203 protein-coding genes, 2 tRNA genes and 4 pseudogenes (2 of these 209 cut by a window edge) are annotated in these 224,395 nt (G+C 72.0%); 81 read left to right on the plus strand and 128 right to left on the minus strand.

Annotation, left to right across the window (positions count from 1 at the left end; genetic code table 11):
• A protein-coding gene (locus ACXNSR_RS10265; RefSeq protein WP_458641783.1) for a heme o synthase crosses the window boundary here: on the minus strand, positions 1-652 show its 5' portion. Its footprint begins 290 nt before the window's first position; the window shows 652 of its 942 coding nt (coding positions 1-652); its start codon is at positions 650-652; the stop codon falls past the left edge of the window.
• Between the two features lie 331 nt (positions 653-983).
• On the opposite strand from ACXNSR_RS10265, the gene tkt reads away from it, so the two are divergent.
• The 5 genes from tkt (at position 984) to pgl (ending at position 7,748) form a co-directional block, all read left to right on the plus strand.
• Positions 984-3,071, plus strand: coding sequence for a transketolase (gene tkt / locus ACXNSR_RS10270; protein ID WP_458641784.1), 2,088 nt, complete (start codon positions 984-986; stop codon positions 3,069-3,071).
• 36 nt (positions 3,072-3,107) lie between these two features.
• Positions 3,108-4,226 (plus strand): transaldolase, encoded by a 1,119-nt coding sequence (tal, locus tag ACXNSR_RS10275; protein ID WP_458641785.1) that lies wholly within the window; start codon positions 3,108-3,110, stop codon positions 4,224-4,226.
• A 5-nt stretch (positions 4,227-4,231) separates the two neighbouring features.
• Complete coding sequence (gene zwf, locus ACXNSR_RS10280) at positions 4,232-5,758, plus strand: glucose-6-phosphate dehydrogenase (RefSeq protein ID WP_189735925.1); 1,527 nt, start codon at positions 4,232-4,234, stop codon at positions 5,756-5,758.
• Positions 5,755-6,765 carry a glucose-6-phosphate dehydrogenase assembly protein OpcA gene (opcA, locus tag ACXNSR_RS10285; protein ID WP_458641786.1) on the plus strand — a complete coding sequence of 337 codons (1,011 nt, stop codon included), beginning with the start codon at positions 5,755-5,757 and terminating at the stop codon, positions 6,763-6,765. Before zwf ends, opcA begins: the two co-directional genes overlap by 4 nt.
• Positions 6,766-6,965: 200 nt before the next feature.
• Positions 6,966-7,748 carry a 6-phosphogluconolactonase gene (pgl, locus tag ACXNSR_RS10290; RefSeq protein WP_458641787.1) on the plus strand — a complete coding sequence of 261 codons (783 nt, stop codon included), beginning with the start codon at positions 6,966-6,968 and terminating at the stop codon, positions 7,746-7,748.
• Between the two features lie 64 nt (positions 7,749-7,812).
• On the opposite strand, the gene pgi is transcribed toward pgl, so the two are convergent.
• The 13 genes from pgi to ACXNSR_RS10355 form a co-directional block, all read right to left on the minus strand.
• Positions 7,813-9,468, minus strand: a complete 1,656-nt coding sequence (gene pgi / locus ACXNSR_RS10295) for a glucose-6-phosphate isomerase (RefSeq protein WP_458643255.1) — start codon at positions 9,466-9,468, stop codon at positions 7,813-7,815.
• A gap of 150 nt (positions 9,469-9,618) precedes the next feature.
• Positions 9,619-9,954 (minus strand): RNA polymerase-binding protein RbpA, encoded by a 336-nt coding sequence (locus ACXNSR_RS10300; protein ID WP_010352468.1) that lies wholly within the window; start codon positions 9,952-9,954, stop codon positions 9,619-9,621.
• Between the two features lie 181 nt (positions 9,955-10,135).
• Positions 10,136-10,366, minus strand: a complete 231-nt coding sequence (gene secG, locus ACXNSR_RS10305; RefSeq protein WP_326477386.1) for a preprotein translocase subunit SecG — start codon at positions 10,364-10,366, stop codon at positions 10,136-10,138.
• A 130-nt stretch (positions 10,367-10,496) separates the two neighbouring features.
• Positions 10,497-11,273, minus strand: a complete 777-nt coding sequence (gene tpiA / locus ACXNSR_RS10310; protein ID WP_458641788.1) for a triose-phosphate isomerase — start codon at positions 11,271-11,273, stop codon at positions 10,497-10,499.
• A gap of 6 nt (positions 11,274-11,279) precedes the next feature.
• Complete coding sequence (locus tag ACXNSR_RS10315; RefSeq protein ID WP_458641789.1) at positions 11,280-12,494, minus strand: phosphoglycerate kinase; 1,215 nt, start codon at positions 12,492-12,494, stop codon at positions 11,280-11,282.
• 131 nt (positions 12,495-12,625) lie between these two features.
• Positions 12,626-13,633 carry a type I glyceraldehyde-3-phosphate dehydrogenase gene (gene gap / locus ACXNSR_RS10320; protein WP_030009077.1) on the minus strand — a complete coding sequence of 336 codons (1,008 nt, stop codon included), beginning with the start codon at positions 13,631-13,633 and terminating at the stop codon, positions 12,626-12,628.
• 232 nt (positions 13,634-13,865) lie between these two features.
• The gene (locus ACXNSR_RS10325) at positions 13,866-16,826 is read right to left on the minus strand and encodes a M14 family metallopeptidase (protein ID WP_458641790.1); all 2,961 of its coding nucleotides are present in this window, start codon (positions 16,824-16,826) and stop codon (positions 13,866-13,868) included.
• A 138-nt stretch (positions 16,827-16,964) separates the two neighbouring features.
• Positions 16,965-17,960 (minus strand): DNA-binding protein WhiA, encoded by a 996-nt coding sequence (whiA, locus tag ACXNSR_RS10330; protein ID WP_030009075.1) that lies wholly within the window; start codon positions 17,958-17,960, stop codon positions 16,965-16,967.
• A complete protein-coding gene (locus tag ACXNSR_RS10335) occupies positions 17,951-19,015 on the minus strand; it encodes a gluconeogenesis factor YvcK family protein (protein WP_030009074.1) in 1,065 nt (354 codons plus the stop codon). The genes whiA and ACXNSR_RS10335 overlap by 10 nt, the downstream gene beginning before the upstream one ends.
• Complete coding sequence (gene rapZ, locus ACXNSR_RS10340) at positions 19,012-19,959, minus strand: RNase adapter RapZ (RefSeq protein WP_030009073.1); 948 nt, start codon at positions 19,957-19,959, stop codon at positions 19,012-19,014. The genes ACXNSR_RS10335 and rapZ overlap by 4 nt, the downstream gene beginning before the upstream one ends.
• Positions 19,956-21,992, minus strand: a complete 2,037-nt coding sequence (gene uvrC / locus ACXNSR_RS10345; protein WP_458641791.1) for an excinuclease ABC subunit UvrC — start codon at positions 21,990-21,992, stop codon at positions 19,956-19,958. The genes rapZ and uvrC overlap by 4 nt, the downstream gene beginning before the upstream one ends.
• A 244-nt stretch (positions 21,993-22,236) precedes the next feature.
• A complete protein-coding gene (locus ACXNSR_RS10350; protein ID WP_458643256.1) occupies positions 22,237-23,019 on the minus strand; it encodes a hypothetical protein in 783 nt (260 codons plus the stop codon).
• Positions 23,020-23,024: 5 nt separating this feature from the next.
• The gene (locus ACXNSR_RS10355; RefSeq protein WP_458641792.1) at positions 23,025-23,639 is read right to left on the minus strand and encodes a papain-like cysteine protease family protein; all 615 of its coding nucleotides are present in this window, start codon (positions 23,637-23,639) and stop codon (positions 23,025-23,027) included.
• 230 nt (positions 23,640-23,869) lie between these two features.
• On the opposite strand from ACXNSR_RS10355, the gene ACXNSR_RS10360 reads away from it, so the two are divergent.
• Positions 23,870-24,811, plus strand: coding sequence for a hypothetical protein (locus ACXNSR_RS10360; protein WP_458641793.1), 942 nt, complete (start codon positions 23,870-23,872; stop codon positions 24,809-24,811).
• 62 nt (positions 24,812-24,873) lie between these two features.
• Here ACXNSR_RS10360 and ACXNSR_RS10365 read toward each other — a convergent pair whose 3' ends face one another.
• Positions 24,874-25,305, minus strand: a complete 432-nt coding sequence (locus tag ACXNSR_RS10365) for a Rieske (2Fe-2S) protein (protein ID WP_458641794.1) — start codon at positions 25,303-25,305, stop codon at positions 24,874-24,876.
• A gap of 119 nt (positions 25,306-25,424) precedes the next feature.
• On the opposite strand from ACXNSR_RS10365, the gene ACXNSR_RS10370 reads away from it, so the two are divergent.
• Positions 25,425-26,306 carry a carbohydrate kinase family protein gene (locus ACXNSR_RS10370; RefSeq protein ID WP_458641795.1) on the plus strand — a complete coding sequence of 294 codons (882 nt, stop codon included), beginning with the start codon at positions 25,425-25,427 and terminating at the stop codon, positions 26,304-26,306.
• On the opposite strand, the gene ACXNSR_RS10375 is transcribed toward ACXNSR_RS10370, so the two are convergent.
• Positions 26,296-26,901 (minus strand): TetR/AcrR family transcriptional regulator, encoded by a 606-nt coding sequence (locus tag ACXNSR_RS10375; protein ID WP_458641796.1) that lies wholly within the window; start codon positions 26,899-26,901, stop codon positions 26,296-26,298. The genes ACXNSR_RS10370 and ACXNSR_RS10375 overlap by 11 nt on opposite strands.
• 65 nt (positions 26,902-26,966) lie before the next feature.
• Here ACXNSR_RS10375 and ACXNSR_RS10380 point away from each other — a divergent pair, with 65 nt between their 5' ends.
• Positions 26,967-27,617, plus strand: coding sequence for an NAD(P)-dependent oxidoreductase (locus ACXNSR_RS10380; protein WP_458643257.1), 651 nt, complete (start codon positions 26,967-26,969; stop codon positions 27,615-27,617).
• A gap of 108 nt (positions 27,618-27,725) precedes the next feature.
• Here ACXNSR_RS10380 and uvrA read toward each other — a convergent pair whose 3' ends face one another.
• Positions 27,726-30,704 carry an excinuclease ABC subunit UvrA gene (uvrA, locus tag ACXNSR_RS10385; RefSeq protein WP_458641797.1) on the minus strand — a complete coding sequence of 993 codons (2,979 nt, stop codon included), beginning with the start codon at positions 30,702-30,704 and terminating at the stop codon, positions 27,726-27,728.
• A gap of 187 nt (positions 30,705-30,891) precedes the next feature.
• Between uvrA and ACXNSR_RS10390 the strand changes: the two genes are divergently transcribed.
• The 3 genes from ACXNSR_RS10390 (at position 30,892) to ACXNSR_RS10400 (ending at position 33,992) form a co-directional block, all read left to right on the plus strand.
• The gene (locus ACXNSR_RS10390; protein ID WP_458641798.1) at positions 30,892-31,581 is read left to right on the plus strand and encodes a maleylpyruvate isomerase family mycothiol-dependent enzyme; all 690 of its coding nucleotides are present in this window, start codon (positions 30,892-30,894) and stop codon (positions 31,579-31,581) included.
• A 206-nt stretch (positions 31,582-31,787) separates the two neighbouring features.
• Positions 31,788-32,444, plus strand: coding sequence for an MBL fold metallo-hydrolase (locus ACXNSR_RS10395; RefSeq protein WP_458641799.1), 657 nt, complete (start codon positions 31,788-31,790; stop codon positions 32,442-32,444).
• 231 nt (positions 32,445-32,675) lie between these two features.
• Entirely contained in the window at positions 32,676-33,992 is a 1,317-nt protein-coding gene (locus tag ACXNSR_RS10400) for an MFS transporter (RefSeq protein ID WP_458643258.1), read from the plus strand.
• Positions 33,993-34,014: 22 nt separating this feature from the next.
• On the opposite strand, the gene ACXNSR_RS10405 is transcribed toward ACXNSR_RS10400, so the two are convergent.
• The 4 genes from ACXNSR_RS10405 to uvrB form a co-directional block, all read right to left on the minus strand.
• Positions 34,015-34,998 carry a TerC family protein gene (locus ACXNSR_RS10405; protein ID WP_458641800.1) on the minus strand — a complete coding sequence of 328 codons (984 nt, stop codon included), beginning with the start codon at positions 34,996-34,998 and terminating at the stop codon, positions 34,015-34,017.
• A gap of 238 nt (positions 34,999-35,236) precedes the next feature.
• Positions 35,237-37,198, minus strand: coding sequence for a TerD family protein (locus ACXNSR_RS10410; protein ID WP_458641801.1), 1,962 nt, complete (start codon positions 37,196-37,198; stop codon positions 35,237-35,239).
• A gap of 43 nt (positions 37,199-37,241) precedes the next feature.
• Complete coding sequence (locus tag ACXNSR_RS10415) at positions 37,242-37,820, minus strand: TerD family protein (protein ID WP_329103171.1); 579 nt, start codon at positions 37,818-37,820, stop codon at positions 37,242-37,244.
• Between the two features lie 87 nt (positions 37,821-37,907).
• Entirely contained in the window at positions 37,908-40,073 is a 2,166-nt protein-coding gene (uvrB, locus tag ACXNSR_RS10420) for an excinuclease ABC subunit UvrB (RefSeq protein WP_458641802.1), read from the minus strand.
• 234 nt (positions 40,074-40,307) lie between these two features.
• Between uvrB and ACXNSR_RS10425 the strand changes: the two genes are divergently transcribed.
• The 3 genes from ACXNSR_RS10425 (at position 40,308) to ACXNSR_RS10435 (ending at position 43,396) form a co-directional block, all read left to right on the plus strand.
• Positions 40,308-41,234 (plus strand): glycerophosphodiester phosphodiesterase, encoded by a 927-nt coding sequence (locus ACXNSR_RS10425; RefSeq protein WP_458641803.1) that lies wholly within the window; start codon positions 40,308-40,310, stop codon positions 41,232-41,234.
• A 115-nt stretch (positions 41,235-41,349) separates the two neighbouring features.
• On the plus strand, positions 41,350-41,913 hold the full coding sequence (locus tag ACXNSR_RS10430; RefSeq protein WP_458641804.1) for a methylated-DNA--[protein]-cysteine S-methyltransferase: 564 nt from the start codon (positions 41,350-41,352) through the stop codon (positions 41,911-41,913).
• A 166-nt stretch (positions 41,914-42,079) separates the two neighbouring features.
• Positions 42,080-43,396 carry an MFS transporter gene (locus tag ACXNSR_RS10435; RefSeq protein ID WP_458641805.1) on the plus strand — a complete coding sequence of 439 codons (1,317 nt, stop codon included), beginning with the start codon at positions 42,080-42,082 and terminating at the stop codon, positions 43,394-43,396.
• On the opposite strand, the gene ACXNSR_RS10440 is transcribed toward ACXNSR_RS10435, so the two are convergent.
• Both ACXNSR_RS10440 and ACXNSR_RS10445 read right to left on the minus strand, forming a co-directional pair.
• A complete protein-coding gene (locus ACXNSR_RS10440) occupies positions 43,386-43,754 on the minus strand; it encodes a cupin domain-containing protein (protein ID WP_458641806.1) in 369 nt (122 codons plus the stop codon). The two genes, ACXNSR_RS10435 and ACXNSR_RS10440, sit on opposite strands and share 11 nt — an antisense overlap.
• A gap of 68 nt (positions 43,755-43,822) precedes the next feature.
• Positions 43,823-44,512 carry a class I SAM-dependent methyltransferase gene (locus tag ACXNSR_RS10445; RefSeq protein ID WP_458641807.1) on the minus strand — a complete coding sequence of 230 codons (690 nt, stop codon included), beginning with the start codon at positions 44,510-44,512 and terminating at the stop codon, positions 43,823-43,825.
• On the opposite strand from ACXNSR_RS10445, the gene ACXNSR_RS10450 reads away from it, so the two are divergent.
• Entirely contained in the window at positions 44,494-45,426 is a 933-nt protein-coding gene (locus tag ACXNSR_RS10450; protein WP_458641808.1) for a pseudouridine-5'-phosphate glycosidase, read from the plus strand. The two genes, ACXNSR_RS10445 and ACXNSR_RS10450, sit on opposite strands and share 19 nt — an antisense overlap.
• Complete coding sequence (locus ACXNSR_RS10455; RefSeq protein WP_458641809.1) at positions 45,423-46,322, plus strand: carbohydrate kinase family protein; 900 nt, start codon at positions 45,423-45,425, stop codon at positions 46,320-46,322. The genes ACXNSR_RS10450 and ACXNSR_RS10455 overlap by 4 nt, the downstream gene beginning before the upstream one ends.
• Before the next feature lie 55 nt (positions 46,323-46,377).
• Here the strand turns inward: ACXNSR_RS10455 and ACXNSR_RS10460 are convergent, their stop codons facing one another.
• Positions 46,378-47,025, minus strand: coding sequence for a nucleoside/nucleotide kinase family protein (locus ACXNSR_RS10460; protein WP_458641810.1), 648 nt, complete (start codon positions 47,023-47,025; stop codon positions 46,378-46,380).
• A gap of 93 nt (positions 47,026-47,118) precedes the next feature.
• Here ACXNSR_RS10460 and ACXNSR_RS10465 point away from each other — a divergent pair, with 93 nt between their 5' ends.
• Positions 47,119-48,573, plus strand: a complete 1,455-nt coding sequence (locus ACXNSR_RS10465; RefSeq protein ID WP_458641811.1) for a WGR domain-containing protein — start codon at positions 47,119-47,121, stop codon at positions 48,571-48,573.
• Here ACXNSR_RS10465 and ACXNSR_RS10470 read toward each other — a convergent pair.
• Positions 48,526-49,050 carry a cupin domain-containing protein gene (locus ACXNSR_RS10470; protein ID WP_458641812.1) on the minus strand — a complete coding sequence of 175 codons (525 nt, stop codon included), beginning with the start codon at positions 49,048-49,050 and terminating at the stop codon, positions 48,526-48,528. The genes ACXNSR_RS10465 and ACXNSR_RS10470 overlap by 48 nt on opposite strands.
• Before the next feature lie 19 nt (positions 49,051-49,069).
• On the opposite strand from ACXNSR_RS10470, the gene ACXNSR_RS10475 reads away from it, so the two are divergent.
• A complete protein-coding gene (locus ACXNSR_RS10475) occupies positions 49,070-49,738 on the plus strand; it encodes a DUF2293 domain-containing protein (RefSeq protein ID WP_458641813.1) in 669 nt (222 codons plus the stop codon).
• Here ACXNSR_RS10475 and ACXNSR_RS10480 read toward each other — a convergent pair.
• The gene (locus ACXNSR_RS10480; protein WP_458641814.1) at positions 49,731-50,417 is read right to left on the minus strand and encodes a chaplin; all 687 of its coding nucleotides are present in this window, start codon (positions 50,415-50,417) and stop codon (positions 49,731-49,733) included. The two genes, ACXNSR_RS10475 and ACXNSR_RS10480, sit on opposite strands and share 8 nt — an antisense overlap.
• 162 nt (positions 50,418-50,579) lie before the next feature.
• On the opposite strand from ACXNSR_RS10480, the gene ACXNSR_RS10485 reads away from it, so the two are divergent.
• Positions 50,580-51,128 carry a hypothetical protein gene (locus ACXNSR_RS10485; RefSeq protein ID WP_458641815.1) on the plus strand — a complete coding sequence of 183 codons (549 nt, stop codon included), beginning with the start codon at positions 50,580-50,582 and terminating at the stop codon, positions 51,126-51,128.
• Here the strand turns inward: ACXNSR_RS10485 and ACXNSR_RS10490 are convergent.
• The 3 genes from ACXNSR_RS10490 to ACXNSR_RS10500 form a co-directional block, all read right to left on the minus strand.
• On the minus strand, positions 51,109-52,314 hold the full coding sequence (locus ACXNSR_RS10490; protein WP_458641816.1) for an SWIM zinc finger family protein: 1,206 nt from the start codon (positions 52,312-52,314) through the stop codon (positions 51,109-51,111). The two genes, ACXNSR_RS10485 and ACXNSR_RS10490, sit on opposite strands and share 20 nt — an antisense overlap.
• Entirely contained in the window at positions 52,311-55,205 is a 2,895-nt protein-coding gene (locus ACXNSR_RS10495; protein ID WP_458641817.1) for a DEAD/DEAH box helicase, read from the minus strand. The genes ACXNSR_RS10490 and ACXNSR_RS10495 overlap by 4 nt, the downstream gene beginning before the upstream one ends.
• A 113-nt stretch (positions 55,206-55,318) precedes the next feature.
• The gene (locus ACXNSR_RS10500; RefSeq protein WP_458641818.1) at positions 55,319-56,584 is read right to left on the minus strand and encodes a helix-turn-helix domain-containing protein; all 1,266 of its coding nucleotides are present in this window, start codon (positions 56,582-56,584) and stop codon (positions 55,319-55,321) included.
• Positions 56,585-56,761: 177 nt separating this feature from the next.
• Here ACXNSR_RS10500 and ACXNSR_RS10505 point away from each other — a divergent pair, with 177 nt between their 5' ends.
• Positions 56,762-57,385, plus strand: a complete 624-nt coding sequence (locus tag ACXNSR_RS10505; RefSeq protein ID WP_458641819.1) for a hypothetical protein — start codon at positions 56,762-56,764, stop codon at positions 57,383-57,385.
• Between the two features lie 34 nt (positions 57,386-57,419).
• Positions 57,420-57,686, plus strand: a complete 267-nt coding sequence (locus ACXNSR_RS10510; protein WP_458641820.1) for a DUF6343 family protein — start codon at positions 57,420-57,422, stop codon at positions 57,684-57,686.
• A 1-nt stretch (position 57,687) separates the two neighbouring features.
• Here ACXNSR_RS10510 and ACXNSR_RS10515 read toward each other — a convergent pair whose 3' ends face one another.
• The 4 genes from ACXNSR_RS10515 to rpsA form a co-directional block, all read right to left on the minus strand.
• Positions 57,688-58,104 (minus strand): tetratricopeptide repeat protein, encoded by a 417-nt coding sequence (locus ACXNSR_RS10515; RefSeq protein WP_458641821.1) that lies wholly within the window; start codon positions 58,102-58,104, stop codon positions 57,688-57,690.
• A gap of 66 nt (positions 58,105-58,170) precedes the next feature.
• On the minus strand, positions 58,171-58,791 hold the full coding sequence (coaE, locus tag ACXNSR_RS10520; protein WP_458641822.1) for a dephospho-CoA kinase: 621 nt from the start codon (positions 58,789-58,791) through the stop codon (positions 58,171-58,173).
• A 31-nt stretch (positions 58,792-58,822) separates the two neighbouring features.
• Positions 58,823-59,761 carry a PAC2 family protein gene (locus ACXNSR_RS10525; protein ID WP_458643259.1) on the minus strand — a complete coding sequence of 313 codons (939 nt, stop codon included), beginning with the start codon at positions 59,759-59,761 and terminating at the stop codon, positions 58,823-58,825.
• A 218-nt stretch (positions 59,762-59,979) separates the two neighbouring features.
• Complete coding sequence (gene rpsA, locus ACXNSR_RS10530) at positions 59,980-61,488, minus strand: 30S ribosomal protein S1 (protein WP_030010959.1); 1,509 nt, start codon at positions 61,486-61,488, stop codon at positions 59,980-59,982.
• 353 nt (positions 61,489-61,841) lie between these two features.
• On the opposite strand from rpsA, the gene ACXNSR_RS10535 reads away from it, so the two are divergent.
• The gene (locus ACXNSR_RS10535; RefSeq protein ID WP_458641823.1) at positions 61,842-62,690 is read left to right on the plus strand and encodes a class I SAM-dependent methyltransferase; all 849 of its coding nucleotides are present in this window, start codon (positions 61,842-61,844) and stop codon (positions 62,688-62,690) included.
• 1 nt (position 62,691) lies between these two features.
• Positions 62,692-65,271, plus strand: coding sequence for an ATP-dependent helicase HrpB (gene hrpB, locus ACXNSR_RS10540; protein ID WP_458641824.1), 2,580 nt, complete (start codon positions 62,692-62,694; stop codon positions 65,269-65,271).
• Here hrpB and ACXNSR_RS10545 read toward each other — a convergent pair.
• From ACXNSR_RS10545 to ACXNSR_RS10555, 3 genes are all read right to left on the minus strand, one after another.
• Positions 65,261-66,220, minus strand: coding sequence for a DUF3068 domain-containing protein (locus tag ACXNSR_RS10545; protein ID WP_458641825.1), 960 nt, complete (start codon positions 66,218-66,220; stop codon positions 65,261-65,263). The two genes, hrpB and ACXNSR_RS10545, sit on opposite strands and share 11 nt — an antisense overlap.
• 14 nt (positions 66,221-66,234) lie before the next feature.
• The gene (locus ACXNSR_RS10550; protein ID WP_150256957.1) at positions 66,235-66,375 is read right to left on the minus strand and encodes an SPW_0924 family protein; all 141 of its coding nucleotides are present in this window, start codon (positions 66,373-66,375) and stop codon (positions 66,235-66,237) included.
• Positions 66,376-66,580: 205 nt separating this feature from the next.
• Positions 66,581-67,858, minus strand: a complete 1,278-nt coding sequence (locus ACXNSR_RS10555) for a lytic transglycosylase domain-containing protein (protein WP_458641826.1) — start codon at positions 67,856-67,858, stop codon at positions 66,581-66,583.
• A gap of 184 nt (positions 67,859-68,042) precedes the next feature.
• On the opposite strand from ACXNSR_RS10555, the gene ACXNSR_RS10560 reads away from it, so the two are divergent.
• Complete coding sequence (locus tag ACXNSR_RS10560; RefSeq protein WP_458641827.1) at positions 68,043-68,903, plus strand: DUF4184 family protein; 861 nt, start codon at positions 68,043-68,045, stop codon at positions 68,901-68,903.
• A 36-nt stretch (positions 68,904-68,939) separates the two neighbouring features.
• On the opposite strand, the gene polA is transcribed toward ACXNSR_RS10560, so the two are convergent.
• The gene (gene polA, locus ACXNSR_RS10565) at positions 68,940-71,660 is read right to left on the minus strand and encodes a DNA polymerase I (RefSeq protein ID WP_458641828.1); all 2,721 of its coding nucleotides are present in this window, start codon (positions 71,658-71,660) and stop codon (positions 68,940-68,942) included.
• A 199-nt stretch (positions 71,661-71,859) separates the two neighbouring features.
• On the opposite strand from polA, the gene ACXNSR_RS10570 reads away from it, so the two are divergent.
• Together ACXNSR_RS10570 and ACXNSR_RS10575 are read left to right on the plus strand one after the other, a co-directional pair.
• A complete protein-coding gene (locus ACXNSR_RS10570; RefSeq protein WP_458641829.1) occupies positions 71,860-74,130 on the plus strand; it encodes an FdhF/YdeP family oxidoreductase in 2,271 nt (756 codons plus the stop codon).
• A gap of 54 nt (positions 74,131-74,184) precedes the next feature.
• On the plus strand, positions 74,185-74,658 hold the full coding sequence (locus ACXNSR_RS10575; RefSeq protein WP_458641830.1) for a PaaI family thioesterase: 474 nt from the start codon (positions 74,185-74,187) through the stop codon (positions 74,656-74,658).
• Between the two features lie 49 nt (positions 74,659-74,707).
• Here the strand turns inward: ACXNSR_RS10575 and ACXNSR_RS10580 are convergent, their stop codons facing one another.
• The gene (locus ACXNSR_RS10580; RefSeq protein WP_458641831.1) at positions 74,708-75,175 is read right to left on the minus strand and encodes a HEAT repeat domain-containing protein; all 468 of its coding nucleotides are present in this window, start codon (positions 75,173-75,175) and stop codon (positions 74,708-74,710) included.
• A 155-nt stretch (positions 75,176-75,330) separates the two neighbouring features.
• Here ACXNSR_RS10580 and ACXNSR_RS10585 point away from each other — a divergent pair, with 155 nt between their 5' ends.
• From ACXNSR_RS10585 to ACXNSR_RS10610, 6 genes are all read left to right on the plus strand, one after another.
• On the plus strand, positions 75,331-75,732 hold the full coding sequence (locus ACXNSR_RS10585; protein WP_458641832.1) for a hypothetical protein: 402 nt from the start codon (positions 75,331-75,333) through the stop codon (positions 75,730-75,732).
• A 542-nt stretch (positions 75,733-76,274) separates the two neighbouring features.
• A complete protein-coding gene (locus ACXNSR_RS10590) occupies positions 76,275-77,510 on the plus strand; it encodes a branched-chain amino acid ABC transporter substrate-binding protein (RefSeq protein ID WP_458641833.1) in 1,236 nt (411 codons plus the stop codon).
• A gap of 108 nt (positions 77,511-77,618) precedes the next feature.
• Complete coding sequence (locus ACXNSR_RS10595; RefSeq protein ID WP_458641834.1) at positions 77,619-78,551, plus strand: branched-chain amino acid ABC transporter permease; 933 nt, start codon at positions 77,619-77,621, stop codon at positions 78,549-78,551.
• A 5-nt stretch (positions 78,552-78,556) separates the two neighbouring features.
• Complete coding sequence (locus ACXNSR_RS10600; protein ID WP_458641835.1) at positions 78,557-80,281, plus strand: branched-chain amino acid ABC transporter permease; 1,725 nt, start codon at positions 78,557-78,559, stop codon at positions 80,279-80,281.
• A 5-nt stretch (positions 80,282-80,286) separates the two neighbouring features.
• Complete coding sequence (locus tag ACXNSR_RS10605) at positions 80,287-81,354, plus strand: ABC transporter ATP-binding protein (RefSeq protein WP_458643260.1); 1,068 nt, start codon at positions 80,287-80,289, stop codon at positions 81,352-81,354.
• Positions 81,351-82,067, plus strand: a complete 717-nt coding sequence (locus ACXNSR_RS10610) for an ABC transporter ATP-binding protein (RefSeq protein WP_458641836.1) — start codon at positions 81,351-81,353, stop codon at positions 82,065-82,067. Before ACXNSR_RS10605 ends, ACXNSR_RS10610 begins: the two co-directional genes overlap by 4 nt.
• A gap of 65 nt (positions 82,068-82,132) precedes the next feature.
• Here ACXNSR_RS10610 and ACXNSR_RS10615 read toward each other — a convergent pair whose 3' ends face one another.
• Positions 82,133-82,786: an ANTAR domain-containing response regulator gene (locus ACXNSR_RS10615; RefSeq protein ID WP_030008501.1), complete on the minus strand. Its 654-nt coding sequence runs from the start codon at positions 82,784-82,786 to the stop codon at positions 82,133-82,135.
• 99 nt (positions 82,787-82,885) lie between these two features.
• On the opposite strand from ACXNSR_RS10615, the gene ACXNSR_RS10620 reads away from it, so the two are divergent.
• Positions 82,886-82,958: transfer RNA gene (locus ACXNSR_RS10620), tRNA-Leu, on the plus strand.
• 130 nt (positions 82,959-83,088) lie between these two features.
• On the plus strand, positions 83,089-83,835 hold the full coding sequence (locus ACXNSR_RS10625) for a transposase (protein ID WP_458643261.1): 747 nt from the start codon (positions 83,089-83,091) through the stop codon (positions 83,833-83,835).
• On the opposite strand, the pseudogene ACXNSR_RS10630 reads toward ACXNSR_RS10625, so the two are convergent.
• Positions 83,832-84,158, minus strand: a pseudogene (locus tag ACXNSR_RS10630) (integrase core domain-containing protein); the annotation flags it as partial. The gene ACXNSR_RS10625 and the pseudogene ACXNSR_RS10630 overlap by 4 nt on opposite strands.
• A 58-nt stretch (positions 84,159-84,216) precedes the next feature.
• On the opposite strand from ACXNSR_RS10630, the gene ACXNSR_RS10635 reads away from it, so the two are divergent.
• Positions 84,217-85,227, plus strand: a complete 1,011-nt coding sequence (locus tag ACXNSR_RS10635; RefSeq protein ID WP_458641837.1) for a quinone oxidoreductase family protein — start codon at positions 84,217-84,219, stop codon at positions 85,225-85,227.
• Positions 85,228-85,302: 75 nt separating this feature from the next.
• On the opposite strand, the gene ACXNSR_RS10640 is transcribed toward ACXNSR_RS10635, so the two are convergent.
• From ACXNSR_RS10640 to ACXNSR_RS10655, 4 genes are all read right to left on the minus strand, one after another.
• Complete coding sequence (locus ACXNSR_RS10640) at positions 85,303-86,181, minus strand: GNAT family N-acetyltransferase (RefSeq protein WP_458641838.1); 879 nt, start codon at positions 86,179-86,181, stop codon at positions 85,303-85,305.
• A gap of 313 nt (positions 86,182-86,494) precedes the next feature.
• Complete coding sequence (locus tag ACXNSR_RS10645) at positions 86,495-86,944, minus strand: hypothetical protein (protein WP_458641839.1); 450 nt, start codon at positions 86,942-86,944, stop codon at positions 86,495-86,497.
• 198 nt (positions 86,945-87,142) lie between these two features.
• Positions 87,143-88,570 carry a pyruvate kinase gene (gene pyk, locus ACXNSR_RS10650; protein WP_458641840.1) on the minus strand — a complete coding sequence of 476 codons (1,428 nt, stop codon included), beginning with the start codon at positions 88,568-88,570 and terminating at the stop codon, positions 87,143-87,145.
• Positions 88,571-88,716: 146 nt separating this feature from the next.
• Entirely contained in the window at positions 88,717-89,427 is a 711-nt protein-coding gene (locus ACXNSR_RS10655) for an SIMPL domain-containing protein (RefSeq protein ID WP_458641841.1), read from the minus strand.
• A gap of 127 nt (positions 89,428-89,554) precedes the next feature.
• On the opposite strand from ACXNSR_RS10655, the gene ACXNSR_RS10660 reads away from it, so the two are divergent.
• Positions 89,555-91,363 (plus strand): bifunctional metallophosphatase/5'-nucleotidase, encoded by a 1,809-nt coding sequence (locus ACXNSR_RS10660; protein WP_458641842.1) that lies wholly within the window; start codon positions 89,555-89,557, stop codon positions 91,361-91,363.
• 123 nt (positions 91,364-91,486) lie between these two features.
• Here the strand turns inward: ACXNSR_RS10660 and ACXNSR_RS10665 are convergent, their stop codons facing one another.
• The 4 genes from ACXNSR_RS10665 to ACXNSR_RS10680 form a co-directional block, all read right to left on the minus strand.
• Positions 91,487-92,896, minus strand: a complete 1,410-nt coding sequence (locus ACXNSR_RS10665; RefSeq protein ID WP_458641843.1) for a lysine N(6)-hydroxylase/L-ornithine N(5)-oxygenase family protein — start codon at positions 92,894-92,896, stop codon at positions 91,487-91,489.
• Positions 92,893-94,287 carry a pyridoxal phosphate-dependent decarboxylase family protein gene (locus ACXNSR_RS10670; protein WP_458641844.1) on the minus strand — a complete coding sequence of 465 codons (1,395 nt, stop codon included), beginning with the start codon at positions 94,285-94,287 and terminating at the stop codon, positions 92,893-92,895. The genes ACXNSR_RS10665 and ACXNSR_RS10670 overlap by 4 nt, the downstream gene beginning before the upstream one ends.
• A 411-nt stretch (positions 94,288-94,698) precedes the next feature.
• Positions 94,699-97,248, minus strand: a complete 2,550-nt coding sequence (gene pepN / locus ACXNSR_RS10675; protein ID WP_458641845.1) for an aminopeptidase N — start codon at positions 97,246-97,248, stop codon at positions 94,699-94,701.
• Between the two features lie 32 nt (positions 97,249-97,280).
• Positions 97,281-97,637: a chorismate mutase gene (locus tag ACXNSR_RS10680; protein ID WP_327734936.1), complete on the minus strand. Its 357-nt coding sequence runs from the start codon at positions 97,635-97,637 to the stop codon at positions 97,281-97,283.
• 145 nt (positions 97,638-97,782) lie between these two features.
• Between ACXNSR_RS10680 and ACXNSR_RS10685 the strand changes: the two genes are divergently transcribed.
• Together ACXNSR_RS10685 and ACXNSR_RS10690 are read left to right on the plus strand one after the other, a co-directional pair.
• A complete protein-coding gene (locus ACXNSR_RS10685) occupies positions 97,783-98,202 on the plus strand; it encodes a hypothetical protein (RefSeq protein WP_458641846.1) in 420 nt (139 codons plus the stop codon).
• The gene (locus ACXNSR_RS10690) at positions 98,199-98,537 is read left to right on the plus strand and encodes a winged helix-turn-helix domain-containing protein (protein ID WP_458641847.1); all 339 of its coding nucleotides are present in this window, start codon (positions 98,199-98,201) and stop codon (positions 98,535-98,537) included. Before ACXNSR_RS10685 ends, ACXNSR_RS10690 begins: the two co-directional genes overlap by 4 nt.
• Positions 98,538-98,947: 410 nt before the next feature.
• On the opposite strand, the gene ACXNSR_RS10695 is transcribed toward ACXNSR_RS10690, so the two are convergent.
• Positions 98,948-99,700 carry a S1 family peptidase gene (locus tag ACXNSR_RS10695; protein ID WP_254723033.1) on the minus strand — a complete coding sequence of 251 codons (753 nt, stop codon included), beginning with the start codon at positions 99,698-99,700 and terminating at the stop codon, positions 98,948-98,950.
• Positions 99,701-99,876: 176 nt separating this feature from the next.
• Between ACXNSR_RS10695 and ACXNSR_RS10700 the strand changes: the two genes are divergently transcribed.
• On the plus strand, positions 99,877-100,773 hold the full coding sequence (locus ACXNSR_RS10700; RefSeq protein ID WP_458641848.1) for a hypothetical protein: 897 nt from the start codon (positions 99,877-99,879) through the stop codon (positions 100,771-100,773).
• A 275-nt stretch (positions 100,774-101,048) separates the two neighbouring features.
• Positions 101,049-101,738 carry an HAD family acid phosphatase gene (locus tag ACXNSR_RS10705; protein WP_458641849.1) on the plus strand — a complete coding sequence of 230 codons (690 nt, stop codon included), beginning with the start codon at positions 101,049-101,051 and terminating at the stop codon, positions 101,736-101,738.
• Positions 101,739-101,817: 79 nt separating this feature from the next.
• Here the strand turns inward: ACXNSR_RS10705 and ACXNSR_RS10710 are convergent, their stop codons facing one another.
• The 5 genes from ACXNSR_RS10710 to ACXNSR_RS10730 form a co-directional block, all read right to left on the minus strand.
• The gene (locus ACXNSR_RS10710; RefSeq protein ID WP_458641850.1) at positions 101,818-101,979 is read right to left on the minus strand and encodes an FAD-binding protein; all 162 of its coding nucleotides are present in this window, start codon (positions 101,977-101,979) and stop codon (positions 101,818-101,820) included.
• On the minus strand, positions 101,913-102,485 hold the full coding sequence (locus ACXNSR_RS10715; RefSeq protein ID WP_458641851.1) for an FAD-binding protein: 573 nt from the start codon (positions 102,483-102,485) through the stop codon (positions 101,913-101,915). The genes ACXNSR_RS10710 and ACXNSR_RS10715 overlap by 67 nt, the downstream gene beginning before the upstream one ends.
• Before the next feature lie 296 nt (positions 102,486-102,781).
• Positions 102,782-103,219, minus strand: a complete 438-nt coding sequence (locus tag ACXNSR_RS10720) for a VOC family protein (RefSeq protein ID WP_458641852.1) — start codon at positions 103,217-103,219, stop codon at positions 102,782-102,784.
• A 54-nt stretch (positions 103,220-103,273) separates the two neighbouring features.
• Positions 103,274-104,185 carry an SDR family oxidoreductase gene (locus ACXNSR_RS10725; RefSeq protein WP_458641853.1) on the minus strand — a complete coding sequence of 304 codons (912 nt, stop codon included), beginning with the start codon at positions 104,183-104,185 and terminating at the stop codon, positions 103,274-103,276.
• 1 nt (position 104,186) lies between these two features.
• Positions 104,187-104,951, minus strand: a complete 765-nt coding sequence (locus ACXNSR_RS10730; RefSeq protein WP_458641854.1) for an SDR family oxidoreductase — start codon at positions 104,949-104,951, stop codon at positions 104,187-104,189.
• 56 nt (positions 104,952-105,007) lie between these two features.
• On the opposite strand from ACXNSR_RS10730, the gene ACXNSR_RS10735 reads away from it, so the two are divergent.
• From ACXNSR_RS10735 to ACXNSR_RS10755, 5 genes are read left to right on the plus strand one after another with little or no spacing between them, the layout of a single operon-like run.
• Positions 105,008-105,757, plus strand: a complete 750-nt coding sequence (locus ACXNSR_RS10735) for an enoyl-CoA hydratase family protein (protein WP_458641855.1) — start codon at positions 105,008-105,010, stop codon at positions 105,755-105,757.
• A complete protein-coding gene (locus ACXNSR_RS10740; protein WP_458641856.1) occupies positions 105,754-106,632 on the plus strand; it encodes a CoA transferase subunit A in 879 nt (292 codons plus the stop codon). Before ACXNSR_RS10735 ends, ACXNSR_RS10740 begins: the two co-directional genes overlap by 4 nt.
• Positions 106,629-107,390, plus strand: a complete 762-nt coding sequence (locus tag ACXNSR_RS10745) for a CoA-transferase subunit beta (protein ID WP_458641857.1) — start codon at positions 106,629-106,631, stop codon at positions 107,388-107,390. Before ACXNSR_RS10740 ends, ACXNSR_RS10745 begins: the two co-directional genes overlap by 4 nt.
• A gap of 16 nt (positions 107,391-107,406) precedes the next feature.
• Positions 107,407-108,495, plus strand: a complete 1,089-nt coding sequence (locus tag ACXNSR_RS10750; protein ID WP_458641858.1) for an NAD(P)H-dependent flavin oxidoreductase — start codon at positions 107,407-107,409, stop codon at positions 108,493-108,495.
• A 30-nt stretch (positions 108,496-108,525) separates the two neighbouring features.
• On the plus strand, positions 108,526-109,455 hold the full coding sequence (locus tag ACXNSR_RS10755; RefSeq protein ID WP_458641859.1) for a tyrosine-protein phosphatase: 930 nt from the start codon (positions 108,526-108,528) through the stop codon (positions 109,453-109,455).
• Positions 109,456-109,535: 80 nt separating this feature from the next.
• Here ACXNSR_RS10755 and ACXNSR_RS10760 read toward each other — a convergent pair whose 3' ends face one another.
• A complete protein-coding gene (locus ACXNSR_RS10760) occupies positions 109,536-111,218 on the minus strand; it encodes a DEAD/DEAH box helicase (RefSeq protein ID WP_458641860.1) in 1,683 nt (560 codons plus the stop codon).
• 102 nt (positions 111,219-111,320) lie between these two features.
• Positions 111,321-111,524, minus strand: coding sequence for a cold-shock protein (locus ACXNSR_RS10765; RefSeq protein ID WP_030028954.1), 204 nt, complete (start codon positions 111,522-111,524; stop codon positions 111,321-111,323).
• A 336-nt stretch (positions 111,525-111,860) separates the two neighbouring features.
• Between ACXNSR_RS10765 and ACXNSR_RS10770 the strand changes: the two genes are divergently transcribed.
• Positions 111,861-112,502 (plus strand): SIMPL domain-containing protein, encoded by a 642-nt coding sequence (locus ACXNSR_RS10770; RefSeq protein WP_458641861.1) that lies wholly within the window; start codon positions 111,861-111,863, stop codon positions 112,500-112,502.
• A 12-nt stretch (positions 112,503-112,514) separates the two neighbouring features.
• On the opposite strand, the gene ACXNSR_RS10775 is transcribed toward ACXNSR_RS10770, so the two are convergent.
• The 4 genes and pseudogenes from ACXNSR_RS10775 to ACXNSR_RS10790 all read right to left on the minus strand — a co-directional run.
• Positions 112,515-113,672 (minus strand): acetyl-CoA C-acetyltransferase, encoded by a 1,158-nt coding sequence (locus ACXNSR_RS10775; RefSeq protein ID WP_458641862.1) that lies wholly within the window; start codon positions 113,670-113,672, stop codon positions 112,515-112,517.
• Between the two features lie 35 nt (positions 113,673-113,707).
• Positions 113,708-114,340: a TetR/AcrR family transcriptional regulator gene (locus ACXNSR_RS10780; protein ID WP_458641863.1), complete on the minus strand. Its 633-nt coding sequence runs from the start codon at positions 114,338-114,340 to the stop codon at positions 113,708-113,710.
• 26 nt (positions 114,341-114,366) lie between these two features.
• A complete protein-coding gene (locus ACXNSR_RS10785) occupies positions 114,367-115,149 on the minus strand; it encodes an SDR family oxidoreductase (RefSeq protein WP_458641864.1) in 783 nt (260 codons plus the stop codon).
• Positions 115,146-115,271: pseudogene (locus ACXNSR_RS10790) on the minus strand (acyl-CoA dehydrogenase); the annotation flags it as partial. The pseudogene ACXNSR_RS10790 and the gene ACXNSR_RS10785, both read right to left, overlap by 4 nt.
• A 129-nt stretch (positions 115,272-115,400) precedes the next feature.
• Here ACXNSR_RS10790 and ACXNSR_RS10795 point away from each other — a divergent pair.
• Genes ACXNSR_RS10795 through ACXNSR_RS10805 form a run of 3 tightly spaced genes read left to right on the plus strand, consistent with a single transcriptional unit; the run spans position 115,401 to position 117,747 of the window.
• A complete protein-coding gene (locus tag ACXNSR_RS10795; RefSeq protein ID WP_458641865.1) occupies positions 115,401-115,607 on the plus strand; it encodes a hypothetical protein in 207 nt (68 codons plus the stop codon).
• Positions 115,607-116,752 (plus strand): acyl-CoA dehydrogenase family protein, encoded by a 1,146-nt coding sequence (locus ACXNSR_RS10800; RefSeq protein WP_458641866.1) that lies wholly within the window; start codon positions 115,607-115,609, stop codon positions 116,750-116,752. The genes ACXNSR_RS10795 and ACXNSR_RS10800 overlap by 1 nt, the downstream gene beginning before the upstream one ends.
• The gene (locus ACXNSR_RS10805) at positions 116,752-117,747 is read left to right on the plus strand and encodes an acyl-CoA dehydrogenase family protein (RefSeq protein ID WP_458641867.1); all 996 of its coding nucleotides are present in this window, start codon (positions 116,752-116,754) and stop codon (positions 117,745-117,747) included. Before ACXNSR_RS10800 ends, ACXNSR_RS10805 begins: the two co-directional genes overlap by 1 nt.
• Here ACXNSR_RS10805 and ACXNSR_RS10810 read toward each other — a convergent pair.
• On the minus strand, positions 117,728-118,453 hold the full coding sequence (locus ACXNSR_RS10810) for a class I SAM-dependent methyltransferase (RefSeq protein ID WP_458641868.1): 726 nt from the start codon (positions 118,451-118,453) through the stop codon (positions 117,728-117,730). The genes ACXNSR_RS10805 and ACXNSR_RS10810 overlap by 20 nt on opposite strands.
• Positions 118,454-118,518: 65 nt before the next feature.
• On the opposite strand from ACXNSR_RS10810, the gene ACXNSR_RS10815 reads away from it, so the two are divergent.
• On the plus strand, positions 118,519-118,959 hold the full coding sequence (locus tag ACXNSR_RS10815; protein WP_458643262.1) for a hypothetical protein: 441 nt from the start codon (positions 118,519-118,521) through the stop codon (positions 118,957-118,959).
• A gap of 32 nt (positions 118,960-118,991) precedes the next feature.
• Here the strand turns inward: ACXNSR_RS10815 and ACXNSR_RS10820 are convergent, their stop codons facing one another.
• Positions 118,992-119,540, minus strand: a complete 549-nt coding sequence (locus tag ACXNSR_RS10820; RefSeq protein WP_458641869.1) for a hypothetical protein — start codon at positions 119,538-119,540, stop codon at positions 118,992-118,994.
• Positions 119,541-119,582: 42 nt separating this feature from the next.
• Here ACXNSR_RS10820 and ACXNSR_RS10825 point away from each other — a divergent pair.
• Positions 119,583-119,656: transfer RNA gene (locus tag ACXNSR_RS10825), tRNA-Trp, on the plus strand.
• An 80-nt stretch (positions 119,657-119,736) separates the two neighbouring features.
• Here the strand turns inward: ACXNSR_RS10825 and ACXNSR_RS10830 are convergent.
• The 3 genes and pseudogenes from ACXNSR_RS10830 to ACXNSR_RS10840 form a co-directional block, all read right to left on the minus strand.
• Positions 119,737-120,552 (minus strand): annotated as a pseudogene (locus ACXNSR_RS10830) (alpha/beta hydrolase); the annotation flags it as partial.
• Positions 120,549-121,280, minus strand: a complete 732-nt coding sequence (locus ACXNSR_RS10835; RefSeq protein WP_458641870.1) for a glucose 1-dehydrogenase — start codon at positions 121,278-121,280, stop codon at positions 120,549-120,551. The pseudogene ACXNSR_RS10830 and the gene ACXNSR_RS10835, both read right to left, overlap by 4 nt.
• A 3-nt stretch (positions 121,281-121,283) precedes the next feature.
• Positions 121,284-122,405, minus strand: coding sequence for an LLM class flavin-dependent oxidoreductase (locus ACXNSR_RS10840; RefSeq protein ID WP_458641871.1), 1,122 nt, complete (start codon positions 122,403-122,405; stop codon positions 121,284-121,286).
• Positions 122,406-122,511: 106 nt separating this feature from the next.
• Here ACXNSR_RS10840 and ACXNSR_RS10845 point away from each other — a divergent pair, with 106 nt between their 5' ends.
• The 4 genes from ACXNSR_RS10845 (at position 122,512) to ACXNSR_RS10860 (ending at position 125,059) form a co-directional block, all read left to right on the plus strand.
• Complete coding sequence (locus tag ACXNSR_RS10845; RefSeq protein ID WP_458641872.1) at positions 122,512-123,096, plus strand: PadR family transcriptional regulator; 585 nt, start codon at positions 122,512-122,514, stop codon at positions 123,094-123,096.
• Positions 123,097-123,206: 110 nt separating this feature from the next.
• The gene (locus ACXNSR_RS10850) at positions 123,207-123,935 is read left to right on the plus strand and encodes a VWA domain-containing protein (RefSeq protein ID WP_458641873.1); all 729 of its coding nucleotides are present in this window, start codon (positions 123,207-123,209) and stop codon (positions 123,933-123,935) included.
• 35 nt (positions 123,936-123,970) lie between these two features.
• Positions 123,971-124,477: a pyridoxamine 5'-phosphate oxidase family protein gene (locus ACXNSR_RS10855; RefSeq protein WP_458641874.1), complete on the plus strand. Its 507-nt coding sequence runs from the start codon at positions 123,971-123,973 to the stop codon at positions 124,475-124,477.
• Positions 124,478-124,510: 33 nt separating this feature from the next.
• Positions 124,511-125,059: a hypothetical protein gene (locus ACXNSR_RS10860; protein ID WP_458641875.1), complete on the plus strand. Its 549-nt coding sequence runs from the start codon at positions 124,511-124,513 to the stop codon at positions 125,057-125,059.
• 94 nt (positions 125,060-125,153) lie between these two features.
• Here the strand turns inward: ACXNSR_RS10860 and ACXNSR_RS10865 are convergent, their stop codons facing one another.
• The 4 genes from ACXNSR_RS10865 to ACXNSR_RS10880 form a co-directional block, all read right to left on the minus strand.
• On the minus strand, positions 125,154-126,485 hold the full coding sequence (locus ACXNSR_RS10865) for a DUF1906 domain-containing protein (protein ID WP_458641876.1): 1,332 nt from the start codon (positions 126,483-126,485) through the stop codon (positions 125,154-125,156).
• Positions 126,486-126,701: 216 nt separating this feature from the next.
• Positions 126,702-127,736 carry an ABC transporter permease gene (locus ACXNSR_RS10870; RefSeq protein WP_458641877.1) on the minus strand — a complete coding sequence of 345 codons (1,035 nt, stop codon included), beginning with the start codon at positions 127,734-127,736 and terminating at the stop codon, positions 126,702-126,704.
• A complete protein-coding gene (locus ACXNSR_RS10875) occupies positions 127,733-128,626 on the minus strand; it encodes an ABC transporter ATP-binding protein (RefSeq protein WP_458641878.1) in 894 nt (297 codons plus the stop codon). The genes ACXNSR_RS10870 and ACXNSR_RS10875 overlap by 4 nt, the downstream gene beginning before the upstream one ends.
• Complete coding sequence (locus ACXNSR_RS10880; protein WP_458641879.1) at positions 128,623-129,030, minus strand: GntR family transcriptional regulator; 408 nt, start codon at positions 129,028-129,030, stop codon at positions 128,623-128,625. The genes ACXNSR_RS10875 and ACXNSR_RS10880 overlap by 4 nt, the downstream gene beginning before the upstream one ends.
• Before the next feature lie 186 nt (positions 129,031-129,216).
• On the opposite strand from ACXNSR_RS10880, the gene ACXNSR_RS10885 reads away from it, so the two are divergent.
• From ACXNSR_RS10885 to ACXNSR_RS10895, 3 genes are read left to right on the plus strand one after another with little or no spacing between them, the layout of a single operon-like run.
• Positions 129,217-129,552: a PadR family transcriptional regulator gene (locus ACXNSR_RS10885; RefSeq protein WP_458641880.1), complete on the plus strand. Its 336-nt coding sequence runs from the start codon at positions 129,217-129,219 to the stop codon at positions 129,550-129,552.
• Complete coding sequence (locus tag ACXNSR_RS10890) at positions 129,549-129,935, plus strand: DUF1048 domain-containing protein (protein WP_458641881.1); 387 nt, start codon at positions 129,549-129,551, stop codon at positions 129,933-129,935. The genes ACXNSR_RS10885 and ACXNSR_RS10890 overlap by 4 nt, the downstream gene beginning before the upstream one ends.
• Positions 129,932-130,726, plus strand: a complete 795-nt coding sequence (locus ACXNSR_RS10895; protein ID WP_458641882.1) for an alpha/beta fold hydrolase — start codon at positions 129,932-129,934, stop codon at positions 130,724-130,726. Before ACXNSR_RS10890 ends, ACXNSR_RS10895 begins: the two co-directional genes overlap by 4 nt.
• 72 nt (positions 130,727-130,798) lie before the next feature.
• Here ACXNSR_RS10895 and ACXNSR_RS10900 read toward each other — a convergent pair whose 3' ends face one another.
• The 4 genes and pseudogenes from ACXNSR_RS10900 to ACXNSR_RS10915 form a co-directional block, all read right to left on the minus strand.
• Positions 130,799-130,999, minus strand: a complete 201-nt coding sequence (locus ACXNSR_RS10900; protein WP_458641883.1) for a DUF397 domain-containing protein — start codon at positions 130,997-130,999, stop codon at positions 130,799-130,801.
• Complete coding sequence (locus ACXNSR_RS10905; RefSeq protein WP_458643263.1) at positions 130,984-131,820, minus strand: helix-turn-helix domain-containing protein; 837 nt, start codon at positions 131,818-131,820, stop codon at positions 130,984-130,986. Before ACXNSR_RS10905 ends, ACXNSR_RS10900 begins: the two co-directional genes overlap by 16 nt.
• Positions 131,821-131,943: 123 nt before the next feature.
• Positions 131,944-132,349: pseudogene (locus ACXNSR_RS10910) on the minus strand (TipAS antibiotic-recognition domain-containing protein); the annotation flags it as partial.
• A 68-nt stretch (positions 132,350-132,417) separates the two neighbouring features.
• On the minus strand, positions 132,418-132,843 hold the full coding sequence (locus tag ACXNSR_RS10915; RefSeq protein ID WP_458641884.1) for a MarR family winged helix-turn-helix transcriptional regulator: 426 nt from the start codon (positions 132,841-132,843) through the stop codon (positions 132,418-132,420).
• 79 nt (positions 132,844-132,922) lie between these two features.
• Between ACXNSR_RS10915 and ACXNSR_RS10920 the strand changes: the two genes are divergently transcribed.
• The gene (locus ACXNSR_RS10920) at positions 132,923-133,567 is read left to right on the plus strand and encodes an MBL fold metallo-hydrolase (protein ID WP_458641885.1); all 645 of its coding nucleotides are present in this window, start codon (positions 132,923-132,925) and stop codon (positions 133,565-133,567) included.
• Positions 133,568-133,753: 186 nt separating this feature from the next.
• Positions 133,754-134,185 carry a hypothetical protein gene (locus ACXNSR_RS10925; protein ID WP_458641886.1) on the plus strand — a complete coding sequence of 144 codons (432 nt, stop codon included), beginning with the start codon at positions 133,754-133,756 and terminating at the stop codon, positions 134,183-134,185.
• Positions 134,186-134,414: 229 nt separating this feature from the next.
• On the opposite strand, the gene ACXNSR_RS10930 is transcribed toward ACXNSR_RS10925, so the two are convergent.
• The 3 genes from ACXNSR_RS10930 to ACXNSR_RS10940 all read right to left on the minus strand — a co-directional run bounded on the left by ACXNSR_RS10930 (position 134,415) and on the right by ACXNSR_RS10940 (position 141,510).
• Positions 134,415-135,875: a glutamate synthase subunit beta gene (locus ACXNSR_RS10930; RefSeq protein ID WP_458641887.1), complete on the minus strand. Its 1,461-nt coding sequence runs from the start codon at positions 135,873-135,875 to the stop codon at positions 134,415-134,417.
• Positions 135,868-140,406, minus strand: a complete 4,539-nt coding sequence (gene gltB, locus ACXNSR_RS10935; protein ID WP_458643264.1) for a glutamate synthase large subunit — start codon at positions 140,404-140,406, stop codon at positions 135,868-135,870. The genes ACXNSR_RS10930 and gltB overlap by 8 nt, the downstream gene beginning before the upstream one ends.
• 372 nt (positions 140,407-140,778) lie before the next feature.
• Positions 140,779-141,510 carry a VIT1/CCC1 transporter family protein gene (locus ACXNSR_RS10940; protein WP_458641888.1) on the minus strand — a complete coding sequence of 244 codons (732 nt, stop codon included), beginning with the start codon at positions 141,508-141,510 and terminating at the stop codon, positions 140,779-140,781.
• 259 nt (positions 141,511-141,769) lie between these two features.
• Between ACXNSR_RS10940 and ACXNSR_RS10945 the strand changes: the two genes are divergently transcribed.
• The 7 genes from ACXNSR_RS10945 (at position 141,770) to ACXNSR_RS10975 (ending at position 151,197) form a co-directional block, all read left to right on the plus strand.
• Complete coding sequence (locus ACXNSR_RS10945; protein ID WP_458641889.1) at positions 141,770-142,756, plus strand: ADP-ribosylglycohydrolase family protein; 987 nt, start codon at positions 141,770-141,772, stop codon at positions 142,754-142,756.
• A 419-nt stretch (positions 142,757-143,175) separates the two neighbouring features.
• A complete protein-coding gene (locus tag ACXNSR_RS10950) occupies positions 143,176-144,762 on the plus strand; it encodes an ADP-ribosylglycohydrolase family protein (protein ID WP_458641890.1) in 1,587 nt (528 codons plus the stop codon).
• A gap of 7 nt (positions 144,763-144,769) precedes the next feature.
• Positions 144,770-145,915 carry an ADP-ribosylglycohydrolase family protein gene (locus ACXNSR_RS10955; RefSeq protein WP_458641891.1) on the plus strand — a complete coding sequence of 382 codons (1,146 nt, stop codon included), beginning with the start codon at positions 144,770-144,772 and terminating at the stop codon, positions 145,913-145,915.
• Positions 145,916-146,556: 641 nt separating this feature from the next.
• Positions 146,557-147,945, plus strand: a complete 1,389-nt coding sequence (locus ACXNSR_RS10960; RefSeq protein WP_458643265.1) for an ADP-ribosylglycohydrolase family protein — start codon at positions 146,557-146,559, stop codon at positions 147,943-147,945.
• On the plus strand, positions 147,942-148,904 hold the full coding sequence (gene rbsK / locus ACXNSR_RS10965; RefSeq protein ID WP_458641892.1) for a ribokinase: 963 nt from the start codon (positions 147,942-147,944) through the stop codon (positions 148,902-148,904). The genes ACXNSR_RS10960 and rbsK overlap by 4 nt, the downstream gene beginning before the upstream one ends.
• Positions 148,905-149,209: 305 nt before the next feature.
• Positions 149,210-150,385 (plus strand): CaiB/BaiF CoA transferase family protein, encoded by a 1,176-nt coding sequence (locus tag ACXNSR_RS10970; protein ID WP_458643266.1) that lies wholly within the window; start codon positions 149,210-149,212, stop codon positions 150,383-150,385.
• Positions 150,382-151,197 carry an HpcH/HpaI aldolase/citrate lyase family protein gene (locus ACXNSR_RS10975; RefSeq protein WP_458641893.1) on the plus strand — a complete coding sequence of 272 codons (816 nt, stop codon included), beginning with the start codon at positions 150,382-150,384 and terminating at the stop codon, positions 151,195-151,197. Before ACXNSR_RS10970 ends, ACXNSR_RS10975 begins: the two co-directional genes overlap by 4 nt.
• A gap of 241 nt (positions 151,198-151,438) precedes the next feature.
• Here ACXNSR_RS10975 and lgt read toward each other — a convergent pair whose 3' ends face one another.
• The 11 genes from lgt to hisI form a co-directional block, all read right to left on the minus strand.
• Positions 151,439-152,401 (minus strand): prolipoprotein diacylglyceryl transferase, encoded by a 963-nt coding sequence (gene lgt, locus ACXNSR_RS10980; RefSeq protein ID WP_458643267.1) that lies wholly within the window; start codon positions 152,399-152,401, stop codon positions 151,439-151,441.
• Between the two features lie 88 nt (positions 152,402-152,489).
• Positions 152,490-153,458 carry a DsbA family protein gene (locus tag ACXNSR_RS10985; RefSeq protein ID WP_458641894.1) on the minus strand — a complete coding sequence of 323 codons (969 nt, stop codon included), beginning with the start codon at positions 153,456-153,458 and terminating at the stop codon, positions 152,490-152,492.
• Positions 153,459-153,565: 107 nt separating this feature from the next.
• Positions 153,566-154,381 carry a tryptophan synthase subunit alpha gene (gene trpA, locus ACXNSR_RS10990; RefSeq protein ID WP_458641895.1) on the minus strand — a complete coding sequence of 272 codons (816 nt, stop codon included), beginning with the start codon at positions 154,379-154,381 and terminating at the stop codon, positions 153,566-153,568.
• Positions 154,378-155,619: a tryptophan synthase subunit beta gene (trpB, locus tag ACXNSR_RS10995; protein WP_458641896.1), complete on the minus strand. Its 1,242-nt coding sequence runs from the start codon at positions 155,617-155,619 to the stop codon at positions 154,378-154,380. The genes trpA and trpB overlap by 4 nt, the downstream gene beginning before the upstream one ends.
• 205 nt (positions 155,620-155,824) lie before the next feature.
• Complete coding sequence (gene trpM, locus ACXNSR_RS11000; RefSeq protein WP_458641897.1) at positions 155,825-156,034, minus strand: tryptophan biosynthesis modulator TrpM; 210 nt, start codon at positions 156,032-156,034, stop codon at positions 155,825-155,827.
• A gap of 9 nt (positions 156,035-156,043) precedes the next feature.
• A complete protein-coding gene (trpC, locus tag ACXNSR_RS11005) occupies positions 156,044-156,853 on the minus strand; it encodes an indole-3-glycerol phosphate synthase TrpC (protein WP_109782100.1) in 810 nt (269 codons plus the stop codon).
• Positions 156,854-157,025: 172 nt separating this feature from the next.
• A complete protein-coding gene (locus ACXNSR_RS11010) occupies positions 157,026-157,538 on the minus strand; it encodes a DUF2752 domain-containing protein (protein WP_458641898.1) in 513 nt (170 codons plus the stop codon).
• An 84-nt stretch (positions 157,539-157,622) separates the two neighbouring features.
• Positions 157,623-157,874 (minus strand): HGxxPAAW family protein, encoded by a 252-nt coding sequence (locus ACXNSR_RS11015; RefSeq protein WP_458641899.1) that lies wholly within the window; start codon positions 157,872-157,874, stop codon positions 157,623-157,625.
• 124 nt (positions 157,875-157,998) lie between these two features.
• Positions 157,999-158,679, minus strand: coding sequence for a TIGR02234 family membrane protein (locus tag ACXNSR_RS11020; protein ID WP_458641900.1), 681 nt, complete (start codon positions 158,677-158,679; stop codon positions 157,999-158,001).
• A 14-nt stretch (positions 158,680-158,693) separates the two neighbouring features.
• A complete protein-coding gene (locus ACXNSR_RS11025) occupies positions 158,694-160,184 on the minus strand; it encodes an anthranilate synthase component I (RefSeq protein ID WP_458641901.1) in 1,491 nt (496 codons plus the stop codon).
• A gap of 14 nt (positions 160,185-160,198) precedes the next feature.
• Complete coding sequence (gene hisI, locus ACXNSR_RS11030; protein ID WP_030773221.1) at positions 160,199-160,567, minus strand: phosphoribosyl-AMP cyclohydrolase; 369 nt, start codon at positions 160,565-160,567, stop codon at positions 160,199-160,201.
• A gap of 91 nt (positions 160,568-160,658) precedes the next feature.
• Between hisI and ACXNSR_RS11035 the strand changes: the two genes are divergently transcribed.
• Complete coding sequence (locus ACXNSR_RS11035; RefSeq protein WP_458641902.1) at positions 160,659-161,291, plus strand: TIGR03085 family metal-binding protein; 633 nt, start codon at positions 160,659-160,661, stop codon at positions 161,289-161,291.
• A 111-nt stretch (positions 161,292-161,402) separates the two neighbouring features.
• Here ACXNSR_RS11035 and ACXNSR_RS11040 read toward each other — a convergent pair whose 3' ends face one another.
• The 14 genes from ACXNSR_RS11040 to hisD all read right to left on the minus strand — a co-directional run bounded on the left by ACXNSR_RS11040 (position 161,403) and on the right by hisD (position 176,707).
• Entirely contained in the window at positions 161,403-161,729 is a 327-nt protein-coding gene (locus ACXNSR_RS11040) for a hypothetical protein (protein WP_458641903.1), read from the minus strand.
• A 90-nt stretch (positions 161,730-161,819) separates the two neighbouring features.
• On the minus strand, positions 161,820-166,109 hold the full coding sequence (locus ACXNSR_RS11045; protein WP_458641904.1) for a polymorphic toxin-type HINT domain-containing protein: 4,290 nt from the start codon (positions 166,107-166,109) through the stop codon (positions 161,820-161,822).
• Between the two features lie 153 nt (positions 166,110-166,262).
• Entirely contained in the window at positions 166,263-167,414 is a 1,152-nt protein-coding gene (locus ACXNSR_RS11050; RefSeq protein ID WP_458641905.1) for a hypothetical protein, read from the minus strand.
• 154 nt (positions 167,415-167,568) lie between these two features.
• Complete coding sequence (locus tag ACXNSR_RS11055) at positions 167,569-168,186, minus strand: RICIN domain-containing protein (protein WP_458641906.1); 618 nt, start codon at positions 168,184-168,186, stop codon at positions 167,569-167,571.
• A 35-nt stretch (positions 168,187-168,221) separates the two neighbouring features.
• Complete coding sequence (locus tag ACXNSR_RS11060; RefSeq protein WP_458641907.1) at positions 168,222-168,827, minus strand: RICIN domain-containing protein; 606 nt, start codon at positions 168,825-168,827, stop codon at positions 168,222-168,224.
• A 52-nt stretch (positions 168,828-168,879) separates the two neighbouring features.
• Complete coding sequence (locus ACXNSR_RS11065) at positions 168,880-170,460, minus strand: AbfB domain-containing protein (RefSeq protein ID WP_458641908.1); 1,581 nt, start codon at positions 170,458-170,460, stop codon at positions 168,880-168,882.
• 536 nt (positions 170,461-170,996) lie between these two features.
• Positions 170,997-171,752, minus strand: coding sequence for an imidazole glycerol phosphate synthase subunit HisF (gene hisF / locus ACXNSR_RS11070; protein ID WP_161293725.1), 756 nt, complete (start codon positions 171,750-171,752; stop codon positions 170,997-170,999).
• Positions 171,749-172,135 (minus strand): RidA family protein, encoded by a 387-nt coding sequence (locus tag ACXNSR_RS11075; protein ID WP_458641909.1) that lies wholly within the window; start codon positions 172,133-172,135, stop codon positions 171,749-171,751. The genes hisF and ACXNSR_RS11075 overlap by 4 nt, the downstream gene beginning before the upstream one ends.
• Entirely contained in the window at positions 172,132-172,863 is a 732-nt protein-coding gene (priA, locus tag ACXNSR_RS11080; protein WP_458641910.1) for a bifunctional 1-(5-phosphoribosyl)-5-((5-phosphoribosylamino)methylideneamino)imidazole-4-carboxamide isomerase/phosphoribosylanthranilate isomerase PriA, read from the minus strand. Before priA ends, ACXNSR_RS11075 begins: the two co-directional genes overlap by 4 nt.
• A complete protein-coding gene (gene hisH / locus ACXNSR_RS11085) occupies positions 172,863-173,513 on the minus strand; it encodes an imidazole glycerol phosphate synthase subunit HisH (RefSeq protein WP_458641911.1) in 651 nt (216 codons plus the stop codon). The genes priA and hisH overlap by 1 nt, the downstream gene beginning before the upstream one ends.
• Positions 173,510-173,677: a hypothetical protein gene (locus tag ACXNSR_RS11090; RefSeq protein WP_030009964.1), complete on the minus strand. Its 168-nt coding sequence runs from the start codon at positions 173,675-173,677 to the stop codon at positions 173,510-173,512. The genes hisH and ACXNSR_RS11090 overlap by 4 nt, the downstream gene beginning before the upstream one ends.
• A 2-nt stretch (positions 173,678-173,679) precedes the next feature.
• Positions 173,680-174,273 carry an imidazoleglycerol-phosphate dehydratase HisB gene (gene hisB, locus ACXNSR_RS11095; RefSeq protein WP_326591415.1) on the minus strand — a complete coding sequence of 198 codons (594 nt, stop codon included), beginning with the start codon at positions 174,271-174,273 and terminating at the stop codon, positions 173,680-173,682.
• Positions 174,270-175,379 (minus strand): histidinol-phosphate transaminase, encoded by a 1,110-nt coding sequence (locus ACXNSR_RS11100; RefSeq protein WP_458641912.1) that lies wholly within the window; start codon positions 175,377-175,379, stop codon positions 174,270-174,272. Before ACXNSR_RS11100 ends, hisB begins: the two co-directional genes overlap by 4 nt.
• Entirely contained in the window at positions 175,376-176,707 is a 1,332-nt protein-coding gene (hisD, locus tag ACXNSR_RS11105) for a histidinol dehydrogenase (RefSeq protein ID WP_458641913.1), read from the minus strand. Before hisD ends, ACXNSR_RS11100 begins: the two co-directional genes overlap by 4 nt.
• Positions 176,708-176,832: 125 nt before the next feature.
• Between hisD and ACXNSR_RS11110 the strand changes: the two genes are divergently transcribed.
• The 3 genes from ACXNSR_RS11110 (at position 176,833) to ybaK (ending at position 179,770) form a co-directional block, all read left to right on the plus strand.
• The gene (locus ACXNSR_RS11110) at positions 176,833-178,428 is read left to right on the plus strand and encodes an oxidoreductase (protein ID WP_458641914.1); all 1,596 of its coding nucleotides are present in this window, start codon (positions 176,833-176,835) and stop codon (positions 178,426-178,428) included.
• A gap of 96 nt (positions 178,429-178,524) precedes the next feature.
• Positions 178,525-179,262, plus strand: coding sequence for an LON peptidase substrate-binding domain-containing protein (locus ACXNSR_RS11115; RefSeq protein WP_458641915.1), 738 nt, complete (start codon positions 178,525-178,527; stop codon positions 179,260-179,262).
• A 10-nt stretch (positions 179,263-179,272) separates the two neighbouring features.
• A complete protein-coding gene (gene ybaK / locus ACXNSR_RS11120) occupies positions 179,273-179,770 on the plus strand; it encodes a Cys-tRNA(Pro) deacylase (protein WP_458641916.1) in 498 nt (165 codons plus the stop codon).
• A 136-nt stretch (positions 179,771-179,906) separates the two neighbouring features.
• On the opposite strand, the gene ACXNSR_RS11125 is transcribed toward ybaK, so the two are convergent.
• From ACXNSR_RS11125 to ACXNSR_RS11140, 4 genes are read right to left on the minus strand one after another with little or no spacing between them, the layout of a single operon-like run.
• Positions 179,907-180,566 carry a hypothetical protein gene (locus ACXNSR_RS11125; protein ID WP_458641917.1) on the minus strand — a complete coding sequence of 220 codons (660 nt, stop codon included), beginning with the start codon at positions 180,564-180,566 and terminating at the stop codon, positions 179,907-179,909.
• 47 nt (positions 180,567-180,613) lie between these two features.
• On the minus strand, positions 180,614-181,486 hold the full coding sequence (locus ACXNSR_RS11130; RefSeq protein ID WP_458641918.1) for an ABC transporter permease: 873 nt from the start codon (positions 181,484-181,486) through the stop codon (positions 180,614-180,616).
• The gene (locus ACXNSR_RS11135) at positions 181,483-182,520 is read right to left on the minus strand and encodes an ABC transporter ATP-binding protein (protein WP_458641919.1); all 1,038 of its coding nucleotides are present in this window, start codon (positions 182,518-182,520) and stop codon (positions 181,483-181,485) included. Before ACXNSR_RS11135 ends, ACXNSR_RS11130 begins: the two co-directional genes overlap by 4 nt.
• Positions 182,521-182,548: 28 nt before the next feature.
• Positions 182,549-183,856: an NYN domain-containing protein gene (locus tag ACXNSR_RS11140; RefSeq protein ID WP_458641920.1), complete on the minus strand. Its 1,308-nt coding sequence runs from the start codon at positions 183,854-183,856 to the stop codon at positions 182,549-182,551.
• Positions 183,857-184,076: 220 nt separating this feature from the next.
• On the opposite strand from ACXNSR_RS11140, the gene ACXNSR_RS11145 reads away from it, so the two are divergent.
• Positions 184,077-184,238: a hypothetical protein gene (locus ACXNSR_RS11145; RefSeq protein WP_202201959.1), complete on the plus strand. Its 162-nt coding sequence runs from the start codon at positions 184,077-184,079 to the stop codon at positions 184,236-184,238.
• Positions 184,239-184,310: 72 nt separating this feature from the next.
• On the opposite strand, the gene dnaE is transcribed toward ACXNSR_RS11145, so the two are convergent.
• Positions 184,311-187,853: a DNA polymerase III subunit alpha gene (dnaE, locus tag ACXNSR_RS11150; RefSeq protein WP_458641921.1), complete on the minus strand. Its 3,543-nt coding sequence runs from the start codon at positions 187,851-187,853 to the stop codon at positions 184,311-184,313.
• A 172-nt stretch (positions 187,854-188,025) separates the two neighbouring features.
• On the opposite strand from dnaE, the gene ACXNSR_RS11155 reads away from it, so the two are divergent.
• The 5 genes from ACXNSR_RS11155 (at position 188,026) to ACXNSR_RS11175 (ending at position 193,913) form a co-directional block, all read left to right on the plus strand.
• Complete coding sequence (locus ACXNSR_RS11155; RefSeq protein ID WP_458641922.1) at positions 188,026-189,360, plus strand: DUF2252 domain-containing protein; 1,335 nt, start codon at positions 188,026-188,028, stop codon at positions 189,358-189,360.
• 38 nt (positions 189,361-189,398) lie between these two features.
• Entirely contained in the window at positions 189,399-190,085 is a 687-nt protein-coding gene (locus ACXNSR_RS11160; RefSeq protein ID WP_458641923.1) for a hypothetical protein, read from the plus strand.
• A 48-nt stretch (positions 190,086-190,133) separates the two neighbouring features.
• Positions 190,134-190,928 carry a DsbA family protein gene (locus tag ACXNSR_RS11165; protein WP_458641924.1) on the plus strand — a complete coding sequence of 265 codons (795 nt, stop codon included), beginning with the start codon at positions 190,134-190,136 and terminating at the stop codon, positions 190,926-190,928.
• A 130-nt stretch (positions 190,929-191,058) separates the two neighbouring features.
• The gene (locus tag ACXNSR_RS11170; protein ID WP_458641925.1) at positions 191,059-192,720 is read left to right on the plus strand and encodes an alkaline phosphatase D family protein; all 1,662 of its coding nucleotides are present in this window, start codon (positions 191,059-191,061) and stop codon (positions 192,718-192,720) included.
• Between the two features lie 239 nt (positions 192,721-192,959).
• The gene (locus ACXNSR_RS11175; protein WP_458643268.1) at positions 192,960-193,913 is read left to right on the plus strand and encodes a zinc metalloprotease; all 954 of its coding nucleotides are present in this window, start codon (positions 192,960-192,962) and stop codon (positions 193,911-193,913) included.
• Positions 193,914-193,977: 64 nt separating this feature from the next.
• Here the strand turns inward: ACXNSR_RS11175 and ACXNSR_RS11180 are convergent, their stop codons facing one another.
• Complete coding sequence (locus ACXNSR_RS11180; protein WP_458641926.1) at positions 193,978-194,547, minus strand: dienelactone hydrolase family protein; 570 nt, start codon at positions 194,545-194,547, stop codon at positions 193,978-193,980.
• A 71-nt stretch (positions 194,548-194,618) separates the two neighbouring features.
• Here ACXNSR_RS11180 and ACXNSR_RS11185 point away from each other — a divergent pair, with 71 nt between their 5' ends.
• Entirely contained in the window at positions 194,619-195,662 is a 1,044-nt protein-coding gene (locus ACXNSR_RS11185; RefSeq protein WP_458643269.1) for a mechanosensitive ion channel family protein, read from the plus strand.
• A 21-nt stretch (positions 195,663-195,683) separates the two neighbouring features.
• Here ACXNSR_RS11185 and ACXNSR_RS11190 read toward each other — a convergent pair whose 3' ends face one another.
• The 5 genes from ACXNSR_RS11190 to ACXNSR_RS11210 all read right to left on the minus strand — a co-directional run bounded on the left by ACXNSR_RS11190 (position 195,684) and on the right by ACXNSR_RS11210 (position 200,350).
• Complete coding sequence (locus ACXNSR_RS11190) at positions 195,684-197,276, minus strand: Na+/H+ antiporter (RefSeq protein ID WP_458641927.1); 1,593 nt, start codon at positions 197,274-197,276, stop codon at positions 195,684-195,686.
• Between the two features lie 180 nt (positions 197,277-197,456).
• Positions 197,457-197,936: a GNAT family N-acetyltransferase gene (locus tag ACXNSR_RS11195; RefSeq protein WP_458641928.1), complete on the minus strand. Its 480-nt coding sequence runs from the start codon at positions 197,934-197,936 to the stop codon at positions 197,457-197,459.
• Positions 197,933-198,874: an RluA family pseudouridine synthase gene (locus tag ACXNSR_RS11200; protein WP_458641929.1), complete on the minus strand. Its 942-nt coding sequence runs from the start codon at positions 198,872-198,874 to the stop codon at positions 197,933-197,935. Before ACXNSR_RS11200 ends, ACXNSR_RS11195 begins: the two co-directional genes overlap by 4 nt.
• Before the next feature lie 41 nt (positions 198,875-198,915).
• On the minus strand, positions 198,916-199,476 hold the full coding sequence (lspA, locus tag ACXNSR_RS11205; RefSeq protein WP_189736196.1) for a signal peptidase II: 561 nt from the start codon (positions 199,474-199,476) through the stop codon (positions 198,916-198,918).
• A gap of 106 nt (positions 199,477-199,582) precedes the next feature.
• Positions 199,583-200,350 carry a TraR/DksA family transcriptional regulator gene (locus ACXNSR_RS11210; protein WP_458641930.1) on the minus strand — a complete coding sequence of 256 codons (768 nt, stop codon included), beginning with the start codon at positions 200,348-200,350 and terminating at the stop codon, positions 199,583-199,585.
• 600 nt (positions 200,351-200,950) lie between these two features.
• On the opposite strand from ACXNSR_RS11210, the gene ileS reads away from it, so the two are divergent.
• Positions 200,951-204,097: an isoleucine--tRNA ligase gene (gene ileS / locus ACXNSR_RS11215; RefSeq protein WP_458641931.1), complete on the plus strand. Its 3,147-nt coding sequence runs from the start codon at positions 200,951-200,953 to the stop codon at positions 204,095-204,097.
• Positions 204,098-204,664: 567 nt separating this feature from the next.
• Here the strand turns inward: ileS and ACXNSR_RS11220 are convergent.
• The 16 genes from ACXNSR_RS11220 to rsmH all read right to left on the minus strand — a co-directional run bounded on the left by ACXNSR_RS11220 (position 204,665) and on the right by rsmH (position 222,953).
• Positions 204,665-205,912, minus strand: coding sequence for a DivIVA domain-containing protein (locus ACXNSR_RS11220; RefSeq protein WP_356793704.1), 1,248 nt, complete (start codon positions 205,910-205,912; stop codon positions 204,665-204,667).
• An 82-nt stretch (positions 205,913-205,994) separates the two neighbouring features.
• Entirely contained in the window at positions 205,995-206,291 is a 297-nt protein-coding gene (locus ACXNSR_RS11225; RefSeq protein ID WP_458641932.1) for a YggT family protein, read from the minus strand.
• A gap of 60 nt (positions 206,292-206,351) precedes the next feature.
• Positions 206,352-206,969 carry a cell division protein SepF gene (locus ACXNSR_RS11230; protein ID WP_458641933.1) on the minus strand — a complete coding sequence of 206 codons (618 nt, stop codon included), beginning with the start codon at positions 206,967-206,969 and terminating at the stop codon, positions 206,352-206,354.
• A gap of 149 nt (positions 206,970-207,118) precedes the next feature.
• Positions 207,119-207,838, minus strand: a complete 720-nt coding sequence (locus tag ACXNSR_RS11235; RefSeq protein ID WP_458641934.1) for a YggS family pyridoxal phosphate-dependent enzyme — start codon at positions 207,836-207,838, stop codon at positions 207,119-207,121.
• The gene (pgeF, locus tag ACXNSR_RS11240; RefSeq protein ID WP_458641935.1) at positions 207,835-208,614 is read right to left on the minus strand and encodes a peptidoglycan editing factor PgeF; all 780 of its coding nucleotides are present in this window, start codon (positions 208,612-208,614) and stop codon (positions 207,835-207,837) included. Before pgeF ends, ACXNSR_RS11235 begins: the two co-directional genes overlap by 4 nt.
• Complete coding sequence (gene ftsZ, locus ACXNSR_RS11245) at positions 208,611-209,816, minus strand: cell division protein FtsZ (RefSeq protein WP_052872570.1); 1,206 nt, start codon at positions 209,814-209,816, stop codon at positions 208,611-208,613. The genes pgeF and ftsZ overlap by 4 nt, the downstream gene beginning before the upstream one ends.
• Before the next feature lie 279 nt (positions 209,817-210,095).
• Positions 210,096-210,968, minus strand: coding sequence for a cell division protein FtsQ/DivIB (locus ACXNSR_RS11250; protein WP_458641936.1), 873 nt, complete (start codon positions 210,966-210,968; stop codon positions 210,096-210,098).
• Positions 210,969-210,998: 30 nt separating this feature from the next.
• A complete protein-coding gene (gene murG / locus ACXNSR_RS11255) occupies positions 210,999-212,093 on the minus strand; it encodes an undecaprenyldiphospho-muramoylpentapeptide beta-N-acetylglucosaminyltransferase (protein WP_030010979.1) in 1,095 nt (364 codons plus the stop codon).
• Positions 212,094-212,099: 6 nt separating this feature from the next.
• Complete coding sequence (gene ftsW, locus ACXNSR_RS11260; protein ID WP_458641937.1) at positions 212,100-213,461, minus strand: putative lipid II flippase FtsW; 1,362 nt, start codon at positions 213,459-213,461, stop codon at positions 212,100-212,102.
• A 70-nt stretch (positions 213,462-213,531) separates the two neighbouring features.
• Positions 213,532-215,046: a UDP-N-acetylmuramoyl-L-alanine--D-glutamate ligase gene (murD, locus tag ACXNSR_RS11265; RefSeq protein ID WP_458641938.1), complete on the minus strand. Its 1,515-nt coding sequence runs from the start codon at positions 215,044-215,046 to the stop codon at positions 213,532-213,534.
• Positions 215,028-216,098, minus strand: coding sequence for a phospho-N-acetylmuramoyl-pentapeptide-transferase (gene mraY / locus ACXNSR_RS11270; protein WP_458641939.1), 1,071 nt, complete (start codon positions 216,096-216,098; stop codon positions 215,028-215,030). Before mraY ends, murD begins: the two co-directional genes overlap by 19 nt.
• Positions 216,095-217,525, minus strand: a complete 1,431-nt coding sequence (locus tag ACXNSR_RS11275) for a UDP-N-acetylmuramoyl-tripeptide--D-alanyl-D-alanine ligase (RefSeq protein WP_458641940.1) — start codon at positions 217,523-217,525, stop codon at positions 216,095-216,097. The genes mraY and ACXNSR_RS11275 overlap by 4 nt, the downstream gene beginning before the upstream one ends.
• Positions 217,522-219,246 (minus strand): UDP-N-acetylmuramoyl-L-alanyl-D-glutamate--2,6-diaminopimelate ligase, encoded by a 1,725-nt coding sequence (locus tag ACXNSR_RS11280; protein WP_458641941.1) that lies wholly within the window; start codon positions 219,244-219,246, stop codon positions 217,522-217,524. The genes ACXNSR_RS11275 and ACXNSR_RS11280 overlap by 4 nt, the downstream gene beginning before the upstream one ends.
• Positions 219,247-219,291: 45 nt before the next feature.
• The gene (locus tag ACXNSR_RS11285) at positions 219,292-221,313 is read right to left on the minus strand and encodes a peptidoglycan D,D-transpeptidase FtsI family protein (protein ID WP_458641942.1); all 2,022 of its coding nucleotides are present in this window, start codon (positions 221,311-221,313) and stop codon (positions 219,292-219,294) included.
• Between the two features lie 165 nt (positions 221,314-221,478).
• A complete protein-coding gene (locus tag ACXNSR_RS11290; protein WP_458641943.1) occupies positions 221,479-222,027 on the minus strand; it encodes a hypothetical protein in 549 nt (182 codons plus the stop codon).
• Positions 222,024-222,953, minus strand: coding sequence for a 16S rRNA (cytosine(1402)-N(4))-methyltransferase RsmH (gene rsmH / locus ACXNSR_RS11295; protein ID WP_327388655.1), 930 nt, complete (start codon positions 222,951-222,953; stop codon positions 222,024-222,026). The genes ACXNSR_RS11290 and rsmH overlap by 4 nt, the downstream gene beginning before the upstream one ends.
• A 363-nt stretch (positions 222,954-223,316) precedes the next feature.
• Between rsmH and ACXNSR_RS11300 the strand changes: the two genes are divergently transcribed.
• Positions 223,317-223,931, plus strand: a complete 615-nt coding sequence (locus tag ACXNSR_RS11300; protein WP_458641944.1) for a beta-class carbonic anhydrase — start codon at positions 223,317-223,319, stop codon at positions 223,929-223,931.
• 137 nt (positions 223,932-224,068) lie between these two features.
• Positions 224,069-224,395, plus strand: partial view of an AAA family ATPase gene (locus ACXNSR_RS11305; protein ID WP_458641945.1) — the start only. It continues 684 nt past the right edge of the window; 327 of the gene's 1,011 nt are visible here — the first part of the coding sequence; its start codon is at positions 224,069-224,071; the stop codon falls past the right edge of the window.

The following is a 224,395-nucleotide window of genomic DNA, read 5'->3' on the forward strand; positions in this document are numbered from 1 at the left end:
GCATCGGCACGCCGGCCCGCGCATAGTCGTCCTTGACCTTCATCGACAGCGGCCAGTAGTGCGGCGGCGTCCAGAAGAAGATGACGAGGAAGAGGATGACCGCGGCCCAGGAGACCTCGTTCTTGACGGCCGACCAGCCGATGAGCACCGGCATGCAGCCCGCGATGCCGCCCCAGACGATGTTCTGGGCCGTGCGCCGCTTCAGCAGCATCGTGTAGATCACGACGTAGAAGAGGAGCGCACCGAGCGACAGCGCCGCCGACAGCCAGTTGACGAGCAGGCCGAAGAAGAGGGTGGAGACGACCGCGAGGGTGAGGCCGAAGGCCAGGCACTCCCGCGGGCTGACCATGCCGGTCACCAGCGGGCGCTGCGAGGTCCGGTCCATCAGCGCGTCGATGTCGCGGTCGATGTACATGTTCAGCGCGTTGGCGCCGCCCGCGGACAAATAACCGCCGAAGCAGGTCACGAGGACCAGCCACAGCGACGGAACACCCTGCTCCGCCAGGAACATCACCGGCACTGTGGTGATCAGCAGAAGTTCGATGATCCGCGGCTTGGTCAATGCCACGAAAGCCATGACGCGGGTCCCGAGCGGCCGGTGACCGGGGCTCGTCCCGAGCACCCCCGCTGGACGGGATTCGACGGCCGTCACGCACACCCCTGAGAGAGAATCCAGCAAGCTCCGACTCGGGCCGTTCACAACATGAAGGCCCGGTTAAGGCTTGCGCGTACCACGCCACTGTAGACGTTGCGCTTACGTCGCCCCGCGCCGGGGTCGCCTCGTGTTGAGCCGATCGGACCGTGCATACATACGGGGGACGGGCCTCCCCGGACGCCGGTGCGCGGGTGAACGAGGGCGGGCGGCGCGGTGACGGACCGCCTGCACTCGAATAGCTGCACGCCGTTGCGGGGGTAGGCTCGGAATCGCCGGTGCACCGTTCGTCACCGGGATACAAACATGTGGAGAGGAGCCCTGACCCACGGTGAGCACCAAGCCGACCACCACAGAGCTCGAGTGGACCGAACTGGACCAGCGGGCCGTCGACACCGCCCGCATCCTGGCCGCCGACGCGGTCCAGAAAGTCGGGAACGGCCACCCCGGTACGGCGATGAGCCTGGCCCCCGCCGCGTACACCCTCTTCCAGAAGGTGATGCGGCACGACCCGGCGGACCCCGAGTGGGTGGGCCGCGACCGTTTCGTGCTCTCCGCGGGGCACTCGTCCCTGACCCTCTACACCCAGCTGTACCTGGGCGGGTTCGGGCTCGAGCTGGACGACCTGAAGGCGTTCCGCACCTGGGGCTCGAAGACCCCCGGCCACCCGGAGTACGGCCACACCGCCGGCGTGGAGACCACCACCGGTCCCCTCGGCCAGGGCATCGCCAACGCGGTGGGCATGGCCATGGCCGCCCGCTACGAGCGCGGCCTGTTCGACCCGGAGGCCGCCCAGGGCGCCTCCCCCTTCGACCACATGGTCTACGCGATCGCGGGCGACGGCTGCCTCCAGGAGGGCATCTCGCACGAGGCGTCCGCGCTGGCCGGCCACCAGAAGCTCGGCAACCTCGTCCTCCTCTGGGACGACAACCACATCTCCATCGAGGGCGACACGGAGACGGCCGTCTCCGAGGACACCCTCAAGCGCTACGAGGCGTACGGCTGGCACGTCCAGCGCGTCGAGCAGCAGGAGAACGGCGACCTCGACCCGAAGGCGCTGTTCGCCGCCCTCCAGGCCGCCAAGGCCGAGACCGGCCGCCCGTCCTTCATCGCGGCCCGCTCGATCATCGCCTGGCCCGCCCCGCACGCCCAGAACACCGAGGCGGCCCACGGCTCGGCGCTCGGCGACGACGAGGTCGCGGCCACCAAGCGCGTCCTCGGCTTCGACCCGGAGCAGACCTTCGAGGTCTCCGACGAGGTCATCGCCCACACCCGCAAGGCCCTCGACCGCGGCCGCGACGCCCGCGCCGCGTGGGAGAAGGAGTTCTCCGCCTGGCGCACCGCCAACCCGGAGCGCGCCGCCGAGTTCGACCGCATCAACGCCAACGAGCTGCCCGCGGGCTGGGAGGACAAGCTCCCCGTCTTCGAGCCCGGCAAGGGCGTCGCCACCCGCGCCGCCTCCGGCAAGGTGCTCGGCGCGCTCGGCGCGGTCATCCCGGAGCTGTGGGGCGGCTCGGCCGACCTGGCCGGCTCGAACAACACCACCATCGACAAGGACTCCTCGTTCCTGCCGGTGGGGAACCCGCTGCCGGAGGCCGACCCGTACGGCCGCACCATCCACTTCGGCATCCGCGAGCACGCCATGGCCGCGTCCATGAACGGCATCGCGCTGCACGGCCACACCCGCATCTACGGCGGCACCTTCCTGGTGTTCTCCGACTACATGCGCAACGCCGTCCGCCTCTCCGCGCTGATGCACCTGCCGGTGACGTACGTGTGGACGCACGACTCCATCGGTCTGGGCGAGGACGGCCCGACCCACCAGCCGGTCGAGCACCTCGCCTCGCTGCGCGCCATCCCGGGCCTGAACATCGTCCGCCCGGCCGACGCCAACGAGACCGCCATCGCCTGGCGCGAGATCCTGCGCCGCCACACCAAGGTCTTCGGCAAGGGCGCCCCGCACGGCCTCGCGCTGACCCGCCAGGGTGTGCCGACCTACGAGCGCAACGAGGGCGCGGCCAAGGGCGGCTACGTCCTGTTCGAGGCCGAGGGCGGCCCGGCGCAGGTCCTCCTCATCGGTACCGGCTCCGAGGTGCACCTGGCCGTCGAGGCCCGTGAGCAGCTCCAGGCCCAGGGCGTCCCCACCCGGGTCGTCTCGATGCCGTCGGTCGAGTGGTTCGAGGACCAGGACCAGGAGTACAAGGACAGCGTCCTGCCGCCGTCGGTGAAGGCCCGTGTCGCGGTCGAGGCGGGCATCGGCCTGACCTGGCACCGCTACGTCGGTGACGCCGGCCGGATCGTCTCGCTGGAGCACTTCGGTGCCTCGGCCGACGCGAAGGTGCTCTTCCGCGAGTTCGGCTTCACCGCCGAGAACGTGGCGGCCGCCGCCAACGAATCCCTCGCCGCCGCCGCGCGCTGACGCCGGTACGCAAACCCAAGTAGGAGATGTAATCCCATGACAGACGCACTCAAGCGCCTCTCCGACGAAGGCGTCGCGATCTGGCTGGACGACCTGTCCCGCAAGCGCATCACGTCCGGCAACCTGGCCGAGCTCATCGACCAGTCGCACGTGGTCGGTGTCACCACCAACCCGGCGATCTTCCAGAAGGCCATCAGCGGCGGCGAGGGCTACGAGCAGCAGCTCACCGACCTCGCGACCCGCAAGGTCACCGTGGAGGAGGCCCTGCGCATGATCACGACGGCGGACGTCAGGGACGCCGCCGACATCCTGCGCCCGGTCTTCGACCGCACCGACGGCCAGGACGGCCGCGTGTCGATCGAGGTCGACCCGCGCCTGGCGCACAACACCCCGGCGACCATCGCCGAGGCCAAGCAGCTCGCCTGGCTGGTGGACCGCCCGAACACGCTCATCAAGATCCCGGCGACCAAGGCCGGCCTGCCGGCGATCACCGAGGTCATCGGCAAGGGCATCAGCGTCAACGTCACGCTGATCTTCTCGCTGGAGCGCTACCGCGAGGTCATGGACGCGTACCTGTCGGGTCTGGAGAAGGCCAAGACCGCCGGCCTGGACCTCTCCCTGATCCACTCCGTCGCCTCCTTCTTCGTGTCCCGCGTGGACTCGGAGATCGACAAGCGCCTGGACGCCGTCGGCACCGACGAGGCCAAGGCCCTCAAGGGCAAGGCGGCCCTCGCCAACGCCCGTCTGGCCTACGAGGCCTACGAAGAGGTGTTCTCCTCGGAGCGGTGGATCGCGCTCGAGAAGCACGGCGCGAACAAGCAGCGCGCGCTGTGGGCCTCGACGGGCGTCAAGGACCCGGCGTACAAGGACACCCTGTACGTGGACGACCTGGTCGCCCCGAACACGGTGAACACCATGCCGGAGGCCACCCTGGAGGCCACCGCCGACCACGGGCAGATCACGGGTGACACCGTGCGCGGCACCTACGAGCAGGCGCGCGCCGAGCTCGAAGCGGTCGCGAAGCTGGGCATCTCGTACGACGATGTGGTGCAGCTGCTCGAGGACGAGGGCGTCGAGAAGTTCGAGGCGTCCTGGAACGACCTGCTGAAGTCGACCGAGGCGGAACTCGAGCGCCTCGCCCCCACGGAGGCCTGAACACCTTGTCTGTAAACGGAGCGAACCCGCTTCGTGACGCACAGGACCGGCGGCTCCCGCGCATCGCGGGGCCGTCCGGCCTGGTCATTTTCGGCGTTACGGGTGACCTGTCGCGCAAGAAGCTGATGCCTGCCGTCTACGACCTGGCCAACAGAGGCCTGCTTCCGCCGGGCTTCTCGCTGATCGGGTTCGCCCGCCGCGAGTGGCAGGACGAGGACTTCGCCCAGGAGGTCCACGACGCCGTCAAGGAGCACTCCCGGACGCCCTTCCGCGAGGAAGTGTGGCAGCAGCTCGTCCAGGGCTGCCGTTTCGTCTCGGGCGATTTCGACGACGACGCCGCCTTCGAGACCCTGAAGGCGACCATAGAGGAGCTGGACAAGGCACAGGGCACGGGCGGCAACTTCGCCTTCTACCTGTCCGTCCCGCCCAAGTTCTTCCCCAAGGTGGTCCAGCAGCTCAAGGACCACGGGCTGGCGCAGAAGGAGGGCTCCTGGCGGCGTGCCGTCATCGAGAAGCCCTTCGGACACGACCTGAAGAGCGCCGAGGAGCTCAACAAGGTCGTCCACGAGGTCTTCCCGCGCGACGAGGTCTTCCGGATCGACCACTACCTCGGCAAGGAGACCGTCCAGAACATCCTGGCGCTCCGCTTCGCCAACACGATGTTCGAGCCGATCTGGAACCGGTCGTACGTCGACCACGTGCAGATCACCATGGCCGAGGACATCGGCATCGGCGGCCGGGCCGGGTACTACGACGGTATCGGCGCCGCCCGTGACGTCATCCAGAACCACCTGCTCCAGCTGCTCGCGCTGACCGCGATGGAGGAGCCCGGCTCCTTCCACCCCAAGGCGCTGGTGGCGGAGAAGCTCAAGGTTCTCACCGCGGTGCAGCTGCCGGAGGACCTGGGCAAGCACACCGTGCGCGGCCAGTACGCGGCCGCCTGGCAGGGCGGCGAGAAGGTCGTCGGGTACCTCGAAGAGGACGGCATCGACCCCAAGTCGAAGACCGACACCTACGCGGCCATCCGCCTGGAGATCAACAACCGCCGCTGGGCGGGCGTCCCGTTCTACCTGCGGACGGGCAAGCGCCTGGGCCGCCGGGTGACCGAGATCGCGGTCGTCTTCAAGCGGGCCCCGTACCTGCCGTTCGAGTCGGGCGCGACCGAGGAGCTGGGGCAGAACGCCCTGGTCATCCGGGTCCAGCCGGACGAGGGCGTGACGGTCCGCTTCGGCTCCAAGGTCCCGGGCACCTCCATGGAGGTCCGGGACGTCACGATGGACTTCGCCTACGGCGAGTCCTTCACGGAGTCGAGCCCCGAGGCGTACGAGCGGCTGATCCTCGACGTGCTCCTCGGCGACGCGAACCTCTTCCCGCGTCACCAGGAAGTCGAACTGTCCTGGAACATCCTCGACCCGATCGAGGAGTACTGGGACAAGCACGGCAAGCCCGCGCAGTACCCGTCGGGCACCTGGGGTCCGGTCGAGGCGGACGAGATGCTCGCACGAGACGGACGGAGCTGGCGCCGGCCATGAAGATCGACCTCACGGAGACCAACTCCAGCAAGATCAATGCCGCGATGGTGCAGGCACGCCGGGACATCGGCACGCCGGCCATCGGCATGGTCCTCACGCTGGTGATCGTGACCGACGAGGAGAACGCGTACGACGCGCTCAAGTCGGCGAACGACGCGTCCCACGAACACCCCTCGCGGATCGTCGTCGTCATCAAGCGGGCCAGCCGCTCGCCGCGCAGCCGCCGCGACGCCCGGCTCGACGCGGAAGTACGCGTCGGGGCGGACTCCGGCAGCGGTGAGACGGTCGTGCTCCGCCTTCACGGCGACCTGGTCGACCACGCCCAGTCGGTGGTTCTCCCGCTGCTCCTGCCGGACGCCCCGGTGGTCGTCTGGTGGCCGGACGGTGCCCCCACGGACCTGGCGGGCGATCCGCTGGGTGCGCTGGGACAGCGCCGGATCACGGACACGTACTCCTGCGAGGACCCGATCAGGGCGCTCAGCGGCCGTGCGGGGGCGTACGCCCCCGGGGACACGGACCTGTCGTGGACCCGGATCACCCCGTGGCGCTCCATGCTGGCGGCCGCTCTGGACCAGCAGGCCCTGTCGGTCGTCTCGGCGACCGTCGAGGGCGAGGACGAGAACCCGAGCTGCGAACTGCTGGCCATGTGGCTGGCGGACCGGCTCCAGGTCCCCGTCAAGCGCACGCTGTCGTCGGGGCCGGGCCTGACGGCCGTACGCCTGTCCACCAAGGACGGCGACATCGTCCTGGACCGGGCGGACGGCGCGCTGGCCACGCTGTGCATGCCGGGGCAGCCCGACCGTGCGGTGGCGCTCAAGCGCCGCGACACGGCCGAGCTCCTGGCGGAGGAGCTGCGCAGGCTGGACCCGGACAACACGTACGAGGCCTCGCTGAAGTTCGGCGTGGCGAGGCTGGAGGCGTCGTCCCCGGAGCCGGAGGCCGAGGCCGCTCCGTCGGAGCAAGCCCCGGAGCCGGTTCCGAAGCCCAAGAGGGCCAAAGCCAAGTAGAGGCCCCTGCGGGACCTCGCTGGGGCTCCGCCCCAGACCCCGCGCCTCAAACGCCGGCGAGGCTGGATTGTCAGCCCGTCCGGCGTTTGAGGACCGGGTCCGGGCAGAGCCCGGGAAACGGCGAAAGGGCGGGGCGGGGACTGCTACGCGCAGCGGTACCCGCACCACCCGCACTACCAAGAAGGCGGCAGCACATGGGTATGACGACTCCCCAGGTCGTCGTCCACCGGGACAAGGAACTGATGGCCCAGGCCACCGCGGCCCGGCTCATCACGAAGATCGTGGACGCGCAGACGGCCCGCGGCACCGCGTCCGTCGTCCTCACCGGCGGACGCAACGGCAACGGCCTGCTCGCGGCACTGGCCGCCGCCCCGGCGCGGGACGCGATCGACTGGTCCCGGCTGGACCTGTGGTGGGGTGACGAGCGGTACGTCCCCGCCGACGACCCCGAGCGCAACCACACCCAGGCCCGCGAGGCCCTCCTGGACTCGGTCCCGGTGGACCCCGCCCGCGTGCACGTCATGCCGGCCTCGGACGGCCCGTACGGCGGTGACGTGGACGCCGCGGCGGCCGCCTACGCCGCCGAGCTGGCCAAGGCGGCCGGTCCGGAGGACCACGGTCCGGTCCCCCGGTTCGACGTGCTGATGCTGGGCGTCGGCCCGGACACGCACGTGGCCTCGCTGTTCCCGGAGCACCCGGCGGCCCGCGAGACCGAGCGCACGGTGGTCGGCGTGCACGGCGCCCCGAAGCCGCCGCCCACCCGGATCTCCCTCACGCTCCCGGCGATCCGGGCGGCCCGTGAGGTGTGGCTGCTGGCCGCGGGCGAGGACAAGGCCGGGGCGGTCTCCCTGGCCCTCGGCGGCGCGGGTGAGGTCCAGGCCCCGGCCGCGGCGGCGTACGGCCGCTCCCGCACCCTGTGGCTCCTGGACCGGGCGGCGGCGGCCAGGCTTCCGGTCGGCATGTATCCCCCGGTCTCTTCCTGACGGCGGCCGACGCGAGAAGGGCCCGCCTCCCGGTACCGGGAGGCGGGCCCTTCTCGTATGCGGGTCAGCTACGGCCGCGCAGCTTCCGGTAGGTGGCCACCAGCGCCTTCGTCGAGGCGTCCAGTCCCGGCACGTCGGCGCCCTCGCTCAGCGCGGGCTCGACCCGCTTGGCGAGGACCTTGCCGAGTTCGACGCCCCACTGGTCGAAGGAGTCGATGTTCCACACCGCGCCCTGGACGAACACCTTGTGCTCGTAGAGCGCGATCAGCTGGCCCAGGACCGCCGGGGAGAGCTCCCCCGCCAGGATGGTGGTCGTCGGGTGGTTCCCGTGGAAGGTCTTGTGCGGGACCAGCGACTCCGGGGCGCCCTCGGCACGCACCTCGTCCGCCGTCTTGCCGAAGGCCAGCGCCTGGGTCTGCGCGAAGAAGTTCGCCATCAGCAGGTCGTGCTGGGCCGCCGGGGCCGCCTCCAGCTCCGCCACCGGCCGGGCGAAGCCGATGAAGTCCGCGGGGATCACCTTCGTCCCCTGGTGGATCAGCTGGTAGTAGGCGTGCTGCCCGTTGGTGCCGGGCGTGCCCCAGACCACCGGGCCCGTCTGCCACTCCACCGGATTGCCGTCGCGGTCCACGGACTTGCCGTTGGACTCCATGTCCAGCTGCTGCAAGTACGCGGTGAAGCGGGAGAGGTAGTGGCTGTACGGGAGGACCGCGTGCGACTGGGCGTCGAAGAAGGCGCCGTACCAGATCCCCAACAGGCCCATGAGCAGCGGGGCGTTCTCGTGCGCGGGCGCCGTGCGGAAGTGCTCGTCCATGGCGTGGAAGCCGCCGAGCATCTCCCGGAAGGCGGCCGGGCCGATCGCGATCATCAGCGAGAGGCCGATGGCCGAGTCGAAGGAGTAGCGCCCACCGACCCAGTCCCAGAACTCGAACATATTGGCCGGATCGATGCCGAAGTCGGTGACCTTCTCGGCGTTGGTCGACAGCGCCACGAAGTGGCGTGCGACAGCGGCCTGGTCGCCGCCCAGCCCGGCGAGCAGCCAACCGCGCGCCGAGGTGGCGTTGGTGATGGTCTCGATGGTGGTGAAGGTCTTGGAGGCGATGATGAACAGCGTCTCGGCCGGGTCCAGGTCCCGTACGGCCTCGTGCAGGTCCGCGCCGTCGACGTTGGAGACGAACCGCACCGTCAGATCGCGGTCGGTGAAGGCGCGCAGGGCCTCGTACGCCATGGCCGGGCCGAGGTCGGAGCCTCCGATGCCGATGTTGACGACGTTCTTGATGCGCTTGCCGGTGAAGCCGGTCCACGCTCCCGACCTGATCCGGTCGGAGAAGTCCGCCATCTTGTCGAGGACGGCGTGCACGCCGGGGACGACGTCCTCGCCGTCGACCTCGACGGCCGCGCCCGCCGGTGCGCGCAGGGCGGTGTGCAGCACCGCCCGGTCCTCGGTCGTGTTGATCTTCTCGCCGCGGAACATCGCCTCGCGCAGCCCGGCCACGCCGGTGGCCTCGGCCAGCTCGTGGAGCAGCGCGAGCGTCTCGTCGGTGACGAGGTGCTTCGAGTAGTCGATGTGCAGGTCTCCGACCTGCAGGGTGTAGCCGGAGCCGCGGCCGGGATTCTCCTCGAAAAGCTCTCGCAGATGCGTCTGCCCGAACTCCTCCCGGTGCTTGCCGAGTGCCAGCCACTCGGGCGTCCGGTTCAGCTTCGTACGCGTGCCTGCGTTCATCTCGGACATCAACCCACTTCTTCCGTCCTGTCGTGCCCCGCCGTTCACCAACTTAAGGGATCACAAGCGGCAGAACGCACACAAAGAGGCCCGGCCCCGCAGGAGAAGTTCCTGTGGGGCCGGGCCTCACGTCATGCTCTTCGCGCCGTCTCAGATCTCGCCGCGGAGCTTGGCGAGCGCCTCGGCGAGGATCGCCTCGCCGTCGGCGTCGGAACGCCGTTCCCGTACGTACGCCAGGTGCGTCTTGTACGGCTCGGTGCGCGGCGGCGCGGGCGGGTTGTCCCGGTCCTGGCCGGCCGGGAACCCGCAGCGCGGGCAGTCCCAGGTGTCCGGCACCTGCGCGTCGCTGGCGAAGCTCGGCTGCGTCTCGTGCCCGTTCGAGCACCAGAAGGAGATGCGCAGGCGGGGCGCGGACTCGCCGCGCTCCGCCTCACCCATCGGCCCCGCTCCGACCCGGCTACCACGGATCGCGTTGCCACTTGCCACGGTCGTAACTCCCTGCGTGATGGTGCCGCGGAAGGTGAGTGGAATTCCGCCGCGGAGCGCCCAAGTCTACGTAAGGCCCAACGCACGTCCACTGAGCGGAGTTACTGATTCCACGCGATGGACGCCGGCCCTCATGATAGGCCGGGCGGTGCCGACCGGACTGCCGGAATGGCCAGAACGGTCAGCTGCTCGACTTGGTCACCAGACCGAGCGCGACGATGCACGCGAACCACAGCAGGCCGACGACCACGGTGATGCGGTCCAGGTTGCGCTCCGCGACGGAGGAACCGCCGACCGACGACTGCATACCGCCGCCGAACATGTCGGAGAGGCCGCCGCCCTTGCCCTTGTGCATCAGCACGAGCAGCATCAGCAGGGCGCTGAAGACGATCAGGGCGATCGAGAACCCCATAATCACGGCTGATTCCTACTTTCTGGCTTTTTCGGGCTTTCCGGCATTGCGAGATGTGCACGGGGGCCAGGGGCTGACGCATCAGCCTCTGGCCCCCGCAAGGGTACGACGGATCCGCCCTACCGCATACTCACTGGTCGCGGAAGCGGACGATCTTGACGAACTCGTCCGCGTCCAGCGCCGCGCCGCCGATCAGGGCGCCGTCGACGTCGGGCTGGGCCATGATCGCCGCGATGTTCCCGGACTTCACGGAGCCGCCGTACTGGATGCGGACCTTGTCGGCCAGCTCCTGCGAGTACAGCTCGGCGAGGCGGCCGCGGATCGCCCCGCAGACCTCCTGGGCGTCGTCGGGGGTGGCGACCTCGCCGGTCCCGATGGCCCAGACGGGCTCGTAGGCGATCACGATGGACTCGACCTGGTCGGCCGGGACGCCTTCCAGGCCGCCGTCGAGCTGGCTCAGCGTGTAGGGGACCTGCTCGCCGGCCTTGCGGACGTCCAGGCCCTCTCCGACGCACAGGATCGGGGTGATCCCGTGCCGGAAGGCGGCCTTGACCTTGGCGTTGCAGATCTCGTCGCTCTCGCCGTGGTACTGGCGGCGCTCGCTGTGGCCGACGGCCACGTACGTGCACTTCAGCTTCGAGAGCATCGGGCCGGAGATCTCACCGGTGTAGGCACCGGAGTCGTGCGCGGAGATGTCCTGGGCGCCGTACTTGATCTTCAGCTTGTCGCCGTCGACCAGGGTCTGGACCGAGCGGAGGTCGACGAAGGGCGGCAGGACCGCGACCTCGACGGCGTCGTAGTCCTTGTCGGTGAGGGCGAAGGCGAGCTTCTGGACGTGGGCGATGGCCTCGAGGTGGTTGAGGTTCATCTTCCAGTTGCCCGCCATGAGCGGGGTGCGCGTGGTCATACGGGTTCAGCCCTCCAGGGCGGCGAGGCCGGGGAGCGTCTTGCCCTCGAGGTATTCGAGGGAGGCGCCGCCACCGGTCGAGATGTGGCCGAATGCATTCTCGTCGAAGCCCAGGATGCGGACCGCGGCGGCACTGTCGCCACCGCCGACGACGGTGAAGGCGCTGCTGTCGAGCAGGCCCTGGGCGATGGCCGTGGTGCCCCCGGCGTAGTCCGGGTGCTCGAAGACGCCCACCGGGCCGTTCCAGAAGACGGTCCTGGCGTCGGCGATCTTCGACGCGTACAGCTCGCGCGTCCTGGGGCCGATGTCCAGGCCCTCCTTGTCGGCGGGGATCTTGTCCGCGTCGACGGTCTCGAAGGTGGCCGGGGTCTTGCCCTTGAGGTCCGGGAACTCCGCGGAGACCAGGACGTCGACCGGGAGGACCAGCTCGACGCCGGTCTTCTCGGCGCGCTCCATGTACTCCTTGACCTTCTCCACCTGGTCCTTCTGGAGCAGGGAGATGCCGACCTCGTAGCCCTTGGCGTAGAGGAAGGTGTAGGCCATGCCGCCGCCGATGAGGATGCGGTCGGCCTTGCCGAGCAGCTCGTCGATGACGGCGAGCTTGTCGGAGACCTTGGCGCCGCCCAGGACCACCACGTACGGGCGCTCGACCTCGGCGGTCAGCTTCTTCAGGACGCCGACCTCGGTGGCGATGAGGTAGCCGGCCCCGTGCGGGAGGCGGGCCGGGAGGTCGAAGACCGAGGCGTGCTTGCGGTGCACGGCACCGAAGCCGTCGCCCACGTACAGGTCGGCGAGCTCCGCGAGCTGGTCCGCGAAGGCGCCGCGCTCGGCGTCGTCCTTCGAGGTCTCACCGGCGTTGAAGCGCAGGTTCTCGATGACGGCGACCCGGCCGTCGGTCAGGGCCGCGACGGTCTCCTTGGCGGAGGCGCCGACGGTGTCGGTGGCGAACGCCACGTCCGCACCGAGCAGTTCGCCCAGGCGCGCGGCGGCCGGGGCCAGCGAGAACGCCGGCTCGACGCCGGTGCCCTTGGGGCGGCCCAGGTGCGATGCCACGATGACGCGGGCGCCGGCTTCGGCGAGCTTCGCGATCGTGGGCAGGACGGCGCGGATGCGGCCGTCGTCGGTGATGGTGCCCTCGGCCAGCGGGACGTTCAGGTCCGCGCGGACGAAGACCCGCTTGCCCTTGACGCCTTCGGCGAGCAGTTCATCGATCGTCTTCATGTATTTCTACTCCTTTGAGCCTTCACTCGAAGGGCGAGGAAGGATAACGAGGCAAGCAACAGGGCCCGTGCGGCGCATCGTCGCGCTGCTCGGACCCTGTGCTTCACATCGTGGTGCCTTGCCCTACGTTCTTAGAGCTGACCGCCGACGAAGACGGTGAGGTCGACGAGACGGTTGGAGTAGCCCCACTCGTTGTCGTACCAGCCGACGACCTTGACCTGCGTACCGTCCTGAACCATGGTCAGGGAGGAGTCGAAGGTGCAGGACGCGGGCCAGTTCACGATGTCGGAAGAGACGATCGCGTCCTCGGTGTAGTCGAGGATGCCCTTGAGCTGCCCCTCCGAAGCCTTCTGGAAGGCCGCGTTGATCTCTTCCACCGTGGTCTCACGGGAGAGCTCCAGCACCAGGTCGGTCACCGAGCCGGTCGGGACCGGAACGCGCATGGCGATGCCGTCCAGCTTGCCCTTGAGCTGCGGGAGGACCAGAGCGGTGGCCTTGGCGGCACCGGTGGAGGTCGGGATGATGTTCTCGGCCGCGGCGCGGGCGCGACGCAGGTCCGAGTGCGGGAAGTCCAGGATGCGCTGGTCGTTCGTGTACGCGTGGACCGTCGTCATCATGCCCTTGACGATGCCGAAGTTCTCGTCGAGGACCTTGGCCATCGGCGCCACGCAGTTGGTGGTGCAGGAGGCGTTGGAGATGACGTGGTGGTTGGCCGCGTCGTACTTGTCGTGGTTGACGCCCATCACGATGGTGATGTCCTCGTCCTTGGCCGGAGCCGAGATGAGGACCTTCTTGGCGCCCGCGGCGATGTGCTTGGCGGCGTCGGCCTTCTTCGTGAAGATGCCGGTCGACTCGATGACGATGTCGGCGCCCAGCTCGCCCCAGGGGAGGTTGGCGGGGTCACGCTCGGCGAAGGTCTTGAAGGTCTGGCCACCGACGGTGATGCTGTCGTCGGTGTGGGAGACCTCGGCCTTGAGGCGGCCCAGGATGGTGTCGTACTTGAGCAGATGCACCAGGGTCGCGTTGTCAGTCAGGTCGTTGACACCGACGATCTCGATGTCCGCTCCCTGCTCCAGGAGCGCCCGGAAATAGTTGCGGCCAATTCGGCCAAAACCGTTGATGCCTACGCGGATCGTCACGAACCGATCTCCTCGTTGGTGCGCCGGTAAGAGCGCCGGCGAGCTGTATGGGATGTCCCCGACCGCTTACGACCCTACCTCTCCGTGAGCTTTTGGGTGACATCGGTCGGGGCCTGACACTCCCCCTACTTCCCGGGGGTACTCCCGCGAGGGTCCCGTTCCGGACACTCCGGAACGGGACCTTCGGACTTCGGCCCCCGTCACTCAGGGTGAGTGACGACGGGGGCTCCGATCAGCGGTGCAGTGTGCGCAGTGCCTTACCGACGAGTACGGCGCGGTCCGCCGCGGTCGGCATGTGCTCCAGGCCGAAGCCCAGCAACACCGTGTCACGCGTGGTGACCGCTGCGTAGGACTTGAACAGCTCCCCGGACCGGGCCCAGTCGCCGGGAACCTCGGGGCTTCCGGCCGGTGCGGCCTGTGCGGTCCAGGCTCCGAGGGACGTCTCGAATCCCTCCACGGGCTGGTCCGCGCCCTTGACGGAGAGGCGCGCCTCGTCCGCGAAGACGCCGCGGCCGCCCGAGCCGGGGTCGGTGATGTAGGAGAGCGAGAGCTCAACGGTCCGGCCGGCGTAGGCGCTCAGGTCGAAGGAGACCTGCTTCCAGCCGCCGGAGGAACCGGTGAAGCTGTTCCACGTGCCGCTGGTGCCCTGCGGGGTGCAGCCGCCGGCGTCGAGCGTGAGGTAGTGGCGCAGGAACGGGTGTCCGTTGACGAAGAACCCGGCCGCGCACTCCTCCGGGACGGCGGTACTGCTCAGGCCGCCCGCGTCCGGCAGGGTGGTCCAGTCGTCGCCGCCTGCGGTCCGGGCCTCCAGCGCGGCGTGGTCGTAGCCCTCCTCCACGTTCCAGTTGAGCGCCAGCTTCAGCTGCGGCCGGTCGGCCGCGGTGACCCCGGTGAGGTCGATCGTCCGGACGAGGCGCTTCCAGTCGTCGTCGGCGTGCAGGGCCGCGGCCATGCCGGAGCCGGCGTAGGGGGCGTACGGGTTCACGACCCCGGTGAAGGCTCCCGCCTGGGCGCTCTTGAACTGCGGGAACTGCGCGGGCGCCAGGGTCTCGGAGGTCACGGTGTAACCGCCGGGGGCGTTCAGCGGGTTGCCCGCGGCGTCCCCGACGTCGCCCCGGGCGCCGTTCAGGGCCCCGGCGCCGGCGAAGCCCTTGGCTCCGACGGTGCTCGTACGGCTGTACGCGCCGAGCCAGTACTGGCTGAAGTCGTTGGTCACGGCGCGGCCGACCTGGGCGTTGCCGCCCGCCAGCTCACCGGCCTCGATCAGCCTGCCGCCCTCGTTCAGGAAGTCGCGGACCGCCAACTGGGTCTCGCCGCCGGGGGTCTTGGCTCCGGTGTAGTGGACGGCCGTACCGAAGTGGGAGAGGACTCCGAGGTGGTGCGGGGCGCCCTGGACGGCGACGTCCCAGACCGCCGCGGACTTTCCGTTCGCGCGCAGGGCGTCGACGTAGGTCTGGGCGTGCTGGGCCTTGGCCCCCTCTTCCGCGATCACCAGGACGTCCGCACGCGGCCGCTCGGCCACCGTGTACGTGAAGTGCTCGCTGGAGACCTGCTTGCCGGAGCGGTCGCGGCCGGTGAACCAGACCTCGACCTTGTCGCCGGGCTTCGCGCCGTCGACCTCGGCGCGGTACTCGTCGAACCAGTTGTTGTCGTCCCCGCCGTAGACCTCGCCGCCCTTCCAGGCCTTGAGGTCCTCGTCGTGCGTGCGGCCGCCGTTGATCCGGAAGTTGAGTTCCTTGTCCTTCAGTGCCTTGCGGGCCGTGACGGAGACCTCCTGGTCCTCGCCGCGGGCGGCGTAGGAGGTGGCGAAGGCGTCCACGGTGAAGTCCGCGGCGCTCAGGCCGACCGGGGAGGAGGGACGGTCCGGGTGCGCGGCGCTCTCGCCGACGGAGAGGGCGAAGGGGATGTTCTTGGCGAACTCCGCCTGGATGAGCTTCTCGTCGTCCGGGAAGTTGAAGCCGGAGGCGCAGTCCTCGGGCTTCCACTGGTCGTTCGGGTCGCTCGCCGAGGCGGTCTGGCAGGTGGTCATCTCCGGCGTGAACATCATGATGCCGTTGACGTTGGAGGCGTGCCCGTCGGCCTCGCCGTTGGTGGTGTAGAGCTCGGAGGAGACCTGCGGGTAGTAGCCCGGGACGGCGGGGTTCTCCGGGGTGCCGGCGAGTGCCTTGTAGGCGACGTCGTCGGGGGTGGGGGTGGCGACCTGCCAGCCCACGCCGTAGAGGATCAGCTCGGCGGCGGAGTGGTAGTTGATCGCGTAGTCGAAACCGATGCGCTTCTCGAAGCGGTCGAGGGCGACGGTCTCGGGCTCGGAGGAGGCGCTCGGGCCGCGGTAGGTCTCGCTCGACTGGTTCGGCGAGGAGCCCTCGTTGTCGTAGCCCCACTTGAAGGCGAAATTCCGGTTGAGGTCGACCCCGTCGCCGGGGCCGGTCTTCCCGTCGCCGTTGTTGTCGCGGAGGTTCTTGCGCCACAGCCGCTGGCCGTCGGCCGCGTGCGTGTAGTCGTACCCGTCCGGATTGGCGGAGAGCAGGAACCACAGCTCGCTGGAGTCGACCAGCTTGGTGATCCTCGGGTCCTTGCCGTAGTTGTCGAGGGTGTGGTGCATCAGCCGCCGGGTCATCTCGGGGGTGATCCACTCACGGGCGTGCTGGTTGGACATGTAGAGGACCGACGGCTTGTCACCGTCCCTGGTCTTCTTGGCGTTCTTGCTGACCTTCAGGGCGAGGATGTCCTTGCCCTGGACGGTCTTGCCGATGGAGACGACCTTGGTGAGCCCCGGGTTCTCCTGCGCGGTCCGCAGGATCTCCTCCTGGAGGCCGCCCTTGCCGCTGTACGGGCGGAACACCCCGTCCCCGGCCGCCTTGGCGCGGGCGAGGCCCTGGGCGGGGACCTTGCGCTCGGCCAGCTTGACGCCCTGGGCCGCGAGTTCCCCGGCCTGGCCGGCACTCAGGAAGAGCTCGACCCGGGCGGTTCCGGTCTCCGGGGCCCGCTCGGTGAGCTCGTGCGCGTCCTGTCCCGCGGCGAGGACGAGCGGGACCTGCTCCCGGGTGATGTCGGCGTCGTAGACCCGTACCTCGTCGGCGCCGGATGCGGAGCCGGGTCCCGGCTGGGCCTGAGCCGCGGCGGGTAGCACGGCGAGTGTGGTTCCGAAGACGAGTGCGCTTGCGGCGAGGATCGATCTCGCGCGGTGACTCATGTGCCCCCCTGGGCGTCGTCTGCCACGAAAGCGTTCGGACGCCAGACTCAAGACCGGCCCATGCTCATGTCAATGGGGCGTGCGGCAAAGGGGCCCGCACGAGTGGTCGCGCGAGCCCCTTCGGCCGTACGGGACCGGCTAACCGGCCATGTTGTCGGCCATTTCCTCGCTGAGGTCGAGGTTCGACTCGGTGCCCGGGATGCCGAGGTCCTGGGCCCGCTTGTCGGCCATCGCCAGCAGGCGGCGGATCCGGCCGGCGACCGCGTCCTTGGTCAGCGGCGGGTCGGCGAGCGCGCCCAGCTCCTCCAGGGAGGCCTGCTTGTGCTCCATGCGCAGCCGGCCTGCCGCCGCGAGGTGCTCGGGGACCTCCTCGCCGAGGATCTCCAGCGCGCGCTGCACGCGGGCTCCGGCGGCCACCGCGGCCCGCGCCGAGCGGCGCAGGTTGGCGTCGTCGAAGTTGGCCAGGCGGTTGGCGGTGGCGCGCACCTCGCGCCGCATCCGCCGCTCCTCCCAGGCCAGGACCGATTCGTGCGCGCCGAGCCGGGTGAGCAGCGCGCCGATGGCGTCGCCGTCGCGGACCACGACCCGGTCCACCCCGCGCACCTCGCGCGCCTTGGCGGCGATGGACAGCCTGCGGGCGGCGCCCACCAGGGCCAGGGCGGCCTCCGGGCCGGGGCAGGTGACCTCCAGGGAGGAGGACCGGCCCGGCTCGGTGAGCGAGCCGTGGGCCAGGAAGGCGCCGCGCCAGGCTGCCTCGGCGTCGCAGGTGGCCCCGGAGACCACCTGCGGGGGAAGACCCCGGATGGGGCGGCCGCGGCCGTCCACGAGGCCCGTCTGGCGCGCCAGCTGGTCACCGCCGGCCACGACGCGGACCACGTAACGGCTGCCGCGGCGCAGTCCGCCGGGGGCCATCACCACCAGGTCCGAGGAATGGCCGAAGATCTCCAGGATGTCCTTGCGCAGGCGTCTGGCGGCGATCCCGGTGTCCAGCTCCGCCTCGATGACGATGCGGCCGCTCACCAGGTGCAGCCCGCCCGCGAACCGAAGGATCGCCGAGACCTCCGCCTTCCTGCAGCAGGTCCGGGTGACGGGCAGGCGGGAGATCTCATCCTTCACCGCAGGCGTCATCGCCATGGGCCGATCCTTCCATGCATCCGAAAAATACGGTCGTACGCGGCGGCCAGCAGCTCCGGGTCGTGCTTCGGAGAGCCGTCCTGCCTGGCCACGGGCGCCAGCTCGACCGCGGCACCGAACCGTTTCGCGGCATCGGCGAGGGACTCGCGGTCGGGCACGGCGGCCTCGTCGGCCAGCACCACGTCCAGGGCGAGTTTAGGGGCGTGTCGGGCCAAAACCTCCAAATGACGCTGCGGAGAGAAGCCCTCTGTTTCGCCGGGCTGCGGCGCGAGGTTCAGCGAGAGGACCCGCCGGGCCTTCGTCTCCATCAGCGCGTCCAGCAGTTCCGGCACCAGCAGGTGCGGGATGACCGAGGAGAACCAGGACCCCGGACCGAGCACCACCCAGTCGGCGTCCAGGACCGCGGCCACGGCCTCCGGCACGGCGGGCGGATCGCTCGGCACCACCTGTACGGAGAGCACCTCGCCCGGGGTCAGCGCCACCGTGGCCTGCCCGCGGACGGTGTCCACGTCCTCGGGGCGGGCCGGGTCGTGCCCCCGGACCAGGGCCTGCAGCTCCAGCGGCACCGCCGACATCGGCAGGACGCGGCCCTGGGCCCCGAGCAGCTTGCCGACCAGGTCGAGGGCCTGGACGGGGTCGCCGAGCTGTTCCCACAGGGCGACGATCAGCAGGTTGCCGACCGCGTGCCCGTGCAGGTCGCCCTCGGACTGGAAGCGGTGCTGGATGACCCGGGCCCAGGTCTGGCCCCAGTCGTCGTCACCGCACAGCGCGGCCAGCGCCTTGCGCAGGTCGCCGGGCGGGAGCACGCCGAGCTCCTCCCGGAGCCGGCCGCTGGAACCGCCGTCGTCGGCCACGGTGACCACGGCGGTGAGGTCACCGGTGATCCGGCGCAGGGCGGCGAGGGAGGCCGACAGGCCCTGGCCGCCGCCGAGTGCCACCACCTTGGGCGTGGCACCGCGCCGGCGGCCGGAGCGGCCGGAGCGGCCCGCGCCGTCCTCGCCCCGGCCCGGGGTGAGGCGGCGCAGGCGGCTCAGCCGCGGGGTCCGTGCGGTCACTCGCGCCCCATGTCCCGGTGGACGACGACGGTCTCGACTCCCTCGGAGGCGAGGCGGGCGGCGAGCTTCTCGGACATGGCCACGCTGCGGTGCTTGCCGCCGGTGCAGCCGACCGCGATGGTCACGTACCGCTTGCCCTCACGGCGGTATCCGGTGGCGATGAGCTGGAGCAGCTCGGTGTAGCGGTCGAGGAACTCCTTGGCGCCGGGCTGGCTGAAGACGTACCCCGACACCTCCTCGTTGAGCCCGGTGAAGGGGCGCAGCTCCGGGACCCAGTGCGGGTTGGGGATGAAGCGGCAGTCGACGACGAGGTCGGCGTCGACGGGGAGGCCGTACTTGTAGCCGAAGGACATGACGGTGGCCCGCAGCTCGGGCTCCTCGTCCCCGGCGAACTGGGCGTCCATCTTGGCGCGCAGCTCGTGCACGTTCAGGCTGGAGGTGTCGATCACCAGGTCGGCGTCGCCGCGCAGCTCGCGCAGCAGGTCGCGCTCGGCGGCGATGCCGTCGGTGATGCGCCCGTCGCCCTGGAGCGGGTGCGGGCGGCGGACCGACTCGAAGCGGCGGACCAGCGCGTCGTCGGAGGACTCCAGGAAGACGATGCGGCGGGTGACGCCCTTGCTGTCGAGGTCGGCGAGGGACTCGCGCAGGGCGTCGAAGAACTGGCGGCCGCGGACGTCGACGACGACGGCGATGCGCGCCACGTTGCCCTGGGAGCGGGCACCGAGCTCGACCATGGTCGGGATCAGGGCCGGCGGGAGGTTGTCGACGACGAACCAGCCGAGGTCCTCCAGACACTTCGCCGCCGTACTGCGGCCGGCCCCGGACATGCCGGAGATGATCACCAGCTCGGGGATGGCCGCCTCGGCGGTCTCGCCGGGCTCCACTGTCGTGCCCGTACTCACCTGTGCTCCGTCTCGGTCGTGCGCGGTCTCGTGCTCGGTCATTGCTCGGTCCCCCGTTCGGATGATGCTCCCGCGGACGCGGGGGTCTCATCCTCAATGATCTCTCCTGTGGCCGTATTGACGGCAGGACCAGCGGGAACCGCCTGGGCGAGGGCCGCGGCCACGGTCTCGGCCGTCTTACGGCCTATGCCCGGGACCTCGCAGATCTGGTCGATTGTCGCCTGTCTCAGCTTCTTCACCGAACCGAAGTGCTTGATCAGGGCCTGCTTGCGGCTCTCGCCCAGGCCGGACACCTCGTCCAGGGGCCCGGATTTCAGGCGCTTGCCGCGCTTGCTGCGCTGGTACTGGATGGCGAACCGGTGGGCTTCGTCACGCACCCGCTGGAGCAGGTAGAGGCCCTCGCTGGTGCGCGGCAGCACGACCGGGTCGTCCTCGCCCGGCAGCCAGACCTCCTCCAGCCGCTTGGCCAGGCCGCACACGGCGACGTCGTCGATCCCGAGCTCCTCCAGGGCGCGCTTGGCGGCGGCGACCTGCGGCTGCCCGCCGTCGACCACGACGAGCTGGGGCGGGTACGCGAACCGCTTGGGCCGCCCGTCGTCCTCGGGCACCTCCCCGTCGCCGTCCTCGGGGGCCCACTCGCCCGTTTTCAGCTTCTCCTGGAGGTAGCGGCGGAAGCGCCGGGAGACCACCTCGTGCATGGAGCGGACGTCGTCCTGTCCCTCGCCGTGCCAGACCTGCGTGTCTCCGACACGGCCTTTGATCTGGAAGCGCCGGTACTCGCTCTTGCGGGCCAGCCCGTCCTCGAAGACGACCATCGAGGCGACGACGTCGTCCCCCTGCAGGTGGGAGATGTCGAAGCACTCGATGCGCAGCGGGGCACTGTCGAGGTCCAGGGCCTCGGCGATCTCCTCCAGGGCCCGGGAGCGGGTGGTCAGGTCGCTGGCGCGCTTGGTCTTGTGCAGGGCGAGGGACTGCAGCGCGTTGCGGTGGACGGTCTCCATCAGGGCCTTCTTGTCGCCGCGCTGCGGTATCCGCAGGCTGACCTGGGACCCCCGGCGCTCGGCGAGCCACTGGTTCAGTGTCGGCGTGTCCTCGGGGAGGGCCGGGACCAGCACCTCCTTGGGCACGGCCTCGCCCTTCTCCTCGCCGTACAGCTGCTGGAGGGCGTGCTCGACGAGCCCGGCCGTGTCGACGGCCTCGACCTTGTCGGTGACCCAGCCGCGCTGGCCGCGGACCCGGCCGCCGCGGACGTGGAAGATCTGCACCGCGGCTTCGAGCTCGTCCTCGGCGACGGCGATCAGGTCGGCGTCGGTGGCGTCGGCGAGCACCACGGCGTTCTTCTCCATCGCGCGGCGCAGCGCCCCGATGTCGTCGCGCAGCCGGGCGGCCTTCTCGTACTCCATCTCCTCGGCCGCCGCGTGCATCTCCTTCTCCAGCCGGGAGAGGTAGGTGCCGGTGCGGCCGGCCATGAAGTCGCAGAAGTCCTCGGCCAGTTCGCGGTGCTCCTCGGGGGTGACCCTGCCGACGCAGGGGGCGGAGCACTTGCCGATGTAGCCGAGCAGGCAGGGGCGGCCGATCTGGGCGGAGCGCTTGAACACCCCCGCCGAGCAGGTCCGCACCGGGAACACCCGGAGCATCAGGTCGACGGTCTCGCGGATGGCCCAGGCGTGCCCGTACGGACCGAAGTAGCGCACGCCCTTCCGCTTGGGCCCGCGCATGACCTGGACCCGCGGGTATTCCTCATTGAGGGTGACGGCGAGGGAGGGGTAGCTCTTGTCGTCCCGGTACTTGACGTTGAACCGGGGGTCGAACTCCTTGATCCACGAGTACTCCAGCTGGAGCGCCTCCACCTCGGTGGACACCACGGTCCACTCGACGGAGGCGGCCGTGGTCACCATGGTGGCGGTACGCGGGTGCAGGCCGGCGATGTCCTGGAAGTAGCTGGCCAGGCGCTGGCGCAGGCTCTTGGCCTTCCCGACGTAGATCACCCGGCGGTGCTCGTCACGGAACTTGTAGACCCCCGGGGAGTCCGGGATCTGCCCCGGCTCGGGGCGGTAGCTGGAAGGGTCGGCCATGCCAACCACCCTACTTGCGCGCACCGACATCGAACCGTACGCCTCCGGCGCGGTCCGCCGCCGGGAGCTTTTCCGGGCTCCGCCCGGACCCGGTCCTCAAACGCCGGACGGGCTGAAGTTCCAGCCTCGCCGGCCTTTGAGGCGCGGGTCCGGGGGCGGAGCCCCGATCTTTCAGCCTCGCCGGCGTTTGAGGCGCGGGTCCGGGCAGAGCCCGGGATACCGCGAAAGGGCGGGGCTCAGCCGATCAGGCTCGCGCGCCCGCCCGGCGCGATCGCCGCACGGCGGCCACGCCCAGCGCCCCGAGCGCCAGCACACCGGCCCCCGCCGCCCACGGCACTTCCGCGCCCTCGGCGGCAGCCGGCACGGCATCCGCGTAGCCGCCCGCCATGCCGCGCTCGGCGTACGGGGAGCCGGGGAGCTTGTCCCCGTACGCCTTGGCGACGCGCACGCGATACGCGGCCAGGCTGGTGCCGCCCGCGCCCACGGCCCGCACCGCGTCCTCGTCCAGTGGCAGCACCCTGCTGCCCCCGGCCACGTACCAGGCGTCGATCTGCGGCTCCCGGAAGACCGTCCCTCCGGGCAGTCTCGCCGCGCCCAGCCGCGCGTAGCGGAACTCGTCGTCGCCGGTGGCGATGTTCACGACCTGCCAGCCCGCCTCCGTCCGCGCGGTCCACAGCGCGGCCTGCTGCCCGTCGGAGGAGACCGCCTTGCTGGCGAGGAACTCCAGGCGGGCGACGGACGCACCCGCTCTGCCGGCGACGAACTCCGGGGAGAGGTGGTTGACCGGTATCGCCTCGCCCTCGATGCGGGGCTGCGCGGCGGCGAGGGAGACCTTGCCCTCCCGGGCGAAGAACCGGGAGAGGGTGGCCAGGGTGTCGGGCGCGTGGGCGGCCTGCGCGGCGGCCGCCCTGTTCTCGGCGGTGGCCGCCCGGGGCTGCGGCTCGGGGACCGCCGCGGCGGCCTGCGGGGCGAGCCCGAGGAGGGCGGTGGCGAGGGCGGCCGCGGCGGCCGAAGCGCGCAGGGTCATGGCGCTCACGCCCCGATCCGGTAGAGGGAGTGGGTCCAGGAGAAGGTGCTGTTGTTGACGTACCAGGCGTGCGAGGCCCAGTTGTAGCGGTCGCTGGAGGGCCAGGGGTCACCCCAGTGGACCCAGTTGTTCGCGGTGTCGTAGCCGTACACGACGTGCATGTGGCCACCGCCGTTCGACCACTGGATACGGGTCTCGATCGGACGGTCGGCATTGATCTCGGTCTGGACGGTGGAGTACTGGAGCCAGCCGCTCACGTACGAGCCGGGGTTGATGCCGGCCCAGCGCAGTCCGGTCTGGACGTTGCCGAGGGTGGCCTGGTTGTTCGGGCACTCGGTGCCCTGCTGGCGGTTGAAGGAGGCGTTGCAGAACTGGTTCTGGCTGTAATTGCGGCCGAACCAGTTGGCGATGGTGTTGCCGCCGGCGGCCCAGCACCAGTTGGTCTTCTGCTGGGCCTGCATGGTGATGTTCAAGCGCTTCTGCGCCGGGGCGAGCGGGGCCGCCGCGTCGGCATCGGCGGCGGTGGCGGTGGCGGTGCCGACGGGCAGGGCGAGGAGCAGGACGGTGAGCACGGCGGTGAGGAGGGCGGCCGGGGAAAGCCGCCGGTTTCGGTTGCGCATCGCGTTCCTCCCGAGGTGGGGAGTGGGGGGGTGGAGGAGCGCGTCCGGACGCTGTGCAGGAGCATCAGGGAGTTGTCGCGATCAGGTCAACACGCTTCAATACGCGGTGACGTTGCAGTGTGAACGGTGGGACTGCGGTGTGAACGGTTGCTGTCGTTTCACCTGGTCCCCCGGAGCTGCCGCCGTGATCCCCCACCTCGGCGCGCGTGAACGTTCACAGAGGAGTCGCCATGCGGCCTTCCACGGATCCGGCGGACACGGCGGAACTGAACCGGCTGCTGCGCGGCGGCCCCTTCCACCTCGCCCTGCGCGCCGCCCTCGCCGCCCGCGGTCTGCCCCTGCACCGGGTACAGCACCGGCTCGCGGCACAGGGGATCAAGGTCGGTGTCACCAGCCTCAGTTACTGGCAGCAGGGCGCGCGGCGGCCGCGCCACCCGGAGTCGCTGCGGGCGGTCGGCGCCCTGGAGCGGATCCTGGAACTGCCCGACGGCGCCCTCCTGCGCCTGCTGGCCGCCCAGGATCCCGGGCCCGGGTCCGCGCGCCCGCCCACCCGCTCGTACCGGGCCCTGTTCAGCCTGGGCGGGACGGTGGAGCGGCTGCTGGACGGGATGGACCTCCCGCCGGACGGCGGGCTGCACTCGGTCGGCCACCACGAGCGGGTCCGTATCGGACCGGCGGGTGAGCTGCGCGTCCGCGAATCGCAGCAGATCGTCCGGGCGCACCGCGACGGCGTCGACCGCTACCTGGCCGTCCACCACGGCGACCCCGGCTGCGACGTGTCCCGGATGCGCGTGACGGCGTACGAGAACTGCCGCACGGGCCGGGTGCGGTGCCATCCGGAGTCCGGGGTGGTGGTCGCCGAGCTGCTCTTCGACGCGCGGCTGAGGCGCGGGGACACCCACGTCTTCGGCTACGCGGTCGAGGACGGCACCGGGGCACGCAGCGGCGAGTACGTGCGCGGGTTCAGCTACGCCGGCGGCCAGTACATGCTCCAGGTCGGCTTCGACGAGGCGGCCCTGCCGGTGCGCTGCCGGCGCTTCGTCCGGGACGGGCCCGGGGCCCCGCGGACCGGTCTGGTGGACCTGACGCCCAGCGGCCGGCACCGGGCGGTCCACCTGGTGGAGCAGTCGGTGCGGCGCGGGATCCTCGGGATCGCCTGGGACTGGGACTGATGTCCGTCTGCGGACGCGGTGGCGGGTGCGGACGCGGTCGCAATCGCGGTCGCGGTCGCGGGTCAGCCCGCGACGAGCTTGCCGTTCTCGGCCCGGACCGGAACGGCGGGCAGCGGGGCGGCGGCCGGACCGCGCAGGACCGCGCCGGTCTTCACGTCGAAACGGCTGCCGTGGCAGGGGCAGTTCCCCTCACCCTCGACGATCTTGTCCAGGACGCAGCCGGCGTGCGTGCACTGCGCGCTGAAGGCCTTGTACTGGCCCTCCGCCGGGCAGCTGACGATCAGCTTCTCCTCCCGGTAGAGCTTCGCACCGCCCACCGGGACATCGGCCGCGGCGCCCAGGTCCACCGGCGCGGTGGGGGTGGCGGGGGTGCGGCCGCCGCTGTTGGTCTCGGTGGAGCAGGCCGCGAGGGTCGCTCCGGCACCCGCGGCCCCGGCGAGCGCGGCGGCGCCCTTGAGGACGGTACGGCGGGCGGGCGACTGCGGCGCGGGCATGCGGTTCTCCTGAGGTGCGGGCACGTGGGGACGGGATGCGGGCGGGGCACGGGCCGGAACCCGGCCGGGGCACCGGCCCACCCGACGATACCTCCGCCCCATGAGGTAGCTTCCCCCGCGTGATCGTCGTCGGCGGAGAAGCCCTCATCGACCTGGTGCCCGCGGCGCGGCCGCCCGGGGCGCTGCTGCCCCGGCCGGGCGGCGGACCGTACAACACCGCGCTCGCGCTCGGGCGGCTCGGCGCCGAGGTGGCCTTCTGTTCCCGGGTCTCCTCGGACGGCTTCGGGGAGAGCCTGCTGGCCGGGCTGCGGGCCGCCGGGGTGGACCTGTCGCTGGTCCAGCGCGGACCGGAGCCGACGACGCTCGCCGTGCCCTCGCTGGCCCCGGACGGCTCGGCCTCCTACGGCTTCTACGTCGAGGGCACGGCGGACCGGATGTTCACGCTGCCGCCCGCCCTTCCGGAGGGGGTACGGGCCCTCGCGCTCGGCACCTGCTCGCTGGTCCTGGAGCCGGGGGCGAGCGCGTACGAGGCCCTGCTGCGCCGGGAGTCCCGGCGCGGGGTGCTGACCCTGCTGGACCCCAACATCCGGCCGGCGCTGATCGCTGATCCGGCGGCGTACCGCGCACGCTTCCTGGAACGGCTGCTGCCGCACACGGGCGTCCTCAAGCTGTCGGAGGAGGACGCGGCCTGGCTGGGCGGCCGGGTCGAGGACTGGCTGGCGGCCGGACCGTCGGCGGTGGTGCTGACCCGGGGCGCGGCGGGCCTGTCGGCCTGGACGCGGGAGGGCGGGCAGTACTCGGCGGCGGCCCGCCCGGTGGCGGTGGTGGACACGATCGGCGCGGGCGACACGGTCAACGCCGCCCTGCTGCACCGGCTCGCCGCCCGGCCGGGCGGCCCGGTGGACTGGCCGGAGGTCCTGGCCCACGCCGCCCACGCGGCGGCCCTGACCTGTACGCGGGCGGGCGCCGAGCCGCCGTACGCGGCGGAGCTCAGCGGATAGCGGCCCACACGGTGCGGGCCACGGCCGGGGCGAACTCCTCGACCGGCTGGACCACGTGGGCCCCGGAGAAGTGCAGGAAGAAGGCGCGCTGGAAGCAGGCGCCGAGCAGCAGCGCGGCGGCCGTACGCGGATCCGCGCCGGGTCCCAGGCGGCCGGCGTCGAGCTCGCGCCGCAGCCTGCCGGCGAGCGCGTCCAGCACCACGTGCGGTCCGGCCCCCACCTCCTGGACGCCCTCGCGGTGGCGGGTGAGCAGGGCGGGGTCGGCGAAGAGCGAGGCGGCCATCGGCATGGCGTCGGCGTAGAAGAGCGAGGCGTGGCGGGCGATCTCGGCGAGCGCCTCCTCGACGCCCCGGTCCCCCGGACCGGCCTGCAGGGCGGCCATGAGCGGGCCCGCGTTGGGGGTGCGCTCCATCAGCACGCGCACGAAAAGCTCTTCCTTGTTCGCGAAGTACTTGTAGAGCGCGGCCTCCGAGCACCCGGCCTCCCGGGCGATGGCCTTGGTGGTGGCGCTCGCCAGCCCGACGGTGCGCATCAGCTTCTCGGCGGCGTCCAGCAGCCGCTCGGGCGTGGGGCGGCTTGACTTCGTGGTGAGCATTCACTCACCCTAGCGGGAAGTAGGGGTGAGTGAGCACTCACCCACTCGGTCGCGGGGGTACGACGATGAAGATCACGGTGTTCGGGGCCACGGGCGGTGTCGGCCGGGAGGTCGTCCGGCAGGCGCTCGACGCGGGGCATGAGGTGACCGCTGTCGTACGGGACCCGGCGCGGCTTCCCGTTCCCGCCCACGAGCGGCTCCGCGTGGCCACGGTGACCGATGTGACCGACGTCGACGCGGTGCTGCCCGTGGTGAGCGGGCAGGACGCGGTGGTCTCGGCGCTGGGCGCGGTGAACAACAAGCAGGCGAGGGAGCGGCCCGTCGCGGGCCCGGCCCTGAGCGCGATCACCGCGGCCATGGACCGTGCGGGGGTGCGGCCGCTGTCCGCGGTGAGCGCCGCACCCGTCGGCCCGCTGCCGTCGGATGCGGGGGTGTTCACCCGCGCCGTGGTCTTCCCGCTGCTGCGCCGGCTGCTGCGGGACATCTACGCGGACCTCGCGGACATGGAGGCGGCGATGGCCGCGAGCGGCACCCGGTGGACGGTGGTCCGGCCGCCCATGCTGCGGAACACGCCGCACACCGGCGCCTACCGCCGCGCGATCGACGCCAACGTGTCCGGCGGCAGCTCCATTCCGCGGGCGGACGTCGCGGACGCCCTCCTCGCCGTCCTGACGGATCCGGCCTGCGCCGGCCGTGCGGTGGGCGTCGCCACCTGAGCCGGGCGTACGGCGGGAGGGCCCGGCCATGGGCCGGGCCCTCCCGCCGTACGCGCACCCGGACCCGGCCGCGAGACCGACTCGAACGCGGCTCGGCGGCTGGACGGTCTACGCCTTGCGCGCCCGGGCCGTCGCCTTCTTGGCCGGAGCCGCCTTCTTCGCGGCGACGGCCTTGGTGGCCGCCGTCTTCTTCGCCGGGGCCTTCCTGGCTGCCGGACGCGCCACGGGCGCCCCGTCCGACACCCGGTCCGCGCCGAGGATGTCCCGCAGGAACTTGCCCGTGTGGCTGGCGCCCACCGAGGCCACCGCCTCCGGCGTGCCTTCGGCCACCACCAGACCGCCGCCGTAGCCGCCTTCCGGGCCCATGTCGATGACCCAGTCCGCGGTCTTGATGACGTCCAGGTTGTGCTCGATGACGATCACCGAGTTCCCCTTGTCCACCAGACCCGACAGCACCTTGATCAGCTTCGAGATGTCCTCGAAGTGCAGACCCGTGGTCGGCTCGTCCAGCACGTAGACCGTCCGGCCCGTGGAACGCTTCTGGAGCTCGGAGGCCAGCTTCACGCGCTGGGCCTCACCGCCCGACAGGGTCGGCGCGGACTGCCCGAGGCGGACGTAGCCCAGCCCGACCTCGTTGAGCGTCTTGAGGTGCCGCGCGATCGTCGGTACCGCCTCGAAGAAGCCCAGCGCCTCCTCGATCGGCATGTTCAGGACTTCCGCGATGGACTTGCCCTTGTAGTGGACCTCCAGCGTCTCCCGGTTGTACCGGTCGCCGTGGCAGACCTCGCACGGGACGTAGACGTCCGGCAGGAAGTTCATCTCGATCTTGATCGTGCCGTCGCCGGAGCAGTTCTCGCACCGGCCGCCCTTCACGTTGAAGGAGAAGCGGCCCGGCAGGTAGCCGCGCACCTTCGCCTCCATCGTCTCCGCGAACAGCTTGCGGACATGGTCGAAGACACCGGTGTACGTGGCCGGGTTGGATCGCGGGGTGCGGCCGATCGGCGACTGGTCGACGTGCACGACCTTGTCGACGAGGTCGTCGCCGTCGACCCGCGTGTGCCGGCCCGGCACCGAGCGGGCGCCGTTCAGCTCGCGCGCCAGGTGCGTGTAGAGGATGTCGTTGACCAGGGTCGACTTGCCCGAACCCGACACACCGGTCACGGCCGTCAGCACACCCAGCGGGAAGGACACGTCGATGTCCCGCAGGTTGTTCTCCTTGGCGCCGTGGACGGTCAGCCTGCGCTCCCCGTTCACGGGCCGGCGCACGTCCGGGATCTCGATGGACTTCTTGCCCGACAGGTACTGCCCGGTCATCGACTCGGTGTTCTTCAGCAGCTCCTTGAGCGAACCACTGTGCACCACCTTGCCGCCGTGCTCGCCCGCGCCGGGACCGATGTCGACGACCCAGTCGGCCACCTTGATGGTGTCCTCGTCGTGCTCGACCACGATGAGCGTGTTGCCCATGTCCCGCAGGCGCACCAGGGTCTCGATCAGCCGGTGGTTGTCCCGCTGGTGCAGACCGATGGACGGCTCGTCCAGGACGTAGAGCACGCCGACCAGACCGGAGCCGATCTGGGTGGCGAGCCGGATCCGCTGGGCCTCGCCGCCCGACAGCGTGCCGGCGGCCCGGTTGAGCGAGAGGTAGTCGAGGCCGACGTCCACGAGGAAGCGGAGCCGCTCGTTGACCTCCTTGAGGACCCGCTCGGCGATCTTCTTGTCGCGGGCGTCGAGGCGCATCCGGCCCAGGAAGTCCGCGCACTCGCTGATCGACATGGCGGCGACCTCGGCGATGGACTTCTCCATCACCGTCACGGCGAGCACGATCGGCTTGAGGCGGGTGCCCTCGCAGGTCGGGCAGGGCACCTCGCGCATGTAGCCCTCGAAGCGCTCCCGGCTGGCGTCGCTCTCCGACTCCGCGTGCCGCCGCTTGACGAAGGGCACGGCGCCCTCGAAGGCCGTGGTGTAGGCCCGCTCCCGCCCGTACCGGTTGCGGTAGCGGACCTCGATCTGCGTCTTGTGCCCGTACAGCAGGGCCTTCTTCGCGCGGGCGGGCAGTCCGGCCCACGCGATGTCGGTGCGGAAGCCCAGCTCCTGGGCGAGCGCGCCGATCAGCCGCTGGAAGTAGTCCTTGGTGTGACCGAGCGACCACGGCGAGACCGCGCCCTCGTCCAGGGACTTGTCCTCGTCCGGAACGATCAGCTCCGGGTCCACCTCCATGCGCGTACCGATGCCCGTGCACTCGGGACAGGCGCCGAAGGGCGAGTTGAAGGAGAAGGAGCGCGGCTCCAGCTCCTCGAAGGACAGGTCGTCGTACGGGCAGTAGAGGTGCTCGGAGTACATCCGCTCACGCTCGGGGTCGTCCTCGGCGAGGTCGACGAAGTCCAGGATCACCATGCCGCCGGAGAGGCCGAGGGCGGTCTCCACGGAGTCGGTGAGCCGGCGCTTGGCGCTCTCCTTGACGGTGAGGCGGTCGATGACCACCTCGATGGTGTGCTTCTCCTGCTTCTTCAGCGTGGGCGGCTCGGAGAGCTGGATGGTCTCCCCGTCCACCCGGGCCCGGCTGTAGCCCTTGGTCTGGAGATCGGAGAAGAGGTCGACGAACTCGCCCTTGCGCTCGCGCACCAGCGGCGAGAGCACCTGGAAGCGGCTGCCCTCGGGGAGCGCGAGCACCTTGTCGACGATCGCCTGCGGCGACTGGCGCGAGATGGGACGGCGGCACTCGGGGCAGTGCGGCTTGCCGATGCGCGCGAAGAGGAGGCGGAGGTAGTCGTAGACCTCGGTGATGGTGCCCACGGTCGAGCGCGGGTTGCGCGAGGTCGACTTCTGGTCGATCGAGACGGCCGGGGAGAGGCCCTCGATGAAGTCGACGTCGGGCTTGTCCATCTGCCCGAGGAACTGGCGGGCGTACGACGAGAGCGACTCGACGTAGCGGCGCTGACCCTCGGCGAAGATCGTGTCGAAGGCCAGGGAGGACTTGCCCGACCCGGAGAGTCCGGTGAAGACGATGAGTGAGTCGCGGGGCAGGTCGAGCGAGACGTTCTTCAGGTTGTGCTCGCGAGCGCCACGAACGATGAGACGGTCGGTCACGCCGGTCCGCACCTTTCTTGAGAGAGCGGGGGCACGGGCCCCCGTCCCAGGGTATGGGGGGCGCCTCTGCAATGGACTGGGTCCTTGGACTTCCGAGCGTATAGCACGCACATTCGATTTACGGCACTCCGCAGACCGCTTCACCCAATCGTGTGGCCGCGCCGGGTGAGCCACTAGGCTCGCTGTCATGACTGATCATGTGCACGACCTGCGATCTGTACGTGAAGCCACGGACCGGCTGCTGACCGCCGTCGCGAAACTGGACAACGCAGCCCTCGCCGAGGAGTCACACCTCCCGGGCTGGACCCGCGGCCACATCCTGGCCCACCTCGCACGCAATGCGGACGCCCTCGTCAACGTCTTCGAGGGACGCCCGATGTACGAGAGCGGCACCGCCCGCGACGCCGACATCGAGCGCGACGCCGGCCGGCCCCTCGAAGAACACCTGACGGACCTCCGTGATTCCGCGGCCCGCTTCATCGCCACCACCGAGCCCGACCAGGACTGGTCGCGGACGGTCGAGCTGCGCAACGGCGTCACGGACCTCGCCGCCAACGTGCCGTTCCGGCGCTGGGTCGAGGTCGATCTGCACCACGTCGACCTGAACATCGGCTACGAGCTCTCCGACCTCCCGGACGAGTTCACCGAGCGCGAGATCGACTTCCTCGCCGACCGCTGGTCCGGCCGCCCGGAGGTACCGCCGGTGGCCCTCGTCGCGACCGACGGCCGGATCCGGCGCACCGGCTCCGCGGGGGATCCCGCCGTGACCGTCTCCGGCACCCCCGCCGGGCTGCTGGCCTGGCTGGCCGGCCGCGGCGACAAGGGCGCCTCCCTGACCACCTCCGGCGGCCCCCTCCCCGCGCTCCCCCCGCTCTAGATCGCTCTTTCGGATCTTGCCGGGCCCGCGACGCCCGGCACCGCACCCGGCCGCGCTGTCGGGGCACCCGAGTACGCCCAAGTACACGGGCGCCCCTCCGCCTTGCCGGCCTTCCCCTCGGCCCTGGCGGGCCTGGGGAGACCCCATGGCACCGGACGCCGCGGGCTCGGCCGACAAGATCCGAAAGAGCGACCTAGGATCAGGACATGACGTACACCGGAGAGGTCAAGGTCGGCGGTCCCGCCGACGTGCACGAACTTGCGGACCTGATGATTTCCAAGGTCGCGGTGGGCCCGATGAACAACAACGCCTACCTGCTGCGCTGCCGCGCCACCGACGAGCAGCTGCTCATCGACGCGGCCGCCGAGGCGGGCACCCTGCTCAGCCTGATCGGCGACGACGGCATCACGTCCGTGGTCACCACGCACCGGCACGGCGACCACTGGGGCGCCCTCGCGGACGTCGTCGACGCGACCGGCGCGCGCACCTACGCGGGCGCCCTCGACGCCGAGGGCATCCCGGTGGCGACGGACGTGCCGGTCGCCGACGGGGACACGATCACGGTCGGACGGGTCACGCTGACCGCCCGCCACCTGGTCGGGCACACCCCCGGCTCGATCGCGCTCGTCTACGACGACCCGCACGGCCACCCGCACGTGTTCACCGGCGACTGCCTCTTCCCGGGCGGCGTCGGCAACACCCACGACGACCCGAAGGCCTTCGCCAGCCTGATCGACGACGTGCAGCACAAGATCTTCGAGCAGCTGCCCGACGAGACCTGGGTCTACCCGGGCCACGGCAACGACACCACCCTCGGCGCCGAGCGTCCGCACCTGGCCGAGTGGCGCGAGCGCGGCTGGTAGGCACCGCAACGCGTCAACTTCCGGACGCGACGCACTCCTTCCGGTCGCTTACGACCGAACTCGCGCCCTGAGCGGCGGGGAACGGGTATCTGGTGCGGCATGCCACACGACCCGTCCCCGCCCCTGGCCTCCGCCGTCCCCGAGGCCTCCCCCGCCCCGCCCCGTCCGCCTTTCCCGGCCCCGCCGCCCGAGACCCCGCCCGCCGAGGCCGACGGCCCCGCCGGGCCCGGGATGCTGCGGCTGGCCACGGCCTCGCTCGCCGGGACCGCGATCGAGTTCTACGACTTCTTCGTGTACGGGACGGCCGCCGCCCTCGTGCTCGGCCCGCTCTTCTTCCCCTCCTTCTCCCCGCTCGCCGGCACCCTCGCCGCCTTCGGCACCTTCGGCGTCGGTTTCCTGGCCCGCCCGCTCGGTTCGGCGGTCTTCGGCCACATCGGCGACCGGTACGGCAGGCGCCCGGTGCTGCTCGCCTCCCTGCTGCTCACCGGCCTCGCCACGGTGGCCGTCGGCTGCGTGCCCTCGTACGGCTCGATCGGCATGGCCGCGCCCGTACTCCTGCTCCTGCTGCGCTTCCTGCAGGGCTTCGGGCTGGGCGGTGAGTGGGGCGGCGCCGTCCTGCTGACCGCCGAGCACGCCCCCGAGCGGCGGCGCGGACTGTGGTCGAGCTTCCCGCAGATGGGCCCGCCGGTGGGCTTCCTGCTCGCCAACGGTCTGGTGCTGGGGCTGTCCGCGTCGCTGACCGACGCCCAGTTCACCGCCTGGGGGTGGCGGGTGCCCTTCTGGGCGGCCGGGGTGCTGGCGCTGGCCGGACTGTGGCTGCGCCGCTCGGTGGAGGAGACCCCGCAGTTCCGGGCGCTCGCCGCGACGGACCGGCGGGCCGATGCCCCGCTGGCCGAGGTCTTCCGGGGCCACTGGCGGCTGATCCTGCTGACCGGTGGGGCGCTCGCCGTCGGGTACGCCGTCTTCTACGCGGTCACCACCTGGTCCCTCGCCTACGCCACCGAACACCTCCCGGTGGGCCGCACGGCGATACTGGCCTGCATCATGATCGCGGTCGCGGTCATGGGTCTGGTGACCCCGCTGGTCGCGGTGCTCGGCGACCGCTACGGCCGGCGGCCGCTGTGCCTGATCGGGTGCACGATGTGCGCGGTGTGGATGTTCCCGCTGGTGGCACTGTTGCGGACGGCCGATCCGCTGCTGATGGCGGTGGGCTTCGTCGGGGCGCTGCTGGGCATGGTGACGATGTTCTCGGTGGTGGCCGCCTACCTGCCCGAGCTGTACGCGCCGCGGATCCGCTGCACGGGCGCGGCCGTCGGCTACAACCTGGGCGGGGTGCTGGGCGGGGCGCTGACCCCGATCGTGGCGACGGCGCTGGCGGACGGTTCCGGTCCGCCGTGGGGCGTCGCGCTGTACCTGACCGGTATCGCCCTGGTCAGCCTGATCTGTTTCGCGCTGCTGCCGGAGACCGGTCCGGCGATCGTCTCGAAGCGGACGGCCGCGGGCCGGACGACGGAAACGGGGGCGGCCGAAGCGGCCGCCCCCGTGTAGGTCCTCGGATCCTTCGATCCGGTTACGCGTCGATGTTCTCCGGGCGGGCGGCGGCCTCGGCCGCCGCCTGCTTCCTGGAGGCCATCAGGCTGGTGATCGTGGTGATGACCAGGACACCGCAGATGACGCCGAGGGAGACCGGGATCGAGATCACCGGGACGTGGACGCCGTTCTCGTGCAGCGCGTGCAGCACCAGCTTGACGCCGATGAAGCCCAGGATGATGGAGAGGCCGTAGCTGAGGTGGACCAGCTTCTTCAGCAGGCCGCCGATGAGGAAGTACAGCTGGCGCAGACCCATCAGCGCGAAGGCGTTGGCCGTGAAGACGATGTACGGGTCCTGCGTGAGGCCGAAGATCGCGGGGATCGAGTCCAGGGCGAACAGCACGTCGGTGGTGCCGATGGCGAGCATGACGACCATCAGCGGGGTCAGCACGCGCTTGCCGTTGCTGACGATGAAGAGCTTGGTGCCGTGGTAGCGGTCGGCGACGCCGAACTTCTTCTCGACGGACTTGAGGAGACGGTTCTCCTCGAACTCCTCGTCGTCCTCGTCCTTGCGGGCCTCCTGGATCAGCTTCCACGCGGTGTAGATCAGGAACGCGCCGAAGATGTAGAAGACCCAGGAGAAGCTGGCGATGATCGCGGCGCCGGCGGCGATGAAGACCGCGCGCAGGACCAGGGCGATCAGTACGCCGATGAGCAGCACGCGCTGCTGCAGGTGGGACGGCACCGCGAACTTCGCCATGATCAGGACGAAGACGAAGAGGTTGTCGACGCTCAGCGACTTCTCGGTGATGAAGCCCGCGAAGAACTCCTGGGACGACTGCGGGTTGCCGAAGAACCACAGGCCGAGGCCGAAGAGCGCGGCGAGGACGATCCAGACGACCGTCCAGGTGCCGGCTTCCTTGATGGACACGTCGTGCGGCTTGCGGCCGATGAAGAAATCGGCACCGATGAGGAGGGACAGACCAAGAATGGTCGCGACCCACAGGGCCCAGGAAACTTCCATGGTGAACACGCCTCCGGCGGATGGCTCAGGACTTCGTCAGCGTCATCGCTGCCGGAGGTCTCTTCCACCCTGACGGCCTGGAGGCCGTGGGCCGACGCCCCGGGACCGGCTGCGCTCGTGTGGCCGCAGTGGTCCGTATTGACGGGTACGCCGTAGCAGGAAAGCAGGAATACTCCCCTCCGCACGTACGAGCTTACCCGCCGAAGGCGGTAAAGGTAAAGGGAACACCAAAGGATGGTCACGGACGGGTAGTGCGCCGGGCCTCCGCCACCCGCTCCAGTGCCTGGTCGAGGACGCTGCTTCCCTGCGGGGGCAGGTCCGGTTCGAAGGACCAGGCGTGGTGGACCCAGGGGTCGGCGAGGTGGTTGTCGGGCACCGGCGAGAGCCGCATCAGGGAACGCCACAGCGGATCGAGCAGCGGCCCGTACGCCGAGGCCTCGTCGCGGTCCGCGACCATCAGCAGGTGCACGCCGACCGCAGCGCCCTCGTCGGCGAGGTAGCGCAGCTGGGTGACGGCGCGGTCGTCGAAGCCGTGCGGGAAGTCGTGCACGATCAGCAGCTGGTCGGCCGTGTCCACGTCCGGCGGCAGGTCCTCGGGGGCACCGGCCCGCAGCGCCATCTGTACGAGGTCCACCCGCCGGGTCAGCCCTGCCAGGGTCTGGGTGACCCCGGCGGCCCCGGCGGCGGGCGGGCCCGCCAGCACCCCGGCGCGGACGAGCGGCGCCAGGGAGGCGGATCCGGCCCCGGCCGCGTCGATGACGTGCACGGAGAACCGGTCGGCGGGGTGGGCGGCGAGCAGCCGGACCGCCAGGGCGACGGCCATGTCCATGGCGGCGCGGCGCAGCCGGTCGGTGTCCATGGCCATCGCGGCCTCGGATCCGGTGCGCCCGTTGTCGATCCACAGTCCGCGCTCCAGCGGGACCCGGGTCAGCATGGGGATGCGCAGATCGGGCCGCTCGGGCAGGTGCAGGTCCCCCAGGCGCAGGGCCAGCGGGCTCTCCTCGGGCGTGCGGTGACCGTGCCAGACGGGGTTGTCCCAGCGGGCGTACGCGGCCGGCAGCGCGGGCTCGACCACCTCCGACTCGGCGATCAGCTGGGCCAGGTCCCGGTCGAGAACGGCCTGGGCCTGGGCGACGAGCTCCTCGCGGCGGGCCCGCGCGGTGTCGCGGGCGGCGTTGCCGGAGCCGCCGAGGCGATGGCGCGGGTCGGACAGGGCCTCGTCCAGCTCGCGGTCCATGCGGGAGTCGGCGAACTCGACGGCGCCGCGGTAGGCGGCGACCGTGCGGGCCAGGTCCTCGAACATCCCCCAGACCTGGTTGTAGAGCCGCTCGTCCATGGACCAGCCGCTGGCGTCCCCGGCGACGGGCCGCGGGTGCTCTCCGGGTTCCTGCGGCGCGGCGGGCCGCGGCGCGGGCTCGGGCGGCTCGGCGCTGGTGCGGCGGCGGCGCGGGTGGGCGTAGCTGATGGTGGGCGGGGACCCCGCGGCGTCGCCGCCGGGCGCGGGTCCGGGCGTACCCGCGTAGGGGTGCCCGGATACGGGGAGCGGGTCCGGCGGTTCGGGGGCGGGCGCGGGGGGCTGCGCCGGGCTCTGCGGGGCGCGCAGGTCGCCGACGAGGGTCGGCATGGCGGCGAGGGTGGCGTCGGCCCCCGCGGTACGCGGGGTCGTGCCGAGCACGGCGGCGGCGAGCTCCGCGGCGGCCGGCGCGGGCAGCCCGCCGTCGGCGAGCAGGGCGCGGAGGCCGTCGGCGTAGCCCTGGCCGACGGCGCGGACCTTCCAGGCGCCCTGGCGCCGGTACAGCTCCAGGGCGACGACGGCCGTCTCGGCGTCGAGCCCCGTCAGGGTGAAACCGGCGAGCTCGGCGCCGTCCGGGTCGGCCACGGCCACGTAGGAGGCCGGTACCGCGCCGAAGCGGACCGGGCCGCCGGGCGGGAGGACGAGCAGCACGCCGAGCCGGTGGACGTCGGCCGCGACCGCGTCGAGGTCGACGGTGAAGGTGTGCCGTTCGGCGAGCTCACCCGGCGCCTCGCCGCCGGGGAAGGACCTGGCGCCCGGGTGGGCGAGCGTCCCGTTGCCGGTGAACCGGCCCTGTTCGTCGGCGAGCGAGGCCAGGGCGAGCACGGGCGTACCCGCCGAAACCCTGATCTCCACCCGGCTCTGGGACACGGGGTGGTTCTGCCCCCGGACCAGTTCGGCCGTCATCGTGCAGCCCCTCCCCCGTGCCTTCTTCTCTTGTCCGGTACTGCTACAGGTGCGGCAGGATCGCCGGCATCAGGTCCTGGAAGGTGCGGCCGTTGGCCGGGTTGCCCAGGGCCGTCATCTGCCAGCCGGAGCCCACGCGGGACACCTTCGCCATGATCTGCGCGGTGTACTGACCGCCGCCGTCGAGGGTGTAGCGGGCCAGCTCCTGGCCGTTGGTCTCGTCGACGATGCGGCAGAACGCGTTCTGCACCTCCTGGAACGTCTGGCCGGTGAAGGAGTTCACCGTGAAGACGATCTGGTCGATGTGCACCGGCACGCGCTGGAGGTCGACGAGGATCGCCTCGTCGTCCCCGCCCTGGCCGACGCCGCCGACGAGGTTGTCACCGGTGTGGCGCACCGAGCCGTCGTCGCTCTGCAGGTGACGGAAGAAGACCACGTCGACGGGCTGCTTGTCGGCGAAGAGCACCGCCGAGGCGTCGAGGTCGATCTCCCGCGTCCGCGAGCCGAACAGTCCGCGGCGCTTCGCCGCCTGCCAGCCGAGGCCCATCCGGACCGCGGTCAGCGTGCCTCCGTCCGCCTTCTGCAGACTGATGGCCTGACCCTTGGTCATGTTGACCGTCACGTACTGTCCCCTCTCCCTGGCCCGCCCGAGGACGGGCGTGCAGCATGTACCTGCGGCTGTGACCCAACCCTACTGACCGGCTCCCGGTCAGGCGAGGCCCGCTTCCTTCATCTGCCGCAACTCCTTCTTCAGCTCGCCGACCTCGTCCCGGATCCGGGCCGCGACCTCGAACTGGAGCTCGGCGGCCGCGCCGCGCATGCGTTCGGTCATCTGCTCGATGAGCGCGGCCAGTTCGGCGGCGGGCCGGTCGGTGAGCACCTCGGCACCCGCGGCACCCTTAGCGGCCTTCGCCCCCTTCGAGGCCTTTGTGCCCGCCTTGGCCGCGGTCGCCCGGCCGCCGAGCGCGGGCACCGGGGCCTTGGCACCCTTGCCGTCCTTCGCCTGCCGGTATCCGGTGCCGAGGAGCTCCTCGGTGTCCAGTTCCTCGCGGGCGATGGTGGCGACGATGTCGTTGATCTTCTTGCGGAGCGGCTGCGGGTCGATCCCGTTCGCCGTGTTGTAGGCGATCTGCTTCTCGCGGCGCCGGTTGGTCTCCTCGATCGCCTTCTCCATGCCCGGCGTGATCTTGTCCGCGTACATGTGGACCTGGCCGGACACGTTGCGCGCGGCGCGGCCGATGGTCTGGATCAGGGAGGTCCCGGAGCGCAGGAAGCCCTCCTTGTCGGCGTCGAGGATCGCCACCAGCGACACCTCGGGGAGGTCGAGGCCCTCGCGGAGCAGGTTGATGCCGACCAGGACGTCGTACTCGCCGGCGCGCAGTTCGCGCAGCAGCTCGATGCGGCGCAGGGTGTCGACGTCGCTGTGCAGGTAGCGGACCTGGATGCCGAGCTCCAGGAAGTAGTCCGTGAGGTCCTCGGCCATCTTCTTGGTGAGGGTGGTGACCAGGACGCGCTCGTCCTTCTCCACCCGCTTGCGGATCTCGTGCACCAGGTCGTCGATCTGGCCCTCGGTGGGCTTGACCACGACCTCGGGGTCGATGAGGCCGGTGGGGCGGATGATCTGCTCGACGAAGCCGTCGCCGCGCGAGAGCTCGTACTTTCCGGGGGTCGCCGACAGGTAGACGGTCTGGCCGATGCGCTCCTGGAACTCCTCCCACTTCAGCGGCCGGTTGTCCAGCGCGGACGGCAGCCGGAAGCCGTGGTCGACCAGGGTGCGCTTGCGGGAGGCGTCGCCCTCGTACATGGCGCCGATCTGCGGCACGGTGACGTGCGACTCGTCGATGACCAGGAGGAAGTCCTCCGGGAAGTAGTCGATGAGGGTGTTGGGCGCGGAGCCGCGCTCGCGGTCGTCCATGTGCAGCGAGTAGTTCTCGATGCCGGAGCAGGACCCGATCTGGCGCATCATCTCCAGGTCGTAGGTGGTGCGCATGCGCAGCCGCTGCGCCTCCAGCATCTTGCCCTGCTTCTCCAGCTCGGCGAGGCGCTCGGCCAGCTCCGCCTCGATGCCGGCGATCGCCTTCTCCATGCGCTCCGGGCCGGCGACGTAGTGGCTGGCGGGGAAGACGTACAGCTCGCGGTCCTCGCTGATGACCTCGCCGGTCAGCGGGTGCAGGGTGGAGAGGGCCTCGATCTCGTCGCCGAACATTTCGATGCGGACGGCCAGTTCCTCGTAGACCGGGAAGATCTCGATCGTGTCCCCGCGCACCCGGAAGGTGCCGCGGGTGAACGCGACGTCGTTGCGCGTGTACTGGATGTCCACGAAACGGCGCAGCAGCTGGTCCCGGTCGATCTCCTCGCCCACCTTGAGGGAGACCATCCGGTCGACGTACTCCTGCGGGGTACCGAGGCCGTAGATGCAGGACACGGAGGCGACGACGATCACGTCGCGCCGGGTCAGCAGCGAGTTGGTCGCGGAGTGGCGCAGCCGCTCCACCTCCTCGTTGATCGAGGAGTCCTTCTCGATGTACGTGTCCGACTGCGGTACGTAGGCCTCGGGCTGGTAGTAGTCGTAGTACGAGACGAAGTACTCGACGGCGTTGTTCGGCAGGAGCTCGCGGAACTCGTTCGCCAGCTGGGCGGCGAGCGTCTTGTTCGGCGCCATGACCAAGGTGGGGCGCTGGAGCTTCTCGATCATCCAGGCGGTCGTCGCGGACTTGCCGGTGCCGGTCGCACCCAGCAGGACGACGTCCTTCTCACCTGCACGGATGCGCTTCTCCAGCTCGGCGATGGCCGCCGGCTGGTCGCCGCTGGGCTGGTAGGGGCTGACGACCTCGAAAGGCGCCACCGTGCGTTCGATCTTCGATACGGGCCGCATGGGTCAACCGTACGACCCTCCACTGACACTCACGCGCCCCCGCGGGCCGGCGACGCGCTCCGGCCGCACCCGGCCGCCCGGACCGCTGTCATTCGTTCTGGTCCGTTTGTCGTAGTTCGGTGGCGGCTCAGTGATCTTCAACCCCATGATCGCGGTGAAGTGCATCGCCACAACGTCTGCCGCTCCGCACCCGTCTGACGCAGGAACAGGGCTCACGACCCGAGGAGAACGCACATGTACGTCCGACCCGCCGCCGCGGCCGCCGCCGCGTTCCTGGGCTTCACTCTCACGCTCCTGGGCGGGACGGCCTCGTACGCCGCCACCGGTCCCGGAACCGCCGCCGGCACCGCTACGGGCACCGGACCCGGCCTGGCCGCACTGGGGGGCCCTGTCGTGTACGCCCACCGGGGGGCCTCCGCGTACGCCCCGGAGAACACCCTCGACGCGATCGACCTGGCGATGCAGATGGGCTTCGACTGGGTCGAGAACGACGTGCAGCGCACCAAGGACGGCGTGCTGGTGGTGATCCACGACGACACCCTGGCCCGGACCACCGACGTCGAGGAGCGGTTCCCGGGCCGGGCGCCGTGGAAGGTCAAGGACTTCACCTGGGCCGAGATCTCCGAGCTGGACGCGGGCAGCTGGTTCGGCGGGGAGTACGCGGGCGCGTCCGTGCCGAGCCTGCGGCAGTACCTCGACCGCGTGCAGCGCAACCGGCAGCGGCTGCTGCTGGAGATCAAGAAGCCGGAGCTGTACCCGGGGATCGAGGAGCAGACCCTCAAGGTGCTGGACGACGCCGGCTGGCTCGACGCCCGCCATGTCGCCCAGCGCCTGGTGGTGCAGAGCTTCAGCGCCGATTCCGTGCGCATCGTGCACGGGCTGCGCCCGGACCTGGTGACCGCCTTCCTGGGCACCCCCACCGTGGCGGACCTGCCGCGCTACGCGGAGTTCACCGACCGCATCAACCCGTGGCACACGACGATCTCGGCCGACTGGGTCTCGGCCGTGCACGGGCTGCTCGGCGCCCACGGCAAGGCCATGGAGGTGGACACCTGGATCGTGGACGACGCGGCGACCGCCCGGAAGGTGCAGGACATGGGGGTGGACGGAATCATCACCAACGCCCCGGACGTGGTCCGGGACGCGGTCGGCGGGTACTGATCCCCGGCCCCGTCCCGGCAGGCGGGGCCGGCGGCCAGGCCGTCTCTTTCGGATCTTGCCGGCCGGGATCCACAACCGTGACCGCCGTGTCGGCGGGTGGTCGTACCGTGGACACGTGGACAGCACCGAGCGGCCCCGCGGGCCGCACCTCGAATGGACCGTCGTCGCCAGCGACATCGGTCCCCTGCTCCTGGCCGCGACCCCGGAAGGTCTGGTCCGGGTCGAGTTCCATGCCGGGCCGGACCGGGTCGACCGGATGATCGGCCCGCTCGTCTCCCGGCTCGGCGCCGACGCCCGGCGTCCCGCGCCGGGCGAGGAAGCGCTGCTGGCCGAGCCGATACGCCAGCTCACCGCGTACTTCACCGGGGCCCTGCGCCGCTTCGAGCTGCCGCTGGACTGGCGTCTGAGCTCCGGCTTCAACCGGCAGGTGCTCCAGGAGCTGGACCGCTCCGTGCCCTACGGATCGGTCGTCGGGTACGGGGAGCTGGCCGCCCGGGCCGGACAGCCCGGCGCCGCCCAGGCCGTGGGCAACGCCATGGGCTCGAACCCGCTGCCGCTGGTGGTGGCCTGCCACCGGGTCGTGGAGAACGACGGGGGCATCGGCGGATTCGGCGGCGGGGTGGAGACCAAGCGGCAGCTGCTCGCACTGGAGGGCGTGCTTCCGCAGCCTCTGTTCTGAACCCGGGCCCTGACCTGCGGACCTGTCGCGCCGACGGGACGGCGGACCGGCCGGGCCCCGGCACGGTTCCGCCCGGCGGTAAGGGCTGGCACACTGCGGCGGTGACTACTCCTGCCGCCGTACCCGGCCTCCCCGCGTCCCCCGCGCCCCCTGTCACGCACCCGCGATGCCGGTGTACGCCGTGACCGCCACGCCCGGCACCGACCGGCCCGTGCGACCCCTCGGCCCGCCGGAGCTGGCCCGGCTGCAGCGCCGCACCTCCCGGGTCCTCATGGCCGGCCAGGTCCTCGGGGGCCTCGGCGTGCCGATCAGCATCGCCCTGGCCCCCGTACTCGCCACCGAGGTCAGCGGCACCGAGGCACTGTCCGGCGTCGCCTCCACCGCCGCGGTGATCGGCACCGCCCTCGTCTCGCTGCCGCTCGCCGCGCTGATGAACGCGCGCGGCCGCCGCCCCGGGCTGGTCCTGGCCTACGGGATCGGCGCCGCCGGCGCGGGCCTGGTCGTCCTCGCGGCCACGATCAGGAGCTTCCCGCTGCTGCTGCTCGGCATGGCGGCCTTCGGCGCCGCCTCCTCCGCCAACCTGCAGGCCCGGTTCGCCGCCGCGGACCTCGCGGCCCCGGACCACCGCGCCCGGGCCATCTCGGTCGTGGTCTGGGCGTCGACCGTCGGCGCGGTGCTCGGGCCCAACCTGTCGGCGCCGGCCAGCCACAGCTTCGCCGGCACCGCGATACCCGAGACGGCGGGCCCCTTCGTCTGGGCCGCCGTCGTCTTCCTGCTCACCGGCACGCTGATCGGCGTACTCCTGCGCCCCGACCCGCTGCTGACGGCCCGGGCACTCGCCGCGCCCGAGGAGCAGACCCGCGAAGGGCGCTCGCTGCGGGCCGGCTTCGCCGCCGTGAAGGCCTCGCCGCGGGCCCGGCTCGCTCTGCTCACCGTCGCCGTGTCGCACACCACCATGGTCTCGATCATGGTGATGACCCCGATGGACCTGAGCCACCACGGGGCCGGCCTGGAACTCATCGGGCTGGTGATCAGCGGTCACATCGCGGGCATGTTCGCCTTCTCCCCCGTGATGGGCTGGCTCGCGGACCGGCTCGGCCGGCTCTCCGTGATCGGACTGGCCGCGGGCCTCCTGTCCGTCGCCGCGCTGCTCGCCGGAACGGCCGGGCCCAGCCACGGCCGGAGCGCGCTCGGCCTCTTCCTGCTCGGCCTCGGCTGGTCCGCCGGGATGGTGGCCGGCTCGGCCCTGCTGACGGACTCGGTGCCGCAGCCCGCGCGGGCCGCCGTACAGGGCCTGAGCGACCTCACGATGAACGCGGCCGCCGGTGTGGGCGGAGCGGCCGCCGGACTGATCATGTCCGGGGCGGGCTACGGCTGGCTGAACGCGGTCGGCGCCGCGCTGCTGCTGCCGATGGCGGCGCTCGCGCTGTTCACGGCGCGCCGCCACCCGGTGTCCGCTTCCGCGAAGGGCGTCAGTAGCTGATGTGGTAGGCCTTGCGCAGCGTCTCGTGCACGGTCCAGGTGGTCCGGTCGCCCTCCCGGAGCACGCAGGCGGAGCCGGGTCCGACCTCCAGGGTCTCGCCGCCCTCGACCTCGACGGTGGCGCGGCCGCTGACCACCACGAAGAGCTCGTTCGCCTCGACGTCGGTGACGACACCGGGGGTGATCTGCCAGATCCCGCGCACCTGCTTGCCGTCCGCCGACTCCCACAGGACCTTGCCCGTCACGACGGGGTCGCCGGAGACGATCTGGCCGGGGTCGAGGTCGTCCGCCTCCAGCTCGACGTCCGCGACGGAGACGGAGAAGGAGGCGGGGGCGGCGGAGTGATCACTGGTGCTCATGGCGCGCCAGCCTAGTGCGGCCCGCCGCGCGAAGCGGTGACCACTGCGTCCAGGAACGGCCCGGCCGGTCAGTCACCCTGTCCAGTCGGACCGGGGCGCCGGGCGGTGAGGACCGGCTGGGGGAACCCGGTGTCGGCCGGTGCGGGCCCGACCGTCCCGTGCAGGCCGGCCTGCCGGGCGAAGGCGGCGGTCCGCTCCTGGGGCAGCGCCCAGTACGTCGCGCTCGACGTCCGTGCGGCCCAGGTGTCGCCGGCCGGCAGCAGCTGGAAGGTGATGATCCGCCCGTCGGGGCCGGTGCGCACGCGTGGGGCCCCGCTCCGCGGGCGGATCCGGAGCAGTTCGCCGCACGGGCGGGTGGAGAGCAGCAGCGGTCCGCCGGGGCGCAGCACCCGCCGGGTTTCGGCCAGTGCGGCGCGCACGTCCTCGGCGGTGAGCAGGTGCGGCAGTGCGTTGTCGGCGCAGACCACGGCGTCGAAGGCGGCGTCCGCGAAGGGCAGGGCCCGCATGTCGGCGGCGGCGACGGGGAGCGTGAGCGAGCGCTGCGCGGCCTCACGGGCGTCTCTGGGCCCGGCCCTGCCGGGTGACCGACGCGTCCCGGTCCGCGTGGATGAGGTCGTGGCGGTCGGCCGGTCCGTCCTAGAAGCCGAGCGTGTCCATGGGGGAACGCTACTCGGACAGGTTGGGACGGGTGTGGCGGGAGAGCGTTTGGGGGCGTCGATCCCGTGCCATGGATGGGGACATGTCACAGCACAGAGCATCTGAGATCCCGGTCCTGTCCGCAGAGGTGCGCGAGGCACTCGCCCGGGGGAAGCCCGTGGTGGCCCTGGAGTCGACGATCATCGCGCACGGTCTGCCCCGCCCCCGCAACCTGACGGTGGGCCTCGAACTGGAGGCCCTGGTCCGCGCGGAGGACGCGGTTCCGGCGACGATCGCGGTCCTGGACGGGGTGGCTCACGCGGGGCTGGACAAGGCGCAGCTGGAACGGATCGCGGGCGGCGAGGGCGTGCGCAAGCTCGGCCACCGGGATCTGGCGCCCGCGCTGGCGACGGGGGCGACCGGCGCGACGACGGTGTCCGCGACGGCCTTCCTCGCCGCCCGGGCGGGCCTGCGGGTCTTCGCCACGGGCGGGCTGGGTGGCGTGCACCGGGAGTGGGCGCAGACGCAGGACGAGTCGGCGGACCTGTCGCTGCTGGCCCGGACGCGGATCACCGTGGTGTGCGCCGGGGTGAAGTCGATCCTGGACGTGCCGGGCACGTTGCAGCGGCTGGAGACGCTGGGGGTGGGCGTGCTCGGCTACGGGACGGACCGTTTCCCCGGGTTCTACCTGGCCGACTCGGGCGAGCCGGTGGACTGGACCGTGCACGGGCCCGAGGAGGTCGCCGCGGTGATGGCCGCTCAGGACGCTCTGGGCGGTGCGGACTCGGCGCTGCTGGTCGCCAATCCGGTGGCGCGGGAGGAGCAGCTGGATCCCGATCTGCACGACCGGGTACTGGCACAGGCGCTCGCCGAGTGCCACGAGCGCGGAATCACGGGGCAGGCGGTGACGCCGTTCCTGCTGGGGTTCCTGGCACGGGCGACGGGCGGGGCCTCGCTGGAGGCGAACCTGGCGGCGGTGCGCGGGAACGTGCGGCTCGGGGCCCGGATCGCGGGGGCCTGGGCGGCGCGGGCGTGACCGGGCCGGGGGCGCTGCTCGTCGTCGGGGACGTGGTGACGGACGTGGTGGCGATACATCCGGAGCCGCTGGCTCCGGCCACCGACACGGCTGCCCGCATCCGGACCCTGCCGGGCGGGGCCGGGGCCAACGCGGCCTGTTGGGCGGCTCGTACGGGGACCGCGGAGGTACGGCTCCTGGCACGGGTGGGCGCCGAGTCGGCGCGGTGGCACGAGCGGGCCCTGGTGGACGCGGGGGTGCGCCCGCGGCTGGTGGTCGACGCGCAGGAGCCGACCGGCACGGTGGTCGCGCTGGTCGGCAAGGACGCGGAGCGGACGTTCCTGACTGACAGCGGGGCCTCGCTGCGGCTGTGCCCGGCCGACTGGACCCCTTCCCTGCTGGACGGGGCGGCCCACCTCCATCTGTCCGGTTATCTGTTCTTCGCCGACAGCAGCCGGGAGCTGGCCGCGATCGCGCTGCGGGCGGCCCGGGACCGCGGGGTGCAGGTGAGCGTGGACCCGGCCTCGGCCGGATTCCTGGCGGCCCTGGGGCCCCAGCGCTTCCTGGACGCCGTGGCGGGGGTGGACGTACTGCTGCCGAACGAGGACGAGGCCCGGCTGCTGGCCGGACTGCCGGATCCGGCGGACGTGGTCCGGGCGGCGGCGGAGCTCAGCCGGCTGGTGCCGCTGGTGGTGGTGACCCGCGGCGCGGCCGGGGCGCTGATCGCCGAGCGCGGCCGGATCACCGCCGAGGTCGAGGCGGAGCCGGCCCTGGCGCTGGACTCCACCGGCGCCGGGGACGCCTTCACCGGGGGCTTCCTCGCGGCCCGGCTGGACGGCGCGGACCCGGCCGGGGCCGCCCGCGCCGGGTGCCGGGCCGCGGCCCTGGCGGTGACCCGGCCGGGCGGCCGGCCGTAGGCCGCGTCCGAGCGGCCGGCCGGCCGACCGGTCCGGGCAAGCGGCGTCCGGCCCGTCAGCGGCTCCGAACGCCGGTCCAGGCGGGGTGGCGGGGGTCGTCGGCCCGGACCACCGCGTCGGCGGCCGACGCCGGGTCGGTGTCGGCCTCGTAGCGCGCGAAGGCGGGCAGCGTCCAGCGCGCGGACTCCTCGGTGCGGCGGGCGAGCGCGCCGGCGGAGAGCCGGATGTGGACGCTCAGGTCGAAGGGGAACCAGTGGCCCAGCAGCAGCGGGCCGTGCACGAGCAGCACGCCGCCGGGCGGGAGCACGACGTACGGACTGCGGGTCGCCCGGTCGGTCACCGGGTCCCAGAGGTCGGGCAGCACCCGCCCGCTGCCGCCGGGGTCGGTCGGGCCGAAGACCTCCCGCCAGAGCGCGGCCGTGTCGTACCAGCCGCCGAGGTAGGAGTCCACGTCCTGCCGGCCGAACTCGAAGCGCAGGGAGGCCGGCCGCAGGAAGCCGTCGGCCGGAACCACCAGGGACGGGCGGCCGCGCAGCCGCAGCGCTTCGGCGAGCTCACCGGCGAGCTCGCCGGTCCCGGCGGCGGGGGCGCCGTCGATGCCCACCCGCTGCCAACTGCCCGGCCCGGGGGCCCGGCCGGGATCGTCGAGGTGACCGGCGAGCCGCTCGGCCATCCGCTGCCATGTGATCGCTTCCCACTGCACGGGCCCATTGTCAGTGGTGGGCCTTAGCGTTTTTCACGAGGGATCACCGGCCGAAAGGGAGCCGGCGGCGCTGCCTTTGGGGAGAGGTTTGTCATGGCTCGGGAGACGACGTATCTGGAGCTGTCGCAGGACAACGGCGCGGCGCACAAGTTCTACGAGGTGACCGTCGACGGTACGGCCGTGTCCGTGCGGTACGGGCGCATCGGCGCGGACGGCCAGTTGCAGACCTCCGCCTTCCCCAGTGCCGAGAAGGCCCGTGCGGCCGCCGCGAAGAAGATCGGCGAGAAGGTGCGCAAGGGGTACGCCCCGGCGGTACGGGGGCAGCGCGCCGCCCGGTCGGTGACGCGCCGCCAGGTGACCTCGGCGCCCTCGACGGCGCGCGCGGTTGCTCCGGTGCTGTGGCGCTTCCGGACCGGTTCGTCGGCCTTCGGCATCCATGTGGACGAGGACCGCTGCTGGGTCGGCAACCAGGCGGGCGATGTGTACACGCTGAGCCACGGCGGTGAGGTGCTCGCCCGGTACTCGCTGCCGGACGGGGTGAAGTGCCTGGTGGCGGACGAGTTCTGGATATACGCGGGCTGTGACGACGGCACGGTGTACGACCTGTCGTCGAAGGTGCCCTTCGGGGCGTACGCGATCGCGGCGGACGTGGACATCTACTGGCTCGACATCCACGAGGGCGTGCTGAACGTCTCCGACGCGAACGGCGGCCTGACCGTCATCGACCACGAGGACGAGCACCAGTGGTCGCGGAAGTCCGGCGGGACGGGCGCCTGGATGGTCCGGGCGGACGAGCGGGCGGTCTTCCACGGGCACAGCGGCGGCGTGACGGCGTACGCGGCCGACGGCAGCGGGCAGTTGTGGCACACCGGGACCCCGGGCGGCGTGCTGTTCGGCTGGCAGGAGGACCACGCGGTGTACGCGGGCACGGTCCGCAACACGGTGCAGCGGCTCTCGAAGGCGACGGGGGCGGTGGAGGCCTCCTACGCCTGCGACGCCGCGGTGTACTCGTGCGCGACCTCGCCCGACGGGCGGCACGTCTTCGCAGGCGACTCGTCCTCCTCCGTCTACTGCTTCGACGCCGACGGGCGGCGCCTGTGGAAGCTGGGGACGGGCGGCGGGTCGGCCCTGTCCATGCAGTACCTGGACGAGCGGCTGTACCTCGTCACCACGGACGGGTCGCTGGTGTGCGTGGACGCGACCGAGCAGGCGATCGCGGCGGCCCAGCAGGGCTCGGTGCCCGCGCCCGTGGACGTGAAGTCTGCGGCGGCCCTCCCCGTGTTCACCCCGGCCGCGTCGGCCTCGGCGGTGGCGACGGTTTCGATGGCCGCGGTGGCCGCGGCGCCGGCCGGCGGTGTGGTGGTGGAGTGCGCCCAGCAGGGCGGCCGGGTCCGGGTGCAGGTGGTGTCGGAGGGCTTCGAGCCCTCCTGGAACGTCCAGTTCCCGCGCGGGATACGGGAGCCCGGCGCGCGGTACGTGGTCGAGGGACTGCACGCCGCCTCAGGGGGCTTCTACCGGGTCCGCGGAGAGATACGACGGCTTGTGTGAGCGGCATGCCGCCTGCGTGGCCCCGGCCGGTGCCGGGGTGGGTATCGCGAAGGGCGTGCCCGGTGGGAGCGCGGGGGTCACATGGAGTATGACCGGCTCGGTGCCGAGGTTGTGGCCCAGGTGTATGTGGCCTATGCCCGCGGGTTCCACGAAGGTGGTCCCGGTCGTGTGCACCTCGACGGTGCGGTCGTGCAGGACCCGCGTCAGGGTCCCGGCCAGGACCACCGCCTCCAGTCTGACCCGGTGGAAATGCCAGCCTGTGCAACCGCCCGGCGGTATGACCACCTCCCGGCCAGTCTCGACCGTGGCGGCGCATGCTCCACCGGGCCGTGCCGTCATCGTCAGATGCCCACCCATGTGCTCCTCCTCGACGGACCTCCTGCGGTCCACCGCCCCACGGTAAGAGGGCCTCGGGATATCCAGGAACACTCGACGAAACATCAACATGCCTTCTTCACCAGGTGATATGAGGGTCATACAGCGGTATCACACCTCTATGAGCCTGGTGGTTTTTGAGTCGCTGAAGCAGATCCACTGCGCCGACTGCCGGCAGGGCCCGCTCCGGCACCTCGTCCGCGAGTCCGGCGTACCCCGCTGCCTGGACTGTACGGATCTCGGCCATCTCGTGTACCTCCCGCGGGGGGACACGGCGCTCACCCGCCGCTCCCGCGAGGCCAGTTCGCTCTGCGCCGTCGTCGTGCGCTTCAACAGGCGCCGGCACCGCTACGAGCGCCTGGGGCTGCTCGTCGAGGAGGCCGCGCTGGCGCACGCGGAGCTCGCCTGCCTCGCGGACTCCGAGGCGCGGGCGCGCCGCCGGGAGCGCGACCGGCGGCGGCGTTCGGCCGAGGACATCCGGTTCACGGCCGCCTTCGCCGCCGAGATCGTGCGGCTGTTTCCCGGATGTCCGGCCGACCGGGCCGTGGCGATCGCCGCCCATGCCTCGGTGCGCGGCAGCGGCCGGGTGGGCCGTACCGCCGCCGGCCGCGCCCTCGACGAACTGGCGGTCTCCGTCGCGGTCAGGGCGGCGGTGCGGCACACCGACACCGAGTACGACGCCCTGCTGATGGCGGGTGTCCCCCGGTTCGCGGCCCGCGCACGGCTGGCCGCGCGGATCGACGCCATCCTGGACGGATGGCGTACGCCGCCCTCGGGGGAGATCAGTTGAGGCGGAAGCGACGGTAGAGGAGCACTCCGCCGAGGAGGAGCGCGCCCGCGCCGGGGACCAGGTATCCGGCACCATCGGCCCCGGTGTGGGCGAGAGCCTCGTGCCGCGGGGCCTCGGGCGGGGTGACCCGCGTGACCGGCTTGGTGGGCACGGCCGGGACGACCGGGGTCACCGGCTTCTCGACGACGGGCGGCTGGACGGGCGGCTGAACGGGCTTGCCGCCCGTGGGCTCCTCGCCGTTGACGGACGTGTTGCCGACCGAGGGGTTGCCGATGCCGACCACGTTCACCGAGTTGCCGCTGACGTTCAGCGGGAGGTCGACGGGGAGCTGGAGCCCGTTGCCGGAGAGCACTCCGGGAGAATCCTTTCCGCTTCCCTGGGCGTGCGCCCCGCCGTCGTTGGCACCTGTCTGCTTCGAACCATGCGTGGAGCTCGCGCCGGAATGCCCGCCGCCACCCCCGGCCGCTCCGTCGTTGCTACAGCGGTTCCCGGCGGCCGGGTTGAGCAGGCCGACCACGTTCACGGTGTTCCCGCACGCGTTCACCGGGAGGTTCACCGGCAGTTGTACGAGGTTCCCGGACAGCAGCCCCGGCGAGCGCTCGGCCCGGCCACCCGCGTCCGCGTCGGCGTGGGCGAATCCGCCCACGCCCGCGACCGCCAGTCCGCCTCCCGCAACCACTGCCGCGATGAAGCCATTCCGACGACTGTGACGCATCAGTTTCCCTGCCTTCCGGACGAGTTCGCGGGCAATGTCCCCGCACCGGAACAACGCTCTGACCCCATTCGGGTTATAGAGGGGGTAGACATTTCACTCAATCGTGTACTGGGTAGTGGGTACTTCATGACCGATCGCCCGCTGCTCCTCCTCGACGTGGACGGCCCCCTCAACCCGTTCCGCTCGCCCCTCGCCGGTCTGCGCGGATACCGGAGCCACCGGATGTGGCCCGACGTCTGGCTCTCCTACCGCGACCCGGAGTCCCGCAAGGCCCGGCGCGGCGCCCGGGTGCGACTCCACCCCTCCCACGGCTCCCGGCTGCTGGCCCTGCCGTTCGAGCTCACCTGGGCCACCGCCTGGACGCACCAGGCCAACACGATGATCTCCCCGCACATAGGCCTGCCGGGTGACCTCGCCGTCGTCGAGTGGCCCGAACTCTTCGCCGACGACCCCGACGGCCTCTCCTGGAAGACCCGCCATCTGCGCGACTGGGCGGCCGGCCGCCCCTTCGCCTGGGTGGACGACATGATCACCGCGCGCGACCGCGCCTGGGTCGCCGAACACCACCCGGCCCCGGCCCTCCTGCTGCGCATCCACCCGCGCCACGGCCTGCGCGACCGCGACTTCACCACCCTGACCCGCTGGGCCGAGGGCATCAGCCCAGCAGGGCGCTGACCGGGTCCGCGCAGGGGCGGCCCGTCGGCCACCAGTCCTGGTCGCCGTGGCGGTCCTCGTAGGAGTACCAGAGGCCGTCACGGCCGAGTCGGAGCTGGCGGGCACCGATCGTCAGGCGGTTGCGGTCGGGACGGAAGGAGCCCTGGCCGGCGGCGAGGAGGGCCGGGCGGGCCCGGTCGAAGGGGCCCGCCGGCGGGTCCCAGGACTCTTCGAGGGCATCGAGGGCCGGCCGTCCGCCCTGGCGCCAGGCCGCCGCGGCCCGGGCCAGATCGGTGGTGCTGCGGCCGGTGGCGCGGGCCAGGTCCCGGTACAGGGCGCGGGCCGCGCCCGTCAGCCCCGCCGTGGGGTGCGCGGACGCCAGCCGGACGGCGTCCTGCCACACGGTGAGCCCGGCGATCGGGTCCTCCCCGGTGGTCAGCAGGGCCAGGGCACGGGCGGCCGCGTCGGAGGCGAGCTGGTCGAGGGCCAGCGGGTCGGGCGCCGCCGGGTCGGCCGGGTAGGAGGGCGGAAGGCCGACCGCGGCGGGCGCGGGAAGCGGCGCCGGCAGCGGCGGCAGGACCGTGCGGGCGAGCGCCGCACGGGCCGCGACGCCGGGGAAGCCGGGCGCAGCGTCAGGCTGTTCGCGCGCGGCATGGGCGGCATTGCGGCGGGTGAGCTCGTCGAGCAGCTCCCGCTCGCCCCGGCCGCGCAGGAGCAGCAGGACGAAGGGGTCCTCGTCCAGGAGCCGGGCTGCCCGGTAGCACAGGGCCGCCGCGTGCTTGCACGGCGGACGCCCGAAGTCCGGGCAGGAGCAGTGCGGGACCAGCTCGCCCGCGCCGGGCAGGACGGTCCCCGCGAGCGACTGCGGGACCTCCCTCTCCAGCAGGGCGGCGAGCGCCGTGGGGTCGGCCGCGACCGACTCCAGCAGTTCGTCCCACTCCGGGTCCGCGAAGGCGGGCAGGGTCAGCTCGGTGCGGTACGGGCGGGGCCGGCTGCCCCGGACGTACGCCACGATCCGGCCGGGGGTGACGGTGACCGCGCTGACGTTTCCCGCGTCGGCGTACGTACGGCCCCGGGCCAGGCGGGCCGGGTCGTGGGAGACCTCCTCCAGCGCCGACACCCAGGCCCGGCCCCACCAGCTCACCGCCTCTGCCCCGGCGGGCACGGTCTCGAAGGTGCGGCGGCGGTCGTCCCGCGCGGTGATCATCCGGGCCTCCGCAGGGAGACGAGGTCGGCCAGCTCGCGGTCGGTCAGCTCGGTCAGCGCCGACTCCCCGGAGCCCAGGACGGCGTCCGCCAGGGCCCGCTTCGCCTCCAGCATCTCGGCGATCCGGTCCTCGACGGTGCCTTCCGCGATGATCCGGTGGACCTGGACGGGCTGGGTCTGGCCGATGCGGTAGGCGCGGTCGGTGGCCTGTTCCTCGACGGCCGGGTTCCACCAGCGGTCGAAGTGGATGACGTGCCCGGCCCGGGTGAGGTTCAGCCCGGTGCCCGCCGCCTTCAGGGACAGCAGGAAGACGGGCACCTCGCCCGCCTGGAAGCGGTCGACCAGCTCCTCACGGTGCGGCACCGGCGTCCCGCCGTGGAGGAGCTGCGAGCTGATCCCCCGGGCCCGCAGGTGCCGTTCGATCAGGCGGGCCATTGTCACGTACTGGGTGAAGACCAGCACCGAACCGCCCTCGGCGAGGATCGTGTCCAGCAGCTCGTCGAGCAGGGCGAGTTTGCCCGAGCGGTGCGGGATCCGGGGCTGCTCCTCCTTCAGGTACTGCGCGGGGTGGTTGCAGATCTGCTTCAGCGAGGCCAGCAGCTTCATGATCATGCCGCGCCGTTCCATGCCCTCGCTCGACTCGATCACGGCCATCGCCTCGTCCACGGCCGCCCGGTAGAGCGACGCCTGCTCCCTGGTGAGGGAGACCGGATGGTCGGTCTCCGTCTTCGGCGGCAGCTCGGGCGCGATGCCGGGGTCGGACTTCTTGCGGCGCAGCAGGAACGGCCGCACCAGCGCGGACAGCCGGGCGACCGCCGCCTCGTTGCCGCCGTCCTCCTCCTGCTGGTGCTCCACCGGCCGGGCGTGGCGGGCCCGGAAGGTGGTCAGCGGGCCCAGCAGCCCCGGCGTGGTCCAGTCGAGCAGCGCCCACAGTTCGGAGAGGTTGTTCTCCACCGGGGTACCGGTCAGCGCCACCCGGGCCGGCGCGGGCACCGTGCGCAGCGCCTTCGCGGTCGCCGAATGCGGGTTCTTGACGTGCTGCGCCTCATCGGCGACGACCAGGCCCCAGCTCTGTTCGGCGAGCAGGGCGGCGCTGGCGCGCATCGTGCCGTACGTGGTGAGGACGAACCCGCCCGCGCAGGACGTGAGGTCCTCGGCGCTGCGGCCGTTTCCGTGGAAGCGGCGCACGGGCGTGCCGGGGGCGAACCTCTCGATCTCCCGCTGCCAGTTGCCGAGGAGGGACGCGGGACAGACCACGAGGGTGGGCTCCGGCCGGTCCCGGTGCAGGTGCAGCGCGATCAGCGTGACGGTCTTGCCGAGGCCCATGTCGTCGGCGAGGCAGCCGCCGAGGCCGAGCGAGGTCATCAGGTCGAGCCAGGCGAGGCCGCGCGCCTGGTAGTCGCGCAGGGTGGCCTTCAGGGCGGCGGGCTGCGGCAGCGGGGCCTGCTCCCCCGTCAGCCGGTCCCGCAGGGCGGCCAGCGCTCCCACGGGCACCGCCTCGACCGTCGCGCCGTCGATCTCGGCGGTCCCCGACAGTACGGTGGCCAGCGCGTCGACCGGGTCCAGGACACCCAGCTCCCGCTTGCGCGCCTTGCGCACCAGCTCCGGATCGACGCGCACCCACCGGTCGCGCAACCGGACGACGGGCCGGTGCGCCCGGGCCAGCGCGTCCATCTCCCCCGGGGTCAGGCGGTCGCCGCCCAGCGCCAGCTCCCAGGAGAAGGCGAAGAGGTGCTCGGCGTCGAAGAAGGCGGTCCCGTCGATCGCCGAGCCGGGTGCGGTGGACCGTACGACGGCGGTCGCCGACAGCGTACGGGCCAGCTCGCGCGGCCAGTGGACCAGGACCCCGGCGGCGGCCAGCCGGCTCGCGGCCACCCCCAGCAGGTCCTCCAGCTCAGGGTCGGACAGGGCCAGGGCATCGGGCACGGGCTGGTCCAGCAGGCGCAGCAGCGGCGGCCAGACCCGGGCGGCCCGGCGCAGCGCGAGCACGGCGTCGATCCGGGCGCGCGGGCCGAACCCGGCCGCCGCCGTGCCCGCCCACAGCTGCCCGGCGTCGGTGACCAGGGTCGGGTCGGCGAGGCTGTGCACCTGGACGACGGCGGCTCCGGCGCGCCTGGTGCCGGCGTCCTCGGCCTCGTCGAAGAGCCGGAAGGAGGACAGGTCGAGCCGGAGCGAGATCCCGACGCCGGTGTCGGAGCCGGCCGCGACCTGCGCGGCCCAGTCCTGTATCCCGGGCACCCGCTGCGGGTCCCGCGCGGCGAACGGCCGCCCGGCGGCCACGGCGGCGGCCGGGGTCCGGGGCAGGCCGTCGGCGACGGCGTCGAGGAACGCGCGGACCAGTGCCTCCGGTTCGGGCAGCTGGAGCGGGCGGCGCCCGGCCAGGGGCGTCGCGTACCCCTCGTGCGGCAGGGCGGCGGCGACCGCGCGCAGGTGGTCGACGTCGGCGGCGTCGAGCGGCCCGGCACGCCAGGCGTCGATGCCGTCGGGGGTCAGTCCCGGGAGGAGCCGGCCACGGGCGGCGAGGGTGAGCGCCTGCCGGGCGGCGGTGCCCCAGGCGCGGGTGGCGGGATGCGCGGCGGGGCTGTGGGGCGCCTGGGCGAGCAGGGGCAGGGCGGCGGTGACGGAGAAGCTCACCGCGGGAACGGTCCGGCTGCGGGCCCCGTCGCCGTGCGGGCGTACGACGGTCAGCGGCGCCGCCGTGCCCGCCTCGGGCAGGGCGTCGCCGTTGGGCGCCCAGAAGGCGACCCGCCCCTCGCGGGGGACCGCGGCGGGCAGGAAGACCGCAGCGTGGCGCAGCAGCGCGGTGGCCTGCGGCAGCGCCGAGCGCTGCGGCTGCGGCTGCGGCTGCGGCTGCGGCTGCGGCTGCGGCTGCGGCTGCGGCTGCGGTGTCATGGTGCGTCCCCCTCCCGTCTCCCCGTCGATCCGTCGACGGCCCTGCGCCTCGACCGGTCCCCTCTGCCGACGAGTCTAGGCGCGACCACCGACAACGCCCCCTGACCTGCGGTTCAGCGGGCCCAGCGGCCCTGCTCCGGCGCGTATCCGTACACGGGCCGGCCGGTGGCGGCGCTCGTGCGCAGCGGCCGCCCGCCCTCGTCGATGCGCAGGGTGCCCGACCCTGACGGGCCGGTCCACCGCAGGTCGAGGACCCAGTCGCAGTCGCATCCCGTGGTGGCCGCCACCACCCGCAGGACGGCCGGTTCGGCCGCGGAGACGCGCAGCGGGAAGGCGGGGGCGGGCAGGGTGCTGCCGCCGTCGTTCCCGGCGGCGGGCCGGGCCAGTGGGCGCGGCGCGTCCAGATTGACGGCGAACGCGGCGGGGGTGAGCCCGCCGCCGCAGCCCTGCGACATCTGGTAGACGTTCCAGGCCGGCGGCGTGCGGCGGGCGATCACCCGTACCTCCAGGTCCTCCAGGACCACGGCGCCCCCGCCGGTGCCGTGCAGGGTGACCTCCACGATCTGCGTTCCGGCGTGCACGGCGCGCTGCGCCGCCGCCCAGGCGGGCGCGTCCGCCTCCACGGGCGGTGGGGGCACCGATCCCGGACCGCGCTCGGACAGGTAGGCGTGGTCGCAGCCCGCGGTCCACACGTGCGACCGCACCGCCGCTTTCAGGGGAACCGCCGGGGCCCGGCCCGGAGCCGACGGTGACACGGTGGTTCCGCCCGGCGCCGGGGCCGTCGTCCCGGTCGGCCCCGGCGACCCGGCCGACGGCGTCGGTTCCGGTCCGTCCGTCGACGCCTGGGCCGGGGCGGACCCCGGCCCAGGCGACACCGGCGCGCTCGGACCCGCGCTCGCCCCTGTGCGCGTACCGGCGTGCGGCGCGCCCGGCCCGGGACCGGTCGCCGCCAGCAGCGCCACCGCCACCGCCCCGGCCGCCACCCCGGCCGCGGCGACCACGGCCGCCCGTCGCCGGTACCAGACCCCCCGGGCCACCGGCTCGGGGTCCGGCAACACCACCACGGTCGGCGCCGGCTCCGGACCCGGACCCGGACCCGGCGCCGGATCCGACTCCGGTGCCTCCACGGTCCCCGCGCGCCGCCGGGCGTCCGCCAGCAGCCACGCCCGGTGCAGGTCCAGCGCCTCCTCCCGCGTCGCACCGCAGGCCCGGGCGAAGCGGTCCACCACCGCGAACTCCGCCGGCAGCGCCTCCCCCTTGCAGTACCGGTGCAGCGTCGACGTGCTCGTGTGCAACCGGCGCGCCAGGGCCCCGTAACTGAGCCCGGCCCGCTCCTTCAGCTCCCGCATCAGCCGTGCGAAATCCTCGGCCTCGCTCACGCTCTCCCCCGTTCCGCGTCCCGCGCCCGCGTTCCATGCCTGAGGTGTTCCCCCAGGTGACGGCACGTATGGCCGTTCCGGCGTCCCGGATCCGCCGATGTCCGTCGCCCGCCGCGCCGGTCGGGGAACAGGATCGTCGGGCACACACCACCACCGCTCTCACGGGGAGAACCGAACATGTTCCGACGTTCCGGCACCGCCACCACCCTCGCCACCGCCCTCGTCGCGGCGGCGGCCGCGCTCGTACTGACCGCCTCCGCCGCCACCTCGGCCGCGGCCGCCACCGCGCCCGGCTTCCTGGCCGGCACCGACCTTCCGCCGCACCCCACCTCGCCCTGGTACGCCGGAGCGGTCACCGCGGGGCTGCCCGAGTCCGCCCCGTTCTGCCTGGAGGGCGTGCTTCCGGCCGCGGGCAGCTGGCACCGCGTCTTCGGCACCGAGTACGACACCGGCGCCGTGCAGGTCTCCGTACGGTCCGCCTCGCCCGCCGCGGCGGCCAGGCTCGCGGGCGTCCTGGAGCGCAAGGTCGCCGCCTGCGCCGCCGACTGGCTGCGCGGGACCCCGGGCGGCACCGCCTCCTGGCAGGACTACGGCACCCTCCCCGTGGAGGAGGGTGCGCACGTCTACGGGGTCCACACCTCGATCCCCGAGTCCGAGCCCGGGGTGCACCTGTACGGGATCGGGCGCGACGGCTCCACCGTGACCGTCGTGCAGTGGGGCGAGATGGGCGATCTGTCCCACGCCCCGGTCGCCGGTTTCAAGAAGACGACGACCAAGGCCGTGCACAGGCTCAACCCCTGACCGGGGCGGGGTGGGACCATGGATACGAGAGGCGATGACCATGCGTTCCGGGAATGAGCCGGTGACCGCGCGCAGTCCGCTGCGGCTGCGGTTCTGGCTGGGTGTGTGGGGTCTGGTCTGGGCCGCCTTCGGCACGGCCGTGTTCTCGCTGGTGGGCCGTCCCGGGTGGGCGGCCGCCTGCGGGGTGCTGGCGGTGGTCGTGGCCGTGGACCTGTTCATGATCGTGCGCCACATCCACCAGGGGCCCCACTACCAGCCCGGCCGGGACATCCCTCCGTACGAGCCGCCGCACAGCCGGTGAGTCAGGCGGGGCCGGCTCCGGCCGGGCCCTCTGCGGCCGGGCCCTCGAAGCGGGCCGCCTCCAGGTATTCGGGCCTCGGGTCGAGGGCCGCGGCGAGGCGGAAGTGCCTGCGCGCCTGCTCGGGCCGGCCCGAGCGCTCGAACGTACGGGCCAGCGCGAAGTGGGCGAAGGCGTTGTCCGGTTCCCGCTCCAGCACCAGCTCGAACTCCAGCTCGGCCGGTCGCAGTTGGGCCGCCGCGAAGAAGGCCCGGGCGCGCAGCAACCGTGCCGCCGTGTTCTCCGGGTGGGCGGCTATGACCGAATCGAGCAGCTTGACCGCGCCGCGCGGGTCCCGGGCGGCGAGCAGCTGCTCGGCGGCCCGGAAGTCGATGACGTGGGTTTCCGGGCTGGACGGGGTGGGGCGCGTGGTCTCGGACACGTTCGAAATCCTTCCCTCTCCGGGCGCGTTCAACGCCCCCGCCCCACCCGCTATTCCATGCACACGTCAGCCGTGCGGATCAGGCCGCCCGCCCGCCGCCCGCGCCCTGAGCTCGTCCCACACCTTGCGCACCTGCGGCTCCAGCGCTTCCAGGGGACCGTCGTTGTCGATCACCAGGGTCGCCACCGCGAGCCGCTGCTCCCGGGTCGCCTGCGCGGCCATCCGGGCCCGCGCCTCCTCCTCGGCCATTGCGCGCAGCGCGGTCAGCCGTGCCAGCTGGGTCGCCGGGGCCGCGTCCACGACCACGACCAGGTCGTAGAGGGGCGCCAGGCCGTTCTCGGTGAGCAGCGGTACGTCGTGCACCACGATCGCGTCGGTCCCCGCGGCGGCTTCCAGCTCCGCCGACCGGGCTCCCACCAGGGGGTGCACGATCGCGTTAAGGGTCTGTAGCTTCGCCGGGTCCGCGAACACGATGGACCCCAGTTTCGGCCGGTCCAGCGTCCCCTCCGCGGTCAGCACCGACTCTCCGAAGGCCGCCACGACGGCCGCGAGTCCCGGCGTACCGGGCTCCACGACCTCGCGCGCGATCCGATCGGCGTCGACGACGATCGCCCCGTACCCCGCCAGCAGTCGCGAGACCTCGCTCTTGCCGGCACCGATTCCGCCCGTCAGGCCTACTTTCAGCATGCCCCGCAGCATAGGGGGCCCCGCCCGTACGTCAGTTCTCGCCCTCGCGCTCCGCCAGGAACCGCTCGAACTCGCGCCCGATCTCGTCCGCCGACGGCAGCTCCGCCGGCTCGGCGATCATGTTGCCCCGGGTCTCCGCGCCGGCGGCCGCGTCGTACTGGTGCTCCAGCCCCTGCACCAGGCTGACCAGCTCCTCGTCGCCCTCCCGGATCTGCCGGTCGATCTCCGTCTGCGTGCGGTGCGCCTCGGTGCGAAGCGCGTGCGCCACGGCCGGGAGCACCAGCCCGGTCGCCGCCGTGATCGCCTCCAGCACCGTCAGTGCGGCGTCCGGGTACGCGGAGCGCGCGATGTAGTGCGGCACGTGCGCGGCGACACCCAGCACGTCGTGCCCGGCCTGGGCGAGGCGGAACTCCACCAGGGACTCGGCGCTGCCCGGTACCTGGGCCTCGTCGAAGGGGCTGCGGTGGCCCGGCATGAGGTCGGTGCGGTTGCCGTGCGGGGTGATGCCCACGGGACGGGTGTGCGGGACGCCCATCGGGATGCCGTGGAAGTTGACGGACAGCCGGACGCCGAGGCGCTCGACGATCTGCCGGACGGCGACGGCGAAGCGCTCCCACTCCACGTCCGGCTCCGGGCCGGACAGCAGCAGGAAGGGAGCTCCGGTGGCGTCCTGGACGAGCCGGACCTCCAGCCGGGGCTCCTCGAACTCCGTCCAGTGGTCGCGCTGGAAGGTCAGCAGCGGGCGCCGGGCCCGGTAGTCCACCAGCCGGTCCGCGTCGAAGCGGGCGACCACCTGGTGGGGCAGGGTGTCCAGGAGCCGCTCGACGATCTGCTCGCCGGCCTCACCCGCGTCGATGTACCCCTCGAAGTGGTACAGCATGACCAGCCCGGCCGAGTCCTGGGCGACCGCCAGGTCGGCCACCGCCAGGCCCTTGGCGTCCCATTCGTACAAACCCTGTGGATCAAGCACCGTCACCACTCCTCCTCGCCTCGTTCTCAGCCAAGAACGTCCAAGGCGGCCCGGCCATTCCCCAGTTGGCCGCATTCACGCCGCATTCACAGGAACGCGGCGGATCACGAGGGGGACCGGACGGGGAAACGCGGTGAGGCCCGCCCCCCGAAGGGGACGGGCCTCACCGTTCAACGCGATTCAGCTCTGCTCACACCGGAGTGCGATGCGCGCTGCGATCAGCTCTGGCCGCCGGCCAGCTTCTCGCGGAGCGCGGCCAGGGCCTCGTCCGACGCCAGGGCGCCGGAGGTCTCGTCCGACTCCGAGGAGTACGAACCACCCGAGATGCCCGCACCGGCGTTGCCACCGGCGGCCGGGGCGGCAGCGCCCTCGGCGGCAGCGGCCTCGTCGGCCTCGCGGCTCTTGATGACCTGAGCCTGGTGCTGCTCGAAGCGCTGCTGCGCCTCGGCGTACTGGGTCTCCCAGGCCTCGCGCTGCTTGTCGAAGCCCTCGAGCCAGTCGTTGGTCTCGGGGTCGAAGCCCTCGGGGTAGATGTAGTTGCCCTGGTCGTCGTAGGACGCGGCCATGCCGTACAGGGTCGGGTCGAACTCGACCGACGCCGGGTCGGCACCGAAGGACTCGTTGGCCTGCTTCAGGGACAGCGAGATCCGGCGACGCTCGAGGTCGATGTCGATGACCTTGACGAAGATCTCGTCGTTGACCTGGACGACCTGCTCCGGGATCTCCACGTGGCGCTCGGCCAGCTCGGAGATGTGGACCAGACCCTCGATGCCCTCGTCCACGCGGACGAACGCACCGAACGGAACCAGCTTGGTGACCTTACCCGGGACGACCTGACCGATCTGGTGCGTACGGGCGAACTGCTGCCACGGGTCCTCCTGCGTCGCCTTCAGCGACAGGGAGACACGCTCGCGGTCCATGTCCACGTCGAGAACCTCGACGGTGACCTCCTGGCCGACCTCGACAACCTCGGACGGGTGGTCGATGTGCTTCCAGGACAGCTCGGAGACGTGGACGAGACCGTCGACGCCACCCAGGTCCACGAAGGCACCGAAGTTGACGATCGAGGACACGACGCCGGAGCGGACCTGACCCTTCTGCAGGGTGGTGAGGAACGTCTGGCGAACCTCGGACTGGGTCTGCTCCAGCCAGGCGCGGCGGGACAGGACCACGTTGTTGCGGTTCTTGTCCAGCTCGATGATCTTCGCCTCGAGCTCCTTGCCCACGTAGGGCTGGAGGTCGCGGACACGACGCATCTCGACGAGAGAGGCCGGCAGGAAGCCGCGGAGGCCGATGTCGAGGATGAGACCACCCTTGACGACCTCGATGACGGTACCGGTGACGATGCCGTCTTCTTCCTTGATCTTCTCGATCGTGCCCCAGGCACGCTCGTACTGAGCGCGCTTCTTGGACAGGATCAGACGGCCTTCCTTGTCCTCCTTCTGGAGAACCAGGGCCTCGATCTCGTCGCCGACCTTGACGACCTCGTTCGGGTCGACGTCGTGCTTGATCGAGAGCTCACGGCTCGGGATCACGCCTTCGGTCTTGTAACCGATGTCGAGCAGGACCTCGTCCCGGTCGACCTTCACGATGACGCCGTCGACGATGTCGCCGTCGTTGAAGTACTTGATCGTCTCGTCGATCGCGGCGAGGAAGGCTTCCTCGTTACCGATGTCGTTGACCGCTACCTGCGGAGTGGTAGAGGTGGTCTCGGTGCTGCTCGTCATGTGGGAAAGGGCTCCGGTTACGGACAGAAAGTCGTAGGTACTGCTACGCCGGGAGCCCTTATCGGCATCTGCCGAAGAAGCCGGACAGCCAAGGAGACCCCCTTCCGCGAAGAGCGGTGGGGCCTCGAAAACCGAGGGGACATCAACAGATGCAAGCGCAGCCTGCTAGGTCTGAGGAGCACAGGCTCGCAGCGCAACTTGTAGCATACGGGGGCAGCCGGACAGGGTCAATGCGCGAAGGCGCACACCCCGGGCGGATCACCGCACAACCGGCACAATTCATGGGCGGGAAGCCCTTGATGGCGCTCCCTGCCACATTCCGCAGACATTCGCAGACTACGACGACGGGCCCCATGAACCAAGAGGACTACGCCTCCGAAGAAGCGTACGAAGCCGATCCGGTATCCGCGGAAGACCCCGAGGCCACGCGGCGTGACGCGGGGGAAGCGGAGAGCAGCCGGGCGAGCCGCAGCTGGTGGGACCGCAACGCCGACGAGTACCAGAGCGACCACGGTGCCTTCCTCGGCGACGACCGCTTCGTCTGGGGACCCGAGGGGCTGGACGAGGCGGAGGCCGCCCTCCTGGGCCCCGCCGCCTCCCTCCGGGACAAGGACATCCTGGAGATCGGCGCCGGCGCCGCCCAGTGCTCGCGCTGGCTGGCCGCCCAGGGCGCCCGCCCGGTCGCCCTCGACCTCTCCCACCGCCAGCTCCAGCACGCCCTGCGCATCGGAGACGACCTCCCCCTGGTCGAGGCCGACGCCGGAAAGCTGCCCTTCCGCGCCGGCTCCTTCGACATGGCCTGCTCCGCCTACGGCGCCGTCCCCTTCGTCGCCGACCCGGTCAACGTCATGCGCGAGGTGCACCGCGTACTGCGCCCCGGCGGCCGCTGGGTCTTCTCCGTGACCCATCCCGTCCGCTGGGCCTTCCCGGACGAGCCCGGCCCCGAGGGGCTGTCCGTCTCCGCCTCCTACTTCGACCGCACCGCGTACGTGGAACAGGACGAGCGGGGCCGCGCCGTCTACGTGGAGCACCACCGCACGATCGGCGACCGCGTGCGCGACGTGGTGGCGGGCGGCTTCCGCCTGCTCGACCTGGTCGAGCCCGAGTGGCCGCAGTGGAACGGCCAGGAGTGGGGCGGCTGGTCCCCGCTGCGCGGGAACCTGATCCCGGGCACCGCGATCTTCGTCTGCGAGCGCGACTGACGTGATCCGTACCGCCGCCCTCGATGCCCTGCCCGTACGGGAGGCCGTGCCCGCGCTCGTCTCGGCGCTGGATGCCCACGGCACGGCGGTGCTCTGCGCCCCGCCCGGCACCGGCAAGACCACGCTGGTCCCGCTGGTGCTGGCCGGACTGGTGGGCGGCGGCCCGCGGCGCCGGGTGGTCGTCGCCGAGCCCCGGCGGATCGCCGCCCGGGCCGCGGCGCGCCGGATGGCCTGGCTGCTGGGCGAGCCGGTCGGCGGCGCGGTCGGCTTCACCGTGCGCGGGGAACGGGTTGCGGGTCCGGACACGGTGGTGGAGGTGGTGACCACCGGCGTGCTGCTCCAGCGCCTCCAGCGCGACCAGGAGCTGACCGGGGTCGACGTGGTGGTCCTGGACGAGTGCCACGAGCGGCACCTGGACGCCGACACCGTCGCCGCCTTCCTCCTCGACGTACGGGAGACCCTGCGCCCGGAGCTGCGGCTGGTGGCGGCCTCGGCGACCACGGACTCGGCCGGCTGGGCGCAGGTTCTCGGCCGGGGAGGCCCGGGCGGTGCGCCGGTGGTGGAGGCGCCGGGCGTCTCGTACCCCGTGGAGACGGTCTGGGCCCCGCCGGTCCGGCCGGTGCGGCCCCCGCACGGGATGCGGGTGGATCCGGCGCAGCTGACGCACGTGGCCTCGGTGGTGCGGCGGGCGCTGGCGGAACGGAGCGGCGACGTCCTGTGCTTCCTGCCCGGCGTCGGTGAGATCGCCCGGGTCGCCGGGCAGCTGGGCGGGGTGGACGCGGAGGTGCTCCAGATGCACGGCCGGGCCCCGGCGGCCGTCCAGGACGCGGTGCTCTCCGTCGCCGGTCACCGCAGGGTGATCCTGTCCACCGCCGTGGCGGAGTCGAGCCTGACCGTTCCCGGGGTACGCGTGGTGGTGGACTCCGGACTGGCCCGCGAACCCCGGGTCGACCACGCGCGGGGGCTGGGCGCGCTGGCGACCGTACGGGCGTCCCGCGCGGCCGGGCGCCAGCGGGCGGGCCGGGCCGGGCGCGAGGCGCCGGGCGTGGTGTACCGCTGCTGGGCCGAGGCGGAGGACGGCCGCCTCGCGGCGTTCCCGTCGCCGGAGATCCGCATCGCCGACCTGGCGCAGTTCGCCCTGCAGGCCGCGTGCTGGGGCGACCCGGACGCGGCCGGGCTCGCCCTGCTGGATCCGCCCCCGGCCGGGGCGATGGCCGCGGCGCGCGAGGTGCTGGTGGCCGTCGGCGCGGTGTCCCCGGCCGGTGCGGTGACCGCGCGCGGGCAGCGGATGGCCCGGCTCGGGCTGCACCCGCGGCTGGCCCGGGCCCTGCTGGACGGCTCCGCCTCGCTCGGTGCCCGCCGGGCGGCGGAGCTGGTGGCCCTGCTGAGCGAGGAGCCACCGCGGGAGTACGGGGACGACCTGGCCGGCGCGTGGCGGCGGGCCCGCGCGGGCGGCGACGCGTACGCGGGCCGCTGGCGGGCGGAGGCCCGCCGCCTGGACCGTGCCGCCTCCCCTGCGGGGCGCACCGCCGAAACCGGGGCCGGGGCTGCGGCCGGGGCTGCACCCCGCACCCCGCTCGGGTGCGGCACCGCTGCACCCGACGATGCAGCCGCGGGCCTGGTCGCGGCCCTGGCGTTCCCCGAACGGGTGGCGAAGGCCAGGGGCGAGGGATCCTTCCTGATGGCCAACGGCACCGCGGCCGAGCTCGGCGACGGCTCGGGCCTGCGGCAGGCGACCTGGCTGGCCGTCGCCGTCGCCGACCGGCCCCCGCATTCCGCGTCCGCCCGGGTCCGGCTCGGCGCCGTCGTCGACGAGGACACCGCCCGCACCGCCGCCGCGCACCTGCGCACCGCGGGGGAAGAGGTCCGCTGGGAGGGCGGCGACCTCGTCGCCCGCGCCGCCGAGCGGCTCGGGGCGATCGAACTGGCCGTACGTCCGCTGCGCGCTCCCGACCCCGCACTGGTCCGGGCCGCCCTCCTGGACGGGCTGCGCGCCGAGGGGCTCGGCCTGCTGCGCTGGTCCCCGGACGCGCTGACCCTCCGGGCCCGCCTCGGCTTCCTGCACCGCACGCTCGGCGGCGCCTGGCCCGACGTGGCCGACGACGGGGCCCTGCTGGAGCGGGCCGACGACTGGCTGGAGCCCGAGCTGTCCCGGGCCCGGCGCCGCGCCGACCTGGGGCGGATCGATGCCGGGCAGGCCCTGAACCGGCTGCTGCCGTGGGCCACCGGGGAGGCCGTCCGGCTGGACGAGCTGGCTCCGGAACGCCTGGAGGTCCCCAGCGGCTCCCGGATCCGGGTGGACTACTCCGCCGAGCACGGCCCGCCGGTCCTCGCGGTGAAGCTGCAGGAGCTGTTCGGGCTGGCCGAGACCCCGCGGGTGGCGGGCGTACCGGTGCTGGTGCACCTGCTGTCGCCCGCGGGCCGGCCCGCCGCCGTCACCTCCGACCTCGCCTCGTTCTGGCAGGGCGGCTACCGGGCCGTGCGCGCGGAGCTGCGCGGGCGCTACCCCAAGCACCCCTGGCCGGAGGATCCGGCCACCGCCGAGCCCACCCGGCACACCAACGCCCGGCTCAGGCGCTGACGCGGCGGCCGCGGGCCTCCAGCCACAGCGCCGCGCCGAGCAGGACGAGCCCGCCGGCGGCCAGCCCGATCGGCGCGTAGGTGTGCAGCGCGAGGACCTTCGTACGGTTCGACCTGACGAGGTCGACCGTGTAGTCGGAGTAGTCCTCGCGCATGGTGACGTGTCCGGCGAAGGCGGTGAGCTTGCCGTCGGGGCCGCCGGCCGCGATGCCGCCGCGCATCTCCTGCTGGATGTCCTGCTCGGCGTTGACCGGAGCGCCGGTCACCGGGTCGACCCAGAACCTCGCCTTGGCCGTGTACCAGAGGGTGGTGCCGGTGGCCGCCTCGATCGTCGACGGGTCGATGCCCTCGATCGGCATCTTCTTGGGCATGGCGACCTTGGTCCACGGGACGGTCTGCTCGAAGTAGTAGACGTCCATGCCCTTGAACGTGCGCGGCCCGACGTAGTGGATCGGCGAGGAGGTACGGGTCTGCGCGTCGAAGTAGAGGTAGTCGCGCGGCTCGGTGAAGAAGGGCCACTTGAACTCGATGCCCTCGCGCTTGACGGGGTCCCCGTCGACCATCTCCCCGGTGGCGTGGACCGGGTCCTGGGTGTGCGCGTCGAAGATGTAGCGCTCGGGGATCTGGGAGACCATCTTCCCGTCCGGGCCGATGATGTAGGAGAGCGTGTCCCAGACGACGACGTCCTTGCCGGCGCTCGCCTCTATCTCCTTCGACGCCTCGACGTTGCCCTTGAGGGTCTGGACGATGGTGACCTTGTCGACCTTCTTCGGCTGCATGCCGCCGGTGTAGTCGAGGAGGGTCGCGTCCTTCGCCTCCAGGACCATCTCCTGGTACTGGTTCGGCGGGATCTTGGCGAGGCGGGGGTACGCGTACCAGCGCAGCAGCGGTGCGAGGGCTGCGCAGAACACGGCGAGGGCCAGCAGGACAAGGCTCGCTCTGCGTCGCACGGCCGGGCCCTCCTCTACTTTCCGGGCGCGGGGGGCGCGGTGGTGAGCAGGGGCTTGGGTGAGGTCTCGCCTTCGGGCACCCCGAACGCCGTGATGGCGAACACGAGGGCCAGCGCGGCCGCGAGGCCGATGGCGGCGGCGACGAATGCGCGCATGCCGGGGCTCCGAAATCTGATGAGGCGTCAGAGATGGGGCACCGTAGCAACGCGGCGTCGAGATGAGAACCGTTCGGGTCGACCCGCCCGGCCACGGAGACCTCACCGGGCGCAGACGAACGCATCGGCCGTTCGCCCTCCCCCGCCGCGCCGGACAGCGGGAACCATCGGGGGGGAAGGCGGCGGGCCATCAACTGCGTTTGTCCTAGCGGGCACCGCTTGGGCTCACGCCCGGCGTGGGCGTCCGGACCGGCGTGGCCGTCGGACGCGGGGTCGGCTTGGAGCTCACCGTGGGGCTGGGCTTCGGCGACGGGGTCACGGTCCGACTCGGCGTCGGTGTGGGAGTGGGGGTCGGCGTAGGCGTGGGGGTCGGCGTAGGCGTGGGGGACGGCGTAGGCGTGGGGGTCGGCGTAGGCGTGGGGGACGGCGTGGGCGTGGGCGTGGGCGTCGGCGTCGGCGTCGGGGTCGGGGTCGGGGTCGGCGTCGGCGTCGGCGTCGGGGTCGGGGTGGGCTTCGGGTCCGGCTTCGGGGTGGGGGGCGGCGTCGGCTTCGGGGTGGGCTTCGGGTCCGGTGTCGGCGTGGGGGTGACCGGGCCCGTAGCGGGCCGGTCCGGGACCTCGTGCGTGCCCTTCAGGTAGTACGTGAACCAGGACCGCACCGTGCGCAGGTACTCCGTCGAGCGGTTGTAGGAGAGCACCGCCCGGTCCAGGTCCGCGTCCACGCGCAGGTCGCGGCTGCCCGCGCACAGGTACCGGGCGGCCGCGAGGGCCGCGTCGTGCACGTTGTTCGGGTTGCGCCGGCCGTCGCCGTCCGCGTCCTGGCCCCACGCCGCCCACGTGGAGGGGATGAACTGCATCGGCCCGACGGCCCGGTCGTAGCGGGCGTCCCCGTCGTAGGCCCCGCCGTCCGTGTCGGGGATGTTCGCGAAGCCGTTGCCGTCGAGCACCGGCCCCAGGATCGGCCGCAGCGTGGTGCCGGCCGTGTCGACCTGCCCGCCGCGCGCCTGCCCGGACTCCACCTTGCCGATCGCCGCGAGGAGTTGCCAGCGCAGTCCGCAGCCCGGGTCGCTGCGCCCGGTCTCCTTCTCGGCGCCCAGGTAGGCCGCGAGCACGCTCGCCGGTATCCCCTGCGCCCCTTCCGCGGGCCCGGTCACGGCCGATGCCGGCGCGGCCCGGGAGCCCGTCGGCGCCTGTGCCTGCGGCTGGGGCTGCGGCGCCCCCTCCTCCGGCAGCAGCACCTCCGGTGGCCGCGGGCTCACCAGCGGCGGGAGTTCGGTGAAGTAGGCGGAGTCGCCTCCTGCCGCGTCCGCGGCCGACGGCGGCCGCGGTTGCGACTGTGCGGCGGACTCCCCTGCGGCGGAGAGCCGGTCGGCGCTCGCGCCCGCCGGGCCCTGGGACGCGGTCACCGCGGCGACCACCAGAGCGCATGCCAGGGCGGCCGTCGTTCCCCTGCGCAGCCTGCGTCCGATTATTCGAGCCGACATGAGCCGCACCCCTCCCCCTCGACGTCCGCGTGACCCTACGTCAACTCCCTGCACACAGCACGCAAGGAGGGCCGGAATTCACCACATCCCCACGTTCCGAGGCAGGTCACGCATACTGTCTGGACCCTTCGGGAGCATTGGCCCGAAGTAAGGAACGTTCGAAGGAAGTCCCAGGAGAGGTGCCATGCCGTTCACTCTCAGCCACGCGGCCGCCGTACTTCCGGCCATCCGGCGGACCGGGCGTGCGCGGGGCCCCCTCGTCGCTTCGGCGCTCGTCCTCGGTTCGTTCGCGCCGGACACCTTCTACTTCACGGACGCGGTCGTCGAGGGCGTCCTGGCGTACGGGGCCTTCACGCACTCGCTGCCGGGCGTCCTGACCCTGGACGCCGTGCTGACGGCGGTCCTGGTGGCCTTCTGGCTCCTGCTGCGCGAGCCGCTGATCGCGCTCCTGCCGCGCGCCTGGCGGGGCAGGGCGCACGCCTTCGTGCGGGGCGAGGCATGGCGCGAGCGTTCCCGGCCGGCCGCGCTCGTCGGCTGGTTCTACGTGTCGGCGGCCCTCGGGTCCCTGACCCACGTGGCCTGGGACAGCTTCACGCACCACGACCGCTGGGGCACGAACGCGCTGCCCGATCTCGCCGAGCCGCTCGCCTACGGCCTGCCGGGCTACTCCTTCCTCCAGTACGGCACTTCGGCCGTCGCCGCGTGCGCGCTGCTCTGGTTCACGGTGACCGCCCTGCGCCGGCTTCCCGCGCTCCCGGCCCCCGCGTCCGTGCCGGTGCTCTCGCGCGCGGAGCTCTGGGGTGCGGTCGCCCTGCTCGTGGTGTGCGTGGCGGCCGGGGCCACCCGGCGCGTGCTGCGCTTCTTCGACTTCTTCGACCGGATCCGTACGCCGCTCGACATCATCCCGACCATCTGCTTCGGCGCGGGCGGCGGACTCACCGTGGCACTGCTGGTCTACGGGGTCCTGGTGCGGCTGCGGCACCACCGCGACCGGAGCGGGCACCCCACGGACGAGGAAACGCGGACGCCCGTCCCCACCGCCTGAGCGGCGGGGACGGGCGCCGGGTGTGCCGTACGGCGGTCAGTGCGCGGCGGACTCCCAGTCGCGGCCGTCGCCCACCGACACGTCCAGCGGGGCCCGGAGCTCGACGGCGGCGCCCATCTCGCGCCGCACCAGCTCCTCGACCTGCTCGCGCTCGCCCGGGGCGATCTCCAGCACGATTTCGTCGTGGACCTGGAGCAGCATCCGGGAGCTCAGACCGGCCTCGGCGATCGCCTTGTCCACGCGCAGCATCGCGACCTTGACGATGTCGGCGGCGGTGCCCTGGATGGGGGCGTTGAGCGCCATCCGCTCGGCGGCCTCGCGGCGCTGGCGGTTGTCGCTGTTGAGGTCGGGCAGGTACCGGCGGCGGCCGAAGATCGTCGCCGTGTAGCCGGTGGCACGGGCCTCGTCGACGACCCGGCCGAGGTAGTCGCGGACCCCGCCGAACCGCTCGAAGAAGGTCTCCATCAGACCGCGCGCCTCGGCGGGCTCGATGTTCAGCTGCTGGGCGAGACCGAAGGCGGAGAGCCCGTAGGCCAGCCCGTACGACATGGCCTTGATCTTGCGGCGCATCTCGGCGTCGACCTCGGACCGCTCCACGCCGAACACCTGGGAGGCGACGGTGGTGTGCAGGTCCTCGCCGGTCGCGAACGCCTCGATCAGGCCCTCGTCCTCGGACAGGTGGGCCATGACGCGCAGCTCGATCTGGCTGTAGTCGGCCGTCATCAGGGACTCGAAGCCCTCGCCGACGACGAAGCCGCGGCGGATGGCGCGGCCTTCGTCGGTGCGCACCGGCACGTTCTGCAGGTTGGGGTCGGTGGAGGACAGCCGGCCCGTCGCGGCGACGGTCTGGCTGAAGCTGGTGTGCACCCGGCCGTCGGCGGCGATGGTCTTGACCAGGCCCTCGACGGTCACGCGCAGCTTGGCCTGCTCCCGGTGCCGCAGCATGATCACCGGGAGTTCGTGGTCGGTCTGCGTGGCCAGCCAGGCCAGCGCGTCCGCGTCCGTGGTGTAACCGGTCTTGGTCTTCTTCGTCTTCGGCAGGTCCAGCTCGCCGAAGAAGACCTCCTGGAGCTGCTTGGGCGAGCCGAGGTTGAACTCGTGGCCGACGGTGGCGTGCGCCTCCTTGACGGCCTGCTGCACGGCTCCGGCGAACTGCTGCTCCATGGCCTCCAGGTGGTCGCGGTCGGCGGCGATTCCGGCGCGCTCCATCCGGGCGAGGAGTTCGGAGGTGGGCAGCTCCATGTCGTGGAGCAGCTCCGCGGCGCCGACCTCGGCGAGCTTGTCGGTGAAGGCGTCGCCCAGGTCCAGGACCGCGCGGGCCTGTGCCATCAGGGCCTCGGCCTCGGCGGTCTCGTCGGCGCCGAAGGCCAGCTGCCCGTCGGCGGCGGCGGGCGCCAGCTCGCGGTGCAGGTATTCCATGGACAGGGCGTCCAGGGCGAAGGACCGGCGGCCGGGCTTGACCAGGTAGGCGGCGAGCGCGGTGTCCATGGCGACGCCGGCGAGGGTCCAGCCGTGCTCGGGGAAGACCCGCATCAGGCCCTTGGCGTTGTGCACGACCTTGGTGCGCGCCGGGTCGGCGGCCCAGGCGGCGAAGGCCCTCTCGTCGGCCTCGTCCAGCTCGGCGGGCGTGAACCAGGCGGCGGCGCCGCCGGCCGCGGCGAGCGCGATCTCGGTGACGTCGCCCTGGCCCAGCGCCCAGCTGTCGACGGTCGCGATGCCCAGCGGGCCGCCCGCGTGGCTCTCCAGCCACGGCGCGAGCTCGCCCGTACCCAGCACGGACGCGTCCAGTTCCACACCGGCCGCCGGAGCCGGTGCCTCTTCCACGGCCGCGCCCGGGTCCACGGCGAGCAGCCGCTCGCGCAGCGAGGCGTTGCGGATCTCCAGCACGTCCAGCACGCCGAGCATGGCGGTCCGGTCGTAGGGGGCGCGGACCAGGTCGGCGGGGCCCTTGGGCAGCTCGACGTCCTTGACCATCTCGGTCAGGACCCGGTTGAGCTTGACGGCCTCCAGGTGGTCCCGGAAGTTCTGCCCGGCCTTGCCCTTGACCTCGTCGGCGCGCTCCACGAGCTCCGCGAACGACCCGAACTGGGTGATCCACTTGGCCGCGGTCTTCTCACCGACGCCCGGGATGCCCGGCAGGTTGTCGGACGGGTCGCCGCGCAGCGCCGCGAAGTCCGGGTACTGCTGCGGGGTGAGGCCGTACTTCTCCTCGACCTTCTCCGGGGTGAACCGGGTGAGCTCGGAGACGCCCTTGGTCGGGTAGAGCACGGTGGTGTGCTCGGAGACGAGCTGGAAGGAGTCGCGGTCGCCGGTGACGATCAGCACCTCGAAGCCGGCCGCCTCCGCCTGCGTCGCCAGCGTCGCGATCACGTCGTCGGCCTCGAAGCCGTCGACCGCGAACCGCGGCACGTGCATCGTGTCGAGGAGCTCGCCGATCAGCTCGACCTGTCCCTTGAACTCGTCGGGGGTCTTGGAGCGGTTCGCCTTGTACTCGGGGAACTCCGTCGAACGCCACGTCTTGCGGGAGACGTCGAACGCCACCGCGAAGTGCGTAGGGGCCTCGTCGCGCAGCGTGTTCGCCAGCATCGACGCGAATCCGTAGATGGCGTTGGTCGGCTGCCCCGTCGCGGTCGTGAAATTCTCCGCGGGCAGCGCGAAGAACGCCCGGTAGGCCAGGGAGTGCCCGTCCATGAGCATCAGGCGGGGGCGGTCCCCTGCGGTCGTCTGGTCCGTCTTCTTCGATGCTGAATCTGCCACGCCCCGATCCTAGGCGCCCCCACCGACAATTCCGGCCCGTCGCCTCCCCCGGCGCATCCTCCCCACCGGACGCCCCCGGCGCACCCGGCCGGGGCGCGGTGAGCACCGGTCCGCCCTCCCCTGATTCCGTGGTCCGTGCAAGGATCGACGCACGCGGCCACACGTGCTGCATACGTACGTACGCTCGAAGGGGAGCGCGATGGCGACCAAGCCGCCCACAGGCGATCCGGTACAGGACGCACCGCAGGTCACACCGCCCAAGCACGCGGCAGCCGGCCTGCCGGCGATCGGACACACCCTGCGGATCGCCCAGCAGCAGATGGGCGTGGCCCGCACCGCCCGCACGCTCCTCAAGGTCAACCAGAAGGACGGCTTCGACTGCCCGGGCTGCGCCTGGCCCGAGGGCGACAAGCGGCACACGGCCGAGTTCTGCGAGAACGGCGCCAAGGCCGTCGCGGAGGAGGCCACGCTGCGCCGGGTCACCCCCGAGTTCTTCGCCGCGCACCCGCTGGCCGATCTCGCGACGCGTTCCGGCTACTGGCTGGGCCAGCAGGGCCGCATCACGCAGCCCATGCTCCTGCCCGAGGGCGGCGACCGCTACGAGGCGGTCAGCTGGGAGCGGGCCTTCGCGGTCATCGCCGAGGAGCTGAACGCCCTCGGCTCCCCCGACGAGGCCCTCTTCTACACCTCGGGCCGCACCAGCAACGAGGCCGCGTTCCTCTTCCAGCTCTTCGCCCGCGAGTTCGGCACCAACAACCTGCCCGACTGCTCCAACATGTGCCACGAGTCCTCGGGCTCCGCACTGACCGAGACCATCGGCATCGGCAAGGGCAGCGTCTCCCTCGAAGACCTCCACCAGGCCGAGCTGATCATCGTCGCCGGGCAGAACCCGGGCACCAACCACCCCCGCATGCTCTCCGCCCTGGAGAAGGCCAAGACCGCCGGCGCGAAGATCATCTCCGTGAACCCGCTGCCCGAGGCCGGCACGGAACGGTTCAAGAACCCGCAGACGCCGATCGGCATGTTCAGGGGCACCGCCCTCACCGATCTCTTCCTGCAGATCCGCATCGGCGGCGACCAGGCCCTCTTCCGCCTCCTCAACAAGCTCGTCATCGAGACGGAGGGCGCCACCGACGAGGCCTTCATCCGCGAGCACACCCACGGCTACGAGGAGCTCGCGGCCGCCGCGAAGGAAGCCGACTGGGACGAGACGCTCACCGCGACCGGCCTGACCCGCCCCGAGATCGAGCGGGCCCTGTCCATGGTCCTGGCCTCGAAGCGCACCATCGTCTGCTGGGCCATGGGCCTCACCCAGCACAAGCACGCCGTCGCCACCATCCGCGAGGTGGTCAACCTCCTCCTGCTGCGCGGCGACATAGGGCGCCCCGGCGCCGGCGTATGCCCCGTCCGCGGCCACTCCAACGTGCAGGGCGACCGCACCATGGGGATCTTCGAACGGCCCGCGCCGGCCTTCCTCGACGCACTCGACAAGGAATTCGGCATCACCTCGCCGCGCGGGCACGGCTACGACGTCGTCCGCTCCATCGAGGCCCTGCGCGACGGCAAGGCCAAGGTCCTCTTCGCGATGGGCGGCAACTTCGTCGGCGCCACCCCCGACACCGAGGTCACCGAGGCCGCCATCCGCAAGGCGTCCCTGACCGTGCACGTCTCCACCAAGCTCAACCGCTCCCACGCGGTCACCGGCCGGCGGGCCCTGATCCTGCCCACCCTCGGCCGTACCGACAAGGACGTACAGGCGAGCGGCAAGCAGTTCGTGACCGTCGAGGACTCCATGGGCATGGTCCACGCCTCCCGCGGCAACCTCGCCCCCGCCTCCCCGCACCTGCTCTCCGAGCCCGCGATCGTGGCCCGCATGGCCCGCGCGGTCCTGGGCGCCGCCTCCGCCACCCCGTGGGAGGAGTTCGAGCACGACTACGCCTCGATCCGCGACCGGATCTCCCGCGTGATCTCCGGCTTCGAGGACTTCAACGCCCGTATCGCCCACCCGGCCGGCTTCCGGCTCCCGCACGCCCCGCGCGACGAGCGCCGCTTCCCGACGAAGACCGGCAAGGCCAATTTCACCGCCGCGCCCGTGGAGTACCCGCGCGTCCCGGCGGGACGGCTGCTCCTGCAGACCCTGCGCAGCCACGACCAGTACAACACCACGATCTACGGCCTCGACGACCGCTACCGCGGCATCACCGGCGGCCGCCGCGTGGTCATGGTCAACCCGGCCGACGCGGCCGAGCTGGGCCTGGTCGACGGGTCGTACACGGACCTGGTGAGCGAGTGGAAGGACGGCCTGGAGCGGCGCGCGCCCGGCTTCCGCGTCGTGCACTACCCGACCGCCCGCGGCTGTGCGGCCGCGTACTACCCGGAGACCAACGTGCTGGTCCCGCTGGACTCGACCGCCGACATCAGCAACACCCCGGCCAGCAAGTCCGTCGTCGTGCGCTTCGAACCGGCCTGATAGAACGACCTCAGGACAAGATGGTTAACGATCGTTGACGAACGGAGCCTGGCCATGGGCGAGCAGCACGCAGTGAAGTTCCCGCAGGAGGTGCTCGACGAGTACGCGGCCCTGGGCATCGACCTGCCCTCGCTGTTCTCGGCGGGACACCTGGGCGAGCGGATGGACATCCGCATCCTGGAGGCCTCGGCCGACCGCGTCGTCGGCACCATGCCCGTCGAGGGCAACACCCAGCCCTACGGGCTGCTGCACGGCGGGGCCTCGGCCGTGCTGGCGGAGACCCTCGGCTCGGTCGGTGCCATGATGCACGGCGGCATCACCAAGATCGCCGTCGGCGTGGACCTGAACTGCACCCACCACCGGGGCGCCCGCTCCGGCATCGTCACCGGCGTCGCCACCCCGGTGCACCGCGGCCGCTCGACCACCACCTTCGAGATCGTCATCACCGACGAGCAGGACAAGCGGATCTGCACCGCCCGCCTGACCTGCCTGCTGCGCGACGCCGACCAGGTCGCCGCGGGGTCCTGACCCCGGGCGGCCCGGATGCCGTGACGGGCGACCGCCCGGGCCCCGGAGCTCAGGCGGTCCCTTCCCGGGCGGGATCCAGGCGCCGCCGCAGTTCCCCCACCGCGTCCGCCGCCTCCCGGCGCACCCCCGGGCGGGGGTGGCGCAGGAACCGCTCGACGGCCGGGAGCGCCGCCCGGTCACCCGTGGAGCCGAGGACGCCCAGGACGTACTCCAGCAGGACGGGCTCCATGCCGTCCGCGGCGGCGAGCGGCGCGACCACCCGATAGGGGAACTCGTAGGGCGCGGTGGCCGTGCAGAGGGCGTGCAGCGCGGACTCGCGCAGCTCGTAGCTCTCGTCAGAGAGCGCGACGGCGACGAGACGTGCGGCTACCCGTTCCGCGTCGTCCTGCGACAGGAGGCCCGTCTCCAGGACGTCGCCGACGACTTCGAGGCAGCTGTCCCGACGCCCCGTATCGGGGGCGTCCAGCTCCTGCCAGGCCGATTCGATCCATGCCATCGAGCTCTTGGGTCCGGTCACGACCCGACCCTGGGCGACGGTGGCCGGCCCGCGGAGCCGGGCCTGCGCGCGTTCCCGGACGGCCCGCGCCCCGCCAACCGCCCGGAATCCGCCAGTCCGCAGGCTTGGCGGTGACATCTGTTGTGTCACCGATGGTCACCGCCTACCGTCCCCCCATGGGGACCATGCCACGCACGGCCCGGTACGCCGCCCACATCCTCCTCGCGGCGCTCGCCCTGACCGGATGCTCATCCTCCGCGCCACCCCCCGCGGCGGGCTCCGCGCGCCCTTCCACCACCCCTCCCCCCTCGCCCGTACAGGTGTGCACGAGCCTCGTGTCCTACTGGGCGAAGGAGACCCTCCTGGGCACGAAATGGTCCGGTCTCGACTGGGAGCAGAAGGGCCTGTCCAACGACCAGTACGCGATCCACGAGGACGCCGTGGCCGCGGGGCGTGCCGAGGAGCGAACTGCCGGGCGGGACAAGGCACTTGAGCTGATCGACCGGATCGTGGCGCAGCGCTGCGCCGACGAGGGCGGCGCGATGCGCAGTTCGGAGAACTGGCGCCCGCCGACGTGACCGAGGTCACCGCATTCCCGAGCGCGCTGTCCGGCTTCCGGGCACATGCCCCCGCAGGGTCGAACCGCAGGTGAAGAGCCGTGCCGCCATCCGAACAAGATCCATTCGGATTCGAAAGTGCCCTCTTGACCGTCACCCTGCGTAATGCGCGCAAGGGTTGGAATCCGCCTTTTCCCTTAAGAAAGACCACTCGGAGGATTCCCTTGGACACGCGCAGCCACATTCGGCCGAAAATGATCTAAGACAGGAGCATGAAGGCCTCAAGCCCCTTAGGAGAACAGGTAATTCTCAGGATGCGGACACCCCCCAAGGTAAGAAAACGTCCGATTTGTCCACACTCCCGCTACACATTCTTGGCCTTGGCATAACAAGAGCGTCACATCCTCCTTTCCCTGCTCCCCGTGCTCGCCACCTCGGGCCTAGAGTCACGGCCAGTCACCGCGCCGCAGGGCGCAATCAGCACGGCCGTGGACCTCCCAGTGCGGCCCGGCGACCTAACGGCACCTCTCCACGAGAGAGCCGCGCCAGGGAAAGGAAGAATCGTGCGACACCGTTCTTTGCTCGTCCTCACCACCGTGATCACCACGGGAGCACTGACCCTCACCGCTTGCGGATCGCGCGACGGCGGAGACTCCAAGGACAACGGCGGCGGCAAGAAGACCACCGTCATCATCGGTGTGGACGCCCCGCTCACGGGCTCGCTCTCCGCGCTCGGCCAGGGCATCAAGAACTCCGTCGACCTCGCGGCCAAGACGGCCAACAAGAACAACGAGGTCCCGGGCATCGAGTTCAAGGTCGAGGCCCTCGACGACCAGGCGGTCCCCGCCTCCGGTCAGGCCAACGCCACCAAGCTCGTCGGCAACAAGGACGTCCTCGGCGTCGTCGGCCCGCTGAACTCCGGCGTCGCCCAGCAGATGCAGGGCGTCTTCGCCTCCGCCAACCTGGCGCAGGTCTCCCCCGCCAACACCAACCCCGCGCTCAGCCAGGGCGACAACTGGGGCAAGGGCGAGTTCAAGCGCGGCTTCAAGACCTACTTCCGCACCGCCGCCACCGACGTGGTCCAGGGCAAGTTCGCCGCCCAGTACCTCTTCAAGGACGCCGGCAAGAAGAAGGTCTTCATCGTCGACGACAAGCAGACCTACGGCGCCGGCCTCGCGGCCATCTTCGCCGACGAGTTCAAGAAGCTCGGCGGCGAGGTCGTCGGCACCGACCACGTCACCGTGAAGGAGACCGACTTCTCCTCCACCGCCGACAAGGTCAAGTCCTCCGGCGCCGACTCCGTCTACTTCGGCGGCCAGTACCCCGAGGGCGGCCTGCTCGCCGACCAGATCAAGAAGACCGGCGCCAACGTCCCGCTCATGGGCGGCGACGGCATCCAGGACCCGGCCTTCATCAGCGCCTCCGGTGAGGCCAACGAGGGCGACCTCGCCACCTCCATCGGCTACCCGGTCGAGAAGCTCGACACCGCCAAGAAGTTCATCGAGGACTACAAGGCCGAGGGTTACAAGGACCCGTACGCCGCCTACGGTGGCTACTCCTACGACGCCGGCTGGGCCGTCATCCAGGCCGTCAAGGCCGCCGTCGCCGCCAACAGCGGCAAGCTGCCCACCGACGCCCGCGCCAAGGTCGTCGAGGCGCTCGGCAAGGTCTCCTTCGAGGGCGTGACCGGCAAGGTCGCCTTCGACGAGTACGGCGACACCACCAACAAGCAGCTCACCGTCTACAAGGTCGAGGGCGGCAAGTGGGTCGACGTCAAGAGCGACACCTTCAACCAGTAAGCCCGTAGTCCCCAGCAACACCCGTACCACCTGAACCAACGCCGCGCGAGGGCGCAAACAGCGCCCTCGCGCGGAGTCTTATCCGACACGCTCATCGGAGGCCCTGCGGTGCACGAACTGCCGCAACAGCTGGCCAACGGCCTGGCCCTCGGTGCTCTCTATGGCCTCATCGCCATCGGGTACACCATGGTCTACGGCATCGTCCAGCTCATCAACTTCGCCCACGGCGAGATCTTCATGATCGGCGGCTTCGGCGCCCTCAGCGCCTACGCCATCCTCCCGACCGGCACCTCCCTGCTGATCGCGATACCCGTCATGATCGTCGGAGGTGCCGCCACCTCCGTCGCCGTGGCCTGCGCAGCCGAACGCTTCGCCTACCGCCCACTGCGCAGCGCCCCCCGGCTCGCACCCCTCATCACCGCAATCGGCCTCTCGATCGCGCTCCAGCAGCTCGTCTGGCAGTTCTACCCGGACGCCAAGAAGGCCGTCAGCTTCCCTGAGTTCAAGGGCGCCGCCTTCAAGCTCACCGACAGCCTCTCCATCCAGCGCGCGGACCTCTTCGTCCTCATCCTCGCCCCGCTCTGCATGCTCGCCCTCGGCATCTTCGTCCAGAAGAGCCGCAGCGGCCGCGCCATGCAGGCCACCGCGCAGGACCCCGACACCGCGAAGCTGATGGGCATCAACACCGACCGCATCATCGTCATGGCCTTCGCCATCGGTGCCGCGTTCGCCGCCGTCGCCGCCGTCGCCTACGGCCTCGACAAGGGCCAGATCAACTTCGAGATGGGCTTCATCCTCGGCCTCAAGGCCTTCACCGCAGCCGTCCTCGGCGGCATCGGCAACATCTACGGAGCCATGGTCGGCGGCGTCGTCCTCGGACTCGCCGAAGCCCTCTCGATCGCCTACATCGAAGACATCCCCGGCATGTCGCAGCTCGGCGGTGGCGCCTGGTCCAACGTCTGGGCCTTCGTACTCCTCATCGTCGTCCTCCTCGTGCGGCCACAAGGCCTGCTCGGCGAGCGCGTCGCGGATCGGGCGTGAGAACCATGACCACCAACACCACCCCGCAGACCGCCGACACGGTGAAGAAGGGCCCCGCGCCCACCACCCTCCTCTACGCGGTCATCGCCGGCAGCCTCCTCACCATCGTCAGCGCCTTCCTCGCGTGGACCTGGACCGCCGAATTCCCCGGCGACCTGACCTACTACGGCAGCCCGGCGAACATCCAGTACGTCACCGTCGCCGGAGCCGCCCTCACCCTCGTCCACGCGCTCTCCGCGCTCGGCGTCAAGGGCCTCGGCTGGCTCACCCCCAACGGTTCCCGCAAGGCCCTCTTCTTCCTCACCCTCGGCAACCTCGCCGCCACCTGGTTCACGGTCATCGCCATCACCGTCGTCCTCGGCGGAGCCGTCAACCTGGAACCCGGCGCCCTCGTCGCCCTCGTCGGCTCGCTCATCCCGGTCCTCGCCGTGAGCAAGCTCCCCGACGACACCCGCAAGGCGGCCCCCGCCAAGCAGCTGCCCTCCTGGGCCGAAATCCTCATCATCACCGGCGTCTTCGCCATCGGCCTCTTCGTCATCACCTACGGCATCGACACCGATGACAAGGAACCGCAGCTCTTCGTCGCCTACCTGATCACCGTCGGCCTCGCCGCCTTCGCGCTGAACAAGTCCGGCCTCTTCGCCCGCCTCGGCGGCCTCACCGCAAAGCACCGCCAGGTCACCCTGATCGGCACCGCGGCCGCCGCCATCGCCTTCCCCTTCATCCAGCAGAGCGGCGACACCTACACGCTCATCGCGGTCAACATCCTGATCTTCGCGACCGTCGCCCTCGGCCTCAACGTCGTCGTCGGCCTCGCCGGCCTCCTCGACCTCGGCTACGTCGCCTTCCTCGGCGTCGGCGCCTACGCCGCAGCCCTGGTCTCCGGAAGCACCGCATCCGCCTTCGGCATCCACCTGCCCTTCTGGGCAGCGGTCATCGTCGGCGCCCTCGCCTCGCTCATCTTCGGCGTGGTCATCGGAGCCCCGACCCTGCGCCTGCGCGGCGACTACCTCGCCATCGTCACCCTCGGCTTCGGAGAAATCTTCCGCATCGCCATGGGCAACCTCGACGGCACCTCCGGCCCGGACATCACCAACGGCCCCAACGGCATCCCCAACATCCCCCACCTCGAACTCTTCGGGTGGAACTTCGGGGAGTCCCACGTCGTCGGCGGCATCACCCTCGGCGCCTACGCCAACTACTACTTCCTGATGCTGCTCGTCATGGCCCTGGTCGTCGTGGTCTTCGCCCGCGCCGGAAGCAGCCGCATCGGCCGCGCCTGGGTCGCCATCCGCGAGGACGAGACCGCCGCCGAAGCCATGGGCATCAACGGCTTCAAGGTCAAGCTCATCGCCTTCGCCCTCGGCGCCACCCTCGCCGGCCTCGCCGGCACCGTCCAGGCACACGTCAACAGCACGGTCGTCCCCGAGAACTACGTCTTCGCCGGGCCCGTCCCGCCGAACTCCGCGTTCCTCCTCGCCGCAGTCATCCTCGGCGGCATGGGCACCATCCGCGGCCCCATCCTCGGCGCCGCACTGCTCTTCCTGATCCCCGCGAAGCTGGCCTTCCTCCAGGACTTCCAGCTCCTCGCGTTCGGCATCGCCCTCATCCTGCTCATGCGCTTCCGCCCCGAAGGCCTCATCGCCAACAAGCGCGCGCAGCTCGAGTTCCACGACGACACCGCTGACCAGGCCCCCGCGGACCTGGCCACCGCCAAGGCGGGGGCGTGAACGACATGACGACCACCACGGAAACCACCACCACCAAGACCACGGTTCTCGAAGCCAAGGGCGTCACCATGCGCTTCGGCGGCCTCACCGCCGTCAAGGGCGTCGACCTCCAGGTCAACTCCGGCGAGATCGTCGGTCTCATCGGCCCCAACGGCGCCGGCAAGACCACCTTCTTCAACTGCCTCACCGGGCTGTACGTCCCCACCGAGGGATCCGTCAGCTACAAGGGCACCGTCCTGCCTCCCAAGCCCCACAAGGTCACCGAGGCCGGCATCGCCCGCACCTTCCAGAACATCCGGCTCTTCCACAACATGACCGTGCTGGAGAACGTCCTCGTCGGACGCCACACCCGCACCAAGGAAGGCCTCTGGTCCGCCCTGCTGCGCGGCCCCGGCTTCAAGAAGGCCGAAGCCGCCAGCGAAGCGCGCGCCATGGAACTCCTCGAGTTCATCGGCCTGGAGAACAAGGCCCAGCACCTGGCCAAGAACCTCCCCTACGGCGAACAGCGCAAGCTGGAAATCGCCCGCGCCCTCGCCAGCGACCCCGGCCTCATCCTCCTGGACGAGCCCACCGCCGGCATGAACCCGCAGGAAACCCGCGCTGCCGAAGAACTCATCTTCGCCATCCGCGACATGGGCATCGCCGTCCTCGTCATCGAGCACGACATGCGCTTCATCTTCAACCTCTGCGACCGCGTCGCCTGCCTCGTCCAGGGCGAAAAGCTCATCGAAGGCACCGCGTCCGAGGTCCAGGGCGACGAGCGCGTCATCGCCGCCTACCTCGGCGAGCCCTTCGAGGGCGACCCGGGCGCCGCCGAGGCCGCCGAGGTCGAGGCAGCCGAAGCCGCAGCACCGGCCGAAGCCGAGACGGAGGCCGAGGCTCCGGCCGAGACCGACGCCGAGGCCGACGCCGACACTCCGGCCGAGACCGACGCCGAGGCCGAGGCCACCGAGACCGGTACCGAGACCGAAGCGGAGACGGACGCCGACACCCCGGCCGACGCCGACGCCCCGGCCGACACCGACTCGGACAGCACCACCAGCACCACCAGCACGGAAGGAGAAGCCAAGTGACCGCACTGCTCAAGGTCGAAGACCTCAAGGTCGCCTACGGCAAGATCGAAGCCGTCAAGGGAATCTCCTTCGAAGTCAACGAAGGCGAAATCGTCTGCCTCGTCGGCACCAACGGCGCCGGCAAGACGACCACCCTGCGCACCCTCTCCGGGCTCATCAAGCCCAAGGGCGGCAGCATCACCTTCGACGGCCAGCCCCTCGCAGCCGTCCCCGCCCACAAGATCGTCTCCCTGGGCCTCGCCCACTCCCCCGAGGGACGCCACATCTTCCCCCGGCTGACGATCGCCGAAAACCTCCAGCTCGGCGCCTTCCTGCGCACCGACAAGGAGGGCATCGAGCAGGACGTCCAGCGCGCCTACGAGATGTTCCCCATCCTGGGCGAACGCCGTAAGCAGGCCGCCGGCACCCTCTCGGGCGGCGAGCAGCAGATGCTCGCCATGGGCCGCGCGCTCATGTCCCGCCCCAAGCTCCTGATGCTGGACGAGCCCTCCATGGGCCTGTCCCCGCTGATGATGCAGAAGATCATGGCGACCATCAAGGACCTCAAGGCCGCGGGCATGACCATCCTGCTCGTCGAGCAGAACGCCCAGGCGGCGCTCTCGCTCTCCGACACCGCGCACGTGATGGAGATCGGCAAGATCGTTCTCTCCGGCACCGGCCGCGACCTCCTCCACAACGAGGACGTCCGCAAGGCCTACCTCGGCGAGGACTGACACAACGTGTGAGGCCCGCCTCCCCTCGGGGGGAGGCGGGCCTCACGCATGTTCCGGGACGGGACCTACTTCCCGCTCTCCTTCTTCTTCGCCTCGGCGTCCTCGATGACCACCTCGGCGACCTGCTGCATGGACATCCGGCGGTCCATGGACGACTTCTGGATCCACCGGAAGGCGGCGGGCTCGGTCAGCCCGTACTGCGTCTGCAGGATGCTCTTCGCCCGGTCCACCAGCTTGCGGGTCTCCAGCCGCTGCGAGAGGTCCGCGACCTCCTGCTCCAGCGCGCGCAGCTCCGCGAAGCGGGAGACGGCCATCTCGATGGCCGGCACCACGTCGCTCTTGCTGAACGGCTTCACGAGGTACGCCATCGCACCGGCGTCCCGGGCCCGCTCGACGAGGTCGCGCTGCGAGAACGCGGTGAGCATGAGCACGGGCGCGATGGACTCCTCGGCGATCTTCTCGGCCGCGGAGATCCCGTCCAGGACGGGCATCTTCACGTCGAGGATCACCAGGTCGGGCCGGTGCTCGCGCGCGAGCTCGACGGCCGTCTGCCCGTCGCCGGCCTCGCCGACGACGGAATAGCCCTCTTCTTCGAGCATCTCTTTGAGATCGAGACGGATGAGCGCCTCGTCCTCGGCGATGACGACCCGGGTCGTCAGCGGCGGAACGTGCGACTGGTCGGCGTCGGGCGTGGGCGTCGACTCGTGCTCGGCGGTCACGGATGCTCCTCGGTGCAAGGCGGTTAAGCTGCCACGAGCCTACCTAGCTCCTGTATGTTTGTGACACGGAGGGTCTTAGGTATCCTTCGTTTCGAAGGGGCCCCGGTAGCCCAGCGGTAGAGGCGATGGATTCAAAACCCATTCAGCGTCGGTTCGAATCCGACCCGGGGTACTTCTCCTTCAAATTCAAGGTCGCCAAGCGAATTTTGCGATCTTCACTCGTCACGGTGAACGAAGCTTCGAATTACGACCAACCGGACGATTACTGGCGAGGCTCCTGCGTTGTGGAGCACAATCCCGCGATACGCGAAGAAGCAGTCCTGCTGTTACGCCGAGGCGTGACCAACCGAGTGGTGGCCGAAAGTCTCGGCGTGCCCCGTGGCACCGTCGGCTGGTGGCGCCATCAGGACCGGAAGAACCGTGGCGAAGCCTACGTTCCCCCCGCCGACTGCCCGAGGTGCACCGAGCTTGGCCTCGACCGGCCTGCCTACGCCTATCTCCTCGGCCTCTATCTCGGCGACGGCCACATCATCTCGAAGTACAAGCAGCACCACCTCTCCATCTTCTGCGACGCCGCCTGGGCGGGCCTCGTCGACGCTGCCGAAGAAGCCATGCACCTCGTGATGCGGATCCCTCGTATAAGCCGCCGACAGCGACAGGGATGCGTCGAGGTTCAGTCCCACTCGACCCACTGGACATGCCTGTTCCCGCAGCACGGGCCCGGCAAGAAGCACGAGCGGCGGATCACTCTTGAGGACTGGCAGCAGGAGATCGTCGACGCCCATCCGTGGGACTTCCTGCGGGGGCTGATCCACTCCGACGGGTGTCGGATCACCAACTGGACCGTCCGCAACGGCAAGCGCTACGAGTACCCGCGGTACTTCTTCACCAACAAGTCCGACGACATCCGCAGCCTCTGCACGGACACGTTGACCAAGGTCGGGGTCCGGTGGACGGTGCTGGCCCGGGGCAGTGATCCGTTCAACGTGTCCATCGCCCGGAAGGACTCCGTGGCGCTGATGGACGCCCACATCGGGCCGAAGTACTAGGTGTATCGCCTCGTTGGGTTGGGGACGCGGCGGCCTGCGGGTGGTTTGCCTGCACGTGCGGTGTGTCCGCGGTGGTGGAGCCGGCCGGGGAACGCTTCGCGGCGGTCGATGTCCGACCGGTAGGGGCGGGCGTAGGCCCATTCGTCGAGCAGGGTGCGGTTGAAGCGTTCGGCCTTGCCGTTGGTCCGGGGCCGGTAGGGCCGGGTTCGTTCGTGGGTGATCCCGGCCGCCGCCGGGCTGTCGCGCCGGTCGCGTGAGCGGTAGCGGGAGCCGTTGTCGGTCAGAACCCGTTCGGCGGTGATCCCAGCGCCGGTGAGGAAGGCGCCGGGAATCGGACCGCCATCAACGGGGTTGGGGGGATGAGCCGTTAATTGGAGGGTCATGCGAGCGATTCAGGTGTACGAAGTGGGCGGTCCCGAGGTGCTGCGGGAGGCCGAGGTGGACCAGCCGCGGCCGGGTCCGGGCGAGGCGGTCGTGGAGGTCGCCGCATCCGGGGTCAACTTCCTCGACGTCTACCACCGCGAGGGGAGGTACAGCCTTCCGCTGCCCTTCACCCCGGGTGCTGAGGGCGCCGGCACGGTCGTCGAAGTCGGACCCGGCGTCGCTGACGTCGCAGTCGGGGACCGGGTCGGTTGGGTGGAGACTCCCGGCACGTATGCCGAGCGGGCCGTCGTGGACTCCTCGCGGCTGGTGCCGCTGCCCGACGACATCGACTTCGAGACGGCCGCCGCCGTGCTCCTCCAAGGCATGACCGCGCACTATCTCGTCAAGGACGCCTACCCGGTTCAGGGGGGCGACACGGTGCTCGTGCATGCGGCTGCCGGTGGCATGGGGCTGCTTTTGACCCAGCTCATCACCCATCTCGGCGGCAGGGTGATCGGCACGACGTCGACCACGGCGAAGGCCGAGCTGGCGAAGCGTGCCGGGGCCGCCGAGGTGATCCTTTCCTCCGCGGTCGACGATCTCGCAGCCGAGGTGAGGCGGCTCAACGGCGGTCAGGGGCTGCCGGTCGTCTTCGACGGCGTCGGTGCGCACACCTTCGATGCGAGCCTCGCCAGCCTGCGTACCCGCGGCCATCTCGTGCTCTTCGGCGCGGCGAGTGGTGCCGTGCCGCCGTTCGATCCGATTCGGCTCGCCCACGGCGGTTCGCTGACCCTGATCCGGCCCAGCCTCGGGGACTTCATCGCCGATCGGTCCGAACTGCTCCGACGGGCCGCCGATGTGTTCGAGTGGGTGCGCTCCAAGGCGCTCGAGGTCACCGTAACGGGCCGCTACGCATTGTCCGAGGCCGCCCGGGCCCACAGCGATCTGGAGGCTCGGCGTACTACTGGCAAGCTGCTTCTCGTACCGGATGCGGCCGCTATTGGACGTCGCGAGGAGGCGCAGAGCTGATCGACTGGGGCCTGTTGTGGGAGCGCCGGACGGGCCGGATGGGGTGATGCCCGAATCCGGCCCGTCCGCTCGTCCCTACAGGTCGAGCTGATATTGCAGTGTCGTGTGTGTGGGCAGGTAGCCGAGGCTGTCGCTGATGTGCCTCATGTGCGTGTTGCTGTCGGCGGTGTCGGTCAGGAGGCCGCCGAGGTCCGGGTAGTGTCCGTGGGCTCGGCGGATCGACTCGGCTTTCATCCAGCGGCCGAGGCCGTGTCCGCGGTGCTCGGGCAGCACGCCGGTGCCGTAGTGCTGGGCGTCGCCCGTGCCGTCGCCGGGGACGACGAGTTCGGTGAACCCGGCGATCGATCCGTTGGAGGTGTCGATGGCGACGACGGTGTGCAGGTGGTCGCCGCGCTGTTCGACGGCCTTCGCCGCTGCCCGGACCCGGTCCACGTCCCAGGTCGTGGTGCCGTGGTCGGTGTCCTCCATGGGCATGTCGTCCATGGCGCGGCGTGAGTCGGCGAAGGTCCGGGCGAGATCGTCGGGGACGGTTCCCTGCCAGGTCGCCAGCCGGTAGCCGGGATGCGGACGCTCGATGATCTCTGCCAGGGAGGGGATGTGCACGTCGGCCAGGGGCAGGCGGGAGTACCTCAGGGTGAGGACCTTGCGGAAGCCGCGGGCCGGCAGGAAGTGGTCGCCGGGCGATCCGGCCCGGGCCTGCGCCACGACGCGGCGTCGGGTGTTGTCCCGGGCGGCGGCCACGGCAGTGTCGAGCAGCCGGGAGCCGACGCCCTTGCGGCGCTCCACGGGATGTACGTGGAGGGTCAGTTCGGCCAGGTGTGCTTGTCCGCCGTCGAACAGGCGCAGGAAGGCCGTCCCGACCGGGTTGGCGTCGGCGTCGGACGCCAGCCATGCGAGGCGTCGGTCGTGCGCCCCGTGAGCGGGGTCGGTCAGTGGGGTGATGTGGAGCGACAAGGTGTCTCCGTCGTGAGGAGGTGGCAGGGGTTCGTACGCGGGCTCAGCTGCTGGGCAGTCCTGCGCATGTGCTCCACACCTCCTTGTCGACGTGCCGGTCCGGGTCAACGTGGACGGCTGGGAGAACGTAGCCGGTCCGTGGGCTCCTGGGCAAAGGGTTATCCGCGGGCTGCTGCGGTCTGACTGGCGGTGCCGCTCGGGTGCGTCCCGTCTCGGCCGTATCGGCGGCCGGCCTCGAGGAACGACAAGGCGAGGAGCCCGCCGGGGACCGTCGTTGCGACCGGGTTGTAGGCGAGGAGGGAACTGTCTGGGGTCAGCGGTGGGTGGTGGTCCTGGTGGACGGGGTGTAGGTGATCAGGGGCGGCAGCTCGTGGTGGCCGGTGACGGTCTCGGCGGTGAGGACGGCGGGGCGGTCGCATGCCGTGCCCAGTGCGGTCAGGAAGCGCAGCACGTCGGTGACGTGGGCTCCGTCCTCGATGTCGTCGGGCCAGAGGGAGAATTCGATGCCGTCGACCGGCAGATGGGCCGAGAACCAGGTGCGGCCGTATCGGACGCCGAGGGTTGCCACGTGGTCGTCCTCCAGTGTGGCGATCGGGTTCTCGGTGTCGTCCGGGCCGATGTCGTGCGCCTCGGTGCCGTGGTGCCAGGTGAGTTGGTCGGCGGTGGCGCGGAGGTGGGGCAGGACCTGGTTCCAGTCGGTGTCGTCGGTGTCGGTGACGGTGATGTCGCGGAGGCTTCCGTCGACGTGGAACGCGTCGCACATCCATGGTTCGGGCAGTCGGCAGGTGCCCGGGCGGGGTTCGCATTCGTGCCCGGTTCCGGTGTCCGGTGTGTGTGGCGGTTGCCTGGTCATCTGGTCCGTCCCCGTGGGTGTTCGTCGCGAGGGGTCAGTATGGCTGTCCGTCGGGGGCGGGGGCCGCGTCGGGCGGGTGGTGGTGCCCGACGCGGTGTGTGGGGTGGGTCAGTGGACCGGGTCGCCGATGTGGTGGATGCGGACGAGGTTGGTGGAGCCGGTGACGCCGGGGGGTGAGCCGGCGGTGATGACGACGGTGTCGCCGGGTACGCAGCGGCCGATGCGCAGGAGTTCTTCTTCGACCTGGGCGACCATGGCGTCGGTGGAGTCGACGTGGGGGCCGAGGAAGGTTTCGACGCCCCAGGTGAGGTTGAGCTGGGAGCGGGTGGCGGGGTCGGGGGTGAAGGCGAGGAGGGGGATGGGTGAGCGGTAGCGGGAGAGTCGGCGGACGGTGTCGCCGCTCTGGGTGAAGGCGACGAGGAATTTGGCGTCGAGGAAGTCGCCCATTTCGGCGGCTGCGCGGGCGACGGCTCCGCCTTGGGTGCGGGGTTTGTTGCGGTCGGTGAGTGGGGGGAGGCCCTTGGCGAGGATGTCTTCTTCGGCGGCTTCGACGATGCGGGACATGGTGCGGACGGTTTCGATGGGGTATTTGCCGACGCTGGTTTCGCCGGAGAGCATGACGGCGTCGGTGCCGTCGATGATGGCGTTGGCGACGTCGCTGGCTTCGGCGCGGGTGGGGCGGGAGTTGTCGATCATCGAGTCGAGCATCTGGGTGGCGACGATGACGGGTTTGGCGTTGCGCTTGGCGAGTTTGATGGCGCGCTTTTGGACGATGGGGACTTGTTCGAGGGGCATTTCGACGCCGAGGTCGCCGCGGGCGACCATGATGCCGTCGAAGGCGGCGACGATGTCGTCGATGTTTTCGACGGCTTGGGGCTTTTCGATCTTGGCGATGACGGGGAGGCGGCGGCCTTCTTCGTCCATGATCCGGTGGACGTCTTCGATGTCGCGGCCGCTGCGGACGAAGGAGAGGGCGATGACGTCGGCGCCGGTGCGCAGGGCCCAGCGGAGGTCTTCGATGTCTTTTTCGGAGAGGGCGGGGACGGAGACGGCTACGCCGGGGAGGTTGAGGCCCTTGTGGTCGGAGACCATGCCGCCTTCGATGACGCGGGTGTGGACGCGGGGGCCGTCGACCGCGGTGACTTCGAGGGTGACGCGGCCGTCGTCGACGAGGATGAGTTCGCCGGTGGTGACGTCGGCGGCGAGGCCTTTGTAGGTGGTGCCGCAGGTGTGGCGGTCGCCGTGGTGGTCTTCGACGGTGATGGTGAATTCGTCGCCGCGTTCAAGGAGTACGGGTCCTTCGTGGAAGCGGCCGAGGCGGATCTTCGGGCCTTGAAGGTCGGCGAGGATGCCGACGCTGCGGCCGGTCTCGTCGGAGGCCTTGCGTACGCGCTGGTAGCGCTCCTCGTGTTCGGCGGCGGTGCCGTGGCTGAGGTTGAGGCGGGCGATGTCCATTCCGGCTTCGACCAGGGCTTTGATCTGGTCGTATGAGTCGGTTGCGGGGCCCAGGGTACATACGATTTTCGCTCGGCGCATGAGGCGAGCGTATTCCCCTACCTGCGGGTAGGTAATCGCTTCCAGGTGTCCACTCAACAACCTTTGAGCAAAAGCTTGTTGACAACTGTTGAATGTGCGTGGGGGTGCTCTGATGAGCACCCCCGGGCGTGGTTTTTGTAGGTTCTTCAGAGTTGTGGCGGGGTCATGGTGAAGCGGGCGTTCACCTGTGCGTAGACGGTCTGGCGCTGGGGTTCGAGGTCGAGGGGCGGGGGGCCGGCGTCCTCGGTGGCGCTGAAGGCCATGGTGCGCATGCCGGCGCCGGGGGCGGGGGCGAAGGGGGCGGCGTTCTCGGCGCCGAGGTCGGCGAGTTCGACGAGGGCGGCGAGGTTCGCGCCGAGGGCTTCGGCGTATTCGCGGGCGCGCTGGACGGCTTCGAGGACGGCTTGGCGGCGGGCCCGGCCGTGGGCGGGTGAGGTGGGGCGCAGGGCCCACCAGGGGCCGTCGATCTGGGTGAGTTCGAGGTCGGCGAGGCGGGTGGTGAGTTCGCCGAGGGTGGTGAAGTCGCTGAGTTCGGCGGTGATGTGGACGCGGCCGTGGTAGGCGCGGACGCGTTCGGCGCGGCCGTGGCGGGTGAGTTCGGGGGTGATGGAGAAGGCGCCGGTTTCGAGCTTTTCGACGGGGTCGCCGTAGCTCTTGATGAGGTCGAGGGCGGCGTTGTTGCGGCGGGTGAGGTCCTCGAGTGCGGTGCGGCGGTCGGTGCCGCGGGCGCTGACGGTGATTCCGATGCGGGCGATCTCGGGGTCGACTTCGAGGAGGGCTTCGCCGCGGACTGCTACGCGGGGCACTTCGGGGGTTCCGTAGGGCTGGTGGGATGCGTGCGCTGCGTCCTGGGTCATGGTTTCACTGTCGCACTGTCGCTCGTTCGGGTGCGGTCACCGGATCGAAACCTGGTGGGGGTGTTGCGGCTTGTTACTGGTGGGTCAGAATCTACGCGCGTTGTTCAAGCCTCAAAAGGGAGATGGTATGGCGTTCGACCGCAGGACTTTCCTGGGTAGTACGGCGGCGACGGGTGCGGCCGTGGCGTTGGCGGGGGCCACGAGCTCTCCGGCCGCGGCGGCCGCGCAGGAGGTGCGGGGGTCGGGGTCCGGGGCGCGGACGTACGCGTTCACGGTGATGGGTACGACCGACTTGCACGGGAATGTCTTCAACTGGGACTACTTCACGGACAAGGAGTTCGACGACAAGGCGCACAACGACGTCGGTCTGGCGAAGATCTCGACCCTGGTGAACCAGGTGCGGGCGGAGAAGGGGCGGCGCAACACGCTGCTGATCGACGCGGGTGACACGATCCAGGGCACGCAGCTTTCGTACTACTACGCGAAGGTGGATCCGATCACCGCGCGGCGGGGTCCGGTGCACCCGATGGCGCAGGCGATGAACGCGATCGGCTATGACGCCGCGGCGCTGGGGAACCACGAGTTCAACTACGGCATACCGGTGCTGCGGAAGTTCGAGGAGCAGTGCGACTTCCCGCTGCTGGGGGCGAACGCGCTGGATGCGAAGACGCTGCGGCCGGCGTTCGCGCCGTACAGCATGCACAAGCTGCGCACGCCGTGCGGGCGGGATGTGAAGGTGGCGGTGCTGGGGCTGACGAACCCGGGCATCGCGTTGTGGGACAAGGCGAACGTGCAGGGGAAGATGACGTTCCCGGGGCTGGAGGAGCAGGCGGCGAAGTACGTGCCGAAGCTGCGGTCGATGGGTGCGGACGTGGTGATCGTGTCGGCGCACTCGGGGTCGAGCGGTACGTCCTCGTACGGTGACCAGCTGCCGTACATCGAGAACGCGGCGGCGCTGGTGGCGGAGCAGGTGCCGGGGATCGACGCGATCCTGGTGGGGCACGCGCACACGGAGATCCCGGAGTACCGGGTGAAGAACCGGGCGACCGGCAAGGACGTGGTGCTGTCGGAGCCGCTGAAGTGGGGGCAGCGGCTGACGCTGTTCGACTTCGAGCTGGTGTGGGAGAAGGGCCGCTGGTCGGTGGCGAAGGTCGCGGCGAAGGTCGTGAACTCGAACACGGTGGCGGAGGACGCGAAGATCACGCGGCTGCTGTCGGACGAGCACCGCAAGGTCGTGGCGTACGTGAACCAGGTGATCGGCACCTCGACGCAGGCGATGTCCTCGGCGGAGGGTCCGGTCAAGGACGTCGCGATCATCGACCTGATCAACCACGTGCAGGCGGAGACGGTGAAGGCGGCTCTGGCGGGCACGGAGTGGGCGGCGCTGCCGGTGCTGTCGCAGGCCTCGTGCTTCTCGCGGACGGCGGCGATCCCGGCCGGGCAGGTGACGATCAGGGATGCGGCGGGTCTGTACCCGTTCGAGAACACGATGGAGGCGCGGCTGCTGACGGGTGCGCAGCTGAAGGACTACCTGGAGTACTCGGCGCGGTACTTCGTGCGGACGGCGCCGGGTGACGCGGTGGATCCGGCGAAGCTGACGAACTCCGAGGGTGTTCCGGACTACAACTACGACGCGGTGTACGGGCTGGTGTACGACATCGACATCGCGCAGCCGGTGGGTTCGCGGATCTCGGGGTTGTCGTTCCAGGGGAAGCCGGTGGATCCGGCGGGGCAGTTCGTGCTGGCGGTGAACAACTACCGGGCTTCGGGTGGTGGCAACTTCCCGCACGTGCCGCAGGCGAAGCAGGTGTGGGCGAACTCGGACGAGATCCGTAACACGATCATCCAGTGGGTGAAGACGAAGGGGACCGTCGATCCGGCGCAGTTCGCGTCGGTGGACTGGCGTCTGACGCGGGCGGGCGTGCCGGTGTTCTAGGCGCTGGTCGCCGGTGGCCCTCGGGGCCGGGGTCCGCGGCGGCGGATCCCGGCCCTTCGTGCGTTCAGGGGTGGTGCGGTGGAGGCGGGCGGGGACGGCGGCGACGAGGGGTTCGGGAGTCTCCTACGGGTGTTCGACGAGGGAGCGGAGTTCGCCGGCGGGGCGGGGGCGGGTGTGTTCGCGCTGGTCGAGGCCGAAGGTGGTGAAGGCGGTGCGGGCGGGCTGGGGGTAGGGCTCCTTGCCGGTGAGGGTGTTGAGGATGGCGGCGCTGCGCCAGGCCGCGAGGCCGAGGTCGGGGGCGCCGACGCCGTGGGAGTGGCGTTCGCCGTTCTGGACGAAGATGCTGCCGGTGACGGTGGGGTCGAGGATCATCCGGTAGCGGTCGTCGATGCGGGGGCGGCCCGAGGAGTCCTTGCGCAGGTACGGGTCGAGGCCGGCGAGGAGGCCGCTGAGCGGCCGCTCCTGGTATCCGGTGGCGAGGACGACGGCGTCGGTGGTGAGGCGGGAGCGGGTGCCCTGCTCGATGTGTTCGAGGTGGAGTTCGACCTTGGTGGTGGCGACGCGGCCGGCGGTGCGGACGCTGACTCCGGGGGTGAGGACGGTGTCGGGCCAGCCTCCGTGGAGGGTGCGGCGGTAGAGCTCGGCGTGGATGGCGGCGATGGTGTCGGCGTCGATGCCCTTGTGGAGTTGCCATTGGGTGGGGACGAGCTGGTCGCGTACGGGTTCGGGGAGGGAGTGGAAGTAGCGGGTGTAGTCGGGGGTGAAGTGTTCGAGGCCGAGCTTGGAGTACTCCATGGGGGCGAAGGAGGGGGTGCGGGCGAGCCAGGTGAGGCGTTCGCGGCCGGCGGGGCGGGCGCGGAGGAGGTCGAGGAAGACTTCGGCTCCCGACTGGCCGGATCCGATGACGGTGACGTGTTCGGCGCCGAGGATGCGCCCGCGGTTGTCGAGGTAGTCGGCGGAGTGGATGACGGGGACGGTGGGGGCGTCGGCGAGGGGGCGCAGGGGTTCGGGGACGTAGGGGGCGGTGCCGATGCCGAGGGCGAGGTTGCGGGTGTAGGTGCGGCCGAGGGCTTCGGCTTCGCCAGTGGCGTCGAGTTGGGTGAAGTCGACTTCGAAGAGGTCGCGTTCGGGGTTCCAGCGGACGGCGTCGACCTGGTGGCCGAAGTGGAGTCCGGGGAGGCGGTCGGCGACCCAGCGGCAGTAGGCGTCGTATTCGGCGCGGTGGATGTGGAACTGCTCGGCGAAGTAGAAGGGGAAGAGCCGTTCCTTGTGCCTCAGGTAGTTGAGGAAGCTCCAGGGGCTGGCCGGGTCGGCGAGGGTGACGAGGTCGGCGAGGAAGGGGACCTGGAGGGTGGCTCCTTCGATGAGGAGTCCGGGGTGCCAGCGGAAGTCGCGGCGCTGGTCGTAGAAGGCGGTGGCGAGTTCGCCGGCTCCTTGTCGGGGCAGGCCGTCGGCGAGGGCCGCGAGGGACAGGTTGAAGGGGCCGATCCCGATTCCGACGAGGTCGTGGGGGGCGTCGAGCTGGGCGGTCATCGGTGGCTGCTGCCTTCCAGGAGGGAGATGAGGTGGTCCAGGTCCCCCGCTGTGGTGTGCGGGTTGAGCAGGGTGGCTTTGAGCCAGAGGCGGCCGTCGGCGTGGGTGCGGCCGAGGACGGCGCGGCCTTGGTGCAGGAGGGTGCGGCGCAGGGTGGCGAGGTGGTCGTCGTCGGCGTGGGTGGGCCGGAAGAGGACGGTGGTGATGGTGGGGGGTGCGTGGAGTTCGAATCCGGGGTGGGCGTCGAGGAGCCGGGCGAGGTGGTGTGCGGTGTCGATGGTGCGGTCGACGAGTGCGGCGAGGCCGTCGCGGCCGAGGGCGCGCAGGGTGGTGGCGATCTTGAGGGCGTCGGGGCGGCGGGTGGTGCGCAGGGAGCGGCCGAGGAGGTCGGGGAGGCCGGCTTCGGTGTCGTCGGTGGCGTTGAGGTAGTCGGCCTGGTGGGCGAGGGGGGCGAGGAGGGCGGTGTCGGGGACGGCGAGGAGGCCTGCGGCGACGGGCTGCCAGCCGAGTTTGTGCAGGTCGATGGTGAGGGAGTGGGCGCGGCCGAGTCCGGCGAGTCGGTCGCGGTGGCGGGGGCTGAGGGCGAGGAGGCCGCCGTAGGCGGCGTCGATGTGGAGGTCGGCGCCGTAGCGGTCGCAGAGGTCGGCGATGGGGTGGATCGGGTCGATGAGGCCTGCGTCGGTGGTGCCGGCGGTGGCGGTGACGAGGGTGGGGCCGGGGGTGGTGGCGAGGGCTTCGGCGAGGCGGGCGGGGTCGAGGGTGCCGGTGGGGGTGGGGAGTTCGGTGGCCGGGGGCAGGCCGAGGAGCCAGGCGGCGCGGGGGACGGAGTGGTGGGCGTTGGCTCCGTGGAGGACGGTGAGGGCCGGGCCGTGGCGTTCACGGGCGAGGAGTACGCCGAGTTGGTTGGCTTCGGTGCCGCCGGTGGTGACGAGGGCGTCGGCGCGGGGGGTGTCGTAGAACTCGGCGGCGAGGGTGCGGGTCAGGAGGGCTTCGACGGCGGAGGCGGCGGGGGCCTGGTCCCAGGAGTCGAGGGAGGGGTTCAGGGCGCTGACGGCGAGGTCGGCGGCGGCCGCGACGGCGAGCGGGGGGCAGTGCAGGTGGGCTGCGCACAGGGGGTCGGCGGGGTCGGCGGCCCCGGCGGCGAGGGTGTGTACGAGGGTGCGGAGGGCTTCGTGGGCGCCGGTGCCGTGGGCGGGGAACACGTCGCCCAGCGCGGCGTGGACGCGGGCGGTGACGGTGTCGGGGCCGCCGGCGGGAAGGGGGCCGCCGCGGTCCTCGGCGCCGGTGCGCAGCGCGTCGAGGACGGTGTCGAGGAGGGGGCGCAGGGCCGCGGCGCCGCCGGGGCCGCCGGCGAGCGGGGGCGGTGTGCGTGTGCCGGGCTGCGCGGTCATCGGGGTCCTCCGGGGCTGGCCGGGTGCGGTGGGAGGCACCCGGCCTGTACAACGATCCGACCCGAATGGGGTAACCGCCAGGGTTTGTCCGGGGTCGGGGGCCGGGTCCCTGCCGGGTCCCTGCCGGGGGCTCGGCGGTGGCTGGGCCAGGGCCGGGCCGGGCGGGATCCGGTCCGGCCCCCGGCCCCGGTACCGGGTGCCAGGACAGGCGGCCAAGACCGGATCGCCTGGCCGGGGCTGGTGCCTGGCCGGGGCCGGGTGGGGCCGGGGCGGGGGGCGTCCGGGACTGCATGATTCATGGCGCCCTGGGCGAGTGAGGCGTACGGGCAGCGGGTGCGCCGATACATCACGTTTTACGTCCCGGACGACACCCCACCCCGTCCCCGTCACCGGCCCTGGCCCGGCTCCCGGCTAGCTCGCGGTGGACGGGCTACGGACCTCCAGGGCGCGGGCGAGGTCGTCGAGTTGGTCGACCAGCTTGCGGCGCAGGAGGGGGATGATGTCCGGGTTCGTGAGGCAGGTGTGGCCGGCCTGGAGGTTGGCTTCGTCGATGGCGTACGCGGGGAACGCCCAGCGGCCGGCGGCTTCGCCGATGGCCGGGCCGCGGCGGGCGCCGAGGGCGACGGCCTCCGGGTAGTAGCGGGTGACGTACGGGGCGAGCAGTTCGGCCTGTTCGGGCTGCCAGAAGCCCTGGGCGGTGGCGCTGAAGAGGTAGTTGGACAGGCTGTCGTCGTGGAAGAGGCGGTCCCAGGCGGCGGCCTTGGCCTCGGCGGTGGGGAGGGCGGCGCGGCAGCGGGCGGCGCCTTCCTGGCCGGTGGCACTGGTGTCGGCGGCGAGGGCGGCGTCGATCTCGCTCTCGCCGACGGCGCCGAGGACGGCGAGTCGGCCGAGGATGCGCCAGCGCAGTTCGGGGTCGAGTGCGGGGCCGCCGGGGACGGTGTCGTCGGTGAGCCAGGCGGCGATGGTGTCGGGCTGGGTGGCGCTGTCGACGAGGGTGCGTACGGCGGTCAGCCGCATGCCGGGCTCGGAGCCGTCCTCGGTGCGCCGGAGCAGGTCGCGGGCGATGGTGGTGAGGGTGGCGAGCGCCGCGGTCTGCTCTTCGGGGGCGACGTAGCGTACGGCGACCTGGGTGCGGGCGAAGGCGAGGACGCCCTGGACGATGGCGAGGTCGTCCTCCTCGGGCAGGTGTGCGGCGGCGGTGGCCAGGAAGTCGTGCGGGTCGAGTTCGCCGTCGCGGACCATGTCGCGCAGGGCGTTCCAGACGACGGCGCGGGTGAGGGCGTCGGGGATGCCGGCCAGGCCGCGCAGGACGGTTTCGACGGAGGTTTCGTCGAGCCGGACCTTGGCGTAGGTGAGGTCGACGTCGTTGAGGACGAGGAGCGCGGGGCGGGCTCCGGTCACGGAGATGATCTCGTCGGAGGGGATGTCGAGGTCGAGGAGTTCGCGCAGTTCGAGGAAGCGGTTGTCGGCGGGGTCGCGGTCGTAGACGCCGACGGCGATGCGGTGGGGGCGGCTGCCGCGGCGGTCGACGGCGAGGGTCCAGCCGGCGGGGGTGTCGGGGCGGCCTTCGGACTCCTCGATGCGGGGGGTGAGGGTGTCGATGCCGGTGGTGCGCAGCCAGACGTCGGCCCAGGCGCGGACGTCGCGTTCGGTGTGGGCGGCGAGGGAGTCGATGAAGTCGGCGAGGGAGGCGTTGGCGAACTTGTGGCGGGCGAAGTGGGTGTTGATGCCGGCCAGGAAGTCCTTCTCGCCGAGCCAGGCGACGAGTTGGCGCAGGGCGGAGGCGCCCTTGGCGTAGGAGATGCCGTCGAAGTTGAGGAGGGCGGAGGCGGTGTCGGGGACGTCTTCGGGGGCGGGGGCGACGGGGTGGGTGGAGGGGCGCTGGTCGGCGTCGTAGCCCCAGGGCTTGCGGGTGACGCCGAAGTCGGTCCAGGTGTCGGTGAAGCGGGTGGCTTCGGTGAGGGTCTGGTAGCCCATGTATTCGGCGAAGGACTCGTTGAGCCAGATGTCGTCGAACCAGGCGAGGGTGACGAGGTCGCCGAACCACATGTGGGCCATCTCGTGGGCGATGACCATGGCGCGGGACTGGCGTTCGGTGTCGGTGACGGCGGAGCGGAAGATGAACTCGTCGCGGAAGGTGACGAGTCCGGGGTTCTCCATGGCGCCGGCGTTGAACTCGGGTACGAAGGCCTGGTCGTAGGAGTCGAAGGGGTAGGGCTCGGTGAACTTCTCCTGGTACCGGTCGAAGCAGGCCTTGGTGATGGAGAGGATCTCCTCGGCGTCGACGTCCATGTGGGGTGCGAGGGACTGGCGGCAGTGGATGCCGAAGGGCAGTCCGGCGTGTTCGGTGCGGATGCTGTGCCAGGGGCCGGCGGCGACGGCGGCGAGGTAGGTGGAGATGAGGGGGGTGGGGGCGGACTGCCAGATGACCGCGCCGCTGTTGTCGGGGGCGGCGCCGGTGCGGGTGGTGATGCCGTTGGCGAGGACGGTCCAGTGGGCGGGGGCGGTGACGGTGAATTCGAAGACGGCCTTGAGGTCGGGCTGGTCGAAGGCCGGGAAGACCCGCTGGACGTCGTCCAGGAACATCTGGCTGTAGACGTACGTCTGGTCGTCGGCGGGGTCGGTGAAACGGTGCAGGCCCTCGCCGGTGCGGGAGTAGCGCATGCGGGTGTCGAGGCGCAGCTCGTGGGGGCCTTCGGTGAGGCCGGTGAGCGGGAGGCGGTCGTCGGCGAGGGTGGCCGGGTCGAGGGGGCGGCCGTCGAGGGTGGCCGAGCGCAGTTCGACGGGCTTGAGCTCGATGAAGGTGTCTGCGGCGGTGCGTGCGGTGAACCGGACGACGGTGGTGGAGTCGAAGGTTTCGTCGTCGCCGGTGAGGTCGAGGGTGACGGCGTAGTGCTGGACGTCGAGGAGCTGGGCTCGGATCTGCGCTTCGTTGCGCGTCAGTGCGGACATGGGGCCCATGCTGCCCCAGTGGGCGGCCGGACCCCCTGCTTCTACTCTTCGCCCGCAGCGATCGTCTCGTGGTGGCGGATGACCTCGGCGATGATGAAGTTGAGGAGCTTCTCGGCGAAGGCGGGGTCGAGTTTGGCGTTCTCGGCGAGCTGGCGCAGGCGGGCGATCTGGCTGGCTTCGCGGCCCGGGTCGGCGGGGGGCAGCTGGTGCCTGGCCTTGAGGTGGCCGACCTGCTGGGTGCACTTGAAGCGTTCGGCGAGCATGTGGACGACGGCTGCGTCGATGTTGTCGATGCTGTCGCGCAGGCGGGCGAGTTCGGCGGTGACGCTCTCGTCGATGCCTGCGGCGTCGTCTGCCGCGCCCGCGCCGGTGCCGTTGTCGAGGTCGCTGATGTTCATGGTTCCCGAGAATACGTGGCGGGGGCCTCCGGTTCCTCGGGCAGTCGTCCTGTGAGACGGCGACCGAAGACTTGCCAGTTTGGAAAGTACTCGCCATAGTGGAAATCGACCGGGATTGGTCACCGTGTGCGAGCGAGGGGGAACCATGCAGGAGACGGAGAAGGCGGTCGGGGCGCTGGGCCGGGCGGCCGGTCTGGAGCGGGCGGCGCGGCAGCGCAGCGGCTGGTACGCGCGTTACCTGTGGGTGTTCGCGGCCGGACAGCTGGCGCTCGTACCGATGGCCGTGCTGTGGCACGGGCCGGTCTCGGCGGTGGTGTTCTCGGTGACCAACGGGCTGCTGGTGGCCGGGCTGAGCGTGTACGCGGCGCGGCAGCGCGTGATGCGGCGGGGGGCCGGGAAGAAGCACGTGCTGCTGGTGGCGTCCTGGGCGACGCTGTTCGCCCTGACGGTCACGCTCGGCACCGCGCTGTTCGGCCACGGTGTGCCCTTCGCGGCGGTGGCCGCGGCGGTGTGTGCGCTGCCCCTGGCCATCGGCGCCTGGACCGAGATGCGGGGCACGGCATGACGGACGGGCCGACGGCGGACGGCGGGGCGGAGCCGAAGCGGAGCGGGCATCCGCGGCACGACCTCGCACCGCTGCTGAACGCGCCCGTACGGCTGTCGGTGGTGGCGGCGCTGGCTCCGCTGGACAAGGCCGATTTCGGTTTCGTACGGGACCTGGTCGAGGTCTCGGACTCGGTGCTGTCCAAGCAGGTGGCGGCGCTGGAGGAGGCGGGGTGGGTGGAGGTCCACAAGGGCCGGGTCGGGCGTCGGACGCGCACCTGGCTCTCGCTGACCGCCGAGGGCCGGGCGGTCTACCAGCGGCATCTGGCGGCACTGCGGGCCATCGCGCTGGGTTAGGCCGTCCCCTTCGGATCCTGCCGGGCCCGCCTCCCATCCGGATACTGCCGGTCGAGTCCGGGCCCGGGCCGTCCGGCGCGGGGCTCCGCCGCGGCGGTACGGGAGCGAGTGCGGGCGCGGGTGCACGGGCGCGGGCCGTCCGGCGCACCGCGTCCGCCCCGGACCCCGCGCCTCACACGTCGGCGGGGCTGGTGTGCGGCCCGGGCCGCTCAACCGGCACGGCCGGGGCGGCGTCCTTCCGAGGGGAGCCGCGCGCTTCGCCGTCGGGGTCGGAGGTGGTGATGGTCATCCGGAAGCCGGTTCGGGACGTGCCCCGCTCGTCCGCACCCTTAACCCGCCGGGGGACCGGCGCCCGCCCTCCCGGCCGGTGGGTGACCGGCCGGGAGGGCGGGCGGGCGGAACGGGCGGGGCTACATGCCTGCCGCGGCGCTCTTGATCGCGGCGGCGAAGGTGGAGACCTCGGTGTAGACGCCGGGGTAGTTCGGCCGGGCGCAGCCTTCGCCCCAGCTGACGATGCCCACCTGGATCCAGGCGTTGTTGTTGTCGCGGCGGAACATCGGGCCACCGGAGTCGCCCTGGCAGGTGTCGACGCCGCCCTGGGGCAGGCCGGCGCAGATCTCCTCGCCGGGGACGAGGTCGCTGCCGTACGAGCTCTGGCAGCTGGCGTCGGAGACGAAGGGGACGTTGGCCTTCAGGAGGTAGCGCTGCTGGCCGCCGCCTTCGCGGGCGGCTCCCCAGCCGGCGACGGTGAAGGTGCCGTTGTCGTAGGCCTTGGTGTCCGCGATCTTGAGGGTGGGCAGGTTGATGGGCTTGGCGAGCTTGATGAGGGCCCAGTCCTTGCCCTTGCCGTTGTAGCCGGGGGCCTGGAGGACCTTGGTGGACTTGACCTTGATGGCGCTGGAGCTGTTGAGGTCGACGACTCCGGCGGTGGCGGTGATGGAGGTGTTGTTGCCGGAGCCGCTCACACAGTGGGCGGCGGTGAGGACGATCTGCTGGGTGTAGAGGGCGCCGCCGCAGCCCATGGAGAGGCGCACCATGAAGGGGAACTCGCCCTGGGCGGCGCGGGTGCCGCCGACGACGGGTGCCGGGCCGGCGCTGGCGGTGCCGGGCTGGAGGCTGACGGCGGCGAGGGCGACCGCGCCGACGGCGAGGGTGCGCTTCATCAACTGCACAAGGGTGGTCACAGTCAACACACTGCCTTTCGTGGGGGGTTGGGCTGTGCGTGTGCGTCATCGGGTGAATGACGGGTCCATGACACAACAGGCGTGTGGTGGACATCAAGAAGGCAATTTCGGCCAACTCCCGTCCCGACGGCAGGGATTGCGGTAAGGAGGGCTCGGTGACGGAGAACAGGGGGCCGGACAGCCCCGTCGAGCACGGATTTCCGCATCTGGCGACCGTGCGCGCCTCGATCACCGCGCTCTTCCGCCGGCTGTCGGCCGACGGGATCCGGGCCTACGACACGAGCTTCGCCCCCGCCGACGCCGCCTTCGACGCCACCGACGACCTCCACCTGGGCGCGCAGCGGGTGGCCGCCGCGACGGTGCGGGCGCTCCGGCTGCCCGACGCGCGCCTGGTGGTCTCCTTCCGGGCGATGGAGCAGGCCGCCACCGTGGAACTGGCCGCGGGGCCGGAGTACTTCGTGGAGGTCAACGACCGCTTCCGCACCCATCGCCGCGACCTGGCGGCCGCCCTCGCGCACGAGGTGGCCCACGTCCTGCTGCACCGCCTGGACCTGCGTTTCCCCGGCACCACGGAGAACGAGATCCTCACCGATACCGCCGCCGCGTACCTGGGGGCGGGCTGGCTGCTCCTGGACGCCTACCGCGAGGACGCGCTGACCCACCAGAGGTTCGGCTACCTCACGCCGGAGGAGTTCGGCTACGTGCTCGCCAAGCGCGCCGCCCTGTTCGGCGAGGACCCCGCCCCCTGGTTCACGAGCCCGCAGGCCTACGAGGCCTACGTGCGCGGGCGCGCGCTGGCCGAGCGCGACCACCGCCGGGCTCCGCTGACGGCCGCCGGGCCTCTGGCGCGGCGGCGGTACGCGAAGGCGCGGCGCACCGGGGCCGGCCTTGGCGACGGCTCCGCGTACCGCTTCGAACCGGAGGGGAACGGCGCCGGGTTGCGGGTGAGCTTCCCGTGCCCGGTGTGCGCGCAGCGGCTGCGGGTGCCGGTGGGTGGGCGGCTGCGGGCCCGGTGCGGGCTGTGCCGCACCGTCCTCGACTGCACCACCTAGGCCGTCCCTTTCGGATCTTGCCGGGCCCGCGACGCCCGGCACCGCACCCGGCCGCGTTGTCGGGGCGCCCGAGTACGTCCAGTACGCAGGGCGCACCTCCGCCTTGCCGGGTACGGCACCGGACGCCGCGGGCTCGGCCGGCAAGATCCGAAAGAGACGGCCTAGATCATTCACCGCGCGGCCACAAAAAGTTTCCTACCGGCCAGTAGACATGAGGTCGGTTCTCGCCAACTCTGGTCACGTACATGCCAACTCGTGACCGAGGAGCGCCCCCCATGCGCAGCACCCGCCGCACCCGTATGCCCCGTACCGCCGCCGCCGGCGTGGCCGCGGCCGCCGCCGTCCTGACGCTGGTTCCGGCCGCCGCGGCCCAGGCCGCGCCCGCTGCGGCGCCGGCTCCCGTGTCGGCTCCCGCGGCCGCGCCCGCGGCCGCCTCCGCGCCCGGTGGCAACGCCGCGATCCTCGGCATCGACTACGCCACCTGGCAGCGGGACGTCGCCGCCGTGATCGACGCGGCCCGGCCCGCCATCGAGGCGCGCATCGCCGCATCGCCCGCCGGTGAGAAGCCCGCCCTCGTCCTCGACATCGACAACACCTCGCTGGAGACGGACTTCCACTGGTTCTGGACGTTCCCGACCCCCGCGATCACCAAGGTCCGCGCGCTGACCCAGTACGCGCACGAACGCGGCGTCGCGATCTTCTTCGTCACCGCCCGCCCCGGCATCATCCACTCCCTCACCGAGCGCAACCTCAAGGCCGTCGGCTACCCGGTCTCGGGGCTCTACGTCCGTGACCTGCCCGACCTGTTCGACGAGGTCAGCGCCTACAAGACGGGCAAGCGGGCGGAGATCGAGGCGCGCGGCTACACGATCATCGCCAACATCGGCAACAGCCCGACCGACCTCGTCGGCGGTCACGCGGAGCGGACCGTCAAGCTGCCGGACTACAACGGCAAGCTCTCCTGAACCGACCCTGCCCGATCCGGGGCGGCGGGCAGTGCGGGCCCGCCGCCCCGATGTCCCGCGCCCCGGTGCCCCGGCGCCTTCAGCCGAGCCCGGCGGCGATGGCGTTGACGGCGGCCCAGCCGAAGGCCATGGCCGGGCCGATCGTCGCGCCCGGTCCGGGGTAGGTCTCCCCCATCACCGCCGCCGAGCAGTTGCCGCGGGCGTAGAGCCCGGCGATCGGCCCGCCGTCCTCGCGGAGCACCCGGCCGTCCCCGTCCGAAGTCCTCGTCCACGCCCCGCTCGGCGTGCCCGTTGAAGCGGCGGAAGGGGCTGTCCGGGGAAGAGCCCGGCGAAGAGGTACCGGGCCTTGGAGCGGGCGTCCAGGACCAGCCAGGACGGCACGGTCCGCGCCCCGGGCCGGTCGGCGGCGTACATCCGGTCCACGAACGCGTGGTACGGCAGCGCCTCGTTGGCGTACCGCTCCCCCGCCCCGTTCACGATGACCATCCCCGGGATGCCCCGGTCGGCGACGAGGAAGAACGGCTTCTCCCCCGGCGGGCACACCGACGGCGCATCCCACACCCGGTCCAGCAGGTCGGTGGCGGCGCCCAGTTCCTCGCCGCACCGCAGCGCGTCACAGGCCTGTCCCGGCCGGCCCGGGTGACCCGTACGCCCGTCACCGGCCCGCCGCGTCCGGAGAGCGCGAACCGGCCCGGCCGTGACCGGCCGTACTGGCCTGCGCGCGGGCCGGCCGAACGGCCGCCGCACGGCACCGCGACCCGCGGCCGGCGGTGTCGGAACAGGAAATGGACAACATGATGGGCTGGTTGCGGTTCAACGAATGGATGTAGCGGGTAGTCATAGGACATCGCACGGATGAAGACTCGGACCCGACCCCTCGCCAGGGGGCCGGGCCCGCTTCAGTTCCGGGCCGTTTCACCGCTCGTAGGTGATCCGTACGCGGTGTTCGCCGCGGGCGCGGGCGGGCGGGCGGCCGGGTTCCCGCCGAGCGGGAAAGGCTGCCGGGGGTCCGGGCCGGTGGTCCCGGCCCGGACCCCCGGTGCTCACTGCGCGGCGCCCGGCCCGTGCAGCAGGTTCAGCTGCCAGGAGACGCCGAAGCGGTCGTTCACCCAGCCGAAGCGGTCGCTGAACCCGTAGGAGCCCAGCGGCATCAGCGCGGTGCCCTGCTCGGCGAGGGCTCCGTAGAGGCGTTCGATCTCGGCCTCGTCGTCGCACTGGACGTAGAGCGACACGGCGGGCGTGAAGCCGAACTCGTGCTTGACCGAGCTGTCGATGCACATCAGCGTCTGCCCGGCCAGAGAGAAGGAGGCGTGGCGCACCTTGCCCTCCTCGCCGCCCCCGGCGTCGTCGGCGCCGTAGCGGCTGATGCCCAGTACCTCGGCGTCGTCGAACAGCGAGAGGTAGAAGGTCATCGCCTCCTCCGCCCGCCCCTCGAACATAAGAAACGTGGTGATCTTCTGCGGGCTCGGTGTGATGGCCATCGCCGGTTCCTGTCCCTTCGTTCTCCGGTCCTCCCGGACCAGAGAACCGTAGGCCTACCGCGCGCCGTACACGGGCAGCGGCGCCTGCGCCGCCGCGAGGAGTTCCAGGGCGGCCTCCCCCGCCTCGGCCGGGGTCCGGCGCGCTCCCCGGTCCGCCGTGGGGCCCGGCCGCCAGCCCTCCATCACCGTGATCCGGCCGCCCTCGGTCTCGAAGACCCGGCCCGTGACCCCCGCCGAGGCGTCCGCCCCCAGCCACACCACCAGCGGGGAGACGTTCTCCGGGGCCATGGCGTCGAAGCCGCCCGCCGCGGGGGCGGCCATGGTCTCGGCGAAGGTCCGCTCCGTCATCCGGGTCCGCGCCGCCGGGGCGATCGCGTTGACCTGGACCCCGTAGGGGCCCATCTCCTGCGCCGCGACCGCCGTGAGGGCGAGGATCCCCGCCTTGGCCGCACTGTAGTTGCCCTGGCCGACCGAGCCCAGCAGGCCTGCCCCGGAGGAGGTGTTGACCACCCGGGCGGCCACGGGCCGGCCCGCCTTCGCCTCCGCCCGCCACCACGCGGCAGCCGACCGCAGCGGCAGGAAATGGCCCTTGAGGTGGACCCGCATGACCGCGTCCCAGTCGTCCTCGTCGAGGTTGACCAGCATCCGGTCCCGCAGGAAGCCCGCGTTGTTGACGAGGGTGTCCAGGCGCCCGAAGGTGTCCACGGCCGTCGCGACCAGCGAGGCCGCCCCCTTCGAGGTGGCGATGTCCCCGCCGTGCGCGACCGCCGCACCGCCGAGCGCCTCGATCTCGGCGACCACCCGGGCCGCCGGGCCGTCCGGTCCCGGCAGCCCGTCGAGCCCGACCCCGAGGTCGTTGACGACGACCTTCGCCCCCTCCGCCGCGAAGGCCAGCGCGTGGGCGCGCCCCAGCCCCCGCCCCGCGCCCGTCACGACCACGACCCGGCCTTCACACAGTCCCGCCATCTCAGTTCTCCTTGTTGACAGTTGCCGCGTCCAGGAACGCCGGGCGCTCGCCGCCCCCGTGCACCAGCAGGCTCGCCCCGCTCACGTACGCCGCCCGGTCCGAGGCCAGGAACACCGCTGCCGCCCCGACGTCCGAGGGTTCCGCCAGCCGCCCCAGCGGGACGGTGGCGCCGACCGCCGCGATGCCGGCCTCGTCGCCGTAGTGCAGGTGGGCCAGTTCGGTCCGCACCATGCCGAGGACCAGTGAGTTGACCCGTACGTCGGGGGCCCATTCGACGGCCATGGACCGGGCCAGGTTCTCCAGCCCTGCCTTGGCGGCGCCGTACGCGGCCGTTCCCGGCGAGGGGCGGGTCCCGCTGACGCTGCCGATCATGACCACCGAGCCCCGTGCCTCCCGCAGCCAGGGGTACGCCGCGAGCGAGGCGGTCATCGGCGCGAGCAGGTTGAGCTCGACGACGCGCGCGTGGCGCTGTGCCTCGCCCTCGCCCAGCAGCCGGTACGGGGTGCCGCCCGCGTTGTTGACCAGGCAGTCGAGCCGCCCGTACCGGCCCGCGACCGCGCCGAAGAACGCGTGCACGGCGGCGGGGTCGCGCAGGTCGACCGGGGTGAAGGCGGCCGTCCGGCCGTCCGCCGCCACCGCCTGCGGCGGAGGCTGCCGGGCGCAGACGACCACGTCCGCGCCGGCCGCGAGGAACGACCGGGCGATCCCGGCGCCGACGCCCCGGGTTCCTCCGGTGACGACGACGACCCTCCCGTCGAGCTCCATAGGCTGCTACCTTCCTCACCTAACAAATGTTTGGTGGAAAGGTAGCTGATCCGCTCATGGGTGTCTCCACCTCCAGCCCCGACAAGGGCATCGCACTCGTCACAGTCGACTTCCCACCCGTCAACGCGCTCCCGGTACAGGGCTGGTACGACCTCGCCGACGCCCTGCGGGCGGCCGGCCGCGACCCGGGGATCCGGTGCGTCGTGCTCGCCGCCGAGGGCCGCGGCTTCAACGCCGGCGTCGACATCAAGGAGATGCAGCGCGACACCGGGCACGCCGCCCTCGTCGGCGCCAACCGGGGCTGTTACGAGGCCTTCGCCGCCGTCTACGAGTGCGAGGTGCCGGTCGTCGCCGCGGTGCACGGGTTCTGCCTGGGCGGCGGCATCGGGCTCGTCGGCAACGCCGACGCGATCGTCGCCTCCGAGGACGCCGCCTTCGGGCTGCCCGAGCTGGACCGGGGCGCGCTCGGCGCCGCCACCCACCTGGCGCGGCTGGTCCCGCAGCACCTGATGCGCGCGCTGTACTACACCTCGCGCACCGCGACCGCCGCCGAACTGCACGCCCACGGCTCGGTCTGGAAGGTGGTCCCGCGCGCGGAGCTGCGCGCCGCCGCCCTGGAGCTGGCCGCCGAGATCGCGGAGAAGGACGGCTACCTGATCCGGCTCGCGAAGGCGGCCATCAACGGCATCGACCCCGTGGACGTGCGCCGCAGCTACCGCTTCGAGCAGGGCTTCACCTTCGAGGCCAACCTCAGCGGGGTGGCCGACCGGGTCCGCGACACCTTCGGGAAGGGAGAACCCGCATGAGCGGCAGGGCGGACGGGGCAGGCAGGGCGGACAAGGTGATGACCCCCGAAGAGGTGGTCGGGCGGCTGCGCAGCGGCATGACCATCGGCATCGGCGGCTGGGGGTCGCGGCGCAAGCCCATGGCCCTGGTGCGAGCACTGCTCCGTTCCGCGATCACCGATCTCACCGTGATCTCCTACGGCGGCCCGGACGTCGGGCTGCTGGCGGCCGCCGGCCGGATCCGCAGACTGGTCGCCCCCTTCGCCACCCTCGACTCCATCCCGCTGGAGCCGCACTACCGGGCCGCCCGCGAGCGCGGCGCCCTCGCCCTCACCGAGTACGACGAGGCCATGTTCATGTGGGGCCTGCACGCCGCGGCCAACCGGCTCCCCTTCCTCCCCGTCCGTGCGGGCCTCGGCTCCGACGTGATGCGGGTCAATCCGGAGCTGCGCACGGTCACCTCCCCCTACGAGGACGGCGAGGAGTTCGTCGCCGTCCCCGCCCTGCGCATGGACGCCGCCCTGGTCCACCTCAACCGCGCCGACCGCCTCGGCAACGCCCAGTACCTGGGCCCGGACCCCTACTTCGACGACCTCTTCTGCGAGGCCGCCGACGCCGCCTACGTCTCCTGCGAGCAGCTCGTGGAGACCGCCGAGCTCAGCAAGGCCGGCCCCCCGCAGTCCCTCCTCGTCAGCCGGCACTCCGTGACCGGGGTCGTGGAGACGCCGAACGGCGCGCACTTCACGTCCTGCGTCCCCGACTACGACCGCGACGAGGCCTTCCAGAAGCTGTACGCGACCACCCCCTGGAACGAGTTCGCCGACCGCTTCCTGTCCGGGGCGGGCGAGCACGACTACCAGCTGGCCGTCCGGGCCTGGCACGAGGAGCAGCAGTGACGACCACCGGCACCGACGCCACCACCGCCCCGCGCACCGTCTCCCGCGCCGAGTACTGCGTGATCGCCTGCGCCGAGGCCTGGCGCGGCAACGGCGAGGTGCTCGCCAGCCCGATGGGCCTGATCCCCTCCTTCGGGGCCCGGCTCGCCAAGCGCACCTTCTCCCCCGACCTGCTGCTGACCGACGGCGAGGCGATGCTCGTCGGGCTCGACGGCACGGCCGAGGGCTGGCTCCCGTACCGGCGCCATCTGACGATGGTCACCGGCGGCCGCCGGCACGTGATGATGGGCGCCAGCCAGATCGACCGGTTCGGCAACCAGAACATCTCGTGCATCGGCGACTGGGAGCGGCCGGCCCGCCAGCTCCTCGGGGTGCGCGGCGCGCCCGTGAACACCCTGAACAACCCGGTGAGCTACTGGGTGCCCAAGCACTCCACCCGGGTCTTCGTCGAGCGCGTCGACATGGTCAGCGGCGTCGGCTACGACCGCGCGGAGGCGGCCGGGGTGACCCGCTTCCACCGCCTTCCCCGGGTGGTGAGCGATCTCGGCGTCCTCGACTTCGGCGGCCCCGGACATGCGATGCGGCTGGTCTCCGTGCACCCCGGGGTCACCGTCGCGGAGGTCCGGGCGGCCACCGGGTTCGAGCTGGCCGCCGCCGAGGAGGTCCCGTACACCCGCGAGCCCACCGACGGGGAGCTGCGGCTGATCCGCGAGGTGATCGACCCCAAGGGGCTGCGCGACCGGGAAGTGCGGGCCTGACGCGATGGCGAGGGCGATGGCGATGGAGACGGCGTTCACGAAACTGGTCGGGGTCGAGCACCCCCTCGTACAGACGGGCATGGGCTGGGTCGCCGGCCCCCGCCTGGTGTCGGGCGCGGCGAACGCGGGAGCCCTGGGCATCCTGGCCTCGGCCACGATGACGCTGGACCAGCTGCGTTCGGCGGTCCGCGAGGTCAAGTCCCGCACGCCCGACGGGACCCCCTTCGGGGTCAATCTGCGGGCGGACGCCGGGGACGCGGCCGAGCGCGCCCAGCTGATCATCGACGAGGGGGTGCGGGTCGCCTCGTTCGCGCTGGCGCCCTCCGCGGAGCTGATCGGGCGGCTCAAGGACGCGGGCGTGGTCGTCATCCCCTCGATCGGGGCCCGGCGGCACGCCGAGAAGGTGGCCGCGTGGGGCGCCGACGCGGTGATCGTGCAGGGCGGTGAGGGCGGCGGTCACACCGGGGACGTGGCCACGACGGTGCTGCTGCCGCAGGTCGTGGACGCCGTGGACATCCCGGTGATCGCGGCGGGCGGTTTCAGCGACGGGCGCGGCCTGGTCGCGGCGCTGTCGTACGGGGCCGCGGGCATCGCCATGGGCACCCGGTTCCTGCTGACCTCGGACTCGACCGTTCCGGACGCGGTGAAGGCCGAGTACCTGAAGGCCACGGTCAAGGACGTCACCGTCACCACGGCCGTCGACGGGCTGCCGCACCGCATGCTCCGTACGGAGCTGGTCGACTCCCTGGAGCGGGCGGGCCGCACCCGGGCGCTCGTCCGGGCGGTCCGGCACGCGGCCGGCTTCCGGAAACTGTCCGGGCTGAGCTGGCCGCAGATGGTCCGCGACGGCCTCGCGATGAAACACGGCAAGGACCTGTCCTGGAGCCAGGTCCTGCTCGCCGCGAACACCCCGATGCTCCTCAAGGCGTCCATGGTCGAGGGCCGTACGGACCTCGGCGTCATGGCATCGGGCCAGGTCGCGGGGGTGATCGACGATCTTCCGTCCTGTGCGGAGCTCGTCTCCCGCGTCATGGCCGAAGCACGACAGGTACTGGAATCGCTCGAAGCACTGCACTCGCTCCGCACCCTGCCACCACCAGGGTGATCCCCCTTCTCCGTCACAGGAGTCGCCCCTATGAGCTGTGCCCGTATCCGCCTGGCAACCGCGGCGGCCGCCGCCGCTCTCGCCGTCGGGACCCTGCCCGCCTCCGCGTACGCGGCGGCGGCGCCCGGAGCCGGGGTCAGCGCCCGGCACCAGCAGCAGCAGGCCGAAACGATTCGCCAGATCCCCCTCCAGGGCGCCGTCAACCTCCGGGACATCGGCGGCTACCGCACCTGGACCGGCGGCCAGGTCCGCCAGGGGCTCGTCTACCGCTCCGACGCACTGAGCAAGCTGACCGACGCCGACGTCACCACCGTCTCCGGTCTCGGCCTCACGAAGGTCGTCGATTTCCGCATTCCGATGGAGCTCCAGTACGACGGCGCCGACCGGCTGCCGACCGGGCTCTCCCCCACCGCGCGCCCCGTCAGTGACCTCGGCCTCTACGCAACCCTCGTCGGCGCGATCGGCAGCGGCGATCCCGTCGTCCAGGAGCAGATGCTCGGCGGGGGCCGCGCCGAGGCCTACATGCGCGACATCTACCGCACCTTCGTGAGCAGCCCCGAGAACCGGGCGCAGTTCGCGGCGACCCTGCGGGAGATCGCCGACGGGCGGCAGGGTCCGGTCCTGTACCACTGCACGTCCGGCAAGGACCGGACCGGCTGGATGAGTTACGTCCTGCTGCGCGCCCTGGCCGTCCCCGAGGACACCGCGGAGCGCGACTACCTGGCGTCGAACACCTTCCGCGCCGCCTACGACGCCCGCGTGCGGGCGGGCCTCAAGCAGTCGGGCCGGATGCAGAACCCGGACCTGCTGATCCCGCTCCAGGAGGTCCGCCAGGACTACCTGGACTCGGCGACGGCGCAGCTGGAGGCCGACTACGGGAGCTTCTACGGCTACCTGACCCAGGGCCTCGGCCTGGACCTGCGGACGCTGGCCAAGCTCCAGGACAAGATGGTCCGCTGACGGACGGCGGGCAGGAAAGCACGACGCCGGGCAGTGCGCGAAGCACTGCCCGGCGTAGTGGGGTGTCTTGCCGTGCGGGGTCAGACCGCCCGGCGGCGGCCCTGGCCGCCCGTTCCCACGCGGCTGCGCGCCGAGGCCGCGGCCGCACCGCCCGAGGGGGCGCCGCCACCGGTGCGCCGGCCGCGCTCGCCGGAGCCGGCGGCAGCGCCACCGCCCTGGCCGCCGCGCCGGGCCTGGCCCGAACCGGAGGCCGCCGGGGCCTGCCCGGAGGCACCCCCGCCGGAACGCCGGCCACGACCGCCGGCCGCCGGAGCGCCGCCCGTGGCGGCACCGGTGCGCGGCCCGCCGCCCGAGCGGCGGCGCGAGCCGGAGCCCGAACCGGAGCCGGAGCGCGGCTTGGGGGCGGTCGGCTGCGGGACCTCCAGCACGACCGGGATGCCCGAGGGCTCCTTGGCGCCGGTCAGCCGGGCCAGTTCCTCGTCGGAGGACTTGATCTGCGCGGTCCGCGGGGAGATCCCGGCGTCCGACATCAGACGGGTCATGTCCCGCTTCTGGTCGGGCAGGACCAGGGTGACCACGCTGCCGGACTCGCCGGCCCGGGCGGTACGGCCGCCGCGGTGCAGGTAGTCCTTGTGATCGGTGGGCGGGTCCACGTTGACGACGAGGTCGAGGTCGTCGATGTGGATGCCGCGCGCCGCGACGTTGGTGGCGATCAGCGCGGTGACCTCGCCCGTCTTGAACCAGTCGAGGGTGCGGTTGCGCTGCGGCTGGGAGCGGCCGCCGTGCAGGCCGGAGGCGCGCACGCCGTCGGCGAGGAGCTTCTTGACCATGCGGTCGACCCCGCGCTTGGTGTCGACGAACATGATCACCCGGCCGTCGCGAGCGGCTATGCGCGTCGCCACGGCCTTCTTGTCGGTCTCGTCCATGACGTACAGGACGTGGTGCTCCATGGTGGTGACCGCACCGGCCGACGGGTCGACGGAGTGGCCGACCGGGTCGGTCAGGAACATCTTGACGAGCTTGTCGATGTTCTTGTCCAGCGTCGCCGAGAACAGCATCCGCTGGCCGTCGGGCTCGACCTGCTTGAGCAGCGCCGTGACCTGCGGCATGAAGCCCATGTCGGTCATCTGGTCGGCCTCGTCGAGGACGGTGATGGAGACCTGCGAGAGGTCGGCGTCACCGCGGTCGATGAGGTCCTTCAGACGGCCGGGGGTGGCGACGAGCACTTCGGCGCCGCGGCGCAGGGCGCCCGACTGCCGGTTGATCGACATGCCGCCGACGACGGTGGCGATGCGCAGGTTGACGGCCGTGGCGTACGGGGCCAGGGCGTCGGTGACCTGCTGCGCGAGCTCACGGGTCGGTACGAGGACCAGTGCGAGCGGCGCCTTCGGCTGCGCGCGGCGGCCGGCGGTACGGGCCAGCAGCGCCAGGCCGAAGGCCAGCGTCTTGCCGGAGCCGGTACGGCCGCGGCCGAGCAGGTCACGGCCTGCGAGGGAGTTCGGCAGCGTCGCGGCCTGGATCGGGAACGGCTCGGTGACGCCCTGGGCGGCGAGGGTCTTCAGCAGCGCCTCGGGCATGTCCATGCCCCCGAACGACTCGACCGGCGGCAGCGCCGGGGCGATCGGCTCGGGCATGGTGAATTCCTGGGGCCGGGCGACGGGCGCGGACTTCTGCCGTCCCGCGCCAGACTTCGGACGTCCCTGGGCCGCACCTCGACCCCGGGTGGGGCGGCGGCTGGGGCGTGCGGAGCTGGAGCTGGTCATGCGAGAAAGCCCTCCTGAAACCGGCAGGTAAAACAAAGGTCGAGACATGCAGACAAGCCGGGGCCCGCACCTCGCGGTGCGGACCCCGGCATGCTGAAGAACTTAGGCGGGGATGATGTTCTCCGCCTGGGGGCCCTTCTGGCCCTGGGTGACGTCGAAGGACACGCGCTGGCCCTCGGTGAGCTCACGGAAGCCCTGGGTGGCGATGTTCGAGTAGTGGGCGAAGACGTCCGGACCGCCACCGTCCTGCTCGATGAAGCCGAAGCCCTTTTCCGAGTTGAACCACTTCACGGTGCCAAGTGCCATTTTAAATCTCCTGAATAGGCGACGAAGGGCCCCATCCGGAGATTCCGGCAAAACAATAAAAGCGCCTGAGGAACATTCCCGTCAGGCGCACATAAAGTTCATGGGTACCACAACTGCAACGGGCTCTAAGCTAGCACACCTCCCCGCGGGGAGTCCCGGGGCGAGGGGTGTGACCTGCGCCCCTCCACCCCGCCGACCTGCGGCGCACCGGCCTGCGGGGCGGGACGGCGGGCTCCGCCCTCGGCGAAAATTCACCCCTCCGTGTCGGACCGGGCGGGCCGGTACGGGTGGTGGAAGTCCCTGGCGGCCGCCCGCCCCAACTGCTTTGATCATCGGATGGCAGCGATCAAGGAGCCCTGGGGGCTCAGTGTGCTCGGCGCGGGCAGCGTGTCCGCCGAACCCCGGCTCGCCCACCTGGACCTGGCGGTCGATCTCCTCGCCCCGACGCCGAAGGCGGCCTTCGCCGAGGCGGGCGCGGCGGTGACCCGGCTGCGGGAGGTCCTGCGCGAGCACGGCATACCGGACTCGGACGTGTCCGGGTCGCGGCTGCAGCTCACCTCGCAGTACAACGGCTACGGCGCGGACAAGACCTTCCTGGGCTACGGCTGCGTGGCCACGTACACCGTGCGGACGGAGGAGCTGGCCCAGCTGGAGCTCCTGATCGAGGACGCGGTGGCGGCCGGTGCGAACCGCGTCGACGCCGTGCGGTTCGAGGTGGAGGACAAGCCCGCCATGCGGGACGAGGCCCGGCGCCGGGCGGTGGCGGCCGCCCGGCGCAAGGCCGAGGTGTACGCGCAGGCGTGCGGGGTGCGGCTGGGGCCGGTCATCCACATCGAGGACGTGGACCCGGAGTCGATGGGCGGCTACAGCCACGGCCGCCGCAGGGGCGGGGAACCGGAGGACGACGGCGCCCTCACCCCGGGCTCGGTACGCGTCGAGGCGGCCGTCCTCCTCGGCTTCGGCCTGCTCCCGGAGTGACCCGCACGGCGCCTACAGCCGCTCGATGATCGTCACGTTGGCCTGGCCGCCGCCCTCGCACATCGTCTGGAGGCCGTAGCGGCCGCCGGTGCGTTCCAGTTCGTGCAGGAGGGTGGTCATCAGCTTCACCCCGGTCGCTCCCAGCGGGTGGCCGAGCGCGATGGCGCCGCCGTTGACGTTGACCCGCTCCGGGTCGGCCCCGGTCTCCTTCAGCCAGGCCAGCACCACCGGGGCGAACGCCTCGTTGATCTCCACCAGGTCGATGTCGGCCAGGGACATGCCTGTCTTCTTCAGCGCGTACGCCGTCGCCGGGATCGGCGCGGACAGCATGCGGATCGGGTCCTCGCCGCGTACCGAGAGGTGGTGGATACGGGCGCGCGGCCGCAGGCCGTGTTCCCGTACCGCCCGCTCGGAGGCGATCAGCATCGCCGCGGCGCCGTCCGAGACCTGGGAGGAGACCGCGGCGGTGATGGTGCCGCCCTCGACCACCGGCTTGAGGGTGGCCATCTTCTCCAGGGTGGTGTCCCGGCGCGGGCCCTCGTCGACGCCCACGTCCCCGTACGCCACCGTCTCGCGGGCGAAGCGGCCCTCGTCGATGGCCCGGACGGCCCGCCGGTGGGAGCGGAGGGCGAATTCCTCCATGTCCCGCCGGGTGATCCCCCACTTCTGCGCGATCAGCTGGGCGCCGTGGAACTGGTTCACCGGGGCGTCCCCGTACCGGGCCCGCCAGCCCGCCGAGCCCGCGTACGGCCCCTCGGTGAGGCCCAGCGGTTCCGCCGCCTGCCGCGAGGCGAAGGCGATCGGGATCATCGACATGTTCTGGGTGCCGCCCGCGACGACCAGGTCCTGGGTGCCGGAGAGCACGGCCTGCGCCGCGAAGTGCACGGCCTGCTGCGAGGACCCGCACTGGCGGTCGACGGTGACCCCGGGCACCTCCTCGGGCAGGCCGGCCGCCAGCCAGGCCGTCCGGGCGATGTCACCGGCCTGCGGCCCCACCGTGTCGAGGCAGCCGAACACCACGTCCTCCACGGCGGCCGGGTCCACGCCGGTCCGCTCGATCAGTGCCTTCAGGACGTGTGCGCCCAGGTCGGCCGGGTGGACGGCGGACAGGCCGCCGTTGCGCCTCCCCACGGGGGTGCGTACCGCGTCGACTATGTAGGCCTCGGGCATCGGGTCTCCTCGGTCGGTCGGGTCGGTCGGGTCGGTCAGGTGGGGCGCAGTGCGATCCCGTCGAGCACCATCGAGAGGTACTGGCGGGCGATCTCCTCCGGGCTGTGCTGGCCGCCCGGCCGGTACCAGGAGGCCGCCACCCACACCGTGTCGCGCACGAAGCGGTAGGTGAGGCGGATGTCGAGGTCGGCGCGGAAGACCTTGGCCTCGACCCCGCGTTCCAGGGTTCCCAGCCAGGCCTTCTCGAACTTCTGCTGCGAGTCGGACAGGTAGTGGAAGCGGGGCTGGGCGGAGAGGGTGCGCGACTCCTTCTGGTAGATCGCGACGGCGGCGCGGTGCCGGTCGATCTCCCGGAAGGACTCGGTGACGAGGGCCTCGATGGTCTCCCTGGGGCCGAGACCCGCGGCGAGGACGGCGTCGTACCCGTCCCACAGTTCGGTCAGGAAGGCCGAGAGGATCTCGTCGAGCATCGATTCCTTGGAATCGAAGTGGTAGTAGAGGCTGCCGGCGAGCATGCCGGCGGCGTCGGCGATCTTGCGGACGGTGGTGGCGTTGTAGCCCTGCGCGGCGAAGACCTCGGCGGCGGTGTCGAGGAGTTCACGACGCCGCTCGGGGGAGGCCGTCACCTGCGGCTTCTTCTTCTGGGCTGTCGGCTTGTTCGTTGGCACGCGCCCATTCTCGGCCAGGACACCTCCTAGGCGTGCTGGCTGCTGACCGACACCGTCTCGCCGGTCATGTACGACGAGTAGGCGCTGGCCAGGAAGACGATGACGTTGGCGACCTCCCAGGGTTCGGCGTACCGGCCGAAGGCCTCGCGGGCGGTGAGTTCGGCCAGGAGCTCCTCGCTGGTGACCTTCACCAGGTGCGGGTGCATGGCCAGGCTCGGGGCGACCGCGTTGACGCGTACGCCGAACTCCGCGGCCTCCAGGGCCGCGCAGCGGGTGAGTGCCATCACCCCGGCCTTGGCGGCGGCGTAGTGGGCCTGGCCGGTCTGGGCCCTCCAGCCGATGACGGAGGCGTTGTTGACGATCACTCCGCCGCCGCCGGAGGCCTTCAGGGCGCGCAGGGCGGCGCGGGTGCAGCGGAAGGTTCCGTTCAGGGTGACGTCGAGCACGCGGGACCACTGGGTGTCGGTCATGTCGACGAGGGCGGCGGTGCCGCCGAGGCCGGCGTTGTTGACGACGATGTCGAGGCGGCCGTGGGTGTGCTCGGCGAGCGCGAAGAGGGCTTGGACCTGGTCCTCGTCGGTGACGTCGCAGGGCAGGGAGGTGACGCGGTCCGCGCCGAACTCGGCGGCGAGCGCCTCCTCGGTCTCCTTCAGGCGGCGGGCGTGGGCGTCGCCGATGACGATGCGGGCGCCCTCCTCCAGGAGGCGGCGGGCGGTGGCGCCGCCGATCCCGGCCCCGGCGGCGGCGGTGACGACGGCGGTGCGGTCCTTCAGCAGTCCGTGCCCGGGGACATAGCCGGGAGTGGTCACGCCCGTACCTCCTTGGGAAGGCCGAGGATCCGCTCGGCGACGGGATTGCGCTGGATCTCGTCCGGGCCCGCGCGGATGGTGTCGGCGCGGGAGAAGAGGAAGAGCCGCTGCCGGTCGTCGAGGCCTTACGCGTCCATGTCGAGCTCGCCGAGGTCGGACCTCGGTGCGGAACTCCTCGACGCTGCTCATGACCGTACGTTAACCTACCAAACACTTGTTAGGGAAGCTCGCTCGTGAAGGATGGACGCCGCATGCCCCACGACCGCAGGCCCGACGACCGCTCGCCCGGCGATCCCGACGACGCACCCGTGCTCCACGAGCGGCGGGCCGGCCTGTGGTGGGACCACACCGGGCGGCCGGGCGCCGAGTCCCGCTTCGCCCGCGCGCACGGCGCGCAGACGGCCGCGGACTCGCTCGGCGGTGTGAACATCACCGCCCTGAAGGAGGCGAACACCTGATGGACCTCACCCACACGGCGGACGTGACGGCCTTCCGGGCCGAGGCCCGCGCCTGGCTGCGCACCCACGTCCCGGCCCACCCCCTGCCCTCCCTGGAGACGGCCGAGGGGTTCGCGGCGCACCGGGAGTGGGAGGCGCTGCTGCACGCGGACCGCTGGTCGGTGGTCTCGTGGCCCGAGGAGTACGGGGGCCGGGGCGCGGACATCGTCAAGTGGCTGGTCTTCGAGGAGGAGTACTGGGCCGCGGGCGCGCCCGGCCGGGTCTCGCAGAACGGCATCAACCTCCTCGCCCCCACCCTCTTCGACCACGCGAGCGCGCGGCAGCGCGCGCGGGTGCTGCCGTCGATGGCGAGCGGCGAGGTGATCTGGGCGCAGGCCTGGTCGGAACCCGAGTCGGGGTCCGATCTGGCCTCGCTGACCTCGCGGGCGGTCCGCACGGACGGCGGCTGGCTGCTGACCGGGCAGAAGACGTGGTCCTCACGGGCTGCCTTCGCGGACCGCGCCTTCGGGATCTTCCGCACCGACCCCGACACCCCGAAACCCCACCAGGGGCTGACGTACCTGATGTTCGACCTGCGGGCGCCGGGGGTGACGGTGCGGCCCATCGGCCGCCTCGACGGCAAACCGGCCTTCGCCGAGCTCTTCCTGGACGAGGTGTTCGTCCCGGACGAGGACGTGATCGGGGAGCCGGGGCAGGGCTGGCGGATCGCGATGTCGACGACCGGCAACGAACGCGGGCTGACCCTGCGCTCCCCCGGCCGTTTCCTGGCCGCGGCGGACCGGCTGGTCGGGCTGTGGCACGCGCACGGCGACCCGTCCGACGGCGCGCTGCGGGACCGGGTGGCGGACGCGGTGGTCGGGGCGCGCGCGTACGAGCTGTTCACCTGGGCGAACGCCTCCCGCTTCGCGGCGGGCGGGACGATCGGCGCGGAGTCCAGCCTGAACAAGGTGTTCTGGTCGCAGTACGACATCGCGCTGCACGAGACGGCGCTGGACCTGCTGGGGGCGGACGCCGAGCTCGCGGAGGGCGAGTGGGCCGAGCCGTGGGTCTTCTCGCTGGCCGGGCCGATCTACGCGGGGACGAACGAGATCCAGCGCGACATCATCGCCGAGCGGCTGCTCGGCCTTCCGAAGGGCCGCCGCTGATGCGCTTCCTGCTGACCGACGAGCAGTCGGACTTCGCCCGTACGCTGCGCCGCCTGCTGGGCTCGGCGCAGGTCCCGGGGGCGGTACGGGCCTGGGCCGCGGGCGATGCCGGGCCCGGGCGGGCCCTGTGGTCCCGGCTCGCGGGGACGGGCCTGTTCGCGCTGGCCGTCCCGGAGGCGTACGAAGGGGCGGGCCCGCTCGCGCCGGAGCTGTCCCTCGGTTTCGTGGAGCTGGGCCGGGCCGGGGTGCCGGGGCCGGTGGTGGAGAGCGCCGCGGTGTCGGTGCTGCTGGCGGAGCTGGCGGACGAGGCGCTCGCCGAGCGGTTCCTGCCGAGACTGGCGCAGGGCGGGACCTCGGCCACGCTGACCCTGCCGGGCGGGAGTCCGTACGCGCTGGACGCGGACGCGGCGACGTACTGCTTCACGGTGTCCGGGGCGGGCGAGCTGCGGCTGGCGGGCGGGGCGGGGGAACCGGTGCGGTCGACGGACCCCGCGCGCCGGCTGTCCGTCCCGCCGGCCGGCGGGGGTGAACTGCTGGCGGCGGGCCCGGCGGTGGCCCGGGCGGCCGAGGCGGCCGGCCGCTGGGCGCGGCTGCTGACGGCGGCCCAGTGCCTGGGCGTGGGCGAGGCGCTGCTGGCCAGGACGGTGGAGTACGCGAAGCAGCGCACGCAGTTCGGGACGCCGATCGGGGCCTTCCAGGCCGTGAAGCACCGGCTGGCGGACACCCTGCTCGACCTGGAGTTCGCCCGCCCGCTGGTGTGGGCGGCGGCGCTGTCACCGGGCCCGGGCGAGGTGGCGGCGGCGAAGCTGGCGGCGGGCGAGGCGTGCTACCGGGCGGCGATGACGGCGCTCCAGCTCCACGGTGCGGTGGGCTACACCGAGGAGCTGGACCTGTCCCTGTGGCTGCGCAGGGCCCGGCCCCTGCGGGACGCCTGGGGGACGCCGTCGGCCTGCCGGGCCGAGGTGCTGCGGTCCCTCACACCACCGCGACCTTGAGGCTCACGACGTACTGCTCCTCGACGGTGCCGTCCGGGAAGAGCGGGTCCAGCAGCTCGCGCTCCCGCGCGAAGTACGCGCTGGTGCGGGCCTCGCCCAGGACCAGGAAGGCGGAGTGGCTGGCGAGGTTGGCGAGGTGGTCGTCCAGCGTGATGCGCCGGGTCCAGGTCACCGACCGGCCGGCGAACCCGCCGAGCCCTTCGGGCAGGGTGCGGTGGGTCTCCCCCTCGACCTCGAAGAAGACCCGCAGCCGCTCTTCCTGTTCGGCGATCCACGGGACGGTGGTGTCCGCGTCGTTCCACCAGAGCGCGAGCGCGCCGCCGGGCCGCAGCACGCGGCGGGCCTCGGGCACGGAGCGGGCCGGATCGGTCCAGTGCCAGGCCTGGGCGTAGGTGATGAGGTCGACGGAGCCGGTGGCCAGCGGCAGCCGGTCGCCGTCGCCGCGCACGATCGGGATCCCGGGGTGCGCGCGGCGGAACTCGGCGGCCATCCCGTCCCCGGGCTCCACGGCGAGGACCTCGGCCCCGCGCTCGCGCAGCAGCGCGGTGGCGATCCCCGTCCCGGCTCCTACGTCGGCCACCCGGGCACCGGCGAGCGGCCGCCCGGTGAGGGACTCGACGGCGTCGAAGAGGGCCGGGGGGTAGCTGGGGCGGTGGGCCGCGTACGAAGCGGCTGCCGCGTCGAAGGAACGGGCACGTGTGGTCATGCGTCCATTGTTTTCGATCACACAATCGGTAACAAGATCGAGGTACTTGCACCATGCGAAGGACGATGACCGGCGTGACCGCGCTGACCGTGTGCGCGGCGGCGGCCGCACTGCTCACCGGCTGCGGGGGCGCGAAGCCGGAGCCGGCCGCGGAGAGCGAGGGTCCCCGGCCCGCGGCGAGCGCGCCGGCCGCCCCCGCCAAGGCCGGCGGCGCGACCCACGAGGTGACCCTGGAGGTCGGCGGCACCGGAAGGACGGCGGTCATGTACAACGGCATCGGCAGCGGCTTCGAGCAGCAGACCCTGCCGTGGTCGAAGAGCGGCACCGCGGAGCTCACCGCCGCGGAACAGAAGGTGGGCTACCTCGTGAGCGTGATCCCGGGCACGATCAACGGCGCCGACGGCACGCTGCAGCAGGCCCCGTGCGTCATCAAGGTCGACGGGAAGAAGGTCGCGGAGAGCGACGGAGTCACGACCACGAAGGGCTGCTCCTACACGATCAAGTAGGCGCGGGCCCGGCAAGACCCGAAAGGGACGGCCTAGCCGCGGGGGCGCAGGGAGAGACGGGCGGCGAAGGCGGTCTGGAGCAGGAGCAGGGCGGCGGTGCCGGCCGTCGGCCAGAGGGGGCGGTCCGGGCGGGCGCCGACGGCCCAGGCCGGGCCGTCGGGGTCCACGGTCACGGTGAGCCGGGCGCCGACCGGGAGGTCCTGCTCCAGCCGGCCGGGCAGGTCCCGGCCGGCCTCCGTGCGCAGCCGCAGCGACGGGGGCGAGGCCGAGCCGCCTTGCGCCGCGGTCCGTTCGGCGACGACCGCCCGTTCCTCCCGGCCGCGGTCGTGGAGGGTGTGCTGGTCCCAGGCGATCCCGCCGGCCACGACGACGGCGACCGCGAGGAGTGCGACGGAGGTGCGGGCGACGAACTCCGCACCGGTGCCGTGGGGTACGGCCGCGCCGACGACGAAGACGGCCAGCAGGACCGGGATCCAGGCTCCCCCGGGTCCCCGGAGCAGCCAGATCGCACCGAACTCCACTGCCAGGAGGAGGCAGTTGCGCAAGGCGGCGCCCGGCAGTCCCCGTATCAGTTCAGCCATGGACACATCATGCCCGGGAGGGCAGTAGGATCCGCTACCCGGGCGGGGTCGTAGCACAGCGGCAGTGCGCCTGCTCCACTGCAGGAGGACGCCGGTTCGAATCCGGCCGCCCCGCCCCTCCCGCTCCCGTCACCCAGGCCCCGGCCGCCCGCAGCGCGGCGGCGCCCGCCGGCAGCGGCAGGCCCAGGAAGCCGTGGAAGACCCCCGGGTGGAGCTGGAGCGTGCAGTCGACGCCGGCCGCCGCCAGCCGGCGGGCGTAGGCGAGGCCCTCGTCGCGCAGCACGTCGCAGTCCGCGAGGACGATCAGGGCGGGCGGCAGGCCCGACAGGTCGACGGCGCGCAGCGGCGAGACGTGCGGGTGCTCCGGATCGCCGCCGTAGCGGTCCCAGTACCAGGCCATGTGGGCGGCGGTGTGGAAGTAGCCCTCCGCGTAGGTCTCCACGGAGGCGGAGTCCATCCGGGCGTCCAGCGGCGGGTAGAACAGCACCTGTCCGGCTACGAGTTCCGGCGCGCGCAGCGCCGTCACGGCCGCGAGGTTGCCGCCGCTGGAGTCCCCCGCCAGCACCACCCGGCCGGGGTGGCAGCCGAGCGCGCGGGCCCGCTCCCGCGCCCAGAGCAGGACGGTGAGCGCGTCGTCCGGCGCCGCCGGCCAGGGGTGTTCCGGGGCCAGCCGGTAGTCCGCCGAGACGACCACCGCGCCCGCGGCCACGGCCAGGGAGCGGCAGATCGCGTCGTGGGTGTCCAGGCCGCACATCACCCAGCCGCCGCCGTGCAGGAAGACGACCAGGGGGCGGCCGGACCGGCCGGGTCCGGGATCGTAGACGCGGACCGGGACCCCGCCCGCGGCGGTGTCGGACACCGAGGCCACGGCCGGACCCTCGCGCCCGGACCCGGAGGCCGCGGCCGCCCGCAGGGCGTGCAGGTCGCCCGGCCCGGGGAAGCCGGCGGTCATCGCGTCGCACAGCAGGCGGGCCCGCGGCGAGAGGGGGTCGGGTGCACGGAGGCCGCTCATGCCGTCGTCATCCCCCCGTCCACGGTGAACTCGCTGCCCGTCACGTACGAGGACGCGTCCGAGCAGAGGAAGAGGACCAGCTGCCCGACCTCCTCGGGGCGGCCCATGCGCCCGAGCGGCACGTGCGACCAGTCCCGGCCCGCCACCGCCTCCGCCACCATCGGGGTGTCGATGGCCCCCGGATGCACCGAGTTGACCCGGATCCGGTCCCCGGCGAGGTCGAGCGCCGCCGACCGGGTCAGTCCGCGCAGCCCGAACTTGGTCGATCCGTAGGCGGCGTGTCCCGGTATCCCGACCAGTCCGGCGGTGGAGGAGATGTTGACGACCGAGCCGCCCCCGCCCGCCCGCAGCACCGGCGCGACCGCCTGGATGCCGAGGAACGGGCCGAGCAGGTTGACCCGCAGGAGCGCCTCGAAGTCCTCGAGGCGCTGCTGTTCCACGTGGGCGGTGCGCCACAGGGCCGCGTTGTTGACCAGAGCCGAGACCGTCCCGAAGGCGCGGACCGACCGCTGCATCACCTGCGCCCAGCTCGCCGCGTCGGCCACGTCGTGGCGCACGTACAGCCCCTGGTCGCCGAGTTCGGCGGCGACCGCCCGGCCCTCGTCCTCCCGTACGTCGGTGACGACCACCCGGGCCCCCGCCCCGGCGCACAGCCGGGCCTCGGCGGCGCCCTGGCCGCGCCCGGCGCCGGTGATCACGACGACCTTCCCGTCGAGCCGCTCGCCCACCGCTCAGCCCTCCAGCGCACGGAAGTGCGGGATGACCTTCTCGCCCCACTGGCGGATGGTCTCCATGCACGCCTCCTGGGGGACGGTGCCCATCTGGATCAGGCACATCACCTCGTCGACGCCGATCTCGCGGAGCTGCTCGACGTAGGCGATGGCGGTCTCGGCGCTGCCGTACGCGTGCTCGGCGTTGTAGGTGCCGGTGTCGACGGGGCGGGCGGGGATGTCCGCCTCGTGCAGCCTGGCGACGAGCTCCTCCCGGCCCCGGTCCAGGGCCGCCACGTGGTCCTCCTCCTCCGCGTACCCGGTCGGCTCGGGGCCGTTCCCGTACCAGTGCGCGATGGATTCGGCGAAGAAGCGCTGCCCGCGCGTACCCAGCCGCATGGCCCGCTCGGCGTCGTCGAGGACGATGGTCGGACAGAGCGCGGACAGGTGGTCGTTGACCTCGGTGGAGACCAGGCGCTCGCCGCTGCGCGCGGCGATGGCCTCGTCGTAGACCTTGCGCATGGCGCGTACGTCGTCGGCGCCGGCGAAGCCCATCACCAGCGCGCCGATGCCGAGTTCGGCGGCCAGCTTGAGGGTGTCGTGCTTGGAGCAGGCCATGAACAGCGGCGGGTGCGGGCCCTGGACCGGGCGGGGCAGGATCGCGCCGGGGCCGATGTCGAGGGAGCCGTGCCATTCGAAGGTCTCCTCCTTCCAGGCCGAGGAGAAGATCCGCAGGGCCTCCTCCATCTGCGGGTAGGTGTCCTCGGGCCTGACCCCGTACATGGACATCTCCTGGCGGGTGGCGCCGCGCCCGGCGCCGATGTCTACGCGGCCGCCGGAGAGCACGTCGAGCATGGCGGCGCGTTCGGCGACGCGCACCGGGTGCTGGTAGCCGAAGGGCATGGTGACGACACCGTGACCGATCCGGATCCGGCGCGTGCGGGCGGCCACCCAGGTCAGGAAGATTTCGGAGGCGCTCATGTGCGCGTACTGCGTCAGGGAGTGGTGCTCGACGGCCCAGATCCTGTCGAAGCCCATCTCCTCGGCGTGGACGGCCTGTTCGACGCAGTCGTGGATGACCTGGCGTTCGCGTTCGGGGGTGGGGTCGACGAGCTGCGCCTCGAAGATCATCGAGAACTTCACGGTGAGGTCCCTCCGTCCAGCACCATTACTTCGAATAGGAATACTTCTAGCAGTCATATTCCACAGGGGGAAGGGTGCCGTGCGGACCGGTCGTAGACTGCGCTGCGTGGCAGACGAGACGAACAGGCGCGTGCTCCCCGCGACCAGCTGGGCGGTACTCGGGCTGCTCTCCTTCGGAGAGGAGCTCTCCGGTTACGACCTGAAGAAGTGGTCGGACTGGTCGCTGCGGTTCTTCTACTGGAGCCCCTCGTTCAGCCAGATCTACAGCGAGCTCAAGCGCCTGGAGAAGGCCGGCTACGCGTCCTCGCGGATGGTCGCCCAGGACACCGGGACGCGCGACAAGCGGGTCTACCGGATCACGGACGAGGGCATGGCGGCCGTACGGGAATGGGCCCGCGAGGCCCCCGTCGACCCGCCCGTCCTCAAGCACGGGCCGATGCTGCGCCTGTGGCTGGGCCACCTGCTGGAGCCGGAGCAGATGCGCGAAGTTTTGCTCCAGCACCAGGAGTTCGCGGAGAAGATGCGCCGTCGCGCGGCAGCCGACGTGGAGGGCGCGAAGGACGAGAGCGCCTGGGCGTACCCGACGCTCACCCTCAAGTGGGCCGAGCGGTACTACGCCTCCGAGCGCGACCTCGCGGCCGCCATGCTCGAGGACATCGCCGAGCTCGGCGGGCCCGGCAAGCTGCCGTAGGAACGGCGGAAGTACAGCAGCGGCGGCCCCTCGCGGCGCACGGCCAGGCGGCCGACCTGGGTTTCACCGTGGCGGACCGACGGGTGCGCGCACTGCCGTACGCTCGCCCCATGACGGGCAGTGCGATCAACCTCCGCAAGGTCGAGGAGACGGCTCCGGCGCTCGTGAGCCTCTACAAGAGCGCCGGGGTCTCCCTGCGCAAGTACGGCATGGAAGGCGGCCGGGCCGCGGTCTACCTGGTGCTGGACTACTCCGGGTCGATGAAGCCGTACTACGCGGACGGCAGCGTGCAGGCCCTCGCGGACCGGGTGCTGGGGCTGTCCGCACACCTGGACGACGACGCGCGCGTGCCGGTGGTGTTCTTCTCCACCGAGGTCGACGCGGTGGAGGAGATCTCCCTGGCCGGGCACGAGGGCAAGGTCACCGAGATCGCCTCCCGGCTGGGCCACATGGGCAAGACGGCCTACCACGCGGCGATGGACGCGGTCATCGACCACTACCTGGACTCGGGGTCCACGGCCCCCGCCCTGGTCGTCTTCCAGACCGACGGCGGGCCGATCAACAAGCTCGCGGCGGAGCGGTACCTGTGCAAGGCGGCCCGGCTGCCGCTCTTCTGGCAGTTCGTCGGCTTCGGCAACACGCGCAGCACGCAGTTCGACTTCCTGCGGCGGCTGGACGAGCTGCCCGTCCCGGCGCAGCGGGTCGTGGACAACGCGGGGTACTTCCACGCGGGAGCGGACCCGCGCGCGGTGCCGGACGGCGAACTGTACGACCGCCTGGTCGGGGACTTCCCGGCGTGGCTGGCGGCGGCGCGCGGTGCGGGCATCGTGCGCGCCTGACCTGCGCCCGCCGGTGCCCGCGCTTTGATGGACGTATGACGCATACCAGCTGGGCAGTCTTCGAGCAGGCGGAGCCGGAGTTCGCCGCGGCCGTCCGGGCCCGCTTCGCGCAGTACCCCCACCACGTCCTGGCCACCCTCCGCAAGGACGGCTCGCCCCGGGCGACCGGGCTGAACGTCGACATCCGGGGCGGGGAGCTGTGGCTCGGCATGATGTTCGGCTCGATGAAGGCCAGGGACCTCCAGCACGACCCGCGCTTCGCCCTGCACACCAACCCGGGCACGGGCGAGGACATGCCGGAGGGGGACGTACGGATCTCCGGGCGGGCGGTGGAGCTGGTGGACCCGCCCGAACTGCACCGGTACGCGGAGGAGACCGAGACCCCGCACCCCTTCCACCTCTTCCACGCCGACCTGACGGAGGTGGTCCGCGTCCGCGTGCAGGGCGACGAACTGGTGGTGCAATCGTGGACCCCGGACCACGGCCTGCGCACCCTGCGCCGCGGCGACGACGACGAACCGCCGCGCGAGGACACCGACTAGGAGCTGTCCGGCCGAGCCGGGGAAATGGGCGGCGTGCCGGGCCTGGTAGAACACTGGCTCGTGGGTATCCAGGAGCGCGAACGCAAGATGTACCGGCCGCTGCGGCGGGCCGGCCTCGAGGTGATTCCGGACGCCGTACCGGATGGCACGATGCCGTTCGTCCTCGGATCTCGTCCCGAGGACGTCGTCGGCGGCTTCTCCCACCGGTACGAGACCCCACGGCTCGTCGAGCGTCTCAACGAGGACTGGTACGACCTGGCCGTTTCCTCGGGCCTTTTCGACGAGCGGCGCGAGTTCCTCGTCCTGCTTCCGGGCGTCACCCGTACACACGGCGCCTCCTTGCAGGGCTTGCACCGGGGCCGCCGCGCCGCACCGGCGGTCTGGACCAGGGTCCGGCTCCTGGAGCGTTGGGACATCATGGGCCGGGGTGCCGCATCGGCGTTCCTCGGCATTCACGCGGGCCATCCGGGCTTCGGCATGATGGCGCTCGACAGCAGCGTGTACGTCTGTTGCTCGACGGGTGAGCGGGGCGTCGACGTCGTCGCGGTGGGCCACCCGGACCGCTCGGAGAACGTCCTGTAGCAGTTGGAATGGTTCGCGTCGTGGAAGGACAACCCGGACCGCGAGTTGCAGGAACGGACAGCCGTCTGGCTCGCGAGCCGCGCACCAAGTGCTGTCAGCCGTTCCTGAGGATGACCACACGGTCCCGGATCCTGCCGGGCCCGCGCGGGAGTCGGCCGCCGACCGGGCCGAGGGCGGCCGGGTTCACGTCCAGCCAGCTGCGGTCGATGGTGAGGGTGATTGCGCCGTAGGTGGCGTCGTGGTCGCCGCGGAACTGGTGGGCGCGGCGCGGGCCGGCCCATTTCGCGGTGCCCTTCCTCAGGCCCATTTCGGCGTCGGAGACGGAGGCCGCCAGGTTCCAGCGGGCGGCCCAGAGCACGTCCGGCATGGCCTGGGGGGCCTGGTGGTAGTGGGCGCTCAGCGCCTTGACCCCGGAGCTCACCGCGACGTAGGCGGCGGAGCGGAAGCCGAGCTCGTGCAGCCGGTCCGTCCAGGCGGTCAGGTAGGCCACGACCGGGGCGTCCCAGGTGGTCCGGTCCGTGTAGTTCTCCACGTCGTTGTAGAGCACCGTGCCCTGGCCCAGTCCCAGCGAGCGGGCCGCCCCGGCCGCGCCCTCGGCGGCCTCCCGGCCCTGCGCGTTGGCCTCGGAGGGGTCGGTGGACAGGCCGGTGGCGGCGTTGTGCCAGGGTTGCGGGCCCACCCAGATCGGCATCAGGTGCCAGCCCGCGGCGGCCTGCCGCTCCACCCAGCGGGCCGTGAGCCGTGGCTGGGCGCAGGCCCGGGCCCGGCCGCCGATGTAGACGCCGACCGCTCCGAAGGGGGAATCGGCCCGCCAGGTGTCCATGGTCTTCTGGGTGGGGGCGGTGCAGGCGTCGAAGCCCTCGCCCTTGAAGGGCTCCTGGGCGGTACGGGGCTTCGGGCCTCCGTCGGCCGGCGCGATCGGGGCGGGGGCCGGTGCGGGCGGCGGCGCCACGGCGCGGGTCTGCGCCAGGACCGTGCGTACGGCGTCGGGCGCGGCCCCGTAGGAGACGGTGGCCATGACCCGGGCGCGGCGCAGGGCGTACCGCAGCTCGTTGCTGTCGGAGCGGGGCGGGACCTCGCGCAGCACGTTCCAGGAGTCGACGGTGACGGTCGGGACGTCGGCGCGTTCCGGGGCCCCGTCGAGGGGTTCGAGGTGCAGGGTGTCGGCGCGGTCGGCGACGGCCCGGCCACTGCACTGGGCCTGGGTGCCGGCGTGGCCGAGGTACAGGGTGGGCAGGTCGAGGCGCAGGCACGCGTCGGGGTTCCGGTCGAGGTCGACGACCCGCCAGTCGGCCGGGAGGGTGACGCGCAGACCGCGGTAGTCGACGGTCCGGGCGCGGCCGTCGTCGTCGGCGGCGTAGGACTGGGCGGGCAGGAGCAGCGCGGCGCCGAGCAGGCCGCTCAGCAGGCTTCGGATGGGGGCCATGATCCAGATGGGTACCAGACGGCGGTGCCCGTGAACTGTGCGCGTTCGGAGCACAGTTGGTCCGTGCGGCCCAGTCGGTCCCAGCCCGGCGCGCCGGTGCGGGTCACCTGCACGAGTGACGCGGGCCCGGGCCCGCCGCGCGTGGGCGAGTAGGGTCGAGGGGGCGGCCGAAGCCAGTTGCGTTGGCTTCGGCCGCCTTCCCCTTGCTCGTTCCGGTCAGGCCGCGCGGCGGCGCAGCAACCAGGAGCAGAACCCGGCCAGCAGTCCGGAGAGCGCGAGGAAGACTCCGGTCTCGATCCACTGGAAGGTCCAGTAGCGGTCGGCGGGCTGGTAGTCGACCTCGATGTGGTGCTTCGAGGCGGCGAAGCATGCGAAGGGGTCCGTCTTGGGCTCCGCGCATCCCTCGGCGCCGCGGACCTCCTTGCCGGAGGCGTCGAGCACCGCACCGAGGTCGGACACGACCCAGACGCCGGGCCTGAGCACCCCGATCCGCAGGTGGGCGTCGTTTCCGGAACCCTTCAGCTGGATGTGGTTGGCGTTCCAGCCGTCCTTCATCGCACCGGACTCCTCGCCGCCGCCGACCGGCGCCATGACGAGGGAGTTGAGCGCGACGTCGGTGTGCTCCGGCGCCACGAAGTGCGGGCGGATCGCGTAGGGCACGAAGACCTGCACCGCGACGAAGGCGGCGAGGGTCGCGGCCATCGCGGGCACGGTCCGCCGGATCAGGAGGCCGGCCGAGGCGCCTAGGGTGAAGGCGAACGCCGCGTAGCCGAGGGGGACGATCCCGCGGCCGCTGAACATCAGGGCGGTGAACCGGTCCAGGTTGACCCGGTCGATGGGATTCGCCCACCAGGTCACCAGGAGGCTGAGCACCCCGGTGACGGCGACGGCGACCAGGCCCACGGCCCCGAGCTTGACCAGGAGCCAGCGGCCCCGGGTGATGCTCTGGTTCCAGATGAGCCGGTGGGTGCCGGTCTCCAGTTCACGGGCGATCAGCGGGGCGCCCCAGAAGATCCCGATGATGCCGGGAGCGGCGAGCAGCAGGCTCGTGACGTAGTAGGTGAGGGTCTGGTACTCGACGACCAGGGCGTTCTTCGCCGATTCGCAGTCGCTGCCGCAGCCGGCGACGGTGCTGTCGTAGACCTCGCGCATCCGGAGGCCGGTGACCACGAGGAATATCGCGATCGCGGCCAGGGCGGCGAGCGCGGCGAGGGTCTGGACGCGGTACTGGCGCCAGGTCAGCCAGATCATCGCTGGTTCTCCCGGGTGGGTCGGGGGCCGGGCCCGGCCGTGGCCTGACTCATGTAGGTGAGGACGAGGTCTTCCAGGTTGAGCGGCTCCAGGACCCAGGAGGGGTCCTGGACCGCCTTGTCGGAGCGCACGATGAAGGTGCTCTGCCGCTCGGTGCGGGTCTCCTGGATGACGTGCATGCCCTGGGGCAGGGTGGCCGCGTCGCGGCGGGCGGTGGTGAGCCGGAAGTGGGTGGCGAGCAGGTCGTCGACGTCGCCCTCGACCTGGACGCGGGAGGCGACCAGCGAGATCAGGTGGTCGCAGACCCGTTCCAGGTCGGACACCAGGTGGGAGGAGAGCACGACGGTGGTTCCGTATTCGGCGACGACCTCCATCAGGCTCTGCAGGAACTCCCGGCGGGCCAGCGGGTCCAGGGCGGCGACGGGCTCGTCGAGGATCAGCAGCTCGGGCCGTTTGGCGACGGCGAGGGTCAGGGCCACCTGGGCGCGCTGGCCGCCGGAGAGCCTGCCCGCCTTCTGGGCGGGGTCGAGGCCGAGCTGCCGGATCCGGTCCTGCGCCAGCTGTGCGTCCCAGCCCGGGTTGAGCCGGGCGCCCAGCTTCAGGTGGTCGGCGATGGACAGCCCGGCGTAGGTGGGGGTGTCCTGGGCGACGAACCCGACCTTGGCGAGCTGCTCGGGCCCGGAGGCGGGCCGGCCGCCGAGCACCTCGATGGTTCCGGAGGTCGGGCCGATCAGCCCGCAGGCCAGCTGCAACAGGGTCGACTTCCCGGCCCCGTTGGGCCCGACCAGGCCGACGACCCGCCCGGACGGCACGCTCAGGGTGCAGTCGCTCAGCGCGTCTTTGCGGCCGTACCGCTTGCCCAGCGCGCGGGCTTCCAATATCGCGGTCATTTCTCCTCTTCGATGTGCGGGTCCGTGCCGGTGCGGGCGCGGAAGGTGCTCAGGAACAGGGCCTCGATGCTCTCCTCGGCCAGCCCGGCGGCCCGCGCCCTGTCGAGCCACAGCTGCAACTCGCGGCGCAGCGGCTCGTGTTCGGAGAGCGAGTCGTCGCTGAGGGTGCCGGAGATGAACGTGCCGACCCCGGGCTTCTTCGCGACCAGGCCCTCGTACTCCAGCTCCCGGTAGGCCTTGAGCACGGTGTTCGGATTGATCGCCACACCGGCCGCGACGTCCTTGACGGTCGGCAGCCGGTCCCCCTCGGACAGCAGCCCGAGGCGCAGGGCCTGACGGACCTGCTGGACGAGCTGCATGTACGGAGCGACTCCGGACCGGGCATCGAGGTGAAACTCGATCACTGTCCTCCTCTATTCATCTAGCTTCCTAGCACTATAGGACTATGAAGATGCGACGACTGTCAACCGCCCTTCGGGTGAGCGGAGTTGCCGGACCTTCTAGCTATTCCGTCTTGCTAGGTACCAGTAGTCAGCGTTACGTTGTACCGGTACTCAGCAACACCGAATAGCTCAGGGAGGAGGTGTTCCATGCCCAAGCTGCTGACGGAAATGCTCAAGGGCACGCTGGAGGGCATCGTCCTCGCGACCCTGTCCGGCCGGCCCGCGTACGGCTACGAGATCACGGCATGGCTGCGGGAGCAGGGGTTCTCCGACATCGCCGAAGGGACCGTCTACGCGCTGCTCATCAGGGTCGAGAAGCGCGGTCTCGTCGACGTGGAGAAGGTCCCCTCCGAGAAGGGGCCGCCGCGCAAGGTGTACTCCCTCAACGCCGCGGGGCGGGAGTACCTCGAAGAGTTCTGGAGGACCTGGAGCTTCCTCACGGAACGACTGGACCAGCTCCGCGAAGGGGGTAAGCAACCATGACCGATGGCGAGAAGAACGGTTTCATCGCAAAGGTGATCGGACCGAAGAAGCGCTGGAGGGCGTACAAGGCGCGCGTCAAGGAGCTCCCCGAGGGCCGGCGCGCGGCGGTCGAGGCGATCGAGCGGTACCTGATGCACTTCGTGCCGACCGACGGCGACAGCAACGCGTCGATGTTCGAAGACCTCGCCGACCTCTTCGAGCAGGCCGAGGCGGACGGGACGCCGGTGCGCGAGATCGTCGGGGAGGACCCGGTGGAGTTCGCCGACGCGTTCGCCGGGAACTACTCGGAGGGCGGCTACGTCCCCGCCCGCGCGAAGCAGCAGCTGACCGAAGCCATCGCCCGGGTCGAGGAAGCCGAAGCCCCGGCCGGGGGCACGGCATGACGGGGTTATGGACCGGCATGGTGCCGGTCGACGACACGGCCCTGGCCGTCACCGACACCGGCGGCCACGGCACCCCCGTGGTCTACCTCAACGGCCACTTCGCCACCCAGGGGTACTGGCGGCGGGTCATCGCCGAACTCGGGCCGGGCTGGCGGCACATCACCTACGACGAACGCGCCCGGGGCAGGAAGTCGGGGCGCTCGGCCGACTACTCCTTCGAGGCGGCCGTCCGGGACGTCGACGCCGTGCTCGCGGCCCGGGACGTGGACCGGGCGCTGGTGGTGGGCTGGTCCTACGGGGCCTTCGTCGGGGCCCACTGGGCGAGCCGCAATCCGGACCGCGCCCTGGGCGCGGTCCTGGTGGACGGCGCGCAGCCGTACGACTGGCTCACCGAGGAGATGGAGCGGGGGATCCGCCGGTTCTTCGGGCGGATGGGCTGGCTCATGCCGCTGCTGCGCCCGACGGGCCTCACCCCGCGGATGACCGCCGAACAGATGGCGAACAGCAACATCGAGGTCGGCCGGCTCGCCCGCGAGCGCGAACTGGGCCCCGTACTGGACGCCATCACCGTCCCGGTGCGGTACGTACTGGCTTCGGGAAGGTCCTTCGGCAGCAAGGGCGACGAGCAGGAACGTATCCGCGCGGGCCTCGACCCGGTGTTCCGGCGCAAGCCGAACATCCGGCTCAGCGCGAAGGTCCCCAGCAACCACGGCGCGATCCTGCGGAAGGACGCCCCGGCCGTGGCCACGGCCGTACGCGAGGCCGCCGCCCTCGCCGACGCGGCCCGGTGAGGACGGGCGCCCGTCAGCCCCGGCCGGGGACCTGACGGGCGCCGCGGGGGCCGCGGAGGCCGCGCCACGAGATCAGGCTCGGCCCTTCACGGCCCGGATGAACGGCGCCCACGCGGCGACCGGGAACATCAGGACCGGGCCGGCACCTGCGAGCTTGGTGTCGCGGACGGGGACAACGCCGGGGAGGTCGTCGGAAACCTCTACGCAGTTGCCACCCTCACTGTTGGTGTACGAGGACGTCCGCCAGGACAGACCGTTCACGTCTGCGCGCATTTCGCGTGCTCCTCCGCCACCGACTCGATCAAGGTCAGGGACACCTCCGGCGATAGCGCGGCAGCCCTGGCAAGATCGTAAGACCTCCAGTGACGCCGAACCAGCGTCGGGCAGTCGAGCAACTGCCCTGCGTGAGGCCCCTCGGTGTACGCCACATCGGGTGCATCGCTGAACTGCATGATCCTCACAGACGCATCCAAGACGCCATGGGCTCCCGCAGAGAACGGAACCACCTGCACGGTGATCCGATGGGCCCGAATCCACGACGCGATATGACGCAGCTGGGCGGCCATCACAGCAGGCCCTCCGACTGTCGTCCGCAACACTGCCTCGTGCAGGACAACCCATACCTCTGGGGTTTCTGGATCAATGAGCAGCCGTGCGCGTTCAACACGTGCCGAGATCACGGTGTCGACGTGTTCCGCCCGGGCAGTGGGAGTAGCGGCCCGAATCAGGGCCCGCGCATAGTCCGCCGTCTGGAGCAGCCCGGGAACCAGCGTGGGGCCGTAGTCGAAGATGGCCGTCGCCAAACGTTCCAGCTCGGCCGCCTCGGCGAAGTACTCGACATGCTTCGACTTGAAGGCCTTGGCCAGGCGGGTGAAGTAGTCCTTGGTGCCGAAGACCTTGTCGATCAGTTCCGCGATCTCCGGCCGCAGCCTCCGCGTGCCGCACTCCATCTGGCCGACGTACGCCCCGCTCGTGAAGATCCGCTCGCCCAGGCCCTCCTGGGTCAGCCCGGCCGCCTCCCGGTGGCGCCGCAGTTCCTCGCGGGCGAACTCCTCCGGTGTCTGCGCCCCGCTCAGATCCTTCTGCTTGGCCACGAGCCAACTCCCCGCTTCTGCAGTGCCCTTGCTCCGCGAAAAGCGTAGTCCTGACCAGGTCGGCGAAACATCGGAACGGATTGATACGACTACGTGGCGGCACAACCGCCATCGCGATCCTCCCTCGATGGCGTCGCGCTGGTACGCGGCCAGGCCGGGAACGACGGCCTCGTATGCGGCGCGCCACGTCTCGTTGTCGACGATGGCGCGTCCGATGGCCCGGTAGGCCTCGGCGGAGACAGCTCGCAGGTCGGCCAGTGCCCGGTACTGGGCGTCGATTTCGGCCTGGACCGGGTCGGCGTCGGCCGGGTGGCCCGAGACCATGAGTTCAGCCAGCCGGATCATCTGCGCGGTGCGCTCACGGTGCGCGGCGTCGGCATCGGCCCTGATTCATCGTGACGGCGCGTCGTCCGAGCTCTTCGGCCAGTTCGGGGACGTCACTCATGTTCTCCTCGTACTGGGAGGGCGTCACGCCCTCGAAGAGGTTCTCCGGTCGGTTGACGGTCATGGGGTTGCCGTCCTTCCTGGCGCTGGTGGTGGCCCCGCAGGGCATCCACCTCGAAACCCGTGAACATGACCCGAACGACAGCCCGTGGGCTACTTGCCGTTCAAGTGTGCGGTCAGGCGTGAGAGCAGAGGCAGCGCCGCCTCGAGCGTCTTTCGTTCATCGGAAGTGAGGACATCGCTGATCGCGGTGCCGAGCCAGTCCGCACGCCTTCGGCGCTCCTCGGCCAGACGGCCACTGCCCGTCGGCGTGAGGTGGAGCAACAGCTTGCGCCCGTCGCTGGGGTGCGCCTCGGCATGCACAAGGCCCTGAGCCAGGAGTTCTTTGACCGTCTTGGCCGCCGACTGGTGACTGACTCCCCGCTGTTGCGCGATGTCGGCGGTGGTCAGCGGGCCGCCGCGGTCCAGGTAGCCCAGGACGGCGGCCTCGCCGGGCGGCATCGTGTCGGCAGTGCGCACCGTGCGTACGAGCCGTCCGATGGTCAGGCGAAGCTCTTCGGCCAGCTGATTCTCGTCCATGACGCCAGCTTACCCACGACCATCAACCAAACTGTACAGTCTGGTTGTAGATATTCGCTCGGTTCGGAAAGGACCCGCTGTGAAGCTCACCAAGCACGCCCATGCCTGCGTCACGCTCGAGAAGGACGGCACCCGCCTGGTCATCGACCCCGGCACCTTCACCCCGGACGCGGCAGAGGCCGTCACCCGGGCTCACGCCGTCCTGATCACCCACGAACACTTCGACCACTTCGACGAAAAGCTCGTCGCCGCCGCTCTCGAAGCCCAGCCCGGGCTGCAGGTCTACGGCACAGCCACGGTCGCAGCCAGCCTCGGCAGCCACGATGGCCGCGTCCGCGCCGTCGCCGCGGGCGACACCTTCAGCGTCGGTTCCATCACCGCCACCGTCCACGGCCACCGCCACGCGCTGATCCACGCCGACATCCCGTGCCCCGACAACGTCGGCTACCTCCTCGACGACGGAGCCGTCTACCACCCCGGCGACGCCTACTTCGCGCCCGACGCTCCCGTACGCACCCTCCTGCTGCCGACCAGCGGCCCGTGGACGAAGCTCGGCGAAGCCGCCGACTACGTCCGCACCGTCGAACCCGAGCGCATCGTCCAGATCCACGAACTCATGCTCAGCGAACTCGGCCAGCACTCCACCGCCAATCTCCTCGGTGAGAAGGGCCTGACCGGCACCCCGATCGACCGCCTCGAGCCCGGCACCACGGTCCAGCTGTAGGGGCTCGTTCCCAGCGGCTGCGGAGCCGTGTCGGACGGCAGGGAGCAGCTCCAACCGTCTCTCGTGGACAGAGCCGACTGCGCAACGCCACGGCGCCGGCCGGCCGGGAAGAGGAGGGCCGCTGTCAGTGCCGCTGGTTAGCGTGATCGGTGTCAGTCGGAACCGAAGACACCACAGGGGGATCACATGAAGCAGGCACATGGGCGCGGCAAGGCCGCCGCGTTCAGCACCCTGACCGCGGCGCTCGTGCTCACGCTCGCCGCCGGCACGGCACAGGCCTCGTCGGAGGGCGAGATCGTCGGGTACCCGGGGCCCGACGGGCTGATCTGGGTTCCCGAGCTGACCGGCTCCAGCGGCTTCGTCTCGGGCGGGCTCTCGTCCCGGCTGGACACGTTCATCACCTTCGGCTGCGCGGGCGGCGGCAGCATAGAGGTGGCCTTCCACCTCGACGAACACCCGGACCGCGACCCGGCTCCGTTCACGGTCGACTGCCCCGGGAGCGACCCGGCGCGCGTCACCGTCCCCCTCGGCACCGGCCTCCAGGGCGGCTTCGGGGCTTCGGTGACGGCCTCGTCCCCGTCCATCCGCTGGGGCGCCACGGTCGTCCAGCCCGAGTAGCCCCGAACACGCCACAGCGCCCGCCACCCCTGGTCGGGGACGTGGCGGGCGCTGTGCCGGGAGTTCCGCACGTCATTGTGCGGACCGTATGAGGGGTCCCTCCCCTTCCCCGGGGCGGGGGTACTGCGCGTGGCCCGGGCCCCGCACCGCCGGTCGGAGGCCGGCGCAGCCGGGCGAAGCCCGGGAGGCCGCCTGCGGCCGAGCGGTGCGAGCACGGCGTCGAGCAGGGTTACACGGTCAGCGAGCGGTCCGTCGGCTTGACCGGGTACGGGAGGGCGCTGCTGCCGGTCAGGAAGCGGTCCACGCCGCGGGCGGCCGAGCGGCCCTCCGCGATGGCCCAGACGATGAGCGACTGGCCGCGGCCCGCGTCGCCGGCGACGAAGACGCCGTCCACGTTGGTGGCGTAGGAGGCGTCGCGGTCGATGTTGCCGCGCGCGTCCATCTCCAGACCGAACTGCTGGGTGAGGCCGTTCGCCTGGTCGGTGCCCGTGAAGCCCATCGCCAGGGTGACCAGCTGCGCGGGGAGGACGCGCTCGGTGCCGGGCTTCTGGACGAGCTTGCCGTCCTCGAAGGCGACCTCGACCAGGTGGAGGGCCTGGACGTTGCCGTCCTCATCGCCCTCGAAGTGGGTGGTGGAGACGGAGTAGACCCGCTCGCCGCCCTCCTCGTGGGCCGAGGTGACCTTGTAGAGCATCGGGAAGGTCGGCCACGGCTGGTTGGCGTTGCGGTCCTCGCCCGGCTTGGGCATGATCTCCAGCTGCGTGACGGAGGCCGCGCCCTGGCGGTGGGCGGTGCCCACGCAGTCCGCGCCGGTGTCGCCGCCGCCGATGACGACCACGTGCTTGCCCTCGGCCGTGATGGGGGGCGCCATGAAGTCGCCCTCCTGGACCTTGTTGGCGAGCGGCAGGTACTCCATCGCGAAGTGGATGCCGTTCAGCTCGCGGCCCGGGACCGGCAGGTCGCGGGAGACGGTCGCGCCCGCCGCGATGACCACCGCGTCGAACCGCTTGCGCAGGTCGGTGGCGGTGATGTCGCGGCCGACCTCGATGCCGGTGCGGAACTTGGTGCCCTCCGCGCGCATCTGCTCGATGCGGCGGTTGATGTGCACCTTCTCCATCTTGAACTCGGGGATGCCGTAGCGCAGCAGGCCGCCGATGCGGTCCGCGCGCTCGTACACGACCACGGTGTGGCCGGCCCGGGTCAGCTGCTGGGCGGCGGCGAGACCCGCCGGGCCCGAGCCGATGACGGCGGCCGTCTTGCCGGACAGCCGCTCCGGCGCCTGCGGGGTGACGTCGCCGTTGTCCCACGCCTTGTCGATGATCGAGACTTCGACGTTCTTGATGGTCACGGCGGGCTGGTTGATGCCGAGCACGCACGCCGACTCGCAGGGGGCCGGGCACAGCCGCCCGGTGAACTCCGGGAAGTTGTTCGTCGCGTGCAGCCGCTCGGAGGCGGCGGTCCAGTCCTCGCGGTACGAGAAGTCGTTCCACTCCGGGATCAGGTTCCCGAGCGGGCACCCGTTGTGGCAGAACGGGATGCCGCAGTCCATGCAGCGGCCGGCCTGCTTGCTGATGATCGGCAGCAGCGAGCCCGGGACGTAGACCTCGTTCCAGTCCTTCAGCCGGTCGGCGACGGGACGGGTACAGGCGGTCTCGCGCGGGGTGGTGAGGAAGCCCTTCGGGTCAGCCATGGGTCGCCGCCTCCATCATCTTCTCCGTGGTCTCGGATTCCGAGAGTCCGGCGAGCTCAGCGGCGTCCTTGGCGGCGAGCACTGCCTTGTACGTGGTGGGGATGATCTTGCTGAAGCGGTCCACCGCGGCGGACCAGTCAGCCAGGAGCTTCGCGGCCACGGTCGAGCCGGTCTCCTCCTCGTGGCGGCGCACCACATCGTGCAGCCACTGCTTGTCGCTGTCGGACAGGGCCTCGACGGCGCCCGCGTTGCCGACGTTGACGTTGTGCGGGTCGAGGTCGATGACGTACGCGACGCCGCCCGACATGCCGGCCGCGAAGTTGCGGCCCGTCTCGCCCAGGACGACCGCCCGGCCACCGGTCATGTACTCGCAGCCGTGGTCGCCCACGCCCTCCGAGACGACCAGCGCGCCCGAGTTGCGGACGCAGAAGCGCTCGCCGGTGCGGCCGCGCAGGAACATCTCGCCGCCGGTGGCTCCGTAGCCGATCGTGTTGCCCGCGATCGTGGAGTACTCGGCGAGGTGTTCGGCGCCGCGGTCCGGGCGGACCACGATGCGGCCGCCGGAGAGGCCCTTACCGACGTAGTCGTTGGCGTCGCCCTCCAGGCGGAGGGTGACGCCCTTGGGCACGAACGCGCCGAAGGACTGGCCGGCGCTGCCGGTGAACGTCAGGTCGATGGTGTTGTCGGGCAGGCCCGCACCGCCGAACTTCTTGGTGACGTGGTGGCCCAGCATGGTGCCGACGGTCCGGTTGATGTTGCGGATCGCGACCTGTGCGCGGACCGGCTGGGCCGCCTCGGCGGTCTCGGCGTTCAGCGCGTCGGCGGCGAGCTCGATCAGCTCGTTGTCGAGGGCCTTCTCCAGACCGTGGTCCTGCTCGATCAGGGCGTGGCGGACCGCGCCCTCGGGCAGCTCCGGCACGTAGAAGAGCGGCTCCAGGTCGAGACCCTGCGCCTTCCAGTGCGTGACGGCCTGGGTGGTGTCGAGGACCTCGGCGTGGCCGACGGCCTCCTCGATGGTGCGGAAGCCCAGCTCGGCGAGGATCTCGCGCACCTCCTCCGCGATGTACTCGAAGAAGTTGACGACGAACTCGGGCTTGCCGGAGAAGCGGTCGCGCAGGACCGGGTTCTGGGTGGCGATGCCGACCGGGCAGGTGTCCAGGTGGCAGACGCGCATCATGACGCAGCCGGAGACGACGAGCGGCGCGGTCGCGAAACCGAACTCCTCGGCGCCGAGCAGCGCGGCGATGACCACGTCGCGGCCGGTCTTGAGCTGGCCGTCGGTCTGGACCACGATCCGGTCGCGCAGCCCGTTGAGCAGCAGGGTCTGCTGGGTCTCGGCGAGGCCGAGCTCCCAGGGGCCGCCCGCGTGCTTGAGCGAGGTGAGCGGGGAGGCGCCCGTTCCGCCGTCGTGGCCGGAGATGAGGACGACGTCCGCGTGGGCCTTGGAGACACCGGCGGCGACCGTGCCGACGCCGACCTCGGAGACCAGCTTCACGTGGATGCGGGCGACCGGGTTGGCGTTCTTGAGGTCGTGGATCAGCTGAGCCAGGTCCTCGATGGAGTAGATGTCGTGGTGCGGCGGCGGGGAGATCAGGCCGACGCCCGGGGTGGAGTGGCGGGTCTTGGCGACCCACGGGTACACCTTGTGGCCGGGCAGCTGGCCGCCCTCGCCGGGCTTGGCGCCCTGCGCCATCTTGATCTGGATGTCGTCCGCGTTGACGAGGTACTCGCTCGTCACGCCGAAGCGGCCGGAGGCGACCTGCTTGATGGACGAGCGCCGCGCCGGGTCGTACAGGCGGTCCGGGTCCTCGCCGCCCTCACCGGTGTTGGACTTGGCGCCCAGCTGGTTCATGGCGATGGCGAGGGTCTCGTGCGCCTCCTTGGAGATGGAGCCGTACGACATGGCGCCGGTGGAGAAGCGCTTGACGATGTCGGCGACCGACTCGACCTCGTCGATGGAGATGGCTTCGCGGTCCGACTTGAAGCCGAACAGGCCGCGGAGCGTCATCAGGCGCTCGGACTGCTCGTTCACCCGGGCCGTGTACTGCTTGAAGATGTCGTACCGGCGGTTGCGGGTGGCGTGCTGGAGGCGGAAGACCGTCTCCGGGTCGAACAGGTGCGGCTCGCCCTCGCGGCGCCACTGGTACTCGCCGCCGATCTCCAGCGCACGGTGCGTGGCCGCGATCCCGGAGGCGGGGTACGCCTTGGCGTGGCGCGCGGCCACCTCCTTGGCGACGACGTCCAGGCCGGCGCCGCCGATCTTGGTGGCGGTGCCGTTGAAGTAGGTCTCGACGAACTCGTCGTTCAGGCCGACGGCCTCGAAGACCTGGGCGCCGCGGTAGGAGGCGACGGTGGAGATGCCCATCTTGGACATGACCTTCAGGACGCCCTTGCCGAGCGCGTAGATCAGGTTCTTGATGGCCAGCTCCGGCTCCAGGCCGGACAGGAAGGTACCGGCGCGCAGCAGGTCCTCGACGGACTCCATGGCCAGGTACGGGTTGACCGCGGCGGCGCCGTAGCCGATGAGCAGGGCGACGTGGTGGACCTCGCGGACGTCACCGGCCTCGACCAGCAGACCCACCTGGGTGCGCTGCTTGGTGGCGATGAGGTGGTGGTGCACGGCGGAGGTGAGCAGCAGCGACGGGATCGGCGCGTGCTCGGCGTCCGAGTGGCGGTCCGAGAGGACGATCAGGCGGGCGCCGTTGGCGATGGCCGCGTCGGCCTCGGCGCGGATCTCCTCGATGCGGGCGGCCAGGGCCTGGCCGCCGCCGGAGACCCGGTAGAGGCCGGAGAGCGTGGCGGCCTTCATGCCGGGCATGTCGCCGTCGGCGTTGATGTGGATGAGCTTGGCCAGCTCGTCGTTGTCGATCACCGGGAACGTCAGGGTGACGCTGCGGCAGGACGCGGCGGTCGGCTCCAGCAGGTTGGACTGCGGGCCGATCGAGGACAGCAGCGAGGTGACGAGCTCCTCGCGGATGGCGTCCAGCGGCGGGTTGGTGACCTGAGCGAACAGCTGGGTGAAGTAGTCGAAGAGCAGCCGCGGGCGCTCGGACAGGGCCGCGATCGGGGAGTCCGTGCCCATGGAGCCGAGCGGCTCGCCGCCGGTACGGGCCATCGGCGCGAGGATGACGCGCAGCTCTTCCTCGGTGTAGCCGAAGGTCTGCTGGCGGCGGGTGACCGAGGCGTGCGTGTGCACGATGTGCTCGCGCTCGGGCAGGTCCGACAGCTCGATCTCGCCGGTCTCCAGCCACTCCGCGTAGGGGGCGGCGGCGGCCAGCTCGTTCTTGATCTCGTCGTCCTCGATGATCCGCTTCTGGGCGGTGTCGACGAGGAACATCTTGCCGGGCTGCAGGCGGCCCTTGCGGACGACCTTGGCCGGGTCGATGTCGAGCACGCCGACCTCGGAGCCGAGGACGACGAGGCCGTCGTCGGTGACCCAGTAGCGGCCGGGGCGCAGACCGTTGCGGTCGAGGACCGCGCCGACCTGGGTGCCGTCGGTGAAGGTGACGCAGGCCGGGCCGTCCCAGGGCTCCATCATCGTGGAGTGGTACTGGTAGAACGCGCGGCGGGCCGGGTCCATGGAGGTGTGGTTCTCCCACGCCTCCGGGATCATCATCAGCACGCTGTGCGGGAGGGAGCGGCCGCCGAGGTGGAGCAGCTCCAGGACCTCGTCGAAGGAGGCCGAGTCGGAGGCGTCCGGGGTGCAGATCGGGAAGATCCGGTCCAGCACGCCGTCGCCGAAGGCGTCCGACGCCAGCTGGGACTCGCGGGCCTTCATCCAGTTCCGGTTGCCCTTGACCGTGTTGATCTCGCCGTTGTGCGCGACGAAGCGGTACGGGTGGGCGAGCGGCCACGACGGGAAGGTGTTCGTGGAGAAGCGCGAGTGGACCAGGGCGACGGCCGAGGCGAACCGGCGGTCGGAGAGGTCCGGGAAGAAGGGCTCCAGCTGGCCGGTGGTCAGCATGCCCTTGTAGACGATGGTGCGGGCGGAGAGCGACGGGAAGTACACGCCGGCCTCGCGCTCGGCGCGCTTGCGCAGCACGAACGCCTTGCGGTCCAGCTCGATGCCGGTCGTCCCGTTGCTCACGAAGAGCTGGCGGAAGGCCGGCATGGTGGCGCGGGCGCCGTTGCCGAGGAGGTCCGGGGTGACCGGGACCTCGCGCCAGCCGAGGACCGTGAGGTTCTCCTCGGCGGCGATGGCCTCGATCTGCTCCACGGCGACGGCCTGTGCGGTGCCGTCGGCGGGGAGGAAGGCGATGCCGACGGCGTAGCCGCCGGCCTCGGGGAGCTCGAAGCCGGCCACCTCGCGCAAGAACGCGTCGGGGACCTGGCTGAGGATTCCGGCGCCGTCGCCCGAGTCCGGCTCGGAGCCGGTCGCGCCACGGTGCTCGAGGTTCCGCAATACGGTCAGGGCCTGCTCAACGAGCGTGTGGGTGGCCTCGCCGGTGAGGTTCGCCACGAATCCGACGCCGCAGGCGTCCTTCTCGTTGCGCGGGTCGTACATGCCCTGCTGGGCGGGGCGACCGTCCATGGGCGACCAGGCGGTGGTGCTGGAGCCGGTCGCGGAGTGCGTGGATGCGGAACGCATCGGCTCTCCCGTCGTCGTCGTGGCATATGTGCATAGCCGAGGGACGACGTTGGCCCTCTGCGAAATTTCGTGCAGATTACATGATGACGACAATCCCGAGAAGCGGATACGTCATTCCAGCATGCGGACACTGCACGAGGCAGAAAGAGCGGACTTCCGCGGCGCGCCAAGGGTTCTTCGCGGGGCGGAGGTCCGGATGCAGGCGGGCATCGTTGCCCGGAGTCCTGATCTGATTCCCGGCGGACACGGAATCGAAACCGCCGGGTAACGGACTACTTATGTTGCGTACTGCATAGTGTCTCACTCCAGCCGCGGTCAGCCTATGGCTCCACCGATCCAGGTTCCCAGGATGTACGTCACACCGGCGGCCGCGCCACCCAGCGCCAGCTGGCGCAGGCCGCTGTACCACCAGGACCGGGCGGTGACCCGGGAGACGACCGCACCGCAGGCGAAGAGCCCGGCCAGCGCGAGCAGCACCGCGGGCCACAGGGCGGTGGCGCCGAGCAGGTACGGCAGCACGGGGAGCAGCGCGCCCAGCGCGAAGGAGCCGAACGACGAGACCGCGGCGACCAGCGGCGAGGGCAGGTCCTCGGGGTCGATCCCGAGCTCCTCGCGGGCGTGGATCTCCAGCGCCTGCTCGGGATCGCGCGACAGCTGCATGGCGACCTCGCGGGCGAGCGACGGCTCGACGCCGCGGGAGACGTAGAGCTCGGCGAGCTCCTCCATCTCGTCGACCGGGTGCTTGCGCAACTGCTGGCGTTCCACGTCCAGTTCGGCGAGGACCAGTTCGCGCTGCGAGGCGACGGAGGTGTATTCGCCGGCCGCCATCGAGAAGGCACCGGCCGCGAGACCCGCCAGTCCGGTGATGACGACGGTCTGCGGGGCGACGGCGCCGCCGGCCACACCGGTCATCAGGGCGAGGTTCGAGACGAGCCCGTCCATGGCACCGAAGACGGCCGGCCTCAGCCATCCGCCGTTGACGTCGCGGTGGGTGTGGTTGTCGCGGTGCGCGGTGTGCAGCGGTGCTTCGATGTCGATGATGGACATGCGTGGAATCTCCCCAAATGTGCGTACGGACGCCAAGACGCGCCCCGCTCCCCCGGAACACCTCGAAACTACGCACGATTTCCGCCGCCCGCCAGCAAGGAAGGCCGTACTTACCTGGGCTTTTGCGGGTCGGCGACCGGGTGACGGGGGTCTTCGCGGGGCGTTTCGCGACGAGCGACAAACCACATGCCATGGCACAAATCCCCCAAGGGCTCATGATGAGCCCCATCCGATGTGGGAGAGGCGCGCCATGGAGCCGGTGAAGCTGATTGCATGCAATCCGCAGGTCCTCCTCGAACGGGCCAGGGGCGCTCTTCTCGGACTCGCCGTGGGCGACGCGCTGGGCGCCCCCGCGGAGAACATGAAGCCGTCTCAGATCCGGGCGAAATGGGGCCGCATCGAGGGTTTCGTGTCGGAGGACCCGGCGGGCACGGACGACACCGAGTACGCGATCTTCTCGGGGCTGCTGCTGGCCCGCCACGGCTCGGCGCTCACCGTCTCCCACGTGGAGCGGGCCTGGCACCACTGGATCGCCGACCTCGACGAAGGCCCCTTCCGGGGCGCCGGGTTCTCGGAGCGCGGCACCCTGGAGAACCTCCGGCGGGGCCTGGCCGCGCCCATCTCCGCCCAGCACCGGCACGCGTGGTCGGACGGGCTGGCCATGCGGGCCGCGCCGTTCGGCGTCTTCGCCGCGGGCCGGCCCGCGGAAGCGGCCCGGCTCGTCGCCATCGACGGCTCGGTCAGCCACGACGGCGAGGGCATCTACGGCGGCCAGGCGGTCGCGGCGGGCGTGGCCGCGGCCATGGCGGGCGGCTCCCCCGCGTCGGCGATCTCGGCTGCCCTGTCCGTCATCCCGTCCGACTCCTGGACGGCCCGCTCCCTGCGCCGGGCGGTCACCGCCGCCCCGCGCGGCGAACGGGCGGTGCGCTCGGCGGTGGTCATCGGCGGCTACCCGTGGACCGACCTGGCACCGGAGGCGGTGGGCCTGGCCTTCGGGGCCTTCGCCGCCTGCCGGGGCGACTTCCCGTCCTCCGTCCTGACCGCCGTGAACATGGGCCGCGACGCCGACACCACCGCGGCGGTGGCGGGCGCCCTGGCCGGGGCGCTGTCGGGCGCCGCCGCGATCCCGGCCGACTGGTCCTCGGCGATCGGCCCGGTCCGCGGCAGCTGCCTCCCCTCCATGCGGGGCTACCACGTCCTGGACATCGCGGACCTCCTCACCCCGGAATGCGAGGCCGCCCGATGACCCCTCCGCCCCCACCCCCGACGGACCGAACCCCGGAGGCCCCCTGGCCCGGCCCCGGGGCCCCGGGTCCCGCCACACGGGGCCCCGGCAGCCCACCCCCGGGGACGGCCCCGCGCGCGCCGGAGCCCGGGGGGCCGGCCCCGGACGGTCGTCCCCGGGCGGATGCTCCCCCGCCCGTGCTGCCGCCGACCCCGGCGGAGCCGAGGCCCGGGAGCCCGGCCCCGGGTCCGGCCCCGACCGAGCGGGAGCCCGGGCTCCGGCCCCCGGGCGACCGGAACCTGGCCGTGGCTCCGCCCCCCGCCCCGGCGAACCTGACCCCTGCCACGGGGCCGGGTCCGGTCCCGGCCGAGTGGGGGCCCGTAGACCGGCTCCCGGCCAGTCCGTCCCCGGCAGGGGCTCCGTCGCGCACGCTGCCCGCGGTGCAGCCGGCCCCTCCCACGGGTGCGGCCCCGGCGGAGCCGGGGTCCGGGGGTACGCCTCCGGACGGTCGGGCCCTGACGGCCGCTCCGCCGCGCACGCTGCCGGGGTCGGCCCCGGCGAACCTGACCCCGGCCACGGAGTCGGCCCCGGCCGAGCGGGAGTCCGGAGGGCCGGCGCCGGACGATCGGGCCCTGCCCGGGGCGCCACGCGCACTGCCGGGGTCGGCCCCGGCGAAGCCGGTCCCGGCCGAGCGGGGGCTCGGGGACCTGGCCCCCGGTACGGCTCCGGTCCCGGCCGGGGCGCCGCTGCGCACGGTGTCGGCGTTGCCCCCGGGGGCGGAAGCGGGCGAGGCGGGGAGCGTGCTCGCGCCCCGCCCCGGGACGGGGGCCCGGATCCTGGTCCGGGCCGGGGCCGCCGTCCGGACCCCGGAGCGTTCCGCCGAACTCCCCGCAGGGGGGAGGCGGCCGATCGAGGGACTCCTCCTCGGGCTCGCCGCGGGCGACGCGGCCGGGTGGCCCGCCGCGCGCCACCGCGCCAGCCGGATGCCCGAGTGGACCCGCCGCCTCACCCGCGAGCTCGACACCTTCGCCGAGCAGAACGCCACCACCACCCTCCCCGTCCCCATCGCCCTCAACCAGCCCCCCGAACCCCTCCGCCTCGGCCCCTCCGACGACGCCGAATGGGCCGCCTTCGTCGCCGAGTCCGTGCTCACCGCCGCCGGTGTCCTCCTCAGCGACCTCAGCAGGTCGAGAAGGATGCGCGCCGCCATCGACCTCGCCTGGAACGCCCTGGCCTCCGAGGTCGCCGCGGCAGCGGAACGCGCGCCCGAGGTCGAGTCCGCCGTCCTGCCCCTCCGCGCCCGGATCTCCGTCCGCGCCGGCCTCGGCAACCTCGCCACCGGCCTGCGCCCGCCCGCCACCGGCCACGACAATCCGCACTACTTCGACGACGCCGCCTGCGTCCGCGCCTGCGTCCTCGCCGTCGTGCATCCCGGCGACGCCCGCGCCGCCGCCGACCTCGCCGAGTTCGACGCCCGCTACACCCAGGACGGCGACGGCGTGCACGGCGCCCGCGCCATGGCAGCCGCCGTCGCCACCGCCCTCACCGCCCCCCACGCCGACGACGCCGTCGACGCCGCCGTCGACGCCGCCCTCGCCCAGCTCCCCGAGGCCACCGAGATCGGCCGCAACGCCCGGCACGCCGTCCACCTCGCCCGCACCCACAAGGACGGCGGCGCCTTCGCCATCGTCCCCACCCTCGAACACGAGATCGTCGACCACGTCTACAGCTACGGGATCGCCGCCGCCGAGACCGTCCCCGTGGCCCTCGCCCTCGCCACCGCCGCCCGCGGCAGGATGACCGAGGCCGTCCCGGCCGCCGCCTGCCTGTCCCGCGTCGCGGACTCCGCCCCCGCCCTGGCCGGCGCGCTGACCGGGGTCCTCGGCGGCGGCGACTCGATCCCCGCCGCCTGGCGCGAGGCCTGCCGCACCCTCTCCGGCTGCGCCCTCCCCCGCCTCGCCGGCACCGACCTCGTGGAACTCGCCGCGCTCCTCACGGCCACGGAACTCACCTCACCCAAGGGATGATTCGGACATGACGCTCACGTTGGAGGACCGGGCCCGCGGCGCTCTCGTCGGAGCCGCCGTCGGCGACGCGCTCGGCGGCCCGGTGGAGGGCTGGACCCCGGACCAGATCGTGGAACGGCACGGCGGCCGCGTGCACGGCATCGTCGGCCCCTGGTACGAGGACTGGCGCACGGCCCGCCCCATCGCGCCGTACCACAAGGGCGACGGGCACGTCACGGACGACACCCTGATGACGCACGCGCTGGTACGGGTCTACGAGGCGGTGCGGGACCACCTCGACGCCTACGCCGTCGCCGAGCACCTGGTCCCGGACCTGATGACCAACCCCCGCTGGATCCCCGAACTCGAGGCCGAGGCCCTCCCGCTCCAGCGGATCTTCCTCGCCGAGAAGTGGATCGTGACCCGGCTGCACTACGCGCACGCCGACCCCCGCGAGGCCGGCAACGGCAACATCGTCAACTGCGGCGCGGCGATGTACATGGCCCCGGTGGGCATCGCCAACGCGGGCAATCCGGCGGGCGCGTACGCGGAAGCGCTGGACATCGCCGGTGCGCACCAGTCCTCGTACGGACGGGAGGCGGCGGGCGTCTTCGCGGCGGCGGTGGCGGCCGCGTGCGTGCCGGGGGCCACGGCCGCCTCGGTGGTGGACACGGCCCTGTCCCTGGCCAGGGACGGGACCCGCGAGGCCATCGCGGCCGTCCGCGAAGTGGCCGCCGGCCACCGTGACTTCGAGTCGGCGCTGGCCCCGCTGCGGGCGGCGGTGACCCCGTACGACTCGGTCGGACCGGACTACCGCAACCCCTCGCTCGGCGCCCGCCGGCCCTCCCGCCTGCACGCCATCGAGGAACTCCCGGTCGCGCTGGGGATGCTGCTCGTCGCGGACGGACGATACGAGACCGCGGTGCTCGGCGCGGTCAACTACGGCCGCGACTGCGACTCCATCGCCACCATGGCGGGAGCGATCGCCGGAGCCCTGGGCGGCGAGGCCGTGGTCCCGGCCGCCTGGGCCAAGCAGGTCGCCGAGGCCAGCCGCCTCGACCTGCACGCCCCGGCCGAGGCACTGGCCTCGGTGGCCCGGGAGATCTTCGCCCTCGACCGCTCCCGCCGCCGCGCCCACGAGTCCGCCTTCACCGCGCTCGCGGCGGAGCGATGACGGACACCACCGGGCGTGCCCCGGCCGCTCGCCGACTCCTGCGGCTGACCTGGGCCCAGCCCGAGGACCTCGTCGGGCACGAGCTGCGCCAGGCCGCGGAGGACGGCCGGGACCCGGCCGCCGCCCTGCGCGCCTGGCTCGTGGCGGGCGGCCACCCCGCCCCGGACCGCGCGGGCGCCTCCCCCACCCCGGCCCCACCGGAACTCCGCGCGCTGGCCGCCCGCCTCCTCGACGACCTGGCTGCGCTCCCACCCCGCTCGGCATCCGACGAACCCCACTCCTGGCCGGCCATCCAGGCCACCTGGCCCCCGGCCGAGTCGCCACGGCCGCACCCCGGCCCCGACACCCCGCCCACCGGCCTGCCCGCCCCGCCATGCGCCCCGGGCACCGCCCCGGACCTCGGACCGCACCGCGCGACGAGGGCCGTGCCTGCGGAGGCACGGCCGCACCCCGACTCCGATGAGCGGCCCCACGGGCCGGGCCCGGAAGGCGGCCACCATGCCGGCCCACCGGGTCCGGCGACGAGCCCGGGTCGGGGGGCCACCGACCCGGACCCCGAGCGTCCATGGCCCGCGGGCCGCGCCCACGTCCGCTCCCACCCGGAGCGGGCGCCCACGAGCACGGGTCCGGTCCCCGGCCGCATGCCGTCCCGCGCAGCGGGGGCACCACCGCCGCCGGGCGGCATCCGGGTAGGACCCGCAGCAGGGCGGGATCCCATGCTGCCCACCACCCCCGGAGCCGCCCCGGCCCGCACGGCGAGCACTCGGCCCGACCGCTATCCCGAACACCCGGCGGCACGGCCACGCACCGGGCCCGACCGCCGATCCCACGAGCCGCCGCCGGACAGCAGGAACGCGGCCCCGCCCGCAGCGCGGGACCACGTGCGGCCCGCCGCGGCCGCGCCACCGGGCACGGGGCCGGAGACCCTGCCACGGACCGGGCCGGAGGCCACCCCACGGACCGGGCCGGAGGCCGCCCTGCAGGCCCGGCTGGAAGCCGCCTGGCTCGGGCGGGCCGTCGGGTGCCTGCTCGGGAAGCCCGTCGAGAAACTGCCCCTGGAAGGGGTCCGGGCGCTCGCCCGCGCCGCCGGCAACTGGCCGCTGGACGACTGGTTCAGCGAACGCGGGGTCCCGCCGGAGGTGCTGGCCGCCTACCCCTGGAACCGCCGCTCCGCCCCCACCTCCCTCGCCGAGAACATCGACGGCATGCCCGAGGACGACGACCTCAACTACCCCCTCCTCGGGCTGCTCCTGCTCCAGCGCCACGGCAAGGGCTTCACCACCGCCGACGTGGCCCGCCTCTGGCTCGACGAGCTGCCGGCCGGGCGGACCTTCACCGCCGAGCGCATCGCCTACCGCAACCTCCTCCTCGGCCTGGAGCCGCCCGCCACCGCCACGCACCACAACCCCTTCCGCGAGTGGATCGGCGCCCTCATCCGCGCCGACGTCCACGGCTGGACCAATCCCGGCGATCCGGCCGCCGCCGCGGCCCAGGCCTACCGGGACGCCGCCCTGACCCACACCGGCAACGGCGTCTACGCCGCCCTCTTCGTCGCGGCCGCCACCGCCACCGCCGCCACCGGCCGGTCGGACGTCCACACCGCGCTCCGGACCGGGCTGGCCTTCGTACCGCCCCGCTCGCGCCTGGCCGAGGCCGTCCGCTTCGGGATCCGGGCGGCCGGGCAGGAGGCGGACTTCGACGTCGTCGTCGACCGGCTGCACGCCCGCTACGGGCACTACCACTGGGTCCACTCCGTCCCCAACACCGCGCTGATCGCCGCCGCCCTCACCCACGCCGACGGCGACTTCTCCCGCTCCGTGTGCCGCGCCGTGTCCGGCGGCTGGGACACCGACTCCAACGGGGCCACCGCCGGCGCCCTCGCCGGACTGCTCGCCGGCTCCCCGGACGCCGTCCCGCACCGTTGGACCGCACCGCTCAAGAACCGCCTCGCCACCACCGTCCCCGGGTTCGACGGCATCGGCTTCGACACCCTCGCCCACCTCACCGCACAGGAGGCAGCACGCTCATGACGGCCATCGCCGTGCTCGGCAGTACGAACATGGACCTCGTCGCCTACGTCCCCAAGGCCCCCCGCCTCGGGGAGACCGTCACCGGCCGGGCCTTCCGCACGGTCCCCGGCGGCAAGGGCGCCAACCAGGCCGTCGCCGCCGCCCGCGCCGGCGGGAAGGTGGTGATGATCGGCGCGGTCGGGGCCGACGAGTTCGGCGTACGGCTGCGCTCCGCGCTCACCGCGGCCGGGGTCGACACGGCGGGCCTGCGCACCGTCGAGGGCGCCAGCGGCACCGCCCACATCACCGTGGACGACGAGGGCGGCAACAGCATCATCGTCGTCCCCGGGGCGAACGCCGCCGTCACCGGCCTGGAGACGGGGGACGAGGCCCGGATCGCCGCCGCCGGTGCCCTCCTCCTCCAGCTCGAACTGCCCCTGTCCGCCGTCCTCGCCGGGGCCCTCGCCGCCCGCGCGCACGGCGTCCGTACGGTGCTCACCCCGGCCCCGGCGCAGCCGCTGCCCGCCGATCTGCTCGCCGCCACCGACCTCCTCGTCCCGAACGAGCACGAGGCGGCCGCCCTCACCGGGCTCACCGACCCCCTCCAGGCCGCCGAGGCCCTGCTCGCCGAGGTGCCCGAGGTCGTGATCACCCTCGGGGCGGCCGGGGCGCTGTACGCCGCCCGCGGCGCGGAGCCGCTGACGGTGCCCGCGCCCCGGGTGCGGGCCATGGACACGACCGCCGCCGGGGACACCTTCGTCGGCGCCCTCGCCGTGGCCCTGGGCGAGGGCCGGCCGATGCCCGAGGCCCTGCGCTGGGCCTCGGCGGCGGCCGCGCTCTCCGTCCAGCGCCCGGGAGCCCAGGACTCGATGCCGACCCGCGCCGAAACCGACGCCTTCGCCCTGGCCAGGCGGGATCCGGAGCACGTTCAGGCGGGCCGTCCCGCCGCCGGCGAGGCCGCAACCGGAGCCGCCTCGTGACCCCCGAAGGGCCCCGGCCCCCGTCGGACACCGGCGCCGCGCCGACGTACTCCGCCGGGAACGGGAGCGTGTCGGGGCGATCCCCGCAGGGCGCCGAACGCACCGCCGCCGCACCGTCCGGCCCCGGGCCCCGTTCGGCGCCCGAGGAGACGACCCGGCGCGCGCCCGGCCCCACCGAAGCCGCCGCCCCCGGCGAAGCCACGGGGCGGCGGAACGCAGGCCCGCATCGGGCCGTCGCCCCGACCCCCCGCCCCGGGGCCGAGCCCCCACCCGCCGACGCCCGGCCAGGGCAGCGGCAGGGGCCGCTGGCGGGGCTCCGCGTGCTCGACCTGGCCACCCTCTTCGCCGGGCCGCTGACCGCCACCCTGCTCGGCGACTTCGGCGCCGAGGTCGTCAAGGTCGAACACCCCGGCCGACCCGACCCCTCGCGCGGCCACGGCCCCGCCAAGGACGGCATCGGCCTGTGGTGGAAGCTCCTCGGCCGGAACAAGCGGACGATGACCCTCGACCTGTCCACCCCGGGCGGCCGGGACACCCTGCTGCGGCTCGCCGCCACCGCCGACGTCGTCGTCGAGAACTTCCGCCCCGGCACCCTGGAGAAGTGGGGGCTGGGCTGGCCCGAGCTGTCCGCCGCCAACCCGCGCCTGGTCCTGGCCCGCGTCACGGCCTTCGGCCAGCAGGGCCCGTACGCCCACCGTCCGGGCTTCGGCACGCTCGCCGAGGCGATGAGCGGTTTCGCCGCGATCACCGGGGAGCCGGAAGGGCCACCGACCCTGCCGCCCTTCGGGCTCGCCGACTCGATCGCCGCGCTGACCTGCGCGTACGCCGTGATGACCGCCCTCGCCGGGCGGGACCGCACCGGGCACGGCCAGGTCGTGGACCTGGCGATCGTCGAACCGATCCTCACCGTGCTCGGCCCGCACCCGCTCTGGTACGACCAGCTCGGCTACGTCCAGCCGCGCACCGGCAACCGCTCCGCGAACAACGCCCCCCGCAACACCTACCGCACCGCCGACGGGCGCTGGCTGGCGGTCTCAGCCTCGGCCCAGTCCATCGCCGAGCGGGTCGTACGACTGGTGGGCCGGCCCGAACTGATCGCCGAGCCGTGGTTCGCGACCGGCGCCGGACGGGCCCGGCACACGGACGTGCTCGACGACGCCGTCGGCGGCTGGATCGCCCGGCACAAGGCGGAGGAAGTGGTGGCCGCGTTCGAGGACGCCGAGGCGGCCGTAGCCCAGGTCTACGACGTCCGGGACGTGATGGCCGACCCGCAGTTCGCGGCTCTCGACACGGTCACCGAGGTCGAAGACCCGGAGCTGGGCCCGCTGCGCATGCAGAACGTCCTCTTCCGGCTCTCCGAGACGCCCGGCGGCATCCGCTGGGCGGGCCGCCCGCACGGCGCGGACACCGATGAGGTCCTGACCGAGCTCGGGCTGACCGAGGCCGAGATCACCGCACTGCGGACCGAGGGAGCCCTGTGATCCTGACCTGGCTGTACGCGCCGGGCGACCGTCCGGAGGTGGTCGCCAAGGCCCTCGGCTGCGGGGCGGACGCCGTCATCGTCGACCTGGAGGACGCGGTGCCGGCCTCGCGCAAGGAGTACGCCCGCGCCGCGACCGCCGATCTGCTGGCCGAGCGGCCCTCGCTCCCCGTCCACGTCCGCGTCAACGCCCTGGACTCCCCGTGGGGCGGTGCGGACCTGACCGCGCTGGGCGGGCTGCACGGCCTCGCGGGGCTGCGACTGCCCAAGATCAGCGCACCCGGGCAGATCACGGCCGCCGCCGACCGCACCGGCGGCGTGAGCCTGCACGCCCTGCTCGAATCGGCGGTGGGCGTGGAGCGCGCGTACGAGATCGCCCGCGCGCACCCCGCCCTGCGCGGGCTCTCCCTCGGCGAGGCGGACCTGCGGGCCGATCTGGCCGTCAGCGCGGAGACGGGCCTGGACTGGTGCCGCTCCCGGGTGGTGGTCGCGGCCCGGGCCGCGGGGCTCGCGCCCCCGGCCCAGTCGGTGTTCCCGGACATCCGGGACCTGGAGTCGCTGGCCGTCTCGTGCGCGCGGGGGCGCGCCCTCGGCTTTTTCGGCCGGGCGGCGATCCATCCGCGCCAGCTCCCGGTGATCGAGCGGGCCTACCTCCCGGCGCCCGAGGAGGTCGACGCCGCCGTGGAGGTGCTGAGCGCTGCGCGGGCGACCCCGGGTGCGCTGGCCCTGCCGGACGGCCGGTTCGTGGATCCGGCGGTCGTGGCGGCGGCGCACCGCACCCTTGCGCTCGCCGCGCGCTCGACCGCCGGCTGACTCTGCCCGGGGCCCCGCGCCGTGACCCGCGGCCCGGGCTCCGCCCGGAACCCGCCCGGCGACCGACCGGAACCGCGCGCGGCGCCGCTTCCCAGGGCTCCGCCCCGGACCCCGCGCCTCAAACGCCGGCGGGGCTAGATGTGGCGCGGCGCCACCAGGCATGGGGCACCACCCTCGGTCGGCGGGAAACGCGAAGGGGGCGCCGCGGGCTACGCGGCACCCCCTTCTCGGAGCGTTGAGCTCAGCGCTTGCCCGCCTCCGGGGCCTCGGCCTCGGCGGGGGCGTCCTTCGTCAAGACGGGTGCGCCGGCCTTGGCCGGCTCCGGCTTCGCCTCGTCGGTGGACCCTTCCGCGTCGGCCGGAGCCGCCTCGTCGCCGTCCTTGCCGCCGGAGGTGTCCGGCTCGACGACCGTCTCGCGGCCCGGCCGCAGCTTCGCCGACAGCACCAGGTAGACGACCGCCAGGACGAAGACGACGATCGAGGTCCAGACGTTCAGCCGGACGCCGAGGATGTGGTGCGCCTCGTCGACGCGCATGTACTCGATCCAGCCGCGGCCGACGCAGTACGCGGCGACGTACAGGGCGAAGGCCCGTCCGTGGCCGAGCTTGAAGCGGCGGTCGGCCCAGATCACCAGGAACGCGACACCGACGCACCACAGCGACTCGTACAGGAAGGTCGGGTGGTAGGTCCCGGCGTCCCGGTTCGGGCCCGCGCTGATCTCCACGGCCCACGGCAGGTCGGTGGCCCGGCCGTACAGCTCCTGGTTGAACCAGTTGCCCCAGCGTCCACAGGCCTGCGCCAGCGCGATACCGGGGGCCAGGGCGTCCGCCCAGGCGGGCAGCGGGATACCGCGCAGGCGGCAGCCGATCCAGGCACCGACCGCGCCGAGCGCGATGGCGCCCCAGATACCGAGTCCGCCTTCCCAGATCTTGAAGGCGTCGACCCAGTTGCGGCCCGCGCCGAAGTAGAGCTGGTAGTCGGTGATCACGTGGTAGAGGCGACCACCGACCAGGCCGAAGGGCACGGCCCACACGGCGATGTCCGCGACCGTGCCCGGCTTTCCGCCGCGCGCGATCCATCGCTTGTTGCCGAGCCAGACGGCGACGAAGACGCCGATGATGATGCAGAACGCGTAGCCGCGGAGCGGGATCGGTCCGAGATGGATCACGCCGGTCGACGGACTGGGGATGTAAGCAAGGTCCATGGCAGACATGACGCTACCTTGCCGGGCGGTGCGCACCGCAACCCGCCCGGCAAGACGAAACCAAATCCAGACCTGGAACGGGCCGCTTTCAGTCCTGCGCGGAGCCGCTGGAGGAGCCGCCCGACGACCCGCCCGAGCCCGTGCGCGAGGCCGACGGCGATGCCTTCGCCCCCGCCTTCGTACCGGATCCGGGGGTCGCGCTGCCCGACGGTGAGGCCTTCCCGGCCCCGGCTCCTGTCCCGGCCCCGGCGGCCGCGCCTCCCGAGCCCTTGGCGGCGGCTTCCACCTGTTCCTTCAGCTTCTGCGGGGTCACCTGGTTGGCCTGGTCGGAGAGGATGTCCTTGCCGTTGAGCAGCACGGTCGGGGTGCCCCGGAACTGTCCGGCCGTGAAGGCGGCGTCCGACTTGGCCACCCAGCTGTTGTGCGTGCCGTCCTCGACGCACGAGCGGAACTCGGGGGTGTCCAGCCCGTCGACCTTGCCCGCCAGTTCCAGCAGCTTGGCGTTCTTGCCGAAGGCGTCGTCGATCTCCTGCGGCTGGTTCTGGAAGAGGAGGTCGTGGTACTCGGTGAACTTGCCGGCGTCCTGCGCGCAGGCGGCCGCGTTGGCCGCCTTCAGCGAGCCGCTGCCGCCCATCCTCCGGTCGATGAGCGTGACCAGGTGGTAGTCGACCTTGAGCAGCCCCTTGGCCTCCAGGTCGTGGATGACATCGCGGTAGTTGTCCTCGAAGAACTTGCAGGAGGGGCAGCGGAAGTCCTCCCACACGGTGAGGGAGGACTTCGCCTCGGGCTTGCCCGCCTGGATGGCGAGGGCGTCCTTCCCGGTGGCCCCGGAGGGGGCGACCACCGGGCCCGCCTTGGCGGAGTCGTCCTTGCCGGTGTTGGCCGCGATCACGCCGACGACGGTCGCCAGGCCGAGGACGCCGACCACCGCCGCCGCCACGACGAGGGTCCGCCGGCGCTTGTCCCGGGTCTTCTGCCGCTCGCGCTCCACGAGGAGTCGTTCCCGGGCCGATCGTTTCGTCGCATCGCGGTTCGCACCGTCGTTCTTCTCGCTCACGCTCCGCCAAACGAAGCAGGGAGGCACTCGCGTGCCTCCCTGCCGCACTTCCACCCGAACGGGCTACGGAACCCGATCAGACATCCGTGGCTCGCGTCGAACGTGCGTCAGCTCCGGCGTACGCCTTCCGCGAGCTCGCCGGCGAGCGCCCGTACGGCGTCCAGACCGGCCGGCAGGTCCGGCGCGTCCAGGAGCAGCTTCACGAAGGCCGAGCCGACGATGACGCCGTCGGCGAAGCCCGCGACCTCCTTGGCCTGGACGGCGTTGGAGACTCCGAGGCCGACGCAGACCGGCAGGTCGCTGGTGGCGCGGGTGCGGCGCACCAGATCGGCGGCCTGGTTGCCGACGGATTCCCGGGTGCCGGTGACTCCCATGAGGGAGGCGGCGTAGACGAAGCCGGAGCCGGCCGCCGTGATGGTGGCCAGGCGCGCGTCCTTGCTGCTGGGGGCCACGACGAAGACGGTCGCCAGACCGTTCTTGTCCGCGTGCTCGCGCCACAGCGCGGACTCCTGCACCGGCAGGTCGGGCAGGATGCAGCCGGCGCCGCCCGCCGCCGCCAGCTCGGCCGTGAACCGCTCGACGCCATAGCGGTCGATGGGGTTCCAGTAGGTCATCACCAGGACCGGGGCGCCGGTCGCCTCGTGTGCCTCGCGGACCGTGCGGATCACGTCGGCGATCTTGACTCCGCCGCGCAGGGCGATGTCGTCGGCGGTCTGGATGACCGCGCCGTCCAGCACCGGGTCGCTGTGCGGGAGGCCGATCTCGACCACGTCCGCCCCGCCCTCGATGACGGCCTTGACCGCCTCGATGGCGCCGTCGACGGTCGGGAAGCCGGCCGGCAGGTAGGCGACGAGGGCCGCGCGGTCCTCGGACTTCGCCTTGGCGAGGGTGTCACTCAGCAGCTGGAGGTTTCCGGTGCTCACTTGTTCTCCCCCTCGCCGTCGTACAGCCCGAAGTAGCGGGCCGCCGTGTCCATGTCCTTGTCGCCGCGACCGGACAGGTTGACGACCAGCAGGCCGTCCTTGCCCAGCTCCTTGCCCAGGTCGAGGGCGCCCGCGAGGGCGTGCGCCGACTCGATCGCCGGGATGATCCCCTCGGTGCGCGAGAGCAGGCGCAGGGCCTGCATCGCCGCGTCGTCGGTGACCGCGCGGTACTCGCCGCGGCCGGAGTCCTTGAGGTAGGAGTGCTCCGGGCCGATGCCCGGGTAGTCCAAGCCGGCCGAGATGGAGTACGGCTCGGTGATCTGGCCCTCCTCGTCCTGGAGGACGTAGGAGCGGGAGCCGTGCAGGATCCCGGGCTCGCCGGCGGTCAGCGTGGCCGCGTGCTCGCCGGTCTCGACGCCGTGCCCGGCGGGCTCGAAGCCGACGAGGCGGACGTCGGTGTCCGGGATGAAGGCGTGGAAGAGGCCGATGGCGTTGGAGCCGCCGCCGACGCAGGCCGCGACGGCGTCCGGCAGCCGTCCGGTGCGCTCCAGGATCTGGCGGCGGGCCTCGACGCCGATGACCCGGTGGAAGTCGCGGACCATGGCCGGGAAGGGGTGGGGGCCGGCGACCGTACCGAAGAGGTAGTGGGTCCGGTCCACGTTGGCGACCCAGTCGCGGAACGCCTCGTTGATCGCGTCCTTGAGCGTCCGGGAGCCGGACTTCACGGCGATGACCTCGGCGCCCAGCATGCGCATGCGGGCCACGTTGAGGGCCTGGCGCTGGGTGTCGATCTCGCCCATGTAGATGGTGCATTCGAGGCCGAAGAGCGCGCAGGCGGTGGCGGTGGCCACGCCGTGCTGTCCGGCGCCGGTCTCGGCGATGACGCGGGTCTTGCCCATGCGCTTGGTGAGGAGCGCCTGGCCCAGCACGTTGTTGATCTTGTGCGAGCCGGTGTGGTTCAGGTCCTCGCGCTTGAGGAAGACCCGGGCGCCGCCGGCGTGCTCGGCGAAGCGCGGCACCTCGGTGAGGGCGCTCGGGCGGCCGGTGTAGTTGACCATGAGGTCGTTGAGCTCGGCCGCGAAGGACGGGTCGCCCTTGGCCTTCTCGTACTCGACGGCGACCTCGTCCACGGCGGCGACGAGCGCCTCCGGGATGAACTTGCCGCCGAAGTCGCCGAAGTAGCCCTCGGCGTTGGGAACGTGACCCTCCGGGTCCGGAATGAAGAACTCGCTGGACATGTCCAGTGCTCCTACGGGTGCGAGATGCGGCGGGGTGGATTCACCGTATTGCGCCGCCCGCCCGTGCCGCGCACACCCCGCTGGGGGATGTCGTGCGTACGGTGCGGGGCGGCCCGCGTCCGGAGCCGGCGGCCCGGGACGCCAGGCCGTACGGGAGCAGCGCGCGGCGCGGTACGTCTGGCGTACCGGGCCGCGGCGGCCCTCGTTACAGCGCGCCTCCGCGGCGCCATCGCATGCCGTTGACCTGGCCGGGCTCGGAGCCGATCACGTACCGGACCCGCCGCCCGTGCACACGCCGGGCCGGGGCGCGGCAGCCGCGGGGGCGGCAGCCGCGCGCCAGGGGCGCGTGAACCGTCGGCACGCCGGCCGGGCGGGTGCCCGGCCGGGTGCGGACGCAGGAGCGGTCGTGGGCCATGGGTGCGGGTCAGCTCCGCCCGTGGCGCAGGGCGGGGTGGGCACCGGCGGCGACGAGGTCGGCCACGGCCGCCTTCGGGTCGCGGCCGGTCACCAGGGACTCCCCGACGAGGACGGCGTCGGCGCCCTCGTTGGCGTAGGCGATCAGGTCGTGCGGGCCACGGATGCCGGACTCGGCGATCTTGACGATGTGGTCCGGGATCTCGCCGACGACGCGCTCGAAGGTGGAGCGGTCGACCTTGAGGTCCTTGAGGTTGCGGGCGTTGACGCCGATGATCTTGGCGCCGGCCGCGACCGCACGCTCCACTTCCTCCTCGTCGTGGACCTCGACGAGCGGGGTGAGACCGATGGACTCGGCCCGCTCGATGAGGGAGACGAGGGCCTCCTGTTCCAGGGCCGCGACGATCAGCAGGGCGAGGTCGGCGCCGTAGGCGCGGGCCTCCCAGAGCTGGTACGCCGTGACGATGAAGTCCTTGCGCAGGATCGGGATGTCCACGCGGGCGCGGACGGCCTCCAGGTCGGCCAGCGAGCCGCCGAACCGGCGCTGCTCGGTGAGGACGGAGATGACCGCCGCCCCGCCGGCCTCGTAGTCAGCGGCGAGCCCGGCCGGATCGGCGATGGCGGCCAGCGCGCCCTTGGAGGGGCTGGAGCGCTTGACCTCGCAGATCACCTTGACGCTGTCGCCGCGCAGGGCAGCGACGCCGTCCTTGGCCTGGGGCGCCTTGGCGGCACGCTCCTTGAGCTCGTCGAGGCTCACGCGGGCCTGCCGTTCGGCAAGGTCTTCGCGGACCCCTTCGATGATCTCGTCGAGCACACTCACGCGAGCGGCCCCCTTCCGGGTCGATGACGGTCGGCCGCCTTGCAGACACGTACAACAGCAAGGTCGGCATTCAAATGGTATCCGCAGGAGGCGTCGCCCTCCGCACGCGGTTGACGTCGTCCCAGTAACTGGACATTCGGAATCCGTGCTTCATAGGGCCTGCCCGGCGGGCTCAGGGCGCCAGTGCGGAGCCGAAGGAGAGATTTCGGACAATGGCGAAGACCAGCGCCAGCGCACCGAGCGCCCACCAGTACTTCCGGCGCAGGACGATCCTCGGGGTCGGCCCGCCGCGGAACGCGCGGACCAGCCACAGGGCCATGAATCCCGCGAAGACGAAATAGCCCGCGACCGCGAGCGCGTTCGCCCCGAGGGCGGTGATCAGATCACCGTTCGCGAAGGCGTGCGCGCTGCGCAGGCCGCCGCACCCCGGGCACAGGACGCCCGTCAGCCGGAACAGCGGGCACACCGGGTAGTGACCGGGCTCGTTGGGATCCACGGCGCCCACGTACGCGAAGGCCGCGGTGACCCCGGCCAGGTACGCCACCGGGACGGCGAGCCGCCGCACCCGGGACGGGGACGGGGACGGCCCCCCGGCGGGCCGTCCCGGCTGCGCGGGCACGGGCGCCGGTGACGGCGGGGCATCGGGGGTACGAGAGGCGTCCACCTGCTGATTCTCTCCGCTCATGACAAAAGGCGCAGCCCGGCGGGGCCGCGCCTTTCGGCTGCGTCGCTGCGAACCGCTTCGCCGCGTACCGCGTCTTTCGCGCGCTCAGGCCTTGGCGGGAACCTTGGACGCGGCGATGACCTCGGCGAGGTCCTTGTGGGCGGCCTTCGGCGCGCCCATGCCCGCGGCCTTCATCCCCAGGCCGACGACACCGCCGAGCGCGACGACGACGAGACCGGCCCAGAAACCGAGCGGGTTCGCGAGCACCATGAAGGCGCCGGAGATGCAGAAACCGATGAAGGCGATGATGACACCGGTCCAGGCGGCCGGGGTGTGTCCGTGGCTAGAGCCCGCCATGAGTTGCTCCTCGTTGCTCTCTCGCGCTGCTGTGTCGAACGTGCGGTCTGTGTCGAACGCTCGGCGACCATTGTCCCGTACCGGGCGGCTTCGCCGTCCACGGGGGTCGGGTCAGTGGGCCCGGTCAGTGGCCGCGGTCGGCGCCCGGGTCGGTGGTCGGGTCCTCGCCGCGGTCCAGAGCCTTCCACAGATCTTCCGGCCGGTCCGGATCAACCGCCGCGACAGTCCGGGCACGCGGGCTGCCGTCACGCTCGTAGCGGCCCCCCATGGAGGGCCAGCCCCGGCCGAAGCGCAGCGCCAGCAGACCGGCCGCCAGGATCAGGACCGCGCCGGCGGCCGTGACGTACGGCCAGGTCGTCTGGGTCAGCCCGGCCACGTGCGCGGCGCTGTCGGCGGTCGTACGGGCGGCCTGCGCGTCCAGGGCGCTGCGGCCGTCGGCACCGAGGACGGCCGACAGGGCCGCGCCCAGGCCGCTGAGGGCCAGCAGCCCCGACACCAGCAGCCGGCTCCTGCCGCGCACGGCGAAGACGGCGACCAGCGCGGCGAGGCCCACGATGGCGAGCGCCGCGGGAAGGCCGGTGACGGCCCGCCCGTCGGCGGCCAGCTGGAGCGAGTCGCTGCCGATGGCGGCGGTGCCCCGGGCCCAGGTCCGGCCGGAGGCGAGCAGGACGACGGTGGCGCCGAGGGCGCCGAGCAGCAGGGCGACGGCGACACTGCGGCGGCCGCCGCGGCTGTCGGGAGCCGCGGGCTCGGACTCGGCGTCGGCGTCGTTTCGGGGCGGGGGTACGGCACTCACGTACCCCACTATCCCCTACGTCCTCAGGAGCCGGTCAGGCGGTTCGCCGCTCCTACCGCGCGCAGCACGGCGGCCGCCTTGTTGCGGCACTCGTTGTCCTCCAGCTCGGGCACCGAGTCCGCGACGACACCCGCTCCGGCCTGCACGTACGCCGTCCCGTCGCGCAGCAGCGCGGTGCGGATGGCGATGGCCGTGTCGGAGTCCCCGGCGAAGTCCAGGTAGCCCACGCAGCCGCCGTAGAGGCCGCGGCGGGAGGGCTCCAGCTCCTCGATGATCTGCATGGCGCGGGGCTTGGGCGCGCCGGAGAGGGTGCCGGCCGGGAAGCAGGCGGTGAGCACGTCGAAGGCGGTCTTCCCCTCGGCGACGCGCCCCGTCACGGTGGAGACGATGTGCATGACGTGGGAGTAGCGCTCGATCGACATGAAGTCGACGACCTCCACCGATCCCGGCTCGCAGACCCGGCCGAGGTCGTTGCGGCCCAGGTCGACGAGCATCAGGTGCTCGGCCCGCTCCTTGGGGTCGGCCATCAGCTCGTCGGCGAGGTCGTTGTCCTCCTGCGGGGTCGCGCCGCGGTGGCGGGTGCCGGCGATGGGGTGGACCATGGCCCGCCCGTCCTCGACCTTGACCAGCGCCTCGGGGCTGGAGCCGACCACGTCGAAGCCGTTCTCGAAACGGAAGAGGTACATGTACGGGGACGGGTTGGTGGCCCGCAGCACCCGGTAGACGTCCAGCGCGGAAGCCTTGCAGGGGGTCTCGAACCGCTGCGAGGGCACCACCTGGAAGGCCTCGCCGGCCCGGATGCGCTCCTTGATGTCCTCGACGGCCGCCTGGTACTTCTCGCCGCCCCACAGGGCTGAGAACTCCGGCAGCTCGGAGGCGGGCAGCGCGGCCGGCACGTAGGGGGCGGGCCGCGCCAGGTCGGCCTCCATCGCGTCGAGGCGGGCCACGGCGTCCGCGTACGCCTCGTCGACCCCGGAGTCGAGGTCGTTGTGGTTGATGGCGTTGGCGATGAGCTGGACGGTGCCGTCCCAGTGGTCCAGGACCGCAAGGTCGGAGGTGAGCAGCATGGTCAGCTCGGGCAGCTCCAGGTCGTCGGCGGTGTGCTCGCCGATGCGCTCCAGGCGGCGCACGATGTCGTAGCCGAGGTAGCCCACCATGCCGCCGGTGAAGGGGGGCATGGCGCCCGCGAGGTCGCGGGGGGTGTGCAGGGCCTCGACGGTGGCGCGCAGGGCGTCGAGGGGGTCGCCGTCGGTGGGTACGCCGACGGGCGGGGTGCCGATCCAGTGCGCCCGGCCGTCCCGGGCGGTCAGGGTCGCGTCGCTGCGGACCCCGATGAAGGAGTACCGGGACCAGGAGCGGCCGTTCTCGGCGGACTCCAGGAGGAAGGTGCCGGGGCGTTCGGCTGCCAGCTTGCGGTAGAGCCCGACGGGGGTGTCCCCGTCGGCCAGCAGCTTGCGGCTCACGGGGATGACGCGGCGGTCGGCCGCGAGCTTGCGGAACGTCTCAAGATCCATTTCGGGGACCCTACCTAGTCGGCTGCGCGGAGGAGGACATCTTCGTCGAAACAGGTGCGGGCCCCGGTGTGGCAGGCCGCTCCGACCTGGTCGACCCGGACGAGAACGGTGTCGGCGTCGCAGTCGAGCGCGACGGATTTCACGTGCTGGAAGTGGCCGGACGTGTCCCCCTTGACCCAGTACTCCTGGCGGCTGCGGGACCAGTAGGTGCAGCGTCCGGTGGTCAGGGTGCGGTGCAGGGCCTCGTCGTCCATCCAGCCGAGCATGAGCACCTCACCGGTGTCGTACTGCTGGGCGATGGCCGGGACCAGCCCGTCCGCGGAACGCTTGAGGCGCTCGGCGATGGCGGGGTCGAGGTTGCCGGGGCGGGGGGACGTACTCATGGGGACATTGTGCCGGGCCGGGGCGGGGGTGATGATCCGCGTCCGCCTGATGAGCGGGTGCTCGGCGGGTTCCCGCCGTAGGCTGGCCCGCATGTCTACCCATGCGAAGCGTGAACGCCTGCTCCTGGCGGACCTGTTGGAGTCGGCCGGTCCGGAGGCCCCCACGCTGTGCGCCGGCTGGACCTGCCGGGACCTGGCCGCGCACGTGGTGGTACGGGAGCGGCGGCCGGACGCGGCGGGCGGCCTGCTGCTGAACGTGCTGAAGGCCCGGCTGGACAAGGCGATGGAGGAGTACACGGCCAAGCCGTACGAGGAACTGATCCAGTTGATCAGGACCGGCCCGCCGAGGATGTCGGTGTACGCGCTGAAGCAGATCGACGAGGCGGCGAACGCGGTCGAGTTCTACGTGCACGCGGAGGACGTCCGGCGCGCCCAGCCGGACTGGTACCCGCGGGAACTGGACCCGGTCTTCTCCGACGCGCTGTGGTCCCGGCTGGAGAAGCTGGCGCGCCTGACGGGCCGCCGGTCGCCGGTGGGCCTGGTGCTGAGGCGTCCCGACGGGCGGACGGTGGTGGCGCACAAGGGTGCGCCGGTGGTGACGGTGACCGGCGAGCCGGGTGAGCTGACGCTGTTCTGCTTCGGCCGCCAGGCGGCTGCGTCGGTGACGCTGGACGGCGAGAAGGAAGCGGTGGCCCGCCTGACCACGGCCGAACTGGGGCTGTGAGGCGCGGCCACCGCCCGACGGCCTGGGCGGGGCCGCTGTCGTCATAACGCCGGAAGCCCCACCGGAAATCCGTTCCGGTGGGGCTTCATGGCGGAGCGTGATGAAACGGGACTAGGCCCGGACCTCGACGGTGATCATCTCAGGAGCCGGCAGGCCGGTGGGCGGTTCATCCCCGTACCAGACGTACTCGATGGCCGAAAGGTGACCCTCGGTGGCCCATACGATGATCTCCCCGAAGAGTGAGCCGTCCTCGTCCTTCACGGTGGCGTCCACCGGCAGCACACCGGTGACTCCCGGTGATCGCGGAGTTCCCTCCAGCACCTCCAGGTCGACGCTCGGCGAACCGACTCCCCACTGCGCGACGACTCGCACGAAATCGATCTGCGCTCGCAATTCGGCCGCGCCGGGGAACTCCCGGTCGAGAATCAGGTCGAGCACAGTCCTCTCGCCCGGATTCAGGGGCCGGGGAACGATCGCAACGGCCACAGCAGGAACCTCCGTTCAGTAGCCCTCCAATGGCGGGCATGATCATTTCTTGCCGGGGAACTTCGCTTCGATGAACGCCGTACCCAGGCGAGGCATTCCGTTCACCACCGCTCCCCTGATCGTCACCGTCTCGCCTTCGATGACGCGCGTCACCTCGTACTTTCCGGCGACCGGCATATCAGTGGCACCCAGCAGACTGTCCATGATCGAGCGAAGGGCCTTCTCCCGGCCGCCGGCCTTGGTCACCAGATCTCCGAAGCCGTGCTTGGCCGGGTCGATCACGTGCTCCAGGTTCGCCGGAGTGTTCCAGGTCGACCACGCCTGATCGAGGAGCTCCGTCGTGATCTCACCGCAGGACGGTCCCGTGTTGTGCACCAGGACGGGCGTGGCTGCCGCCAGGACGTAGTACGTGTGGAGGTCGTCGACCGTCAGGTTGTGGACCCGCATCGGCTCAGTCCACGCACGGACGGAGACGAGTTCCTTGAGTTCGCCCCCCGGAGTGCGCAGCCGGTCGCCGGTTTTCAGGTCCGCGGCCTCCACCCATGCCTGCCGGTTGTCCACCCAGAACGGGTGGTTGTGCGTGGCGGTGAGAACGCCCGTGGCATCACCGGCCGCACCGTCGGTGTCGACGGTGAGCTCGCGCAGCTTCTTGTCGCCCTCGCCGACGATCAAGTCGGTGACGGTGCGGCCCCCGGACGTGCCGATCCGGGGGTCGGTCGCCAGGACCCGGTCCCCGACCCGGACGTCCTGGATCGGCTTGCTCGTACCGTCGGCCATGAGGACCGGGGTGCCGGGGACGAAACTGTTGTCCCCCTTCTTGCCCGGCAGGCACGGCGGCGTCTTGCGGAGCTTCTCGAGGACCTCCTCGCCCTTCGCGATCAGCTTCTTGGCCGTCGCGGAGGCGTCAAGGAAATCGTCGAGACCAGTGACGATGCGGCTGACCGCCTTGGTGATCGCCGGCATCTCCTTGATGAGCTTGAGCGCCTTGCCCCACGGAAGGGCTCCGACCACGGCCCAGAAGCAGCTTTCGAAGTCACCTTCGGTGATGCAGTTCTTGATGTCCTCGAAGAGGAGGTCGACGATGATCTGACCGCCGTTCTCGACGAGGAAGTCGAGGAAGTCCTTGTTCGCCAGCTGGCGGGCCTTCTCGTACTCCTCCGGCGAGATGCCCGCCGCCTTCAGCGCATCGAGTTCCTGCTTGGTCAGCTCCGGGGTGCCACCCTCTGTCTTGGCCTCCTTCGCCGCCGCCTGGCGGGCCTTGCGTTGCTGTTCGCGTTCGTACTCCTCGGCCTTCTTCGCCGCCTCGTCCGCCTCCTTGGCGTACGTGTTGGCGTTCTTCGCCGCGGCTTCCGCCGACTTGGCGTGGCCCTCGGCCGACTCCGCGAACTTGTTCGCGTCCGCCGCGTCCTTCTCCGCCTGGGCGGCGGCGCCCTGGGCGACGCTGGCCTCCTGCTCGGCCAGGCTGGCGGCGCTGTTGGCGGCGGCCGCGTGATTGTCGGCCTCGGCGGCGGCGCCGCGGGCGCGGGACGCCTCGGCCTCCGCCTGTACGGCGGCGTTGCGGGCCGCGGCCGCGTCCGCGTACGCCTTGTTGGCGGCGGTGCGGGCGAGCTTGGCGTCGGCCTGGGCCTGGGCGTCGGCCTGGTTGGCGCGGGCCGCGGCGGCGCGGGCCTTGGCGCCCTCCTCGGCGGCCTGGGCCGCCGACTTCATGGCCGCGGCGGCGGACCGCGCGGCGTTCGCGGACGAGCGCGCCGCGTCGGCGGCGGCCTGGAAGGCCGGGGCGACCTGGGCGTTGGCCCGCTTGGCCGCGGCCTCGGCAGCCTCGGCGGCCTTGACGGCCTCCGCGGCCTTCGCCTCGGCCGAGGCGACCTGCTCGGCGCCCATCTCCAGCGCCGCGGCGGCGACCTCGGCGGCGAAGTCGGCGTCGACGTCCTTGCCGACGAACGGCGCGGTCAGCGTGATGGCCGTGTTGGCCGGCTCGGCGATGCCGGCGGCGGTGGCGCGGGCCGCGGCGGACGCCTTGACGGCGATGCCCGCCTGGACCCGGGCCATGGCGGCCTCGCGGACGGCGCCCTCCGCCTCCTCCTTGGTGCGGTTCGCGGCCTGGAGGGAGTTGTTCGCCGCCATGGCGGCGAGCCCGGCGAGCCGGGCGGCCTCGTGCGCGGCGATGCCGGCCCGGGCCTCCTGGGCCGTGGCCTCCGCGGCCTTCTGGTTGGCGCGCAGGGCGGCCGCGTGCGTGAGGGCCGCCTGCGCCTCCGCCCGGTTCGCCGCGGCGCCGGCGGCGGAAGCGGCCGCCTCGGCCTTGTTCGCTGCCGCGTTGGCGCGGGCGGCGTGCGCGGTGGCCTCGGCCGCCGCGGCACGGGCCCGGGCGGCCGCGCCCGCGGCCTCCGTGGCCGCGGCCCGCGACCGTACGGCCGCACCGCCGGCGGTGTCGGCGGCGGTGCGGGCCTGGCCGGCCGCCGTGCCCGCCGTGTTGGCGTCGGCGCGCGCCGCGTCGGCGGCGGCCCGGGCCTCGGCGGCGTGGACCGTGCCGCGGCCGGAGGCGGCCATCGCCTCGGTCGCGCGGGCACGGGCCTCCTGCGCCTCGTGCCGCTGCTCGGCCGCGCGGGCGGCGTTGCGGGCGTTGCGGGCGTTGGTCTCCTCGGCGCCCGCCTTGCGGTCCGCCTCGGCGGCGATGCCGTCCTGCTTCTCGGCGCTCGCGCGGGCGGACGCCGCGGTGGCGGCGGCGGCCTGCGCCTGCGCGCGGGCGGCGGAGGCCGTACGGGCCTCGGCCTCGGCGCGTGCCCGCGCCGCCGCGGCGATGTCCCGCTCGCGTTCGGCCCGGACGCGGGCCGCCGCGGCGAGGTCGCGTTCCCGCTCGGCGATCTTGCGCTGCTCGGCGGCGACCTGGGCCTGCCGCTCCGCCTCGAGACGGGCGTCGCGGGTCTTGCGGGCGTGTTCCCACGCCTCGCGTTCCGCCTGCTCGGCGGCCACGCGCGCGTCCTTGGCGCGCCCCGCGGCGGTCGCGGCGATCTTCGCCTGCTTGTCGGCGGCCTCGGCCAGTCGGGCCGCGGCCCGGGCGTGCTCCTCGGCGTTCGCCCGCCACTTCTTGGCCTGCTGCTCGTGCAGTTCGGCCTGGTTCTTGGCGTTCAGGCCGGCGGCGGTGGCGGCGGTGGCCTCCACCGCCTGCTGCGCCGTCTGGCCGGCCTTCGCCGCGGCGTCCGCGGCGGAGGCGATGCCCGAGGCGACCTCGGCCCACTGGGTGCCGTGCTCCAGACCGGTCTCCACCAGGACATCGGCCTGCACCTTGGCCTGCGCGGCCGCGACCTGCGCCGCCTTGGCGGCGTCCTGGGCGTAGCCGACCTGCCGCTTGACCTCGGTCTTGACCGGGTCGTAGTTCGACAGGCGCTTGCCGGCCCGGTCGGCCGCCAGCATCCGGTCCGCCTCGCGGGCGGTCGAGGCCGCCGACGACATGGCGTTGGAGGCGTTCTTGAGGGCCTTGACGGCGTCGCCGTGCGCGGCGATCAGCTTGGTGCGGGCCTCGGCGGCGATCGTGGTCCTGCGGGCGAGTTCCCGCAGCTTGTCCGCTGCCTCCTGGGCCTCCTTCTGGGCCTTCTCGTGCGCGGCCCGGTCATCGGCGTCCTGCTGCGCCGCGGCCTGGTAGCCCTTCTCCAGGAACTCCGCGATCACCGCGTCGTTCTTGGAGTCGAGCGCTGCCTGCGCGGCCCGCTTGACCGCGGGGCCGCCCACCGCAGCCAGCATCTCGACGCGCTTGCGGTTCTCCTCGGCGCGCTTGGCGGCGTTCTGCTTCTCCGCCTCGTCGCGCTGCTTGGCGATCTCCGCGCCGAAGGCCAGGAAGTCGGCGCGGTCCTGCGGCGTACCCTTGAGGACCCGCTCGACCTCGGCGTTGAAGAACGTGCCGCCGGTGCCGCGCAGCTTCTCGATCTGCGCCTGGTTGGCGACGTCGGCGCCGGCCCGCTTGTCCTTGGCACGCTGGCGGGCCTCGGCCTCACCGTGCTGGAGGAAATCCCGGATCGCGTTCGGGTCGGTGCTCTCCAGCGCCTTCCTGGCGGCCTCGCGGACCTCTTCCTCCGCGTCGAACTCCGCGAAGTCCTCGACGAGCTGCCGGTCCCGCTCGGCGCTGATCCGGTCGAGTTCCGACTTCGCGGCGGGCGCCGGCGTACCGGCGTTCTTCGGCTTCAGCCCCGCCACCAGCTGGTCCAGCGACTGGACCGTCCGCGTCACCGACGCCTTGTCGTCGCGTCCGGCGGTCGCGGCGGCGGCCTCACCGGTGACGGTGCCCAGCACCGCCACGGCGACCGATATGGCCACGCCCTTCCGTACGTTCTCGGCCACGCGGACGCGCGGCCCTCCGGCTCCGGGCCGGAACCTTCCCCACACGGGAAACCCCCTAGACGAATGAATCATTAGAGCCCCGCCCGGGTCAGGGGCGGGGTGGTCGAATGCCGTACGGCCGGCCCCGGTCGGCGGGCCGGCCGTACACCGGGATCAGCCCCTGGCGCGGGTCTCGCCGTCCCGGGCGCTGTCGTACATGGCCTTCCAGAACGCCGCCGCCTCCTGCGCCCGGGTCTGCTCCCCGGCCCATGCCTCCTGGCTGGTCCCGGCGGTGTCCGAGATCCCCTTCCAGAAGTCCTGCGCCGACTCCCGGGACAGCACGGCGACGGCCCGCCAGTTCTCCGCCTGGGCGGCCGCGGCGGCCTGCTCGGCCAGCCACGCGCGCTGCGCCGCGTCGGAGTGCCCGGACACGGCCTTCCAGGCCCGTTCGGCCTCGGCGCGGGCCTTGGCGGCGTCCGCCGCGCCCTGTACGGCGGCCTCGGCCGCCGTGGCCTCCCGGACCAGGCGCGTCAGCGTGTAGTGCCGTACCGCTTCCGCGTCTGCGGCCCGCGTCCGGTACGCCTCCATGTCGAGGACCGCGCCGGTGGCCCAGCCGTAGCCGAAGAACTCCGCCACGTCCTCGTCGGCGGCGCCCGGCCGCAGCGCCCACTGCGCGGCGACCCGTACCTGCTCGCCCGGGTCCCGGTCGGCCCGGTCGCGTACGAACTCCCGCTCCTTGGCGGTGACTTCGATCCGGTGCTGCTCTCCGGACGCGCGCGTGGCGCGGTCGCGGCGCTGCGCTTCGGCGTATCCCGTCTTCACGAACGCCGCCTGGTCGGCGACGCTGCCCTTGAGCGCCCGCGCCGCTGCCGCCCGCACCTCGGGGGAGAACCCCGGCGTGTGGGTGGCGACCACGCGTTCGCAGAATGCCTTGTTGCGGGCCCGGGTCTCCCGCGCCCGCTGCTTCGCGTACTCGAAGCCGCCGCCGGGAGCGAACCACTCCAGGAGCGCTTCGTCGCCGCGGGAGCTGCGCAGCGCGTTCCACGCCGAGGTGCGCACCTCGGCGGCCGGGTGCGTCTTCGCCATCGACGTCACCTGGCGGCGCGCGTCCTCGACGACGGCGGCCAGCTCGGGCGAGAGCGCCGGAGCGGGCTGCCCGTCCGGGACGGCGGACAGGGACAAGGGCACGGCGGGCACGGCCGGTACGGCGGCCACCGCGGCCGCGGCGCGGGCCTCGGCCCCCGCCGGTACGACGCCCGTGACCGCGATCCCGCCGGCCAGTACGCCGACGACCAGCGCCCGCCCGCCCCACCACTGACGACTCAACTCGGACTCCCCCTCGGTTGAACAAGAACGTGTTCGATCCGTGCGCGGTGCGCACGGTGTGCCCAGCCGCGCGGGGGCGGAGCCGTGCGGCCCCGCCCCCGCGCGACGCCGGGCGGACGGGCTCACGCGCCGCGCCCGGTCCCGGCGGCCGGCCTCACTTGGCCGGCTGGACGGCCCACAGCTGGGCGCCGGTCCGGTTGCAGGTGTAGAGCTGCGTGTTGATGCCGTTGTCCTTCTTGCCGCCGGTGACGTCCAGGCACATGCCGTCGGCGTGCGCGGGCTGGAGTTCGTACAGCTTGCGGACGGGGTCGACCAGCATCAGCTGCCAGCGCTGGTGCTCCTTGCCGACGCACGCCCACTGCTGGATGACGGCACCGTTCTTGGTGCCGGCGTTCTCCACTTCGAGGCACTTGCCGCTGACGGCGGAGCGCAGTTCGAAGGTGCCGCCCTGGGTGGCGACGGCGGTCCACTTCTGGGCGTTGGTGGTGGTGCAGGCGGCCTGCTGGACGGGGACGCCGTCCGTGGCCTTGGCGCCCTCGACGTCCAGGCACTTGCCGCTGTGGGAGGCGGTGAACTGGACGGCCGTCTGCGGCATGGTGGCGCGGGACATGAACTCCTGGCGCGCGGCGACTGCGGCCTGGGCGGCCTCGCGGGCCGCTTCGGCGGCCTTGCGCGCGTCCTCGGCCCCGTCGGCCTGTACGGCGGTCGCGGTGCCGGCCAGCACGACGACGGTGGCACTCAGGGCCAGGGCGGCCCGGATGATCCGAGACATGGTGGGATCTGTTTCCTCTCGCGTGTTCGGGATGCTCAGGCGGCCGTGACCGGCTGGAGACGCCACTTCTGGGCGGATGCGCCGCTGCACATCCCCAGCTGGGCGCTCGCGCCGTCGTCCTTGCTCGCGGAGGCGATGCCCAGGCAGCGGTTCGTGTTCGGCGCCGTGTGGGCGGGCCGCAGCTCGTACAGCTCCTTGGCGATGTCGACCATGACCAGGCGCCAGCGCTGCTGCGGGGCCCCCACGCACCACCACTGCTGGACGGGCGTGCCGGAGGTGATGGCGGCGCCCTCGACGTCGAGGCACTTGCCGGAGTGCCCGGCGCGCACCTCGAAGGTGCCGGCGCCGGTGGCCGCCAGGTCGAACCACTGGTTCTCGGCGCCGTCGGCGCACGCGGACTGCACGGCGTTGACGCCGTTGCGCATGCTGGCCTTGGGGATCGTGAGGCACTGGCCGCTGTGCTCGGCCTTGAGCTGCATGGCGGAGGGGCCCGCCACCGCGGACGTGGCGGCGGCGGCCGAGGGGGCGGTGACGGACGCGGGCGCGGCGGGCGTCTCCTCGGCGACGGCGGCGCTCACGCCGCCGACGAGTGCGGCGACACTGGCCCCGACGGCCAGGACGGATCGGACGATCCGAGACATGGGTGTTTCCGTTCTTCTCAGGTCTGGGGTGAAGGGAACCGGCCGGGGGCCGTCAGGGGGCGAGCGGGGCGGTGAACTTCCAGGAGATGTCCTGGGCGAAGTCCTTCTCCATGTCGAAGCGGTTCTTGCCGCCCGCCTTGTTGGCCGCGTACAGGTCGCCCTGGTACTGCCGCAGGAAGCGGCCCGGCTGGCTCGCCGACTCGAAGGAGGTGCCGGTGGCGCCCGCGACCTTCTTGACGCACCAGGTGGCGTCCTTGCGGAACTGCGCGCTGTTGTCGCTCGCGAGCATCCGGACCCGGAGGTCCTTCGGGGCCAGGTAGTAGCCGGGCTTGCGGACCGATTCGAGGGAGTAGCAGCCGGGCTGGCCGCCGAGCGCCGGGACGACGACCCAGGTGGCGTCCTCGCGGTCGGCCTGCTTGGAGCCCGTGGAGACGGGGGCGAGGAACGCCTCGCCGGCGTCGGGGGTGGACTGCCGCAGGAAGAAGCCGGCCGGCAGGCCGTTCGCCTGCTGGAACGACTGGCGCTTGGCCCGGTGCTGGCCGTCCATCAGGAACCGCGCGACGTCGTCGTCGCTGCCGGCCAGGGCCTTCTTCGCCGCCGCGACCAGGTTCGGGTACACGCCGGTCTTCTCGGCGGCCGTCTGGATCTGGAGCGCGAGGCGGCGGTTGGCGGCGGCGGCCTCCTTGCGGCGCTTCTCGTCGTCCTTCTTGTACGCCTCTTCGGCGCCGGTGTGGATGAACTGCTTCCACACGGCCGGGTCCGGGCTGAGGACGGCGCGCTGGGCGGCCGCGAAGAGCTCGCTCCCCTTGGCGTCGGCCGGGGCCGTGCGCAGCAGTTCGCGGATGAAGTTGTCGTCGCTGAGGGCCAGTACGGCCTCGGAGGGCGTGATGCGGAACAGCGCGGCGGCGTTGGTGCGGGCGGCCAGCTCCTTGCGGCGCTCGGCCTCGGCGCGGTTCTTCTCCTCCAGTTCCTTCAGCTCGTTGGCCACGTCGCGGCGGTGGGCCTCGCGGGCCCCGTTGGTGATGAACGCCTGCCAGGCGGCGGCGTCACCGGCCAGGGCCTGCGCGGCGGCGGCGCGGACCTCGGGCCCGGCGGCCTCGTGCCGCATCACGGCGCGGATGAAGTTGTCGTCGCTCAGGTCGAGCAGGTCGGGGCTGTTCGGGATGCCGACCGCGATCAGTGCCTGGGACTTGGCGAGGCGGGCCGCGCGGGCGGCGTCGGCCTTGTCCTTCTCGCGCTGCTTGTCGACGGCGTACGCGTCGTGGATGACGGTGGTGATGAACTGGACGTGGTCCTCGGCCGTTTCGCTCATCATGGCGGCCTCGGCGGCCAGTCGTACGGACTCGAATTCCTCCCCGCCGTCCCGGGCCTTCTGCCAGAGGGCGTGGATGAAGTCGTGGTCGCTGAGCAGCAGGACGTCCGGGCTGGGGTCGAGGCGCACCACGGAGGCGGCGTCCACGCGCTGCTTCTCGCTGGTTCCGATCCCGGCGGCGGCGGCCGCTGTGCCCGACGGGGCGGCGACGGCCATCAGCGGCACGGCCAGGCCGGTGACGGAGGCCAGGGCGGTGGCGGTCACCAGCCCGCGCGTGACGCCCCTGCGCATGCGGGCGGAGTTCGAGTGGCTCTTCTTCATTCTGCTTTCGGATCCCCCTGTGAGATCCCCGCACGCGGTTCCCAGTGGTGCGGGGTGGTCGGAGGGGCAGTCTTGAAGATTGCAAAGAGAGCGTCAAAACGGATCTGGCCATTCCTGACCGTTTATCGACCACGCCCATCAGTAAAAATGCTTAATTTCCGTCAGTCTTTGGCCTTAATTCGACTTGCCACGATCAACAGAGCTCCCAGCCCGTTATCGGAAGCAATTATTCCGAGCGGATGGCGGCGCGGACCGGGATGCCGCGCGGCGCCCCTTCCGCCCCATTCCCCCCTTGCGGCACAAGGGATCAAGGACACCCCGACCGGCGCACCGCCGACCCCCGGCCGCCATGGACGCACCGCTGTAGGGGAGATGTAAGGAAAGTGTGGGCAGGCCCACACGACCGAATCGCGTGCTGGATCCGGTTACCATGCGCCGCATTTCGCCCTGCCCCGGCCCCGCGCGCGCGGACACCACCCCAGCCCCGCCGGCGATTGAGGCGCACCCCACCGGCCCGCAGCCGGGGCACGAGGGCGTCAGCGGACGGGGTGGCCCGCTTCGCGGAGGGCGGACTTGACCTCCGAGATGCGCAGGTCGCCGAAGTGGAACACCGACGCCGCGAGCACCGCATCCGCACCCGCCTCGATCGCCGGGGCGAAATCGGCGAGGCGGCCCGCGCCGCCCGAGGCGATCACCGGCACCGTGACGTGCTTCCGCACCGCCGCGATCATCTCGACGTCGTAGCCGTCCTTGGTACCGTCCGCGTCCATCGAGTTGAGCAGGATCTCGCCCGCGCCCAGTTCGGCCGCCCGGTGCGCCCACTCGACCGCGTCGATGCCGGTGCCCTGCCGACCGCCGTGCGTGGTGACCTCGAAGGTCCCGGCGGCCGTGCGGCGCGCGTCCACGGACAGGACGAGGACCTGCCGGCCGAACCGCTCCGCGATCTCCTGGATCAGCTCGGGGCGGACGATGGCGGCGGTGTTCACGCCCACCTTGTCCGCGCCTGCCCGCAGCAGCTTGTCGACGTCGTCGGCCGTGCGGACGCCGCCGCCCACCGTGAGCGGGATGAAGACCTGCTCGGCGGTGCGGCGCACCACGTCGTACGTGGTCTCGCGGTTCCCGGAGGACGCGGTGATGTCGAGGAAGGTCAGCTCGTCGGCGCCCTCGGCGTCGTACAGCTTGGCCATCTCCACCGGGTCACCCGCGTCGCGCAGGTTCTGGAAGTTGACGCCCTTGACGACCCGGCCGTTGTCCACGTCCAGGCAGGGGATCACGCGTACGGCGAGGGTCATTCCGCCACCGCCTTGAACGCCTCGACCTCGACCTCGACGACCATGCTGGGGTCGACGAAGCCGGAGACGATGAGCATGGTCGCGGCGGGCCGGACCGCGTCGAAGAGCTGCTTGTGGGCGCGGCCCACCTCGTCGACGTCGCGGGCGTGCGTGAGGTACATCCGGGTGCGGACCACGTCCTCGGGTCCCAGGCCGGCGTCGGCGAGCGCCTTGAAGGCGACCTCGAAGGCCTTGACCGTCTGGTCGTACGGGCCGCCCGCGTCGGCCGCGGTGCAGCCGGAGACCAGGACCAGGCCGTTGGGGAGGGCCACGGCGCGGGAGTAGGCGATGACGTCCTCGTAGGGGCCGCCGGAGGAGATGCGGCGTACGGCGTCGGAACTCATGCGGAGACCACCTTCAGGGCTTCTTCCAGGGTGAAGGCCTTGGCGTACAGGGCCTTGCCGACGATCGCGCCCTCGACGCCCGACGGGACCAGTGCGGACAGCGCCCGCAGGTCGTCGAGCGAGGAGATGCCGCCGGAGGCGACGACGGGCCGGTCGGTGGCGGCGCAGACGTTCTTCAGCAGCTCCAGGTTGGGGCCGGTCAGCGTGCCGTCCTTGCCGATGTCGGTGACGACGTACCGGGCGCAGCCCTCGGAGTCCAGGCGGGCGAGGGTCTCGTAGAGGTCGCCGCCCTCGCTGGTCCAGCCGCGGCCCTTGAGGGTGGTGCCGCGTACGTCGAGGCCGATGGCGATCCGGTCGCCGTGCTCGGCGATGGCCTTGGCGGCCCACTCGGGGGTCTCCAGGGCGGCGGTGCCCAGGTTGACGCGGGTGCAGCCGGTGGCGAGGGCCGCGGCGAGCGTGGCGTCGTCGCGGATGCCGCCGGAGAGCTCGACCTTGATGTCCATGGCGCGGGTGATCTCGGCGACGAGGGCGCGGTTGTCGCCGGTGCCGAAGGCGGCGTCCAGGTCGACCAGGTGCAGCCATTCGGCGCCGGAGCGCTGCCAGGCGAGGGCCGCCTCCAGCGGGGAGCCGTAGGAGGTCTCGCTGCCGGACACCCCGTGCACGAGGCGGACGGCCTGTCCGTCGCGGACGTCGACCGCGGGCAGGAGTTCGAGCGTGGGTGCGGTCATCACAGGGTCTCGATCCAGTTGGTGAGGAGCTGGGCGCCGGCGTCGCCGGACTTCTCGGGGTGGAACTGCGTGGCCCACAGGGCCCGGTTCTCCACCGCCGCCACGAAGCGCTCGCCGTGGGTGGCCCAGGTGACCTTGGGGGCGCGGATCGCCGGGTTGGTGATCTCGAGGCTCCAGTCGCGCGCCGCGTAGGAGTGCACGAAGTAGAAGCGGGCGTCGGCGTCCAGGCCCTTGAAGGCCTGGCTGTCGGCCGGGGCCTCGACGGTGTTCCAGCCCATGTGGGGGACGATCGGGGCCTTGAGCGGGCCGACCGTGCCGGGCCACTCGTCCAGGCCCTCGGTCTCGACGCCGTGCTCGATGCCGCGCTCGAAGAGGATCTGCATGCCGACGCAGATGCCCATGACCGGGCGGCCGCCGGAGAGCCGGCGGCCGATGATCCAGTCGCCGCGGGCGTCCTTGAGGCCCTGCATGCAGGCGGAGAAGGCGCCGACGCCGGGGACGAGGAGTCCGTCGGCGTCCATGGCCTTGTCGTAGTCGCGGGTGATCTCGACGTTCGCGCCGACGCGGGCGAGGGCCCGCTCGGCGGAGCGGACGTTTCCGAAGCCGTAGTCGAACACGACGACGTTCTTGGTGGGGCGGACTGCGCTCATTCCCAAATTCCCTGGATTCGCAGGACTCCGGCGGCCAGACACATGGCGGAGGCCAGAGCGAGCAGGATGATGACCGACTTGGGCATCTTCTGCTTCTGGAAGGAGTAGACGCCCCCGGCCAGGAACAGGCCGAGGACGATCAGGATGGTGTTCAGGCCGTTCACGGCTAGAGGGCGCCCTTCGTGGAGGGCAGGATGCCGGCCGCGCGCGGGTCGAACTCGGCGGCGTAGCGCAGCGCCCGGGCGAGGGCCTTGAACTGGCACTCGACGATGTGGTGGGCGTTGCGGCCGTACGGGACGTGGATGTGCAGGGCGATCTGGGCCTGTGCGACGAAGGACTCGAAGATGTGCCGGGTCATCGTCGTGTCGTAGGTGCCGATCATCGGCGCCATGTTCTCGGGCTCGGTGTGCACGAGGTAGGGGCGGCCGGACAGGTCGACGGTCACCTGGGCGAGGGACTCGTCGAGCGGCACGGTGCAGTTGCCGAAGCGGTAGATGCCGACCTTGTCGCCGAGGGCCTGCTTGAAGGCGGCGCCCAGCGCGAGGGCGGTGTCCTCGATGGTGTGGTGGGTGTCGATGTGCAGGTCGCCGTCGGTCTTGACGGTGAGGTCGAAGAGGCCGTGGCGGCCGAGCTGGTCGAGCATGTGGTCGTAGAAGCCCACGCCCGTCGAGACGTCGACCTGGCCGGTGCCGTCGAGGTTTATCTCGACGACGACGGAGGTCTCCTTGGTGGTCCGTTCGACCCGTCCGATGCGGCTCATGCGTGCTGCTCCTTCTTCAGTGCGCGAACCGCTTCCAGGAACGCGTCGTTCTCCGCCGGGGTGCCGGCGGTGACCCGCAGCCATCCCGGTACGCCGTTGTCGCGGACCAGGACGCCCTGGTCGAGGATCTTCTGCCAGGCGGTGTGCGAGTCCTCGAACGTCCCGAACTGGATGAAGTTCGCGTCGGACTCGGTGACCTCGAAGCCGATGGCCCGCAGTTCGGCGACCAGGCGGTCGCGCTCGGCCTTGAGCTGCTCGACGTAGCCGAGCAGGGTGTCGGTGTGTTCCAGGGCGGCCAGTGCGGTGGCCTGGGTGACGGCCGACAGGTGGTACGGCAGGCGCACCAGCTGGACGGCGTCGACGACGGCGGGGTGCGCCGCCAGGTAGCCCAGGCGCAGACCGGCCGCGCCGAAGGCCTTGGACATGGTCCGGGAGACCACCAGGTTCGGGCGGCCCTCGATGAGGGGCAGCAGCGAGTCCCGGTGGCTGAACTCCACGTACGCCTCGTCGACGATCACCAGGGAGGGCTTGGCCGCCTGGGCGGCCTCGTAGAGGGCGAGGACCGTCTCGGCCTCGACCGCGGTGCCCGTGGGGTTGTTGGGCGAGGTGATGAAGACGACGTCGGGGGCGTTCTCGGTGATCGCCTGCTCGGCCGCCTCCACGTCGATCGTGAAGTCCTCGCGGCGGGGCCCGGAGATCCAGCCGGTGCCGGTGCCGCGGGAGATCAGCGCGTGCATCGAGTAGGAGGGCTCGAAGCCGAGCGCGGTGCGGCCGGGCCCGCCGAAGGTCTGCAGCAGTTGCTGGATGACCTCGTTGGAGCCGTTGGCGGCCCAGACGTTCTCCCGTGCGACCGGGTGCTTGCCGGTACGGGTGAGGTAGGCGGCCAGCTGGGTGCGCAGTTCGACCGCGTCCCGGTCGGGGTAGCGGTTGAGGGTGCGGGCCGCCTCGGAGACGCGTTCGGCGATGCGCCGCACCAGCTCCTCGGGCAGCTCGTACGGGTTCTCGTTGGTGTTCAGCTGGACGGGCACGTCGAGCTGCGGGGCGCCGTACGGGGACTTGCCGCGCAGCTCGTCCCGGATGGGCAGGTCGTCGATGCCGAAGCTCACTGGGTGGGCACCTTCCATCCGAAGCGCGCCTTCAGGGCGGCGCCGTGCGCGGGCAGGTCCTCGGCCTCGGCCAGCGTCACCACGTGGTGGGTGACCTCGGCGAGGGCGTCGCGGGTGTAGTCGACGATGTGGATGCCGCGCAGGAAGGACTGCACGGACAGGCCGGAGGAGTGGCAGGCGCAGCCGCCGGTGGGCAGCACGTGGTTCGAGCCGGCGCAGTAGTCGCCGAGGGAGACCGGGGCCCACGGGCCGACGAAGATCGCGCCGGCGTTGCGGACGCGGGCGGCCCAGGCGGCGGCGTCGGCGGTCTGGACCTCCAGGTGCTCGGCGCCGTACGCGTCGACGACCTTGAGGCCGTCCTCCAGGCTGTCGACCAGCACGATCGCGGACTGCTTGCCGGCCAGCGCCGGCTTGATCCGGTCCTCGACGTGCTTGGTCGCGGCGACCTGCGGCTCCAGCTCCTTCTCGACTGCGTCCGCGAGCTCCGCGGAGTCGGTGACGAGCACGGCGGCGGCCAGCGGGTCGTGCTCGGCCTGGCTGATCAGGTCGGCGGCGACGTGCACCGGGTCGGCCGTGGAGTCGGCGAGGACGGCGATCTCGGTCGGTCCGGCCTCGGTGTCGATGCCGATCTTCCCGGTGAAGTAGCGCTTGGCGGCGGCGACCCAGATGTTGCCGGGGCCGGTCACCATGTTGGCGGGGAGGCAGCCGTCGGGTCCGGAGGTCCCGTACGCGAACATCGCCACGGCCTGGGCACCGCCCACCGCGTACACCTCGTCCACGCCGAGCAGCGCGCACGCGGCGAGGATCGTCGGGTGCGGCAGGCCGCCGAACTCCTTCTGCGGCGGGGACGCGAGCGCGATCGACTCGACGCCCGCTTCCTGGGCCGGGACGACGTTCATGACGACGGAGGACGGGTACACCGAGCGGCCGCCGGGGGCGTACAGCCCCACGCGCTCCACCGGAACCCACTTCTCGGTCACGGTGCCGCCGGGGACGACCTGGGTGGTGTGCTCGGTGCGGCGCTGGCCGCGGTGCACGATCCGGGCGCGCCGGATCGACTCCTCGAGGGCGGCGCGGACGGCCGGGTCCAGCTGTTCCAGGGCGGCCTCGATGGCCTCCGCGGGTACCCGGACCTGCGAGAGCTCGACCCCGTCGAACTTCTGCGCGTACTCGATCAGCGCCGCCGTGCCACGATGATGGACGTCCTCGCAGATGGGCCGCACCTTCTCCAGGGCAGCTTCTACGTCGAACTCGGCACGGGGCAGCAGAGAGCGCAGGGCGCCGCCCTCGGGGAGGGCGTCACCGCGCAGGTCGATACGAGAGATCACCTCACAATTCTCTCAGACCGCTTCGCGCCACCGTCCGCCCGTATCACTGGCTGATACGGGTCCCGGATGTCACAGGCGCCCGATAGCGTTCCCCTACACGGAGATGACAGCGGAGGGGGGCCGCCGTGACCGAGGCGCGCACGGACGAGGAACCGGCGGATCTCACCGCTTCCGAACGCCGCATGTGGGAGGCGTTCCGCACGGGCAGCGTCTGCGATCTCAGCGCCCGCGCCGCCGACCGGGACGATCCGCACGCCGAGCACGTCTGGGGGCCCGAGCGCAGTGTCCGCGCCCGGGTGGTCGCCCGGCTGCTGCTGCACGGTCCGCCGCCGGTGCCGGGCCGGGTGGCCTCCCTGAAGCTGCGCGGGGCGCGGATCAGCGGGCGGCTGGAACTGTCCGGTGGCGCGGTGGCCCCGTACGTGGAGCTCCAGTCGTGCCGCTTCGACAGCGAGATCCAGCTGTCGGAGGCCCGCTTCGGCACGCTGCGCCTGATCAACTGCGCGATACCGCGGCTGGAGGCGGCCCGGCTGCACACCGAGGGCGATCTGCACCTGCCGCGCTGCCGGGTGGCGCGCGGGATCCGGCTCACGGACGCGCAGATCGGCACCGACCTGCTGGTCAGCCAGGCCGTGGTGCAGCGGGACAACAAGGGGCGGGCGATCGCCGCGGACGGGATGTCCGTGGCGCAGGACTTACAGGGGGAGGTGCTGGAGACGTACGGGGAGGTGAGCCTGCGCGGCGCCAAGGTCGGCGTGTCGATGAACCTGCGCGGGGCCCGCCTGAGCAACCCGTACGGGCGGTTCGCGCTGAACGCCCCGCAGCTGACCGTGGAGCGGACCCTGTACCTGACGTCCATCGCACTGGACTACGCGGCGTACGGGGGCTCCTCCACTCCCCCGTACGGGCTGGGGCCGACCCCCACCCGCGGCCGGCGGGCCCAGCACTTCGAGTGCCGGGGCGGGCTGCGGCTGGACGACGGCCGCTTCGGCGACGCCATCGACTTCTACGGGGCGCGGTTCACGCTCGCCGCCGAGCAGGAGATCTCCCTGCGCCGGATCCAGACCCCCGAGTTCCGGTTCGTCGGCGAGCGGCCGGAGCAGGGCCGGGTGGTGGTGTCCGGCGCCAAGGTGGTCAAGCTGGTCGACACCTCCACGAGCTGGCCGGGCCCGGGCGGGCTGTCCATCGAGGGGTTCGTCTACGAGAACCTCGCGCCCCGGGGTCACTTCCCGCTCTCCCGCCGCCTGGAGTGGGTGGCGGCGGCCACTCCGGAGTACTCGCCGGAGCCGTACGAGCGGCTGGCCGCCGTACTGCGGGCGAGCGGCGAGGACCAGGACGCCCGCGAGGTGCTGCTGGCGAAGCAGCGGCGGCGCCGGGCCACGCTGCCGCTCGGGCCGAAGGCGTGGGGGTACCTCCAGGACTGGACGGTGGTCTACGGCTACCGGCCGGGCCGGGCCGCGCTGTGGATGGCGGTGCTGTGGGCGGCGGGGGCGCTGCTCTTCTCGCAGCTCCACCCGCCGGCGATCAAGGAGGACGAGCATCCGCAGTGGAGCGCCGCCCTGTACGCGCTGGACCTGCTGCTCCCGGTGATCGACCTCGGCCAGCAGGGCCAGTGGAAGCTGGAGGGCGGCTGGCAGTGGGGGGCGGCGGGCCTGGTCGTCATGGGCTGGATCCTGGCCACGACGGTGGCGGCGGGGGCTTCCCGGCTCCTGCGGCGGGGGTGACGGGGGCGGGGGTCGTGCGGCGGAGGGGACACGTGACGCCGTCCGCCCCTCAAACGCCGGACACCCTCGGTGGCCCGGGCGATTACCCTGTGCGTCGTGACCACCGTTCGCCTGCCCCTCTTCCCACTGAATTCGGTGCTGTTCCCGGGACTCGTCCTCCCGCTGAACATCTTCGAGGAGCGCTATCGCGCCATGATGCGCGAGCTGCTGAAGACGGGCGAGGACGAGCCGCGCCGTTTCGCGGTCGTCGCGATCCGCGACGGCCGGGAGGTCGCGCCGACCGCGCCCGGCCTGCCGGACCAGACGTCGCTGCCCGAGCGGGGCCCGGCGGCGGGCTTCGGCCCCGACCCGATCCAGGCCTTCCACCGGGTGGGCTGCATCGCCGACGCGGCGACCGTCCGGGAGCGGGAGGACGGCAGTTTCGAGGTCCTGGCGACCGGTACGACGCGGGTCCGGCTGGTCTCGGTCGACGCCTCGGGCCCCTTCCTGACGGCGGAGCTGGAAGAGCTCCCGGAGGACGCGGGCGACGGCGCGGGCGTTCTGGCCGAGGGGGTGCTGCGGGCCTTCCGCAACTACCAGAAGCGGCTGGCCGGGGCTCGTGAGCGGTCCTTGACGGGCGCGGAGCTGCCCGACGAGCCGTCGGTGGTCTCGTACCTGGTGGCAGCGGCGGCGGTGCTGGACATCCCGGCGAAGCAGCGGCTGCTCCAGGCCCCGGACATCGCGACCCGGCTGGCGGAGGAGCTGAAGCTGCTGCGCGCGGAGACGGCGGTGATCCGTCACCTCCCGTCGCTGCCGGCGGTGGACCTGACCCGTGCCCCGACGAGCCCGAACTGAGCGCACCCCGATGGCGAAGAAGTCCAAGCAGGCGGCAGGTACCCCGGCGATCGTCGCCCTGACGGCGGCGGGCGTGCCGTTCACCACGCACGCGTACGAGCACGACCCGGCCCATCCCTCGTACGGGGAGGAGGCGGCGCAGGCGCTCGGTGTCTCGCCCGCGCAGGTCTTCAAGACGCTGGTCGCGGACGTGGACGGCGTCCTGACGGTGGCGGTGGTCCCGGTCTCGGGGTCACTGGACCTGAAGGCCCTGGCGTCGGCGGTCGGCGGAAAGCGTGCGGCGATGGCCGACCCGGCCCTGGCGGAGCGCACCACGGGCTACGTCCTCGGCGGCATCTCCCCGCTGGGGCAGCGCAAGCGGCTGCGCACGGTGATCGACACCTCGGCCTCGGCGCACGCCACGATCTGCTGCTCGGCGGGCCGCCGCGGCCTGGAGATCGAGCTCTCCCCGTCGGACCTGACCGCCCTCACGTCGGCCACCCTGGCCCCGATCGCCCGTCAGAACTAGCCCCGCCAGGGGGTACCTCCCAGCGGTAGCTGGGGGAGTTTGAGGCGCGGGGTCCGGGGCGGAGCCCCGGGAAACGGTGAAAGGGCGGGGCGGGGACCAGCTCCGCGCAGCGGCGTACCGACACCCCCGGGAGGGGTCAGGCGCGCGGGGTCTCCGGAGTCGACGGGGCCGCATCGGCGGGCGGCGGCGCCTGGTAGTAGCCCGACCAGCCGAAGGCGGGCTCGGGGTCCGGGTCCCGCGGCGTCCACAGCGCGGTCAGCCCCAGGTGCAGCAGCACGGCGGTCATCGGCCACGCCAGCAGCGCCCCGTGCGCGAGCAGCTCCAGCGGCGCGTCGAACGGAACCCCCTTGCCCGCCTGCTTCGCGGCGAGGACCAGGTCCGACGACGGTCCCAGCCACAGCCCGAACCGCCACCCCACCAGCGCGCCGAAGCAGGATCCGACCGCCAGCCCGATCACCAGCGGCACGCCGCCGGCCCGGCGCCACAGGAAGGTGCCGACGGCGCTGAGCGCGCCCAGCCCCAGCGACAGCAGGAAGAAGGTGCCGTCGGAGGCGATCCGCGCCTCGCTCTCGCTGTTGCGCAGGAAGACGGCCTCCCCGTTGGAGACGTACTGCACCCGCGGGGCCAGCCACAGCCACAGCAGGCCGAGGAGCAGTCCGGCCGCCCCGACGAGCAGGGCGACGACGGCCCCGTCCCGGACGTCCTCCGGGGTGATCGCCCCGGCGGAGGCCCCCGGCTTCTCGGTCGGGAGCGACGGCGGGTCGAGGGGGGACTGCGGGGTCACGGCTTCGGTCACCCCCACATCGTGCCAGGTGTGTCGCCCGGCGGCGTCGGCGGACCGTGTCAGCGGACGGCGGCCCGGCGGTACGCCCAGGTCGCGACGGTGAGCGAGAGGACCCCGACGGCCCCGCACACGCCCAGGTCGAAGACGACGGCGGCCCAGTCCGGTTCCGGTGCGAAGGTACGGGCGAACGCCTCGACGCCGTAGGTGGACGGCAGCAGGTCCCGGGCCCACACGATCACGTCCGGCATCCGCTCCGGCGGCAGCACCCCGAGCAGCAGCGCCGCCGACATGCCGAGCTGGCCGGCGAGGGTGGCCAGCTCCTGCCGCGGTGCCAGCAGTCCCAGCGCCGCGCCGAGCCCGGCCAGCGCGGCCCCGGCCAGCGGTACCACCGCGGCCAGGATCCACAGCCCGCTCATCGGCAGCCCGAACAGCAGGCATCCGAAGACGGCGGTGACCAGGGTCCCCGGCAGCGTGAAGGAGGCGTACGCGGCGGCGGCGCCCAGCACCACCGACGCGGGCCGCACGGGCAGGGTGGCGTAGTGGTCGAGCCCGCCGCCGGCCCGCAGCTGCCCGAAGTACTGGGCGAGCAGGTTCAGGGCGACGAAGGCGACGACGAGCACCGAGGAGCCGGCGACGACGGCGCGGGCCTCCGAGCCCCCGTCGACCACGCCCCTCATCAGGATCATGATCCCGACGGACTGGAAGGTGGCGACGAACAGCAGCGGGATCCGGGCCACCCGGGCCCGGGACAGCTGGGCCCGGTAGACGGCGGCCAGGGAGGGGAAAAACCGCGCGCCCGGCGCCAGCGGTGCGGGCTGCGGTGCCTGTGCGCGGCCGTCGGCGGCGTCGGCGGGCGCGGCGCCCGCGGGGGGCGACGGCACGGCATCGGGCGCGAGCAGGGCCCGGACGGCCCCCGTCGAACGGTCGCTCACGACTTCACCAGCCCTTTCGTCTTGCCGCCGAGGGCCAGGTACACGTCTTCCAGGCTGGGGGTGGCGAGGGTGAAGTCGTCGAGCGCGGCGAAGGCCGGGCCCCCGGTGACGGAGGCCACTGCCGCCCTCGCCTCGTCCGGTGCCAGCCGCAGCACCCAGCGGCGCCCGGACCGGGCGGCCCGGTCGCGCAGCCGGGCGACCTCCGGGACGTCCAGCGGAGCGCTCTCGCGCCACACCAGCTCCAGCCGTACCTCGCCCGAGACGGTGGCCTTCAGGCCGGCGGGGGTGTCGCAGGCGATGACCTTGCCCTGGTCGATGACGGCGACCCGGTCGAGGACGGTCTCGGCCTCGATGACGTTGTGGGTGACGAGCAGGACCGTCGCGCCGTGCTGCGCGCGCCGCCGGTCGACGGCGGACCACACGGCCCGCCGGGCGACCGGGTCCATGCCGGTGGTGGGCTCGTCGAGGACCAGTACGGGCCGCTCCCCCACCAGTGCGGTGGCGAAGCAGGCGAGGCGGCGCTGGCCGCCGGAAAGCTTCTTCAGGGGCCGTCCGGCGATCGGGGTCAGCCCGAGCTCCTCCAGTACGGCGTCGCGGGCGGCGCGGGCGGCGCGGGCGTCGAGACCGCGCAGCCGCCCGGTGGTCTCGGCGGCCAGTGCCACCGTGAGCTCGTCCAGGGCGGTGGACTCCTGCCCCAGGTAGGCGAGCAGCCGGGAGGCCCGTTCTGGGTGGCCCACGAGGTCGTGGCCGAGCAGGGTCACGGAGCCGGAGTCCGGCCGCATCAGGCCGGTGAGCTGGCGGACCAGGGTGGACTTGCCGGCGCCGTTGGGGCCGAGCAGGCCGAAGATCTCGCCGCGCCGGACGTCGAGGGAGATCCCGTCGTTGGCGCGGGTCTCGGGCAGGGCGGGGGCCCCGCGCCGGCCGCGTACCGCGGGATACGTCTTGACCAGGTCACGCACCGCGCAGATGACGTCCGACGCCGCTCCCGCGGCCGCCGCCGTGCCTTCTTGCGCCTGTGCTGTGCCCGTACTCACGAGGGAGCAGCCTACGGGGTTCCCGGCCCTACTCGGCCGTCGGGGTCAGCGGGGCCGGGAGTTCGCCGGGGCCGGCTCCGGGTGCCGAGGCCGGTACGGCGGCCACGTGTTCGGCGGCGGCGCGGACGTCGATCTCCCGCCAGAACCCGGCGCGGATGGCGTACCGGTCGTGCTCGTCGATCTGGTCGTCCTTGTGGGCGAGCAGCCCGAACCTGGCCGCGTAGCGCAGCAGTTCGCCGTCGATCCGGTGCGGGATCCGCGGGTACATGGTGGCCAGCTTCTGCAGGTGCACGGTCTCCGGGAGACGTTCCATCCAGCGCCTGGCGAACACCTGTCCCACCTCGAACGGGTCCCCGCCGACGGTGGTGATGTCCTCCTCGCGGTCCGCCCAGCGCTGTTCGGCGCTGGTGAGCTGGGCGAGGGTGGGCAGCGAGGCGGTCTCGGCGGGCTCGCCCAGCGGTCCGGCCCGGTCGATCCAGCCCTTGTCGGAGGACCAGCGCAGGGCGCTGGCGGGGGCGTGGGCGCCGCTCGGCGCGGTCTGCGGGTGGTTCTGCTGGCCGGTGGCGCGCAGGGCGCCGGCCAGGTCCTTGGGGGTGGGTACCGGCTTGCCCCCGGGGGTGACGGGTGCCGGTACGGGGGGTCCGTCGCCCTCCTCCGGTCCGGTGGCGGCGGCGCCGTTGCGGGCGGCCTCGGCGAGCGCCGCCTCGGGCAGCGGGGCCGAGAGGATGGCGGCGATGTCGGGGCGCGGTGCGGGTGGCGGGGAGCACAGTCCGGTGAGGTCCTTGGCCCGGACGGCCCGGGTGATCCAGGCCCGGTCCAGGACGCGGCGTTCGTCGGCCTCGGCGACGAGGTCCTCGGACTGGTTGTAGTCGCCGTCGGCGGCCTGGACGGCCCACAGGTGGACGGCGACCCCGTGTTCCTTGGCGGACATCAGGCCGGGCAGCAGGTCCCCGTCGCCGGTGACCAGGACCACGTCGGAGCAGGCCCGGTTGCGGGCGAGCTCGGTGAGCTCGGCGTGCATGGCGGCGTCGACGCCCTTCTGCGCCCAGCGCCCGTCGCTGCGGGTCAGGGCGCCGAGCCGGACGGTGACGCGGGGCATGACGCGCAGCCGCCGGTGTTCGGGCTGGGGCACCCGGTCGGGTGCTCCGTCGAACCAGTAGATGCGCAGCAGGGGCTGCTCGGTGTCGGCCTCGGCCCGCTCGCGCAGGCCCTGGATGAGGGCGGCATGGTCGATGGTGATCCGGGAGCGGGAGGGCTCCCCGGCGAGAAGGCTGGCGGCGGCACCCAGCAGGTACCCGGCATCCACCAGGACGACGCAGCGGTCCACGCGTTCCACCCTCTTCCCTGGGGGTCCTCTGTGCTTTGCGGCGGTTCCCCGAGTCTGCCCGACCCCAAGGGTGTTGAAGGCCGGAACTCGATCATCGGCGTGGCGGATCTCACGGCCGACGGGGCGGAAGGCATCGGCTACGCGCAGTAATGATCCAAAATGCGCCGTTTCTGGCGTTGTGTGAGTGTGAAGGCGGTCCTGGCCCCTAGACCCTCACGGAGGCTCCACCATGGCCAAGAACAAGAACCAGAAGCAGCCCGCCAAGCAGCAGCCCCGGTCGGGGCAGGATCCGACCAAGGGCTCGTCGGAGACCGAGTCGATGCCCTCCTCGGCACCGAGCCCGATGGACATGGCGCACAAGCGCAAGGAGAAGAAGTTCGGCCACAACTGACGGCCGTACTCGCATGCGGAAGGGCCCGCCCGGTGGCACCGGGCGGGCCCTTCCGCGCGTACCGCGGGGGCGCTATCCGGCCAGGCAGGACGGTCCGAGCAGCACCTTGAGGTCGCCGAAGAGCGCCGGGTCGGGCTGGACGCGGTGCCTGTCGAGGCGGAGCACGGTGGTGGTGCGCGGCCCCTGGAGCTTGATCCGCACTTCGGTGTTGCCCTTGTGGTGGCGCAGGATCTCGCCCAGACGGGTCACCATCGGCGGCGTGACCTTGACGGTGGGGATGGTGAGGACCACCGGGGCGTTGGTGCCGGCCGAGGAGAGGTCGGGGACCATCATCTCCATGGCGACCAGGCGGGGGACGTCCTCGCGCTTGTCGAGGCGGCCCTTGACGAAGACGACGGTGTCCTCGACCAGCTGGGTGGAGACGAGCTGGTAGGTCGCCGGGAAGAACATGCATTCGATGGAGCCGGCCAGGTCCTCGACGGTGGCGATGGCCCAGGCGTTGCCCTGCTTGGTCATCTTGCGCTGGAGGCCCGAGATGATGCCGCCGATGGTGACGACGGCGCCGTCGGAGTGCTCTCCGCCGGTCAGCTGGGAGATGCCTGCGTCCGTCTTGTCGGAGAGCACGTGCTCCAGGCCGAAGAGCGGGTGGTCGGAGACGTAGAGGCCGAGCATCTCGCGCTCCTGGGCGAGCAGGTAGGACTTCTCCCACTCGACGTCGGAGAACTCCACGTCGAGGCCGAAGCCGGGCTCGTCACCCGCGTTCTCGTCACCCATCCCGCCGAACAGGTCGAACTGTCCCTCGGCCTCCTTGCGCTTGACCGCGACCACGTTGTCGATCATCGACTCGTGGTGCGCGACCAGGCCCTTGCGGGTGTGGCCCATCTCGTCGTAGGCGCCGGCCTTGATCAGCGACTCGACGGTGCGCTTGTTGCAGACGACGGCCTCGACCTTGTCCAGGAAGTCGGGGAAGGAGGAGAACTTCCCCTTGGCCTTCCTCGTCCTGATGATCGACTCGACCACGTTGGTGCCGACGTTGCGCACCGCGGTGAGGCCGAAGAGGATCACGTCGTCGCCCTGGGCCGCGAAGTTCGGCTCGGACTCGTTCACGTTCGGCGGCAGGACCTTGATGCCCATCCGGCGGCACTCGTTCAGGTAGATCGCGGACTTGTCCTTGTCGTCCTTGACCGAGGTGAGCAGACCGGCCATGTACTCGGCCGGGAAGTTCGCCTTGAGGTAGGCGGTCCAGTAGGAGACCAGCCCGTACGCGGCCGAGTGGGCCTTGTTGAAGGCGTAGCCGGCGAAGGGGACCAGGACGTCCCACAGGGCCTGGATGGCCTTGTCGTTGTAGCCGTTCTTGCGGGCGCCCTCCTGGAAGATGGTGAAGTTCTTCGCCAGCTCCTCGGGCTTCTTCTTGCCCATCACGCGGCGCAGGATGTCGGCCTCGCCGAGCGAGTACCCCGCGATGATCTGGGCGGCCTTCTGCACCTGCTCCTGGTAGACGATCAGGCCGTAGGTGACCGCGAGCACCTCTTCGAGGGGCTTCTCCAGGTCCGGGTGGATCGGGGTGATCTCCTGCTGCTTGTTCTTGCGCAGGGCGTAGTTCGTGTGCGAGTTCATGCCCATCGGGCCCGGCCGGTACAGGGCCGACACGGCGGAGATGTCCTCGAAGTTGTCGGGCTTCATCAGGCGCAGCAGGGAGCGCATGGGCCCGCCGTCGAACTGGAAGACGCCGAGGGTGTCACCGCGGCCGAGCAGTTCGAAGGTCTTGGGGTCGTCGAGCGGGAGGGCCAGGAGGTCGATGTCGATCCCCTTGTTGGCCTTCACCATCTTGACGGCGTCGTCCATGATCGTGAGGTTGCGCAGGCCGAGGAAGTCCATCTTCAGCAGGCCGAGCGACTCGCAGCTCGGGTAGTCCCACTGGGTGATGGTGACGCCGTCGGTGTGCCGCACCCAGACGGGTACGTGGTCGGTGATCGTCTCGCTGGACATGATCACGCCGGCGGCGTGCACGCCCATCTGGCGGACCAGGCCCTCCACACCGCGGGCGGTGTCGATGACCTTCTTCACGTCCGGCTCGTTCTCGTACATCCCGCGGATCTCGCCGGCCTCGCCGTAGCGGGGGTGCTGCGGGTCGAGGATGCCGGAGAGCGGGATGCCCTTGCCGAGGACGTCGGCGGGCATGGCCTTGGTCAGCCGGTCGCCCATGGCGTACGGGTAGCCCAGGACGCGCGCGGAGTCCTTGATCGCGTTCTTGGCCTTGATGGTGCCGTAGGTGCCGATCATGGCGACCTTGTCGGCGCCGTACTTCTCGGTCACGTACCGGATCACCTCGACGCGCCGGCGCTCGTCGAAGTCGATGTCGACGTCGGGCATGGAGACGCGCTCGGGGTTCAGGAAGCGCTCGAAGATCAGACCGTGCGTGAGCGGGTCGAGGTCGGTGATGCCCATGGCGTAGGCGACGATCGAACCGGCCGCGGAGCCTCGGCCCGGGCCCACCGCGATGCCCTGGTTCTTGGCCCACATGATGAAGTCGGCGACCACGAGGAAGTAGCCCGGGAAGCCCATCGAGATGATCGTGTCCATCTCGTACTCGGCCTGCTGCAGCCGGTCCTCCGGGATGCCTCCGGGGTAGCGGCGGTGCATGCCGCGCATGGTCTCCTCACGGAACCAGCTGACCTCCGTGTGACCGTCCGGGATGTCGAACTTCGGCATCAGGTTCCGGAACTTGAACATGCCCTCGGTGTCGATCTGCTCGGCGACCAGCCGCGTGTTGGCGCAGCCCTCCTGCCAGGCGTCCGAGGAGTCGATCGCGTACATCTCGTCGGTCGACTTCAGGTAGTAGCCGGTGCCGTCGAAGCGGAAGCGGTCGGGGTCCGAGAGGTTCTTGCCGGTCTGGATGCAGAGCAGGGCGTCGTGGGCGCCGGCCTCGTGCGCGTACGTGTAGTGGGAGTCGTTCGTCACCAGCGGCGGGATGCCGAGCTTCTTGCCGATCTCCAGGAGCCCGTCGCGGACCCGGCGCTCGATCTCGATGCCGTGGTCCATCAGCTCCAGGAAGTAGCGCCCCTCGCCGAAGATGTCCTTGTAGTCGGAGGCGGCCTGCACGGCCTCGTCGAACTGGCCGAGCCTGAGCCTGGTCTGCACCTCGCCGGACGGGCAGCCGGTGGAGGCGATCAGGCCCTCGGACCACTTGGCGATGGTCTCCTTGTCCATCCGCGGCCACTTCGTGAGCCAGCCCTCGGCGTACGCGTCGGAGGACAGCCGGAAGATGTTGTGCAGACCGGTGGCGTTCGACGCCCAGATCGTCTTGTGGGTGTAACCGCCGGAACCGGAGACGTCGTCGCGCTTCTGGTGCGGCTGGCCCCACTGGATGCGCCGCTTGTTGCGCCGGGACTCGGGGGCGACGTACGCCTCGATGCCGATGATCGGCGTGATGCCGGCCTTCTGCGCGGTGTGGAAGAAGTCGTAGGCGCCGTGCAGATTGCCGTGGTCGGACATGGCGATGTGCGTCATGCCCATCTCGTTGCACGCGTTGAACATGTCCTTCAGCCGCGCGGCACCGTCCAGCAGCGAGTACTGGGTGTGGACGTGCAGGTGCGTGAACGGCGGCTTTGTCACGGCGCGGGTCCTCCGGGGGCGGGGGCGAGGGGGCAGCTTCGAATCCTACGTCGGCCGGGTGACAGATCACGGGCACTGACCGGTACGGTCGGGCGTTGCAGAACCAGGAGGGTCGATCCGGCGTCCAGTCGGTCGGAACCCGAAACAGCCCGTGCACCAGGAGGAACCCGCCATGGCGGTCCCCGAGACGACCGACGAGCAGCGCGCCGAGCAGATCCTCGACGTGTTCGACACCGCGTTCGGTGAGCTGCTCGCCGCCGACCCCGCTGCCTTCCAGGTCAAATTCCGCAAGATGGCGGCCTCGGCCTTCGCCTTCTACCGGGGCACGGCCTGCCTCTTCTACTCCGACCTGGAGCGGGACCGGCACGGCGGCCCCTACCTGGACGAGCGGACGGGCCGGGTGTGGATCCACGGCGACCTGCACGCCGAGAACTTCGGCACGTACATGGACTCCAACGGCCGGCTGATCTTCAACGTCAACGACTTCGACGAGGCCTACGTCGGCCCCTTCACCTGGGACCTGAAGCGGTTCGCCGCCTCCGTCGCCCTGATCGGCTACACCAAGGCGCTCAGCGACGACCAGATAAGCGAGCTGGTGCGCATCTACGCGGGTGCCTACCGGGAGCGGATCCACCGGCTGGCGGCGGGCGCGAAGAGCCATGCCTTGCCTGAGCTGCCCTCCTTCACCCTGGACACCGCCGAGGGCCCCCTGCTGGACGCGCTGCGCTCGGCCCGCTCCCGGACCCGCTTCTCCCTGCTGGACTCCATGACGGAGATACGCGACTACGAGCGCCGCTTCACCGCCGGCGGGGGCTCGATCGAGCTTGACGCCGCCACCCGCTACAAGGTGCTGGCCGCTTTCGACGGGTACCTGGAGACCCTCCCCGACGAGTCCCTCGTGCGCCCGGACTCCTACCGGGTCAAGGACGTGGTGGGGCGTCGCGGCGTCGGCATCGGCTCGGCGGGCCTGCCCTCCTACAACATCCTGCTGGAGGGGCACAGCGACGCCCTGGAGAACGACGTCGTGATCTACCTCAAGCAGGCGCAGACCCCGGCGGCCTCCCGGCACATCACGGACCGGGCGGTGCGGGAGTACTTCCAGCACGAGGGGCACCGCACGGTGATCTCTCAGCGCGCCCTGCAGGCGCACGCCGACCCGTGGCTGGGCTGGACGGAGCTGGACGGGGCCGGGCAGCTGGTGGCGGAGGTCTCTCCGTACGCGGTGGACCTGGACTGGTCGGACCTGGACGACCCGGAGGAGATCGCGGCCGTCGTCGCCGACCTCGGCCGGGCGACCGCGACCATGCACGCGTCGGCCGACGAGGCCGAGAGCGGGCAGTCCCTGGTGCCCTTCTCCACCGAGCGGGCCATCGACGCGGCGATCGCCGCCGACGAGGAGGGCTTCGCGGAGCTGCTCGTGGACTTCGCCCACGCGTACGGGGCCCGGGCGCGCGCCGACCACCAGATCTTCGTGGACCTCTTCCGTAACGGGCGTCTCACTCCCTGAACGCCTGTTCCACAGGAACGCATGGCACACTCGCGAGGATGGACATTTCCGGGACGGGACTCAGGGGGCTGCGGGCCGCGCTGTTCAGCGCGCTCGTCGTACTGCTCTCCTCGGGCTCGCACGTCCTGATGTCCCAGGTCCCGCTGCCGCGCACGCTGGTGGCCGGGGCCTTCGCGGGTGTGTTCGCGATCGCCTACGCCCTCGCGGGCCGCGAACGGGGCTTCGGCCCGATCGCCGGGCTGCTCGTGCCGCTGGAGCTGGCCGCCGACACGGTCTTCACCACCGGCCAGCACCTCTGCTACGGCCCGGCCGGCGGACCCGTTGCGGGCCCGCTGCGCGCCATGGGCCTGGACGCCCTGTGCGGCGGCACGCCGGTGGGCGGGCCGCTGACCGAGGTGACCGGCCCGGCCGACGCGGCCGCGCTGCTGTCCTCGCCGGGGCCGTACACGCCCTGGCTGCTGCTCGGCGCCCATGTCTCGGTCGGACTGCTGGCCGCGGCCTGGCTGCGGCACGGCGAGCGGGCACTGGGCCGGCTGCTGCGGGCGGTGGCCGCCTTCGCGTTCCGGCCGCTGCTGCTGGCGGCGGCCTCGGTCGCGGTGGCCCGCCGGCCGGCTCGGGCACTGCCGCGGTCGCTCCGCTCGGCCGCCGCGGCCCGTACCCGCTTCCCGGCACATTCCGTGGGACGACGGGGACCCCCCGTGCCCGGCGCGCTCGCACGCGCCTGACGCACGTACGGCAGTCCCTTCCACACGTCACACCCCACGGAGATCATGATGAGTTCACGCAACAGCCAGGCGAACAAGGCGGCGGCCCGCGAGCGTCTGCGCGCCGAGCGCGAGGCCCAGGCCAAGAAGGACAAGGTGCGCCGCCAGGTGATCGTGGCGGGCGCGGTGGTCGCGGCCCTCGGTCTGGTCGGCGCCATCGGCTACGCGGTCGTGCAGTCCAACCAGCCCACCCACTGGGAGAAGGCCGCCAAGGCCGAGCTGGTCAAGCCGGGGAACACCACGGGCGAGGACGGCACCACGGTCGTCATCGGCAAGCCCGACGCCAAGAAGACCCTGGAGCTCTACGAGGACTCGCGCTGCCCGGCCTGCGCCGCCTTCGAGCAGGCGGCCGGCGAGCAGATCAAGAAGGACGTGGACGCGGGCAAGTACAAGCTCCAGTACATCGGCGCCACCTTCATCGACAACGCCGTCAAGGGCGAGGGCTCGAAGAACGCGCTGAGCGCCCTGGGCGCGGCCCTGAACGTCAGCCCGGAGGCCTTCCTGCAGTACAAGGGCGCGCTGTACTCCAAGGACCTGCACCCCGAGGAGAGCGTCGACAGCTTCGCCAAGGACGACTACCTGCTGAAGGTCGCGGACACGGTCCCGGCGCTCAAGGGCAATGCCGCGTTCAAGAAGGCCGTCGAGGACGGTACGTACGACCGGTGGGCGCTGGAGATGTCGAAGACCTTCGACAAGTCCGGGGTGAAGGGCACGCCGACCCTGAAGATGGACGGCAAGAAGATCGACACTCCGCAGACGGCGGAGCTGTTCACGGCGGCGATCGACAAGGCCCTGCAGGGCTGATCCCGGGGCAATCCGGAAATCACCGTCCGGACGGACCGCTTCGAAGGGCGGGCGAACTCCCAGAGTTCGCCCGCCCTTTGCATGCACGCACCTGTTCGAATGGGTGTACCCGTCGGTAATATGATCATCCGTGACCAGTCATCTCACCGCCTCCCAGTCCGCGGCAACTCCCCGCCGCCGCACGGTCGTTCTGGCCGCCGCGGCCACCGCCGCACTGGCCCCCCTCACCTCACTGGGCGCCTCGGCCGCCCACGCGGCGGGCACCGCGCCCGCCTTCCTCCACGGCGTCGCCTCGGGCGACCCGCTGCCCGACGGGGTCCTGCTGTGGACCCGCGTCACCCCGACCCCCGAGGCCGTCCCGGGCTCCGGGATCGGCCCGGCCACCCAGGTGGACTGGGAAGTGGCGGCCGACAAGGGCTTCTCCCGCATCGTCGGCTCCGGCACCGTCACCGCGAGCGCCGCAACCGACCACACGGTCAAGGTGGACGTACGCGGGCTCCAGCCGCAGACGCCGTACTGGTACCGGTTCACCGCCGGCGGCGTCTCCTCCCCCGTCGGGCGCACCCTGACCACCCCGGCCCACGAGACGAAGACCGCGGGGGTCCGCTTCGGCGTGGTCTCCTGCGCCAACTGGGAGTCCGGCTACTTCTCCGCCTACCGCCACCTGGCTGCCCGCACGGACCTGCACGCGATCCTGCACCTCGGCGACTACATCTACGAGTACCAGTCCGCGGCGTATCCGGAGGCGAAGTACGTCGTACGCCCGCACGAGCCGAAGCACGAGATCGTCTCGCTCGCCGACTACCGCACGCGCCACGGCAAGTACAAGACGGACGCCGACCTCCAGGCCCTGCACCACGCCCATCCGGTCATCGCCATCTGGGACGACCACGAGTTCGCCAACGACGCCTGGGCCGGCGGCGCAGAGAACCACACCCCGGGGACCGAGGGCGAGTGGGCGGCCCGCGCCGCCGCCGCCAAGCAGGCGTACTTCGAGTGGATGCCCGTGCGCGCCTCCATAGCGGGCACCGTCTACCGCCGGCTGCGCTTCGGCACCCTCGCCGACCTGCACCTGCTGGACCTGCGCTCCTTCCGCTCGCAGCAGACCAAGATCGGCAGCGGCTCGGTGGACGACCCGGAGCGCACCATCACCGGGCGCGCCCAGCTGGACTGGCTCAAGTCGGGCCTCGCGGGCTCGGAGGCGACCTGGAAGCTGGTCGGCACCTCGGTGATGATCTCGCCGGTGGCCTTCGGTTCGCTCCCCGCGCACCTGTTGGGCCCGCTCGGCAAGCTGCTCGGCCTGCCCGAGGGCGGCCTCGCGATCAACGTGGACCAGTGGGACGGCTACACGGACGACCGCAAGGAGCTGCTGGGGCACCTGAAGGACCGGGGCGTCAAGAACACCGTGTTCCTGACCGGTGACATCCACATGGCCTGGGCGAACGAGGTCCCGATGAACATGGCCACGTACCCGGGCTCGGGCACGGCGGCGACCGAGTTCGTGGTCACCTCGGTGACCTCCGACAACCTCGACGACATGCTGCACGTCCTGCCGGACACCCTCTCACTGGTCGCCGAGTCGGCCATCAAGGCCGCCAACTGGCACGTGAAGTGGCTCGACATGGACGCGCACGGCTACGGCGTGCTCGACGTGACGGCGGAGCGCTCGCAGATGGACTACTACGTGGTGTCCGACAAGCGGCAGCCGGGTGCCACCTCCGCGTGGAGCCGGTCGTACCGGACGCTGAACGGGACCCAGAAGGTGGATCGGGTGTACCAGCCGGTGCGCTGATCGACCGTCGATTCTCCGGCCACATGGGGCGTCTGGTACATACCAGGCGCCCCATGCGCATCAGAAGCAACAAATCTTTTACGTAAGGCACTTGACCTGAATATGTCATGAACACATAAGCTTCCCGCCAGCTGAAGAAGATCTTCAGGCCACCACCCCCCACCTCCCACCGCACCCCCACGCGAGGAGCACACGTGCGCGCCGTCGCCCGCATATCCCCCCTTCTCCGCCGCCGCCTGATGGGCACGGCGGTCCTGGCCGGAACCCTGGCCTTCACCCCGCTCGCGGCCCCCACCACGCTCGCGGCCTCCAAGTCCCCCGCCGAGGTCTGCGCCGACCAGCCCGCCGCCTCCGGCGCCGCGAACGCCCGCGTCGCCCGCGCCCACGACGAGCACGCGGACGAGCCCAACGCGATCAGCGACGCGCAGGCGCAGTCCATGGACGCCGACCTGAAGTCGAAGCTGGACAAGGCCCTGAAGAACCAGCCCCAGCGCAGCCTGACGGCCGCCGAGGCCGTCGTGAACATCCCCGTGTACTTCCACGTCGTGCACTCCGGCACCACCGGAAAGCTGACAGCCACGGACATCAGCAAGCAGCTCGCGGTCCTGAACGCGGCCTACGGCGGCCAGGGCACCGGCAACGTCAACACGAACTTCCAGTTCACCCTGGCGGCCACCGACTACACGGACAACGCCACCTGGTACAACCTGGCTTCCGGCTCCCAGGCCGAGAAGGACATGAAGAACACCCTGCGCAAGGGCGGCCCGGGCGCGCTCAACTTCTACACCGCCAAGCTCTCCGGCGGCCTGCTCGGCTGGGCGACCTTCCCGACGTCCTACGCCTCCAGCCCCAAGATGGACGGCGTGGTCGTGCTCGACAGCTCGCTGCCGGGCGGCTCCTCCGCCAACTACAACGAGGGTGACACCGCCACCCACGAGGTCGGCCACTGGATGGGGCTGTACCACACCTTCCAGGGCGGCTGTAACGGCAACGGCGACTACGTCTCCGACACCCCGGCCGAGAAGAGCGCCGCCTACGAGTGCCCGACCGGGCGCGACAGCTGCGCGAGCAAGCCGGGCGTGGACCCGATCCACAACTTCATGGACTACACGTACGACTCCTGCATGTACCAGTTCACCGCAGGCCAGGTCGCTCGCATGTCGAGCAGCTGGACCGCGTACCGCGCGGGCTGACCTCCCGGCAGCAGAAGGGCCCCGGTCCGGCATCCGCCGGGCCGGGGCCCTTCCGTCCTCGCACCTACAGGCTGTCGAGGAAGCCGAGGGCGACCTTCCAGAGCTGCTCGGCTGCCTCGGCGTCGTAGTCGTCCAGCTCCGGGTCGGTGAACAGGTGCCCGGCGCCCGGGTAGCTGTGGACCTCCACGTCGGCCCCCGCCCGCTGCATCCGCAGGTACCAGGCCGTCAGCCAGTCGTGCGGCTCGAAGGGATCCGGGTCCGCGATGTGCAGCTGCACGGGCAGCTCGTCGACCGAGGCACCGTCCTCCAGGTCCGCGGTCCCGTGCAGGAGCAGCAGCCCGCGCGCCTTCTCGTCGGCCATCGCCAGGTGCTGGGCGAGCGAACCGCCGAAGGAGAAGCCCGCGTAGACCAGTCCCTGGTCCGAGTAGGGGGCGGAGGCCAGCACCGCGCGCTTCAGCAGCTCGTCACGGCCGATCTCGTCCTGGTGGGCCATGCCCTCCTCGACGGTCCCGAAGGTGCGTCCCTCGAAGAGATCCGGCACCTGGACCTGGTGCCCGGCCGCGCGCAGCCGGTCGGCCGCCGCGTGCACCGCGGGCCGCAGCCCGTACGTCGAATGGAAAAGCATGATGTTCATGCCTCCATCGTGCCAGCCGCCGGGGACGACGGGCCGGCGGACCGCTTCCCGCTACGTTCGTACCCATGGAGATGGAGAACGTCCTGCGCCCCGTCACGGTCATCGGCGGCGCACTGGTCGCCACCCTGATCGCGGGCCGGCTGCTCGACCTGCTGCTGCGCCGGGCCGACGCCCGGCACCCCGAGACCCCCCTGTGGGGCCTGCTGCGCCGCTGCCGGCTGCCCTTCCAGGTCGTCCTGTGCACCTCGCTGCTCAGAGCCTCCTACCGGTGGGCCGGAATCCTGCCCGACCACGCCTTCGGCGTCGGCCGGTTCCTCACCCTGGTCCTGATCGCGTCCGCGGCCTGGCTCGCCGTACGCATCGCGACGGCCGTGGTCGACTCGACGTACGCGCGCTACGCGGCGGTGACCGAGGACGAGGCCCGGGTACGCCGGGTCCGCACCCAGGTCACGCTGATCCAGCGGGTGGTCACGGCGGTGGTGGTCGTGGTCGCCGCGGCGGTGATGCTGCTGACCTTCCCCCCGGTGCGGGCGCTCGGCGCCTCGCTGCTGGCCTCCGCGGGCATCCTCGGCATCGTGGCGGGCATCGCCGCCCAGTCCACGCTGAGCAACCTCTTCGCCGGCCTGCAGATCGCCTTCGGCGACACCGTCCGCATCGGCGACACGGTGGTGGTCGACAAGGAGTGGGGCCGGGTCGAGGAGATCACCCTGACCTTCCTGACGGTCCGCACCTGGGACGAGCGGCGCATCACGATGCCTGTGTCGTATTTCACGGGCAAGCCCTACGAGAACTGGTCGCGCGGCGGCGCACAGATGACCGGCACGGTCTTCTGGCACCTGGACCACGGCGCGCCGATCGATCTGATGCGGGAGCGGCTCCAGCACGTCCTGGCGGAGATCCCGGAGTGGGACGGCCGCGGCGGCTCCCTGGCCGTGACGGACACCACACCCCACACCGTCCAGGTCCGCGCGGTCGTCACGGCGAAGGACGCAGACGACCTCTGGACGCTGCGCTGCGCGGTCCGCGAGCGCCTGATCACCTGGCTGGTGGCCGAGCACCCGTACGCCCTCCCCCGCATCGCCACGGCCCCGGCCCCGGCCCCGGAAGCTCCCTAGGGGTCCGGGGCAGCCCCCCGCTCAAGGGGCACGCAGGCTGCGCACGTCCAGGTGCCGCAGCACCCGGTCCACGATCTCCGGGTCGGAGCCGGGTTCGCTGCGGGCGGCCAGGACCTCGTGGCGGGCGGCCGACATCATCTCCCGCTGGATCCGCTGGACGTCGTGCAGCCGCTGCACGCGCTTCGCGTAGGCCTCGCGCCGTTCCTCGTCCACCATGTCGGGGCTGATCCTGGCCCCCACGTCGTAGGCGCGCCGGTACAGCTGCTCGACCAGGTCTTCCGGAAGGTCCTCCACCTCCTCGATCTCCTTCAGCCGCCGCTTCGCGGCCTTGGCCGCTCGGATCGCCAGCCGCCGCTGCGCGTCCCGCTCGGCGTCCGTGTCGGCCTCCACCCCCAGCCGCCGTACCAGCCAGGGCAGGGTCAGCCCCTGGCACACCAGGGTCGTCATGATCACCGCGAAGGCGATGAAGATGATCTGGTCCCGCCCGGGGAAGGGCTCACCGGCGTCCGTCCGCAGCGGGATGGCCAGCGCCAGGGCCACCGAGGCCACCCCGCGCATCCCGGCCCACCACATCACCACGCTCTCCCGCCAGCTCAGCGGGATCTCCTCGTCGTAGTCGCGCCGCTGGTGCAGCCGCTGGGCGAGCCAGCCGGCCGGCAGCAGCCACACCAGCCGTACGCCGACCACCACCGCGACCACGATCGCCGCCCACCCCGCCATCTCCCACACCCGGTCCTCGGCGGTGCCGAACACGTTGTGCAGCTCCAGCCCGATCAGGCCGAAGGCCACGCCGGTGACCAGCATGTCGACGACCTCCCAGAACGTGTGCCCGGCGAGACGCCCCAGCACGTCGTCGGCGTCGCTCGCGTACTCGGCGAGGAACAGGGCCGTCGTCAGCACCGCCAGCACCCCCGACCCCTCGAGTTCCTCGGCCACCACGTACGCGACGAACGGCACCAGCAGCGTCAGCCCGATCTGCAGGGTGGCATCGCCGAGCCGCCCCATGAGCCGGTGGGCGAGCCAGCCGAGCGCGAGCCCGACGGCCACGGCCACCACGGCGGAGAGCACGAACTCCCCGAGCGCCTCGGGCCAGGAGAAACTGCCGCTCACCACCGCGGCGACCGCCACGTGGTACAGCACGATCGCCGTCACGTCGTTGAAGAGCCCCTCGCCCTCCAGGATCGACACCATGCGGCGGGGCAGCCCGAGCGACCCGGCGACGGCGGTGGCCGCCACCGGGTCGGGCGGGGCGACGAGCGCGCCGAGCGCGAGGGCCGCGGCGATCGGCAGCCCGGGCACGACGGCGTTGGCGACGGCGGCCACGGCAGCGGTGGTGACGAACACCAGGGCCACCGCCAGCAGCAGGATGGGCCGGACGTTGGCGGCGAACTGCCGCCAGGACGTGCGCTGCACGGAGGCGTACAGCAGCGGTGGCAGCACCAGCGGCAGGATGAACTCGGGCGGGATCTCGACGTTCGGTACGGCCGGCACCAGTGCGAGGATCACCCCGCCGATGGTCATCAGGACGGGCGCGGGCAGTTTGAGCCGGTCCCCGAGCGGCACCGTGACCACGGCCCCGAGCAGGAGCACGAACAGCAGAGCAAGCTGATCCACTCCCCCACCCTGCCAGTCCGCTGCGCTCGGCTCGTGCGGTGACGGGGCCGCGGCTCCGTGTCGGGCTCCGCCCGAACCCCGACGGCGCTCCGCGCCCGCGCCTCAAACGCCGGCGGGGCTGGAAAATCCAGCCCCGCCGGCGTTTGAGGCGCGGGGTCCGGGGCGGAGCCCCGGTACCGGCTACGGCAAGGGGCGGCGCATCGCGCGGTGGGGGATGCCCGCGTCCTGGAACTCCGGGCCGTAGGCCACGTAGCCGAGCCGCTCGTAGAAGCCCAGCGCATGCGTCTGCGCGCCCAGGTCGACCGCCGTCAGGCCCCGCCGGGCCGCTTCCGCCTCGATCGCGCGGACCAGCGCCACCCCCACGCCCAGCCCGCGGGCGGACTTGCTGACGGCGAGCCGGCCCAGCGAGCCGACCGCCGGGTCGCCCGTCTTGCCGAGGGCCTCCGGCCCGTGGAGCAGCCGGCTCGTGCCCAGCGGCACGCCGTCCGCGTCCACGGCCAGGACGTGCACCGCGCTCGCGTCGTACGCGTCGTACTCGATCGACTCCGGTACCGACTGCTCGACCACGAAGACCTCGGACCGCACCGCGAAGCAGGCCTTCAGGTCCTCCTCCGAGACGGCGACCCGGACCTCGACCGTGCCCTCGACCGGCGAGGTCACTCGCTCTCCGCCCGGATCACGTCCAGCGCGTGCTGCAGGTCCGCCGGGTAGGAGCTCTCGAACTCGACCCACTGCCCGTCCGCCGGGTGCTCGAAGCCGAGGCGCACCGCGTGCAGCCACTGCCGGGTGAGGCCGAGCCGCTTGGCGACGGTCGGGTCGGCGCCGTAGGTCAGGTCGCCGACGCAGGGGTGCCGGTGCGCGGACATGTGCACGCGGATCTGGTGCGTACGCCCCGTCTCCAGCTTGATGTCGAGCAGCGAGGCGGCGCGGAAGGCCTCGATCAGGTCGTAGTGGGTGACGGACGCCTTGCCGTCCTGGATCACCGCCCACTTGTAGTCCGCGCTGGGGTGGCGGCCGATCGGCGCGTCGATCGTGCCGCTCATCGGGTCCGGGTGGCCCTGCACCAGCGCGTGGTAGCGCTTGTCCACGATCCGCTCGCGGAACTGGTTCTTCAGCGAGGTGTAGGCGCGCTCGGACTTCGCGACGGCCATCAGGCCGGACGTGCCGACGTCGAGCCGGTGCACGATGCCCTGGCGCTCGGACGCGCCGGAGGTGGAGATGCGGTAGCCGGCCGCGGCGAGGCCGCCGATGACGGTGGTGCCGGTCCAGCCGGGGCTCGGGTGGGCGGCGACGCCGACCGGCTTCATGATGACGACGATGTCGTCGTCGTCATGAATGATCTCCATGCCGGGGACGGGCTCGGCCACGACCTCGACGGGCCGCGGCGGCGCGGGCATCTCGACCTCGAGCCAGGCACCGCCGTGCACCCGCTCGGACTTCCCGACGACGCTGCCGTCGACCGTCACCTTTCCCGCAGCCGCGATTTCGGCCGCCTTCGTCCGGGAAAAACCGAACATACGGGCGATGGCGGCGTCGACGCGCTCGCCTTCGAGGCCATCGGGAACGGGCAGGGTGCGGATCTCGGGAATCGTACTCACCCGTCGAGTATGCCGGACGGGGCGCGGGAGCCGTCCCGCGATCAGTCCTTGTGGACGGTCCCGTCCGGGTCCAGGCCCTTGAAGGACAGCAGGACGATCAGGATGCCGCCGCACACGATCGCCGAGTCCGCGAGGTTGAAGACGGCGAAATGGGCGGGCGCGATGAAGTCGACGACCGCGCCCCGGAACACACCCGGCGAACGGAAGATCCGGTCGGTCAGGTTGCCCAGCGCACCGCCCAGCAGCAGGCCCAGGGCGATCGCCCACGGCAGGCTGTAGAGCTTGCGGGCCAGCCGCACGATCACCACGATCACCGAGGCCGCGATGCAGGTGAAGATGATGGTGAAGGCCTCGCCGAAGCCGAAGGCGGCGCCCGGGTTGCGGACCGCCTCGAACTTCAGCAGGTCACCGATGATCTCGATCGGCGGCTGGTGCTCCAGCTTCGCCACGACCAGCATCTTGCTGCCGAGGTCGAGCAGGTAGGCGAGCACCGCCACGACGAGCAGAGCCGTGATCCGACGGCGCCCCTTGGGCCCGGCGGACTCCGGCTGGGCGTCGTCCCCGACCTCCGGCGTACCGATGATGCGCTCCGCCTCTGCCACGTGAGTCCCTCGAACTAGCTCGAACCAGGCTCCTCCTGGACCCTGACGGACACGAGGGTACGTCAGGGCCCCCGCGCGCCGCCCGCCCCACCTCTCCCCCGCCCGTCTAATGCCGCCGTTCCTGCTTCTGCTTGCAGTCCACGCACAGCGTGGCCCGCGGGAAGGCCTGCATCCTGGCCTTGCCGATGGGCTGCCCGCAGTTCTCGCAGAGCCCGTACGTGCCCGCCTCCAGCCGTTCCAGGGCCCGCTCGGTCTGTTCCAGCATCGAGGTGGCGTTCGCCGCGAGCGCCAGCTCGGACTCGCGGGTGATGTTCTTGGTGCCGGTGTCGGCCTGGTCGTCGCCGGCGCCGTCCCCGGAGTCCCGCATCAGGCCGGAGATCGCCGCCTCCGAGGCGTCGAGCTCGGCCCGCAGCCGCAGCACCTCCGCCAGGAGCTCCGCACGGGCGTCCTCGACCTCCTTGGGGGTCCAGGGGTCCTCTCCGGGCCGTACGGCGAGCTCACCGGGGGCCGGGGCCGCCGTGGCCCGTGCCTTGGGGAGCCCGCTGGTGGCGGCCGCGGCCGTCTTCCTCGCCGTACCCGCGCTCTTCTTGGCAACCACTTTCCGGACTCCCGTCTTCTTCGCGGCATGCGCCGCCCCCTCGGCCGCGGCCTTCTTGGCCGTGGCCGTCCGCTTCTCGACGGCGGTCGTCTTCCTGACAGCGGTCGTCTTCTTGACGGCGGTCGTCTTCCCGTCCGCGGCGAGCCCGCCGGCCGCGGTCCTTCGGGCAGCGGTCGCCTTCTTGGCGGGAGCCGCGTCCTCGGAGACCGCCGCCTTCCCGGCGGCCTTCCCGACGGCCTTCTTGGCAGTACTCCCGGCGGTCTTCTTCGCCACCATGGCCGCGGCCCCTTCACATACTGTGATCTTTGCTCGCGAATCGTGCCGGAACGATAAATCGACACCGGCCCCGCGGCAACGGGGCACGCATCCATCGAGGTCAACCTGCATCCGTTGTGCCCATCAGGAGCCCTGGTAATCCGCCACTCCCGTCCCACCCGAGACGCAAGCGGCGGCGCGGGCCCATTCGGGTCACAGCGGGGGCGCGCCGGGGTCGCGCGCGGACCCTCCCCGCGGCCCCGCCACGCCGGGCCGGCGGCCCCCGCACGGGCCCCCGAAAACCGGTCTGCCGTGCGCCGCCCGGGCCCGTACACTGGGCCCAGCGAAAGGCATGGACGGGGACGAGTAGCGTCGTACGCAGCCAGGAGCGACCCGGGGACGGTGAGAGCCCGGGGGCGAGCGCGATGCGAAGGATCACCCCTGAGCCGCCGGAAGAAAGCCCGCACGGGATCCCCGTACGGCGAGTAGAACCGGCTTCGCACCCCAATGAGGGGGCCACCGGATCCGTCCGGCGGCCAAGGAGGGTGGTACCGCGGGAGCAGCAGTGCTCTCGTCCCTCCGGACGGAATTGACACCCCGCCGGAGGAAGAGTTCAGCCTCATGACCACACCGCCGCAGTACCGCCCGGTACCCGCCCAGGTCGACCTGCCCGCCCTCGAGCACGCCGTCCTCGACTTCTGGCGCGAGAGCAAGACCTTCGCCAAGACCCTGGAGCAGTCCGAGGGCCGCCCCGAGTGGGTCTTCTACGAGGGCCCGCCCACCGCGAACGGCATGCCCGGCGCGCACCACATCGAGGCCCGCGTCTTCAAGGACGTCTTCCCCCGCTTCCGCACGATGCGCGGCTACCACGTGGCCCGCAAGGCCGGCTGGGACTGCCACGGCCTGCCCGTCGAGCTCGCCGTCGAGAAGGAGCTGGGCTTCAACGGCAAGCAGGACATCGAGGCGTACGGCATCGCCGAGTTCAACGCCAAGTGCCGCGAGTCCGTGACCCGCCACACCGACGCGTTCACCGAGCTCACGACCCGCATGGGCTACTGGGTCGACCTGGACGACGCCTACCGGACCATGGACCCCGAGTACGTCGAGTCCGTGTGGTGGTCGCTGAAGGAGATCTTCAACAAGGGCCTGCTCACCCAGGACCACCGCGTCGCCCCCTGGTGCCCCCGCTGCGGCACCGGCCTCTCGGACCACGAGCTCGCCCAGGGCTACGAGACGGTCGTGGACCCCTCGGTCTACGTCCGCTTCCCGCTGACCTCCGGCCCGCTCGCGGGCGAGGCCGCGCTGCTGGTCTGGACGACCACCCCGTGGACCCTGGTGTCCAACACGGCCGTCGCGGCCCACCCCGAGGTCACGTACGTCGTGGCGACCAACGGCGAGGAGAAGCTGGTCGTCGCCCAGCCGCTGCTGGAGAAGTCCCTCGGCGAGGGCTGGGAGGCCACCGGCGAGACCTTCACGGGCAAGGAGATGGAGCGCTGGACGTACGAGCGCCCGTTCTCCCTCGTGGAGTTCCCGGAGCCCGCCCACTACGTCGTGAACGCCGAGTACGTCACGACCGAGGACGGCACCGGTCTGGTCCACCAGTCCCCCGCCTTCGGCGCCGACGACCTCGCGGTCTGCCGCGCGTACGGCCTGCCCGTCGTGAACCCGGTCCGCCCCGACGGCACCTTCGAGGAGGACGTCCCGCTGGTCGGCGGCGTCTTCTTCAAGAAGGCCGACGAGAAGCTGACCGCCGACCTCGACGCGCGCGGCCTGCTCTTCAAGCACATCGCCTACGAGCACAGCTACCCGCACTGCTGGCGCTGCCACACGGCCCTGCTCTACTACGCGCAGCCGTCCTGGTACATCCGCACCACCGCCGTCAAGGACGCGATGCTGCGGGAGAACGAGAAGACGAACTGGTTCCCCGACTCGGTCAAGCAGGGCCGCTTCGGCGACTGGCTGAACAACAACATCGACTGGGCGCTGTCCCGCAACCGCTACTGGGGCACCCCGCTGCCGATCTGGCGCTGTGAGGAGAACCACCTCACCTGCGTCGGCTCCCGCGCCGAGCTGTCCGAGCTGTCCGGCCAGGACCACTCGAACCTGGACCCGCACCGCCCGTACATCGACGACGTCACCTTCACCTGCACGCACGAGGGCTGCTCCCTCGAAGCCGTCCGCGTGCCGGAGGTCATCGACGCCTGGTACGACTCGGGCTCGATGCCGTTCGCGCAGTGGGGCTACCCGTACAAGAACAAGGAGATCTTCGAGAAGCGCTACCCGGCGCAGTTCATCTCGGAGGCCATCGACCAGACGCGCGGGTGGTTCTACACGCTGATGGCGGTCGGCACGCTCGTCTTCGACAAGTCCTCGTACGAGAACGTGGTCTGCCTGGGCCACATCCTCGCCGAGGACGGCCGCAAGATGTCCAAGCACCTGGGCAACATCCTCCAGCCGATCCCGCTCATGGACCAGCACGGCGCGGACGCGGTGCGCTGGTTCATGGCGGCCGGCGGCTCCCCGTGGGCGGCGCGGCGCGTGGGCCACGGCACGATCCAGGAGGTCGTCCGCAAGACCCTCCTCACGTACTGGAACACGGTGGCCTTCCAGGCCCTGTACGCCCGTACGTCGAACTGGGCGCCCTCCGCCTCCGACCCGGCCCCGGCCGACCGCACGGTCCTGGACCGCTGGCTGCTCTCGGAGCTCCACGCGCTCGTGGCCGAGGTCACCGAGGCGATGGAGTCGTACGACACCCAGCGCGCGGGCAAGCTCCTCTCCGCGTTCGTGGACGACCTGTCCAACTGGTACGTCCGCCGCTCGCGCCGCCGCTTCTGGCAGGGCGACGCGGCCGCGCTGCGGACCCTCCACGACGTGGTGGAGACGGTGACGCGCCTGCTCGCCCCGCTGACCCCGTTCATCACCGAGCGGGTCTGGCAGGACATGGTCGTCCCGGTCACCCCGGACGCCCCGGAGTCGGTCCACCTGTCGACGTGGCCGACGGCGGACACCTCGGCGATCGACCCGACCCTGTCCCAGCAGATGCAGCTGGTCCGCCGCCTGGTGGAGCTGGGCCGGGCGACGCGTGCCGAGTCGGGCGTCAAGACCCGCCAGCCGCTGTCCCGGGCCCTGGTCGGCGCGGTGGGCTTCGACGCGCTCTCCCCCGAGCTGCAGTCCCAGATCACGGAAGAGCTGAACGTCTCCTCCCTGGCCTCCCTGTCGGAGGTCGGCGGGTCCCTGGTCGACACGACCGCGAAGGCGAACTTCCGGGCGCTGGGCAAGCGCTTCGGCAAGGGCGTCCAGGACGTGGCGAAGGCGGTGGCCGCGGCCGACGCGGCGGCGCTGTCCCTGGCCCTGCGGGCCGGCTCGGCGGTGATCTCGCTGAACGGTGAGGAGATCTCCCTCTCGCCGGAGGAGGTCATCATCACGGAGACCCCGCGCGAGGGCTGGTCGGTGGCGTCCGACTCGGGCGCGACGGTCGCCCTGGACCTGGAGATCACGCCGGAGCTGCGGCTGGCGGGCCTGGCCCGTGACGCGATCCGCCTGATCCAGGAGGCCCGGAAGAACTCCGGCCTCGACGTGGCGGACCGGATCGCGCTGCGCTGGTCCTCCGCGGACCCGGAGGTCGGTGCGGCCCTGACGGACCACGCGGCCCTGATCGCGGACGAGGTCCTGGCGACGGACTTCGCGTCGGGCGAGGCGGACGCCACGTACGGTGACCCGTTCACGGACGAGTCCCTCGGCCTGACCTTCCGCCTCCGCAAGGCGTAGCCGCCCCTTCACCGGCCCGCCCCTCCCCTCCCGGGGGGGGCGGGCCGCTGTCGTTTCCCGTGTGCGGGTCCCGTCCCGGGTGCGGGTTCCGTTCCGGGTGCGGCCCGGTGGCCGCGCCTCAAACGCCGGCGGGGCTGGGTTTGGCTTCGGGTGGGGCGGGGCCCCTCCGGGGGCTCTCCTCGGCTCGGCGCGCGCGGGCTTGTCGCGGTGGTGCCCGGTGGTCGCGCCTCGTCCTGCGGGGAGCCCCCGGAGCGTCCCCGCCCCACGGCCCCGCGCGGGACGGCCCCGGGGTGGGGGTGCGGGGACGGTGGGGGGTGTCCCCGCAGGACGAGCGCGCAACCACCGCGCACAACCGAGACGTGCCCGCACGCGCCGAGCCGAGGAGACACCCCCCGGCGGCCCCGCACCCCCACCCCCCGCACCGACCCCGCCCAGGCGGCCAAACCCAGCCCCGCCGGCGCTTGAGGCGCGGCCACCGGGCCGCACACGGGTAGCGGAACGGGCCGGGCCCGGTGCCCCCGAAGGGGAACCGGGCCCGGCCCGTGACTGCCGACTGCGCGGCGGCGCCTAGTTGTCGTCCTCGTCGATCAGGAAGCCCCGCATCGGCGACGGCGCCTGCATCGGCTGCGGCGCAGCCGGCCGCACCGGAGCCATCGGCTGGGTCATCGCCGGGGACATCTGCTGCTGGTTGCCGCCGTAGGACGGGGCACCCATCGGGGAGGGACCGCCCATGGGGGACGGGCCACCCATCGAGGGACCGCCCATGGAGTGGCCCATCGCACCGGCCGGAGCCATCGAGGGCGACGGCGACGGCGGCAGCGCGGGACCGGCCGGGTTCCGCGGCGGGGCGAGCGAGTCGTCCGCCTGGGTCTCCAGCTGGCGCAGCTGCGACTCCAGGTAGGACTTCAGGCGCGTACGGTACTCGCGCTCGAAGCCCCGCAGGTCCTCGACCTTGCGCTCCAGCGTGGCGCGGGCGGACTCCAGGGAGCCCATCGCGACGCGGTGCTTCTCCTGCGCGTCCCGCTCCAGCGCGTCGGCCTTGGCGCGGGCGTCCCGCTCCAGGCCCTCGGCGCGCGACCGGGCCTCGCCGACGATCTTGTTGGCCTCGGAGCGGGCCTCCGCGATCGCCTGGTCGGCGGTCTGCTGCGCCAGCGACAGGACGCGCGCGGCGCTGTCGCCGCCGGGGCCCTGCTGCGGGAGCTGCGGCTGCTGCATCTGCTGCATGGGCTGACCCATGGGCTGCATCTGCTGCCCCATCGGCTGCATCTGCTGGCCCATGGGCTGCATCTGCTGGCCGAGCGGGTTCTGGCCGCCCATCGACTGCTGCTGCATGCCCTGGGGGCCGCCCATGGGCTGCTGCTGCATGCCCTGGGGTCCGCCCATGGGGTGCTGCTGCATGGGACCGCCCATGGGGCCGCCCATCGGGCCGGGGCCCTGCTGGCCCTGGCCGCCGGGGCCCGGCGGAAGCTGCGGCTGGCCACCCGGAAGCTGCGGCGGGCCACCCTGGAGCTGCGGCGGGCCCATCTGCGGCTGCTGCTGCTGCGGCGGGCCGGATATGGCCGCGGGCACGGGGGCGCCGGGGCCTCGCTGGTCCTGGGGTTCGGCCTTGCGCATGCCCTGCTGCTGCTGGTTCTGCGCGGCGGCACGCGTGGCGGCGGCCAGCTTGGCGCGCAGGTCCTCGTTCTCGCGCAGCAGGCGCGTCAGTTCGGACTCGACCTCGTCGAGGAAGGCATCGACCTCGTCCTCGTCATAGCCTTCTCGGAGGCGGACGGTCGTGAACTGCTTGTTCCGCACGTCCTCGGGAGTCAGCGGCATGTCTTCTTCACCTCTACGTAGTCGTCGGCAGTCGGCAAGACCGTATCGGGACTGTCCCCGCGCCCGCGGGGAAGCACATCGTTCACAAGCCGCTCGCAGCGGTGCGCACGAAACTGATGAGGATGTAAACGATGATCATCAGAACGAAGAAGGACAGGTCGAGTGCCACGCCCCCGAGACGCAACGGCGGAATGAACCGCCGAAGAAGCTTGAGCGGTGGATCGGTGACGCTGTAGGTGGCCTCCAGTACGACCACCATCGCCTTGCCGGGTGTCCAGGAACGTGCGAACTGGAACACGTAGTCCATGACCAGGCGGAAGATCAGCACGACGAGGAAGCACCCCAAGGCGAAGTAGATCACTTGCAGTGCGACACCCATTCCGCGCTTCCCTCTCCCCTGCTCCCGCTGTGTTCCCGGCCCCGTGTCTGACGGATCGGTCTAGCTTTGGTTGAAGAACCCGCCCTCCGCGATGCGGGCCTTGTCCTCCGCCGTGACATCGACGTTAGCAGGCGACAGCAGGAACACCTTCTGTGTCACGCGTTCAATGCTGCCGTGCAGACCGAAGACGAGTCCGGCGGCGAAGTCCACGAGACGCTTCGCATCCGTGTCGTCCATCTCCGTGAGATTCATGATCACCGGAGTGCCCTCACGGAAGTGTTCCCCGATGGTACGGGCCTCGTTGTAGGTCCGGGGGTGCAGCGTCGTGATGCGGTACGGCTCCCGCTCGGAGACGACCTTGGGCATGATCACGGGGGCGTTCTTCTCCATGTTCGTACGATCGGGTGTGATGGATGCCACGGGGGCAATTCGCGCAGGACGTCCGCTTTCCACCGGAATTGGGATAGGTTCACGCTGCGCCGGAGGCTGTGCGACTCGTACCGGTTCATCCGGTACGGGCGATTGGTGCACGGGCTGCTGTCGGCGATCCCGCTCCCGAGCCCGCTCCATCTCCGGTTCGGGCTCGAACTCGTCGTCGGGGTCGTACCCCGGGTTGTCGTACCGGTCGTCCTCCACGAGGCCGAGGTAGACCGCCATCTTGCGCATCGCGCCGGCCATTCTCCGAGTCCTCCGCTCTGTGGTGGATCGCCCTGTCGCAGGTGCCGCCGTGTCACGAATGTCACCAACTGCCCGCGATCCACTAGGTCTGCCCGCTCATCAGCGGGAATGACCATATTTTCTGCTGTGGTCCGACTTTCTTCGCGACGTTACCCGAGCCGGGGTCTCGCGCCGAGTACCGCAGTGCCGACGCGTACATGTGTCGCACCGGCCGCCACGGCCTGTTCCAGGTCTGCGCTCATCCCGGCCGACACCATCGTGGCAGCCGGATGGTCCACGCGCATGCGGGATGACAATTCCATCAGCCGCTCGAAAGCGGCCCGTTCCCGCCCCGCGTAGTGGCCGGACAGCGGGGCGACCGTCATCAGGCCGTCGATCCGCAGTCCCGGAGCCCCGGCGACGAGGTCGGCCAACTCCGCGAGCTGTTCCGGCGCCGCGCCCCCGCGGGCCCCGCGCTCCCCCGACTCCGCGTCGAGGGCGATCTGCACGAGGCACCCGAGCTCCCGGCCGGCGTTCACCGCGGCCGCCGAGAGGGCGGTCACGAGCTTCGGCCGGTCGACCGACTGCACGACATGCGCGTATCCCGCCACGGAACGGACTTTGTTCGTCTGCAACTGGCCGACGAAGTGCCAGCTGAGCGGCAGATCCGCGCAGGCCGCGGCCTTGGGGGCGGCATCCTGGTCACGATTTTCCGCAACATGACGGACGCCCAGGTCCGCCAGCAGTCGTACGTCGCTCGCGGGGTAGGTCTTGGTGACCACGATGAGCGTCACCTCGTCCCGCCCCCGCCCCGCCGCCGCGCACGCGGACGAGATACGTTCCTCCACCCGCGCCAGGTTCTCGGCGAGCTCCGACTTACGATCCGTCATTCTTCTTTTCCCCCGGCAGTCCGGGGGGGCGTCTCCCCGGAAAGCTCCGTCAACCAGACATATCCGGCCAGTCGTCCGGTCACCCGGTCGCGGCGGTACGAGAAGTGGTCCCGCGACTCCAGTGTGCAGACCGGGGAACGGCCGCTGTTCACCACCCCCGCCTCCGCGAGCTGGGCGTGCACCCCGGCGACCACGTCGACGGCCGGTGTCCCCCAGCTCGTCTCGGCCCTGGCGGCGGGGACGACGTCCGCCACCGCCTCCCGCATCTCGGCCGGAACCTCGTAGCAGTGTCCGCAGACGGCGGGCCCGGTCCGGGCGACGATCCGCCCGGGCTCGGCCCCGAGGGCGACCATCGCCTCGACGGCGGCGGGCACCACCCCGGCGACCAGTCCCGGCCGCCCGGCGTGGGCGGCCGCCGCGACCCCGGCGACGGGGTCCGCCAGCAGGACCGGCGTGCAGTCGGCGGTGAGCACCGCGAGGGCGAGCCCCCGACGGGCGGTCACCACCGCGTCCACCGCCGGGACCTCGGCTTCCGCGCCCCAGGGCCCGTCCACCACGGCCACGTCCCGGCCGTGCACCTGGTTCATCCAGACCACCCGGTCCGGTGCCAGGCCCAGGGACTTCGCCGCCCGTGCCCGGTTCGCGAGAACGGCGGCCGGGTCGTCTCCGACCGCGCCGCCGAGATTGAGCTCCTCGTACGGAACGGCGCTCACTCCGCCCCACCGGTCGGTGAAGGCGAAGTGGGCGCCGCCCACGTGATGCTGCTCCGGTGTCACTTCAAGAAGTCCGGGACATCCAGCTCTTCGGCCGGGCTGTCCTGGTACGGGCGGGCCGTGGGGACCTGCGGCGCGGGGGCCTGGACCTCGACCGGGGCCGCCTCGACCGGAGCCGGGGGCTCCTCGCGCGGGGTGACCGAGCCGAGTCCGCCGAAGGCCGGGCGGGCCGGCTCGGCGGCACGGACCGGAGCCGGGGCCGGCTCCTCGCGCTTGGTGGACGCGGCGCCGATGACGTTGTCCCGGCGGGCCGGGGGCTGTCCGCCGTCGAACCCGGCCGCGATGACGGTGACCCGTACCTCGTCGCCGAGCGCGTCGTCGATGACGGCACCGAAGATGATGTTCGCCTCGGGGTGCGCGGCCTCGCTGACCAGCTGCGCGGCCTCGTTGATCTCGAAGAGACCGAGGTCCGAGCCACCGGAGATGGAGAGCAGCACGCCACGGGCGCCGTCGATGGACGCCTCCAGGAGCGGCGAGGAGATCGCCATCTCGGCGGCGGCCACGGCGCGGTCGTCGCCGCGGGCCGAGCCGATGCCCATCAGGGCCGAGCCGGCCTCGGACATCACGGACTTGACGTCGGCGAAGTCGAGGTTGATCAGACCCGGGGTGGTGATGAGGTCGGTGATGCCCTGGACGCCCGAGAGCAGGACCTGGTCGGCCGACTTGAAGGCGTCGAGCACGCTGACCTGGCGGTCCGAGATGGACAGCAGTCGGTCGTTGGGGATGACGATGAGGGTGTCGACCTCTTCGCGGAGCTCGGCGATGCCGTCCTCCGCCTGGTTCGCGCGGCGCCGGCCCTCGAAGGTGAACGGCCGGGTGACCACACCGATCGTCAGGGCGCCCAGCGAGCGCGCGATGTTGGCGACGACAGGTGCGCCGCCGGTGCCGGTGCCGCCGCCCTCACCGGCGGTGACGAAGACCATGTCGGCCCCCTTGAGGACCTCCTCGATCTCCTCGCGGTGGTCCTCTGCCGCCTTGCGACCGACGGCCGGGTTGGCGCCGGCGCCGAGGCCACGGGTGAGTTCCCGGCCGACGTCGAGCTTGACGTCGGCGTCGCTCATCAACAGCGCCTGGGCGTCCGTGTTGATGGCGATGAACTCGACGCCCTTGAGACCGACCTCGATCATTCGGTTGATGGCATTGACACCACCGCCGCCGACACCGATGACCTTGATGACTGCGAGGTAGTTCTGCGGTGCTGCCACGTCGAAGGCCTCTCGCCTCGAGTTACGTGTCGCCGCCTCGCGGGCCTGCGTTGCGACGACTGATGCCGAAATAGGGACGGTCCGAACGCGCCGACCCGAACCCTCACCCTGAAGTTTAGGGTTAGGGGTGTGCCTGTTCCTCGGACTCTTCCGAACAGGACACTAAGTCGACAAGTAGCGCGTGTTCAACGAACACGCCGAACCTCCCGTTTTTCTTTTCACCCTATGTGATCACCCGTATCGCTGGCCAACCAGGGTGCGCCGCTGTTGGACCGGACGTCAACTCCCGGACGCAGCAGGGGCGGTGGGGACGCTCACGTCGAAGTGGGCGGCCTTGGGCGCGGCTTTCAACAAAGCGTTCAATGCGCGCCCCTTCGCGTCGCTCTGTTCACCGCTCCCCCACGTCACGGACCGGCCCCGGGTGAGCTCCAGCACCACCGAATCGTAGGAACCCACCTTGACCTGCACGGTTTCCTTGGCGATCGGCTCCGGGAGGGCGCCCGCGACGAGTACGGCCTCGTGCAGCAGCCGTTCCTCGTCGAAGCGGCGGACGCTCGGCGATCGACCGGCGTTCAATTCGAGGACCGGAACACCCGCGGGAGCTTTCGGAACCGTGTCGAATCGCACACCCGTTGCGTCCACTTCCACGAAGTTGGCGTCCTTTTTGATGAGCAGGACGGGTTTGCGTTCCGTCACTTTCAGACCGATGCCGTGCGGCCACGCCCGCACCACGTCGACCGAATCGATGCGGGGCAGCCGGCCGCGGACCCGGCCCTCGATCTCCTCGGTGTCGACGCTCACCAGGGGTGCGCCGACCGGGACGGCCGCGGCGCCCAGGACCTGCTCGGAGGTGAGCACGTCCATGCCGGTGGCGGCGACCTTCTCCACGCGGAGCCAGGAGGACCCGTAGAGCACCCAGGTGCCGCCCGCCACGAGGAGCACCGCGGCGGCCAGGGAGGCCAGCACGGGGCCCCGGCGCAGGCGTGCGCCGGGGCCCCGTGGGCCGGACCTCTGGGCCGGCTTCGGGGCCTTGGGGGCTTTGGGGGCCTTGGGCGGCTTCGGCGGCTTGGGAGCGCCGGTGCCCTTGCGGGCAGCCGGGCCGGACCGATCAGAAAACGGTGTTCCGCGCCGCGCGGTCGTCCCTCCGGCCACTCCCTGCCTCCTGCGTCTGCGCTACCCGCCTCAGCGGGACCTGTGGGCCGCGATCGCCTCGTAGACCATGCCGACCAGGAGCTCGTCGGCGTCCCGGCGGCCGAACTCACCGGCGGCCCGGGACATCTCGTACAGGCGGTGCGGGTCGGACAGCACCGGGAGGACCTGGCTCAGCACCCAGTCGGGCGTCAGCTCCGCGTCGTCCACGAGCAGGCCGCCGCCGGCCTTGACCACCGGCTGGGCGTTGAGCCGCTGTTCACCGTTGCCGATCGGCAACGGGACGTAGGCGGCGGGGAGCCCGACGGCGGAGAGTTCGGCGACGGTCATCGCTCCCGCGCGGCACAGCATCATGTCGGCGGCGGCGTACGCGAGATCCATCCGGTCCACGTACGGTACCGGCACATACGGCGGCATCCCGGGCATGTTGTCGACACGCGGCAGTTCGTTCTTCGGCCCGACGGCGTGCAGGATCTGGATCCCGGAGCGCTGGAGGGTCGGAGCGACCTGCTGGATCGTCTCGTTGAGGCGGCGGGCGCCCTGCGAGCCGCCGGAGACCAGCAGCGTGGGCAGGTTGGGGTCCAGGCCGAAGGCGGCACGCGCCTCCGGGCGGACCGCGGCCCGGTCGAGGGTGGAGATGGAGCGGCGCAGCGGGATGCCCACGTAGCGGGCGCCGCGCAGCTTGCTGTCGGGGGTGGAGACCGCGACGGCGTGCGCGTACCGGGAGCCGATCTTGTTGGCCAGTCCGGGCCTGGCGTTGGCCTCGTGGACGATGATCGGCACTCCGAGGCGCTTGGCCGCGAGATAGCCGGGCAGGGCCACGTAGCCGCCGAAACCGACGACGCAGTCGGCCTTGGTACGGATCAGGATCTCCTCGGCGGCCTTGATGGTGCCGCGCAGCCGTCCGGGGACGGTGATCAGTTCCGGGGTGGGCTTGCGGGGCAGCGGCACGGCGGGGATCAGGCCCAGCTCGTAGCCGCGTTCCGGCACCAGGCGGGTTTCCAGTCCGCGCTCCGTGCCGAGGGCGGTGATGCCCACTGAAGGGTCCTGCCTGCGCAGGGCGTCCGCGAGGGCGAGCGCCGGCTCGATGTGGCCGGCGGTCCCCCCACCGGCGAGTACGACATGCACCGAATTTCACCGCTCTCCGGACGGACGCTTCTTGACGCGCCGTCTCATCGACTTCCATCTCACCCCGGTCCGCCACCAGCCGGTCTTCGGCTGTCGCATCGCGAGGGCCGCGCGCGCCGCCGGCTCCTCACGCGCGAAGGCGATGAGCAGTCCGACCGCGAACATGGTCGGCAGCAGGGCTGACCCTCCGTAGGAGAACAGCGGGAGCGGGACTCCGGCGATCGGCAGCAGGCCGAGCACCGCACCGATGTTGATCACGGCCTGGGCCGTGATCCAGGTGGTCACGCCTCCCGCGGCAAACCGTACGAAGGAGTCCTCCGTGCGTCCGGCCACGCGGATACCCGCATAGCCTAGAGCCGCGAACAGGGCGAGCACCGACAGCGTCCCCGCGAGACCCAGTTCCTCCCCGGTGATGGCGAAGATGAAGTCGGTGTGGGCTTCGGGTAGTTGCCCCCATTTTTCCACACTTGCACCCAGCCCGGAACCGAACCATCCACCCGAGGCGAGGGCATAGATCCCGTGAACGGCCTGCCAGCAAAGGTCGTTCTTGCCCGGTTCTGTCGCCCCGAGGCATTCCAGCCGGTCCATGCGGTGCGGGCTCGTCTTGATGAGCAGTGCGACGATCGCACCCGCGAAGGCGAGCACTCCGACGAACATCCGGGTCGGGGCTCCGGCCAGCCAGAGCAGACCGAACAGGATGGCGCCGAGGATCATCGCGGTGCCCATGTCCCCGCCCAGCATGATCAGCCCGAGCAGCAGGAAGGCCACCGGGACCAGCGGCACCAGCAGGTGCTTCCACTGGCTCAGCAGCCCCTTGTCGCCCTTGCGCGCCAGCAGGTCGGCGCCCCACAGGATCAGTGCCAGTTTGCCGAACTCGCTGGGCTGGAGCATGAACGGACCGCCGAGGGAGATCCAGTTCTGGTTGCCGTTGATCGAGACGCCTATCCCCGGGACCTGGACCAGGACCATCAGGAAGAGGGTGCCGGCGAGCACCGGATACGAGAGCGCACGGTGCAGTTTGACCGGCATCCGGGAGGCGGCGAACAGGAGCACGCCGCCGATGAGGGCGGCCAGGAACTGCTTCTTGAAGAAGTACGCGTCGCCGAGGCCGAGCTGGAGGGCCTTGATCATCGAGGCCGAGTACACCATCACCAGGCCGAGCACGATGATGAGCAGGGAACTGCCGAAAATCAGGTAATAGGCGGTGAGCGGGCGGTCCCAGGCCTTCTGCAACTGCCGCTGCGTACGCCGCAGCCGGGCCAGCGGCCCGCGCCCGGCGGGCCGCTTCGTACGCACCGCAGGGCGCTTGCGGCCCTGCGCCTTCACGGCGGACGGCCGCCGCCCCGGCAGCATCTGCTTGGCCGGCATCTGTGATCTTCCCCTCCACTCGTACGAGGCGAGCTGCCGGCCGGAGGGAACCTGTCCCGGAGCCCCCGGCCTAGGCCGTGTCCGCAGCGTTCTCGGCGGCCAGTTCGCGCACCGCGTCGGCGAATGCGTCCCCGCGCTTGTTGTAGTTCGCGAACATGTCCATCGAGGCACAGGCAGGTGCCAGCAGGACCGTGTCGCCGGGCTCGGCGAGCGCGGCGGCTTCCCGGACCGCTGCGAGCATCGCCCCAGTGTCGGTCCGGTCGAGGTCGACGACCGGGACCTCGGGGGCGTGTCGCGCCAGCGCATCGGCGATGAGCGCCCGGTCGGCGCCGATCAGCACGGCGCCGCGCAGCCGCTTCGCGGCGTTCTGCACGAGGTCGTCGAAGGTCGCGCCCTTCGCGAGGCCGCCCGCGATCCACACGACCGGCTCGAAGGCCGCCAGCGAGGCCTCCGCCGCGTGCGTGTTGGTGGCCTTGGAGTCGTCGATGTAGGTGACCGAGGCGACCTCGTCCACGTACGCGACGCGGTGCGCGTCCGGACGGAAGTCGCGCAGCCCGTCACGGACGGCGCGCGGCTCCACGCCGAAGGCACGGGCCAGGGCCGCGGCGGCGAGCGCGTTGGCGATGTTGTGCGGGGCCGGCGGATTGACGTCCGCGACCTCGGCGAGCTCCTGGGCGTTCTTCTGCCGGTTCTCCACGAAGGCCCGGTCGACGAGGATGCCGTCGACGACGCCGAGCATGGAGGGGCCGGGGGCGCCGAGGGTGAAGCCGATCGCGCGGCAGCCCTCTTCGACGTCGGCCTCCACGACCAGGTTCTCGGTGGCCGGGTCGGCGACGTTGTAGACGCAGGCGACCGTGTTGCCCTCGTAGATCCGGCCCTTGTCGGCGGCGTACGCCTGCATCGAGCCGTGCCAGTCGAGGTGGTCGGGGGCCAGGTTGAGCACGGCCGCCGAGTGGACGCGCAGCGAGGGCGCCCAGTGCAGCTGGTAGCTGGAGAGCTCGACGGCGAGCACGTCGTACTCCTGCTCGCCGAGGACCACGTCGATGATGGGGGTGCCGATGTTGCCGACGGCGGCGGTGCGCAGCCCCGCGGCCTTCAGGATCGACGCCAGCATCTGGGTGGTGGTGGTCTTGCCGTTGGTGCCGGTGATCGCGAGCCAGGGGGCCGGGGGCCGCGGGGGCGCCCCGGCGTCCGCTCCGGACCGTGCGGCGCGCCGCTCCTGGCCCACCTCGCGCAGCAGCCAGGCGATCTCCACGTCCCCGACCACGTCCACGCCGGCTTCGGCGGCGGCCTCGAACAGCGGGCTGTCGGGCTTCCAGCCGGGCGAGGTGACGACCAGTTCGGTGCCCTCGGGCAGCACCTCGCCCGCGTGCCCGCCGTCCGCGAGGCGGCCGAGGCGGACGGTGATGCCCTGCGCCTCGAGCTCGGCGGCGCGGGCGCGATGCGCGTCACCGTCGCCGTTGTCGACGACGGTCACCACTGCGCCGAGGCCGGCCAGGGCGCGGGCGGCACTGATGCCGCTCACGCCGAGACCGGCGACGGTGATGTTCTTGTCCTGCCAGGACGTCACTTGTCGGCTGCCCATCCCGCGTAGAAGAGACCGAGACCAACGATCACGCACATGCCCTGGATGATCCAGAAGCGGACCACGACCAGTACCTCGGACCAGCCCTTGAGCTCGAAGTGGTGCTGCAGCGGCGCCATCCGGAAGACCCGCTTGCCGGTCATCTTGAAGGAACCGACCTGGATGACGACCGACATCGTGATGAGCACGAAGAGTCCGCCGAGGAGCGCCATCAGGAACTCCGTGCGGGAGCAGATGGCGAGGCCCGCGAGCGCGCCGCCGAGGGCGAGCGAGCCGGTGTCACCCATGAAGATCTTGGCGGGCGAGGTGTTCCACCACAGGAAGCCGAAGCAGGCGCCCATGAGGGCAGAGGCGACGACCGCGAGGTCGAGCGGGTCTCGCACCTCGAAGCAGGCGTTCGGGTTGGTGAGGTCACCGGCCCTGGCGCACGACTCCTGGAACTGCCAGATGCCGATGAAGGTGTAGGCGCCGAAGACCATCACGGCGGCGCCGGTCGCGAGACCGTCCAGGCCGTCGGTGAGGTTCACGCCGTTGGACATCGCCAGGATCATGAAGAGCGCCCAGACCACGAACAGCACCGGGCCTATCGACCAGCCGAAGTCCGTGACGAACGACAGCTTGGTGGAGGCCGGGGTCAGCCCGCGCGAGTCCTTGAACTGGAGGGCCAGCACCGCGAAGGCGATACCGACGATCAGCTGGCCGGACATCTTCGCCTTGGCCCGCAGACCCAGCGAACGCCGCTTGACGATCTTGATGTAGTCGTCCAGGTACCCGACGAGGCCCATGCCGGCCATCAGGAACAGGACGAGCAGGCCCGAGAAGCTCGGCTCCTCACCGGTGAGGACCTTCGTCAGGGCGTACGCGATGAGCGTCGCCAGGATGAAGGAGATACCGCCCATGGTGGGCGTGCCCTTCTTCCCGGCGTGGCCGCGGGGGCCGTCGTCGCGGATGAACTGGCCGTAGCCCTTGCGGGCGAGCAGCTTGATCAGCAGCGGGGTGCCGATGACGGTGAGGAACATGCCGATGACACCGGCGAACAGGATCTGCCTCATCGGTCGGCGACCTCGCCCTCGACAGTGCTGTCGAGAAGGCCCTGGGCCACCCGCTCCAGACCGGCCGACCTGGAAGCCTTCACCAGCACGACGTCACCCGGGCGCAGTTCACTGCGCAACAGGTCGACCGCCGCCTGCGCGTCGGACACGAGCACCGACTCCTCACCCCACGAACCCTCGTTATATGCGCCCAGTTGCAGCCAGGATGCTTCCCTGCCCCCGACTGCGACGAGCTTGCTCACGTTGAGCCGGACGACAAGTCGTCCGACCGCGTCGTGCTCGGCGAGAGCGTCGTCTCCGAGCTCGGCCATCGGGCCGAGCACCGCCCACGTGCGTCCCCCGTTCGCCCTGCCGGCACCGCCCATCGCGGCGAGCGCGCGGAGTGCGGCCCGCATGGACTCGGGGTTCGCGTTGTAGGCGTCGTTGACGATCGTCACACCGTCCGCCCGCTCGGTGACCTCCATCCGCCACCGGGACAGCGTGCCCGCTCCGGAGAGCGCGGTGGCGATCTCCAGGGCGGACATGCCCAGTACGTGGGCGACGGCGGCCGCGGCGAGCGCGTTCGACACGTGGTGCTCACCGTACAGCCGCAAGGTCACGTCACTGCACCCGGTCGGTGTGTGCAGTGTGAAGGAAGCCTGTCCCCGGTCCGTCATACGGACTTCGGTGGCCCGGATTTCGGCGTCCTCGGCCTCTCCGAACAGCACCGTACGGGCCTTCGTGCGCCCGGCCATCTCACGAACCAGCAGGTCATCGGCGTTGAGGACGGCGACGCCGCCCTCCGCCTCGGACGGCAGGGCCTCGACCAGCTCGCCCTTGGCCTGCGCGATCTGCTCACGGCCGCCGAACTCGCCGATGTGGGCGGTGCCGACGTTGAGGACCAGAGCGATCCGCGGGGGCGTCAGTCCGGTGAGGTAGCGGATGTGGCCGATGCCACGGGCGCCCATCTCCAGGACCAGGTGCTGGGTGTCCTCGGTGACGCGCAGCGTCGTGATCGGCAGGCCGATCTCGTTGTTGAGGTTCCCGGGGGTCCACACGGTCGGCGCGTGGTGCTGCAGCACCTGCGCGATCAGGTCCTTGGTGGAGGTCTTGCCGGCGGATCCGGTGAGTGCCACGACGTCGGTGCCCAGGCGCGTGACCACGGCCCGGGCGAGTGCGCCGAGCGCGGCCACCACGTCGGGGACCACGATGGCCGGTACGCCGACGGGCCGGGTCGCGAGGACGCCCACGGCTCCGGCGGACACCGCGCGCTGCGCGTAGTCGTGGCCGTCGACCCGCTCGCCGACGAAGGCGGCGAACAGGCTGCCCGGCCGGACCTCACGGGAGTCGTAGACGACCGGGCCGGTGACCTGGACGGACGGATCCGGTATGTCGTGGGGCCGCCCGCCGGTGATGTCGGCGATCTCGGCGAGGGAAAGGGCGATCACTGGTTCACCTCGGCCTGTCGGACCTGAGTCGTTTCGTCGGGCGCGGCCGTCCGGCCGAGCACGGCCTGGTGCTCGATCGCGGCGCGGAGCACCGTGCGGTCGTCGAAGGGGCGGACGACACCGGCGGTGTCCTGGCCCTGCTCGTGCCCCTTGCCGGCCACGAGCACGGTGTCCCCGGGCCGGGCGCGGGCGACCGCGGCCGCGATGGCCGCGGCCCGGTCGGCGTCGACCAGGACGGTGCCCCGCTCGGCGGGCGGCACGGACACGGCGCCCTCGAACATCGCGGCGAGGATCGCGAGCGGGTCCTCGGAGCGCGGGTTGTCGGAGGTCAGCACGGCGGTGTCGGCGAACCGGGCGGCCGCGGCCCCCATCGGGCCGCGCTTGGTGGTGTCGCGGTCGCCGCCGCAGCCGAGCACGATGTGCAGCTTGCCCTCGGTGACCTCGCGCAGCGCGCGCAGCACCGATTCCACGGCGTCCGTCTTGTGCGCGTAGTCGACGACGGCGAGGTACGGCTGTCCCGCGTCCACCCGCTCCAGCCGGCCGGGGACCCCGGGGACCGCGGCGACGCCGTCGGCGGCGGTCTGCGGGTCGAGGCCGGCGGCGGCGAGCGTGACGATCGCGGCGACGGTGTTGGCGACGTTGAACGGGCCGGGCAGCGGTGCGGTGGCCCGTACGCGCTGTCCTTCGGGGCCCAGCAGGGTCAGGGTGGAGCTCGCCGGGCCGAAGACCACGTCCTCGGCGCGCCAGTCGGCGGCCGGGTCTCCGGCGGCGGAGAACGTGACGACCGGGACGGTGGCCTCCTTGGCCAGGCGGCGGCCGTACTCGTCGTCGAAGTTGACCACGCCCAGGCGGGCCCGGCGGGCGGTGAAGAGCCCCGCCTTGGCCTGGAAGTAGTCCTCCATGTCGGAGTGGAACTCCATGTGCTCCGGGCTCAGGTTGTTGAAGACGGCGACGTCGAAGACGCATCCGTCGACCCGGCCGAGCACCAGGGCGTGGCTGGAGACCTCCATGGCCACGGCCTCGACCCCGCGTTCGCGCATGACCGCGAAGAGGGCCTGGAGGTCGGTGGCCTCGGGGGTGGTCCGCTCGGACTTGATGCGCTCGTCGCCGATGCGCATCTCGACGGTGCCGACCAGTCCGGTGCTCCGGCCCGCCGCGCGCAGGCCGCCCTCGACGAGGTACGCCGTGGTGGTCTTGCCGGAGGTGCCGGTGATGCCGATCTGGAGCAGGTCCTCACCGGGGCGCCCGTAGATCGCGGCGGCGAGCTCTCCCATCCGGCCGCGCGGGTCGTCGACGGTCAGGACCGGCAGGCCGGTCGCCGCGGCGCGCTCCGCCCCCGCGGGGTCGGTCAGCACGGCGGCGGCGCCGAGGCCGGCCGCCTGGGCGGCGAAGTCCGCGCCGTGCGTCCTGGCTCCGGGCAGGGCCGCGTACAGGTCACCGGGGCGGACCGCACGGGAGTCGTGCGTGATGCCGGTGATCTGCGCCGCGCCGGGCGCCGGGATGCCCAGCAGGGTGGCCAGCTCGCCCAGCGGGCTCGGGCTGGCGGACGCGGGCCGGGGCGCTCCCGGCGGCGTTGCCGGGGCTGTCTGGGTCTTTCTGGGCTGATCAGCGTGGGACACGGCGGTGAGCGTACCGGGCGCGGCGGGCCGCCCGCGAAATGAGGCCCCGGCCTCGGCCTCGGTGGTCGTCGGGTTCCCGGGTTTCGGGGTGATCGTTGTCACTGATGGTGCCTCACGCTTTTCTTGCGGGCCTGGCCTGGCTGTGGGTCACTGGCCGGGCTGCGGACTGGGCTGCGGGGCGGGCTGGGCGGCGGGCTGAGGAGCGGCGTCATAGGTGACGGGGAGCCCGGCGGGGGCGGTTCCCGTGGGGGCCACCTGGAGGGTCTTGAGCGCGAACTCCATGACCTTCTTGTAGATGGGGCCGCAGATCTGGCCGCCGAAGTAGCTGCCCTTCGTGGGGTTCTGGATGGCGCAGTAGACGGTGATGCGCGGATTGTCCGCGGGTGCGAATCCGGCGAACGAGGCGGTGTAGCCCTTGTAGCGGCCGGTGGCCGGATCCACCCGGTTGGAGGTGCCGGTCTTGCCGCCGACCCGGTAGCCGGGGATCTTCGCCTTGGTTCCGGTGCCCTCCTGGTCGTCGACCACGGATTCGAGCATCTCGGCGAGGGTCTTGGCGGTCTCCGCGCTGATCACACGGTTCTGCTCGGGGGCCGGGGCCGGGGTGAAGCGGCCGTCGGGTCCCTTGGTGCCGCGGATGAGCGTCGGCTCGATGCGGACCCCGCCGTTGGCGATGGTCGAGTACACGGAGGCCGCCTGCATGGCGTTGAGGGAGAGGCCCTGGCCGAAGGGGATCGTGTACTGCTGGGAGGTGGACCAGTCCTTGGGGGCGGCGAGGATGCCGCGGGACTCGCCGGGGTAGTTCAGGCCGGTGGGCCGGCCGATGCCGAACTTGGTCAGGTAGGAGTGCAGGACCTCGTTGGCCTCGGGCTGGGTGGGTCCGAGCTGGCCGGTGGCCAGGATGGTGCCGATGTTGGAGGACTTGGCGAGGACCCCGTTGAGGGTCAGGTACCAGGTCGGGTGGTCGATGTCGTCCTTGAACAGCCGGTCGCCCCGGTGGAGGCGGTTGGGCACCTCGACCCGGGTCTCGGGGGTGGCCTTCTTCTCCTCCAGCACGGCGGCCATCGACATGACCTTGGCGGTGGAGCCGGGCTCGTACACGTCCTGGAGCGCGGCGTTGCCCATGGCGGCGGAGCGGGCCCGGGTCAGGTCGTTGGGGTCGAAGCCCGGGGCGTTGGCCATGGCCAGTACCTCGCCGGTGCGGGTGTCCTGGACGATGACGTAGCCGCGGTCGGCCTCGGACTTCTGGACCTGCTCGGCGATGGCGCTCTGCGCCGCCCACTGGATGTCCCGGTCGATGGTCAGCTGGATGTCCTCGCCGGGGACGGCGGGCTTCTCGTTGGAGTCGGCGGTGGGGACCTGGCGGCCGCCGGACTGGGCGTAGGTGATCTCGCCGTCCTTGCCGGACAGCTTCTTGTCGAGGGAGGACTCCAGGCCGCCGGCGCCCTTGCCCTCGGCGTTGACGTAACCCAGTATCCCGGCGGCGAGGTCGCCGTTCGGGTACACCCGCTTGCTGCTCGTCTCCTTGAACACGCCGGCGAGGACGTTGGCGCCGGGGCCGTTGGCCCGCTTGTCGGCCGCCGCCTTGTCCGCGAAGACCCGCTTGAGGTCCTTGATCTGGTTCCAGACCTGGGGGGTCTGGCGCTGGGCGAGGACGACGTAGCGGGAGTTCTTGGTGCTCAGCCGCTCGGTGAGTTCCCTGGCGTCCTTGCCGAGGATGGGCGCGAGGAGGGCGGCGGCCTGCTGCGGGGCGTCCGGGGCCTTGCTGTCCTGCGGGGTGAACATCTTCGGGTCGGCGGTGATGTCGTACGCGTCGACGCTGGTGGCGAGGGCGACACCCCGGCGGTCGGTGATCTCACCGCGCTCGGCGGCCAGCTTGACGCTGGTGTAGCGGTTCTTGGAGGCCTCGGCGGAGAACGCGGCGGCGTCGACGGCCTGGACCTGGAGCAGGCGGACCACGAAGGCCAGCATGACGAGGGTCAGGCCGACGCCGACCAGGCGCAGCCGGGGGCGCGGGCTGCCGAGCCGGATCGTGTGCGGGGCGCGGGGGCCCGCCGGCCGCCGGGTCGCGGGGCGCGAGGCCGGGCGGGCGCCGGCGCGGGCCCGGTCGCCGGCCCGGGGCGGCCCGGCCGGTCCGGGCACCCGCCGCCGGGGCGGCTCCTGCGGGCTCACGCGGTCACCACCGGGGCGGCGGCGGGGCTCCGCCCCGGACCCCGTGCCCCGCTCGCCGGCGGGGCCGGATCTGCCGGGTCCGGGGAACCGGGGACACTTCCCGGCGGTGGCTGGGGAAGGAAGGGCGGGGTGGGGAACGGCCCCGCGGGGATCCGCGTCACGACGTCACCGACCTGGGTTGGGGGTGGGCTGCTGTGGCAAAGGCTGGGCCGGGGGCGCGGCTGCCGGGCCCTGCGGGGCCGGGGGCGACGCCGCGGGTGCGGCCGGGGAGGCGCCCGGGACCGCCGGCGGAGCCGGGGTCGGGGTCGGTGACGGCGGGGCCTCGGCGACCGCCGGGCTGCCGGCGACCTTGCCGTCGGGGCCGATGAAGACCGGGCTGCCGCCGGGGACGAGGCCCAGCTCGTGCGCCCGCCGCTGCAGCGCGTCGGGCGCGGAGTAGGCGTCGACGTCGCGCTGCAGCGCCTGTTCCTCGTCGGTGAGGGCGGTGGTCTCCTTGCGCAGCTTGCTGAGCTGGAAGGAGCCTTCGTTCAGTGCCGAGTTCAGCAGCAGCAGGCTGATCAGGCCGCCGCCGAGCAGGGCCACGACCAGCAGGACGAACGGCATCCGGGCCGCCTGCCCGCCGGGACGCGGGCGGGCCGGGCGGCCGCCGAGCGCCCGGCCGAGGCGGGCCGCCTGCCCGCGGGTCAGCGTGGCGACCTTCCCGGCCTTGGTCACAGTCGCGCCTCCCGGATGCGTTCGACGCCGCGGAACCTGGCCGGGGCGGCCCGCCGGTTCTCGGCGATCTCCTCCTCGGTGGGCAGCTCGGCGCCGCGCGTGAGCAGTTTCAGCTTCGGCTGGTACTTCTCGGGCACCACCGGCAGGCCGGGCGGGGCCGTCGAGGTCGCGCCGGCCGCGAAGACCTGCTTGACCAGGCGGTCCTCCAGCGAGTGGTAGGAGAGCACCGCGATCCGGCCGCCGACCGCGATCCGGTCCACCGCCGCCGGAATGGCCCGCTCCAGCCCGGAGAGCTCTCCGTTGACCTCGATCCGCAGTGCCTGGAAGGTCCGCTTCGCCGGGTTGCCGCCGGTCCGCTTGGCTGCCTGCGGAAGGGAGTCACGGATCAGTTCGACCAGCCGGGCGCTGTTGGCGAAGGGCTCCTTCTCCCGCTCCCGGACGATCGCCGAGACGATTCGCTTGGCCTGCTTCTCCTCGCCGTACTGGCGCAGGATCCGCACCAGCTCGCCCGGCGCGTAGGTGTTGAGCACCTCGGCCGCGCTGATGCCGGTCGTCTGGTCCATGCGCATGTCCAGCGGCGCGTCCTGGGCGTACGCGAACCCGCGGTCCGCCTCGTCCAGCTGCATGGAGGAGACGCCCAGGTCGAAGAGGATGCCCTGGACGGCGGGGATGCCCAGCCCGTCCAGGACCTCGGCGAGGTCGGCGTAGATCGCGTGGACGAGGGTGGCCCGGTCGCCGAAGGGCGCGAGCCGCTCGCCGGAGAGCCGCAGGGCCTCCTTGTCGCGGTCGAGGCCGATCAGGTGGGCCTCGGGGAACCGGGTGAGCAGGGCCTCGCTGTGGCCGCCGAGGCCGAGGGTGCAGTCGACGACGACGGCCCCGGGCCTCTCCAGTGCCGGGGCCAACAGGTCCAGGCACCGCTGGAGCATCACCGGGACATGTCGGGACTCGCTAGTCAAAGCGCCCTCTCAGATAACGGCGCGGCAGGCGTACGCACCACCGGATCCCCGCATCCGCGACCGGCGCCGGGGAAGGTGGCGCCGGTCGGCCGGTGAGCGGGAGAGGGCCGGGCCGTACGTACGCGCCGCGCACGCGGAGTGTTCATCGGGGGCCGGGCGGCCGGTCAGGGCCGGGCTCCGGCCGGTTCGCGTCACTTTAGTGCAACGGTCGCCGCGGTCAACGAACCGCCCCGCGCGGCGTGCACGGCTCGCGGCCCGAACCGGCAAATGCCGCGAATCACCTGAAAAGCCTCCTCACGCCCACCCCTGTGGGTTAGCTCACAACAAGCCTCGTTGGCGTTCTTTGTCCGCTCTCACGCGGGGCCACGACCCGCCGTGACCACTAACGTCGTAGCCATGACGACTTCCGCATCCCTGCCTGCCGAGTCCACGTCCGAGGCATCCGTCGGCGGATCCGTCACCGACCGGCTGGTCGAGGCGAATCAGCGTTACGCCGCGCAGTTCTCCGACCCCGGCATGGACGCCCGCCCCGTCCTCAAGGTCGCCGTCGTGGCCTGCATGGACGCCCGCCTCGACCTGCACAAGGCCCTCGGGCTGGAACTCGGCGACTGCCACACGATCCGCAACGCGGGCGGTGTGGTCACCGACGACACGATCCGCTCCCTCACCATCAGCCAGCGGGCCCTGGGCACCCGCACGGTGATACTCATCCACCACACGGGATGCGGTCTCGAGAACCTGACCGAGGACTTCCGGCACGAGCTGGAGGACGAGGTCGGCCAGCGTCCCGCCTGGGCCGTCGAGGCCTTCCGTGACGTCGACCAGGACGTTCGCCAGTCCATGCAGCGGGTCCGCACGAACCCCTTCCTGCCCCACAAGGACGATGTGCGAGGCTTCGTCTTCGATGTGCACACCGGGCTCCTGCGGGAGATCGATCCCAGCTCCTGAGTGACACGGGGCCTTGACGCCGTCAAGAATGCGGGATGGCACCACCCGGGATCCCCCGGGACCGGTGTCCGTGTTTCGGGGTGGGCCGGTTCATGCGCCAAGGGCGTCGGCCCTGGAAATGGGCCGAGGAGAACCAGGTGACGACGTACGACGACCGAGCGAGCCTCGCGGATCTGACCAGCACGGTGGAGCGGGTGCGCCAGTCGGTCGAGAGCGTGATCGAAGGCAAGCCCGAGGTCGTCCGCCTCGCGCTGACCGTGCTCCTCGCCGAGGGCCACCTGCTGATCGAGGACGTCCCCGGCGTCGGCAAGACGATGCTCGCCAAGACGCTCGCCAAGTCCATCGACTGCTCGGTCCAGCGCATCCAGTTCACGCCCGACCTGCTGCCCTCCGACATCACCGGTGTCAGCATCTACGACCAGCAGCGCCGCGAGTTCGAGTTCAAGCCGGGCGCGATCTTCGCG

The organism is Streptomyces sp. NC-S4 (assembly GCF_054353315.1).

What these genes read in the sequence shown, in the direction of transcription:
- ACXNSR_RS10820 (WP_458641869.1), bottom strand. Translation starts at nt 119,540, where the DNA reads ATGGCTGAACTGATACGGGGACTGCCGGGCGCCGCCTTGCGCAACTGC.
- ACXNSR_RS10360 (WP_458641793.1), top strand. Translation starts at nt 23,870, where the DNA reads ATGCGGCCTTCCACGGATCCGGCGGACACGGCGGAACTGAACCGGCTG.
- ACXNSR_RS10685 (WP_458641846.1), top strand. Translation starts at nt 97,783, where the DNA reads ATGCAGGAGACGGAGAAGGCGGTCGGGGCGCTGGGCCGGGCGGCCGGT.
- trpM (WP_458641897.1), bottom strand. Translation starts at nt 156,034, where the DNA reads ATGGCCCACGACCGCTCCTGCGTCCGCACCCGGCCGGGCACCCGCCCG.
- rsmH (WP_327388655.1), bottom strand. Translation starts at nt 222,953, where the DNA reads ATGCTCCAGCGGTGCCTGGACCTGTTGGCCCCGGCACTGGAGAGGCCC.
- ACXNSR_RS11060 (WP_458641907.1), bottom strand. Translation starts at nt 168,827, where the DNA reads ATGTCTCGGATCGTCCGATCCGTCCTGGCCGTCGGGGCCAGTGTCGCC.
- ACXNSR_RS10495 (WP_458641817.1), bottom strand. Translation starts at nt 55,205, where the DNA reads ATGACACCGCAGCCGCAGCCGCAGCCGCAGCCGCAGCCGCAGCCGCAG.
- mraY (WP_458641939.1), bottom strand. Translation starts at nt 216,098, where the DNA reads ATGAGGCAGATCCTGTTCGCCGGTGTCATCGGCATGTTCCTCACCGTC.
- ACXNSR_RS10435 (WP_458641805.1), top strand. Translation starts at nt 42,080, where the DNA reads ATGCCGGTGTACGCCGTGACCGCCACGCCCGGCACCGACCGGCCCGTG.
- ACXNSR_RS10325 (WP_458641790.1), bottom strand. Translation starts at nt 16,826, where the DNA reads ATGAGTCACCGCGCGAGATCGATCCTCGCCGCAAGCGCACTCGTCTTC.
- ACXNSR_RS10720 (WP_458641852.1), bottom strand. Translation starts at nt 103,219, where the DNA reads ATGGCCATCACACCGAGCCCGCAGAAGATCACCACGTTTCTTATGTTC.
- whiA (WP_030009075.1), bottom strand. Translation starts at nt 17,960, where the DNA reads ATGGCGATGACGCCTGCGGTGAAGGATGAGATCTCCCGCCTGCCCGTC.
- ACXNSR_RS10690 (WP_458641847.1), top strand. Translation starts at nt 98,199, where the DNA reads ATGACGGACGGGCCGACGGCGGACGGCGGGGCGGAGCCGAAGCGGAGC.
- ACXNSR_RS10955 (WP_458641891.1), top strand. Translation starts at nt 144,770, where the DNA reads ATGACGCTCACGTTGGAGGACCGGGCCCGCGGCGCTCTCGTCGGAGCC.
- uvrB (WP_458641802.1), bottom strand. Translation starts at nt 40,073, where the DNA reads ATGCGGCCCGTATCGAAGATCGAACGCACGGTGGCGCCTTTCGAGGTC.
- ACXNSR_RS10705 (WP_458641849.1), top strand. Translation starts at nt 101,049, where the DNA reads ATGCGCAGCACCCGCCGCACCCGTATGCCCCGTACCGCCGCCGCCGGC.
- ACXNSR_RS11225 (WP_458641932.1), bottom strand. Translation starts at nt 206,291, where the DNA reads ATGGGTGTCGCACTGCAAGTGATCTACTTCGCCTTGGGGTGCTTCCTC.
- ACXNSR_RS10445 (WP_458641807.1), bottom strand. Translation starts at nt 44,512, where the DNA reads ATGCTCTGTGCTGTGACATGTCCCCATCCATGGCACGGGATCGACGCC.
- ACXNSR_RS11220 (WP_356793704.1), bottom strand. Translation starts at nt 205,912, where the DNA reads ATGCCGCTGACTCCCGAGGACGTGCGGAACAAGCAGTTCACGACCGTC.
- ACXNSR_RS10550 (WP_150256957.1), bottom strand. Translation starts at nt 66,375, where the DNA reads ATGCGCGCATTCGTCGCCGCCGCCATCGGCCTCGCGGCCGCGCTGGCC.
- ACXNSR_RS10605 (WP_458643260.1), top strand. Translation starts at nt 80,287, where the DNA reads ATGACGACCACCACGGAAACCACCACCACCAAGACCACGGTTCTCGAA.
- ACXNSR_RS10645 (WP_458641839.1), bottom strand. Translation starts at nt 86,944, where the DNA reads ATGTGCGACGCGTTCCACGTCGACGGAAGCCTCCGCGACATCACCGTC.
- ACXNSR_RS10410 (WP_458641801.1), bottom strand. Translation starts at nt 37,198, where the DNA reads ATGACGGCCGAACTGGTCCGGGGGCAGAACCACCCCGTGTCCCAGAGC.
- ACXNSR_RS10375 (WP_458641796.1), bottom strand. Translation starts at nt 26,901, where the DNA reads ATGCTCACCACGAAGTCAAGCCGCCCCACGCCCGAGCGGCTGCTGGAC.
- secG (WP_326477386.1), bottom strand. Translation starts at nt 10,366, where the DNA reads ATGGGGTTCTCGATCGCCCTGATCGTCTTCAGCGCCCTGCTGATGCTG.
- ACXNSR_RS10575 (WP_458641830.1), top strand. Translation starts at nt 74,185, where the DNA reads ATGGGCGAGCAGCACGCAGTGAAGTTCCCGCAGGAGGTGCTCGACGAG.
- ACXNSR_RS10350 (WP_458643256.1), bottom strand. Translation starts at nt 23,019, where the DNA reads ATGACCCTGCGCGCTTCGGCCGCCGCGGCCGCCCTCGCCACCGCCCTC.
- ACXNSR_RS10555 (WP_458641826.1), bottom strand. Translation starts at nt 67,858, where the DNA reads ATGTCGGCTCGAATAATCGGACGCAGGCTGCGCAGGGGAACGACGGCC.
- ACXNSR_RS10465 (WP_458641811.1), top strand. Translation starts at nt 47,119, where the DNA reads ATGGCTCGGGAGACGACGTATCTGGAGCTGTCGCAGGACAACGGCGCG.
- ACXNSR_RS10875 (WP_458641878.1), bottom strand. Translation starts at nt 128,626, where the DNA reads ATGACCGCGATATTGGAAGCCCGCGCGCTGGGCAAGCGGTACGGCCGC.
- ACXNSR_RS10740 (WP_458641856.1), top strand. Translation starts at nt 105,754, where the DNA reads ATGAGCGGCAGGGCGGACGGGGCAGGCAGGGCGGACAAGGTGATGACC.
- ACXNSR_RS11155 (WP_458641922.1), top strand. Translation starts at nt 188,026, where the DNA reads ATGGCGGTCCCCGAGACGACCGACGAGCAGCGCGCCGAGCAGATCCTC.
- ybaK (WP_458641916.1), top strand. Translation starts at nt 179,273, where the DNA reads ATGGCGAAGAAGTCCAAGCAGGCGGCAGGTACCCCGGCGATCGTCGCC.
- ACXNSR_RS11235 (WP_458641934.1), bottom strand. Translation starts at nt 207,838, where the DNA reads ATGACGGATCGTAAGTCGGAGCTCGCCGAGAACCTGGCGCGGGTGGAG.
- ACXNSR_RS11015 (WP_458641899.1), bottom strand. Translation starts at nt 157,874, where the DNA reads ATGGCGGGCTCTAGCCACGGACACACCCCGGCCGCCTGGACCGGTGTC.
- ACXNSR_RS11055 (WP_458641906.1), bottom strand. Translation starts at nt 168,186, where the DNA reads ATGTCTCGGATCATCCGGGCCGCCCTGGCCCTGAGTGCCACCGTCGTC.
- ACXNSR_RS10800 (WP_458641866.1), top strand. Translation starts at nt 115,607, where the DNA reads ATGGACCTCACCCACACGGCGGACGTGACGGCCTTCCGGGCCGAGGCC.
- ACXNSR_RS10570 (WP_458641829.1), top strand. Translation starts at nt 71,860, where the DNA reads ATGGCGACCAAGCCGCCCACAGGCGATCCGGTACAGGACGCACCGCAG.
- ACXNSR_RS10535 (WP_458641823.1), top strand. Translation starts at nt 61,842, where the DNA reads ATGAACCAAGAGGACTACGCCTCCGAAGAAGCGTACGAAGCCGATCCG.
- ACXNSR_RS10405 (WP_458641800.1), bottom strand. Translation starts at nt 34,998, where the DNA reads ATGGAAGTTTCCTGGGCCCTGTGGGTCGCGACCATTCTTGGTCTGTCC.
- hisI (WP_030773221.1), bottom strand. Translation starts at nt 160,567, where the DNA reads ATGAGTACGTCCCCCCGCCCCGGCAACCTCGACCCCGCCATCGCCGAG.
- pepN (WP_458641845.1), bottom strand. Translation starts at nt 97,248, where the DNA reads ATGGGCCCCATGTCCGCACTGACGCGCAACGAAGCGCAGATCCGAGCC.
- ACXNSR_RS10440 (WP_458641806.1), bottom strand. Translation starts at nt 43,754, where the DNA reads ATGAGCACCAGTGATCACTCCGCCGCCCCCGCCTCCTTCTCCGTCTCC.
- ACXNSR_RS10315 (WP_458641789.1), bottom strand. Translation starts at nt 12,494, where the DNA reads ATGAAGACGATCGATGAACTGCTCGCCGAAGGCGTCAAGGGCAAGCGG.
- ACXNSR_RS10655 (WP_458641841.1), bottom strand. Translation starts at nt 89,427, where the DNA reads ATGACCCAGGACGCAGCGCACGCATCCCACCAGCCCTACGGAACCCCC.
- tal (WP_458641785.1), top strand. Translation starts at nt 3,108, where the DNA reads ATGACAGACGCACTCAAGCGCCTCTCCGACGAAGGCGTCGCGATCTGG.
- ACXNSR_RS10750 (WP_458641858.1), top strand. Translation starts at nt 107,407, where the DNA reads ATGGCGATGGAGACGGCGTTCACGAAACTGGTCGGGGTCGAGCACCCC.
- ACXNSR_RS10940 (WP_458641888.1), bottom strand. Translation starts at nt 141,510, where the DNA reads ATGTCCATCATCGACATCGAAGCACCGCTGCACACCGCGCACCGCGAC.
- ACXNSR_RS10810 (WP_458641868.1), bottom strand. Translation starts at nt 118,453, where the DNA reads ATGACCACACGTGCCCGTTCCTTCGACGCGGCAGCCGCTTCGTACGCG.
- pyk (WP_458641840.1), bottom strand. Translation starts at nt 88,570, where the DNA reads ATGCGCCGAGCGAAAATCGTATGTACCCTGGGCCCCGCAACCGACTCA.
- ACXNSR_RS10660 (WP_458641842.1), top strand. Translation starts at nt 89,555, where the DNA reads ATGGCGTTCGACCGCAGGACTTTCCTGGGTAGTACGGCGGCGACGGGT.
- ACXNSR_RS10355 (WP_458641792.1), bottom strand. Translation starts at nt 23,639, where the DNA reads ATGCGCAACCGAAACCGGCGGCTTTCCCCGGCCGCCCTCCTCACCGCC.
- ACXNSR_RS10770 (WP_458641861.1), top strand. Translation starts at nt 111,861, where the DNA reads ATGGCAGCGATCAAGGAGCCCTGGGGGCTCAGTGTGCTCGGCGCGGGC.
- ACXNSR_RS11025 (WP_458641901.1), bottom strand. Translation starts at nt 160,184, where the DNA reads ATGGATCTTGAGACGTTCCGCAAGCTCGCGGCCGACCGCCGCGTCATC.
- ACXNSR_RS11180 (WP_458641926.1), bottom strand. Translation starts at nt 194,547, where the DNA reads ATGAACATCATGCTTTTCCATTCGACGTACGGGCTGCGGCCCGCGGTG.
- ACXNSR_RS10585 (WP_458641832.1), top strand. Translation starts at nt 75,331, where the DNA reads ATGGGGACCATGCCACGCACGGCCCGGTACGCCGCCCACATCCTCCTC.
- ACXNSR_RS10670 (WP_458641844.1), bottom strand. Translation starts at nt 94,287, where the DNA reads ATGACCGCGCAGCCCGGCACACGCACACCGCCCCCGCTCGCCGGCGGC.
- hisB (WP_326591415.1), bottom strand. Translation starts at nt 174,273, where the DNA reads ATGAGCCGCATCGGACGGGTCGAACGGACCACCAAGGAGACCTCCGTC.
- murD (WP_458641938.1), bottom strand. Translation starts at nt 215,046, where the DNA reads ATGGGCAGCCGACAAGTGACGTCCTGGCAGGACAAGAACATCACCGTC.
- ACXNSR_RS10725 (WP_458641853.1), bottom strand. Translation starts at nt 104,185, where the DNA reads ATGGCGGGACTGTGTGAAGGCCGGGTCGTGGTCGTGACGGGCGCGGGG.
- pgl (WP_458641787.1), top strand. Translation starts at nt 6,966, where the DNA reads ATGACGACTCCCCAGGTCGTCGTCCACCGGGACAAGGAACTGATGGCC.
- ACXNSR_RS11145 (WP_202201959.1), top strand. Translation starts at nt 184,077, where the DNA reads ATGGCCAAGAACAAGAACCAGAAGCAGCCCGCCAAGCAGCAGCCCCGG.
- ACXNSR_RS11065 (WP_458641908.1), bottom strand. Translation starts at nt 170,460, where the DNA reads ATGAAGAAGAGCCACTCGAACTCCGCCCGCATGCGCAGGGGCGTCACG.
- ACXNSR_RS10665 (WP_458641843.1), bottom strand. Translation starts at nt 92,896, where the DNA reads ATGACCGCCCAGCTCGACGCCCCCCACGACCTCGTCGGAATCGGGATC.
- ACXNSR_RS10635 (WP_458641837.1), top strand. Translation starts at nt 84,217, where the DNA reads ATGCGAGCGATTCAGGTGTACGAAGTGGGCGGTCCCGAGGTGCTGCGG.
- ACXNSR_RS10600 (WP_458641835.1), top strand. Translation starts at nt 78,557, where the DNA reads ATGACCACCAACACCACCCCGCAGACCGCCGACACGGTGAAGAAGGGC.
- ACXNSR_RS10395 (WP_458641799.1), top strand. Translation starts at nt 31,788, where the DNA reads ATGACGTACACCGGAGAGGTCAAGGTCGGCGGTCCCGCCGACGTGCAC.
- ACXNSR_RS10470 (WP_458641812.1), bottom strand. Translation starts at nt 49,050, where the DNA reads ATGACCCTCATATCACCTGGTGAAGAAGGCATGTTGATGTTTCGTCGA.
- trpB (WP_458641896.1), bottom strand. Translation starts at nt 155,619, where the DNA reads ATGTCCAGCGAGTTCTTCATTCCGGACCCGGAGGGTCACGTTCCCAAC.
- ACXNSR_RS10765 (WP_030028954.1), bottom strand. Translation starts at nt 111,524, where the DNA reads ATGGCACTTGGCACCGTGAAGTGGTTCAACTCGGAAAAGGGCTTCGGC.
- ACXNSR_RS10900 (WP_458641883.1), bottom strand. Translation starts at nt 130,999, where the DNA reads ATGCGCGCAGACGTGAACGGTCTGTCCTGGCGGACGTCCTCGTACACC.
- ACXNSR_RS10890 (WP_458641881.1), top strand. Translation starts at nt 129,549, where the DNA reads ATGACCGATGGCGAGAAGAACGGTTTCATCGCAAAGGTGATCGGACCG.
- hisH (WP_458641911.1), bottom strand. Translation starts at nt 173,513, where the DNA reads ATGAGCGCAGTCCGCCCCACCAAGAACGTCGTCGTGTTCGACTACGGC.
- ACXNSR_RS10485 (WP_458641815.1), top strand. Translation starts at nt 50,580, where the DNA reads ATGACCGATCGCCCGCTGCTCCTCCTCGACGTGGACGGCCCCCTCAAC.
- ACXNSR_RS10425 (WP_458641803.1), top strand. Translation starts at nt 40,308, where the DNA reads ATGTACGTCCGACCCGCCGCCGCGGCCGCCGCCGCGTTCCTGGGCTTC.
- ACXNSR_RS10365 (WP_458641794.1), bottom strand. Translation starts at nt 25,305, where the DNA reads ATGCCCGCGCCGCAGTCGCCCGCCCGCCGTACCGTCCTCAAGGGCGCC.
- priA (WP_458641910.1), bottom strand. Translation starts at nt 172,863, where the DNA reads ATGACCGCACCCACGCTCGAACTCCTGCCCGCGGTCGACGTCCGCGAC.
- ACXNSR_RS11210 (WP_458641930.1), bottom strand. Translation starts at nt 200,350, where the DNA reads ATGGTGGCGAAGAAGACCGCCGGGAGTACTGCCAAGAAGGCCGTCGGG.
- ACXNSR_RS10895 (WP_458641882.1), top strand. Translation starts at nt 129,932, where the DNA reads ATGACGGGGTTATGGACCGGCATGGTGCCGGTCGACGACACGGCCCTG.
- rbsK (WP_458641892.1), top strand. Translation starts at nt 147,942, where the DNA reads ATGACGGCCATCGCCGTGCTCGGCAGTACGAACATGGACCTCGTCGCC.
- ACXNSR_RS10380 (WP_458643257.1), top strand. Translation starts at nt 26,967, where the DNA reads ATGAAGATCACGGTGTTCGGGGCCACGGGCGGTGTCGGCCGGGAGGTC.
- ACXNSR_RS10915 (WP_458641884.1), bottom strand. Translation starts at nt 132,843, where the DNA reads ATGGACGAGAATCAGCTGGCCGAAGAGCTTCGCCTGACCATCGGACGG.
- ACXNSR_RS11175 (WP_458643268.1), top strand. Translation starts at nt 192,960, where the DNA reads ATGGGCACGGCGGTCCTGGCCGGAACCCTGGCCTTCACCCCGCTCGCG.
- tpiA (WP_458641788.1), bottom strand. Translation starts at nt 11,273, where the DNA reads ATGACCACGCGCACCCCGCTCATGGCGGGCAACTGGAAGATGAACCTC.
- ACXNSR_RS10510 (WP_458641820.1), top strand. Translation starts at nt 57,420, where the DNA reads ATGACCATGCGTTCCGGGAATGAGCCGGTGACCGCGCGCAGTCCGCTG.
- rapZ (WP_030009073.1), bottom strand. Translation starts at nt 19,959, where the DNA reads ATGACCGAGCACGAGACCGCGCACGACCGAGACGGAGCACAGGTGAGT.
- ACXNSR_RS11230 (WP_458641933.1), bottom strand. Translation starts at nt 206,969, where the DNA reads ATGGCCGGCGCGATGCGCAAGATGGCGGTCTACCTCGGCCTCGTGGAG.
- ACXNSR_RS10695 (WP_254723033.1), bottom strand. Translation starts at nt 99,700, where the DNA reads ATGAAGCGCACCCTCGCCGTCGGCGCGGTCGCCCTCGCCGCCGTCAGC.
- ACXNSR_RS10680 (WP_327734936.1), bottom strand. Translation starts at nt 97,637, where the DNA reads ATGAACATCAGCGACCTCGACAACGGCACCGGCGCGGGCGCGGCAGAC.
- ACXNSR_RS10775 (WP_458641862.1), bottom strand. Translation starts at nt 113,672, where the DNA reads ATGCCCGAGGCCTACATAGTCGACGCGGTACGCACCCCCGTGGGGAGG.
- ACXNSR_RS11075 (WP_458641909.1), bottom strand. Translation starts at nt 172,135, where the DNA reads ATGAGTTCCGACGCCGTACGCCGCATCTCCTCCGGCGGCCCCTACGAG.
- ACXNSR_RS11010 (WP_458641898.1), bottom strand. Translation starts at nt 157,538, where the DNA reads ATGAGCGGAGAGAATCAGCAGGTGGACGCCTCTCGTACCCCCGATGCC.
- ACXNSR_RS10805 (WP_458641867.1), top strand. Translation starts at nt 116,752, where the DNA reads ATGCGCTTCCTGCTGACCGACGAGCAGTCGGACTTCGCCCGTACGCTG.
- ACXNSR_RS10755 (WP_458641859.1), top strand. Translation starts at nt 108,526, where the DNA reads ATGAGCTGTGCCCGTATCCGCCTGGCAACCGCGGCGGCCGCCGCCGCT.
- ACXNSR_RS10730 (WP_458641854.1), bottom strand. Translation starts at nt 104,951, where the DNA reads ATGGAGCTCGACGGGAGGGTCGTCGTCGTCACCGGAGGAACCCGGGGC.
- ACXNSR_RS10870 (WP_458641877.1), bottom strand. Translation starts at nt 127,736, where the DNA reads ATGATCTGGCTGACCTGGCGCCAGTACCGCGTCCAGACCCTCGCCGCG.
- ACXNSR_RS10560 (WP_458641827.1), top strand. Translation starts at nt 68,043, where the DNA reads ATGCCGTTCACTCTCAGCCACGCGGCCGCCGTACTTCCGGCCATCCGG.
- ACXNSR_RS10865 (WP_458641876.1), bottom strand. Translation starts at nt 126,485, where the DNA reads ATGGCCCCCATCCGAAGCCTGCTGAGCGGCCTGCTCGGCGCCGCGCTG.
- ACXNSR_RS10400 (WP_458643258.1), top strand. Translation starts at nt 32,676, where the DNA reads ATGCTGCGGCTGGCCACGGCCTCGCTCGCCGGGACCGCGATCGAGTTC.
- rpsA (WP_030010959.1), bottom strand. Translation starts at nt 61,488, where the DNA reads ATGACGAGCAGCACCGAGACCACCTCTACCACTCCGCAGGTAGCGGTC.
- gltB (WP_458643264.1), bottom strand. Translation starts at nt 140,406, where the DNA reads ATGGACGGTCGCCCCGCCCAGCAGGGCATGTACGACCCGCGCAACGAG.
- opcA (WP_458641786.1), top strand. Translation starts at nt 5,755, where the DNA reads ATGAAGATCGACCTCACGGAGACCAACTCCAGCAAGATCAATGCCGCG.
- ACXNSR_RS10760 (WP_458641860.1), bottom strand. Translation starts at nt 111,218, where the DNA reads ATGACCAGCTCCAGCTCCGCACGCCCCAGCCGCCGCCCCACCCGGGGT.
- ACXNSR_RS10925 (WP_458641886.1), top strand. Translation starts at nt 133,754, where the DNA reads ATGAAGCAGGCACATGGGCGCGGCAAGGCCGCCGCGTTCAGCACCCTG.
- ACXNSR_RS10390 (WP_458641798.1), top strand. Translation starts at nt 30,892, where the DNA reads ATGACTGATCATGTGCACGACCTGCGATCTGTACGTGAAGCCACGGAC.
- ACXNSR_RS10795 (WP_458641865.1), top strand. Translation starts at nt 115,401, where the DNA reads ATGCCCCACGACCGCAGGCCCGACGACCGCTCGCCCGGCGATCCCGAC.
- ACXNSR_RS10815 (WP_458643262.1), top strand. Translation starts at nt 118,519, where the DNA reads ATGACCGGCGTGACCGCGCTGACCGTGTGCGCGGCGGCGGCCGCACTG.
- pgi (WP_458643255.1), bottom strand. Translation starts at nt 9,468, where the DNA reads ATGAACGCAGGCACGCGTACGAAGCTGAACCGGACGCCCGAGTGGCTG.
- coaE (WP_458641822.1), bottom strand. Translation starts at nt 58,791, where the DNA reads ATGCTGAAAGTAGGCCTGACGGGCGGAATCGGTGCCGGCAAGAGCGAG.
- lgt (WP_458643267.1), bottom strand. Translation starts at nt 152,401, where the DNA reads ATGGACCTTGCTTACATCCCCAGTCCGTCGACCGGCGTGATCCATCTC.
- ACXNSR_RS10450 (WP_458641808.1), top strand. Translation starts at nt 44,494, where the DNA reads ATGTCACAGCACAGAGCATCTGAGATCCCGGTCCTGTCCGCAGAGGTG.
- ileS (WP_458641931.1), top strand. Translation starts at nt 200,951, where the DNA reads ATGACCACACCGCCGCAGTACCGCCCGGTACCCGCCCAGGTCGACCTG.
- ACXNSR_RS11165 (WP_458641924.1), top strand. Translation starts at nt 190,134, where the DNA reads ATGAGTTCACGCAACAGCCAGGCGAACAAGGCGGCGGCCCGCGAGCGT.
- ACXNSR_RS11185 (WP_458643269.1), top strand. Translation starts at nt 194,619, where the DNA reads ATGGAGAACGTCCTGCGCCCCGTCACGGTCATCGGCGGCGCACTGGTC.
- ACXNSR_RS10855 (WP_458641874.1), top strand. Translation starts at nt 123,971, where the DNA reads ATGACGCATACCAGCTGGGCAGTCTTCGAGCAGGCGGAGCCGGAGTTC.
- ACXNSR_RS11035 (WP_458641902.1), top strand. Translation starts at nt 160,659, where the DNA reads ATGTCTACCCATGCGAAGCGTGAACGCCTGCTCCTGGCGGACCTGTTG.
- ftsW (WP_458641937.1), bottom strand. Translation starts at nt 213,461, where the DNA reads ATGCCGGCCAAGCAGATGCTGCCGGGGCGGCGGCCGTCCGCCGTGAAG.
- ACXNSR_RS10505 (WP_458641819.1), top strand. Translation starts at nt 56,762, where the DNA reads ATGTTCCGACGTTCCGGCACCGCCACCACCCTCGCCACCGCCCTCGTC.
- ACXNSR_RS10490 (WP_458641816.1), bottom strand. Translation starts at nt 52,314, where the DNA reads ATGATCACCGCGCGGGACGACCGCCGCCGCACCTTCGAGACCGTGCCC.
- ACXNSR_RS10475 (WP_458641813.1), top strand. Translation starts at nt 49,070, where the DNA reads ATGAGCCTGGTGGTTTTTGAGTCGCTGAAGCAGATCCACTGCGCCGAC.
- hisF (WP_161293725.1), bottom strand. Translation starts at nt 171,752, where the DNA reads ATGACCCTCGCCGTACGCGTGATCCCCTGCCTGGACGTGGACAACGGC.
- ACXNSR_RS10885 (WP_458641880.1), top strand. Translation starts at nt 129,217, where the DNA reads ATGCCCAAGCTGCTGACGGAAATGCTCAAGGGCACGCTGGAGGGCATC.
- ACXNSR_RS10850 (WP_458641873.1), top strand. Translation starts at nt 123,207, where the DNA reads ATGACGGGCAGTGCGATCAACCTCCGCAAGGTCGAGGAGACGGCTCCG.
- uvrC (WP_458641791.1), bottom strand. Translation starts at nt 21,992, where the DNA reads ATGGCCGACCCTTCCAGCTACCGCCCCGAGCCGGGGCAGATCCCGGAC.
- ACXNSR_RS10930 (WP_458641887.1), bottom strand. Translation starts at nt 135,875, where the DNA reads ATGGCTGACCCGAAGGGCTTCCTCACCACCCCGCGCGAGACCGCCTGT.
- ACXNSR_RS11160 (WP_458641923.1), top strand. Translation starts at nt 189,399, where the DNA reads ATGGACATTTCCGGGACGGGACTCAGGGGGCTGCGGGCCGCGCTGTTC.
- ACXNSR_RS10960 (WP_458643265.1), top strand. Translation starts at nt 146,557, where the DNA reads ATGCCGTCCCGCGCAGCGGGGGCACCACCGCCGCCGGGCGGCATCCGG.
- ACXNSR_RS10735 (WP_458641855.1), top strand. Translation starts at nt 105,008, where the DNA reads ATGGGTGTCTCCACCTCCAGCCCCGACAAGGGCATCGCACTCGTCACA.